The organism is Tardiphaga sp. 215_C5_N2_1 (genome assembly GCF_052076055.1).
Taxonomy (GTDB): domain Bacteria; phylum Pseudomonadota; class Alphaproteobacteria; order Rhizobiales; family Xanthobacteraceae; genus Tardiphaga; species Tardiphaga robiniae.
In genome coordinates this window covers 2,376,116-2,604,311 of the sequence record NZ_CP197240.1, presented here as the reverse complement: position 1 = coordinate 2,604,311, position 228,196 = coordinate 2,376,116, and the positions used below count along the sequence as shown (strand labels likewise).

Annotated in this window: 212 protein-coding genes and 2 pseudogenes (2 of these 214 cut by a window edge); 119 read left to right on the top strand and 95 right to left on the bottom strand. The window is 62.2% G+C overall.

Annotation, left to right across the window (positions count from 1 at the left end; translation table 11 throughout):
- Positions 1–1,642 carry the 3' portion of a xanthine dehydrogenase family protein molybdopterin-binding subunit gene (locus tag AB7828_RS12495; protein WP_441230290.1) on the top strand. The gene continues 686 nt to the left of window position 1, outside the view, so 1,642 of the gene's 2,328 nt are visible here — the last part of the coding sequence; the start codon falls outside the window, past its left edge; it ends in the stop codon at positions 1,640–1,642.
- A 124-nt stretch (positions 1,643–1,766) separates the two neighbouring features.
- The gene (locus AB7828_RS12490) at positions 1,767–2,834 is read left to right on the top strand and encodes an alcohol dehydrogenase (RefSeq protein ID WP_441230289.1); all 1,068 of its coding nucleotides are present in this window, start codon (positions 1,767–1,769) and stop codon (positions 2,832–2,834) included.
- Between the two features lie 67 nt (positions 2,835–2,901).
- Here the strand turns inward: AB7828_RS12490 and AB7828_RS12485 are convergent, their stop codons facing one another.
- The 3 genes from AB7828_RS12485 to AB7828_RS12475 all read right to left on the bottom strand — a co-directional run bounded on the left by AB7828_RS12485 (position 2,902) and on the right by AB7828_RS12475 (position 6,640).
- On the bottom strand, positions 2,902–4,224 hold the full coding sequence (locus AB7828_RS12485; RefSeq protein WP_089265252.1) for a dicarboxylate/amino acid:cation symporter: 1,323 nt from the start codon (positions 4,222–4,224) through the stop codon (positions 2,902–2,904).
- Between the two features lie 165 nt (positions 4,225–4,389).
- On the bottom strand, positions 4,390–4,761 hold the full coding sequence (locus tag AB7828_RS12480; RefSeq protein WP_089265251.1) for a helix-turn-helix domain-containing protein: 372 nt from the start codon (positions 4,759–4,761) through the stop codon (positions 4,390–4,392).
- A 622-nt stretch (positions 4,762–5,383) separates the two neighbouring features.
- On the bottom strand, positions 5,384–6,640 hold the full coding sequence (locus AB7828_RS12475) for a serine hydrolase domain-containing protein (RefSeq protein ID WP_441230288.1): 1,257 nt from the start codon (positions 6,638–6,640) through the stop codon (positions 5,384–5,386).
- A 152-nt stretch (positions 6,641–6,792) separates the two neighbouring features.
- Between AB7828_RS12475 and AB7828_RS12470 the strand changes: the two genes are divergently transcribed.
- Positions 6,793–7,704 (top strand): dioxygenase family protein, encoded by a 912-nt coding sequence (locus tag AB7828_RS12470; RefSeq protein WP_441230287.1) that lies wholly within the window; start codon positions 6,793–6,795, stop codon positions 7,702–7,704.
- Positions 7,705–7,731: 27 nt separating this feature from the next.
- Here AB7828_RS12470 and AB7828_RS12465 read toward each other — a convergent pair whose 3' ends face one another.
- Positions 7,732–8,247, bottom strand: coding sequence for a hypothetical protein (locus AB7828_RS12465; protein ID WP_441230286.1), 516 nt, complete (start codon positions 8,245–8,247; stop codon positions 7,732–7,734).
- A 417-nt stretch (positions 8,248–8,664) separates the two neighbouring features.
- On the opposite strand from AB7828_RS12465, the gene AB7828_RS12460 reads away from it, so the two are divergent.
- The 7 genes from AB7828_RS12460 (at position 8,665) to AB7828_RS12430 (ending at position 16,694) form a co-directional block, all read left to right on the top strand.
- Entirely contained in the window at positions 8,665–9,981 is a 1,317-nt protein-coding gene (locus AB7828_RS12460) for a CmpA/NrtA family ABC transporter substrate-binding protein (protein WP_439059394.1), read from the top strand.
- A 51-nt stretch (positions 9,982–10,032) separates the two neighbouring features.
- The gene (gene ntrB, locus AB7828_RS12455; RefSeq protein WP_093756668.1) at positions 10,033–10,926 is read left to right on the top strand and encodes a nitrate ABC transporter permease; all 894 of its coding nucleotides are present in this window, start codon (positions 10,033–10,035) and stop codon (positions 10,924–10,926) included.
- A 27-nt stretch (positions 10,927–10,953) separates the two neighbouring features.
- Entirely contained in the window at positions 10,954–11,748 is a 795-nt protein-coding gene (locus tag AB7828_RS12450; protein ID WP_089265245.1) for an ABC transporter ATP-binding protein, read from the top strand.
- Positions 11,749–11,822: 74 nt separating this feature from the next.
- Positions 11,823–12,248, top strand: coding sequence for a globin family protein (locus tag AB7828_RS12445; RefSeq protein WP_089265244.1), 426 nt, complete (start codon positions 11,823–11,825; stop codon positions 12,246–12,248).
- An 85-nt stretch (positions 12,249–12,333) separates the two neighbouring features.
- The gene (locus AB7828_RS12440) at positions 12,334–12,759 is read left to right on the top strand and encodes a globin family protein (RefSeq protein ID WP_120291455.1); all 426 of its coding nucleotides are present in this window, start codon (positions 12,334–12,336) and stop codon (positions 12,757–12,759) included.
- A 9-nt stretch (positions 12,760–12,768) separates the two neighbouring features.
- Positions 12,769–13,986: an NAD(P)/FAD-dependent oxidoreductase gene (locus AB7828_RS12435; protein ID WP_439059392.1), complete on the top strand. Its 1,218-nt coding sequence runs from the start codon at positions 12,769–12,771 to the stop codon at positions 13,984–13,986.
- Entirely contained in the window at positions 13,986–16,694 is a 2,709-nt protein-coding gene (locus AB7828_RS12430; RefSeq protein ID WP_441230285.1) for a molybdopterin-dependent oxidoreductase, read from the top strand. Before AB7828_RS12435 ends, AB7828_RS12430 begins: the two co-directional genes overlap by 1 nt.
- 122 nt (positions 16,695–16,816) lie before the next feature.
- Here AB7828_RS12430 and AB7828_RS12425 read toward each other — a convergent pair whose 3' ends face one another.
- The 9 genes from AB7828_RS12425 to AB7828_RS12385 form a co-directional block, all read right to left on the bottom strand.
- Positions 16,817–17,629 (bottom strand): carbohydrate ABC transporter permease, encoded by an 813-nt coding sequence (locus tag AB7828_RS12425; protein ID WP_068735498.1) that lies wholly within the window; start codon positions 17,627–17,629, stop codon positions 16,817–16,819.
- A gap of 2 nt (positions 17,630–17,631) precedes the next feature.
- Entirely contained in the window at positions 17,632–18,591 is a 960-nt protein-coding gene (locus AB7828_RS12420; protein WP_441230284.1) for a carbohydrate ABC transporter permease, read from the bottom strand.
- Entirely contained in the window at positions 18,588–19,910 is a 1,323-nt protein-coding gene (locus tag AB7828_RS12415) for an ABC transporter substrate-binding protein (protein WP_309948252.1), read from the bottom strand. Before AB7828_RS12415 ends, AB7828_RS12420 begins: the two co-directional genes overlap by 4 nt.
- A gap of 238 nt (positions 19,911–20,148) precedes the next feature.
- Positions 20,149–20,574: a helix-turn-helix domain-containing protein gene (locus tag AB7828_RS12410; RefSeq protein ID WP_439072519.1), complete on the bottom strand. Its 426-nt coding sequence runs from the start codon at positions 20,572–20,574 to the stop codon at positions 20,149–20,151.
- Positions 20,562–20,843 carry a type II toxin-antitoxin system HigB family toxin gene (locus tag AB7828_RS12405; RefSeq protein WP_184518879.1) on the bottom strand — a complete coding sequence of 94 codons (282 nt, stop codon included), beginning with the start codon at positions 20,841–20,843 and terminating at the stop codon, positions 20,562–20,564. The genes AB7828_RS12410 and AB7828_RS12405 overlap by 13 nt, the downstream gene beginning before the upstream one ends.
- Positions 20,844–20,898: 55 nt before the next feature.
- The gene (locus tag AB7828_RS12400) at positions 20,899–21,684 is read right to left on the bottom strand and encodes an IclR family transcriptional regulator (RefSeq protein WP_441230283.1); all 786 of its coding nucleotides are present in this window, start codon (positions 21,682–21,684) and stop codon (positions 20,899–20,901) included.
- 27 nt (positions 21,685–21,711) lie between these two features.
- On the bottom strand, positions 21,712–22,479 hold the full coding sequence (locus tag AB7828_RS12395; protein WP_441230282.1) for an SDR family NAD(P)-dependent oxidoreductase: 768 nt from the start codon (positions 22,477–22,479) through the stop codon (positions 21,712–21,714).
- Positions 22,479–24,206: an FAD-dependent oxidoreductase gene (locus AB7828_RS12390; RefSeq protein ID WP_309948248.1), complete on the bottom strand. Its 1,728-nt coding sequence runs from the start codon at positions 24,204–24,206 to the stop codon at positions 22,479–22,481. Before AB7828_RS12390 ends, AB7828_RS12395 begins: the two co-directional genes overlap by 1 nt.
- 6 nt (positions 24,207–24,212) lie before the next feature.
- Entirely contained in the window at positions 24,213–25,418 is a 1,206-nt protein-coding gene (locus AB7828_RS12385) for an ABC transporter substrate-binding protein (protein ID WP_439072514.1), read from the bottom strand.
- Here AB7828_RS12385 and AB7828_RS12380 point away from each other — a divergent pair.
- Positions 25,412–25,579, top strand: a complete 168-nt coding sequence (locus tag AB7828_RS12380; protein ID WP_441230281.1) for a hypothetical protein — start codon at positions 25,412–25,414, stop codon at positions 25,577–25,579. The genes AB7828_RS12385 and AB7828_RS12380 overlap by 7 nt on opposite strands.
- Before the next feature lie 35 nt (positions 25,580–25,614).
- Here AB7828_RS12380 and AB7828_RS12375 read toward each other — a convergent pair whose 3' ends face one another.
- Both AB7828_RS12375 and AB7828_RS12370 read right to left on the bottom strand, forming a co-directional pair.
- A complete protein-coding gene (locus AB7828_RS12375) occupies positions 25,615–26,538 on the bottom strand; it encodes a response regulator (protein WP_441230280.1) in 924 nt (307 codons plus the stop codon).
- Positions 26,528–29,902: a hybrid sensor histidine kinase/response regulator gene (locus tag AB7828_RS12370; protein WP_441230279.1), complete on the bottom strand. Its 3,375-nt coding sequence runs from the start codon at positions 29,900–29,902 to the stop codon at positions 26,528–26,530. Before AB7828_RS12370 ends, AB7828_RS12375 begins: the two co-directional genes overlap by 11 nt.
- Positions 29,903–30,063: 161 nt before the next feature.
- On the opposite strand from AB7828_RS12370, the gene urtA reads away from it, so the two are divergent.
- The 10 genes from urtA (at position 30,064) to AB7828_RS12320 (ending at position 41,570) form a co-directional block, all read left to right on the top strand.
- Entirely contained in the window at positions 30,064–31,323 is a 1,260-nt protein-coding gene (urtA, locus tag AB7828_RS12365) for an urea ABC transporter substrate-binding protein (RefSeq protein ID WP_439064527.1), read from the top strand.
- A 133-nt stretch (positions 31,324–31,456) separates the two neighbouring features.
- Positions 31,457–32,383, top strand: a complete 927-nt coding sequence (gene urtB / locus AB7828_RS12360) for an urea ABC transporter permease subunit UrtB (RefSeq protein WP_441230278.1) — start codon at positions 31,457–31,459, stop codon at positions 32,381–32,383.
- Positions 32,384–32,419: 36 nt separating this feature from the next.
- Positions 32,420–33,580, top strand: coding sequence for an urea ABC transporter permease subunit UrtC (gene urtC / locus AB7828_RS12355; protein WP_441230277.1), 1,161 nt, complete (start codon positions 32,420–32,422; stop codon positions 33,578–33,580).
- Between the two features lie 11 nt (positions 33,581–33,591).
- On the top strand, positions 33,592–34,347 hold the full coding sequence (urtD, locus tag AB7828_RS12350) for an urea ABC transporter ATP-binding protein UrtD (RefSeq protein ID WP_441230276.1): 756 nt from the start codon (positions 33,592–33,594) through the stop codon (positions 34,345–34,347).
- Positions 34,348–34,357: 10 nt separating this feature from the next.
- Complete coding sequence (gene urtE / locus AB7828_RS12345) at positions 34,358–35,047, top strand: urea ABC transporter ATP-binding subunit UrtE (protein ID WP_441230275.1); 690 nt, start codon at positions 34,358–34,360, stop codon at positions 35,045–35,047.
- Between the two features lie 49 nt (positions 35,048–35,096).
- Positions 35,097–36,326, top strand: coding sequence for a formamidase (gene fmdA / locus AB7828_RS12340; protein WP_439064524.1), 1,230 nt, complete (start codon positions 35,097–35,099; stop codon positions 36,324–36,326).
- Between the two features lie 189 nt (positions 36,327–36,515).
- Positions 36,516–36,857, top strand: a complete 342-nt coding sequence (locus AB7828_RS12335) for an FmdB family zinc ribbon protein (protein WP_068735531.1) — start codon at positions 36,516–36,518, stop codon at positions 36,855–36,857.
- A gap of 68 nt (positions 36,858–36,925) precedes the next feature.
- Complete coding sequence (locus tag AB7828_RS12330; protein ID WP_441230274.1) at positions 36,926–37,765, top strand: aldo/keto reductase; 840 nt, start codon at positions 36,926–36,928, stop codon at positions 37,763–37,765.
- A 186-nt stretch (positions 37,766–37,951) separates the two neighbouring features.
- Positions 37,952–38,905 carry a DMT family transporter gene (locus AB7828_RS12325; RefSeq protein WP_374725716.1) on the top strand — a complete coding sequence of 318 codons (954 nt, stop codon included), beginning with the start codon at positions 37,952–37,954 and terminating at the stop codon, positions 38,903–38,905.
- 247 nt (positions 38,906–39,152) lie between these two features.
- Positions 39,153–41,570 (top strand): bifunctional diguanylate cyclase/phosphodiesterase, encoded by a 2,418-nt coding sequence (locus AB7828_RS12320; RefSeq protein ID WP_441230273.1) that lies wholly within the window; start codon positions 39,153–39,155, stop codon positions 41,568–41,570.
- Between the two features lie 10 nt (positions 41,571–41,580).
- On the opposite strand, the gene AB7828_RS12315 is transcribed toward AB7828_RS12320, so the two are convergent.
- A complete protein-coding gene (locus AB7828_RS12315; RefSeq protein ID WP_439059382.1) occupies positions 41,581–42,042 on the bottom strand; it encodes an Lrp/AsnC family transcriptional regulator in 462 nt (153 codons plus the stop codon).
- Positions 42,043–42,194: 152 nt separating this feature from the next.
- Between AB7828_RS12315 and AB7828_RS12310 the strand changes: the two genes are divergently transcribed.
- Positions 42,195–44,579 carry a transketolase gene (locus AB7828_RS12310; protein WP_441230272.1) on the top strand — a complete coding sequence of 795 codons (2,385 nt, stop codon included), beginning with the start codon at positions 42,195–42,197 and terminating at the stop codon, positions 44,577–44,579.
- A 174-nt stretch (positions 44,580–44,753) separates the two neighbouring features.
- On the opposite strand, the gene AB7828_RS12305 is transcribed toward AB7828_RS12310, so the two are convergent.
- Positions 44,754–44,990, bottom strand: coding sequence for an Lrp/AsnC ligand binding domain-containing protein (locus AB7828_RS12305; protein ID WP_068735543.1), 237 nt, complete (start codon positions 44,988–44,990; stop codon positions 44,754–44,756).
- A gap of 153 nt (positions 44,991–45,143) precedes the next feature.
- On the opposite strand from AB7828_RS12305, the gene thiD reads away from it, so the two are divergent.
- Positions 45,144–45,944, top strand: coding sequence for a bifunctional hydroxymethylpyrimidine kinase/phosphomethylpyrimidine kinase (gene thiD / locus AB7828_RS12300; protein WP_441230271.1), 801 nt, complete (start codon positions 45,144–45,146; stop codon positions 45,942–45,944).
- Between the two features lie 113 nt (positions 45,945–46,057).
- Here thiD and AB7828_RS12295 read toward each other — a convergent pair whose 3' ends face one another.
- The 3 genes from AB7828_RS12295 to AB7828_RS12285 all read right to left on the bottom strand — a co-directional run bounded on the left by AB7828_RS12295 (position 46,058) and on the right by AB7828_RS12285 (position 47,115).
- Entirely contained in the window at positions 46,058–46,477 is a 420-nt protein-coding gene (locus tag AB7828_RS12295) for a DUF6647 family protein (RefSeq protein WP_441230270.1), read from the bottom strand.
- A gap of 67 nt (positions 46,478–46,544) precedes the next feature.
- Positions 46,545–46,724 (bottom strand): hypothetical protein, encoded by a 180-nt coding sequence (locus AB7828_RS12290; protein WP_441230269.1) that lies wholly within the window; start codon positions 46,722–46,724, stop codon positions 46,545–46,547.
- Between the two features lie 31 nt (positions 46,725–46,755).
- On the bottom strand, positions 46,756–47,115 hold the full coding sequence (locus AB7828_RS12285) for a hypothetical protein (RefSeq protein WP_441230268.1): 360 nt from the start codon (positions 47,113–47,115) through the stop codon (positions 46,756–46,758).
- Between the two features lie 753 nt (positions 47,116–47,868).
- Here AB7828_RS12285 and AB7828_RS12280 point away from each other — a divergent pair.
- Entirely contained in the window at positions 47,869–49,851 is a 1,983-nt protein-coding gene (locus AB7828_RS12280; protein WP_441230267.1) for a BTAD domain-containing putative transcriptional regulator, read from the top strand.
- A gap of 3 nt (positions 49,852–49,854) precedes the next feature.
- Here AB7828_RS12280 and AB7828_RS12275 read toward each other — a convergent pair whose 3' ends face one another.
- The 3 genes from AB7828_RS12275 to AB7828_RS12265 form a co-directional block, all read right to left on the bottom strand.
- Positions 49,855–50,322, bottom strand: coding sequence for an MAPEG family protein (locus tag AB7828_RS12275; protein WP_184518843.1), 468 nt, complete (start codon positions 50,320–50,322; stop codon positions 49,855–49,857).
- Positions 50,323–50,457: 135 nt separating this feature from the next.
- Positions 50,458–51,408, bottom strand: a complete 951-nt coding sequence (locus tag AB7828_RS12270; RefSeq protein WP_441230266.1) for a hypothetical protein — start codon at positions 51,406–51,408, stop codon at positions 50,458–50,460.
- A 343-nt stretch (positions 51,409–51,751) separates the two neighbouring features.
- On the bottom strand, positions 51,752–51,976 hold the full coding sequence (locus tag AB7828_RS12265; RefSeq protein ID WP_441230265.1) for a DUF1127 domain-containing protein: 225 nt from the start codon (positions 51,974–51,976) through the stop codon (positions 51,752–51,754).
- 392 nt (positions 51,977–52,368) lie between these two features.
- Here AB7828_RS12265 and AB7828_RS12260 point away from each other — a divergent pair, with 392 nt between their 5' ends.
- From AB7828_RS12260 to AB7828_RS12245, 4 genes are read left to right on the top strand one after another with little or no spacing between them, the layout of a single operon-like run.
- Positions 52,369–53,028, top strand: coding sequence for a class I SAM-dependent methyltransferase (locus AB7828_RS12260; protein WP_441230264.1), 660 nt, complete (start codon positions 52,369–52,371; stop codon positions 53,026–53,028).
- A 56-nt stretch (positions 53,029–53,084) separates the two neighbouring features.
- A complete protein-coding gene (locus AB7828_RS12255) occupies positions 53,085–53,882 on the top strand; it encodes a UDP-2,3-diacylglucosamine diphosphatase (protein ID WP_441230263.1) in 798 nt (265 codons plus the stop codon).
- Between the two features lie 14 nt (positions 53,883–53,896).
- Complete coding sequence (locus AB7828_RS12250) at positions 53,897–54,946, top strand: glycosyltransferase family 4 protein (RefSeq protein WP_441230262.1); 1,050 nt, start codon at positions 53,897–53,899, stop codon at positions 54,944–54,946.
- 53 nt (positions 54,947–54,999) lie between these two features.
- Positions 55,000–55,986 (top strand): threonine ammonia-lyase, encoded by a 987-nt coding sequence (locus AB7828_RS12245; RefSeq protein ID WP_441230261.1) that lies wholly within the window; start codon positions 55,000–55,002, stop codon positions 55,984–55,986.
- A 15-nt stretch (positions 55,987–56,001) separates the two neighbouring features.
- On the opposite strand, the gene AB7828_RS12240 is transcribed toward AB7828_RS12245, so the two are convergent.
- The gene (locus tag AB7828_RS12240) at positions 56,002–57,255 is read right to left on the bottom strand and encodes a hypothetical protein (RefSeq protein ID WP_441230260.1); all 1,254 of its coding nucleotides are present in this window, start codon (positions 57,253–57,255) and stop codon (positions 56,002–56,004) included.
- Positions 57,256–57,331: 76 nt separating this feature from the next.
- Between AB7828_RS12240 and AB7828_RS12235 the strand changes: the two genes are divergently transcribed.
- Positions 57,332–58,549 carry an MFS transporter gene (locus tag AB7828_RS12235; protein ID WP_441230259.1) on the top strand — a complete coding sequence of 406 codons (1,218 nt, stop codon included), beginning with the start codon at positions 57,332–57,334 and terminating at the stop codon, positions 58,547–58,549.
- On the opposite strand, the gene dgcA is transcribed toward AB7828_RS12235, so the two are convergent.
- The gene (gene dgcA / locus AB7828_RS12230; protein WP_441232238.1) at positions 58,519–59,490 is read right to left on the bottom strand and encodes an N-acetyl-D-Glu racemase DgcA; all 972 of its coding nucleotides are present in this window, start codon (positions 59,488–59,490) and stop codon (positions 58,519–58,521) included. The genes AB7828_RS12235 and dgcA overlap by 31 nt on opposite strands.
- A 253-nt stretch (positions 59,491–59,743) precedes the next feature.
- Here dgcA and AB7828_RS12225 point away from each other — a divergent pair, with 253 nt between their 5' ends.
- From AB7828_RS12225 to AB7828_RS12205, 5 genes are read left to right on the top strand one after another with little or no spacing between them, the layout of a single operon-like run.
- On the top strand, positions 59,744–60,874 hold the full coding sequence (locus tag AB7828_RS12225; RefSeq protein WP_089265213.1) for an ABC transporter permease: 1,131 nt from the start codon (positions 59,744–59,746) through the stop codon (positions 60,872–60,874).
- A 5-nt stretch (positions 60,875–60,879) separates the two neighbouring features.
- Positions 60,880–61,692 carry an ABC transporter ATP-binding protein gene (locus AB7828_RS12220; protein WP_441230258.1) on the top strand — a complete coding sequence of 271 codons (813 nt, stop codon included), beginning with the start codon at positions 60,880–60,882 and terminating at the stop codon, positions 61,690–61,692.
- Between the two features lie 19 nt (positions 61,693–61,711).
- The gene (locus tag AB7828_RS12215) at positions 61,712–62,641 is read left to right on the top strand and encodes an MlaD family protein (RefSeq protein WP_089265211.1); all 930 of its coding nucleotides are present in this window, start codon (positions 61,712–61,714) and stop codon (positions 62,639–62,641) included.
- A 31-nt stretch (positions 62,642–62,672) separates the two neighbouring features.
- Entirely contained in the window at positions 62,673–63,548 is an 876-nt protein-coding gene (locus tag AB7828_RS12210; protein ID WP_089265210.1) for an aldose 1-epimerase family protein, read from the top strand.
- A 53-nt stretch (positions 63,549–63,601) separates the two neighbouring features.
- Entirely contained in the window at positions 63,602–64,006 is a 405-nt protein-coding gene (locus AB7828_RS12205) for a GFA family protein (RefSeq protein WP_089265209.1), read from the top strand.
- Positions 64,007–64,114: 108 nt separating this feature from the next.
- On the opposite strand, the gene AB7828_RS12200 is transcribed toward AB7828_RS12205, so the two are convergent.
- The gene (locus tag AB7828_RS12200; RefSeq protein WP_441230257.1) at positions 64,115–69,529 is read right to left on the bottom strand and encodes a hypothetical protein; all 5,415 of its coding nucleotides are present in this window, start codon (positions 69,527–69,529) and stop codon (positions 64,115–64,117) included.
- Between the two features lie 303 nt (positions 69,530–69,832).
- Here AB7828_RS12200 and AB7828_RS12195 point away from each other — a divergent pair, with 303 nt between their 5' ends.
- Entirely contained in the window at positions 69,833–70,303 is a 471-nt protein-coding gene (locus AB7828_RS12195) for an Hpt domain-containing protein (protein WP_349633085.1), read from the top strand.
- A gap of 166 nt (positions 70,304–70,469) precedes the next feature.
- Entirely contained in the window at positions 70,470–70,790 is a 321-nt protein-coding gene (locus tag AB7828_RS12190; RefSeq protein ID WP_089265206.1) for a 2Fe-2S iron-sulfur cluster-binding protein, read from the top strand.
- Between the two features lie 19 nt (positions 70,791–70,809).
- On the opposite strand, the gene AB7828_RS12185 is transcribed toward AB7828_RS12190, so the two are convergent.
- Positions 70,810–71,262, bottom strand: a complete 453-nt coding sequence (locus AB7828_RS12185) for an acyl-CoA thioesterase (protein WP_441230256.1) — start codon at positions 71,260–71,262, stop codon at positions 70,810–70,812.
- 200 nt (positions 71,263–71,462) lie between these two features.
- Here AB7828_RS12185 and AB7828_RS12180 point away from each other — a divergent pair, with 200 nt between their 5' ends.
- The 3 genes from AB7828_RS12180 (at position 71,463) to AB7828_RS12170 (ending at position 74,231) form a co-directional block, all read left to right on the top strand.
- The gene (locus tag AB7828_RS12180; protein ID WP_089265205.1) at positions 71,463–72,491 is read left to right on the top strand and encodes an NAD(P)/FAD-dependent oxidoreductase; all 1,029 of its coding nucleotides are present in this window, start codon (positions 71,463–71,465) and stop codon (positions 72,489–72,491) included.
- A gap of 264 nt (positions 72,492–72,755) precedes the next feature.
- Positions 72,756–73,394 carry a DUF2147 domain-containing protein gene (locus AB7828_RS12175; RefSeq protein WP_441230255.1) on the top strand — a complete coding sequence of 213 codons (639 nt, stop codon included), beginning with the start codon at positions 72,756–72,758 and terminating at the stop codon, positions 73,392–73,394.
- A gap of 267 nt (positions 73,395–73,661) precedes the next feature.
- Positions 73,662–74,231, top strand: coding sequence for a DUF4865 family protein (locus AB7828_RS12170; RefSeq protein WP_441230254.1), 570 nt, complete (start codon positions 73,662–73,664; stop codon positions 74,229–74,231).
- Here the strand turns inward: AB7828_RS12170 and AB7828_RS12165 are convergent.
- A complete protein-coding gene (locus AB7828_RS12165; RefSeq protein ID WP_068735591.1) occupies positions 74,228–75,085 on the bottom strand; it encodes a LysR family transcriptional regulator in 858 nt (285 codons plus the stop codon). The genes AB7828_RS12170 and AB7828_RS12165 overlap by 4 nt on opposite strands.
- Positions 75,086–75,243: 158 nt before the next feature.
- Here AB7828_RS12165 and AB7828_RS12160 point away from each other — a divergent pair, with 158 nt between their 5' ends.
- Positions 75,244–76,788: an MFS transporter gene (locus tag AB7828_RS12160; protein ID WP_441230253.1), complete on the top strand. Its 1,545-nt coding sequence runs from the start codon at positions 75,244–75,246 to the stop codon at positions 76,786–76,788.
- A gap of 60 nt (positions 76,789–76,848) precedes the next feature.
- Here the strand turns inward: AB7828_RS12160 and AB7828_RS12155 are convergent, their stop codons facing one another.
- Complete coding sequence (locus tag AB7828_RS12155) at positions 76,849–78,807, bottom strand: hypothetical protein (RefSeq protein WP_441230252.1); 1,959 nt, start codon at positions 78,805–78,807, stop codon at positions 76,849–76,851.
- Positions 78,808–78,887: 80 nt separating this feature from the next.
- The gene (locus AB7828_RS12150; protein WP_120291394.1) at positions 78,888–79,964 is read right to left on the bottom strand and encodes a lysylphosphatidylglycerol synthase transmembrane domain-containing protein; all 1,077 of its coding nucleotides are present in this window, start codon (positions 79,962–79,964) and stop codon (positions 78,888–78,890) included.
- 403 nt (positions 79,965–80,367) lie between these two features.
- On the opposite strand from AB7828_RS12150, the gene AB7828_RS12145 reads away from it, so the two are divergent.
- Positions 80,368–80,874, top strand: coding sequence for a YciE/YciF ferroxidase family protein (locus AB7828_RS12145; protein ID WP_068735594.1), 507 nt, complete (start codon positions 80,368–80,370; stop codon positions 80,872–80,874).
- A 73-nt stretch (positions 80,875–80,947) separates the two neighbouring features.
- Here AB7828_RS12145 and AB7828_RS12140 read toward each other — a convergent pair whose 3' ends face one another.
- On the bottom strand, positions 80,948–81,382 hold the full coding sequence (locus AB7828_RS12140) for a hypothetical protein (protein ID WP_089265199.1): 435 nt from the start codon (positions 81,380–81,382) through the stop codon (positions 80,948–80,950).
- Between the two features lie 70 nt (positions 81,383–81,452).
- On the opposite strand from AB7828_RS12140, the gene AB7828_RS12135 reads away from it, so the two are divergent.
- Positions 81,453–82,067: a hypothetical protein gene (locus AB7828_RS12135; RefSeq protein WP_441230251.1), complete on the top strand. Its 615-nt coding sequence runs from the start codon at positions 81,453–81,455 to the stop codon at positions 82,065–82,067.
- Here AB7828_RS12135 and AB7828_RS12130 read toward each other — a convergent pair whose 3' ends face one another.
- Entirely contained in the window at positions 82,068–82,493 is a 426-nt protein-coding gene (locus AB7828_RS12130) for a universal stress protein (protein ID WP_093757305.1), read from the bottom strand.
- A 58-nt stretch (positions 82,494–82,551) separates the two neighbouring features.
- The gene (locus AB7828_RS12125) at positions 82,552–83,088 is read right to left on the bottom strand and encodes a SixA phosphatase family protein (protein ID WP_439064497.1); all 537 of its coding nucleotides are present in this window, start codon (positions 83,086–83,088) and stop codon (positions 82,552–82,554) included.
- Positions 83,089–83,223: 135 nt separating this feature from the next.
- On the opposite strand from AB7828_RS12125, the gene AB7828_RS12120 reads away from it, so the two are divergent.
- The 10 genes from AB7828_RS12120 to AB7828_RS12075 all read left to right on the top strand — a co-directional run bounded on the left by AB7828_RS12120 (position 83,224) and on the right by AB7828_RS12075 (position 97,539).
- Complete coding sequence (locus AB7828_RS12120) at positions 83,224–84,597, top strand: NAD(P)/FAD-dependent oxidoreductase (RefSeq protein ID WP_441230250.1); 1,374 nt, start codon at positions 83,224–83,226, stop codon at positions 84,595–84,597.
- Between the two features lie 129 nt (positions 84,598–84,726).
- A complete protein-coding gene (gene msrB / locus AB7828_RS12115) occupies positions 84,727–85,233 on the top strand; it encodes a peptide-methionine (R)-S-oxide reductase MsrB (RefSeq protein WP_231079893.1) in 507 nt (168 codons plus the stop codon).
- 217 nt (positions 85,234–85,450) lie between these two features.
- A complete protein-coding gene (locus tag AB7828_RS12110; RefSeq protein WP_120291384.1) occupies positions 85,451–87,307 on the top strand; it encodes a flagellar hook-basal body complex protein in 1,857 nt (618 codons plus the stop codon).
- A gap of 58 nt (positions 87,308–87,365) precedes the next feature.
- Positions 87,366–89,267 carry a flagellar hook-associated protein FlgK gene (gene flgK, locus AB7828_RS12105; protein ID WP_089265193.1) on the top strand — a complete coding sequence of 634 codons (1,902 nt, stop codon included), beginning with the start codon at positions 87,366–87,368 and terminating at the stop codon, positions 89,265–89,267.
- A gap of 7 nt (positions 89,268–89,274) precedes the next feature.
- Complete coding sequence (locus AB7828_RS12100; RefSeq protein WP_231079897.1) at positions 89,275–90,897, top strand: flagellar biosynthesis protein FlgL; 1,623 nt, start codon at positions 89,275–89,277, stop codon at positions 90,895–90,897.
- Positions 90,898–91,179: 282 nt separating this feature from the next.
- Entirely contained in the window at positions 91,180–93,417 is a 2,238-nt protein-coding gene (locus AB7828_RS12095; protein WP_441230249.1) for a DUF1522 domain-containing protein, read from the top strand.
- Between the two features lie 382 nt (positions 93,418–93,799).
- Complete coding sequence (locus tag AB7828_RS12090; RefSeq protein ID WP_231079898.1) at positions 93,800–96,082, top strand: DUF1522 domain-containing protein; 2,283 nt, start codon at positions 93,800–93,802, stop codon at positions 96,080–96,082.
- Between the two features lie 255 nt (positions 96,083–96,337).
- Positions 96,338–96,715 (top strand): flagellar biosynthesis repressor FlbT, encoded by a 378-nt coding sequence (flbT, locus tag AB7828_RS12085; RefSeq protein ID WP_089265190.1) that lies wholly within the window; start codon positions 96,338–96,340, stop codon positions 96,713–96,715.
- A 3-nt stretch (positions 96,716–96,718) separates the two neighbouring features.
- Positions 96,719–97,084 (top strand): flagellar biosynthesis regulator FlaF, encoded by a 366-nt coding sequence (gene flaF / locus AB7828_RS12080; RefSeq protein ID WP_089265189.1) that lies wholly within the window; start codon positions 96,719–96,721, stop codon positions 97,082–97,084.
- Between the two features lie 95 nt (positions 97,085–97,179).
- Positions 97,180–97,539 (top strand): hypothetical protein, encoded by a 360-nt coding sequence (locus tag AB7828_RS12075; protein ID WP_231079900.1) that lies wholly within the window; start codon positions 97,180–97,182, stop codon positions 97,537–97,539.
- A gap of 9 nt (positions 97,540–97,548) precedes the next feature.
- On the opposite strand, the gene AB7828_RS12070 is transcribed toward AB7828_RS12075, so the two are convergent.
- From AB7828_RS12070 to flgI, 4 genes are all read right to left on the bottom strand, one after another.
- The gene (locus AB7828_RS12070) at positions 97,549–97,935 is read right to left on the bottom strand and encodes a hypothetical protein (protein WP_089265187.1); all 387 of its coding nucleotides are present in this window, start codon (positions 97,933–97,935) and stop codon (positions 97,549–97,551) included.
- A gap of 164 nt (positions 97,936–98,099) precedes the next feature.
- Positions 98,100–98,594, bottom strand: coding sequence for a hypothetical protein (locus AB7828_RS12065; RefSeq protein ID WP_439061806.1), 495 nt, complete (start codon positions 98,592–98,594; stop codon positions 98,100–98,102).
- Between the two features lie 17 nt (positions 98,595–98,611).
- The gene (gene flgJ, locus AB7828_RS12060; RefSeq protein WP_089265185.1) at positions 98,612–98,959 is read right to left on the bottom strand and encodes a flagellar assembly peptidoglycan hydrolase FlgJ; all 348 of its coding nucleotides are present in this window, start codon (positions 98,957–98,959) and stop codon (positions 98,612–98,614) included.
- The gene (gene flgI / locus AB7828_RS12055) at positions 98,959–100,083 is read right to left on the bottom strand and encodes a flagellar basal body P-ring protein FlgI (protein WP_439089871.1); all 1,125 of its coding nucleotides are present in this window, start codon (positions 100,081–100,083) and stop codon (positions 98,959–98,961) included. Before flgI ends, flgJ begins: the two co-directional genes overlap by 1 nt.
- A gap of 327 nt (positions 100,084–100,410) precedes the next feature.
- Here flgI and AB7828_RS12050 point away from each other — a divergent pair, with 327 nt between their 5' ends.
- The 4 genes from AB7828_RS12050 to AB7828_RS12035 all read left to right on the top strand — a co-directional run bounded on the left by AB7828_RS12050 (position 100,411) and on the right by AB7828_RS12035 (position 102,881).
- Positions 100,411–100,821, top strand: a complete 411-nt coding sequence (locus tag AB7828_RS12050) for a flagellar assembly protein FliX (RefSeq protein ID WP_089265694.1) — start codon at positions 100,411–100,413, stop codon at positions 100,819–100,821.
- A 251-nt stretch (positions 100,822–101,072) separates the two neighbouring features.
- Entirely contained in the window at positions 101,073–101,483 is a 411-nt protein-coding gene (gene dksA, locus AB7828_RS12045; RefSeq protein WP_068735634.1) for an RNA polymerase-binding protein DksA, read from the top strand.
- Positions 101,484–101,684: 201 nt separating this feature from the next.
- Positions 101,685–101,948 (top strand): hypothetical protein, encoded by a 264-nt coding sequence (locus tag AB7828_RS12040; protein WP_120291376.1) that lies wholly within the window; start codon positions 101,685–101,687, stop codon positions 101,946–101,948.
- Positions 101,949–102,092: 144 nt separating this feature from the next.
- On the top strand, positions 102,093–102,881 hold the full coding sequence (locus AB7828_RS12035; protein ID WP_120291374.1) for a fumarylacetoacetate hydrolase family protein: 789 nt from the start codon (positions 102,093–102,095) through the stop codon (positions 102,879–102,881).
- A 127-nt stretch (positions 102,882–103,008) separates the two neighbouring features.
- Here the strand turns inward: AB7828_RS12035 and flgH are convergent, their stop codons facing one another.
- Genes flgH through flgF form a run of 4 tightly spaced genes read right to left on the bottom strand, consistent with a single transcriptional unit; the run spans position 103,009 to position 106,492 of the window.
- A complete protein-coding gene (flgH, locus tag AB7828_RS12030) occupies positions 103,009–103,761 on the bottom strand; it encodes a flagellar basal body L-ring protein FlgH (protein WP_120291875.1) in 753 nt (250 codons plus the stop codon).
- Between the two features lie 5 nt (positions 103,762–103,766).
- On the bottom strand, positions 103,767–104,921 hold the full coding sequence (gene flgA, locus AB7828_RS12025) for a flagellar basal body P-ring formation chaperone FlgA (protein ID WP_441230248.1): 1,155 nt from the start codon (positions 104,919–104,921) through the stop codon (positions 103,767–103,769).
- A gap of 5 nt (positions 104,922–104,926) precedes the next feature.
- Entirely contained in the window at positions 104,927–105,715 is a 789-nt protein-coding gene (gene flgG, locus AB7828_RS12020) for a flagellar basal-body rod protein FlgG (protein ID WP_089265180.1), read from the bottom strand.
- A gap of 12 nt (positions 105,716–105,727) precedes the next feature.
- A complete protein-coding gene (gene flgF / locus AB7828_RS12015) occupies positions 105,728–106,492 on the bottom strand; it encodes a flagellar basal-body rod protein FlgF (RefSeq protein ID WP_089265179.1) in 765 nt (254 codons plus the stop codon).
- A 363-nt stretch (positions 106,493–106,855) separates the two neighbouring features.
- Between flgF and fliL the strand changes: the two genes are divergently transcribed.
- The 5 genes from fliL to AB7828_RS11990 all read left to right on the top strand — a co-directional run bounded on the left by fliL (position 106,856) and on the right by AB7828_RS11990 (position 113,545).
- A complete protein-coding gene (gene fliL, locus AB7828_RS12010) occupies positions 106,856–107,347 on the top strand; it encodes a flagellar basal body-associated protein FliL (protein WP_093756619.1) in 492 nt (163 codons plus the stop codon).
- A gap of 18 nt (positions 107,348–107,365) precedes the next feature.
- Positions 107,366–108,565 (top strand): flagellar motor switch protein FliM, encoded by a 1,200-nt coding sequence (fliM, locus tag AB7828_RS12005; protein WP_374725713.1) that lies wholly within the window; start codon positions 107,366–107,368, stop codon positions 108,563–108,565.
- Positions 108,562–108,999 (top strand): DUF6468 domain-containing protein, encoded by a 438-nt coding sequence (locus AB7828_RS12000; RefSeq protein ID WP_089265176.1) that lies wholly within the window; start codon positions 108,562–108,564, stop codon positions 108,997–108,999. The genes fliM and AB7828_RS12000 overlap by 4 nt, the downstream gene beginning before the upstream one ends.
- Positions 108,996–109,766, top strand: a complete 771-nt coding sequence (locus AB7828_RS11995; protein WP_089265175.1) for a MotE family protein — start codon at positions 108,996–108,998, stop codon at positions 109,764–109,766. The genes AB7828_RS12000 and AB7828_RS11995 overlap by 4 nt, the downstream gene beginning before the upstream one ends.
- A gap of 98 nt (positions 109,767–109,864) precedes the next feature.
- A complete protein-coding gene (locus tag AB7828_RS11990) occupies positions 109,865–113,545 on the top strand; it encodes a tetratricopeptide repeat protein (protein WP_441230247.1) in 3,681 nt (1,226 codons plus the stop codon).
- Between the two features lie 12 nt (positions 113,546–113,557).
- On the opposite strand, the gene fliP is transcribed toward AB7828_RS11990, so the two are convergent.
- On the bottom strand, positions 113,558–114,310 hold the full coding sequence (gene fliP / locus AB7828_RS11985) for a flagellar type III secretion system pore protein FliP (RefSeq protein WP_092146430.1): 753 nt from the start codon (positions 114,308–114,310) through the stop codon (positions 113,558–113,560).
- Positions 114,307–115,392: a flagellar biosynthetic protein FliO gene (locus tag AB7828_RS11980; RefSeq protein WP_441230246.1), complete on the bottom strand. Its 1,086-nt coding sequence runs from the start codon at positions 115,390–115,392 to the stop codon at positions 114,307–114,309. Before AB7828_RS11980 ends, fliP begins: the two co-directional genes overlap by 4 nt.
- A gap of 375 nt (positions 115,393–115,767) precedes the next feature.
- On the opposite strand from AB7828_RS11980, the gene flgB reads away from it, so the two are divergent.
- The 10 genes from flgB to AB7828_RS11930 all read left to right on the top strand — a co-directional run bounded on the left by flgB (position 115,768) and on the right by AB7828_RS11930 (position 124,934).
- On the top strand, positions 115,768–116,181 hold the full coding sequence (gene flgB, locus AB7828_RS11975; RefSeq protein ID WP_093756616.1) for a flagellar basal body rod protein FlgB: 414 nt from the start codon (positions 115,768–115,770) through the stop codon (positions 116,179–116,181).
- A 29-nt stretch (positions 116,182–116,210) separates the two neighbouring features.
- Positions 116,211–116,636 (top strand): flagellar basal body rod protein FlgC, encoded by a 426-nt coding sequence (gene flgC / locus AB7828_RS11970; protein WP_089265171.1) that lies wholly within the window; start codon positions 116,211–116,213, stop codon positions 116,634–116,636.
- A gap of 16 nt (positions 116,637–116,652) precedes the next feature.
- A complete protein-coding gene (gene fliE, locus AB7828_RS11965) occupies positions 116,653–116,979 on the top strand; it encodes a flagellar hook-basal body complex protein FliE (protein ID WP_068735666.1) in 327 nt (108 codons plus the stop codon).
- Positions 116,980–117,021: 42 nt separating this feature from the next.
- A complete protein-coding gene (gene fliQ / locus AB7828_RS11960; RefSeq protein WP_068735669.1) occupies positions 117,022–117,285 on the top strand; it encodes a flagellar biosynthesis protein FliQ in 264 nt (87 codons plus the stop codon).
- A gap of 13 nt (positions 117,286–117,298) precedes the next feature.
- A complete protein-coding gene (gene fliR, locus AB7828_RS11955) occupies positions 117,299–118,069 on the top strand; it encodes a flagellar biosynthetic protein FliR (RefSeq protein WP_068735671.1) in 771 nt (256 codons plus the stop codon).
- Positions 118,070–118,079: 10 nt separating this feature from the next.
- Entirely contained in the window at positions 118,080–119,153 is a 1,074-nt protein-coding gene (gene flhB, locus AB7828_RS11950) for a flagellar biosynthesis protein FlhB (RefSeq protein WP_441230245.1), read from the top strand.
- Positions 119,154–119,337: 184 nt separating this feature from the next.
- Complete coding sequence (gene cckA, locus AB7828_RS11945; RefSeq protein ID WP_441230244.1) at positions 119,338–121,911, top strand: cell cycle histidine kinase CckA; 2,574 nt, start codon at positions 119,338–119,340, stop codon at positions 121,909–121,911.
- Positions 121,912–122,126: 215 nt separating this feature from the next.
- Complete coding sequence (locus tag AB7828_RS11940; protein WP_441232237.1) at positions 122,127–123,164, top strand: Tim44 domain-containing protein; 1,038 nt, start codon at positions 122,127–122,129, stop codon at positions 123,162–123,164.
- 211 nt (positions 123,165–123,375) lie between these two features.
- Positions 123,376–124,044, top strand: a complete 669-nt coding sequence (locus AB7828_RS11935; protein ID WP_441232236.1) for a lectin — start codon at positions 123,376–123,378, stop codon at positions 124,042–124,044.
- 182 nt (positions 124,045–124,226) lie between these two features.
- A complete protein-coding gene (locus tag AB7828_RS11930; protein ID WP_441230243.1) occupies positions 124,227–124,934 on the top strand; it encodes a glutathione S-transferase in 708 nt (235 codons plus the stop codon).
- A gap of 24 nt (positions 124,935–124,958) precedes the next feature.
- Here AB7828_RS11930 and AB7828_RS11925 read toward each other — a convergent pair whose 3' ends face one another.
- From AB7828_RS11925 to AB7828_RS11915, 3 genes are all read right to left on the bottom strand, one after another.
- Positions 124,959–125,633, bottom strand: coding sequence for a methyltransferase family protein (locus AB7828_RS11925; RefSeq protein ID WP_441230242.1), 675 nt, complete (start codon positions 125,631–125,633; stop codon positions 124,959–124,961).
- A gap of 104 nt (positions 125,634–125,737) precedes the next feature.
- A complete protein-coding gene (locus AB7828_RS11920; protein WP_170849544.1) occupies positions 125,738–125,908 on the bottom strand; it encodes a hypothetical protein in 171 nt (56 codons plus the stop codon).
- A gap of 156 nt (positions 125,909–126,064) precedes the next feature.
- A complete protein-coding gene (locus AB7828_RS11915; RefSeq protein ID WP_441230241.1) occupies positions 126,065–126,538 on the bottom strand; it encodes a hypothetical protein in 474 nt (157 codons plus the stop codon).
- Between the two features lie 200 nt (positions 126,539–126,738).
- Here AB7828_RS11915 and AB7828_RS11910 point away from each other — a divergent pair, with 200 nt between their 5' ends.
- Complete coding sequence (locus AB7828_RS11910) at positions 126,739–128,391, top strand: fumarate hydratase (protein ID WP_439059325.1); 1,653 nt, start codon at positions 126,739–126,741, stop codon at positions 128,389–128,391.
- Positions 128,392–128,406: 15 nt separating this feature from the next.
- Positions 128,407–129,081, top strand: a complete 675-nt coding sequence (locus tag AB7828_RS11905; protein ID WP_441230240.1) for a DUF429 domain-containing protein — start codon at positions 128,407–128,409, stop codon at positions 129,079–129,081.
- Between the two features lies 1 nt (position 129,082).
- Here AB7828_RS11905 and AB7828_RS11900 read toward each other — a convergent pair whose 3' ends face one another.
- Positions 129,083–130,072: an SH3 domain-containing protein gene (locus tag AB7828_RS11900; RefSeq protein ID WP_441230239.1), complete on the bottom strand. Its 990-nt coding sequence runs from the start codon at positions 130,070–130,072 to the stop codon at positions 129,083–129,085.
- Between the two features lie 400 nt (positions 130,073–130,472).
- Here AB7828_RS11900 and AB7828_RS11895 point away from each other — a divergent pair, with 400 nt between their 5' ends.
- Positions 130,473–131,174, top strand: coding sequence for an Ig-like domain-containing protein (locus tag AB7828_RS11895; RefSeq protein ID WP_441230238.1), 702 nt, complete (start codon positions 130,473–130,475; stop codon positions 131,172–131,174).
- Here the strand turns inward: AB7828_RS11895 and AB7828_RS11890 are convergent.
- From AB7828_RS11890 to AB7828_RS11875, 4 genes are all read right to left on the bottom strand, one after another.
- A complete protein-coding gene (locus tag AB7828_RS11890; RefSeq protein WP_184518720.1) occupies positions 131,171–131,743 on the bottom strand; it encodes an inner membrane-spanning protein YciB in 573 nt (190 codons plus the stop codon). The two genes, AB7828_RS11895 and AB7828_RS11890, sit on opposite strands and share 4 nt — an antisense overlap.
- Before the next feature lie 56 nt (positions 131,744–131,799).
- Entirely contained in the window at positions 131,800–132,327 is a 528-nt protein-coding gene (locus AB7828_RS11885) for a hypothetical protein (RefSeq protein WP_441230237.1), read from the bottom strand.
- Between the two features lie 138 nt (positions 132,328–132,465).
- Complete coding sequence (locus AB7828_RS11880) at positions 132,466–132,789, bottom strand: hypothetical protein (RefSeq protein ID WP_441230236.1); 324 nt, start codon at positions 132,787–132,789, stop codon at positions 132,466–132,468.
- A 227-nt stretch (positions 132,790–133,016) separates the two neighbouring features.
- Positions 133,017–134,420: a carotenoid oxygenase family protein gene (locus tag AB7828_RS11875; protein WP_441230235.1), complete on the bottom strand. Its 1,404-nt coding sequence runs from the start codon at positions 134,418–134,420 to the stop codon at positions 133,017–133,019.
- A 103-nt stretch (positions 134,421–134,523) separates the two neighbouring features.
- Here AB7828_RS11875 and AB7828_RS11870 point away from each other — a divergent pair, with 103 nt between their 5' ends.
- On the top strand, positions 134,524–135,264 hold the full coding sequence (locus tag AB7828_RS11870; RefSeq protein WP_441230234.1) for a TetR/AcrR family transcriptional regulator: 741 nt from the start codon (positions 134,524–134,526) through the stop codon (positions 135,262–135,264).
- Positions 135,265–135,315: 51 nt separating this feature from the next.
- Here AB7828_RS11870 and AB7828_RS11865 read toward each other — a convergent pair whose 3' ends face one another.
- The 3 genes from AB7828_RS11865 to AB7828_RS11855 form a co-directional block, all read right to left on the bottom strand.
- On the bottom strand, positions 135,316–135,897 hold the full coding sequence (locus tag AB7828_RS11865; protein WP_441230233.1) for an amino acid synthesis family protein: 582 nt from the start codon (positions 135,895–135,897) through the stop codon (positions 135,316–135,318).
- Positions 135,898–135,947: 50 nt separating this feature from the next.
- The gene (locus AB7828_RS11860; protein WP_439072468.1) at positions 135,948–136,808 is read right to left on the bottom strand and encodes a fumarylacetoacetate hydrolase family protein; all 861 of its coding nucleotides are present in this window, start codon (positions 136,806–136,808) and stop codon (positions 135,948–135,950) included.
- A 163-nt stretch (positions 136,809–136,971) separates the two neighbouring features.
- Positions 136,972–137,820 carry a GntR family transcriptional regulator gene (locus AB7828_RS11855; protein WP_441230232.1) on the bottom strand — a complete coding sequence of 283 codons (849 nt, stop codon included), beginning with the start codon at positions 137,818–137,820 and terminating at the stop codon, positions 136,972–136,974.
- Here AB7828_RS11855 and AB7828_RS11850 point away from each other — a divergent pair.
- The 3 genes from AB7828_RS11850 (at position 137,800) to AB7828_RS11840 (ending at position 140,819) form a co-directional block, all read left to right on the top strand.
- Positions 137,800–138,792, top strand: a complete 993-nt coding sequence (locus AB7828_RS11850; protein WP_441230231.1) for a zinc-dependent alcohol dehydrogenase family protein — start codon at positions 137,800–137,802, stop codon at positions 138,790–138,792. The two genes, AB7828_RS11855 and AB7828_RS11850, sit on opposite strands and share 21 nt — an antisense overlap.
- Before the next feature lie 40 nt (positions 138,793–138,832).
- Positions 138,833–139,732 (top strand): VOC family protein, encoded by a 900-nt coding sequence (locus AB7828_RS11845; protein ID WP_439066805.1) that lies wholly within the window; start codon positions 138,833–138,835, stop codon positions 139,730–139,732.
- A gap of 136 nt (positions 139,733–139,868) precedes the next feature.
- Positions 139,869–140,819: a tripartite tricarboxylate transporter substrate binding protein gene (locus AB7828_RS11840; protein ID WP_441230230.1), complete on the top strand. Its 951-nt coding sequence runs from the start codon at positions 139,869–139,871 to the stop codon at positions 140,817–140,819.
- Between the two features lie 20 nt (positions 140,820–140,839).
- Here the strand turns inward: AB7828_RS11840 and AB7828_RS11835 are convergent, their stop codons facing one another.
- Positions 140,840–141,475 (bottom strand): hypothetical protein, encoded by a 636-nt coding sequence (locus AB7828_RS11835; RefSeq protein WP_441230229.1) that lies wholly within the window; start codon positions 141,473–141,475, stop codon positions 140,840–140,842.
- A gap of 148 nt (positions 141,476–141,623) precedes the next feature.
- On the opposite strand from AB7828_RS11835, the gene AB7828_RS11830 reads away from it, so the two are divergent.
- Positions 141,624–142,316: an SET domain-containing protein gene (locus AB7828_RS11830; protein ID WP_441230228.1), complete on the top strand. Its 693-nt coding sequence runs from the start codon at positions 141,624–141,626 to the stop codon at positions 142,314–142,316.
- On the opposite strand, the gene AB7828_RS11825 is transcribed toward AB7828_RS11830, so the two are convergent.
- Positions 142,313–142,711, bottom strand: coding sequence for a hypothetical protein (locus AB7828_RS11825; protein WP_441230227.1), 399 nt, complete (start codon positions 142,709–142,711; stop codon positions 142,313–142,315). The two genes, AB7828_RS11830 and AB7828_RS11825, sit on opposite strands and share 4 nt — an antisense overlap.
- 116 nt (positions 142,712–142,827) lie before the next feature.
- Between AB7828_RS11825 and AB7828_RS11820 the strand changes: the two genes are divergently transcribed.
- Together AB7828_RS11820 and AB7828_RS11815 are read left to right on the top strand one after the other, a co-directional pair.
- Positions 142,828–143,646, top strand: a complete 819-nt coding sequence (locus AB7828_RS11820) for a helix-turn-helix domain-containing protein (protein WP_441230226.1) — start codon at positions 142,828–142,830, stop codon at positions 143,644–143,646.
- 63 nt (positions 143,647–143,709) lie between these two features.
- Positions 143,710–144,375 carry a DsbA family oxidoreductase gene (locus tag AB7828_RS11815; protein WP_093756596.1) on the top strand — a complete coding sequence of 222 codons (666 nt, stop codon included), beginning with the start codon at positions 143,710–143,712 and terminating at the stop codon, positions 144,373–144,375.
- A gap of 10 nt (positions 144,376–144,385) precedes the next feature.
- Here the strand turns inward: AB7828_RS11815 and AB7828_RS11810 are convergent, their stop codons facing one another.
- Positions 144,386–145,330, bottom strand: a complete 945-nt coding sequence (locus AB7828_RS11810) for a JmjC domain-containing protein (protein ID WP_441230225.1) — start codon at positions 145,328–145,330, stop codon at positions 144,386–144,388.
- 18 nt (positions 145,331–145,348) lie between these two features.
- Positions 145,349–146,560: a GNAT family N-acetyltransferase gene (locus tag AB7828_RS11805; protein WP_441232235.1), complete on the bottom strand. Its 1,212-nt coding sequence runs from the start codon at positions 146,558–146,560 to the stop codon at positions 145,349–145,351.
- 314 nt (positions 146,561–146,874) lie between these two features.
- On the opposite strand from AB7828_RS11805, the gene AB7828_RS11800 reads away from it, so the two are divergent.
- Both AB7828_RS11800 and AB7828_RS11795 read left to right on the top strand, forming a co-directional pair.
- Entirely contained in the window at positions 146,875–147,114 is a 240-nt protein-coding gene (locus AB7828_RS11800; RefSeq protein ID WP_315844197.1) for a hypothetical protein, read from the top strand.
- Between the two features lie 173 nt (positions 147,115–147,287).
- Positions 147,288–148,712, top strand: coding sequence for a caspase family protein (locus AB7828_RS11795; RefSeq protein ID WP_441230224.1), 1,425 nt, complete (start codon positions 147,288–147,290; stop codon positions 148,710–148,712).
- Between the two features lie 7 nt (positions 148,713–148,719).
- On the opposite strand, the gene AB7828_RS11790 is transcribed toward AB7828_RS11795, so the two are convergent.
- Positions 148,720–148,959 (bottom strand): PilZ domain-containing protein, encoded by a 240-nt coding sequence (locus AB7828_RS11790; protein ID WP_089265685.1) that lies wholly within the window; start codon positions 148,957–148,959, stop codon positions 148,720–148,722.
- 227 nt (positions 148,960–149,186) lie between these two features.
- Here AB7828_RS11790 and AB7828_RS11785 point away from each other — a divergent pair, with 227 nt between their 5' ends.
- On the top strand, positions 149,187–149,480 hold the full coding sequence (locus AB7828_RS11785) for an HdeA/HdeB family chaperone (RefSeq protein WP_420878655.1): 294 nt from the start codon (positions 149,187–149,189) through the stop codon (positions 149,478–149,480).
- Between the two features lie 146 nt (positions 149,481–149,626).
- Positions 149,627–149,908, top strand: coding sequence for a hypothetical protein (locus tag AB7828_RS11780; RefSeq protein ID WP_441230223.1), 282 nt, complete (start codon positions 149,627–149,629; stop codon positions 149,906–149,908).
- Between the two features lie 90 nt (positions 149,909–149,998).
- Here the strand turns inward: AB7828_RS11780 and AB7828_RS11775 are convergent, their stop codons facing one another.
- On the bottom strand, positions 149,999–150,208 hold the full coding sequence (locus AB7828_RS11775; protein ID WP_089265143.1) for a DUF6894 family protein: 210 nt from the start codon (positions 150,206–150,208) through the stop codon (positions 149,999–150,001).
- 296 nt (positions 150,209–150,504) lie between these two features.
- Here AB7828_RS11775 and AB7828_RS11770 point away from each other — a divergent pair, with 296 nt between their 5' ends.
- The gene (locus AB7828_RS11770; protein WP_441230222.1) at positions 150,505–150,822 is read left to right on the top strand and encodes a hypothetical protein; all 318 of its coding nucleotides are present in this window, start codon (positions 150,505–150,507) and stop codon (positions 150,820–150,822) included.
- A 104-nt stretch (positions 150,823–150,926) separates the two neighbouring features.
- Positions 150,927–151,364, top strand: a complete 438-nt coding sequence (locus tag AB7828_RS11765) for an acyl-CoA thioesterase (protein WP_441230221.1) — start codon at positions 150,927–150,929, stop codon at positions 151,362–151,364.
- 40 nt (positions 151,365–151,404) lie between these two features.
- On the opposite strand, the gene AB7828_RS11760 is transcribed toward AB7828_RS11765, so the two are convergent.
- The 5 genes from AB7828_RS11760 to AB7828_RS11740 form a co-directional block, all read right to left on the bottom strand.
- Positions 151,405–151,632 carry a hypothetical protein gene (locus AB7828_RS11760; RefSeq protein WP_068735728.1) on the bottom strand — a complete coding sequence of 76 codons (228 nt, stop codon included), beginning with the start codon at positions 151,630–151,632 and terminating at the stop codon, positions 151,405–151,407.
- 164 nt (positions 151,633–151,796) lie between these two features.
- The gene (locus AB7828_RS11755) at positions 151,797–152,096 is read right to left on the bottom strand and encodes a hypothetical protein (protein WP_441230220.1); all 300 of its coding nucleotides are present in this window, start codon (positions 152,094–152,096) and stop codon (positions 151,797–151,799) included.
- 73 nt (positions 152,097–152,169) lie between these two features.
- On the bottom strand, positions 152,170–152,583 hold the full coding sequence (locus tag AB7828_RS11750) for a hypothetical protein (protein ID WP_441230219.1): 414 nt from the start codon (positions 152,581–152,583) through the stop codon (positions 152,170–152,172).
- Positions 152,584–152,721: 138 nt separating this feature from the next.
- Positions 152,722–152,913: a hypothetical protein gene (locus AB7828_RS11745; RefSeq protein WP_089265139.1), complete on the bottom strand. Its 192-nt coding sequence runs from the start codon at positions 152,911–152,913 to the stop codon at positions 152,722–152,724.
- A 262-nt stretch (positions 152,914–153,175) separates the two neighbouring features.
- Positions 153,176–153,583, bottom strand: a complete 408-nt coding sequence (locus AB7828_RS11740; protein ID WP_441230218.1) for an ester cyclase — start codon at positions 153,581–153,583, stop codon at positions 153,176–153,178.
- Positions 153,584–153,788: 205 nt separating this feature from the next.
- Here AB7828_RS11740 and recA point away from each other — a divergent pair, with 205 nt between their 5' ends.
- Complete coding sequence (recA, locus tag AB7828_RS11735; RefSeq protein WP_089265133.1) at positions 153,789–154,892, top strand: recombinase RecA; 1,104 nt, start codon at positions 153,789–153,791, stop codon at positions 154,890–154,892.
- Positions 154,893–155,074: 182 nt separating this feature from the next.
- On the opposite strand, the gene AB7828_RS11730 is transcribed toward recA, so the two are convergent.
- The 5 genes from AB7828_RS11730 to AB7828_RS11710 all read right to left on the bottom strand — a co-directional run bounded on the left by AB7828_RS11730 (position 155,075) and on the right by AB7828_RS11710 (position 161,063).
- On the bottom strand, positions 155,075–156,088 hold the full coding sequence (locus AB7828_RS11730) for an ABC transporter ATP-binding protein (protein ID WP_089265132.1): 1,014 nt from the start codon (positions 156,086–156,088) through the stop codon (positions 155,075–155,077).
- Positions 156,085–157,074, bottom strand: coding sequence for an ABC transporter ATP-binding protein (locus AB7828_RS11725; protein ID WP_441230217.1), 990 nt, complete (start codon positions 157,072–157,074; stop codon positions 156,085–156,087). The genes AB7828_RS11730 and AB7828_RS11725 overlap by 4 nt, the downstream gene beginning before the upstream one ends.
- A 25-nt stretch (positions 157,075–157,099) precedes the next feature.
- Positions 157,100–158,038: an ABC transporter permease gene (locus tag AB7828_RS11720; protein ID WP_441230216.1), complete on the bottom strand. Its 939-nt coding sequence runs from the start codon at positions 158,036–158,038 to the stop codon at positions 157,100–157,102.
- A gap of 255 nt (positions 158,039–158,293) precedes the next feature.
- Positions 158,294–159,274, bottom strand: a complete 981-nt coding sequence (locus AB7828_RS11715) for an ABC transporter permease (RefSeq protein ID WP_175366524.1) — start codon at positions 159,272–159,274, stop codon at positions 158,294–158,296.
- Positions 159,275–159,455: 181 nt separating this feature from the next.
- Positions 159,456–161,063 carry an ABC transporter substrate-binding protein gene (locus AB7828_RS11710; RefSeq protein ID WP_439059269.1) on the bottom strand — a complete coding sequence of 536 codons (1,608 nt, stop codon included), beginning with the start codon at positions 161,061–161,063 and terminating at the stop codon, positions 159,456–159,458.
- A gap of 253 nt (positions 161,064–161,316) precedes the next feature.
- On the opposite strand from AB7828_RS11710, the gene AB7828_RS11705 reads away from it, so the two are divergent.
- Positions 161,317–162,570, top strand: a complete 1,254-nt coding sequence (locus tag AB7828_RS11705; RefSeq protein ID WP_441230215.1) for an NAD(P)/FAD-dependent oxidoreductase — start codon at positions 161,317–161,319, stop codon at positions 162,568–162,570.
- Between the two features lie 116 nt (positions 162,571–162,686).
- Positions 162,687–162,941 (top strand): DUF6489 family protein, encoded by a 255-nt coding sequence (locus tag AB7828_RS11700; protein WP_089265127.1) that lies wholly within the window; start codon positions 162,687–162,689, stop codon positions 162,939–162,941.
- Between the two features lie 8 nt (positions 162,942–162,949).
- Here the strand turns inward: AB7828_RS11700 and AB7828_RS11695 are convergent, their stop codons facing one another.
- From AB7828_RS11695 to AB7828_RS11680, 4 genes are all read right to left on the bottom strand, one after another.
- Positions 162,950–163,927, bottom strand: a complete 978-nt coding sequence (locus AB7828_RS11695) for an alpha/beta hydrolase (protein ID WP_231079954.1) — start codon at positions 163,925–163,927, stop codon at positions 162,950–162,952.
- A 166-nt stretch (positions 163,928–164,093) separates the two neighbouring features.
- Positions 164,094–167,327, bottom strand: a complete 3,234-nt coding sequence (locus AB7828_RS11690) for a bifunctional cytochrome P450/NADPH--P450 reductase (RefSeq protein WP_441230214.1) — start codon at positions 167,325–167,327, stop codon at positions 164,094–164,096.
- A 138-nt stretch (positions 167,328–167,465) separates the two neighbouring features.
- Entirely contained in the window at positions 167,466–168,461 is a 996-nt protein-coding gene (locus tag AB7828_RS11685) for an alpha/beta fold hydrolase (RefSeq protein WP_441230213.1), read from the bottom strand.
- 9 nt (positions 168,462–168,470) lie between these two features.
- Positions 168,471–170,012, bottom strand: a complete 1,542-nt coding sequence (locus AB7828_RS11680; protein WP_439066783.1) for a WS/DGAT/MGAT family O-acyltransferase — start codon at positions 170,010–170,012, stop codon at positions 168,471–168,473.
- 477 nt (positions 170,013–170,489) lie between these two features.
- Between AB7828_RS11680 and AB7828_RS11675 the strand changes: the two genes are divergently transcribed.
- The gene (locus tag AB7828_RS11675) at positions 170,490–170,978 is read left to right on the top strand and encodes a phasin family protein (RefSeq protein WP_309948091.1); all 489 of its coding nucleotides are present in this window, start codon (positions 170,490–170,492) and stop codon (positions 170,976–170,978) included.
- Between the two features lie 102 nt (positions 170,979–171,080).
- Here AB7828_RS11675 and AB7828_RS11670 read toward each other — a convergent pair whose 3' ends face one another.
- The 5 genes and pseudogenes from AB7828_RS11670 to AB7828_RS11650 all read right to left on the bottom strand — a co-directional run bounded on the left by AB7828_RS11670 (position 171,081) and on the right by AB7828_RS11650 (position 175,768).
- Entirely contained in the window at positions 171,081–171,473 is a 393-nt protein-coding gene (locus AB7828_RS11670) for a DUF4399 domain-containing protein (RefSeq protein WP_441232234.1), read from the bottom strand.
- A gap of 59 nt (positions 171,474–171,532) precedes the next feature.
- Complete coding sequence (locus AB7828_RS11665; RefSeq protein WP_441232233.1) at positions 171,533–172,192, bottom strand: formylglycine-generating enzyme family protein; 660 nt, start codon at positions 172,190–172,192, stop codon at positions 171,533–171,535.
- 438 nt (positions 172,193–172,630) lie between these two features.
- Positions 172,631–172,942: pseudogene (locus tag AB7828_RS11660) on the bottom strand (adenylate/guanylate cyclase domain-containing protein); the annotation flags it as partial.
- A gap of 335 nt (positions 172,943–173,277) precedes the next feature.
- Positions 173,278–174,855 carry a fatty acid--CoA ligase gene (locus AB7828_RS11655; RefSeq protein WP_441230212.1) on the bottom strand — a complete coding sequence of 526 codons (1,578 nt, stop codon included), beginning with the start codon at positions 174,853–174,855 and terminating at the stop codon, positions 173,278–173,280.
- A 109-nt stretch (positions 174,856–174,964) separates the two neighbouring features.
- Positions 174,965–175,768, bottom strand: coding sequence for an AraC family transcriptional regulator (locus AB7828_RS11650; protein ID WP_441230211.1), 804 nt, complete (start codon positions 175,766–175,768; stop codon positions 174,965–174,967).
- A gap of 129 nt (positions 175,769–175,897) precedes the next feature.
- Between AB7828_RS11650 and AB7828_RS11645 the strand changes: the two genes are divergently transcribed.
- Positions 175,898–176,302, top strand: a complete 405-nt coding sequence (locus tag AB7828_RS11645; protein ID WP_089265118.1) for a hypothetical protein — start codon at positions 175,898–175,900, stop codon at positions 176,300–176,302.
- Between the two features lie 68 nt (positions 176,303–176,370).
- Here AB7828_RS11645 and AB7828_RS11640 read toward each other — a convergent pair whose 3' ends face one another.
- Positions 176,371–177,243 carry an SDR family oxidoreductase gene (locus tag AB7828_RS11640; protein ID WP_441230210.1) on the bottom strand — a complete coding sequence of 291 codons (873 nt, stop codon included), beginning with the start codon at positions 177,241–177,243 and terminating at the stop codon, positions 176,371–176,373.
- A gap of 112 nt (positions 177,244–177,355) precedes the next feature.
- Here AB7828_RS11640 and AB7828_RS11635 point away from each other — a divergent pair, with 112 nt between their 5' ends.
- The 6 genes from AB7828_RS11635 (at position 177,356) to ppc (ending at position 185,569) form a co-directional block, all read left to right on the top strand.
- The gene (locus tag AB7828_RS11635) at positions 177,356–178,165 is read left to right on the top strand and encodes a crotonase/enoyl-CoA hydratase family protein (protein ID WP_441230209.1); all 810 of its coding nucleotides are present in this window, start codon (positions 177,356–177,358) and stop codon (positions 178,163–178,165) included.
- Positions 178,166–178,342: 177 nt separating this feature from the next.
- Positions 178,343–179,887, top strand: coding sequence for an acyl-CoA synthetase (locus AB7828_RS11630; RefSeq protein ID WP_441230208.1), 1,545 nt, complete (start codon positions 178,343–178,345; stop codon positions 179,885–179,887).
- Between the two features lie 22 nt (positions 179,888–179,909).
- On the top strand, positions 179,910–180,704 hold the full coding sequence (locus tag AB7828_RS11625) for a transporter substrate-binding domain-containing protein (protein ID WP_441232232.1): 795 nt from the start codon (positions 179,910–179,912) through the stop codon (positions 180,702–180,704).
- Positions 180,705–180,764: 60 nt separating this feature from the next.
- Positions 180,765–181,763, top strand: a complete 999-nt coding sequence (locus AB7828_RS11620; protein ID WP_439066776.1) for a tripartite tricarboxylate transporter substrate binding protein — start codon at positions 180,765–180,767, stop codon at positions 181,761–181,763.
- 5 nt (positions 181,764–181,768) lie between these two features.
- Positions 181,769–182,692, top strand: a complete 924-nt coding sequence (locus AB7828_RS11615) for a DUF1932 domain-containing protein (protein ID WP_441230207.1) — start codon at positions 181,769–181,771, stop codon at positions 182,690–182,692.
- Positions 182,693–182,791: 99 nt separating this feature from the next.
- Entirely contained in the window at positions 182,792–185,569 is a 2,778-nt protein-coding gene (gene ppc / locus AB7828_RS11610; protein ID WP_441232231.1) for a phosphoenolpyruvate carboxylase, read from the top strand.
- A 154-nt stretch (positions 185,570–185,723) separates the two neighbouring features.
- Here the strand turns inward: ppc and AB7828_RS11605 are convergent, their stop codons facing one another.
- Positions 185,724–186,749, bottom strand: coding sequence for an SMP-30/gluconolactonase/LRE family protein (locus tag AB7828_RS11605; RefSeq protein ID WP_441230206.1), 1,026 nt, complete (start codon positions 186,747–186,749; stop codon positions 185,724–185,726).
- Between the two features lie 400 nt (positions 186,750–187,149).
- Between AB7828_RS11605 and AB7828_RS11600 the strand changes: the two genes are divergently transcribed.
- Positions 187,150–188,382, top strand: a complete 1,233-nt coding sequence (locus AB7828_RS11600; RefSeq protein WP_441230205.1) for a tetratricopeptide repeat protein — start codon at positions 187,150–187,152, stop codon at positions 188,380–188,382.
- Positions 188,383–188,442: 60 nt separating this feature from the next.
- Here AB7828_RS11600 and AB7828_RS11595 read toward each other — a convergent pair whose 3' ends face one another.
- The 4 genes from AB7828_RS11595 to AB7828_RS11580 all read right to left on the bottom strand — a co-directional run bounded on the left by AB7828_RS11595 (position 188,443) and on the right by AB7828_RS11580 (position 192,682).
- A complete protein-coding gene (locus AB7828_RS11595; protein ID WP_439064440.1) occupies positions 188,443–189,744 on the bottom strand; it encodes an MFS transporter in 1,302 nt (433 codons plus the stop codon).
- A gap of 235 nt (positions 189,745–189,979) precedes the next feature.
- A complete protein-coding gene (locus AB7828_RS11590; protein ID WP_089265108.1) occupies positions 189,980–190,903 on the bottom strand; it encodes an SDR family NAD(P)-dependent oxidoreductase in 924 nt (307 codons plus the stop codon).
- 221 nt (positions 190,904–191,124) lie between these two features.
- Positions 191,125–192,264: a thiolase C-terminal domain-containing protein gene (locus AB7828_RS11585; RefSeq protein ID WP_315843004.1), complete on the bottom strand. Its 1,140-nt coding sequence runs from the start codon at positions 192,262–192,264 to the stop codon at positions 191,125–191,127.
- Between the two features lie 4 nt (positions 192,265–192,268).
- Positions 192,269–192,682: a Zn-ribbon domain-containing OB-fold protein gene (locus AB7828_RS11580; protein ID WP_120291263.1), complete on the bottom strand. Its 414-nt coding sequence runs from the start codon at positions 192,680–192,682 to the stop codon at positions 192,269–192,271.
- Positions 192,683–192,908: 226 nt separating this feature from the next.
- On the opposite strand from AB7828_RS11580, the gene AB7828_RS11575 reads away from it, so the two are divergent.
- The 7 genes and pseudogenes from AB7828_RS11575 (at position 192,909) to AB7828_RS11545 (ending at position 199,675) form a co-directional block, all read left to right on the top strand.
- Positions 192,909–193,241 carry an AtuA-related protein gene (locus AB7828_RS11575; protein ID WP_441230204.1) on the top strand — a complete coding sequence of 111 codons (333 nt, stop codon included), beginning with the start codon at positions 192,909–192,911 and terminating at the stop codon, positions 193,239–193,241.
- Positions 193,242–193,281: 40 nt separating this feature from the next.
- On the top strand, positions 193,282–194,646 hold the full coding sequence (locus AB7828_RS11570) for an amidase (RefSeq protein ID WP_441230203.1): 1,365 nt from the start codon (positions 193,282–193,284) through the stop codon (positions 194,644–194,646).
- Between the two features lie 24 nt (positions 194,647–194,670).
- On the top strand, positions 194,671–195,360 hold the full coding sequence (locus tag AB7828_RS11565) for a DUF2848 domain-containing protein (RefSeq protein WP_120291259.1): 690 nt from the start codon (positions 194,671–194,673) through the stop codon (positions 195,358–195,360).
- A gap of 243 nt (positions 195,361–195,603) precedes the next feature.
- A pseudogene (locus tag AB7828_RS11560) lies at positions 195,604–196,349 on the top strand (2OG-Fe(II) oxygenase).
- Between the two features lie 21 nt (positions 196,350–196,370).
- The gene (gene alkB / locus AB7828_RS11555; protein ID WP_175366501.1) at positions 196,371–197,021 is read left to right on the top strand and encodes a DNA oxidative demethylase AlkB; all 651 of its coding nucleotides are present in this window, start codon (positions 196,371–196,373) and stop codon (positions 197,019–197,021) included.
- Positions 197,022–197,102: 81 nt separating this feature from the next.
- Complete coding sequence (locus AB7828_RS11550) at positions 197,103–198,347, top strand: MFS transporter (protein ID WP_120291255.1); 1,245 nt, start codon at positions 197,103–197,105, stop codon at positions 198,345–198,347.
- A 110-nt stretch (positions 198,348–198,457) separates the two neighbouring features.
- Positions 198,458–199,675, top strand: a complete 1,218-nt coding sequence (locus AB7828_RS11545; protein ID WP_231079972.1) for an ABC transporter substrate-binding protein — start codon at positions 198,458–198,460, stop codon at positions 199,673–199,675.
- Between the two features lie 236 nt (positions 199,676–199,911).
- On the opposite strand, the gene AB7828_RS11540 is transcribed toward AB7828_RS11545, so the two are convergent.
- From AB7828_RS11540 to hpaH, 6 genes are all read right to left on the bottom strand, one after another.
- Entirely contained in the window at positions 199,912–201,540 is a 1,629-nt protein-coding gene (locus AB7828_RS11540) for a thiamine pyrophosphate-dependent enzyme (RefSeq protein WP_441230202.1), read from the bottom strand.
- Positions 201,541–201,555: 15 nt separating this feature from the next.
- Positions 201,556–202,425, bottom strand: a complete 870-nt coding sequence (locus AB7828_RS11535) for a fumarylacetoacetate hydrolase family protein (protein WP_120291249.1) — start codon at positions 202,423–202,425, stop codon at positions 201,556–201,558.
- A gap of 28 nt (positions 202,426–202,453) precedes the next feature.
- Positions 202,454–203,437, bottom strand: a complete 984-nt coding sequence (gene hpaD / locus AB7828_RS11530) for a 3,4-dihydroxyphenylacetate 2,3-dioxygenase (RefSeq protein ID WP_120291247.1) — start codon at positions 203,435–203,437, stop codon at positions 202,454–202,456.
- Between the two features lie 74 nt (positions 203,438–203,511).
- Positions 203,512–205,053, bottom strand: coding sequence for a 5-carboxymethyl-2-hydroxymuconate semialdehyde dehydrogenase (gene hpaE, locus AB7828_RS11525; RefSeq protein ID WP_441230201.1), 1,542 nt, complete (start codon positions 205,051–205,053; stop codon positions 203,512–203,514).
- The gene (locus AB7828_RS11520; protein ID WP_441230200.1) at positions 205,046–205,444 is read right to left on the bottom strand and encodes a 5-carboxymethyl-2-hydroxymuconate Delta-isomerase; all 399 of its coding nucleotides are present in this window, start codon (positions 205,442–205,444) and stop codon (positions 205,046–205,048) included. Before AB7828_RS11520 ends, hpaE begins: the two co-directional genes overlap by 8 nt.
- 16 nt (positions 205,445–205,460) lie before the next feature.
- Positions 205,461–206,267, bottom strand: a complete 807-nt coding sequence (hpaH, locus tag AB7828_RS11515) for a 2-oxo-hept-4-ene-1,7-dioate hydratase (RefSeq protein WP_441230199.1) — start codon at positions 206,265–206,267, stop codon at positions 205,461–205,463.
- A 137-nt stretch (positions 206,268–206,404) separates the two neighbouring features.
- On the opposite strand from hpaH, the gene hpaR reads away from it, so the two are divergent.
- From hpaR to AB7828_RS11480, 7 genes are all read left to right on the top strand, one after another.
- Complete coding sequence (hpaR, locus tag AB7828_RS11510; RefSeq protein ID WP_441230198.1) at positions 206,405–206,926, top strand: homoprotocatechuate degradation operon regulator HpaR; 522 nt, start codon at positions 206,405–206,407, stop codon at positions 206,924–206,926.
- A gap of 159 nt (positions 206,927–207,085) precedes the next feature.
- Positions 207,086–208,234: an ABC transporter substrate-binding protein gene (locus tag AB7828_RS11505; protein WP_089265093.1), complete on the top strand. Its 1,149-nt coding sequence runs from the start codon at positions 207,086–207,088 to the stop codon at positions 208,232–208,234.
- 245 nt (positions 208,235–208,479) lie between these two features.
- Positions 208,480–209,355 carry a branched-chain amino acid ABC transporter permease gene (locus AB7828_RS11500; protein WP_089265092.1) on the top strand — a complete coding sequence of 292 codons (876 nt, stop codon included), beginning with the start codon at positions 208,480–208,482 and terminating at the stop codon, positions 209,353–209,355.
- Positions 209,352–211,130, top strand: coding sequence for a branched-chain amino acid ABC transporter ATP-binding protein/permease (locus AB7828_RS11495; RefSeq protein WP_120291234.1), 1,779 nt, complete (start codon positions 209,352–209,354; stop codon positions 211,128–211,130). The genes AB7828_RS11500 and AB7828_RS11495 overlap by 4 nt, the downstream gene beginning before the upstream one ends.
- Positions 211,130–211,873 carry an ABC transporter ATP-binding protein gene (locus AB7828_RS11490; RefSeq protein WP_068735820.1) on the top strand — a complete coding sequence of 248 codons (744 nt, stop codon included), beginning with the start codon at positions 211,130–211,132 and terminating at the stop codon, positions 211,871–211,873. The genes AB7828_RS11495 and AB7828_RS11490 overlap by 1 nt, the downstream gene beginning before the upstream one ends.
- A gap of 51 nt (positions 211,874–211,924) precedes the next feature.
- A complete protein-coding gene (locus tag AB7828_RS11485; RefSeq protein WP_441230197.1) occupies positions 211,925–213,010 on the top strand; it encodes a malate/lactate/ureidoglycolate dehydrogenase in 1,086 nt (361 codons plus the stop codon).
- 64 nt (positions 213,011–213,074) lie between these two features.
- Entirely contained in the window at positions 213,075–213,851 is a 777-nt protein-coding gene (locus tag AB7828_RS11480) for an HpcH/HpaI aldolase family protein (RefSeq protein ID WP_068735824.1), read from the top strand.
- Between the two features lie 166 nt (positions 213,852–214,017).
- On the opposite strand, the gene AB7828_RS11475 is transcribed toward AB7828_RS11480, so the two are convergent.
- Genes AB7828_RS11475 through AB7828_RS11460 form a run of 4 tightly spaced genes read right to left on the bottom strand, consistent with a single transcriptional unit; the run spans position 214,018 to position 217,116 of the window.
- Positions 214,018–214,575 (bottom strand): MarR family winged helix-turn-helix transcriptional regulator, encoded by a 558-nt coding sequence (locus AB7828_RS11475; RefSeq protein ID WP_309948038.1) that lies wholly within the window; start codon positions 214,573–214,575, stop codon positions 214,018–214,020.
- The gene (locus tag AB7828_RS11470) at positions 214,572–215,324 is read right to left on the bottom strand and encodes an ABC transporter permease (RefSeq protein ID WP_175366488.1); all 753 of its coding nucleotides are present in this window, start codon (positions 215,322–215,324) and stop codon (positions 214,572–214,574) included. Before AB7828_RS11470 ends, AB7828_RS11475 begins: the two co-directional genes overlap by 4 nt.
- A 2-nt stretch (positions 215,325–215,326) precedes the next feature.
- Positions 215,327–216,148: an ABC transporter ATP-binding protein gene (locus AB7828_RS11465; protein ID WP_441230196.1), complete on the bottom strand. Its 822-nt coding sequence runs from the start codon at positions 216,146–216,148 to the stop codon at positions 215,327–215,329.
- The gene (locus AB7828_RS11460) at positions 216,148–217,116 is read right to left on the bottom strand and encodes an ABC transporter substrate-binding protein (protein ID WP_441230195.1); all 969 of its coding nucleotides are present in this window, start codon (positions 217,114–217,116) and stop codon (positions 216,148–216,150) included. The genes AB7828_RS11465 and AB7828_RS11460 overlap by 1 nt, the downstream gene beginning before the upstream one ends.
- Before the next feature lie 301 nt (positions 217,117–217,417).
- On the opposite strand from AB7828_RS11460, the gene AB7828_RS11455 reads away from it, so the two are divergent.
- The 6 genes from AB7828_RS11455 to AB7828_RS11430 form a co-directional block, all read left to right on the top strand.
- Complete coding sequence (locus AB7828_RS11455) at positions 217,418–218,578, top strand: FAD-dependent oxidoreductase (RefSeq protein WP_441230194.1); 1,161 nt, start codon at positions 217,418–217,420, stop codon at positions 218,576–218,578.
- A complete protein-coding gene (locus AB7828_RS11450) occupies positions 218,557–219,507 on the top strand; it encodes a polysaccharide deacetylase family protein (RefSeq protein WP_246297488.1) in 951 nt (316 codons plus the stop codon). Before AB7828_RS11455 ends, AB7828_RS11450 begins: the two co-directional genes overlap by 22 nt.
- Before the next feature lie 174 nt (positions 219,508–219,681).
- Positions 219,682–220,680 (top strand): Bug family tripartite tricarboxylate transporter substrate binding protein, encoded by a 999-nt coding sequence (locus AB7828_RS11445; protein ID WP_244499825.1) that lies wholly within the window; start codon positions 219,682–219,684, stop codon positions 220,678–220,680.
- Positions 220,681–221,553: 873 nt separating this feature from the next.
- Positions 221,554–223,077, top strand: coding sequence for a UxaA family hydrolase (locus tag AB7828_RS11440; RefSeq protein WP_175367960.1), 1,524 nt, complete (start codon positions 221,554–221,556; stop codon positions 223,075–223,077).
- Positions 223,078–223,311: 234 nt separating this feature from the next.
- Entirely contained in the window at positions 223,312–226,599 is a 3,288-nt protein-coding gene (locus AB7828_RS11435; RefSeq protein WP_441230193.1) for a DUF2126 domain-containing protein, read from the top strand.
- A gap of 31 nt (positions 226,600–226,630) precedes the next feature.
- Positions 226,631–228,196, top strand: the 5' portion of a protein-coding gene (locus AB7828_RS11430) for a circularly permuted type 2 ATP-grasp protein (protein ID WP_441230192.1). It continues 942 nt past the right edge of the window; the window shows 1,566 of its 2,508 coding nt (coding positions 1–1,566); its start codon is at positions 226,631–226,633; its stop codon lies off the right edge, out of view.

Here is a 228,196-nt window from a genome sequence, read left to right as displayed (position 1 = left end):
GCAGACCCCGGCATCGACCCGCGATATCCTTGCCGACGCGGTGCTCAAGCGTCCGAAGGAATCGATCCGCGTGGTGGTGGGCGATATCGGCGGCGGGTTCGGTCAGAAGACGAGCCTGTATCCCGAAGACGGTGTCGTCGCCTATGTGGCTGTGAAGCTCAACAAGACGATCCGCTGGCGCGGCGATCGCACCGATGAATTTGTCGGCGGGACTCATGGCCGCGATCTGACCTCGACGGCAGAGCTCGCGCTCGATGCCAAGGGTCGGATCTTGGCCTATCGCGTCCGTTCGATCGGCGGCACCGGTGCCTATATGTCGGCCACCGCTGTCATCATTCCGCTGGTGCTGGGGCCGTTCGTGCAGACCGGCGTCTACGACCTGCAGAACGTGCATTACGACATCAAGGCGGTCATCACGAACACCGCACCCGTGGGCGCCTATCGTGGTGCCGGGCGTCCGGAAGCCGTTTTCATCATCGAGCGTTTGATGGACGCCGCCGCACGGCAGATGGGCATGGACCCGCGCGCGATCCGCAAGGTCAACTACATCAAGCCGACGCAATTTCCCTATAAGAACGCCGTTGGCCAGACCTATGACAGTGGCGCCTTCGCGCACATGCTCGACCGTGCCACCGAACTGTCGGATTGGGACGGCTTCGCCGCGCGCAAGAAGGCGGCGAAGAAGAAGGGTCTGCTCTACGGCCGCGGGCTCACCAGCTATATCGAATGGACCGGCGGTCCGGGCACCACGGAGAAGGTTCGCCTGCGCGCCATGGCCAATGGCCGCGTCATCCTGCATTCCGGCACCATGGCGATGGGGCAGGGCCTGCAGACCGCCTATTCGCAGCTCGTCTCTGAAGCCCTTGGCATTGGCATCGACAAGATCGATGTGATCCAGGGCGATACCGACGTCATCGTCGGCATGGGCAGTGTCGGTTCGCGTTCGCTGTTCGTTGGCGGCACTGCCGCGGTGGTGTCGGCCGCCGACATGATCGCCAAGGCGCGCGAGAAGGCGGCCAACATGCTCGAAGCTTCGGTGGAGGACATCGAGTATTCCGCGGGTTTCCTCACCGTCGTCGGCACCGACAAGCGCGTTGGCCTGTTCGAGATCGCGAAGGCCGAAGACGGTGAACAGCTCAGCGTCGAGTCCACCGGCGTGGCGGACGGCCCGACCTGGCCGAACGGAACGCATATCTGCGAGGTCGAGATCGATCCGGAGACCGGCATCACCAATGTCGTTCGTTACACCACGGTCGACGATGTCGGCGTGGCGGTGAATCCGATGCTGGTGACCGGCCAGATCCACGGCGGCGTGGCGCAGGGCATCGGCCAGGCGCTGTTCGAGAACGTTCATTACGACGAGGATGGCCAGCTCATCACGGCCAGCTATCAGGACTATTGCATTCCGCGCGCGGGTGACCTGCCACCCCTGTCAGTGACATTGGACGGCTCGGCACCCTGCGTCACCAACCCGATCGGCTCGAAGGGCTGCGGCGAATCCGGCGCGATCGGTGGTCCGCCCTGCATCGTCAATGGCGTGCTGGATGCGCTGCAACCACTGGGCATCACGCAGCTCAATACGCCGCTGTCGCCCATCAAGGTGTGGGAAGCAATCAGGAGCGCAAGCGCAACGCATGGCTGAGACCCTGCAGGATGGGTAGAGCGTCGTCGCGAAACCCATCATGATCGGGTTCTATGCGATGGGTTTCGCTTCGCTCGACCCATCCTGCGGATAACAAGAAACTTCAACCGGGAGAGAAAACACAATGAAGAGCTTCAAGGTTCTCGAATTCAACGAACCGCTCGGCGAGGTCGATGAGCAGACCCCGCAGCCGACCGGCACGCAGGTGCTAATCCGCGTGAAGGCTGCTGGCGTCTGCCATAGCGACCTGCACATCTGGGAAGGCGGTTATGAACTCGGCCACGGCCGCAAGAAGCTGTCGCTGAAGGATCGCGGCATCACGCTGCCGCGCACCATGGGTCACGAGACTGTCGGCGAAGTCATCGCCTTCGGTCCGGATGCGCAGCAGGAAGCCGGCGGCGTCAAGATTGGCGATATCGCATTGGCCTATCCATGGATCGGCTGCGGCAAATGTGCGGTCTGTCTCGCCGGTGACGAGAATCTCTGCCTCGCGCCGCGCTGCCTCGGCGTACATTGCGACGGCGGTTATTCGGATCACCTCCTGGTGCCGCATCCGCGCTACCTGATCGACCTCAAGGGCATGGATCCGGTCATCGCCGCGCCTTACGCCTGCTCGGGCGTCACCACCTATAGTGCGCTGAAGAAGATCGAGAGCGATCTTGGCAATCCGATCGTGATCTTCGGCGCTGGCGGCCTCGGCCTGATGGCGCTTGAACTGTTGAAGGCGATGGGCGGCATGGGCGCCATCGTTGTCGATATCGATGCGCGAAAGCGCGAGGCGGCGATCAAGGCCGGCGCTCTGGCGGCCGTGGACGGCAATGCGCCCGACGCGCTCGAGCAGCTTGCCAAGGCCGCCGGTCAGCCGATCCTGTCGGTGATCGATCTGGTCGGCACTCCGTCGACGACGCAGCTCGGCTTTGATGTGCTCTCCAAGGGCGGCAAGCTGATCATGGTCGGTCTGTTCGGTGGCGGCGCCACCTGGGCGCTGCCTCTGATCGCCATGAAGGCACTCACCATCCAGGGCAGCTATGTCGGCAATCTCCGCGAGACCAAGGAGCTGCTGGAGCTGGTGCGCACCAAGAAGGTGCAGCCGATCCCGACGAGCCCGATGCCGCTCGCAAAAGCCAATGCCGCTCTGAACGACCTGAAAGACGGCAAGCTGGTCGGCCGCGCGATCCTCACGCCGGCGTAAGCTTGAAGCATTCGTTCTGATATCGAGAAGCGGCCTTCGGGCCGCTTCTTTTTTGTCCCGAAGGCAATTAGCCGGCCGTTACATCCACGAGCTCTTCACCATCCAACACACGCTTCGCCTTGGCATGGTCGAGATCGCCTTCCCATGCGCCGACCACGACGGTGGCAACGCAGTTGCCGATCAGGTTGCCAAGCGCGCGGGCCATGCCGATGAACCAGTCTACCGACAGCACCAGCACGAGGCCGATGGCGGGAATGCTCGGCACGGCATTCAGCGTCGCGGCAAGGATCACGATCGCTGAGCCCGGTACGCCGTGGGCGCCCTTCGACGTCACCAGCGAGACGCCCAGCACCAGCATGAGGTCGCCGAAGGACAGCGGCGTATTGGTGGCCTGCGCGATGAACACGACGGCCAGCGTCAGATAGATCGAGAACGCGTCGAGATTGAACGAATATCCGGTCGGGATCACGAGGCCGACCACATTGTCCTTGACGCCGAGCCGTTCGAGTTTGCGCATGACCTGGGGCAGCACCGCATCCGATGACGCGGTGGCGAGCACGATGGTGAGTTCCTCGCGCAGGTAGTTCAGGAATTTGATGATGTTGAGCCCGGCGAGCGCCATCACACCGCCGAGCACGCCAAAGACGAAGATCGCGACAGAGACGTAGAACAGCACCACCAGCGAGACGAGTTGCTTCAGCGATCCGACGCCGTAGCGTCCGACCGTATAGGCGACGGCGCCGAGCACGCCGATCGGGGCGAGGCGAACGATCAATCCCATGGCGCGGAACAGAACGGTCGATACGGCTTCGATGAAGCTCGAAATCCGCTCGCCCTTCTCGCCGCCGACGAGCGCCAGGCTGGTGCCGAACAGGATGGCGAAGAACAGCACCTGCAGGACGTCATTGCGCGCCAGAGCGTCGAACGAGGTGGTCGGAATGATGTTGAGCAGGAAGCTGCCGATGCCGCCGCCCTGCAGCTTATGAGCGTTGTCTGCGACCGTCGTGAGTGCCTTGCCGTCGAGCGAGGCCGGATTGATGTTCATGCCGTGGCCCGGGCCGAACAGATAGGCCAGCACCAGGCCGACAACGAGCGCCAGCGTGGTCATGGCCTCGAAATAGATCAGCGCCTTGACGCCAACCCTGCCGACCTTCTTGAGGTCGCCGGCACCCGCAATGCCATGCACCACCACACAGAACACGATGGGGGCCACAATCATGGAGATGAGTTTGAGGAAGGCGTCGCTGAAGACCTTCAGGCCGACGGCGAAGTCCGGCACGGCGATGCCAAGGACGATGCCGAGCAGCAGGGCGACAAGCACCTGCACGAAGAGCGACTGATAGAGAGGCTTGCGGATTGGTTCGACGGCGGTAATCGTAGCTGTAGACATGGTTCGCTCCCCCTGAGGTTCACGAATATTCCAGCAACAACTGTGCCACCGCTAGGTGCAGACCTGCAAAAATCTCGCCGCGGTTACGGCGAGTTCTTTTCGTGTCGAGGGGGGATTGAAATCGAGCCGATCGGCGGCCGGGTCGCTCCGGCGGCCATGCGACGATTACTTCTCTTCGTCGGCAATCGCTTCCATCAGGACGACCATCTGGCGCTGGACCGTCTGGCTCTTGATGCGGCTGTACGCACGAAGCAAGCGGAGGCTGAAAGCGCTATCGAGAAACAGCAAGCTTTCCACTTCGCGGCTCTTGCCATCGCCATCGTAGAAGAAGGTGACCGGCACATCGAGCGCCGTCGCAATCTGCTGAAGACGCGCTGCGCCAACGCGATTGACACCCTTTTCGTACTTCTGAACCTGCTGGAAGCTGACGCCCAGCTTTTCGCCTAAATCCGCCTGCGAAATTTTCTGCTCAACACGACGCAGACGGATCCTCTTGCCCATCTCAATGTCGGGTTTGCCGGCGCTACGTTGCTTCATTCGTCACCATTCAGTTTGTTTGAATAAGGGAGTTTGGTTATATTTTCTTGGTTAGAGCTTCTTAGCCCGAGAGCCCTTAAAGCTAACTTTCAAAGGCATCTCTGTTATACACATCGTCATGACGATTGGGATGGCTGAAATCGTCGCGATACTCGAATTGATACGACACGTAATCGCGAGGGTCATCCAATCGTACAAAAAACCTTGCGGTATTCCGTTGCTACTTCGCACTGCTTGCAAAACTTCCAACGAATACCGGAACTCAATTTCTATCGATACGGGCCTTGCAGCGGAAGCGAAAGTACAAGTTGGTCATCATGCTATACACATGTGACTTGCCTGACGCACGCAGGATAACTGAGAGTCGTTCGCATTCGTAAGCTGCAAATCTCTGGCATGCAGCATTCCATGCGATTTCCAGCTGCAATTTCGCACTTTACGATCTCCTGTGTAGCACCGACGTAATATCACAATTCCGTGGGTGGTTGTTGCTACGTCCCATGCGCACCGGAAGTTTCATTCCAAATTCTCACTGAGAGAGAATTTCATTTGATTCGTGCTGAGCGCGACCGGTGCCTGGTGGCGCGCACCGACTGAGCAATATTGATCATACCGTTCGTTACTAAACATTGCTGTCGGTAATCGCGGAGTAGATCATGGTACGCAGCTCGCGCCGGATCGGATAGGCGCTCGATGGCAACAGCTGCGTCATAAAGATTGCGATCAGCTGTTCGGCCGGATCTATCCAGAATGCCGTGCTCGCCGCGCCGCCCCATGCATACTCACCGGCGCTGCCGGGGATCATGGTCTTGGCCGGATTCATCGTCACCGAAAATCCGAGTCCGAAGCCGATGCCGGCATAGCTCGCTTCGCTAAACATCGACTTCGACATTTCGGTGAGATCGCGGCCGCCGGGGAGATGGTTGCTGGTCATCAATGTGATGGTCTTTGGGGACAGCAAGCGCACGTCGCCAAGCGCGCCGCCATTGAGCAGTGCGCGGCAGAAGGTGAGATAGTCAGCAGTTGTCGAACACAGGCCGCCGCCGCCGGAGATCATCGAGGGCGGGGACAAGAATGAACTCGTCGCGGGATCGTCCTGCAAAGTGAGGCCGCCCTTGCCATCGGCTGCGTAGCAGGCAGCGAAGCGATGCGCCTTGTCGGAAGGCACAAAGAAGCTGGTATCAGTCATGCCGAGCGGATTGAAGATGCGCTGCTGCAGAAACTGTTCGAACGGTTTCCCGGCGATCTTCTCGATGAGATAGCCGACCACATCGGTCGAGACCGAATAATTCCACGCGTCGCCTGGCGAGAACTCCAGAGGGATTTTGGCGAGATCTGAAATCATTGACGTCAGCGTACCGGATTTTTCAACCTCGCCGATCTTGAGCGCACGATAGGCTGCATCGACATTGGTACGCTGCTGGAATCCGTAAGTGAGTCCGGATGTGTGCCGCAGCAGGTCGATGATCTGCATCGGACGGGCCGGTGGCTTCGTTAGGAATGGTGCCGTCACGCCAGCCTGAAATACGCCGAGATTTGCCCATTCCGGAATATATTTATGAACGGGTTCATCGAGCGCGACACGTCCTTCCTCCACCAGCATCATGAAGGCGACTGTCGTGATCGGCTTGGTCATCGAATAGATGCGGAAGATCGTATCGTCCTTGACGGGGGCTTTGCGCTCCACATCGGCAAAGCCCTGCGCCGTGCTGTGCACGATTTCGCCGCGGCGATAGACCAGCAGCCGTGTGCCGGGCAAGCGGCCGGCATCGACATAGCGCTGTTTGAGATGCGCTTCGACGCGGGCCAGTGCCATGGTCGACATGCCGACCTGTTCGGGTGACGCAGACGAAGGGCTCAGGCTTTGGGACGACGGCATTGCAACATCACTCCGATGTGTGGACGCGGCTCGTTTCTATGGATGAAAATCAGCGGTTGTCCATATGGGTTTGTAGCGTGGCGAGCTTACGTGAAGCTCTGTTTGGTGTATCGTTAAAGATGCAATCGCGTCGTGTTGCTCAGGATGGAATTATGACCCAATTCAATGACACTGAACTCACTGCGGCCGTCATCCAGAGTTTCGACAAGACGTCCGATCCGCGCACGAAATTCCTGCTGCAAGAACTCGTGACGTCATTGCACGACTATGTTCGCAGGACCGATCTCACCTTCGGTGAATGGGAAGTGGCAATCGACTTCCTGACCCGCACTGGCCAGAAATGCACGCCGATCCGGCAGGAGTTCATCTTGCTCTCTGACGTGCTGGGCGTCTCGATGCTGGTCGATGCCGTCAACCACAGGGAGCGTGAGGGGGCCACACAGACGACGGTACTCGGACCGTTCTATGTCGGCGAGCATCCCGTCATGGCGCATGGCGCTGATATCTCTCCGGGCCTCACGGGTGAGCGCATGTTCGTGCAGAGCCGCGTCACCGATCTCGACGGCAAGCCGCTGACGGGCGTGCCGGTTGACATCTGGCATGCCGATGATGACGGTTTCTACGACTCGCAGAAAGCTAGCTATGCCACGCAGGGCCCTTCGTCGCGCGCGCGCTTCATCACCGACAGTGATGGCCGGCTGTTCTTCCGCAGCATTCTGCCCTGCAGCTATCCGATCCCGACCGATGGTCCGGCCGGAGATCTTGTGCTGAAAACGAGACGTCATCCAATGCGTCCGGCGCATGTGCACTTTCTCGTCGCGGCTCCCGGCTATGAACCGCTGATCACTCACGTCTTCATCGAGGGCGACGAATATCTCGACTCCGATGTCGTGTTCGGCGTGAAGGACGATCTGATCGCCACCGTCGAGAAGCGCAGCGATGCCTTCATGCCTGATGGTCAGCCTGCCACGGGGCCGTGGCATCTGATGACCTATAATTTCTGGATGAAGCCGGGCGAGGGCACGGTGCCGCAGCCGATGATGCCGGAAAAGGCCGAGGCGTAAGCGATCTCGGCCGTCTGCCATCTGCGATCAGGTCGCGCTCCAGTCGCGTTGCGAGAGTTCCTGCAGCGACTCCAGGAAGAACTGATCGAACAGGAACGGTGTATCGCCGTGTGCGGCCGATGGCGCGATGAGGGTGACCATACCTAACAGCGCGCGGCCGAGTTCGCCGATGCGCTCGGCAAAGGCCTCGAGCCCGCTGCGATCAGAGCTCTCCACGACTGCGTGGAGTGCGCCTTTGGTTTGTGCGATCTGTAGATCGATATCGTCGACGGCGTGATCGAGGGCATCGATATCGACATCCACAGTGACAGCGTTGTCTTTGGTCGGTATCAGCGCGTCCTCAAGGACGCTCTTTCGGAACATATGAAGTTGCCGTGAGACATCCTCGAAATGACCGAACGCTGCCGCCGCATTCGCGTCGAGGTCGCTTTTGCCCTGAGACAGGATCGCCGCCGCGGAGACCACGGTCGCCGCCTTCAGGGTGCTGATTACCTTCCGCAGCGACGAGAGGGCAGGTTCGGTGATCACCGAAATGGTCGGCATGAAGCGGTCCGTTCGTTAGAAATTGGACCCGGTTGATAGCACCGATCCGCGGGCCGGCACGCCGACGAAGTCGGCAAAATAGTACCTCACAATTTACTGCCTATTCCGCGTGCGTCGCACAATAAATGAGCGTCCCGCAAATTTTCGATGCGCGTGGTTCTCTGCGCTGGTCTTGTTGCCTTTAGGTAAGTGACTGCAATTTATCGAAATTTCCATCAGGCAGCGGTTGGCACGAACTTTGAATAGTTCTTAGCGACGCCATTGTAGCCGTCACAATCAATCACCAGCCAGCATTGCCATCATGGGGCTTCCCCCAGGCGCGCCGCTATGTCCGTACGCCTTCGACCCAAGGTGCGCTGTGACGAGGGGCCAATGACGGTGCAGGCGATCCGAGGCGCGAAAGGACGACAGCAGCACATGACGAAGTCAGAGACCAACAAGCCGGGCCGCAAGATCAGCCGCCGTCAGCTTCTGAAAGCCGGCGCGGGAACCGCTGCCTTGCTCGCGGCCGCCCGACTGAACTTCCCCGGCGGCGCTTTCGCGCAGGATGCCGGGCCCGAAGTGAAAGGCGCCAAGCTCGGCTTCATCGCACTAAGCGATGCCGGTCCGCTGTTCGTTGCCAAGGACAAGGGCCTGTTCGCCAAATACGGCATGCCCGATGTGGAAGTGTCGAAGCAGGCCTCGTGGGGCACGCTGCGCGACAACATGGTGCTCGGCTCCGAAGGCAGCGGCATCGATGGCGCGCATATCCTGACGCCGATGCCGTACCTGATCTCGTCCGGCAAGGTCACCCAGAACAATCAGCCGACGCCGATGTATATCCTCGCGCGTCTCAATCTCGATGCGCAGTGCATTTCGGTCGGCAATGAATATGCCGATCTGAAGGTCGGCCTCGATGTCGCGCCGCTGAAGGCCGCGTTCGAGAAGAAGAAGGCTGCGGGCAAGTCAGTGAAGGTGGCGATGACCTTCCCGGGCGGCACGCATGACCTGTGGATCCGCTACTGGCTCGCCGCCGGTGGCATCGATCCCGACAAGGATGTCGAGACCATTACCGTGCCGCCGCCGCAGATGGTGGCGAATATGAAGGTCGGTACCATGGACGCGTTCTGCGTCGGTGAGCCGTGGCCCGGCCAGCTCGTGCACCAGAAGATCGGCTACACCGCGGTGAACACCGGCGAGATCTGGAACAAGCATCCGGAGAAGTCGCTCGGCATGCGCGCGGCCTGGGTCGACAAGAACCCGAAGGCGGCGAAGGCCATCACCATGGCCATCATGGAAGCCCAGCAGTGGGCCGACAAGATGGAGAACAAGGAGGAGCTCGCCACCATCATGGGCAAGCGGCAGTGGATCAACTGCCCGGTCGAGGACATCCTCGATCGCGCCCGTGGCAAGTTCGACTACGGCACCGGCAAGGTGGTCGAGAACTCGCCGCACATCATGAAGTACTGGAAGGACTTCGCGTCCTATCCGTTCCAGAGCCACGACCTCTGGTTCATGACCGAGGACATCCGCTGGGGCAAATACGAGCCCGGCTTCGACTCGAAGGCGCTGATCGCCAAGGTCAACCGCGAGGATATCTGGCGTGACGCGGCGAAGACCATGGGCGTCGCTGCCGCCGAGATCCCGACCTCCACCTCGCGCGGCAAGGAGACCTTCTTCGACGGCAAGGTCTTCGATCCCGAAAATCCGGCAGCCTACCTCAAGTCGCTCGCCATCAAGCGCGTCGAAGCCTGAGACACACGTTTGGGACCGATGCGGACTAGCTGAAATGACGGAGACAGTGCGATGAACATGCAAGCTATCAAGACGGAGCCGGCAACGGCACTGGCGAAGCCGCCGGTGGCGAGCGTCGCACTGTCTCCCAAGCAGCCGGTAAGTTTCGACAGATACGCCAAGATGGCGAAAGAGACAGCGGCGCGGGTCATCCCGCCGCTGATCGTCGTCCTCCTGCTCGGTGTGATGTGGGAGCTCTTGTGCCGGCGCACCGGCTCAACGCTCCCGCCGCCCTCTAAGGTCTACAAGGACACCAAGGAACTGATCTTCGATCCGTTCTTCGACAATGGCGGTCTGGACAAGGGGCTGTTCTGGCATATCTCGGCCAGTCTCCTGCGCGTGGCCTACGGTTACTCGCTCGCTGCCGTCGTCGGCATCGCGCTTGGCACGCTGGTTGGCCAGTCGGTCTGGGCGATGCGTGGCCTCGATCCGATCTTCCAGGTGTTGCGCACCATTCCGCCACTGGCCTGGCTGCCGCTGGCACTCGCGGCCTTCCGTGACGGTCAGCCGTCGGCGATCTTCGTGATCTTCATCACCTCGATCTGGCCGATCATTATCAACACGGCTGTCGGTATCCGGAATATTCCGCAGGACTATCGCAACGTCGCCGCCGTGGTGCAGCTCAATCCGGTGGAATTTTTCTGGAAGGTCATGCTGCCGGCGGCTGCGCCCTATATTTTCACCGGTCTGCGCATTGGTATCGGCCTGTCATGGCTCGCCATCATCGCGGCTGAAATGCTGATCGGTGGCGTCGGCATCGGGTTCTTCATCTGGGACGCCTGGAATTCCTCGCATATGAGCGAGATCATCCTGGCACTGTTCTATGTCGGCATCGTCGGCTTCGTGCTCGACCGCCTGATCGCCGCCCTCGGCAAGCTCGTCACCCACGGCACTTCGGTCAGCTAACATTTGGGTCAGCTAAGGAGAGATATCATGAAGGCATATCTGAAGCTCGACCACGTCGACAAGGTGTTCACCCGCGGCAAGGTCTCGTCCGAAGTATTGAAGGACATCAACCTCAGCCTCGGCAAGGGTGAGTATATCTCGATCATCGGCCATTCCGGTTGCGGCAAGTCGACGATGCTCAACATCATCGCCGGCCTGACACGTGCAACGATGGGCGGCGTGATCCTTGAGGATCGCGAAGTCAATTCGCCCGGCCCCGATCGCGCCGTGGTGTTCCAGAACCACAGCCTGCTGCCGTGGCTGACGGTTTATCAGAACGTCCGTCTTGGCGTGGACAAGGTGTTTGCCAAGACCAAGTCCCGCGCTGAGCGCGACGAATGGACAATGCACAATCTCAATCTCGTGCAGATGACCCATGCCAAGGACAAGCGCCCCTCGGAAATCTCCGGCGGCATGAAGCAGCGCGTCGGCATTGCTCGTGCGCTCGCAATGGAGCCCAAAGTGCTGCTGCTCGACGAACCGTTCGGTGCGCTCGACGCACTGACCCGCGCTCATTTGCAGGACTCCGTAATGGCGCTGCATCAAAAACTCGGCAACACCATCGTCATGATCACGCATGACGTGGACGAAGCCGTGCTGCTGTCGGACCGCATCGTGATGATGACCAACGGACCATCGGCGACCATCGGCGAAGTGCTCGATGTGCCGCTCGCGCGACCGCGTCAGCGTCTCGAACTGGCGAGTAACCCGGTCTATCTCGACTGCCGCAAGCGCGTGCTCGAATTCCTGTATGAGCGCCACAAGTTCGTCGAAGCGGCGTAAGCATCTTGTTACCTCTTGACTTCCGAGGATAAACCGAATGAATGCGGCTCAGACTTTCCGGATAGCTGCAAATCATGAGTCGTTCGATAGGCCTGACGCGCGAAGAAATCATGCGCGTGCAATCGTCATTCGATCAGATGTGGCCGAACTCTTCGGTCATGGTGGATCTGTTTTATGCCCGGCTGTTCGAGACATTGCCGGAAACGCGCCCGCTGTTTCGCGGCGACATGGCGCAGCTCAAGCACAAGTTCATCGCAACGCTTGCGGTGATCGTCGGCAGTCTCGACAACATCACAGGTCTGTTGTCGGTGATCGGCAAGCTCGCGAAAGACCATGTGCATTATGGCGTGGAGGCCGCGCACTACGAGTCTGTCGGCGAGGCACTGTTCTGGAGTCTGGGGCAGGGGCTTGGCGAGCGCTGGACGCCCGAGGTCGAAGCCTCGTGGCACAAGGTCTACAATTTCCTGGCGGCGCGCATGATTTCTGCGGCCTATCACTAGAACCACATCGCATTTTATCGCGCGCTGAACATTTGCTCACGCGGCGCGACACACAAGCTCACCTTCCACTGCAAGGAGAGTTAGCATGAACGCGTCCGACGTCGCTCTGGTTCAGGATAGTTTCAAGAAAGTCGCGCCGATTTCCGATGTGGCTGCGGAATTGTTCTACGGCCGTCTCTTCGAGGTTGCCCCGCAAGTGAAGCCGATGTTTCGCGGCGACATGAAGGAGCAGGGCCGCAAATTGATGGCGACGCTTGGCGTCGTCGTCACCGGCCTGACGCGACTCGAAACCGTGCTGCCTGCAGCGAGCGCACTCGCCAAGCAGCACGTGGCCTATGGCGTGAAGGCCGAACATTATCCGATCGTCGGCGGTGCGCTGCTGTGGACCCTGGAGAAGGGCCTCGGCGACGCCTGGACGCCCGAACTCGCAGCAGCCTGGACCGCGGCCTATGGCACGCTGTCCGGCTACATGATTTCTGAAGCCTACGGCACAGCGCAGGCGGCCGAGTAAGGATATGACGTGAGCGAGCCGCTGGTCATCATTGGTAACGGAATGGCAGCGGCTCGGCTCGTGGACGAGCTGGCGAAATGCGCGCTCGGTCGATACGCCATCGCCGTCATCGGAGACGAACCGCGGCTCGCCTACAATCGCGTATTGCTGTCGTCGGTGCTGGCCGGTGAGGCGACGTCCCAGGAGATCGAGCTGAAGCCCGCCGTCTGGTGGCGCGACCGCGGCGTCACGCTGAAATACGGCGCGACGGCGACCGCCATCGACATGGCCGCGCGCGAGGTTACGACATCGACCGGCAAGCATGTGCCGTTCTCAAAACTGGTCATCGCCACCGGTTCATCCGCACTGCGGCTGCCGGTGCCCGGTGGTGATCTCAAGGGCGTGCATGTGTTCCGCGACAGCCGCGACGTGGACCTGCTGCTCGAACTCGCCGCGCAGAAGAAGCGCGTCGTCGTGGTCGGTGGCGGCCTGCTGGGTCTCGAAGCGGCCTATGGTCTCGCCAAGGCGGGTGCTGACGTCACACTGATCCATCTGATGGACCGGCTGATGGAACGTCAGCTGGATGCACCTGCAGCGAACCTCCTGAAGACGCTGGTCGAGCGCAAGGGCGTCAGGATTCTGCTCAATGCCAATACCGCGCGTATTCATGGCAACGATTGTGTCGAGAGCGTCGAACTCGCCGATGGCCGCACGCTTGACGCCGATGCGGTGATCTTTGCGGCCGGCATTCGGCCCAACACGTCCCTCGCCAAGGAAGCGGAAATCCCGGTCAATCGCGGCATTGTCGTCAACGACCAGATGGCAACCGGCACCGACGACGTTTTCGCACTCGGCGAATGCGCCGAGCATCGCGGCACCTGCTACGGCCTCGTCGAGCCCGCCTACGAACAGGCCAGGGTGTTGGCGCGCCATCTCGCAGGCAAGGCCGCTGCCTATACGGGCAGCGTGCTCTCTACAAATCTCAAGGTCTCCGGCGTCAGCGTTTTTTCCGCTGGAGACTTCATGGCGGGCGAAGGCAGCGAGACGCTGCTGCTCAACGATGTCCGCCGCGGCACCTATAAGAAGCTGGTGATCGCAGATGGCGCGCTCACTGGCGCCGTGCTGGTCGGCGATACGCAGGATGCGCTGTGGTATCTCGAACTGATCCGCAGCGGTGCTGATATTTCCGATATCCGCGCCGAGATGATGTTCGGCCGCGCACTCGCCGTCCGCGCGGAGGCGGCGTGATGAACGCGGTCGATCCGCATCTGCATGTCACGCGCACAACATGCCCTTACTGCGGCGTCGGTTGCGGCGTGCTGGCGACGCCGGACGGCAACGGCGGCGCAGCGATTGCGGGCGATCCCGCGCATCCCGCCAATCTCGGGCGGCTCTGCTCGAAGGGATCGGCGCTCGGCGAAACGCTGAGTCTCGACGAGCGCCTGCTGCATCCGATGATGCGCGGCGACGACGGCGAGATGGTGCAGGTCGCCTGGAGCGATGCGCTGGATCATGTCGCCGAGGGATTTCAGAAGGTCGCCGCCGAACATGGCCCCGGTGCCGTAGCCTTTTATCTCTCCGGCCAGCTGCTGACCGAGGATTACTACGTCGCCAACAAGCTGATGAAGGGCTTTCTCGGCAGCGCCAATGTCGATACCAATTCGCGGCTCTGCATGGCGTCATCCGTGGCTGGCCACAAGCGCGCGTTTGGCGCCGATACGGTGCCGGGGTGCTACGAGGATCTCGACCAGGCCGATCTGCTGGTGCTGGTCGGCTCCAATGCCGCCTGGTGCCATCCGGTGCTGTATCAGCGCATGCTGGCCAACAAGCAGACGCGGGGCGCACGGATCGTCGTGATCGATCCACGCCGCACCGACACGGTTGGCGATGACGATCTGTTTCTCGGCCTGAAGCCCGGCACTGATACCGCGTTGTTCAGCGGGCTGTTCGCCTATCTCGCCGATAACGGGGCGCTCGATCGCAGCTATATCGATGGGCATACGTCAGGCTTTGACGACGCGCTGGCGCGGGCCAGAACCATCGCCGGCAGTGTGGCGGCGACAGCAAAGGCGACCGGACTCGACGAGATCGATGTCGCGACCTTCTTCCAGATGTTCAAGGCGACGCCGCGTGTGGTCACGCTGTATTCGCAGGGCGTCAACCAGTCGGCGCAGGGCACCGACAAGGTCAATGCGATCCTCAACTGCCATCTGGCCACCGGCCGCATCGGTAAGCCCGGCGCGTCGCCGTTCTCGCTCACCGGCCAGCCGAATGCCATGGGCGGCCGCGAGGTCGGCGGCCTCGCCAACCAGCTCGCAGCCCATATGGGCTTCACGCCTGTCGATATCGACCGTGTGCGCCGGTTCTGGAAGGCACCGCATATCGCCACCCATGAAGGCCTCAAGGCCGTGCAGATGTTCGAAGCCATCGGCCGTGGCGAGATCAAGGCGTTGTGGGTGATGGGCACCAATCCCGCGGTGTCGCTCCCCGATGCCGATGCCGTGCGGGCGGCGCTGAGCAAGCTCGATCTGTTCGTGGTGTCGGAGAATGTGCGCTCCAACGACACCGTGAATGCCGGTGCGCATGTGCTGCTGCCAGCACTGGCCTGGGGCGAGAAGTCTGGCACGGTGACCAATTCCGAACGCCGCGTGTCGCGGCAGCGCTCGTTCCTGCGGGCGCCTGGCGAGACGCGACCGGACTGGTGGGCGCTGAGCGAAGTCGCCAAGCGCCTGGGTTATGGCGCGTCCTTTGCCTACACGTCGGCCGCCGAGATTTTTCGCGAGCACGCGGCCCTTTCGGCCTTCGAGAACAATGGCAACCGCGATTTCGATATCGGCGGATTGATGAAGGTCTCGGATGAGGCCTTTGATACCATGGCCCCGGTGCAATGGCCGGTGCGCGAGGGGACCACGAAGCCGCAGGCGCGTTTCTTTGCAGATGGCCAATTCTACGCCAATGACCGGCGCGCGCGTTTCATCGCGCCGGAGGCGCCGGAGCTGCGCACGCAGGTGTCGGTCGAGCGGCCGCTACGTTTGAACACTGGCCGCGTTCGCGATCAGTGGCACACGATGACGCGCACGGGCCTCAGCCCGCGGCTCGGCCAGCATATTCCGGAGCCGTTCGTCGAGATCCATTCGGACGATGCCGCGACGTTCGCCATCGTCGATGGCGGCCATGCGCGGCTGACGACCGACCATGGCGAATGCGTGCTGAAAGTCGTTGTCAGCGAACGCCAGCAGCGCGGCATGCTGTTCGCGCCGATCCACTGGAACGACGAGACCGCAGGATTCGCGCGTGTCGGTGGACTTGTCGCGCCGATCACCGATCCATTCTCCGGTCAGCCCGAGAACAAGGCGACGCCGGTGGCGATTGCACCTGCGGTGTTTGCACAGCGTGGTTTCGTGCTCTCGCGTAGTCCGCTGGAGATGCCGTTCGGCGTGCAATGGGCGCGCGTCGCAGTCACGGGCGGCGTCGGCTATCTGCTCTCGGACAATACCGATGTCGAGACCTGGCAGAACTGGCTGAAGCCGTTGCTGGGCGATGATGCCGCTGAATACGAAGACGCGGGCCAAGGTGTTTATCGCGCGGTGTCGTTCAAGGATGACGGGATCGAGATCTGTCTGTTCATCGGCCCGACGGAAGGGGTGCTCTCCTGGGATGCCGTGAAGGAATTGTTCGCGGCCGAGGCCGTGAGCGACGACCAGCGCCGTACGCTGCTCTCCGGAAAGTCCGCAGATGGTGCTGCGAGTGCAGGACCCATCGTCTGCGCCTGTTTCGGCGTCGGCCGCAACACCATCTGCGACGCAATTGTAGCAGGGGCTGGAACCGCGGCGGAAATCGGCACCAGGCTCAAGGCCGGCACCAATTGCGGCTCGTGCATTCCGGAGCTCAAGCGCCTGATTGCCGCGAGCGAAACGGCGCCGGATCAGCAGCGCAAGGTGGCGGCTGCGAATTGAGCGTGAGCCTTTCAGCCGTCATTGCGAGGAGCGAAGCGACGCGGCAATCCAGAGGGCCGCAAGCGAAGACTGGATTGCTTCGTCGCAAGGGCTCCTCGCAATGACGTGGAGGGGCCCTTGCGTCACTTCACCGCGCCCGCGGTCAGTCCGGCCACGATCTGCCTTTGTGCAAACATCGTCAGCAGCAGCACCGGCAACGTCACGATCAGGGCGGCCGCCGCCAGCGGCCCCCAGCTCAACTGATCGAACGAGATCATGTTGTAGACCGCGACCGGCAGTGTCCGCGTTTCCCGTCCCGCTAGTACGATGCCGAACACGAAATTGTTCCAGGAGAAGATCACCGAAAGAATGAAGGCGACGGCGATGCCGGAGCGCGCGATCGGCAGCGCGACGTGACGGAACACCTGCCAGCGGGTGGCACCGTCGATGATGGCGGATTCCTCGAGCTCCATCGGTGTCGTCTCGAAATAGCCGATCATGATCCAGATCACGATCGGCACTGTCACCACGAGGTGGATGATGATCTGCGGCCACAACGTGCCGAGCAGGCCGAGCCATTGGAACAGCAGGAATAGCGGGATCAGGTAGGACAGGCCGGGCGTGATGCGCGCGATCAGGATGACGATGGCGGATTTGCGCGCGCGCATGCGCGCGATGCCGTAACCGGCAGGCACGCCGATGATGAGAGCGAACAAGGTCGCCGAGCCGGTGACGATCAGCGTGTTGAAGAAGTAGGTCATGAACCGCTTGGATTCGATGACGGCGGCGTAATTGCCCCAATTGATGCGTTCGGGGATGAAGACCGGCGGATAGGAGGCGTTGTCGATCTCGAATTTCAGCGACAGCGACAGCATCCAGAGGAAGAACAGCACCGCCGGCGAGACGATGACGATGAAGGCGAAGGTCAGGCCGAGTTTGTTGAGAAAGTCGCGCATGGTCAGGCACTGCCTCCGGCTTCGTTCCAGTGGGTGCGCTGACGCAGATGCAAGAGCGCGCCCGCGAGCGCGACGATGAGCGCGAAGAACACCACCACGATCGCGGAGGCGTAGCCGACGTCGTAATAGACGAAAGCGACACTGTAGAGATACAGGTTGATCGTCTCCGAGGCGCTGCCCGGGCCGCCTTGCGTGATGGCGAAGATGATGTCGAAACTCTTTACGGCGTCGATCATGCGGATCATCGCCGCGATGAACAGGAAGGGCGTGATCATCGGCAGCGAGATGTAGCGGAAGGTCTGCCACGGGGTCGCGCCGTCGATCTGCGCGCTTTCATAGGGCTCGGTCGGAATGGCGCTGAGGCCGCCGAGCACGATCAACATGACCAGCGGCGTCCATTGCCACGTCTCCACCAGCACGAGCGACGGGATTGCGGTGGCGGGATGGAACACCCAGAGCGATGGCGGCAGGCCGAACAGCGACAGCAGATAGTTCAGCACGCCGAGCTGCGGGTGGAACATCATCGTCCACACCAGGGCGATGGCGACCGGCGTCGCCATCATAGGCAGGATGAAGAGCCCGCGGAAGAAGCCGCGCAGCGGAAATTTGTTGTTGAAGATCACCGCGGCCAATGTGCCGAGGATCAGCGGCAGCGCGACTGACAGCGCCGTATAGACCAGGGTATGCCCCACGGATTCCACAAAACGCGCGTCGCTTGGCAGCCTGAGATAATTGGCGAAGCCGACGAAAGTCGGCGCCTGGCCGACCTTCCATTCGTGCAGGCTCATCCAGATCGTATAGACCCACGGGAAGATGATGACCGCCATGACGACGATCATCGCTGGAATTACGAACGGCCAATAGGAAATTGGCCGCCACTCGTTCTTCTTCGCAGTCGCCGTTTCGGCCGCGACCGCTGCGGTCGTTTTGGCGACTGCCTTTCCCGCTGTCAGTTCGCTCACGATTTTTCGCTGCGCTCCAGGATCGGCCGGAACTGTTCGTGGGCTTTCTTCAGCTCGGTAGCCGGATCGGCGCCTGCCAGGGTCGCGGTGACGGCGGCACCGACAAGATCGCGGAATTCGGCGACAGGCACGATGACCGGCAGGCCGAGCTTGCTGATCTTGGCCGAGGCGATCACCGAATCCAGCCACTCCTGGTTCTTCACGCCCTTGCGCACCGTCTCGTCATTGAGGATCGAGTTACGGAACGGCACGCCGCCTCCGCTCTGCAACAGCCGGGCACCCATGGTCTTCGACACCGCCCACTGGCAATAGAGATAGGCGGCTTCCTTCTTGGTCGAGGTCTTGGCGATGCCGATGCCGTCGCCATAGGCGGCGGAGAATTGCCCCTTCGGTCCGGCGGGCACGACGGTGTAGCCGATCTTGCCGACCACGCGCGACGCATTGGGATCCTCGATCGGCGGTGCCCAGCCGACGCCGTCGATCCACATGGCCGCGCGGCCTTGCGTCAGCGACGCCATCGACTCCATCCAGTTGAAGCCCGCGACGCCGGGAGGTGCCGTCTTGGTCAGAAGACGCTGATACATCTTGGTCGCTTCGATCGCCTCGGGCCCATCGGTCAGGATGTTGCCCTTGGCGTCGAGGAATTCGCCGCCATAGTTGAGGAAGAAGTTGGTCCACAGCGTCATGTTGGCGTTGCGCAGGCCACGCCCGGTGAAACCATAGATGCCGTTGGCGGGATCGTTGAGTTTCTCGGCGGCGGCTGCCATCTCATCCATGGTCTTCGGAACTGCGACGCCCTTCTTGGCGAACATTTCCTTGTTGTAGTACAGGATGAAATAGTCCACCGACCACGGCAGTGAATGCATCTGGCCCTTGTCGTTCTGCGCGAATTGCAGACCGCCGGCGGAGAAGTCTTCAACTTTCAGATCCGGCGCGGTGAGGTTCGGATCTTTCATGAAGCCGGTGAGATCGGCGAGCCAGCCGGCCTTTTCGAACTGGCGCTTCTGGACGTGGTAGCTGACATGCACGACGTCGAAGCTGGGCTTGCCCGAGGTGAGCTCGATCACGGCCTTCTGGCGCTGCTGTTGCTCCGGGATCACTTCGGATTCGACCTTGATGCCGGTCAGTTCCGTGAATTCGGAGGCGTATTTCTGCAGCAGTTCGCCGCGCGGACCCTTGATCAGATTGGCTTCAATCGTGGTGCCTGCGTACTTCTTCCAGGCGGGATCGGCGAAAGCTGGAATGCCGGTGAGGCCAAGCGCGCTGGTGGCGAGCGCCCCCTGCACAAAGGCACGACGTGTCGGGCCGTAAAGAGCCATGTGTCATCCTCCCTCGAGCCGCCTTGACCGGCGGTGATTTTATGGTCGCTCCCCGTGGACCGGAGATGCGCCTGAGGGATCGTAACACGATGGACTGGGGCGACAAGGCCACGCGTCGGGTTGTCAGACAACTTTGCACCCGTTGTCCTCGCCGGCTTGACCTGCGTTCCCGGTCGGCACCGACGCGCTGGCTCAAGGCAGGGTGGTGACGGCGAGGCCGGACGTGATACCTCAGTCGTTAGACGAATGCCTGCGGTCCAACGCCAAAACGCTCGGATAGGAGCCTGATCTGACGCACATTCAGGTCACGTTTCCCACTGAGGATTTCTGACACAACGCCCTGGCTTCCAACTTCGGGCAAGTCGCCCTGGCTGAGGCCGTGCTGATCCATCAGAAAACGCAACATGTCGGCTGGCGATATTGTTTTGGGCGAAGAATGCGCGTCTTCATAATCGGCAATCAGTTCGCCGAGGAGGCTAACGAGTGCCGACAGCGGATTGCTCTCATCGGCGCCGCCTGCATCGAGGAGTGCATTCATCGCAGCCGTCGCTGTCTTGTAGGCACGCTTTGATCTGATGGTTTGAAGCGGAATGCGCGCTGAAATGGCGCTCAGATGCTCGGCGAGATCATCGACGTCCGCACGGGTCAGCGTCATGGTTTCCATGCGTCGTACTCCTTGTGTGTGAACACGTGCCTGACATACAGGCGTTGTTTATCGAAATGGATGGCGGCAACGATCCGGAATTTATTGCCCCCGATATCGAAAACGTAATATGGGCCGACACGATCGATGGCGTTAAAAGTCGCCTTCATCTCAGCGAAATTCTTGAATAAGCGCGATTCCACGATCTTGCGCCACGCCTGCAGCGGTATCGATGCCGCGGAATGCGTGGCGGAGAAGCTCACCAATGCGCTGTTTGAGATAACCCGCATGCAGCTCCTCAATATCTCAAATTGAGATATTTTGCAAGGCCGTCTGCTGCGCTGCTCAGTCCTTGACGTCGCGGCCGAGGCGGCGGGAGATTGCATTAGTGCAATCGAGCAGAGCCTTGGCGATCGGGCTGTTCCAGTTGACGTCGAAGGTGCCCACCGCGCCCATGGCGGTCACGGCCAGAACCACCGCGCCGCTATGATCGAACACCGGTGCGGAGAAGGCATTGACGCCGCGCAGGGGTTCGCCGACGGCGCGGGCCAGCCCGCGCGTGCGGATGTCGGCGAGGATCTTGCCGATGGCCGGGCCTTTTATCTTGCGGTTCGGGTCGTAGCCGATCGAGAGCCGATCGAGATTCTCGGTGAGCGCGGCATTGATGGTCGCAGGTGGCATGAATGCCGCGAAGACACGTCCCGTCGCAGTTTCGAGCAATGATACCGTGGAGCCCACACGCATCGCGATGTGCACAGGGTGGCTGGGCTCCTCCATGCGCACCACGGTCGGTCCATGGGTACCCCAGATCGCCAGCGAGACGGCGTGGTCGATGGTACCGGCTAATGACGTGATGGCCGGCGTTGCCACGCGGACGGCCGACAGGCGACGCAGCGTCACAATGCCGAGTTCAAGGGCGAGTGCACCGAATTCATAACGGCCGGTGGAGGGGTCCTGCTCGATCAGGCCGATGCGGGAGAAGCTGGCGAGATAGGGATGCGCCTTGGCCGGTGACATTCCGGCCTCGCGGGCCAGATCCCGCAGCATCATCGGTTCCCCATTGCGCACCAGCGCTTGCAGCAATTCACCCCCGACCTCGATCGACTGAATGCCGCGACTCTCTTTAGCCATGCTTGCCCCAAACCAGTGCCGCAGACACTACACGGCCAGAAAGCCTCCATCCACTGGCAAGGTTGTGCCGGTGACATAGGACGCCATGGGAGAAGCGAGGAAGACCACGGGGCCAATCAGCTCATCGGGTTGGCCAACGCGCCCCAGTGGCGTGCGGCCGAGGAAGCCCGCCAGCCGTGCCGGATCGTTGCGTGTCGCTTCGGTCATGGCCGTCTCGATCACGCCCGGCGCAATGGCGTTGACGCGCACGCCGTCCTTGGCGACTTCGCGCGCCAGCGCTTGCGTCAGAAGCTTCACGCCGCCTTTGGAGGGCGAATAGCCGAGCGTATCGGCGACCCCGACGAAAGAGGCGATGGAGCCAAGATTGATCACGCTGCCACGCCGGGCGCGCAAGGCCGGCAGGAAGGCATGGGTGACATTAAACACGCCGTTGAGGTTGACGTCGAGTACGCGCCGCCAGTTCTCCACCGCGCGCTCGGAGTCGATGCCCTCGCGAATGATGATGCCGGCATTATTGATCAGGATCGAAATGTCGCCGGCGCTCGCTTTGACGGTCTGCGCGAGCTCTTGGCAGGCATCGACATCCGTGACGTCGAGATGATGATGCCATGACCGCTGCCCGGTGGCTGCAATATCGCCGGCCGTGCGTGCGGCGCCATCGCGGTCGATGTCGGTCACGATAACATTGGCGCCATGTGCAGCCAGCCCCAGCGCAATCGCACGACCGTTGCCGGCGCCGGCACCCGTTACAAGCGCCAATTGACCCTTGAGCAGATCGGGTGCGAAGCTGGCCATCATGCCGCCTTTACCGGTGTGCCGGCGAGGTGGCGGCCGGCGATATAGCCGAAGGTGAGCGCGGGGCCGAGCGTGATACCCGCGCCGGGGTAGTTGCCGCCCATGATGCTCGCCATGTCATTGCCGGCCGCATAGAGGCCGTTGATGACCTGACCGCCGGCATCGAGCGCGCGTGCCTGCGCATCGGTCCTGATGCCGGCATAGGTGCCGAGATCGCCAATCACCATCTTGATGGCATAGAACGGCCCTTGTTCGACCGGCGCGACGCAGGGGTTCGGCCCATGGTTGGCATCGCCCTGATAGCGATTATAGGCGCGTGAGCCCTTGCCATAGGCGGGATCGCGGCCTTCGGCGGCGGTGTTATTGAATTGCGCGACAGTGGTGACAAAGCCGCCGGCGTCTATGCCGGCCTTGCCCGCTAGTTCCTCGAGCGTATTACCCTTGATGAGATAACCGGAATTCAGATACTGGCCGATCGGCATCGGAAACGGCGGTACGGCGCCGAGCCCGTATTGGCGCAAGGCGCGGTGGTCGCAAACGAGCCAGGCCGCGATCTCCTCGCCGGGCTTCGCTGCTTTCATCATCTGCTGGACGAAAGCATGGTAGGAGTTGCCTTCATTGGCGAAACGGGCGCCATCGCGCATCACGGCGATCACGCCGGGTTTGGCGCGGTCGATGAAATGCGGCATCACGCCCTTGCTGCCGTCCTTGCGATGGGTGACCGACACGGGGACCCAGGCAGCGGCATTCGGCAATGAATCTTCGACACGGCCACCCACGGACTCGGCCAGACGAAGACCGTCGCCGGTATTGCCGGTTGGACCGGGCGAATAGTGCTCCCGGCCAGTCGGCGCATGCGGGAACATCGCCTTGCGCCGTTCGATGTCATGCGGGAAGCCGCCGCATGCGAGCACTACGCCGCGGCGTGCGAAGATGCGGATGCGCTTGCCGTTGCGCTCGATGATCGCGCCGCGGACCGCGCCGTTCTCGATGATCAGTTCACGCACCGGGGACGACAGCCAGAGCGGGATCTTGAGGTCGAAGGCCGATTTGGCGAGCCGGCCGGCGAGGGCGTTGCCGTTGGTCAATGTCATGCCGCGGCCATAGCGCAGCACGTTCAGGAAATGCTTCGACAGTCGCTTGGCCACGTAGACCGCCGAGGTCAGTGACTTTGTCGCGCGCATGAAGTGGATGATGTCCTTGCCGGAGCCAAGCATGATGCCGAACACCGTGAGTTCAGGCAGCGGCGCACCGATATCCTTGATGTGGTCGCCGAGTTCGCGTCCGTCGAACGGCCGGGCCACCATGGAGCGGCCACCCTGCTTGCCGCCGGGCGCCTCCGCATCGTAATCGGGAAAGGTCAGTGGCATGTCGAAGCGCACCGCCGTCTTGCTGGTGAAGAAATCGATTGCCTCCGGCCCTGCAGCGAGGAACGCATCGACGCGTGCGGCGTCATAGCTGTTGCCGGCCTCATGACGCAGATAGGCGCGCGCTTCGTCTGGGCCGTCATTGATGCCCCAGGCGCGCGCCAGCGATGTGCCGGGAATCCAGAGCCAGCCGCCGGAGCGCGCGGTCGTGCCACCGAACCGCGGCTCCTTTTCGACGATCAGGACATCGAGCCCGCTATGTTTGGCGGTAATCGCCGCCGACATGCCGGAGCAGCCGGAGCCGGCGACGAGTACGTCGCATTCATAGAGCTCAATATTCGCTTTGGGATCAGCAGCCATGAGACCTTACTTCTTCAGTAATGGGCATTTCGATTCAGAGATGGGCCGGAACGCGTCATCGCCCTTCACGGTCTTGACGATGTCGAGATAATCCCACGGCTCTTTGGATTCCGACGGCTTCTTGACGCGGGCCAGATACATGTCGCGGATGACGCGGCCGTCTTCGCGCAGTTTGCCGCCATGCACGAAGGTGTCTTCGATGGGCAGCTCGCGCATCTTGGCCATCACCTTGGCCGGATCGTCGGTGCCGGCAGCCTTGATGGCCTGGAGATAGTGCAGCACCGAGCCATAAACGCCGGTCTGGATCATGGTCGGCATCACCTTGGTGCGGTCGAAGAACTTCTTCGACCAGGCGCGCGTCTTGTCGTCCATGTTCCAGTAGGACGCGGTTGTCAGGTATGTGCCCTGAGCCGCTTCCAGCCCGATGGCATGCACGTCCGTGTCGAACATCAACAGGCCGACCAGTTTCTGTCCGCCCTTGACGAGACCGAACTCGCCGGACTGCTTGATCGAATTGTCAGTGTCCTGGCCGGCATTGGCGAAGGCGACGACTTCGGCCTTCGAGTTCTGCGCCTGCAGCGCAAAGGACGAGAAATCGGCGGTGTTGGTCGGATGGCGAACGCCGCCCAGCACCGTGCCGCCGCTCGCTTTGATGAAGCGCGTCGCGTCTTGTTCAAGCTGATTGCCGAAGGCGTAGTCGGCCGTAATGAAGAACCATGACTTTCCACCGCCGGCGACCACAGCAGAGGCCGTCACCTTCGCAAGCGCGTAGGTGTCGTAGGTGAAGTGGACCGTGTTGGGGCTGCACAGCTCATCCGTGAGCGTGCTTGCGCCGGGGCCGGACAGCAGTGCGATCTTGTTGCGGTCCTTCGCCAGATTATGAACCGCGATGGCGATGGCGGAGTTCGGGATATCGACAACGGCATCGACCTTGCCGGCGTCGAACCAGTTGCGCGCGATCTGGATGCCGACGTCAGACTTCATCTGGTGATCGGCGCTGATGATCTCGATCGGTTTGCCGAGCACTGTCGGGCCGAATTCCTCGAGCGCCATCTTCGCGGCTTCAACCGATCCAGGGCCGCTGTTGTCGCGCCCCCAGCTTGAGAGATCGGTAAGGACACCGATGCGAACGACGTCGTCGGAGACCTGAGCGGAAGCGGTGGATGTCCAAAGCGTGAGCGCGGCTGCGCACACCAGGAACTGGCGTGTCATCTGTTTCTCTCCCCAATGCGGCCTCGTGTCAGGCCAGTCATTCTCTGTTTTTCGACAAATTAGATATTGGCGAAAAGGTTTGTCAATGGCGAATATGTGAATACGCCCGCATCGGCATGCGCGGCGATGCCGCTCGTGCAGCGCAGCATCAAATCAATTGAAGAGGGAGCCGAACTATCCGAATGACGGGTTGAAGCTATTGCCGTCTGTGGCTCGCATTCACCGCAATTGCCGCAGCCGCGGTACGGTTCTCGACGCCAAGTTTAGCGTAGATCTGCTCGAGATGCTTGTCGACGGTGCGCGGTGAGAGGCCGAGTATCTGCGCGATATCGCGGTTGCTCTTGCCCTTGCTGAGCCAGGACAGCACTTCGCCCTCGCGGCCGGTGAGGCCAAGCTCCTTGCTGAATTCGGCGGGAGCAGTCGGCGCGTTTTCCTTGGCCAACCGCAGCAGGAATTCGTCGGAGCCGACTTTCCCCATATATTGCAGACGCAGCAGCTCGTTGCTCGGAAAGCCCGATGACGGTGCCGGTTTGGCGCCCGGCCGCTGCATCTGCTCAAGCCACTGCATCATGACCGGTGGCAGCAGCAATTCATCATTGGGGGCGGCGATCAGGTGATCGCTGAGCAATTTCTGCGCCTGCGGTGTGGCCCAGAGGATATTGCCCTTGTTGCTCACGGCAAGGAGGAAGCGTCCGGAGACATCCAGCGCGGTGCGCGCACTCTGCGTCAGCCGCGCATTGGCGAGATGCACGCGGATCCGCGCCAGCATTTCCTCGATGATGATCGGCTTGGTGACGTAATCGACGCCGCCGGCCTCGAGTCCGCGCACGATATGTTCGGTCTCGGACAGCCCGGTCATGAAAATCACGGGCACGTCGCCGAGACCCGCATCGCGCTTTAGCCGGCGGCAGGTCTCGAAGCCGTCGATCCCCGGCATGACGGCATCCAGCAGGATGATGTCCGGCGTGATCTGTTCGACAATGCGCATTGCGGCGGCGCCGTCCATGGCCACCATCACGGTCATGCCGGCGCCGTCCAAGGCATCGGTTAGCAGCCGCAATGTTTCCGGCGAGTCATCGACCACCAGCGCGACGTCGCGTTTTTTGTTGTCAGTGGTCATAGGTGTACAGCGTCTTCAAAGTGGCCATGTATTGATCGAGGTCGAAACGATCGATCAGCGAGCGCATCTGCGCGACGAAGTCGGCATGTTCGGGGTGTTCATTGCCGATTTCGTCGAGCTTCAGCTGGATGGCGCGGATATGCCCCATCTGCCCGAGGCTAATGAGTTCCTCTACATGATGCACGGGCGGCCGGGCGCCGCTATTGGGCGTCCATTGCGGCAGCGGTGCCACTTCGTCGCGTTCGTATTGCCATTCGATCTTCAGGAGTTGTCCGATCTGTTCCAGCAGCCGCGGCAGTTCGATCGGCTTCATCAGGTAGCCGTCGTGGAATGGCTGGGCGAGCGGCGTGCCATGGGCTTCTAGCGCGCTGGCCGAGACCATCAGGATGCGCGCCTGATGGTGGCCCGACGACCGTAGCTTCTCCGCCACCGTCCAACCGTCCATACCGGCCATGGAAATATCCAGCAGGAACAGATCGGGCCGGCAATGCTGGGCGAGGCTCAGGCAGGCCTGACCGTCGGGCGCGCTGAGAAGAATGAAGCCCAGCGGCGTCAGCACCTGACGCAAGAGGTCGCGCTGCGTCGGATCGTCGTCGGTCACGAGAATGGTCTTTCTGATACCGTGATAGCCGTAGATCGGCGCGTCCACCGGCGCGATGCGCGTGGGGTTGGTCACTTCGGAGAGCAGCATCTTGACGCGGAACGTGCTGCCGATGCCGACCTCGCTGGAGACGCGGATATCGCCGCCCATCACGCCGGCCAGCAGTTTGGAAATCGTGAGGCCCAAACCCGTGCCCGTGTGGGGCTGCGCAGCGCCAAGCGCGCCGCGTTCGAAGGGGGCGAAGATTCGTTCAAGATCGTCGGGGCGGATGCCTGGTCCGGTATCGATGATCTCGAATTCGGCGACCGGGCTGCGATAATGGATCACGAACTGGACGCTGCCGGCCTGCGTGAACTTGATAGCGTTGGAGAGCAGGTTGATCAGGATCTGCCGCAATCGCTTCTCGTCGGCATAGACGACCGTTGGCAGAATGTTCGGCCGCCGGAACACGAAGTCGATGCCCTTGGCTGCGGCCTGCAGGCGGAACATGCCGACGAGCTGATCTAGGAAGTCGGTGAGGCGGACTTCGTCGCGCGACAGATACAGGCGGCCGGCCTCGATCTTGGAAATATCCAGAATGCCGTCGATCAGGCCGGAGAGATGATCGGCGCTGCGTTTCACCACGCGAACCTGATCGCGCGGGCGGGTTTGCAGGCTCTCGTCCTGTTCCAGAAGCTGCGCATAGCCACTGATGGCATTGAGCGGCGAGCGCAGTTCGTGACTGAGGCCGACCACGTAGCGACTCTTGGCGAGATTGGCGGATTCTGCGACCTCCTTGGCGCGCTGCAGCTCGGCATCGGTGCGTTTGTGCGCATCGATTTCCTGCATCAGCAGGGTGGTCTGCCGCTTGGTCTCGGCTTCAGCGGCGCGACGGCTTTGTTTGGCCAGCACGAAGAGCCATGCCACCACGCCGATGATGATCGCCAGCGCGAAGAACACTTTCCACAGCACTTCCGAGACCTGCGCACTGTCTCCCGGCGATGCGGCGGAGGTCTGCAGATAGATCAGTCCCAGCGTCAGGCCGACGAGACCGGCAGCGATCATGAACACGCCAAGATAGTGGCCGAGCTGCGAATTGAGCCGGGCCAGGATCGGCTCTGGCAGCAATTTGCCGAACGTCGCCGACATCTGTGCGTCGATCCGCGCATGAGGCTTGCAGAGATCGTGGCAACGCGCATCGAGCGAGCAGCACAGTGAGCAGATCGGGCCGGCATAGGCCGGGCAGTGGGCCATGTCCTCGGGCTCGAACGAATGTTCGCAGATACAGCACTGGATCGCTGCCATGTTCTGCCAGGCGCGCTTCGGCTTGCGGGCGATGTAATATTTTCCGCCAGTCGCGAAGGCGATGATGGGGGCGGTCACAAGCGCGGTAAGCAAGGCTACGAACGGCGACAGTGCCTTGGCTGTGGGGCCGAACAGGCCGTAGAAGGCGCTGACCGACATCAGGGTGGCGGCCAGCATGGCGCCGACGCCGACCGGGTTGATGTCGTAGAGATGTGCGCGCTTGAATTCCATCTGCTGCGGACGCAGCCCGAGCGGCTTGTTGATGACGAGATCGGCGACCAGCGCGCCGACCCATGCAATCGCAACGTTCGAGTACAGCGCCAGCGTCTGCTCCAGCGCCTTGTAGACGCCGATTTCCATCAGCAGCAGCGCGACCAGCACATTGAACACCAGCCAGACGACGCGGCCGGGATGGCTGTGGGTGAGGCGAGAGAAGAAGTTCGACCAGGCGATCGAGCCGGCATAGGCGTTGGTGACGTTGATCTTGAGCTGCGACAGGATCACGAAGGTGCCGGTCAGTGCCAGCGCCAGATCAGGCTGCGACAGCACATAGCGAAACGCTTCGAGATACATATGCGCGGGCTCGGCGGCGTGCTCGGCCGAAACGCCGTGGGTCAGTGCGAAATAGGCGAGGAACGAACCGGCCAGCAGCTTGATTGCGCCGACAATGATCCAGCCTGGGCCCGCGCACAGTAGCGCCACCCACCAGCTCGCACGCGAGCTGCGGCGGTCGCGCGGCAGGAAGCGCAGGAAGTCGACCTGTTCGCCGATCTGCGCGACCAGCGAGAATACGACCGAAGCGGCCGTGCCAAACAGCAGGAGATCGAGATGACCGGCGGCGCTGCCGTGGTCGCCCGGAAATTTGGTCCAGGCCACGAAGGAGTCGCGGCTGGCATAGGCGATGGCCGCGAAAGGCAGCAGGTTGAGCACCAGCCAGATCGGCTGGGTCCAGAGCTGAAAACGGCTGATTAGCGTGATGCCATGGGTCACCAAGGGGATGATGACCACGGCCGATATCAGGTAGCCAATGGGGCGCGGAATATCGAAACACATCTCCAGTGCCGAGGCGAGAATGACCGCCTCGATGGCGAAGAAGATGAAGGTGAAAGACGCATAAATCAGCGAGGTAACAGTCGAGCCGATATAGCCGAAACCGGCACCGCGGGTGAGGAGATCGATATCAATGCCGCATTTTGCGGCATAATACGCGATCGGCAATCCGCAGCAGAAGATGATGACGCTGACCACCAGGATCGCTGCCGTGGCGTTGGTCATGCCGTAATTGATGGTGATGGTGCCGCCGATGGCCTCGAGGGCGAGAAACGAGATGGCGCCCAATGCCGTGTTGGCGACCCGCGCGGCGGACCAGCGCCTGGCGCTCTTCGCCGTAAAGCGGAGTGCGTAATCCTCCAGGGTCTGGTTGGCGACCCATTGATTGTACTGGCGTCTCACGCGGTCGATACGCTGCCGCCCTGCCACTACTCCGCTCCTGACCCTGTCAAACTACGCATGTTTGCGTGATGCAAAAACCTACGTCGGCGTTTTGCGGTGCAGTATACGCGATCTCGCGTATCCGTGCACCGCACAAGTTCAGCAATGCTTGCCTCACCAATAGGCGTACTCGAACCAGTGGGGTTGAAATGTCAGACGAGAAGAAACCGGGCTTGCACTCGCCATTGCGGCGTAAACTGCTGATGGGCATGGCGGCTTTGCCGGCAATGTCGCTGCTTCCGCGCACATCTTTTGCGCAGGCGCCGGCCACCTCAGCCATCAATACCACCGGCCTTGCGGTTACCGATACGGAAGTTACCGTCGGCATTCTGCATTCCGTCACCGGTACTATGGCGATCTCGGAAACCGGCTCGGTTCAGGCTGAAAAGCTCGCCATCGACCAGATCAACGCCATGGGCGGCGTGCTCGGCCGCAAGATCAAGTTCATCCAGGAAGACGGTGCCTCGGACTGGCCGACCTTCGCTGAAAAGGCCAAGAAGCTGCTGGTCAACGACAAGGTCGCCGCCATCATGGGCTGCTGGACCTCGGCCTCCCGCAAGGCGGTGCTGCCGGTCATGGAGCAGTACAATGGCATGCTCTACTACCCGACCTTCTATGAAGGCCTCGAGCAGTCCAAGAATGTCATCTACACCGGTCAGGAAGCCACCCAGCAGATCCTCGCCGGCCTCGACTGGGTCTCCAAGACCAAGAACGGCAAGAGCTTCTATCTGATCGGCTCGGATTATATCTGGCCGCGCACGTCGATGAAGATCGCCCGCAAGCACATCGAGGGCAAGCTCGGCGGCAAGGTGTCGGGCGAAGAATACTTCCCGCTCGGCCACACCCAGTTCAACTCGGTGATCAACAAGATCAAGCTGACCAAGCCGGACGTGATCTATGCGGCAGTGGTCGGCGGCTCCAACGTCGCCTTCTACAAGCAGCTCAAGGCGGCCGGCATCGACCTGTCGAAGCAGACCATGCTGACCATCTCGGTCACCGAGGACGAGATCGACGGCATCGGCGGCGAGAACATCGCGGGCGCCTATGCCTGTATGAAGTACTTCCAGTCGCTCGATAATCCGAACAACAAGGAATTCGTCGCTGCCTTCAAGAAGATGTGGGGCGAGAAGACCGTGATCGGCGACGTGACGCAGGCTGCCTATCTCGGCCCGTGGCTCTGGAAAATGACGGTCGAAAAGGCCGGCAGTTTCGATATCGACAAGATCGCACCTGCGTCTGCCGGTATCGAATTCACCAAGGCGCCGGAAGGCTACGTCAAGATCCATCCGAACCACCATCTGTGGTCGAAGGCTCGCGTCGGCCAGGCCCAGCTCGATGGCCAGTTCAAGGTGGTCTACGAGACGCCCGAACTGATCGAGCCGGATCCGTTCCCGAAGGGCTACCAGTAAGCCTTGCTCGTCAAGTGCGGAGCGTAGCTCCGCGCTCCTTCTCCCTGGCGCGGACGACCTATCCGCGCACGACAACCCCGCGTCGCGTCTCATCGCGCGGCGCGGGACCCTTTCCCTGACGGAGGACGGATCGATGTTCGGCGACTATTCGATTGGCGACCTTGGCGCCATCTTCGCAATGCAGGGCTTTGCCGGCCTGATCCTGTTCTCGGTCTACGTGCTGATGGCGCTCGGCCTCGCCATCATCTTCGGCCAGATGGGCGTCATCAACATGGCCCATGGCGAATTCATGATCCTCGGCGCCTACGTCACCTGGCTGACGTCGAGCTTCTTCCAGTCGCATCTGCCGTCGCTGTTCTCCGGCTACTTCTTCGTCGCCATGATCCTCGCCTTCATCGCCTCCGGTGCGCTGGGGATGTTGGTCGAATGGGGCCTCATACGACATCTCTACAAGCGCCCGCTCGATACGTTGCTGGCGACGTGGGGCCTCAGCCTGATCTTGCAGCAGGCCTATCGCTCGGTGTTCGGCGCGCGCGAAGTCGGCGTCGAACTGCCGCAATGGATGATGGGCTCCAAGCAGGTCACCGACACGATCGAAGTGCCGATCAACGGCATCTTCGTGATGTGCCTGACGCTGGCGATCACCATGGTCGTCGCCTGGATCATGTTCAAGTCACGCTGGGGCAAGCAGGTGCGCGCCGTGGTGCAGAACCGCGTGATGGCAGGCGCCGTCGGCATCAATACCGAAAAGGTCGATCGCTACACGTTTGGTCTCGGCTGCGGCATCGCCGGGATCGCCGGCTCAGCCTTCACCATGATCGGCTCCACCGGGCCGACGTCGGGCCAGCTCTATATCGTCGATACGTTCCTCGTCGTGGTGTTCGGCGGCGCGGCCAGCCTGTTCGGCACCATCGCCTCGGCCTTCACCATCTCTCAGGCGCAGTCGACCATGGAGTTCTTCATGTCCGGCTCGATGGCCAAGGTGCTGACGCTGCTCACCATCGTCGCGATCCTGATGATCCGGCCGCAGGGCCTGTTCGCCCTCAAGGTCCGCAAGTAAGCGCGTGCAGTACAGACAGAGCAGGGCATCATCACCATGATCAATTCACGCTTCTTCAACCGCTCGGAGCTTCTCGGCTTCCTGTCGCTGCTGCTGCTGCTCGCGGTCATCCTGCCGCTGTTCCTCGACACTTTCAGGCTCAACCTCGTCGCCAAATATCTCACCTATGCCTTCGTCGCCATCGGGCTTGTGATGTGCTGGGGCTATGGCGGCATTCTCAGCCTCGGACAGGGCGTGTTCTTCGGCCTCGGCGGCTACTGTATGGCGATGTTCCTGAAGCTGGAAGCCTCCAGCGTCGCCAACACTAAGATCCAGTCGACCCCCGGCATTCCGGATTTCATGGACTGGAACCAGATCACGGCGCTGCCAATGTTCTGGAAGCCGTTTCACTCGCTGACGCTGACTGTCATCGCCATTCTCGTGGTGCCGACGCTGCTGGCCTTCATCATCGGTGCCGCCATGTTCAAGCGCCGCGTCGGCGGCGTCTATTTCGCCATCATCACCCAGGCCATCGCGGCGATCGCAACCATCCTGATCATCGGTCAGCAGGGCTATACCGGCGGCATCAACGGCATGACCGACCTGCGCACGCTGAACGGCTGGGATATCCGCACCGATCACGCCAAGGTCATCCTCTACTTCTTCGAAGTCTTCGTGCTGTTCGCCTGCATCATCGCGGCGCAGTTCATTCGCCTGACCAAGCTCGGCCGCATCCTGGTGGCCATGCGTGAGCAGGAAGATCGCGTCCGCTTCTCCGGCTACAGCGTCGCGAATTTCAAGATCTTCGCCTTCTGCGCGGCGGCAATGTTCGCGGCGATCGGCGGCGCCATGTTCACGCTGCAGATCGGTTTCATGTCGCCGTCCTTTGTCGGCATCGTGCCGTCGATCGAGATGGTGATCTACACTGCCGTCGGTGGCCGCATGTCCATCTTCGGCGCGGTCTACGGCACGCTGCTGGTAAATTACGCCAAGACGATGCTGTCGGAATCCTTCCCCGAGCTCTGGCTGTTCGGTCTCGGCGGTCTCTTCATCGCCGTGGTGCTGTTCTTCCCGAACGGCCTGTCCGGCATCTGGCGCGATCATGTGGCGCGCCATGTGGACCGGCTATTCGCCATGCGCTCGTCGGCATCGCGCAAAGCATTTGCCAGCAAGACCTTGGCCAGTAAATCCGTCGCCGACGGCGCACCGGCAGAGTAGGAGACACACATATGCTCGTCGGACATCAGCCCAAAGAGTTTCTGCTCGCGGTCGAAGGGCTCACCGTTTCCTTCGACGGTTTCAAGGCGGTCAACGATCTCTCTTTCTATGTCGAAGAGAACGAGATTCGCGTCATCATCGGCCCCAACGGCGCCGGCAAGACCACGGTGCTCGACCTGATCTGCGGCAAGACCAAGGCCACGGCAGGCTCCGTGCAGTTCCGCGGCAAGGAGCTGACCAAGCTGAAGGAGAACCAGATCGTAACGGCCGGCGTCGGCCGCAAGTTCCAGACGCCGTCGGTCTATGAGGATCTGACCGTCTTCGAGAATCTGGAGATCTGCTATCCGCGCGGCCGCGGTGTGTTCGGCTCGTTGATGTTCAAGCGCGACGCTGCGGTGAAGGACCGCGTCGAGGAAGTCGCCGAGATGATCTTCCTCAAGGATCGCCTCAACATGTATGCGGAGTTTTTGAGCCACGGCCAGAAGCAATGGCTGGAGATCGGCATGCTGCTGATCCAGGACCCGGATCTGCTGATGCTCGACGAACCCGTTGCCGGCATGAGCGTCAGCGAACGCGTCAAGACTGCGGAGCTTCTCAATACCATCATCAAGAACCGTTCGGTGCTGGTGATCGAGCACGACATGAAATTCGTCGAGGACATCGCCCACAAGGTCACCGTGCTGCATCAGGGCCAGATCCTCTCCGAGGGGACGATGGAGAAAGTGCAGAACGATCCGAAGGTCATCGAAGTCTATCTGGGGCATTGAGGAGATCATCATGCTTGCAATCAACGATCTCCACGTCGCCTACGGCCATGCTGAAGTGCTCCATGGCCTCAATGTCCAGGTGCAGCCTAACGAAATCGTGGCTATCATGGGCCGCAACGGCATGGGCAAGACCACGCTGATGAAATCGCTGATGGGAATCGTGCCGACCAAGTCGGGCTCGGTGACCATGGAAGGCAAGGAGCTCGGCGCGCTGAAGAGCTACGAGCGCGTCGCCCGCGGCCTCGCTTACGTGCCGCAGGGGCGCATGATCTTCTCGCACATGACAGTGAAGGAGAACATCGAGACTGGCCTCGTCGCCTCGGGCGAGAAGGAAGTGCCGGGCGATCTCTACGAATTGTTCCCGGTGCTGCTGGAAATGAAAGGTCGCCGCGGTGGCAATCTCTCGGGTGGTCAGCAACAGCAGCTGGCCATCGCGCGCGCGCTCGCCACCAAGCCGAAGGTGCTGCTGCTGGACGAGCCGACCGAAGGCATCCAGCCATCGATCATCAAGGACATGGCGCGCACGCTGAAGCACATCCGCGACACCAAGGGCCTGTCGATCATCGTCTCCGAACAGGTGCTGAGCTTCGCGCTGGACGTCGCCGATCGCGTGCTCGTCATCGAGAATGGCGAGATCGTGCGCGACGAAGCGCGCGAAGGTATCGATGCCGCGCAGATCGCTAAGTACCTGTCCGTCTAATTCACCACGCGTCCAACCACCAAGACCAGTAACCGAAGGGGAGCATTGAATGCCAGATACACTGATCAAGGTCGACCTTACGCAATCGGCCTACGACAACGACATGATTCACAACCGCTGGCATTCGGACATTCCCATGGTCGCATGGGTCAATCCCGGCGATGACTTCATCGTCGAGACCTATGACTGGACCGGCGGCTTCATCAAGAACAATGACTCGGCCGACGACGTGCGCGACATCGATCTGTCGATCGTGCACTTCCTGTCCGGCCCGATCGGCGTCAAGGGCGCGGAGCCCGGTGATCTCCTCGTCGTCGATCTGCTCGATGTCGGCCCGATGAAGGATAGTCTCTGGGGCTTCAACGGCTTCTTCTCCAAGCAGAATGGCGGCGGCTTTCTCACCGATCACTTCCCGGAAGCGCAGAAGTCGATCTGGGACTTCAAGGGCATGTACACCTCGTCGCGCCACATCCCGGGCGTGAATTTCGCGGGCCTGATCCATCCCGGCCTGATCGGCTGTCTGCCCGACCCGAAACTGCTCGCCACCTGGAACGAGCGCGAGACCGCGCTGATCGCGACGAACCCGACCCGCGTGCCCGGCCTTGCCAATCCGCCGTTCGGCCCGACTGCCCATATGGGTCGGCTGAAGGGTGAGGCGAAGGAGAAGGCTGCGGCCGAAGGCGCGCGCACCGTGCCGCCGCGCGAGCATGGCGGCAATTGCGATATCAAGGATCTGTCGCGCGGTTCGAAGGTCTATTTCCCGGTCTATGTCCCTGGCGGCGGTCTCTCCATGGGCGACCTGCACTTCAGCCAAGGCGACGGTGAAATCACCTTCTGCGGCGCCATCGAGATGGCCGGCTGGCTGCATATCAAGGTCGATGTCATCAAGGACGGCGTGTCGAAATACGGTATCAAGAACCCCGTGTTCAAGCCGTCACCGATGACGCCGAACTATAATGACTTCCTGATCTTCGAAGGCATCTCTGTCGACGAGCAGGGCAAGCAGCATTATCTCGACGTGCACATCGCTTATCGTCAGGCCTGTCTGAACGCCATCGAATATCTGAAGAAGTTCGGCTATTCCGGCGCCCAGGCCTATTCGATCCTCGGCACCGCGCCGGTGCAGGGCCACATCTCCGGCGTCGTCGACGTGCCGAATGCCTGCGCTACGCTATGGCTGCCGACGCAGATCTTTGACTTCGATATCAATCCGTCATCGGCAGGGCCCGTCAAACACATCAAGGGCGACATCCAGATGCCGCTCTCGCCGGACAAGTAACGCGGTCAACTCGGCTGCGGGGCTCTAGTCACGACCCCGCAGCACCTTTTTCTTTCGCTAACTCTCCGCCGTCATTGCGAGGAGCGAAGCGACGAAGCAATCCAGTCTTCCCTCGCTTGCGGCTTTCTGGATTGCTTCGCTTCGCTCGCAATGACGGGGAGAGGGCATTGTCTCACAATGGATCATCCCATGCCGGTCTATGAATATCTCTGCGACGATTGCGGTCCCTTCACCGACATGCGGCCGATGGCCGAATGCGATGACCCGCAGGACTGCCCGCATTGCGCGACACAGGCGCCGCGTGTGATCCTGACCGCGCCGGCGTTCTTCTGCATGCCCTCCGACAAGCGCAAGGCCCACGCCACCAACGAGCGCAGCCGCAATGCGCCGAAGACATCGGCGGAGTACAAGGCGTCGCATGGGGCTGGCTGCGGCTGCTGTTCCGGCAAGAAGCCGTCGCGGCTGGTGAAGCAGACCCGCTCGGGCGCCAAGAGCTTCCCGACAGCGCGGCCGTGGATGATCAGCCACTGACTCCTCTGAATTGATGCGCTAAAGTCCACTCCCGTGTGCCTCATTGCCGCGGGAGGCGGAGGCGCAGCATGCGACACAATCCATTCGGCCACACCAAGCGCGACGTCTCAGTCATCGGGCAGGGCACCTGGTATATCGACCACAGTGACCGCGCTGCGGCGGTCAGGGCGCTGCAGGCCGGCCTCGATGCCGGCATGACCCATATCGACACGGCCGAAATGTATGGTGACGCGGAACTCGTGATTGCAGAGGCCATCGCCCGCCGTCGCGACGAGGTGTTCCTGGTCTCCAAGGTGTTGCCGAGCAACGCGTCGCGGAAGGGCACCATTGCCGCCTGCGAGCGCTCGCTGAAGCGGCTGGGTACCGACCGGCTCGATTGCTACCTGCTGCACTGGCGCGGGCAGGTTCCGCTTGCCGAGACCGTCGCTGCCTTCGAAGAGTTGAAGGCCGCCGGCAAGATTGCCTCCTGGGGCGTCAGCAATTTCGATGTCGACGATCTCAACGAGCTGTCGAAACTTGCAGGCAAGGGCGCCATCGCCTGCAATCAGGTGCTCTATCATTTGCAGGAGCGCGCCATCGAACACCGCGTGATCCCGTGGTGCGAGAGCCATGGCGTCGCTGTCGTGGCCTATTCGCCGTTCGGTCATAATGATTTCCCGTCGACGCGCTCGCCGGGCGGCAAAATCCTGCAGCAGATGGCCGATGCCCATCTGGCCACGCCGCGGCAGGTGGCGCTCGCTTTCCTGATCCGTCAGCCAACGGTCTTCGCAATTCCGAAGGCTTCTTCGGCCGCCCATGCGGCGGACAACGCGGCGGCGAGTGCATTGACGCTCAGCGCGGCCGAACTGGCTGATATTGGAAAGGTATTCCCGCTCGGCCGGGAGCCTTCCAGTCTACCGATGCTGTAGGGATGCGGTAAAATCGATGCTGCGCTGCACGCTGGCCGCTGATGCATCGGCCGGCATAGGCTTTTTTGCCTGCCTGCATATCCGTGTCCTGATATCGGCAGTTGTCCCGGCCTCGTGATCGTCGTTTTGTGAGCCGTATTCGATTCGGCTCGCTGCACCGACGAGCCCGCATATTGGTCCCCGCTCGTGACAAGCCATGTTCCGCCGCCGAAGACTGCTGCCCCTGTATCGGCGCATCGCCATACCGACCGGCCGCTGCGCGGCATTCTGATGATCATTTGTTCGACGGCGTTTCTGGCGTCATCGGACGCGATGGCGAAGTATCTGTCGCGCACGGGCATGCCATCGGTGGAGATCGCCTGGATCCGCTTTCTGGTGTTCGTCGTGATCCTGCTGCCGATCGTACTGGCGCCGGCCTCGGGCAATCCGATGCGCTCGACGCGGCCGCTGCTGCAGGTATTTCGCGGGCTGGGCCTGTTGTGTTCGTCGATCTTCTTCATCATGGCGCTCGGCTATCTGCCGATCGCGGAAGCGACTGCGACTGGCTTCATCTCGCCGCTATTCGTCACCGGGCTATCGGTTCTCTTCCTCGGCGAAAAGGTCGGTCTGCGCCGCTGGACCGCCACCATCGCAGGGCTTCTGGGCGTATTGATCATCGTGCGGCCGGGTACCGCGGCGTTTCAGCCCGGTACGATCTTTCCGATCATTTCGGCGCTGGGCTGGGCGACCGCATTGGTGCTGACGCGCAAAATCAGCGGGGCCGACCGCGCCATCACCACGATGGCGTTCTCGGCGATCACCGGCTTTCTCGTGCTCAGTGTCATCGTGCCGTTCTACTGGATCGTGCCGAGCTGGACGCAGATCGCGCTCGGTGTTGGTATTGGCGTTGCCGCTACTGTCGGCCACTGGATTGTCGTATTGGCCTTCCGCTATGCGGATGCATCGGTACTGGCACCGTTCTCCTATGTGCAGCTGGTGTGGGTGACGCTGATCGGCTTCTTCCTGTTTGGCGAAGTGCCCGATGCTGTCACTTTCGCCGGTGCTGCAATCATCATCGCCAGCGGTGTCTACACCGCACATCGCGAACGCGTGCGCCGCGCGCAGGTCACCGCGCCGGCGGAACCTTATCCGAGCGCGTAATGATGAGCTGTTGATCGAGACAGGTCGTCCCCATAGCTCGATTTCCCCTGAGCCATGGCGCTTGCGGTGGGTACATCCGAATGTGTTGTATATCTTTCCGCAAACATGGACGATGATACCCGGCATATTTCGGGCTTTATCGCGGCTTAAGAATAACAGCTCTTCTGTGCAATTTTTCCGTGAGTTTTAAGCATTCCGAACGTTGCACGCGCTATGCTTCGATATCTCGTCATATGTTGGTATCTTTATGCTACGAGTCTGGAATTGCATCGAGTTGCAGCATGACTGGCGGCAGATCCTGCTGGCGGCAGCGGTGTGTTTTCTCTCCAGCCTTGCTGCTGTCAACCTGTTCACGCGCGCCCGCACCGCATTGCCCGACACGCGCCTTGCGTGGTTGATTACCGCAGGCGCGGTCACCGGCTTGGGCACATGGGCGACGCATTTCATCGCGATGCTCGCATACACGCCTGGTTTCGAACTCCACTACGACCTCATCATCACCGCCTGTTCGCTCGTCGCCTCTGCAGTGATGACCACGGCCGGCTTCGCCATCGCGCTGTTCAATCGGACCAAACGGAACGCGCTGGCCGGCGGCGCGGTGATCGGCCTCGGCATCGCCTGCATGCACTATATGGGCATGGCGTCGCTGCGCATCCCCGCCATCATCCAGTGGATGCCGGACCTCGTGACGGCGTCGGTCGTCGGCGGCATGGTGATTGCCGCCTTGGCGATCCTCGTCGCCCAGACAGCCGACCGGCCCGGCAAGCTGCTCGTTGCCGCACTGCTTCTGACGCTCGCGATCTGCGTACATCACTTCGTTGCCATGGGCGCGATCGATCTGACCTACAATGCCGCAGCCGCTGAGAACCAAAGTCTGCTGTCGCCGATCGAACTGTCGCTGGCCATTGCGGCCTTCACCGCCGCCGTGGTGATCGCGGGCCTCGTCGTTGCCGTAACAGATCAGCGCACCCGCCGCAGCATGAGCAAGCGCAATCTGCAGCTCGATGCGGCGCTCAACAATATGGAGCAGGGCCTATGCATGTATAGCGCTGATGGCCTGCTCGAATTGTGGAACGAAAGCTACATGCGCATGTACAATATCCCGCCGGCGAAAATGTTCGCCGGCGCGACCGAGGATCAGGTGCTGGCAATTCGCGCGGCGGCTGGCACGCTGTTCGTCGATATGGATAGTTATGAGATGAAGATGCGGACGGCGCTCGCGGATCGCGTGCCGAGCAGCCAGACCGCCGAGCTGCCGGATGGACGCGCCATCAATGTGCGCTACCGGCCGATGAAGAATGGCGGCTGGGTCGCGACCTACGCCGACATCACCGACCGCAAACTCAGCGAAGCGCGGATCGTGCATCTCGCGCGGCACGATCCGATCACCGATCTGCCCAATCGTGTTGCCTTCAACGAACATCTGGCCCGCGTCTTCAAAGAGGCCTCGGCGGGACACGGCTCGTTTGCGATCGCGCGGATCGATATCGACCGCTTCAGAGAGACAAATGATGTATACGGCCAGGCCACCGGAGACGCTGTATTGGCTGAGCTAGCGAAGCGGCTGGCGCAAGCCTGCAACGGTGCATTTCTGGCACGGCCGAGTGGCGATATCTTCTCGATCGTGTCTCATCTCGGCGCGGAGCCGCAAACAGCGGAAGATCTCTGTGCGCGGTTGTCGGGCATTCTCGATAATACGTTTCAGATCGACGGCCAGCACGTCAATGTTCGCTGTAGTATCGGCATCTCCGTCTATCCGCAGGACGGCCAGGATATCGAAGCTCTCATTGCGCATGCGGATCTGGCGCTCGATCGTGCCAAGGCCGAGGAACGCGGCACCATCCGCTTCTTCGAGGCTGCGATGGATCAGCACATCCGCGAGAAACGACTGCTGCAACGTGATCTCGTGGTGGCGGTCGAGAACAAGCAATTCCAACTCTATTTTCAGCCGCAGGCGACCACCGAGGGCGCTGTCGTCGCCTTCGAGGTTCTGCTGCGCTGGCGGCATCCCGAGCGCGGCATCATCTCGCCGACGGTGTTCATTCCGCTGGCGGAGGAGAGCGGTCTGATAGGCGCCATCGACGAGTGGGTGGTGCGCGAGGCCTGTCGCGAGGCGGCGACCTGGGTCAATCCGCTGTCGATCGCCATCAACCTGTCGCCGGTCAACTTTCAGCGCGGCGATGTACCCGGGACGCTCGCCGCCGTTCTCGCGGAAACCGGTCTCTGCCCAAAGCGTGTCGAGATCGAGATCACGGAAGGCGTGCTGATTGACGATTTTGCTGGTGCCATCGCGATCCTGCACGCCGTCAAGGAACTGGGCGTTCGCGTCGCCATGGATGATTTCGGCACGGGTTATTCGAGCCTGAGCTATCTGCAGGCTTTCCCCTTCGACAAGATCAAGATCGACCAGACCTTCGTGGCCAATCTCGAGGACAATCCGCAGTCCGCGGCTATTGTTCACGCTATCATCGGGCTCGGCCGCTCGTTGAAGCTCCCGGTAATCGCCGAGGGCGTCGAGACCGTCGCCCAAATGTCGTTTCTTGCCGCCGAGGGCTGTGCGGAGATCCAGGGCTTCCTGATCGGCCGCCCGCAGCCGATTGCGCATTATCAAAGCGTCGTCAGCGCCCCGGGTGGTACCGCCGCCGCGGTGAAGCGAGCCAGCTAGCTCTGGACCCTCACACCGGCAGTGCGATCGAATACTTCACCTGGCTGAGGGCGAAGCTGGATTCGATCGAGGCGATGCCGTCGAGCCGGGTCAGCTTGTTCTTCAGGAATGCTTCATAGGATGACAGATCCGCCGCGACGACGCGCAAGAGATAGTCGCGGTTCCCTGTCATCAGATAACACTCCAGCACTTCCTCCCATTTCGAAATCGCCTTGGCGAAACGATTGAGGTCTTCCTCCTTCTGTCGCACGAGCTTGATGGAGATGAAGACGCTGACCGGAAGCCCGATCTCCTTCTGGTCCACGAGCGCCATATAGCGGGTGATGACGCCGCGCTCCTCCAGCAATTTCACCCTGCGATGGCACGGCGAGATCGATAGCCCGACCCTTTCGGCAAGCTCCTGCATGGTGATGCGGCTGTCGATCTGCAGCGCGGCGAGAATCTTGCGGTCGATTGCGTCGAGGGCTGACATTGGGAAAATTCCATGAAATTGGAGCCAGAACAATTCATTTATCCCAATATGGCCGTGGTTGTCGCGATGAATTGAGAAAATCCCTTTGGGGCGCCTGCTAGAATGGCGACCTCATCACGAACCAGCACAGCTGGCCGACGCGGGAGCCCACCATGCCGATCGATCACCATCGCCTGCAGACCCTGACCGCATTGGCGCGCAAGGTGCTCTGGCTCTCGTCATGGACCATCCATAACGCCAACCACATCCGCCCCAATACCGACGGCCTCAAGGTTGGCGGCCATCAGGCGTCGTCCGCCTCGCTGGCGACGATCATGTCGGCGCTGTATTTCGCCGTGCTGAAGCCGGAAGACCGCGTCGCGGTGAAGCCGCATGCGAGTCCGGTGTTCCACGCCATCCAGTATCTGTTCGGCAACCAGACGCGCGAGAAGCTCGAGAACTTCCGCGGCTTCAAGGGGGCGCAAAGCTATCCGTCGCGCACCAAGGATATCGACGATGTCGATTTCTCCACCGGCTCGGTCGGCCTCGGCGTCGCGCAGACGCTGTTCTCGTCGCTGGTGCAGGACTACGTCTCGGCTCACGGCTGGATGAAGGACCGCCGCGAAGGCCGCATGATCGCGCTGGTCGGCGATGCCGAGATGGACGAGGGCAATATCTTCGAAGCTTTGCTTGAAGGCTGGAAGCACGGGCTGCGCAACACCTGGTGGATCGTCGACTACAACCGCCAGAGCCTCGACGCCGTGGTGCGCGAGGGTCTGTGGGAGAAGTTCGAATCCATGTTCCGCAACTTTGGCTGGGATGTGGTGATCGTGAAGTACGGCCGACTGATGCAGACGGCTTTCGCCGAGCCCGGCGGAGCTGCATTGAAGACCTGGATCGACAATTGTCCGAACCAGATCTATTCGGCTTTGTGTTTCCAGGGTGGCGCAGCGTTCCGCAAGCGGCTCAACGACGAGATCGGCGATCAGGGTCCGGTGTCGCGCCTGATCGAGGCGCGCAGCGACGAGGAACTGCTGGCACTGATGTCCAATTTGGGCGGCCACGACATGGCCAGCATGGTCGAGGCTTTCGAAGCCATCGATCACGATCGTCCGGTCTGCTTCATCGCCTACACCATCAAGGGCGTCGGCCTCCCGTTCCAGGGCCACAAGGACAACCATGCCGGCCTGATGACGCCGACGCAGATGGAGACCTGGCGCGCGGCGCAGAACATCCGGCCTGGTTATGAGTGGGACAGATATGAGGGCCTGACGCAGGACGCTTTGATGCTCGATGCGTTCCTCAAGGATGTGCCTTTCGTGCAGCAGGGCACGCGGCGCCTGGGCGCTGACGTGATCGATGTTCCCGCGCATCTGTCGTTCAAGCCGTCGCCGGAAATGTCGACGCAGCAGGGTTTCGGCCTCGTCCTGCATGAGCTGGCACGCGGCGATACCGAACTGGCGTCGCGCATCGTCACCGCGTCGCCCGATGTCACCGTGTCGACGAACCTCGGAGCATGGGTCAACCGCCGTGGGCTGTTCGCACGCGCCGAGAAGGCCGATCACTTCCGCAGCGAGAAGATTCCGTCCACCTTCAACTGGGACTTTTCGCCGAAGGGCCAGCATCTCGAACTCGGCATCGCCGAGGCGAACCTGTTCATCCTGATGTCGGCCTTGGGCCTGTCGAGCAGCATCAACGGCGTCCGCCTGCTGCCGGTCGCGACGCTGTACGATCCCTTCATCGAGCGTGGTCTCGATCAGCTCAACTATGCCTGCTATCAGGATGCCCGTTTCATGGTGGCGGCGACGCCGTCGGGCATCACGCTTGCGCCGGAAGGCGGTGCTCATCAGTCGATCGCGACGCCGCTGATCGGCATGGCGCAAGACGGGCTCGCATCATTCGAGCCGGCTTTCGTCGATGAGCTCGCCGTCATCATGGGGTGGGGCTTCCAGCACATGCAGCGCGACGCGGGCACCGATGAGGCCGGCCAGCGCGCCGGCGGCTCGGTCTATCTGCGGCTCTCCACGCGCAACATAGAACAGCCGCAGCGCATGATGACGCCGGAGCTGCAGCAGGGCATCACCGACGGCGCCTATTGGCTGCGCAAGCCGGGCGCCAATTGCGATCTGGTGATTGCCTATACCGGCACGCTGGCGCCGGAGGCGATCGAGGCAACGGGATTGCTCGGCGACAGCCATCGCGACATCGGCCTGCTGGCGATCACGTCAGCCGACCGTCTCCATGCCGGCTGGACATCGGCGCGAAAGATCCGCCGCGACAGGCGCAACCCGCAGCATCTGAGCCACATCGAGAAGCTCCTGCAACCGCTGCCGCGCGATTGCGGCATCGTCACCGTGCTCGACGGTCATCCGGCGACTTTGGGCTGGATCGGCAGCGTGTGCGGTCATCGCATGGAGGCGCTGGGTGTCGAGCAATTCGGCCAGACCGGCACCATCGACGACCTCTATCGCCATCACGGCATCGACGCGAATGCGATCGTCGATGCGGCGGAGGAGCTGAGCGGCGTGCCCGTGCTGCATCGGAAGATGGCGGTGTGAATGCTGGAGAGGCGATGGTCTCTCAGATGTCGTCTCCGCGAAGGCGGGGATCCATAACCACGGTCAGAGCAAGAGAAGCGGCAGAGCCATGATTTCAGTGCTTTGCCTCAATCGCCAGCGTGTATGGGTCCTCGCCTTCGCGGGGACGACACGAGAGTTTGGGGCAGCTCCGCCTCAAAACGCCTTGAACGTGATGATCGTATGCGTGTCCTGAATGCCCGGGATGGTCTGCACCTTCTCATTCACGAAATGGCCGATGTCGGTGGCGTTATCGACATAGAACTTCACCAGCAGGTCGTAGTGGCCGGCGGTGGAATAGATCTCCGAGGCGATTTCGGCTTCGGCCAGCGCGTTGGCGACGGCGTAGGACTGGCCAAGCTTACACTTGAACTGGACAAAGAAGGGGACCATCGGGATTCTCCGGAAACGGGCGATTTTAGAGATCATCAAGCCCAAAACAGGGTGCGGCGCAAGCCGCCAGCATGTCGCCACCTTGTCGGTCCGGCAATAGAGGGCTAGGACTGAGGTGCCCGCTTATCCCTTGATCTCGCGCGAGTTTTTCCGATGCTCACACCCATTGCCCTGACCATTGCCGGGTCGGATTCCTCGGGCGGCGCCGGCATCCAGGCCGACCTCAAGACCTTCGCGGCGCTGGGCGTCTACGGCGCCTCGGTGATCGCAGCGCTGACCGCGCAGAACACCAAGGGCGTCACCGGCATCCATCAGGTGCCTGCAGAGTTCGTGAGCGAGCAGATCAATGCCGTGTTCGTCGATCTCGCGGTCGGCGCAGTGAAGATCGGCATGGTCGCTCAGCGCGATGTGATCGAGGCCATCGCCGCGGGCCTTGCTACATGGCAGCCGAAACATGTGGTGCTCGATCCCGTGATGGTCGCAACATCAGGCGATCGCCTGCTGGCGCCGGAGGCCATCGTCGCGCTGCGCAGCACGTTGATCCCATTGGCCCAGATCATCACGCCAAATCTGCCGGAGGCGGCCGCGTTGCTGGATGAGCCAATGGCGGAGGGCGATGCAGCCATCGAGGCGCAGGGCAAGCGTCTGCTCGCGCTCGGCTGCAAGGCTGTGCTGATCAAGGGCGGCCACGGGACCGGCCCGGAGAGCACTGACTATTTTATCACCGCAGACCGCGCCATTGCATTGCCGGCAGAGCGCGTGTCCACGAAGAATACGCACGGTACCGGCTGCACGCTGTCATCAGCGATCGCGGCAGGCCTTGCCAAGGGGCAGGACATGGAAGCCGCCGTGCGTGCGGCGAAAGCCTATGTCACGGCTGCGATCGCTGCGGCGGATCGTTTTACGGTCGGTCACGGCCACGGCCCGGTGCATCACTTCCATGCGTTCTATTAGGCAGGTCCAGATCGGCTCAAACCAACCTCGGCGCGCTCCAATCGCGTGAGCATCGGTCCGCGCACGGGCCTGTTGCATCTTATGGCCTATGACGAAGGAACGTCGCGTGCCGCTTACGAACCGTCGCGGCAGACGCTCACCATGTAGATTGTGAGTTCATTCGTGCCGACGAGGCCGTAGGGATCCTCGACCCCCTGTTCGCGGAGCCATGTCATCTGAAGGTCATAGGCTTGGCGTTCGTGGGCTGCCACACACGGAGCTTCGACGTTGTTGGCCCGTTGCACGTGATGCACGAGTTCGTGCAGCAGCGCACTCTTCTGCCGCAAATTGACCGGTTGCCATTCGTGGGGAAGGTAGATCGCGCCTTGTTCGCGGCTGTAGAGCGCTTGAAATTCGAGCCCGCTATTTTCCGGCGCGCCACTTAGCACAGCCATTTCTGCTGACGTCGCGAAATGGATTGGCGGGTGAGCCGGAGGGGCGAAGCCGGTTTGGGCGATGATCCATGCGATATAGGTGGCGATCAGAGCGTTCACGTAGCGACCTCATGCGGATATGGCCTGCGGGGAATTGGACGCTTCACTTGCGTAATCGTGGCGAGGATCAGAAAAGGCCCGAGCTCAAATCCAGGCCGTAAGTGAGCGAGAGCGCGAACACCAGAATTCCGGCTCCGCAGAAAAACAGAAAATGCTTGAGCACATCGGCTCCGGTGATCGAACGAAGAGCGCGGGACATTGCGCTCGCGATTGCAGTCATGTCAGCCTCACGATTGTTGCCATCCATTGATGATTGATGCCGTCTTCACCTGCCGCGATCAGTCGCCCCAGGCTGCTATATTCACAGGGCGACTGTGCTCGGGCGCCGCCCGTGCCAGGAGGACGCCGCCAATCACGTGCACAATGCCGAAGCCGATAAGGATCAGGATGATCAGGTGCGTCTCGCTCAGTCGTCTCACGTTTCTTTTCCTTTCACTGTTCTGTATTTGACGAGCACGCATTTTCGCGTCTGGCGATGGAATGGGCTTGCCAGGATTGGTTTCGACGCGGTCGGAGATGAGATGCTGGTAGCGATGAATGACGTTGATTGCCTGTCCGCGACGTGATTCATGAAGTGCGCTGACGATCATCGAAGCCCCCATAGGTGCTAGAGACGGCGCCGGAAAGTCGGTCTTCATCGCTCTTTTCCTGATACTTCACGGGATGATGCAGGTGAGCTTGCTGACCGCTCGGCCCGCCTGACACCCTTGAAATTTGCATTGAAACTTCGCTGTGCTTGCTAGCATTGGCAGCGATGCTACCGCGGCGTTGGCTTTGTTCGCCTACGGTAGCGGCAAGCTCGACATGTGGTATGTGACGAAATCATCGGAAGCGAGGTCAGGCTGATCGGCTTGGGGCCTTTGGCTCGTTGCAGCCAAAGCAATCAACAAAATCGAGCCATAGAACGCGATCACTCCAGTTCTCCATCTCGCGACGACTCGTCGTTCGTCTTCGGTTGAGAGAAAGGCATACGATCGCGCTCGTAGTTGCGCGGTATTGGTCAATGCGACCTCCTGCTTGATGGCTACTTCGAAATCGAACTGAGATCAGTCGCCTCCGAAAAGGAGGGGTGAGACGGGAGGCGTGGTGTGCGAGGCCGCCCTGGCTTTCGGAGCGGCCAGGGAAGTCAGCGCCACATCAACTCCGGCGAGGATCACGGTCAGGGTAACGACGACTGCAATGATGTGGCGCGTGCGCATGACGGGTTCCGGGTGAAGTCGCTCTGCGCCGAATGCCATTCGCATCTCGTCGCATTTTGACTTGAACCCGCCGCCGTCTCACCGGCGTTAGTCAGCCGTCATCGCTGCGTTAATACTGCTCGCAAAGTTGCCAATCTGAGTTAAATGTATATTCAGAGGACGCATTTGTTCAAAACTTGGAAGTAGCCGACGGTGTGCCCAAAATTTAATCTTTCGCTTTTGGGACGCGTCGTGCTCACCGGGCCGAACGGCGTGGTCGGCTTGCCGAACAAGAAGCTCTCGGGATTGCTTGCTTATCTGGCTTGCACGGCACCGGAGCCTCAGCCGCGCGAAAAACTGTCGACCCTGTTCTGGGGATCTTATTTCGACGCGCAAGCAAGGCAGAACCTCCGTCAGTCATTGTTCAAGCTACGTCAAATTCTGGGGCGGGATGCTCTCGAGAGCGATGGCGAGTTCGTATCGCTGAATACGACGGTGATCCTGTGCGATGTCAGCCGGTTCGAGGCTTTGGTGCGGGAGGGCGGCCGCGATGCGCTGGGTGAGGCAGCGGATCTCTATCGGGGACGCTTCGTCGATGACATCGGTGTTACCGAAGAAGGCTGGAGCGATTGGCTGGCTGGCGAACGCCAGCGATTTCAGGAGCTGGCTCTGACTGCGATGGTCGGGCTCGGCGAAAAAGAACTGGTCGCCGGTCGCGCCGATCACGCATTGAAGGCCGGGCACCGTGCCAGCGCACTGAACAACATGCGTGAGGATGCGCACCGGCTGATCATGCAGGCTCTGTCTGCAACTGGGCGTAAAGCTGAAGCGCTCAAGTACTATCAAGAGGTCGTTGGGCTTCTGAAGCGAGAGCTCAACACGGAGCCGGACGAGGCAACCAGAGCGCTCGTTGCTGAACTACGCAGAGCCCAGACACTGATCGAATCGGTGGCTGTCAGCGAGATCGAGATATCGACTCCACTTACGCCTGCTCTGATGATGGTCATGGATCAACCATCCATTGTGGTTCTGCCGTTTCGGAACATGAGCGACGACCCGGAGCAGGAATACTTCGCTGACGGTGTCACCGAGGACATCATCACCGCTTTGTCGCGCTTTCGCGAATTCGTGGTCATCGCACGCGGATCGAGCTTCGCCTTCAAGGATAGAAGGCTGACCAGCCGGCAAATCGCGCAACAACTCGGTGTTCAATACGTCCTGAGCGGCAACATCCGCAAAGCGGGCAACCGCATTCGTGTATCGGCCGAACTGACCCATGCCCGCGATGAGGTTCAGGTCTGGTCTGATCGCTACGATCGCGCCATCGTCGATGTTTTCGATCTGCAGGATGACATCAGCGCGAGCGTCGCTGCAGTGATTGATCCGGCCGTGCGGAGCGCCGAGGTCGAGCGCGCAAGGCGCAAGCCGCTCTCTGATCTTTCGGCTTACGACATCTACCTGCGAGCGCTTCCCCATCTATGGAACGGAACCCGTGACGGGATCACGAGGGCGATCGTATTGTTGCGACAGTCTCTCAACCGCGATCAGCTGCGCCCAGCCACGCTGGCGTCCCTTGCCTGGGCACTCGTCATGGCGTCGCCTCTGGGGGCCGCAGCGTTGCCGGAAACGTTGGTCGAAGCCGTCGTCTTGGCGCGCCGCGCCGTCGAGCAAGATGGTGCAGATGCTTTCGCCCATGCGGTCTATGGCTTCACATTGTTTGGTCCGGTCGGAAACAACGATCAGGGGCGCATCCACTGCAAGGAAGCTGTGCGCCTCAATCCAAGCTCCGCCTTTGCCTGGGGCATTCTTGGAATGATCGACAGCATGGGGGGCGACTATGAGCATGCTGTCACATGCCTTCACCGGTCGATCGCCCTCAGCCCCTACGACAATATGCTCCATTTTTGGATGACGGGCTTGGCTGCATCATGTTTTGCGCTCGGACGCCCTGAGGATGGTGTCTTGTGGGCGCGCAACTCGATCCAGCAAAATCCGGCCAACGGTACGGGCCATCGCATGCTGGTAGCCAATCTTGTAGCCGCCAGGCGATTGGAAGAGGCCCGCGACGTGACGCGCCAGCGCGATGCCGTGCAAAAGACAACTATCGCAGAGCTTCGTGCCATGCGCTTTTTCAAGCAGGACGACGATCTTGAACGTTACCTATCGGCTCAGCGCGAAGCCGGCGTTACGGCTTGAACTTCACGCGCCGACTGCAGATATCAACGTCCGGACGGTCATGAAGATCAGGATGAGCGAGCCCACAGTCCAGAAGGTCGCGCGTATCTCATGAATCTGTCCGGTGAGATAGGCGATGAAGTGAAGCAGACGTGAGGCGACGTAACCGTATAGCAGCCATTGGGCGAGCAGCAGGGACGGTTGCGTGAGAATGTAGAGCAAACCCGCGACCAGGAAGTAGGGCAGGCTCTCGAGGTCGTTCATTTGGATCCGGCGAATCCGCTCGACGCGCTCGTTGGGCAAGAGTTGCGCCGGGTCGGGCGCAGGGTTCATCGGCGTCTTCTTGATATCCTCGGGCGAACGGTAGCCGCCTTTGACGTCGACCATACGGACTACAGTCAGCCACGACATCGCCACAGCCTTGAGGATCGTCAGGCTCGCAGCAATGACGTAGGTAGCGAATAGCGGATCGTTCAGAGTGAGTTTGTCCAATGTGCCGTCCCCCATAGGCCATAGATCGTATCTATGGCCCAGCGCGTTTCCCAGCGAAATACAATGTCTGTGTCTGTTTACGCGGGATTTGGCCCCCCGTACGAGTGCTGATCGGGGGCCGTCGCCTCTTGGTCATCAGTTTTGCGGGAGGAGACGGCTGAAGGAAGGTAGTTTGAGGCAAAGCTTGACGATGAGAGGGAGCGCGAGGACAGGGATGACGCACGCAGCGACATAACCCTCCGCGAGAGATGGCAGACCAAAGCTGGCCGCCGCCCACACGAGAGTGACATTACGGTTTCCGCTCACGAGGCCTATCGTTCCAGCGGTCTGTAACCCCATTCTCGCGAATGTTAAAGTTGCGAGCACGCACAGTCCAAAGTTGGAGACGACCGCCGCGGCGAGCATGACATCGAAACGTAGCGGATTGCTGATCCAGTGGGTCCGTATGCCCTGTGAGGTTGCCAGTCCGACGATGATGAGTCCGATAACGGCGACCCCGGTGGCAGCGTGTTGGTCGGGCAGAACGGGCATCAGATTCCGGCGAAACCGTATTGCCAGAAAAGCAACCAAGCCTGCAGCGCCGATGATGCTGAACAATCGGATAGCCAGCGCGCCCATGTCGAATTCAATTCCAAGTCCGAGCACTGTGGCAAAACACGGAATTGAAATCGGCGTGAGGAGGGTGAGTGCGATGGATACGAGTAAAGCGAGACGTGTTCGCAGACCAAGCATCCCAGCGATCGCGGCCGCGCTTCCGACCGGCGGCGCCAGGAGCGAAAGCAGAACACCGGCCCGCAGCGCAGGATCAAGCGGAAGGAAGGCCAGTAGAGCGGCAGCGGCAAGAGGAAGCGCCAGGCCGACCCAGGCAACCACCAGGGCCACCAGGGGCAGACGAATCTTGGCTTCGGATGGCGCGAGACCGGCTGTGAGAAACGAGCCTAGTGTCAGCAGAAATGCCGAGAACGGCAAAAGATTATAGCCTAAATGAGCGAGAGGCTGGATCAACAGCCCTGCACAAAGCGAGATCACCAAAAGCGCCGGTCCTTGTCCGCCAAGTGCGGACAATAGCTTGCCAATAACCTGCACGCGCACCCCTTGCCTGGTTACGTATTTGCCCTGGTGGGCCTCTCAAGTGCTCCGCGGAATGCGAAGCAATCGCGATCGCAATCATTGGAATTGCAGCGGTCTGAAATCGGTAACTATCTGGCAAAAACTCTTGCGACCCGAACGTGCGGCGGCAGGACTCGCGTGACACCCGTTGAAGCCTGTCGACGTCGTCGCCGGCGTTGGTTGGGCGCTACAGAAGCGTTGTTGAGAGATGGGCGCAGTATGAGCGTTACATCGTCCGATCAACCGTTGTTGGAAAAGACGAATGTTATGCTCTTGGTCGAGCGCAGTTCCGCCGCAGCAATCGGATTATGATTTTGGACTAGCGGCGCTTCAGTAGCCAAGGCTCCCAGAAGAACCGTGACGCTTCGGCATGCGCTTCGTACAGGCCGATGCCGATATCGTGGAGAAAATCGGGCCTGTCTCTGATATCCGCGCGCAACTCTTCCCTGAAACGGGCTCGCTGCCGCCACGTGGCAGGCAGGCTGAAGATCGCACCGAGACGCAGATGATCGTCGCCTGATACAAACTGTGCGTAGGCGCGCATGGTAGTGCTCCGATTTTTGCGACCGGGATATCCCGGCACATCGCTGCGTGACAAGCATTGAAGCCTGTCGACGTCATCGCCGACGTCAGTCAGGCGTCAGAGCAGCGTTATTTTCGCTTAAGGCGCCGCGAAAAGGCGGCCAGGCGTGTCGAACGCGTCCAGGAAGGGCTTCGTCTTGCACATTCTGCGCGTCAGCACCGGATTCGCGATCCACGCGCTATAGCGGCTCTGTGGGTACATATCAGTTACGGTAGTCCCTTTGGCGGCTCCCTGGCGTATCCAGCGGTATTTCTCATGCGACACTCTGTCGTCGATCTGTCATCCCGGCTTGATATCAGCCGAGCAGCAAATTGGTTGTCCGATTCTTTCGGACACGCTGGACGGAACCTCTGATGACGACGCTGGATCTCGAAAAATCCATTGTTGAAACAGCCTATGCACGCTGGGCTCCGATCTATGATGCGGTGTGCGGTCCCGTGATGCTCAAGGGCCGTCGCGCCGCTGCCGAGGCCGCGCGTGCTGTGGGCGGCAAGGTGCTTGAAGTTGGTGTCGGCACTGGCCTGTCATTCGATGACTATGATGCAACAACCGAGATCACCGGTATCGATCTGAGCGCGCCCATGCTCGCCAAGGCGCGCGCCAAAATGGCAACGGGGCGTTATCCATGGGTCAAGGACGTCCAGGAGATGGACGCCCATGCCATGACATTTTCTGACGCGACCTTCGACTGTGTTGTGGCGCAGTTCGTTATTACTCTGGTCGAGAATCCCGAGCAGGTGCTGTCGGAATGCCACCGCGTGGTGAAGCCGGGCGGCCGCATCATTCTCGTCAATCATCTGTATTCGGAGACTGGTCTGGCAGCCGCCGTCGAGCGCTGGGCCGCCGTGAAGACCCGTTCCCTCGGTCTGCGCCCGGAATTCCCGTTCGCGCGGCTGCAGGCGTGGTCGCGGGCGAACGCTGAATCGATCCTCGTCGAACGCCGCAAGGTGGCGCCGTTCGGCATCTACACATTGGTTACTTTTGAGCGAACCGCGGCGGCGCTGGCGGCGTAAATCGTCATCGCCGTGTCATGCAAATCAGTTAGCTGCTCGACATGGAAAGAGACGTGATGAGTGAAGGCAACGAAAAGCGCTTTCGCACCTTGTTTATCTCCGACGTCCACCTTGGCGCCCGCGGATCGCAGGCTGACCGGCTGCTGGACTTCCTCCGTACCCATGATGCCGATACCATCTATCTCGTCGGCGACATCGTCGATGGTTGGGCGCTGAAATCCGGCTGGCACTGGCCGCAGTCCCATAACGACTTCGTCCAGAAGATGCTGCGCAAGGTGCGCAAGGGCGCCAAGGTCGTTTACATTCCCGGCAATCACGACGAGTTTTTGCGCAGCTATTACGGCACGCGTTTCGGCGGTATCGAGGTCGTCGAGACTGCGACGCATGAAGGCGCGGACGGCAAGAAGTATCTTGTCATCCATGGCGACATTTTCGACCTCGTGGTGCAGAACGCGCGCTGGCTCGCCCATCTCGGCGACAAGGCTTATGACTTCGCGATCCAGATGAATCGTCTGGTCAATGCGCTGCGCAAATTGTTCGGCTTCCCTTACTGGTCGCTGTCGAAATGGGCCAAGATGAAGGTGAAGAACGCCGTCAACTATATCGGCGCATTCGAAGAGACGCTGGCCGGCGAGGCACGGCGCCACGGCGCTGACGGTGTGATCTGCGGTCATATCCACTACGCGACGATCCGTGACGAGCACGGCATCCGTTACATGAATTGCGGCGATTGGGTCGAAAGCTGTACGGCGCTGGTCGAACACGAGGATGGCCGCTTCGAGATCATTACCTGGACCGATCCGGTCCGCCGCGGCATGCCGGTGCAGGCGCTCGCACCGGCCAAGGCGGCGTGAAGGATGGCGGCCTGATGCGCATTCTCGTCGCTACCGATGCCTGGCATCCCCAAGTCAACGGTGTCGTGCGGACGCTGACGATGATGGCGGAAGCGGCGAAGGGCTTTGGCGTCGATGTGAGTTTTCTCACGCCGGAATCGTTTCGTACGGTCGGGCTGCCGAGCTACGCTGATTTGCGCGTTGCGATCCCGAGCCGCCGCAAGATTGCGCAACTGATCGACGAGGCGAAGCCCGATAATATCCATATCGCCACCGAAGGCCCGATCGGATTTTCGGTGCGTGCCTATTGCCGCCGCCGGAGCATTCCCTTCACCACCAGTTTTCATACGCGCTTTCCCGAATATATCTCGGCGCGTTTTCCGATTCCGGAATCCTGGGTCTGGGCCGGCCTGCGCCGCTTCCATGGCGCCAGCTCTGCCGTGATGGCGGCTACGCCGGCGCTCGCGACCGAGCTACGTGACCGCGGCTTTCGCAATGTCGTGCTGTGGCCGCGCGGCGTCGACGCCAATCTGTTTCATCCGCGGCAGGTCGATCTCGGCAAGCCAAAGCCCATTTTCCTCTCGGTCGGCCGCGTCGCCGTCGAGAAGAACCTCGAAGCCTTCCTCGATCTCGACCTGCCGGGTACGAAGGTCGTGGTTGGCGACGGCCCGGCGCGTGCCGCGCTCGAAGCGAAATATCCCGAGGCGCTGTTCACGGGCGCGTTGCAGGGAGAAGCTCTGGCCGTTGCCTACGCCTCAGCCGATGTCTTCGTGTTTCCAAGCAAGACCGACACCTATGGTCTCGTGCTGCTCGAGGCGCTGGCGAGCGGCGTGCCGGTGGCGGCATTCCCGGTAACGGGTCCGAAGGACGTGATCGGCGCGTCGCCGGTCGGCGTCTTGTCGGATGACTTGCGGCAGGCCTGTCTCAAGGCGCTCGAGATCTCGCCGCAAGATTGTCTCAAGTTTGCTGCCGGTCACACCTGGGAAGCGTCGGCACGCGCTTTCGTCAACAATATCAGCCATGTGCGGGCCGAAATCGCCGCCCGTGCACCGTCCGCAGCGAAGCATCCGCGTTTCGCTGCCTGACATGCTCTTTGTATAGCTTGCCCGCCGGTTGTGCCGCGCGATAAAATGCGCCCATGACAAACACCCCATTGCCGATAACGTCCGCCGATATCGATGCCGCCGCGCGCGTCATCGCCCCTTATGCAACGCGTACGCCGTTGCTCCGGTCGCCTGTGCTCGATGCGCTGACCGGCGCGAAAGTGTTCCTGAAGCCCGAAGTGCTGCAGCGAACCGGCTCGTTCAAGTTTCGCGGTGCCTTCAACAAGATTTCCTCGATCCCCGAGGGTGAGCGCGGCAGGGGCGTCGTCGCATTCTCCTCCGGCAATCACGCGCAGGGCGTTGCCGCCGCAGCGCAGATCCTCGGCATGAAGGCGACCATCGTGATGCCGTCCGATGCGCCGGTGTCGAAGGTCGAGCGCACGAAGGGTTATGGCGCCGAAGTCGTGCTCTATGATCGCGACAAGGAAGACCGCGAAGCCATCGCCCGCGATATTGCCGGCAAGAGCGGCGCCACGGTCGTGCCGCCCTATGACGACCCGTTCGTGATGGCCGGGCAGGGTACTGTCGGACGCGAGATCGCCGAGGACATGGCCGCCCTCGGCATCGTGCCGGACATCGTGTCTGCGCAGGCGTCCGGTGGCGGCCTGATCGGTGGCATCGCGACCGCCGTGAAGGCGCGTTTCCCCGAGACGGCAATCATCGTCGCCGAGCCCGCGGGCTTTGACGATCACGGCCTCTCATTGCGCGCCGGCAAGCGCGTCGCCCACAGCAATGCGGGGCGAACGATCTGCGACGCTCTGATGGCCCTGACGCCCGGCGAAATCACCTTCGCCGTCAATCAGCATCTGCTGTCGGGCGGCGTCACGGCCACCGACGACGAAGTCCGCAAGGCGATGGCCTTTGCGTTCCGCGATTTGAAGCTGGTGGTCGAGCCCGGCGGGGCCGTGGCGCTGGCTGCGCTAATGCACGGGCGTTTCGACGCGCGCGGCAAGACGGTGGTGATCGTTTTGTCCGGCGGCAATGTCGATGCGGATCTCTACGCCAGGATCATCAACGCCTGATCTGGCGAGAGGCGCTTACGAGAAGAACGCGATCTTCTCAGCCTGCGTCATCTTGCGGATCGGCGCCAGCGGGTCCGATGCCGGCGCGTTCGGATCCGCGATCACGCCGCCAGCGATCAGCGCTGCGCCAAGCGACGGCGCGGCAGCTTCCGGCTGAGGCACCAGGTCCGGCTGCGGCGGCTCGGGCGCCAGCGCGACCTCTGCGATCTGCGCCAGCGTCATCAGATCGGGATTGAGGGCTTCGGGCTCTGCTGGCTGAACAGCGACAGCTTCAACCTGCATCACCTCAGGCTCAACGTATTGAGGCTCGACAAGCTGAGGCTCAATAACGTCCGGCTCGCTCAGATCGAGCGCGCCCATCTCTGCGGCGACCATATCGAGGACGGCGAGGTCATGTTCGTCCTCAGCAATCCCTGCCGTTTCAGGCGCCTCCGGGACATCGTCCGCAGCGATAGCCGCGGAGGCCTCGGCCATCGTGGCGGCAAGCTCCGCGGTGGCTTCTGCGACAGGCGCGGCCGTTTCAGCGACGGTCTCTACGACCACCGTCTCTGCAACGGGCGGCTGTACGGAGGCGCGCGGCGGTTCGACGCTTGAGATCGTGACCGTCTCAGCCAGCACTTCGCTCGCCTGCGACTTGAACAACGGCGTCACGGATGCTTCGCGCGCTTCGGCGACAACGGGCTCGACCTTTTCGGCAGCCGGAGTCGGTTCGGCCTGCGCAACCGTCGCCGCGCTGCCATCGACCATCTGCTCGACCCGCTGCATCAGCAAGTCGTAGCTCGCCAGCACATCCTCACGGCCGTTGCCATTGAGAGCCTGCTGCCCGGCCTCGATAGCCTTGACCTGCGTGTCGAGCAGATCGCAGATCCGCGTGTCGGCGCCGCATTCACGCAGCGTCCAGGCGATCTCGCGAATGATGCGGGTGCCGTTGCGGGCACCGGTCAAAACCTCGTCGGCGTCGACGCGCGGCATCGCCTCTATGGCGCTGGCCTTGGCCTGACGGACGGCAGAACGGATCGCGCCGAGCGCGGCGATCAGGCTGAGCGCCGGCGCCTGCTTTTGGGCGGCGAGATTGGCTTCCAGCCGCGTGACGGCTTCGAGCACCAGGCTGGTATCGGCCGTGCGGTTGCGCTTGGCATATTCGGCGAGAAACCAGCGGCCGCGCGCGGTCTCCATGAAGGCTTCGCGGATCGCGTCATAGTCTGCCTCGCCCGGCAGGGTGGGGCGGGCAGAGATCGGCGACAGGGCAAATGCTTCTTCGGCCATCATGATAACTCGTGGCGCGCACAGGGATGCGCGGTATGTAACCATCTCCACGATCCCGTGGCGAATCGCAGTTCACCTCATGATAGCCGAATCTGCCACCCATAGCGCCCCGCAAATCCGCCGCAAATTCGCGCAGCGGCTGGCGATGTTCTACGGCACGGTGTTCGGCTCCAGCGGCTTCTATCTGCCGTTCTTCCCGGTCTGGCTGAAGGCGATCGGTATCGATCCGACCTGGATCGGCGCCATCCTTGCTGTGCCGTCGATGACGCGCTTCACCACGCTGCCCTTCATCACCGCTTTCGCAGAGCGCCGTCATGCCCTGCGCCAGACGATGATTGTCTGTGCCTTCCTCACCATGATCGGCTTTGCGACAGTAGGCACGCTACGCGAACCGCTCGCCGTGCTCCTGGTGTTCGCGCTGACGGCGGTGGTCTGGACGCCGCTCACGGCGTTGACCGATGGCTATGCGCTGAAAGGCGTGGTGCGCTTCGGCTTCAGTTACGGTCCGCTACGGCTGTGGGGCTCGGCGGCTTTCGTGGTTGGTGCGCTTGCCTGCGGTCTGGTGGTCAACTGGCTCGACGGTGAGCATCTGATCTGGGTGATTGTTGCAGCGATGGTGCTGTCGGCTGTCGTCAGCCTTGGTCTGCAGCCATTGGGCGCGCCGACAGGCGACGGCACGGTGCTCTCGAAGGCAAGCGCGTTGCTACGCGATCCCGGCTTCCTCGCCATCGCGATCTCCGCCGCACTGATCCAGGGCAGCCATGCCGGTTACTACACCTTCGCGTCGATCACCTGGCAGGCGGCTGGACTCGACGGCCTCACCATCGCGGGTCTATGGACGCTCGGCGTGCTCGCCGAAATCATCCTGTTCGCAGTGTCGCCACGCCTGACATTGGCACCTGCGACCATGGTCATCCTCGGTGGCCTCGGCGCATTGTTGCGCTGGACGCTGACCGCGCAAACGCTTCCGCTCCCGATTCTCGTGGTCGTGCAATTGCTGCACGGCGCGACCTACGGTCTGACGCAACTCGGAACAATGGGCCTGCTGCTGCATCACGTGCCGCCGCACGTCATGGCGCGGGCGCAGGGCTATGTCACCGCCTGCACCGGCCTGGTGATGAGCAGCATGGCGGTTCTGTCAGGCGCGATCTATGCGCGTTACGGCGAGGGCGTTTATTACGTGATGGCCGTGCTTGGCCTGGCCGGCGCGACCGTCATATGGTTCGGCCGGCATCGCGCCGGGCAGCCGCCGGGCGTTGCGGGCGATCAGCCCCAGAGCGCCGCGTCGGGCGGATAGACCGTGCTTTCGTCATAGCGCAGACCGCCATCGCGATCCCCGGCGAGCAATAGCGGGCCATCAAGATCGACGAAGCGTGCATATTGCGCAATCAGCATCGCCGGCGCCATCGCCAGCGACGTCGCCACCATGCAACCGACCATGATGTCGAGATTCATGGCACGCGCGGCATCGGCCATCGCCAGCGCTTCGGTCAGGCCGCCGGCTTTGTCGAGCTTGATGTTGATCGCATCGTAACGCCCGCGCAGCGCCTCGAGCGAAGCGAGGCCATGCACGCTCTCGTCGGCGCAAACCATGATCGGCCGATGCACATGCATCAGCGCATCATCCTTGCCTGCCGGCAGCGGCTGCTCGATCAGCGTGACGCCGGCGTTATGGCAGGCATCGAGATTGGCTTTCAGGTTGTCCGGCGTCCACGCCTCATTGGCATCGACGATCAACTCGGATTCGGGTGCGGTCTGGCGCACGGCCTTGATGCGGCTGATGTCGTCGTCACTGCCGAGCTTGATCTTCAGCAGCGGCCGGTAGGCGGCCTTTGCGGTGGCGGAGGCCATCGCCTCGGGTGTACCAAGCGAGATCGTATAGGCGGTGGTGCAGGCGCGCGGTGCCGGCCGCTGCAGCATGTCCCAGACGCGCTGGCCCTGGCTCTTGGCTTCGAGGTCTAGCAGAGCGCAATCCACCGCGTTGCGGGCGGCACCGGCGGGCATGGCCGATTGCAAGGCGTCACGGCCGAGGCCTGCGGCAAATCGGTCCTGCATCGCCAGAATGGCGGCCAGCGTAGCCTCCGGGGTCTCGCCATAGCGCGCATAGGGCACGCATTCGCCGCGGCCAGTTACGCCGCCGCGGCTGATCTCGGCGACCACGACGACGGCCTCGGTCTTGGCGCCGCGGCTGATGGTGAAGGCGCCAGCGATCGGCCATTGCTCGATCCGGGCGGTCATTAGGGCGGGGGCAGCGTCGGATGCGGACAATGCGGCGTCTTTCGGGCTGTGCCGGCAACGGCGGGTAATGACGTGTCTATAAGTTTACGTGATCGCCGTGAACTTGTTTGCGACGCAATGCCGGTGTCTGACAGGGCGGATTAAGGCTATATTAACCATAGCAACGTGTTGGCTTCACTTGGCTTCTCAGAAACGTATTTGGGCGTGTTAATACTTTGTTCATGCACAGACTGAACGCCCGCGGGAGCCTGTTTTGAGCGGCCCGACCTTGGAACAGATCGCGAAAGGCGACGGCTTGGCGCTGTGCGCGGCTGGGTCGTGGACGGCTCGTTTTGCCCCCGCGCTTGAAAAACTCGTCGGCGAGGCCGAAAAGCTGACCGGTAGCCGCCCCAACATCTTCATCGACGTGTCGCAGGTCTCCAAGCTGGATACATTCGGCGCGTGGCTGATCGAGAGGTTGCGTCGGGCGCTGACCAATGGCGGCCACGAGGCGCAGATCGCGGGCCTTTCGGCGAATTACGCGACCCTGGTCGACGAGGTCCGCCGCGTGAAGCCTGCGGTCCCGTTACCGGCAAGCGGTAGCGCCCTGACTGCCGTGCTCGATGGCATCGGCCGCAATATCTATGGCATCGGGGAAACCCTCGTCGCGCTGGTCGATATGATTGGTGCCGTGATCGCGGCCTGGTTCCGCGTCTGGCGGCATCCGTCGAAGTTCCGGCTCACCTCGGTGGTGCATCACCTGGAGCAGGTGTGCTGGAACGCAGTACCGATCGTCGTCCTGATTACGTTCCTGATCGGCTGTATCGTTGCCCAGCAGGGCCTGTTCCATTTTCGCCGCTTCGGTGCCGACGTCTTTGTGGTCGATATGCTCGGCGTGCTGGTGCTGCGCGAGCTTGGCGTGCTGCTGGTGGCGATCATGGTCGCCGGTCGTTCTGGCAGCGCCTATACCGCCGAGCTTGGTTCCATGAAGATGCGCGAGGAGATCGATGCGCTTCGCACCATGGGCTTCGATGCCATCGAAGTTCTGATCTTGCCGCGCATGGTAGCGCTGGTGCTGGCGCTGCCCATTCTCGCATTTCTCGGCGCGATGGCTGCGCTCTATGGCGGCGGTCTGGTCGCCTGGCTCTATGGCGGAGTCGATCCATCGTCGTTCCTGTCGCGGCTGCGCGAGGCGATTTCGATCAACCACTTCATCGTCGGAATGGTGAAAGCGCCTGTGATGGCCATGGTGATCGGCATCGTGGCCTGCGTCGAAGGCCTTGCCGTGCAGGGTAGCGCGGAGTCGCTGGGGCAGCACACAACATCGTCCGTGGTGAAGGGAATCTTCTTCGTGATCGTGATGGATGGCGTATTCGCGATCTTCTTCGCAACGATCGGGATCTGACGGCCATGATCTCGACGACTGCGACGCCCATTACTGAGACGCCGACGGCTGCCGCCTCCACCTCTGCCGATGCGATCATCAGCGTGCGCGATCTTACCGTGGCATTCGGCAGCCGTCGGGTGCTCGACGGCCTCAACCTGAACGTGGCGCGCGGCGAAATCCTCGGTTTCGTCGGCGCGTCCGGCGCGGGCAAGTCCGTGCTGATGCGCACGATCATTGGCCTCGTGCCAAAGGTCTCCGGCACGATCGAAGTGTTCGGCACCGATCTCGACAGCGGCGACAAGGAACGCCGCGAAGTCGAGCGGCGTTGGGGTATCCTGTTTCAACACGGGGCGCTGTTCTCGTCGCTCAACGTGCGGCAGAACATCCAGTTTCCAGTGCGCGAATATCTCAAGGTCTCGGAACGTCTGCTCGACGAGATCACCATGGCCAAGCTTACCATGGTCGGTCTCAAGCCGGAGGTCGCGGATCGCTATCCGTCGGAACTGTCGGGCGGCATGATCAAGCGCGTCGCGCTGGCGCGCGCGCTCGCGCTCGATCCGGAGATCGTGTTCCTGGATGAGCCGACATCGGGTCTCGATCCGATCGGCGCCGGCGATTTCGACGAACTGGTGCGCACGCTGCAGCGAACTTTGGGGCTGACCGTTTTCATGGTAACTCATGATCTCGACAGCCTGCATACAGCCTGCGACCGGATCGCCGTTCTCGGTAATGGCAAGATCATCGCGCAGGGAACGATGGCCGACATGCTGGCCTCGCAGCATCCCTGGCTTCGGGAATATTTCCACGGCAAGCGCGCACGCGCTGTTATCGGCTAGTTGTACTGGAGTTGGTTTGATGGAAACGCGGGCGAACTTCGTCCTGATCGGAATTTTCACGCTGGCGGTGATCGCCGCAGCGTTCGGCTTCGTGTTGTGGTTCCAGAATCTGCATTCGACCACGCAGCGCACGCCGCTGCGCATCATCTTCGAAGGCGCGGCGTCGGGCCTGCGCAACGGCGGCAATGTCAACTTCAATGGTATCCGGGTCGGCGAGGTCGTCTCTGTGAAGCTCGACAATCCCAAGCGCGTCGTTGCGCTGGCGATGGTCGAGAACATCGCGCCCATTCGCAAGGACACGCAGGTCGGTCTGGAATTTCAGGGGCTCACCGGTGTAGCGGCGATCGCGCTGAAGGGCGGCGATGAAGCTGCGCCCGCGGTCCCGCTGGACACCGACGGCGTGCCGGTGCTGACGGCCGATCCGGAGCTGTTGCGGGATATCTCTGAATCGATCCGGGCAACGCTGAACAACGTCAATCGTCTGGTCGCCGACAATCAGGATACTCTCAAGGGCGCCATGAAGAATGTCGAAACCTTCACGGCAACGCTGGCGAAAAATTCGGAAGTAATCGACGGCATCATGCTGAAGATCGACAGCGTGATGGGCAAGGCCGATGGTGTCATGGGCAAAGCCGACAGCGTCGTCGCGCGAACCGACAATATCCTGCTCGGTCTTGATGCGCTCGCGGGCGGCAAGGACGGCGGCGAACTCACGGCGGCCGTAAAGTCGTTCCATGAGCTGACCGAGAACCTCGACAAGCGCTCGGGTGCTCTGATCCTCGACGGTCGCCGCACGCTCGCCGATATCAGCCGTGCGGTGAACAATCTTGACCGCAACCCGACGCGCCTGTTGTTTGGCGCCAGCAGCGGCACACCCGCGGCTGCGCCTGCACCGGCGGCGCCTCCGGCATCTGTCGCTCCGCCGCGTCGTCGCCAGCAGGCTCAATAGACACCAGTCCCGATATACATGGAGAGCGCTGATGGAGACCCAAGATAGCTTCACCATCAGCAATGGCCGCGTCACGGCGACGATCAAGGCCGATGGCGCCGAACTCTGCTCATTGAAGGATGCGCATGGGCATGAGGTGCTCTGGCAGGCCGGCGAGGAATGGCCTCGCCACGCGCCGCTACTGTTTCCGATCGTCGGGAAGCTGAAAGACGATGTGCTGCGCCATCGCGGCCAGGTCTATGCAATGACCCAGCACGGCTTTGCGCGCGACCAGCGCTTCAGCTGGACCGGGCAGGGACCTGCATCCTGCGCGCTGTCGCTGGCGGACAACGACGCCAGCCGGGCGAAATATCCGTTCGCCTTCAAGCTGGACGTGACCTACGCCATCGAAGGTGATGAGCTGGTGATCGGCTATGCCGTGACCAATACAGGCGACGAGATGCTGCCGGCCTCGATCGGTGCGCATCCGGCATTTCACTGGCCGCTGACGGACGGCGCCGACAAGCGCGCGCACACGATCATCTTCTCCGATGCTGAACCGGCGCCGATCAGACGGCTCGAGGGTGGACTGTTGCTGAGGGAGCCGGAACCATCGCCGGTGCAGGGCGGCGCACTGGCGCTGTCGGAATCGCTGTTCGTGAAGGACGCGATGATCTTCGATCATCTCGCCAGCAGGTCGCTGAGTTATAGCGCGCCTGGCGGACCGACGATCACCTTCGCCTGGGAAGGCTTTCGCGAACTTGGCATCTGGTCGAAACCATCCGGCGCTGCATTCCTTTGCATCGAACCGTGGTACGGCTATGCCAGCCCGGTAGATTTCGACGGCGAGTTCGCCGACAAGCCGGGCGTGATGCACATTGCGGTGGGCGAGACGCGCAGCTTCACCCAACGCATCGGGTTCGCATAAGGTAACTGTCGCGGCCCGTGATCCAGCAGACCGCTGCATCGAGGAGGTCCGTCATGTCGAGAACTGCGTCCTGTTCGTGCGGTCAGCTGTCCATCGTGCTCGAAGGCGAGCCGAGGGGCGTCGGTATATGCCACTGTTTTGCTTGTCAGCGCCGGACCGGCAGCGTCTTTGCAGCGCTCGCGGGCTTCGGGCCAAGTTACAATGTGAGCGGCACCGCGACTGAATATGTCCGCACAGGGGATCAGGGGGCGCGCTTCCGATTCCGGTTCTGTCCCGTCTGCGGCACCAATCTCTTCCACACCGAAGAAGGATATGAAGCGCGTTCCGTAGCCGTGGCGGTCGGCTGCTTTGCCGATCCGGATTTTCCGCCCCCGGAGATTTCCGTCTATCACTGTCGCCGGCATGCCTGGGTGTCTTTGCCGTTCGGCGTCAACATTCACGACAAGGATCCCGCGTGATGACGGCACCGGCCTAGCCCCGCGTCTAGCGCTCCGGCACAACAGCAGGCCCAACAAAAAAGCGGAGGCATCGCTGCCTCCGCTTTTCGCGTTCGTATTTAATCTTGCTTAGCCCAGCCGACCCGCTGCATGAGCGAGCAGGGTGTAGACCAGACCCGTTTCCGAGGTCAGATGGCTGCGCAGCGCTGCCGGGCCGCGTTCATCGCGGGCGACTTCGTCAAGCAGGCGTTCGAATTCGGTGATGTAGCGATCCACCGTGCCCTTGAAGTTGCGGTCCGACCGATACTTGCGGGCGACCTCATCGAAAGCCTTCTGGCCGGCGGGCGTATAGAGCCGCTTGCTGAAGGCCTTGCTCTCGCCGCGCTGATAGCGATCCCACATTTCGGCAGCCAGTGTCCGATCCATCAGGCGGCCGATATCGAGCGACAGCGACTCCAGCGGATTGGCCGAGGCTGCAGGCTGCTGCGGAGCCGGTGCGCGGCGCGGCGGCGTGCGATCTTCCTCGACGTGATCGGCGCGGCCGAGCAGATCCGACAGCCAGCCGTCACGGCCCTGGTCGGAGTTGGCCGGAGCGACCGACGGCGCTTCGGTGCGACGCGGCGCAGGGCCACCGATATCGGGCATCGGCAAGTTCGTTGCGCTACGGGCAGGCGGCTCCTCGCGGCGCGGGGCCGGACGCGGAGCCTCGTGGCGCGCTTCACTACGGCTGCTGGCGATCGCCATCGCCGGCTCCTCGTCACGCTGCACGCTGGTGGTGCGGCTGGTCGAGACCACGTCAAGGCCGCGGCCGTGGCGGGCAACGATGCGGTTCAGCTCGGCGAGCGCCTCTATCTGGTCGACGATCACCTTGCGCATCTGCGCAGTGCTCTCGGCGGCTTCCTGCGGCATGTCGAGAACGCCACGGCGCAGTTCGGTGCGGGTGCTCTCGAGCTCGTTGTGCATTTCGGCAGCCATCTGCTTCATGCTGGCGACCATCGACGAGAACTTGTCGGCCGACTGCTTGAACATGGCATCGGCTTCCTGCGTGCCCTGCTGGTAGATTTCGCTCATGGCTTGCGTTGTCGCGCGGCGTTCTTCTTCCGCGGCGGTGCGAACGGCTTCGAACTGCCGGCTGATCGCTGCCGAGCCCTGACCGGCGGTCTCTGCGACGACGCGGGCGATGTCGCGGGCACGCTCTTCAGCGGCTGCCAGCGATTCATCGAGCAGGCCGGTGAAGCGGGTGAGGCGCTGATCGAGATCGGTGGTGCGCAGATCGATGGTGGTGACCAGCGATTCCAGCGCCGCCTTGCGTTCGCCGACCGACGACATCGTGGTGCGGTTGCTCTGTTCGACCAGAGCCGCGGCATCCACGAGGGCATGGCCATGGGTTTCGAACTGGCCCGAGAGTGAGCCGAGATCTTCCAGGGCCTTGGAGGTCTTGGAGGTGAACACGGTGAGCTGTTCTTCCAGCGTCTGGGTAGCCAGGCCGTTGCGCGACGTCACGTCGTTCATGGTGGACACGAAGTCCGCCACGCGGGTGACCAGAGCGCGCTCCAGCGAGTTGAGATTGTCGTGGGCGCCGGTGAGGACTTCCTGCAGCAGGATGTTGCCTTCACGCAGGCGTTCGAACAGCGCCACGGTATCGGTGCGCAGGATCTTGCTGGTTTCCTGCATCTCCGTGACCGCAGTGATCGAGACCTGACGCGACTGCTCGATGGCGGTGCGCGAGCTCTGCTCGAGATCCTTCAGCGACTTGTTGACCGCACCGGTGGCGAGTTCGCCAGCCGTGGTGATCGCGCGGGCCACGTCCGTGCTGTTGGTGACCATGGTCTGCGAGAAGGTCTGGCCGCGGCTCTCGATCGCCTTGAGCGCGTCGGCGGTGACGCGATCGATATCGACCGTGAGCTGATTGGCCTTGGCGCCCAGCGCATCGACCAGCGAACCGCGCTTGGCGTCGACCATCTGCGACAGACGGTCGGTCTGCTGCTGCACATAGGTGACGATTTCGTCCGTCTTGCCGGTCATCGTGGTGCCGAAGCTGCCCGAAGCGGCGAACACCGACCGCTCGATCTCCGACGAGGTGGTCTTGATCTTGGTGGTGATCTCGTTCGAGGCGGCGACCAGCGAGTTGTGCGCATTCTGCGCACTGGTCTGGATGTTGTCGGTGGTGTTGGCGGTGACGTTCGAGAGCGAACGCTCGATGTCGGCGGAAATCACCTTGATCTGGTTCGCGGCATCCGCCGAGGAGGTTGCCAGCGAGGTCTGCACTTCGCGGGCACTCGAGAGAATCGCAGCCGCCGTGTCGGCGCCGACCGCGGTGAGTGTGCGCTGCACGTCGATCGAGAGCGACTTCACGTGGCTTGATGCCTCGGAAGACGCTGTGACCAGCGTGCTCTGGGCTTCGCGGGCGCCGGCGACGATCGACTCGGCAGTTGCGGTGCCGGCGGTGGTCAGGCTGCGCTCCATGTCGGCCGCGAGGTTGCGGACGTGGTTCGACGCTTCGGTCGAGGCGTCGATCAGCGAGGACTGGACGTTGCGCGTGCTGGCCAGGATCGAGTCCGCGCTGGCGGTGCCGGCGGCGATCAGCGTGCGCTCCACATCGGCCGCAAGGGTGCGGACCTGCTGCGAGGCGTCGGTCGACGCGGCGACCAGCGTGCTCTGCGCGGCGCGGGCGCCAGACAGGACCGAGTCGGCCGTCGCCGTGCCGGCGGCAGTGAGCGTGCGTTCGATATCAGCCGAGAGCGACTGGATCTGGGTGGCGACTTCCGAAGAGGTGGCGACCAGGGTCGACTGGGCGTCGCGGGCACCTGAGAGCATCGAGGCCGCCGTGGCGGAGCCGGCCGCGGTGAGGGTGCGTTCGACATCGGCCGACAGTGACTTCACCTGCAGCGAGGCTTCCGAAGACGCATTGACCAGCGTGGCCTGCGCATCGCGGGCACTGTTGACGATGGCCGTGGCGGCAGTGGTGCCGACAGCGGTCAGCGAGCTCTCGATATCGGACGCCGTCAGCTTCAGCTGCGCGCCGACATCGGTCGAGACCGACACGAGGGATTCCTGCGCGGCGCGGGCGCCAGCCTGAATGGTCTCGCTCGTATTGACCATGAGATGCGTGAGCGAACGCTCGGCGTCCTCGACATTGGTCTTGATGCCGATCGAGAGTTCTTCGGCGCGGGCCATGAGCGAGTCGCTGGCCGTGCGGCCGGAGGTTTCGATACGGCCGGCAACAGCCTCAATGCGCGAGCCGAGCAGTTCCTCGAACTGTTCGACGCGGGTTTCGATCCCGCCGGCGACGATGCCGATACGACCTTCCATGCCTTCGTGGATCGTCTGGAAGCGCGCAGTGATGGTATCCGCGAACTGTGTGCTGCGGCTGTCGATGGCATCGGTGACGTTGTTGATGCGGCTGTCGATGGCCGTGATCGCCTGCGTCGTGCCTTCGGTGAGCGAGCTCGTGAAGTAGGAAAGGCGGTCGTCGATCGAGTGGATCGCCTGCACGGCGCCTTCCGTGAGCGCGGTGGTCAGGTGGGTCAGGCGGTCGTCGACCGAGCTGACTGCGAGGTTCGCGCCTTCGGTCAGGGCGGTGGTCAGATGCGTCAGGCGCGAATCGACCGACTGGACGGCCTGGTTGGCACCTTCCGAGAGCGTCGATGCGAGGTTTTCAAGACGCGTATCGATGGTCGCGGTGACCGACTGCGCCCGAGCGTCGAACGTTTCTTCAAGGCTCTTGAGACGTCCATCGACGGTCTCGTCGAACGATTTGATCCTGGTGTCGAGCGACGCATCGAGATTGACGACGCGGCCTTCGAATTTGGTCTCGAATTCTGCGAGGCGGGTGTCGAGCGACGACGTGATGCCGCCTACATTGGACGCAACGCGGGTGTCGAAATTATCGACATAGGTCTTCAGCGTTTCCGAGATGTCCTGCGTGCGCTGACCCAGGCGATCGACGACTTCGCCGCCGAAGGTCTTCACGGTGCGGTCGAATTCCGAGATGTGCTTGGTGATCAGTGCGCCCAGCGTGCCGCTGTCGCGCGAGAAGCGCTCGGCCAGCTCGCTGCCCTGTTCCTTCACCAGTTCGTCGAAGGCGTTCATCTGCAGGCTGAGGGTGTCGTGCGCGGTTTCGGTCTGGCTCGCGACCTTGGCGACCAGTGCGTTGACGGTGGCGTCGAGGGACTCGCCCGCCTTGTCACCTGACGTGAGGATCTGGTTGGCCAGGCGGTTGCCGGCATCGTCGATCTTGCTGACGAGGTCGCCGCTACGCAGCTCGAGTTCGAGCAGCAGGCTATCGCTGGAATTCTTCAGCGAGTCGTGGACCTGCTCGGTGCGGTCCGACACGCGATCGACAATCGTGGACGAACGCTGTTCGAACTCGGTGGTGATGCGGTCGATACGCTCGTTGAGCATTTCGTGGACGCGGTCGGCGAGATCGACGAACTCGTCGTGTACGTGGCCGGTCTTGAAGTTGAGGCTGGTGGTCAGACGCTCGCTGGCGTCGAGCACCGCGCGGGTGGTCTCGGCGCTGGCCTCTTCGAGGCGGTCGAGCAGGTCGCCGCCACGCTCGCCGAGCGCGAGGATCATGTTATCGCCGGCATTGCCGAGGGCGCGGGTAATGTGTTCGCCGCGCTCTTCGAGGGCGCCGGTGATGCTCTTGGCGACTTCGTCGACGCGCGATGCGATGGCGTCCGAAATCAGCGCGATGTCGTGGCGAAGATCGATCTGCACGCCCGAAATGGCGGAGCGAACCTGCTCGGCCTGACCGACCAGGTTGTCGCGCTGATGCGCGATGTCCTGTAGCAGCGCGCGGATACGGACTTCGTTGTCAGAGTAAGCGCGCTCGAGCGCGGAAACTTCGTTGGCGACGAGGGTTTCGAGTTCGCCGGCACGTGCAATCGCGCGCTCGACGCCGTCGCCCATCGCGGCGACTTCGCGGCGGATCGCCTGGCCGACCGTGACCATCGAGTCGCTGGCCGTGCTTTCGGGCTCGGAGAAGCGGATCGCAACCTGTGCCATCGACTGGGCGATCAGGCGCATTTCCTGGCCGCGCCAGGCAAGACTGGCGAGGAAGTAAAACAGCAAAATCGGGGCGAACAGCAGCGCAGCAAGGCCAGCCAGCGCCAGCGTGCCGCCGGAACCCTGACCGATCAGGGCCTGCAGCGACGGCAGGAACGCAACGGTCAACAGGCCTGCGCCGACGATCCACAAGCCGGCGAACAGGGTGGCGAGTGTATAGACGTTGCGAGCGGGGCGGTTCTTCTGCAGCGCCTGCAGGATCTGGCCGATGGTTTCGCGGTCATCGTTCGCGGGACGGCGCGCAAAGCGCTGATCGTCCTGCGGCTCGAAGCTCGGGCGATCATTGGCGATGCGTGCGTCGAAGGCGTTGTCGTCGAGGTCGACGGGGGAAGATGGATTGGTGGGGGCGTTGTCGGCACGGATCGCGGGTTGATCGCGATCGACATGCGCGGGGTCGCTGATATTGAGTGCTTCCTGGATGGCAGAGAGCGCGACTTCGGTCGGATCCTTGGCCTTTTTGGTGTTGTTTGCCATGCTCGTTCCACGCCCCCTGATTACGCAACTGACACAGAAGTCCCCATGATTCGTTCCCGCCTGCAGCATGGCGACTGGCCATGTGCACCCCGCGGGACGAATTTCGGACTGCCGGTCGCTCGGCTTGTCCGCTACTTCCGCAAACATCCTATTGGCTTGGTCGTGCGAATGAAATGGTTCTGGTTAAGACATTCTTAATGATAGTTAACGGCTTCCCCCGGTAACTTCTTGCAGCGCCTCAAATAAACGGAATGGCCCCTCAATCGTGGCGAGTTTGCGTCAAAACTGCGTCAACCCGGCGGATTGTACCTAGAACGTTCCGTTAACCAATTCCGTGTTTGGCTGCAAAAAATCGCAGCCGGATCGTTCGGTTGGCGGGAATTTGGGCCATCATCAATGCCGCTTCACCTCGAACGGGTTCAATGGATGCCGTCACCGCCGCTGGTTCCCGATGACGGACCGATCGATTTCCCCCACCTTCAACGTATGACTATGGGCGATAGCAGCCTGGAACGTGAAGTTCTGGCGATGTTCGCGGCCCAGTCGAGCGAGTTGATCGAGAAGATCGTCAAAATGCCGGCGGATGCGGCTGAACTCACGCACAAGCTGAAGGGCTCCGCGCAGGCGGTCGGCGCGTTCCGCATCACGGAAGCCGCCGAATGGCTGGAAACGACGCTGCGCGACAGCAGCGATACCGCTGAGGCCCTGATGACGCTCACCGACGCCGTTCTCGAGGCGCGGGCGGAGATCGACGTTCTTCTGAAACGGTCCTGATCCCCAAGGGATCGGCTTTGATCCCAAAGGGATCGTTTTTGATTCCCCAAAGGGGTCCTGCTTGGCCCTGCTTTTCTAGATGACGGTTTTGCTGCGGAGCGCTGGCGCGATCCGGATCGACCCGTTATAGGACAGCCGGTATCTTCCTTTCGGCAGCGCGAGCATCATGGCCAAGATAAACTTTGTCGATCACTCCGGTGAGACCCGCAGCATTGACGCCGAGATCGGCTCCACGGTGATGGAGGCGGCCATTCGCAATGCCATCCCGGGTATCGAAGCCGAGTGTGGCGGCGCCTGCGCCTGTGCCACCTGCCACGTCTATGTCGACGAAGCCTGGCAGGAGCGCGTCGGTGCGCCGACGCCGATGGAAGAGGACATGCTGGACTTCGGTTACGACATCAAGCCGAACTCCCGGCTGTCGTGCCAGATCAAGATCACCGATGCACTCGATGGTCTTGTCGTGATCACGCCGGAACGCCAGGCCTGAGCTTACCCAGACTTGTTATTTACTGCGCGTTCAAGCCGCGCAGCATCCATGGCTGAAACCGGTCGACGACGTCGGGCGGGATCGGCGTCGGCTGACGGCTGGTGAGACCGACCATCACAGTCGTTGCGATCGCCGAGGCCATGCACTTGCCTTCCGAAAACACCACCTGCGAATAGGTCACCGAGGTCCGGCCGATCTTGGTAACACCGAGCCCGAGTTCGATCTTGCCGGGCCAGTGCAATTCGGCGCGAAAGTGAATATCGAGCCGCGCCAGCACCCAGCTTTGCCCCGGCGCGATCAGCCCGCATGCCGGGTCCCGCATCAGCAACACGCGGCTGGTTTCGAAATAGCTCGAATAGACCGCGTTGTTGACGTGGTTGTTCGGATCGAGATCCGCAAAGCGCACATTGTCCGACAGGCGATAGGGATAGTCGTCGAGGATGGGCGCCGGGGCGCGGGCTGGGGCGTTCACGAAATTGATCTCCAGCAATGCTTGGCAGGTTTGCGCCTGTTACAGCGCAGTTGCACAGCCCAGGCAAGGGCGGGACACATGCTGATTTCAGGCCGAGCCGCTGTGGCTTTCCCCGTGTGGCGCCGCTAGGCTGGACGCAATTGCCGGATGGCGCCGGGCTCTGCGATCTCGCAGGGCTGGTTCAACCGAGAAAAAACACTATGGGCGAAACGATCAAGACGGACGTGCTGATCATCGGCGCCGGCCCCTGCGGACTGTTCGCCGTTTTTGAACTTGGTCTGCTCGATATGAAGGTCCACCTCGTCGATATCTTGGACAAGATCGGTGGCCAATGCGCCGAGCTCTATCCTGAAAAACCGATCTACGACATTCCTGCGATTCCGCTGGTCACCGGTCAGGGGCTGACCGAAGCACTGCTGGAGCAGATCAAGCCGTTCCATCCGACCTTTCATCTGAATGAAATGATCGAGACCATCGAGAAGATCGGCGATCCCTTGTTTCGTGTCACGACGGATGCCGGCCAGGTGTTCGAAACCAAGGTGGTGGTGATCTCCGCCGGCGGCGGCTCGTTCCAGCCGAAGCGTCCGCCGGTGCCGGGCATCGAGGCCTATGAAGGCACGTCGGTGTTCTACGCGGTGCGCAAGATGGAGCAATTCCGCGACAAGGATCTGCTGATTGTCGGCGGTGGCGATAGTGCGCTGGACTGGACGCTCAACCTGCATCCGGTCGCGCGGCGCGTCACGCTGTTGCATCGGCGCGATGATTTTCGTGCTGCGCCTCACAGTGTCGAGCAGATGCGCAAGCTCGTGGCAGCCGGTCAGATGGACCTGCAGATCGGTCAGGTCACCGCGCTCGAAGGCGAGGGAGGCCATCTCACTGGGGCTGTCATCAAGGGCAATGACAACGAAAGTGTCCGGATCGACTGCAATACGATCCTGCCGTTCTTCGGCCTGACCATGAAGCTCGGTCCGGTCGCCAACTGGGGCGTCACGCTGGAGAACAACCTGATCCCGGTGGAGACGGCGTCGTTCGAGACCAATGTCCCCGGCATCTTCGCCATCGGCGATATCAATACATATCCCGGCAAGCTGAAACTCATCCTGTCCGGCTTCCACGAGGGCGCGCTGATGGCACAGAAGGCGTATCACTACGTCTATCCGGACAAGCGGCTGGTGTTTCAATACACGACGTCCTCCTCCAGCCTGCAGAAGAAGCTCGGCGTTAACTAACTTCGGCTAGTTGTTGGAATCATCTTGTATGACGGAGATGCAAAGGCGGTTCGGATCGCCGGTAACCGCGTCGGGTTCGGTGGGGCAGCTTGTGGCAAAGCTGTGGCCGCTGACACAATCGGACATCCGGCGCGCGATCGGCAATCTTGCAAAAGCCATCAACCGCAGTCACTCTCTCGTCGCGGAAGATTGATAGTCTATGCAATCGGATCGAGTGCGGATACTCGGCGGATGCCTGGACGACGAACTGCACTGGGGAAGGCGATGGCACAACTTCGATCCCGACGTCTGGCGCTCACAGTCGCCTCAGGTCTGGCCGCCGCATGCGCGATGTTCGCCGGCCCTCTCCACGCCGCTGAGCCGACTGCTGCCGGGCTTTGGCAGAAGGTCGAGAATAACAAGCCTGTCGTCTGGGTTCTGGTGGTTGACCATGGCGGCGGCGTATTCGAAGGCGCGATCGCCAAGACGTTTCCGAGCCCCGATGACAAGCCGGGCGACGACTTCTGCGGCAAGTGCGTCGATGACCGGAAGGGCCAGCCAGTGCTAGGCATCTCCTTCATCCGCAACATGCAGCAGCAGGGACTGAAATACGAGAACGGCAACATTCTCGATCCGCGCGATGGCAAGGTCTACAAGGCCAAGATGAGCGTCAGCGCCGATGGTCGGGCGCTCACCGTGCGTGGCTATTGGGGCATTGCGCTGCTCGGCAAGGACGAGACCTGGTACCGTCTGCCCGACACCGAAATGGCCTCGCTCGATCCAACCGTGATCGCGAAATATGTGCCGACCCTCGCGGCAGCAGCCGTGAAGCCGCCAACCGTCGGTAATGCCGCCGCGAAGGCCCCCGTCGCGCCGATGAAGAAGGCCAGCAACGTGACCCCGGGTAGCAACGTCGCGCGCTGATCGCCGCCAACTTGCTTGTGGCTCCCCCACAAGCGAAGACTGTCCAACACCCCGCATTCTGGAAGCCGACGCCATGGCGCGTCGGCCATTTCGTTGCCAATTCAATCGTGGCGCGCCAGGTTCCAACGTTGCTTGTCGGCTCTCTCCGGACGTCATTCATTTGAATACCGGATCATAGAAATATGATTCCACGTCTGTTCTTCGCGGCCCGTCGATCGATATCGTGCATCGATTCAATGACAATGGCTGCTGAAGGAGCCCATCACGATGATCGTTGCGCATTACGAGCATCGCTTGCCCGCCGACTATGATCTCGGCTTGATCCGTTCACGTGCACTGGAGCGTGGGCTGCTCTGGGATTCAAAGCCAGAGCTTTACTTCAAGGGATTTCTCTTACGAGAGAGCGGATGCTTCGGTGCAACGACGTCTAGCTATTCCTCGCTTTATCTGTGGCGGCACGACGAGGCGTTTCGCGATTTTCTCGTGAACGGCGGATACAAGATCGTCGTCGATATGTTCGGTCGGGCGCGGATCGAAACACGCGTTGCCCTCGATGCCCGGAAGGGGCGTAGCCGGAAAGCTCGCTTCGCCTATCGGCAAGACATCGCCATTCCGCTCAATGCCGATCTTGAAACAACGATAAGAGGGGAGATCGAGCGCAACGCGGATCTCTCGGTTCGCGCCGGAATTGTTGCAGCCGTCGTCGGACTGGATGCCGAGACGTGGGTCTTCACCCGCGTTCTGCTGTCAGAGAATGAACAGACCGATGCTGGCGCTTGCTACCAGATCCTGCATCTGGCGCAGCCGCTGCTGGATCGCCTTCCATACGCTACCTAGCTCGTATGCGCGCGGTGTTCGCGGAACGCAGCCGCGAGGGTTCGCAGCGCTTGGCGAGACTGCATATCCGACAGTGTCGAGAGAAGTACGATTTCCGACGACGCCAGCGGTGGCAGGCCAAACTTCTGGCTGACTTCGATGGTGCCGGCCGGTGCAAGCCGGCAGGAGAAGACCGCGGTGGCAAGACCCGCCGAGACAGCGTCCGATACGACTGAAGAGCCGCCACCGAGAAACACCTCCGTCCATGCGATGCCAGCCGCGTCCAGCGCATGAATGGCAACGTCGTGCACGCCACATACTGGCGTTAGCGCCGCCAGTCGCAATGCCTCGCCCGGCCGGTGCACAAAGCCTGGTGCTGCGAACCAGCCGAAATGCTCGGGCGCAAGCACTTCACCGTCGCGTCGGTCATCCTCACGCCGGACGATGGCCGCATCGATTTCGCCGCGGTCGAATGCGTCCAGCAAATTGCGTGAATTATCGAGGCGAACCTCGATCGTGAGCGTGGGGTCATGGGCATTCAGGCGAGCCAGCAGCGTCGGAACCTCCGGCCCGGCCACATGGGCCGCAATGCCGAGTGCGAAACGGCGACGGGTCGCAGACAAAGCTGCGACAGCGCGATCATGCGCGGCCAGGAAGTCGCGGGCTGAATCGACGAATAGCGCGCCTTGCGCCGAGAGGCGCACCATTCGCGGGGTTCGTTCGATCAATTTATGGCCGAGGCGGTCTTCCAGCCGCTTCAGCTTCACGCTGATCGCGCCCTGGGTCGTGCCAAGCGCTTCCGCCGCACGCGTGAAGCTCTGAAGATTGGCGATGGTCACGAATGCCTGCACGGCATCCACGTCCAGGGCGCTCATTTGAATTATCCGGATTTGTTGTCTCTGAAATAATCAATCATCCAATTCTGAAATGGTCAACCTCTGCCTATGTTGCGTTCATCGCAACGCAGACCGGGTGGACCTCGTCCTCTGTCGTCGGGCTTCACTGTGGCGCGTTATTATCCCGAAAGGCTCCCATGCTCTCCGAATCGACACGACAAAGCACATTGGCTTTGGCGGCTGCCTGTCTCACCTCCCTGATGTTCGGTCTGGAGATTTCCAGCATTCCCGCGGTCCTGCCGACGCTGGAGCGGGTGCTTCATGCCGATTTCAAACAGCTCCAATGGGTCATGAATGCGTATACGATCGCGGTGACGACGGTGCTGATGGCAACCGGCACGCTCGCGGATCGCTATGGGCGCAAGCGCATCCATCTGATTTCGATCGTCGCGTTTGCCGCTGCATCGCTGCTTTGCGGCCTGACCGAAAATATATTGGTGCTGATCGTTGCCAGATTTCTCCAGGGCATCAGCGGCGGGGCGATGCTGATCTGCCAGGTCGCGGTGCTATCCCATCAATTTCCGGAAGGGCGGCAACGCGCCGTTGCATTCGGCTGGTGGGGGATCATCTTTGGCATCGGTCTGGGCTTCGGCCCGATCATCGGCGGCGCAATCGTGGCTTTGTCGAGCTGGGAATGGGCCTTCCTCATCCATGTCCCGCTTGCCGTGATCGCCCTGATCCTCGCCGGGAGCGGAGTTCGCGAGTCGCGCGATCCGGAGGCCAGCAGCCTTGATCTTGCAGGGATCATCACGCTCTCGCTTGCAGTCTTCTGCCTCGCATTCTTCATTACGCAAGGCCCGGATATCGGCTTCGACAGCTGGACGGCGTTTGCGGTCGTCGGCGTGTTCGCTGCAAGCCTGATCGGCTTTGTCTTCGCCGAGCGTCTCAGCCCGAGGCCGATGTTCGACTTCACCGTCTTCCGGATCCGTAATTTTTCCGGCGCGCTGGTCGGCTCGATGGCCATGAACTTCAGCTTCTGGCCGTTCATGATCTATCTGCCGATCTATTTCCAGGCAGGGTTGGGTTATGGCAGCGTCGGCGCCGGACTGTCGCTTCTGGCCTATACGTTGCCGACGCTGGTCGTGCCGCCGGTGGCCGAACGGCTCGTGCTACGTTTCCATCCGGGTCTGGTCATCCCGCTCGGCCTGTTCACGATCGGAGCGGGGTTCTTCGCCATGAAGATCGGCAGCTCGGTCGCGCATGCGAGCTGGCTGACGATGCTGCCGGGATGCGTCCTTGCCGGCATCGGATTGGGGCTGACCAATACGCCCGTGACCAACACGACGACCGGATCGGTGCCGCAGGAACGCGCGGGCATGGCGTCGGGCATCGATATGAGCGCCCGCATGATTGCGCTTGCCATCAATATCGCGCTCATGGGCCTCATTCTCGTCGAGGGAGTTCGTGCGTCTTTGAAGGCCGCGCTACCGAGCGGTATCAGTGTCGAGCTCTTACGCTCGCTGGCAGAAAGCGTCGCCGCCGGCACGGCGCTCGCGTCTGAATACCATCCCGGCGGAGCCGTCATTCAAGACGCCCTGACCCAAGGGTTCGGCTGGGTCCTGCTTTATGGCGGAATGAGCGTGTGGATTCTCGCGGGCATCAGCTTTGTTGTCTTCGGCCATGGACTGCCGAGACGGGCGCCCCACGGCCAAAGCTGTGTCGAAGGCGACGGTCGGGCGTAGTCCGGACCGACGAGGTCCTCGGTTCTGCCGGGACCTCGATGGATAGCTGAGCTGATCGCCCTATCGCGCGGCTGGCTGCAGCACCATCGGTGCCAGCGGCTCTTGCGTGACATCAGCTTCGGCGCCCAGCCGCAATACGCTCGCCGCTGCCGGCACGACGGCATCGGCCATCGCGGCGTGGCCTTCGCCGGTGGGATGGATCGCACCGCCATAGACGGCGGAGAGAATGCCCCAGGTCGCGTCATGGATATCGGCCGGCTGGATCGCCGCCGAATAGCCCTGCGGATAGGTCATCGCCGCGAAGTAGCTGTCATTGGCGTCGCGGATCCAGCGGCCACGCGGCAAATAGGGGCGGAATTCGCTGGCGCCGCGACCGCACACCATCGGCTGCGCCGCCGCTTCGACGAGACTGGTCTCGAAGCTGTCGCCCTTGGGCGAGAAGCAGGCGCGATCGAATTCGGGATCGGATGAGGAGCGTGCGCAGAAGCCGTGATTGGCGAAACTCGCCTGATGCTGATCGACGAAGGTCATGCGGTCGGCTTCGGGATTGCGGCACAGTACGCCGCCCTGGCACAGCGCGATGGACTTCAGTTGCGGCAGGAATTCGGACTCGACGAAATTCGCGACATTGGCCAGCCGCTGCGGATCGGCTGAGAATGACGGATGCACGTCGAAGCCGGCCGGGCCGCCGGGGCAGGGTGCGCCATTGGCGAAAGTCGGGTTGGCGTAAGCGGCAAACACCACGCGTGACATGTCTCCGCCGAGCAGCGGCTTCAGGGCTTCGCGCACCTTGCCGAAGCTGGAGGGAAGTTCGCGGACCAGCGCGCTACGGGAGTCCTCGACCGAGCCTAGGATGCCGCCGCGCTTGAACAGCGCGCGTTCGGTGGCGTTCTCGACGATGACGTCGGCAACGAGCCCGGAGAAGTTGATGTCGTTGGCGCCGATCGACAGCAGCACGAGATCGAGCCGGCGTGCCGGCTGACGGCGCTTGGCGGCAGTGATGGCTTCGCGCAGTTCGGCGATCTGCGCGTTGACGCTGCCCGCACAGGTGCTCGCATTCTTCGTGGTGAGGCACTCACGCGCGCGCTGTCCACCCAGCAATCCGTCGGCGATGGTCGCGCCCGAACAGGCCAGCGGCAGATAGGTGACGGCGATGTGCGGATACTGCACGGCGAGCGCCAGCGCGGCGCGTGTCTGGTAGCTATAAAGCGAGCGGTGGCACGCGGCATTGAACCACTGCGCGCCCGCGCGCTGCCAGGCCTGCAGCGACTCGTAGGAATCGCAGGAGCGTCCGCCTTTGAAGCCCGCGCGGCTCGGCCGGTAGAACTGCCCGCTGGGGCCGCCGAGATAAGAGCGGAAGCAGAAGCCGTCATCGGACAGCGCGACCGGACGATCCGGATTGCCTTCGCCCGACGCAATGGAATCGCCGAGGCCCGCAATCAGGATGTCGCGCACGGCGATGTCGGCGCTGACCCGCACAGGAGCCTCGGCGCCGCTGGTGACCTCCACAGTCGCGACCGTGCGGCGACCATAGATGGCGCGGAAATTGATCGGCTCGGCGCAATCGAGGGTGGATTGACGCGGGCCTTCGCCGTCCTCGAAGGTCCAGGCGCAGATCGCACCGACGGGCACTTCGCCGGTGAGGCGGACGGTGATCGGATGTTCGGTCGGCGTCAGGTAGCTTTCCTTGACGGTGTCACGGGTGCAGGGCTCGCTGACCTTTCCGGCCAGATCGATGCACAGCCGGTTGACGGTGTTGCGCGCCCAGCCGCGGCCGTCGCTCTGCACGCCCAAAGCCTGTTCGGCACCCAGCACGCTGCGGTTGCGCATGGCGTCGACATGGAGCTGGAAGTCACGTTCTTCGCGGAACAGCCGGAAGCGGTTGCGCACTTCCCAGGAGATCTGGATCGAACTGTTGGCCACGCCCTGCGCGACGGCAGGTCCGACCGGCAGTGCGCCCAGCATGCCGAGCAGCACGGCGAGGTTGATCAATGAACGTCTGAAATAAATGGGGGCCATGGCGGTGTTGAACGTCACGTATGGGGCGGAAGTAAGAAATCGATTGGCCGGACGCGCGGTGTGGCGCGCCCGCGACTGATTCAACCCTGTGACTGACGCTTCAATGGCTGCTCATGCACCACGACCGGGGCGGGCTCGGTCTCACGACGTTCATTGCGGTCATCCAGGCGGCGCCTGTGCCATGGCTGGATGACACTGAGCCAGATTTCGCGGGTGCCCATGATGCAGATCGAGATAGCGAACGGGATCATGAAATACAGGATCCGGAACATGACCACGGTGGCGACCAGCTCCTCCTGGCGGAACTGCGGTAGCGCCACCAGCAAAGCGGCGTCGAATACGCCAAGGCTGCCCGGGGCATGGCTGGCGAAGCCCAGCAGGGTGGCGAGGATGAACACCACAGCCAGCGAGACGAAATCGATATAGGGCTGATCTGGCATCAGCAGATACATGGCCAGCGCGCAGAAGCCGAGATCGACAACGCCGATGGCGATCTGCAGCAGCGTCAACTGGGCGGAAGGCAGGACGACCTTCCAGCCGTTCTGACCGAGTTCGCGGCGTTGCTTGCCGACCGACAGCCAGACCAGATAGCCGATGATGCCGGCCAGACAGCCGAACCCGATCAGCCGATTGATGGCATTGGGAAGGAGATCGATGGCCGAGGCGGCCTGCGGATGCCAGACCATGCCGATGCCCAGCACGAACAGATTGCCGAGCCAGAAGGTCAGTCCGGAGATGAAGCAGATCTTGGCGACGTCAATGGCATTCAATCCGTAGTCCGAATAGATGCGGAAGCGGATGGCGCCGCCAGTGAACACGGTGGCCCCGATATTGTGGCCGATGGTGTAGCTGGTGAAGCCCGAGAGTGCCGCGATCCGATACGGCACATGCTTCTTGCCGATCGTTCTGAGCGCGAAGTAATCGTAGAAGGTGAGGGTGCAGAAGGCGCCGATCACGCACAGCGTCGCCATGGCGATTTGCATCGTCGATTTTGCGGCCATCGCCGCCAGGATCTTAGCGGTATCGAGGCCCTTCAGCGTATGCACCAGATGAGAGATGGCGAGGGCGATGACGATCAGGCTTGCGACAACACCCAGCCGTTTCCAGCCGACGTGTTGCTTGAAGCCGCGCCCGAGCGCGGTCAGCAATCGTTGCATTCGTCCTCCCGGCGGAGCGCGAACAGGTGGAAAGCCGATCGGGGTAACAGGCGGCAAGCGGCGACCAATTCACTCATACGCGAAGTTCACTCATCAAGCTCAAACCCTTACGGCAAAAACGTTTCGTTGTGCAGTCCTTGACAGCGCCAGCGTTAATACCGCGCCGCAGGGTCGCCACATACCCGCGCCGGCTGCAAAGCCCTGACCCTGCACGACAATCGCACAGACAATTCCGAGCCATTCGTCCCGCATTTCATATAGGCGGGCAAGTCGAATGTTCCATGCGGCAAATCAAGACGGTCCCGGAACACGTCCCAATATCGATGGTTACCGGCCTATCGCAACCGAGCGGGACAATGCGCCGCAGCGGCCACCCCCGTTCCAGAACACCGGGATTGAAACGATGGGACTGTTCACCAAGGACATCAAGACGATGGATGACCTGTTTGTGCACCAGCTACAGGACATTTATTACGCGGAGAAGCAGCTTCTGAAGGCGCTGCCGAAAATGGCTGACAAGGCTGCAGAACCACTGTTGAAGCAGGCTTTCAAGACGCATTTGCAAGAAACCGAAGTGCATGTGCAGCGGCTTGAGCAGGTCTTCGCCATGCACGGCGCCGAGGTGAAGGCGGTTACCTGCCCGGCAATCGACGGTATCATCAAGGAAGCCGACGAGACCGCCGGGGAAGTCGAGGACAAGAAGGTACTCGACGCCGCACTGATCAATGCGGCTCAGGCCGCCGAGCACTACGAGATCGCACGGTACGGTAGTCTGATCGCTTGGGCGCGCCAGCTTGGCCGCAACGATTGCGCGGCCGTGCTGCAGAAGACGCTCGATGAGGAAAAGACGACCGACAAAAAGCTGACGTCATTAGCCGAAGGCAAGGTGAATATGCGCGCCGCAAGCTGATCGCGGTACCAGCGGTCACACGGCATAGAACAATCGCGCGGGCAAAAGCCTGCGCGATTTTTTTGGGCTTTGCCTATGCCTTTCGCAGCGCGAAATGGGCGCCGCAGAACGCCATGACGCCGCCGAGGCCGAGGGCGGCAAGACTGGCCAGAACACCCGATGCCGTCGGTATAGCGTTGGGCGCCGAGGCCGCCTGACCGGCGCCGGCCAGAAATAGCACGCCGATGGTGATCAAAAATTGCCGCATGCGCTGCGGGATGCGACCGGACGCTGCGCTGTGCAGCAGGTTAGCGGTCACATAGCCGCCGACAAAGGCCATCGCCGCGATCAGCCACCAGGCGAAGGCCGATCCGATCGGCATGAAATTGTCGGGATCGTTGCGCCAGAGGCCACCGAGGTCGAGGCCAAATCGCTGGCCGAGCATGTGTACGGCCAGCGCCAGCAGCAATCCTGAAATCATCGCGCCGGCCAGAATCAGGCGGCGCGGAAAAGTGGTCGTCTCGGCCATGGCAAGCTTGTAAGGGACATGCAGGCGATCGCGCAAGCAAGCGAGGTCGAACAGTGCAGGGGACTTCTGTTTGCTCAAGACCCTCTTCAGGCGCAGGGACGCATCGTCTGCCGCAGAAGCGGCAGGGCCGGGGCACACCTATGCCTACAAGGCCTCCCTGATTGGCGCCGCGCATCGTTATGAATTGACCGATGAAGGTTTGTTATGGCGCACAGGTCGTCGCTCTGGTGTCTGGGCCTATGCGGATATCGCGGCGATCCGGTTGTCCTATCGGCCGATGGGTATGCAGCACCGCCGCTTTCGCGCCGATATCGATCATGCCGACGGTCGTCACATCACGATCTTCTCGACGTCGAAACAAACCGTCGCGCTGATGGAGCCACAGTCGGGCTACAGCGCGTTTATCCTGGAGCTACATCGACGTCTCGCTGCGGCAGGTAGTCTGGCCAGGCTGAGCGCTGGCCTGCGACCAGGCATCTACACAATGATTGTTGTGGCACTGGCCTTTGTCGGTCTCGCAATGACCGCGCTGCTCCTGCGCGCGTTGCTCACCGGCGAGTTTGCCGGCGTGGTCTTCATCATTGGCTTCGCAATATTCTTCGGCTGGCAGATCAGCGGTTTCATCCGCCGCAATAAACCGCGCAACTACACATTCAGCAGTGTGCCGGCCGAGCTGTTGCCGTAGTCACGGCCGCACGACGAGTACCGAACATTTCGCATAGCGCACCACATGGCCGGCATTGGAGCCGAGAAAGTAAGTGCGCATCGCCGGGCGGTGCGAGGTCATCACAATGAGATCGGCCTTGATCGCCGAGGCTTCTTCGAGAATCTCGTGATAGATGCCGCCCTGTCGCACCACGCTGGAGACGCGGCTGCTGTCGATGCCGCAATCGCGTGCCACCGCAGCAAGAGCGGCCTGCGACGATTCTAGTTGCTGAGTATCGAAATCCGCCGGGACATATTCGGCCAGCATCACCGGGGTCATCGGCATTATGTTGAGCAGCCGGACGGTGGCACCGAAGGTTTGCGACAGCGTCGCGGCCTGGGCAATCGCGGGTTTGGCCACATCGGTTTCGGCCAGATCGATCGGGACCAGAATGGATTTGTACATGTGCACCTCCATCGTCGTCCGGAGAAGGATAGCACAAACCGGTTCCGATGGGCGCAGCTTATTCGCCCGCGGCGCCCTTCAGCAGTTTCGGACTGACGAATTGCACGAGTTTTCCATCGCGGAAGGCAACGTCGTTCCAGTCCTCGATGGGAAAGTCGATCACCACGATGCTGCCGGTCGGCAGATTGTCGGCGACGGCTTTCCTGCCTGCGGCATCGCCGCTGCCAATCAGGCTGAGCGCCATTTCATGCAGGCCGGGATTGTGGCCGACCAGCATCAGCTGCTCTGGATCCTCCACGGCTGCGCCGCGGATCACCGCCAGCAATTCGGAGAGGCCGGCGCCATAGAGTTCATCGAGGCTGGCGACTATCGGTTTCGCCGCCGGCATCGCCGCCGCCACGAGGCTCCAGGTCTGCTGCGCGCGTACCGCCGTGGAGACGCAGACCAGATCGGGCAGGGGCGGATTTCTGCTGAGCCAGGCGCCCATGAGAGCCGCATCCAGCCGGCCGCGGTCATCCAGCCTGCGATCGAAATCCTTGCCGCTCGGCGCGTCCGTTTCAGTCTTGGCGTGACGCAGCAGCAGTAAACGGCGCATGGCGCGATCTCGATTCGGCAAGAGGTAGTAGCGAGGCGGGCGGCGCGGTCGCGCCAGACGTCAGGTCTGCGGATTAATGGACATGAACCGTGAGGACAAGGTGACAAGCGCCCCACCTGTCCGTAAGAAAACGTTATGACCGCCCCTTCCGCAAGCGTGACATTTGGACCTGAGGTCGCCGACGCCGACCGCGCGCGGCTGACCTTCAGCCTCGATGTCGATGTCTGCGTGGTCGGGGCCGGGCTCGCCGGGCTCAGCATTGCGCTGGAAGCGGCGCGTTTGGGTGCAAGCGTCGCGGTGCTCGAAGGGCGCCATGTCGGCTGGAACGCGTCCGGCAACCAGTTGGGAACCGTGATGCCGGGCTTTGGCCTGCCGCTCGCCGATCTGATTGCGCGTGTTGGCCTGGAGGACGCTCGTGAGTTGTGGGCGCTCTCGAAGCAGGGCGCAGAGTATGTCCGGACCCAGGCATCAGACGACCTGATCCCAGGTCTCGGCCTGTCCGAGGGGGCGCTGGAAGTCTCCAATGTCGATGTCGGCGATCGCCTGATCGCACGCCTGCAGATGCTCGGCGAAGATTTCGATACTGAAGTGGACGGCTGGCAGATCGACCGCGTCCGCGACGTGCTGAAAACCAAACGCTACTTTCACGGCGTGCATTATCCGAAGGCGTTTCAGATCGATGGCCGCAAATATCTGCTGGGTCTCGCAGCGCTGGCGAAACAGGCTGGTGTGCGGATATTCGAGGACACGCCGGTGGTCAGCATCGATGCCGGCGGCATCCGCAAACGCATCGTGACTCCGTCGGCGCGGATGCGTGCCACACACATCGTGCTGGCCGGCAACATCCATCTCGGTGCGCCTGCGCAAAAGCTGTCGGACACGCTGTTGCCGGTGTGGCGCTATGCCGGCATCACCGAACCGCTCGGTGAACGTCTCGCCGAGGCGGTGACGTTTCAGGGCTCGGTGAGCGATAGCGACGGGGTCGACCATTTCCGTATTGTCGATGGTGATCGGCTGATGTGGTCGAGCCCGGAAACGACATGGGCCGGGCAGCCGGAGCGCTATGCCGGCGCCATTGCCCGTCGCATCCGCACCGTGTTTCCGGCGCTGGGCAGGGTCGCCATCGCCGAGACCTTCGGCGGCGCGCTCGGCCAGACCGTCCACGGCATGCCGCAGATCGGGCAACTCCGTCAGGGATTATGGGTCGCCAGCGGCTTCAGCCATCGGGGCCTGAACACGACGGCGATGGCCGGGCAACTGATCGCCCGTGGCATGTATGCCTATGACGATCGCTTCAAGCTGTTCGCGCCGTTCGAACTGGTCTGGGCTGGTGGCACGATCGGGCGGGCCGTCGGCTACGCGGTCGGGCTATGGGAGCGGCAGGGCTCGGCGCTGGCCGGCACGCTGGCGCGGTACCGCGAACGGGCCGGGGCACGGGAGCGAATCCGCGAGGCGCGGCTGGCCGAGGCCAATCTGCGCGCGGGAACGCGGGGCCCGCGGCCGGGCTAGGCCGATCCACCCGGTTTGGGCGCGCAACAAAACGTGAGTAACATTTCGGAACCGCCGTGTAACTTCCGGCTCGTCCGCCCGTATTTCAAGCGAACGAGATGATTGTCTCGATTGTCAGGGAGACCAACCATGATCGACCGCCGCTTTCTTTTGACGACCGCTGCTGGCCTGGGAGGATTGCTGTCGCTGAAATGGCTGACGGCTTCGCCGGCGCGGGCTGCCTCGGACGAGAAGTTCGAAGTCGTGAAGACCGACGAGGAATGGCGCAAGCAGCTGACGCCGCAGCAATACGAGATCCTGCGCAAGGAAGGCACCGAGCGGCCGTATTCGAGCCCGCTGAACAAGGAAAAGCGCAAGGGCACCTTCGCCTGCGCCGGCTGCGACAATCCGCTGTTCTCGTCGGAGACCAAGTTCGAGAGCGGCACCGGCTGGCCGAGTTTCTGGCAGCCGCTGCAGAATGCTGTGGGCGAGCGCAAGGATTCGACGCTCGGCATGGTCCGCACCGAGATCCATTGCCGTCGCTGCGGTGGCCATCTCGGTCACGTCTTCGATGACGGCCCGAAGCCGACCGGCCTGCGCTACTGCATGGATGGCTTCGCGATGATCTTCAAACCGGCCGCGCCGTCGGCGACCTGAGCAGCTACGCAGAACCCGGCGAAATCAGGCGCCGATCCGGCAATTATTTCCCTGCTAGGCAATTGTGCCCCGGTCCATGGACCGGGGTTCTTTGTTTAGTGCGTTGAATTTGTTGAATTTATCCCCTTGGCACGGGGCTTGCGACATCTCCTCCGACAGCGGCTGTGAATTTGGCACCATCCGGCGGGCCGCCCGGATCGAAGTTGGAGACGATGTAATGGGTATCTTCGGCGCTCTCACCACGTCCGTTGCGGGCCTGCGGGCGAACTCCTATGCACTGGAAAACATTTCCGGCAACATCGCGAACTCGCAGACCACCGCCTTCAAGCGGATCGATACCAGCTTCCTCGACCTCATTCCCGATGCCGGCACATCCGCACAGGTGGCCGGTAGCGTGACGGCGCAATCGCGCAGCACCAACACCATCGCGGGTTCGGTGCAGTCGTCTTCGGTCGCGACTTACATGGCGATCAACGGCGACGGCTTCTTTGCGGTGCAGAAGCCGGGCAACGTCTCCGACTCCACGCCGATCTTTGACGGCGTCAACAAATATACCCGTCGCGGCGACTTCTCGCTCGACAAGAACGGCTATCTCGTCAACGGCGCCGGCTACTATCTGCAGGGCGTCAAGATCGATCCCTCGACCGGCAACCCGGCCGGCAGTACGCCGGAAGTGCTGCGCTTCCAGAATGACTTCCTGCCGTCGCAGGCCACCACCAAGATCGACTACCGCGCCAACCTCGCCAGCTATCCGCTGACCACCAAGCATCAGACGTCGGTGCCTGGTTCCGAACTGCTGCGATCGGCCGACTTCGTGTCGAACCCGCGCGTGCTGGGCACTGCGGCAACGCCCTTCGGGAATACGGCTGTTCCCGGCAATGCGCGCAACAATTTCGCGACGACACCGGCGCCGATCTCGGCGAATACCAAACTCGCGCCGGTGTCCGGCAGCGATACGCTGCCGGTCGGCTTTGCCAACGGCGATACGCTCGTGCTGAAGACCACCAGTGCCGGTGTCACCACGACCAAGACGCTTTCGTTCTACACGGGCGCCGTTGCTCCTGCAGCCGTGCCAGGCACGACCTTTATCCCTATCGACACGGCCGATGTCGGCGACGTGCTCACCGCCATCGACACCGCGACCGGCAATGCGTCGCCGCTATCGAGCGTGTCCGCCACCGGCGTGATCACGTTGAACTCCGGTACGGCGAACGACTTTACGCTGGCGGCAGGTTCGACGACCACGGCGGTCGCCGCATTCCAGGCCCTGGGTTTCACCGGCACCGTTACCGGCCTTCGTTCGGGCGGCGGCACGGCGGGCACCGGCGTCGTGATCGGCAGTGACTCCCAGACCTTCCTCGATGAATCGATCAGCGGTGGCGCCAAGACGGTCTATGATGGCAACGGTGCACCGGTCAGCCTGCAATTCAGGTGGGCGAAGGTCGAGTCCGCCACGCAGGGCGGAACGGATACCTGGAACCTGTTCTACCAGACCGATCCAGCGGCCACGGGTGCAAGCCCTGCCTGGCAGAATGTCGGCACCGACTTCAAGTTCGGCCCGAACGGCCAGATGCAGCCCGTTGTCGGCCAGATCACGCTGACCGGCCTGACCGTCAGCGGCAAGAGCCTTGGCAATGTCACGATGGCGTTCGGCACGGGCGGTCTCACGCAATTCGCCGACACCAACGGCAACGTCCAGGTCAATCAGCTCGAGCAGGACGGCTATGCTGCGGGTCAGCTGCAGAGCGTATCGGTCAGCAATGAAGGACGTGTGGTCGGCAGCTACTCCAACGGCCGCAACATCGATCTTGCTGAAGTCAGCATTGCCACCTTCAACGGCGCCAACTTCCTCAAGCGCATCGACGGCGGTGCGTTCGAGACCACCAACGAATCCGGCGAAGCGCTGTACGGCAAGGGTGGCAGTATTTCCGGCTCGTCGCTGGAGTCGTCGAACACCGACATCGCCGACGAATTCACCAAGCTCATTGTCACCCAGCAGGCCTATTCGGCCAATACCAAGGTGATCACGACCACCAACACCATGGTTCAGGATCTGCTGAACGTGATGCGTTAATCGGAGGGCCGCATCTGCGGCCTTCTTCCCGCGTCAACCTTGAGAGCGACAGTTAGTTATGAGTCTGAACGACGCACTCTCCATCGCCATGTCCGGCCTGCGCGCCAATCAGGCCGCGATGTCGCTGGTCTCCTCGAATGTGGCCAATGCGGAAACGCCTGGCTACATTCGCAAGTCGACGGATCAGGTCGCAGTCAATTCCGGCAACGGCAGCAGCGTCCGCACCGTCGGCGTCAATCGCGAACTCGATCAGTATATCCAGGCGCAGCTCCGCACCGAAACGTCGGGCGCGGGCTATGCTTCGCTCCGTTCGAGCTTCCTGCAGCAGATGCAGAGCCTCTATGGCGATCCTGGTTCAGTCGGCTCGCTCGAATATTCCTTCAATGCCCTGACGACAGCAGTGCAGGCGCTGTCAACGAGCGCGGACAGTCAGTCGGCGCGGATCGGCGTGCTCAACGCCGCGCAGACACTCGCGCAACAATTGAATTCGATGACGCAGGGTATTCAGAACCTGCGCAGCTCGGCGGAAAGCGGCATCAAGGATTCGGTGACGACCGCCAACACTCTGATGAAGCAGATTGCCAAGATCAACAATCAGTTGACGGCCAATCCGCAAGGCGGAACATCGACGGATTCCAACACCGCCGCGCTGCTCGATCAGCGCGATCAATATGTCACGCAGCTGTCGCAGCTGATGGATATCCGCGTCACCACCAATGGTGCCAACCAGGTCACCATCTTCACCGGTTCCGGTGTGCAGCTGGTGGGCAACGAAGCGGCGACTCTGGCGTTCAATGCCCAAGGCACAGTATCGGCCGACACGACGTGGAGCGCGGATCCCAGCAAGAGCAATCTCGGCTCGGTGGTAATCGAGTTTCCGAACGGCGGATCGATCGACCTGACTGCTGCCGGTGCTATCAAGTCGGGCACGATCGCCGCATATACCGAACTTCGCGACAAGACGCTTGTCGAGGCGCAGAACCAGCTTGATCAGTTCGCAGCATCGATCTCGAGCGCGCTCTCGGACAAGACGACGGCGGGAAGCGTGTTCCCGGCACCGACGGTGCCGCCGACGACGCTGCCGCCGGGAACGCCGACCGGCTTCACGCTCGACGTATCGCAAATGAAGCCGGGCAATGTCATTCACTTCACGTATACGGATACGGCGACCAACACGCAGCGCGAAATTTCGTTCATGCGGGTCGATGATCCCAGCGTGCTGCCGCTGCCGAACACGGCAACAACCAATCCGAATGATACCGTCATCGGCCTCGATTTTTCTTCGGGCTTCGGCTCGGTTCTGAATCAGTTGAACGCGGCGCTTGGCGGCCAGGCTACGTTCTCCGGCACGGCCGGTGCGCTTACCGTCGTCAACAATCCCGCATTCGCCAACATCAACGCGGCGTCGGTGACGGTTACGCAAGGTCCCACTGATCTAAGCAACGGCAGCCCGGAGCTGGCGTTGTTCACTGACAACGGCGCCGCCTATAGCGGTGGCATCAGCAAGAACGGTTCGCAGATGACCGGTCTCGCCGGCCGGCTGACGATCAACAATGCGATCGTCGCCGACCCCTCCAAGCTGGTGGTCTATAGCGGATCGACGGCAGCAGGCGACACGACGCGGTCGGCCCTCCTGCTCAACCAGTTGAACAATGCCAGTTTCACTTATTCGCCGGCGACGGGAACGGGCAGTGATACGGCACCGTTCAAGGGGACGCTGTCGAGCTATATGCGCCAGTTCGTCGGGCAACAGGGCGCTGCGGCGGATTCCGCCAAGCAACTCGCGGATGGCCAGAACGTCGTTCTCAATACACTCGACAAGAAGATGGCAGACGCGTCCGGCGTGAATATGGATGACGAGATGGCGCATCTGCTGTCGTTGCAGAACGCCTATTCGGCCAATGCGCGCGTGATGTCGACGGTCAACGAATTGTACAAAACCCTGATGCAGGCATTCTGAGGTAGTCATGACGATCAGTGGTGTCGGCTCACGCACATCCTATATCGGATCCGGAATTACCAATCTGCGCGATCAGCTCGACGCGCTGACGCAGCAGCTGTCGAGCGGCAAGATTTCCAACACCTATGCAGGGCAGGGCAGCGGTCGCAGTCTCGCGATCGCGCTGCGCGCGCAGATCAGCAATGTCGCGGCCTATGCCGATACTGCCGTCAATCTAAACACGCGCATCGGCGTGGCGAACCTGTCGCTGCAGCGCCTCGTGGCGATCGGATCGGATGTCAAAGGCGCCGCCGTCAGCGCCGGCAGCAATTTCGACAATACCGGTCAGACGCCGGGGCAGAAGACGGCTTCGCTCGGCTTCTTCGATTCCGTCGATATGCTGAATGCGCGGTCCGGTGACCGCTACCTGTTTTCCGGCCGCGCCACCGATACGGCGCCGGTCGCGCCCGCCGACCAGATCATGAACGGCAATGGTGCGCTCGTCGCCGGCCTCAAGCAGGTGATCGCCGAGCGCAAGACGGCCGATCTCGGTGTCAACGCAAACGGGCGCGTTGGCAGCGCAGTCGGAACCCCGGTGACCTCGGTGGTGATCTCCGAAGAGGACGCGACACCGGCACCGCCGGCTGTGGCGCAGCCCTTCGGCATGAAGGTCACCGGTGTGTCCACCACGATTGCCGGTGCGACGGTCACCCAGCCCGTCGATTTACCGGCGACCGTTCCGCCGACGCCGCCGGCAACGCCGGTGGCAAAATCGATGTCGATCGATCTTGGGGCGACCAACCCGAATGTCGGCGATCAGGTCAAGTTCACCTTCACGATGCCGGATGGCACGAAGGAAGACATCGTCCTGACCGCATCGGATAAGACACCCCTGCCAGCCAATTCGTTCTTGATCGATCCCGGTCAGCCGAACGCCGTTCCGCCGGTGGCGCCGTCATCGACGGCAACCGCAGCGAACCTCAATACCGCGCTCGGCACAGCCATGAAGGATCTCGCCAACGGGCCGATGGTGGCGGCCTCTGCGATCGAGGCTGGCGACAATTTCTTCGACCAGCCGCCGCTGCGCGTCGGGTCGACGCCGCTCGGCTCTGCAACCACGCTCGTTGCCGGCACGGCCGACAATACCGTGATCTGGTATCAGGGCGAGCAGGACACGGCCGCCAACGGCTCGGCCCGCGGATCGGCAGTCTCCCAGGTCGATACATCGATCACGGTGCAATATGGCGCACGCGCCGATGAGCAGGCCCTGCGCTCGCAATTGCAGACAGTCGCCGTGTTCGCGGCCGTGGCCGTCGATCCGGCACAACTCGGCAATGCGACCTATGCCAAGAACGCCAGTGCGCAGATCGCGGCGCTGAACCAGCGCGTGGCGCAGAACCTGGCGGATATCCCCGGCCAGCAGACGATTCAGGACATCCAGGCCGACTTCGCCGGCGCGCAGGCATCGATCAAATCGACTACGGATCGGCAGGTGCAGACCAAGGCCATGGCCCAGACGATGCTCGACTCCATCGAGGGCATCAACGACGACGAGGTCGCGACGAAGATCCTGGCGCTGCAGACCGCTTTGCAGGCTTCGTACCAGACAACGTCAAATCTTTATCAGATGAGCCTGGTTAAGTTTCTTTAACGAATTGCTTCGTGTTTACAACTTCGCCGGGTTTTGGTCGCCTCGTCAAAATCCGGGAAGCCAACCTCCCAACGATACAAAAGCACTGATAACAAACGACAAAGCCCGACTTTTACGAGTCGGGCTTTGTCGTTTTGGGGGACGGGTGCAGGTAGTCAAACACACGCACAGGGAGCGCTAAATCCGCACAATTCCCTTTACGCAATTTTAGAACCTCAGCGTCATCTTCCCTTCGTCGACCAAGAAGGTCGCTCGTTGTGTCTACCAGGAAGGTAACCAAACATGTCCGGCATTACACTCTCGTCCTCCGTCCGTCAGAACCTGCTCTCACTGCAGTCGACCGCGGACCTTCTCTCCACCACCCAGAACCGCCTCTCGACCGGTAACAAGGTCAACTCGGCGCTCGACAATCCCACCAACTTCTTCACGGCCCAGGGCCTGAACAACCGCGCCAGCGACATCAACAACCTGCTTGATGGCATCGGCAACGGCGTCCAGATCATCCAGGCTGCCAACACCGGCATCACCTCGCTGCAGAAGCTCGTCGACTCCGCGAAGTCGATCGCCAACCAGGCGCTGCAGACCACCGGCGGCTACTCCACCAAGTCGAACGTCTCCACCACGATCACCGGCGCGACTGCGTCTGATCTCCGTGGCACGGCCTCGTTCAGCAACGCTGTTGCTTCCAGCAACGTGCTGGTCGACGGTACCGCTGGCGGCACGACTGTTGCGACGGTCGCCGACACGCTCGGTGGCGTGGCTGGTACGTTCAACGGCTCGGTTGTCCAGGACAACGCGGGTACCCCGGCGAACATCACCGGCGCTACACTGCTCTACGGAGCGACCGGTGCTCTCGCGGCTGACGCAACCGCTTCGGCGTTCAAGGACGGCGACGTTCTGACAGTGAATGGCAAGTCCATCACCTTCAAGACGGGCGCGGCCCCGACCGCCGGCACGATCCCGACCGGATCTAGCTATAGTGGCAACACGGTAACCGATGGTTCGGGCAACCAGACCGTCCTCCTGAACGCCACGACGAACGTGGCCGATGTCACCAACGCTATCGACCTTGCGAGCGGTGTTCGTACCGTTAGCTCGGTTGCCAACGGTGTTGCGACTTTGAGCGGCGCGGCTGCGACCATCACTGGTGGTTCGATCGCTCTGACGACGACCACCGGCGCCAACCTGCAGATCGACGGCAAGGCCGACCTGCTGAAGTCGCTCGGTCTGACCTCTTCGAGCGGTTCGGGCAATGCGTCTGTTACGGCCTATCGCTCGACCTCGGCTGCTACGCTCGGCACGCTGATCGAAGCTGGTTCGACCTTGAACGTGAACGGCAAGACCATCACGTTTGCGGCCGGCAATGCTCCGACAGCTTCGGCAACCCACACCGGCGTGTCCGGCAAGCTGGAAACCGACGGCAAGGGCAACTCGACTGTTTATCTGGGTGACGCGACTGTTGCGGACATCCTGAAGGCTGTCGACCTCGCCACCGGCACTCAGACTGCAACGCTTGCTGCGGGCGGTGCTACCCTCGCGACAACGGCCGGCACGACGAACTCGTCGATCGGCGCTGATGGTACGCTGAAGCTGAGCACGGGTATCACGTCCGACCTCAGCATCTCCGGCACCGGCAACGCTCTGAAGGCACTCGGTCTCGGTGGCAACACCGGCAGCGCGCTGAACTTCACGGCTAACCGTGGTTCGACCCCGGGCAGCGTGGACGGCAAGACGCTGAGCTTCACGTCGTTCAACGGCGGTACCGCGGTTGACGTCACCTTCGGCGACGGCACCAACGGCACGGTCAAGACGCTCGACCAGCTGAACACCAAGCTGCAGGCGAACAACCAGACGGCGACGATCGACGCTTCGGGCAAGCTGACCATCTCGGCGAGCAACGACTACGCTTCGTCGACGCTGGGCGGTACGGCCGGCGGTGTCATTGCCGGCACGGCAACCACCCTGCTGTCGTTCTCGACCGCAACAGCTCCGGTTGCAGACGCGACTGCCCAGGCAACTCGCGCCAACTTCGTGAACCAGTTCAACGGCATCTTGACCCAGATTGCCACCACCGCTCAGGACGCGTCGTTCAACGGCGTCAACTTGCTCGGCGGCGATACGCTGAAGCTGACGTTCAACGAAACCGGCAAGTCCACGCTGAACATCACCGGCGTCGACTTCGGACCGGCCGGCCTCGGCCTGTCCAACCTGACCTCGGGAACGGACTTCCTGGACAACGCTGCGACCAACAAGGTGCTCTCCACCCTGAACGTCGCGTCGAGCTCGCTGCGTGCCCAGGCTTCGGCTTTCGGTTCGAACCTCTCGATCGTGCAGACCCGTCAGGACTTCTCGAAGAACCTGATCAACGTGCTGCAGACCGGTGCGTCGAACCTGACCCTGGCCGACACGAACGAGGAAGCGGCAAACAGCCAGGCGCTGTCGACCCGCCAGTCGATCGCCGTCTCCGCGCTGTCGCTGGCTAACCAGTCGCAGCAGGGCGTTCTCCAGCTGCTCCGTTAATAACGGCGCACTGATCATACGAAAACCAGGCGGCGGGGCAGAAAGCCCCGCCGTTTTTCGTTGTCATAATCGCTGCTCAAAGGCCCGAAAAGCTTACGCTTTTCGGGCCTTTGCCATTTTGGGACAGTTTTACGAAAGCCTTAATCCGCTGTTAACCATATCTTAAATGGTCGTCGGTCATATTCGGCCCGTGTAGGAAGCAGGTAGGTCGAGAATCGACCGCGTTTAATCCGGGATCGCCATCAGGCGGGCCGAGATTCCTCTTCCAGAAGGGCGTCAAACTTCACCGGCAGCGTCGCGGCGAGACCGAGTCTCGTCCCAGACGTACCATGCGCAATGCGACCCGAAGGTCGGCATGCGCGGGGAACAGGAAGGTTACAACATGTCAGTCGTTCTCTCGGCGTCAGTTCGTCAGAATCTGCTTTCGCTGCAATCCACCGCTGATCTGTTGTCGACCACCCAGAACCGGTTGGCGAGCGGCAAGAAGGTCAATACGGCCCTCGACAACCCGACCAACTTCTTCACGGCTGCAGGCCTCGATAGCCGCGCCAGTGACATCAATAATCTTCTCGACGGCATCGGCAACGGCGTGCAGATCCTGCAGGCGGCCAATACCGGCATCACCTCGCTGCAGAAGCTCGTGGATACCGCGAAGTCGCTCGCGAATCAGGCGCTGCAGACCCCCGTGGGCTATTCAACCAAGTCGAACGTCTCCACCACCATCGCGGGCGCAACACCGGACGATCTGCGCGGCACCCAGACTTTCGCCAGCGCGACGGCTACCAGCAACGCGGTGTATAACGGCACGGCCGGCGGTACGACGCCGGTCACTGGAGGCACCACGCTGGGCGGCGTGGCGGCATCGCTGATCGGTACGGCCGCGCCTGACGGCGCCGGTACTGCGGCGTCGCTGTCCGGCACGTTGAAACTGATCGGTACGCCTGCCGGCGCGGCGACCATCGGCGCCACGGCACAGCCGAACGACGGCGACACCATGATGGTGAACGGCAAGACGATCACCTTCCGAACCGGGCCGGCACCTACCGCGGCCACCGCTCCCGTGGGGCTTGGCGTCGATAGCGTCAATACTAACGTGGTTACCGATGGCAACGGCAACTCTACGGTCTATCTCGGTACGGCGGGCGCCCCGACCGGTAGCGTGGCCGACCTGACCAAGGCCATTGATCTCGCTAGCGGTGTGCAGAAAGCCGTCATTTCCAACGGCGTCGCGACGGCTTCAGCGTCGTCCGGCACCGTCGCATCGATTGCCGCCGGCGTCCTCACGCTGTCGACGTCCACGGGTTCGGATCTCAACATCAGTGGAAAGGCGGATTTGCTGAAGCAGCTCGGCCTGACGACATCGGTCGGCGCCGGAACGGTTTCCGTCTCGCAATCGCGCACGACGGCTCCGGGCACCATCGGAAATCTGATCCAGAGCGGCTCGACACTTTACGTCAATGGCAAGACCATCACGTTCAAGGATGCGTCCGTTCCGGCAGCGGCCAACATCCCGGCCGGCTCCGGCTCGCCGGTCGGCTCCAACCTCGTCACGGACGGTAGTGGCAACACGACGGTCTATCTCCAGGGCGGCAAGATCTCCGACGTTCTCACGGCCATTGATCTCGCTACCGGCGTGCAGACTGCGGTCAATAACGCCGCGACTGGCGTCGCCGCTCTGACCACCACGCAGGGTTCTACCGCATCGACCGTTGCCGCCAACGGCACGTTCAAGATCAGCACCGGCACGATCCAGGACCTGTCGATCAGCGGCAGCGGCAATGCTCTCTCGGCACTCGGCCTCGCCGGCAACACTGGCACGTCGACCGTGTTTACTGCGGCACGCGCCGCAGGTCCCGGTGGCATCAGCGGCACGACGCTGACCTTCACGTCGTTCAAGGGTGGCACGCCGGTCAATATTACATTCGGCGACGGCTCCAACGGCACCGTCAAGACGCTCGCGCAGCTGAACGTCGCACTGGCCGCCAACAATCTGGCAGCCACGGTCGATGCGACCGGCAAGCTGGTGATCGCGGCGGGCAACGACTACGCGTCGTCGACCATGGGCTCGGTGCTCGATGGCGGCACCATGGGCGGCACCGTGACGTCGGCGCTGAGCTTCACCAGCGCTGCGCCGCCGCTTGTCGATCTGCCGTCACAGTCGACCCGCGCCAACTTGGTTGCGCAGTACAATAACCTCATCACCCAGATTACCACGACGTCGCAGGATGCATCCTTCAACGGCGTCAACCTGCTGGCCGGCGATACGCTGAAGCTGGTGTTCAACGAAACCGGCAAGTCGACGCTGAACATCACCGGCTCGGAATTGACGCCCGCCGGTCTGGGCCTGCCGACGCTCATTTCAGGCAGCGACTTCATCGACAACGCGTCGACGAACCAGACACTGAGCCAGCTCAATATGGCCAGCACGCAGTTGCGCTCGCTGGCTTCGGCGCTCGGCTCGAATCTCTCGATCGTGCAGATCCGTCAGGACTTCGCCAAGAACCTGATCAACGTGCTGCAGACCGGATCTTCCAACCTGACGCTGGCCGACACCAATGAGGAAGCCGCGAACAGCCAGGCACTGTCGACCCGGCAGTCGATCGCGGTGTCCGCGCTGGCGCTGGCCAACCAGTCGCAGCAGAGCGTGCTCAAGCTGCTCCAGTAAGTCTGGCGGTCGCACCAAGATTACCGAACGGCGGGAGAAATCCCGCCGTTTTTCGTTGGTCGGGGTAGTCAGCGGCGCGTCGCCCGGCATCCTGGCTTTCCCCAGACTGAAGACGCCGGTCGCTGAACGCTGGTATTATTCGAATCGCAGGCGTATTTTCAGGGTTCCTGGATAGTCATGCCCGCCCGAAATGTGGCACCAGATACCGTTGGCTTTGCATGTGGCCTCACGGCCGCTGCGGGGAAGGAGAGCTGAATGCCTTTGCGAGTCGAACTGAAGCCGGGTGAGCGAATCATCATCGGTCAGAGCGTGATCACCAATTCCGATACGCGCACGGCGTTCCTGATTGATGGCGATGCGCCGATCATGCGTGAAAAGGACATCCTCACGGCGGAGACTGCAACGACGCCGGTCAAACGAGTCTATCTCTGCGTGCAGATGATGTATCTGGAGAACGATATCCCGGCCTATCAGGAGCTATATCTCGGCTTCATCAAGGAATTGATCGAAGCGGTTCCGAGTTTTCGCGAGACGATCGAGGACGTCAGTAAGCTTATTTTAAGCGGCGCGCTTTACAAAGCACTCAAGGAATTGCGTCCGCTGATCAAGCGGGAAGAAGAGTTTTTGAGGTAGCGAATGTCGATCGGTGCTCAAGCCTACGCGCGTACTGCCCAGACCACGGCGACACCGAGAGACATCGAAGCGCAAGCCCTTCTGAAAGCAGCGCGCAAGCTGCAGGACGTTGTGGCAAACTGGGACCATACCGATGCTGGTCTCGACGAAGCTCTTCTGTTCAATCGCAAGCTCTGGTCGATCTTCGTTGGCGATGCCATCAATGACCAGAATCCGGAATCGATTGAGATTCGCCAGAATATCGCCAATATCGGCATCTTCGTGCTGACGCAGTGCACCGCCTTGCAGCATGTTCGCCAGGTCGAACATCTGCAGTCGCTGATCGATATCAATCGCAATATCGCCGCAGGTCTGTCCGGGCGTCCGTGAGCCTCCCTGAAATCCGTAACGATAGCTTAATGATCGGCGATGCCTAATAGCGCCGGATCAGCGGGCGATTCGAAACCGCGCGCGACGGGGCTGAGATGGCAGACGTTCTGAGCATTCTTTCGACGGCTTACAAGACCACCGTGCCGGTCACGGCAGGTAAGTATGTGGCGGTGGATCCCGAAACCTATAAGGGTAGCTGGGAAGGCAAATACGCCAACGGCAAGAAGTTCGAAATAGCCATCTCGCAGGTCGACGGCTTTCGTGCTCAGGTGAAGTACAAGAGCGAGGGAACCGTCAAGTATCAGCAGGTGCTAATCAAGGACAGTGCGTTCCGGGTGGGTGATACCAAGTTCCAGCTCAACGGCGACAACAAGGCAATCATCAAGACCGTCGTGACCGACGCCGCGACGGGCAGCACCTATCTTGATACGGCCTACGCTACGCGCGATACGTGATCGGCGCAGTTAGACGCTGCGATCCGTTTCCATACGTCGATCAAGCAACTTTGCATCCTGCTTCAGCGTGTCCATGGCGCGCAGATAGGCGCGGGAACGAAGTCGCGATTCCTCAGGATACTGGTCGATCACCTGGTTGGACTTCTTGTCCACAGACACGAAGACGATCTCGCCTGCGCCCTTGTCGATGATGACTTCCTTCGAAATCCGATCGCTATCGACCTGCTGATAGTTCGCCGCAGAAATGTTCGGCTGCAGTACACGGGGCGCTGCTGACACGGTCTTGTCGGGGGGCAGTTGCGTAGGCACAGCTTCACGCACCGCTTCTGGTGCGGGTCGTATCACTGGCGTGGCAACCGGTGCCCCCACCGGTTTGATATTGAAGTCGGCACCCATGGCAGCCCTCCTGGCTCCATTCGATAAATCCCGACCCGTTCCCAACCGACATTATGCACCGAACGGCTGAATCCGGTGCTTACTTGCGCGCTGCAATTTAAGTTAAAAGATAGCAATGCCGCGGCGCATCAAACGCGCCCACGGTCGCATGACCAATTATACGATCAAAGTGACCGGCTGACGACAATGGGCGTCATGTTGACCCGGCCCGGCTGAGCCTGCCGACCGGCCGCCGTATAGGTCTGCGGAATATTACGCTTCTGAACCTCGGCATTGACGCCGCGGACGATACCTTCCGATACTGCATGCGCGGTGGCGAGCACGGTCAGATTGACCTGCAGCATCGCGCGGAACACGTCATGGTGTTTGCGCAAGGCCGAGAGCAGGTCGGGCGTCGTCTGCGCGAGATATGTCTGGCTGATCTTGAGCAGCGAGATCATCGCAATGTAACGACGCGAAATGTCCGCCTTCGGAGCTTCGAGCTTGATGGCCTCGCGGATATGGCCGTTGCGGACCAGCGCCGTCTCCTGTTCGATGATGGCGAGGAGCTCGTTCATCACCTTCATGAGTTCGTCGGCGAGCTGGCGGGCTTCCATCAGCGTGGCGACCGAACGCGGTGCGGCGATCGGGGCGGCTTGCTGGCGTTGCGCATTGTTCATGGCGGTGTCCTCTGCGATCAGCTGGCGCGATTGGCTTGCTGGATGATGAGTGAACGAAAGACTTCGTTGGAGATGCCGACGCCGCCGGCCTTGGCGAAGGACTTCGAATATTCGTCTGTCAGCATCGAGCGCCATGCGCCGGTGCCGGTGGTATCGCCGAACGGGCCTTCACCCTTGATGCCCGATGTCATCTGCGAGAACATCGTGTTGATGAACATCGCCTCGAAATCTTCGGACTGCTTGCGCGTCTTGGCCTGAGCTTGCGGCGATACTTTCTGCAGCGCATCGATCAGGTTCTGATCGGGGCGGCCGTTGATGGTCGGGTGTTTGGCCTGATAGGCGGCGACAGCGGTGTTGACGTTCATCACATCACCTCGATGTCGGCCTGGATGGCGCCCGCGGCCTTGATGGCCTGCAGGATGCCGATCAGGTCGCGCGGGCCGATGCCGAGTCCGTTGAGGCCGTCGACGAGCTGCTGCAGCGAAACGCCGTCTTTCACGAGAGCGAATTTCTTGCCGTCTTCGGTCACGCCGACACGTGTGCTTGGCGTGACGACAGTGCGGCCGTTGGAGAATGCATTGGGCTGGCTGACATTGGCGCTCTCCGAAATCGTCACGGTGAGATTGCCTTGCGCCACCGCGACGGTGGCGACGCGCACGTCGCGGCCCATCACGATGATGCCGGAGCGTTCGTCGATGATGATCTTGGCGGCCAGATCCGGTTCGACCTGCAGCTGCTCGATCTCGGTGAGCAGCGCGACAACGTTGCCCTTGAACTCCGGCGGGATCGACAGCTGCACGGTGGAAGGATCGATCGGTTCGGCGGTCTTGGATCCCAGGAAGTCGTTGACGGCGGCGGCAATGCGCTTGGCCGTGGTGAAGTCGGGGTTGCGCAAAGCGAGGCGCACATTGGGCAGGCGGTTCAGCGCGAATTCGATCTCGCGCTCGATGATGGCGCCATTGGCGATGCGGCCAACGGTCGGCACGCCGCGGGTGATGCTGGCGGCAGCGCCTTCGGCGGCAAAGCCATTGATGGCGAGGGAGCCCTGGGCGACGGCGTAGACGTTGCCGTCGGCGCCGAGCAGGGGGGTGACCAGCAGGGTGCCGCCGGTCAGGTTCTTGGCATCGCCAAGCGCCGAGACGGTGACGTCCATGCGGGTGCCCTGGGTGCCGAAGGCGGGCAGGTTGCCGGTCACCATGACGGCGGCCACGTTGCCGGTGCGCAGCGTCTGGCCACGAATGTTGACGCCCATGCGTTCCAGCATCGCCTGCAGCGACTGGCGGGTGAACGGGATGTTGTTGAGGGTGTCGCCGGTGCCGTTGAGGCCGACCACGAGGCCGTAGCCGATCAGCTGGTTCTGCCGGACGCCTTCGATATTGGCGAGATCCTTGATCCGCGACGTCGCATGTGCCGACACCGCCTGCACGAGCAGCACGAGCAGCACCGTACAGGCCGTCTGACAGAATCGGATCGAAGGTAGGCTCGGCATCCTCTGCTCCCCGCTGAGGTCTTCACTGGACCGCTCGCCACTCCCATGACGACGATCCAGCCTTCACTATGCGAGTGCCGTGCCAGCGTTCTAAATCGGTATAAGACGTTGATTTATAATGTGAATGATAAAGGCTCTGGGGCTGGACAAGCGGCTTGCGCTCCGGCGAAAGTGCCGCCTGCGGCAGATTTTGCCGGGCCGTTTACGATTGATTAACCATAAAAGACGACCTTTCCGGATGGAGGTCCGTTTACGCTCGCGATGGTACTGAGCGAACGGCAAGCCGCCGTGGGCCGGGATCGGCCATTACCCTTGCTGGACACGCCGATGCGCATTTACGGACCGAACGGCACTACATTCGGAGCCCCGTCGTCAGGAGCGAAGAAAACCAGTTCGACCGGGTTTTCGTTGCCTGATGCGACACCGACCTCCGAGACCAAACCGACCGTAGCGCCTCGGGCGGCCAACAGCATCGATGCGCTTCTGGCCATGCAGAGCGTCGAAGATCCCATGGAGCGTCGCAAGCGCTCTGTGAAGCGCGGCCGTGGCGCGCTCGATGTCCTCGATGAACTCAAGATCGGCCTGCTCACGGGCTCGATCAATCCGGCCATGGTGGCGCGGTTGCGCAGTGCGGCAGCCAACCTCAAGGAATCATCCGGCGAACCCGGTCTGGACGCCGTGCTCTCCGAGATCGAGCTCCGGGTCGAAGTTGAGCTGGCCAAGGCCGGCCAGGTCTAAGTCGGCGAGGCCGGCCCCAAGCGCGGCTGAAACCCGCATAAGCGCTGTTTATAGCTGCTCAAATGGCTCTTTGACCAACAGACCGCGCCGGGGCTGCGGTGCGCTGCAGCAGCACGGTTCCGGCCCTAAACCCGGCGGTGGATGGCCGTTCTGGAGGTATCCTGACGTTATTGTCTGTCACATGACCTAGCTATATAAGCTGCGGCGCGGCCGGTCATTTCCGGCGCCTTGCACGCATAGATGGATTGGCCTTGGACAAGTTGAAAAGCTATCGCCCCTCCGAAAAAGAGCCTTTCATGAACGACCGGCAGCGCGACTATTTCCGCGCGAAATTGCTGGCCTGGAAGGAAGAAATCCTCCGTGAATCGAAACTCACCCTGCAGGCTTTGCAGGAGGAGAACGTCAATCACCCCGACCTCGCCGACCGGGCATCGTCGGAAACCGACCGCGCCATCGAACTGCGGGCACGTGATCGGCAGCGCAAGCTGATCTCCAAGATCGATGCCGCGCTGCTGCGCATCGAGGATAATACCTACGGCTATTGCGAGGAGACCGGCGAGCCGATCTCGCTCAAGCGGCTAGAAGCCCGCCCGATCGCAACACTCTCCGTGGAAGCCCAGGAGCGCCACGAGAAGCGCGAAAAGGTCTATCGCGACGAATAGTCTTTCCGATACCAAACGGCCGCCCATCGGGCGGCCGTTTTTCATTTCGGAGTTCCGGAAGGCAATCACGCATGCTGTGCGATGCACTGATCTGCGATGACTGCACTGCAGCACGGCGACATTCTTAAACACGGGAATATGAACGTCATCATTCGCCGATAGGACGTAGGCTGGATCCACAAAAAAACGGGAGGATGAACAATGGCTGCGCCTGCCTCTTATGATCCCGATACGATCGCGCTGATGCGGAATGTTCTTCAAAAGGTAGTCGCAAGGGTGCCGGAGCAGCACCGCACCTCCTGCAATCAGGCCGCGATCGCCTCGCGCATCCTTGCGACTGCTGCGCAGGGCCGGCGTTCTGAAGATGTCCTGACTACGGAGGCTTTGGCCGAGGTGAAGGAGATCTTCACCGGGCCTGCGGGGATGCGTCGGCTTCATGAAGACCTGACCAGGGTCTTCGGCTGAGCTTCAAGATCTTGATGGGCGCCGCATAGATATCGTGTCGATATTATTCATCGACGTCGCGTCAGGTTGCAAAGCCTGATGGCGATCGGTACCCGTTTTGCCTGTGTCTCGGCATTAGCCGTCCGACAGGCGAAGGGACCTCCAATGGACAAAGCTCTGGCGATTGCGGAGATACTTGCTTACGCACGCCGCAACCGCTCGCCGTTGTCGGTGTTGCCGCCAGAAGCGGTCTTACGTGACGAAACCGAGGGGTATTGGGTACAGGATGCATTGCATGATTTGCTGGCGCCGGATTTCGGCACGCAGGTCGGTCACAAGATCGGCTGCACGAGCCCGGTGATGCAGCAATATCTCGGCATCCCGCATCCCTGCGCGGGCGGCCTCTATATGAGCGGCGTGCACGCCACCGGAGCATCTCTCCGCTATGGCAACTATGTCCATGTTGGCGTCGAGTGCGAAATTGCAGTCCGCCTTGGACGTGATGCTGTGCCGTCCGATGACCCGTTCACTGCGGAGACGATCGCATCCTCGATCGAGGCGTACTATCCCGCCATCGAGATCGTCGATGATCGTTATGCAGACTGGCGCAGTATGGATGCGCCGACACTGATCGCGGATGATTTCTTTGCAGCAGGATGCGTACTTGGCGCGCCGGTCGCGCGCGCAAGGTTGCCGGACCTTGTGTCGGTGATCGGCCGTGCTGTCATCAACGGCGTCGAAGTGGGGCGCGGCACTGGCGCCGATGTACTCGGCCATCCGCATCACGCACTGGCATGGTTGGCCAACCATCTCGCAGCTAGCGGCAAGGTGTTGCTGGCCGGAGAATTCGTCCTCACTGGCAGCCTGGTGCAGACGGCGTGGCTCAATGCCGGAGATCACGTCCGAATGGAATTGCTCGGCCTTGGCAGCGTCGAGGTGGATTTCAAGAGCTGACGAATGATTGCGCCGCGTTTCGAGTCCGTCCAGAACGACGACGGCCTTCCGCCAGGGGAGCTGACGGAAGGCCGCGCGTGAACACCTCATCGCGTGGGAGCACGATGAGATGTGGGAGCTCGTAACGTTAGAAGGGCAGCAGCACGTCCATCACTTGCTGGCCGTAGCGCGGCTGCTGGACATCCGAAATCTGACCGCGGCCGCCATAGGCGATGCGGGCTTGGGCGATCTTGGCGCTGTCGATGGTGTTGTCGCTCTGAATGTCTTCCGGGCGCACGATGCCGGCTACGATCAGTTCGCGGATTTCGTAGTTGACGCGGATTTCCTGCTTGCCCTCAACCACGAGGTTGCCGTTCGGCAGCAATTGCGTGACCACTGCGGCAACGCTGGTCTGCAACGCTTCCTGCCGCGCCACCGATCCTTTGCCGTCGCTCGACGACGATCCGTCAGCCGTCAGCAGACGGCCGGGCAGGACCGAGGCGGCCGAACCTGTCAGCAGCTTGCTGCCCGCAAAGTCGGTGATCCCCGAGTTTTCCGTATTGGTGCGGCTGCGCTGGGTCTCGTTGGCGATATTGGCCTTGTCGGTGAAGTTCACGGTGACCGTGAGAATGTCGCCGATCTGGCGTGCGCGCTGATCCTTGAAGAAGGCGCGCGATCCGCTGCGCCATAGCGAGTTGGCGTTGTAGGACGCGACCTCCGGCTTCGGCATCGGCATCTGCACCGGCTTGTAGCCAGGCTGTGTCGTTGGGTTTTCTATCGCCGTGAGCGCCGGTTTCTCGCCGATGGACGCGAGACGGTCGATCGATGAACAGCCGCTGGCAGCAAGGCCGACCGTAAGAAGCGTAGCGCCGGTGGCGAAGGGACGATGGAACTGGAACATCAACTTTACTCAGCTTTTCGAGAAACAGGCACGTGGTCGTTGGCAGCAAGCGCGACGGGAGAGGTGGCAGCGGGAGAGTCGGTCAGGGGAGGTCTGGCCTGGGAGATTTTTTCGGACGGGAGAGACTCGCGGGTTGGGGCAAGAGTTGGCGCGGGAGCTTCGACCTGCGCGGGGAGACGCGGCGACGGAGCGGAGACGGCGACCTGGCCGCGACCGACCACGACGCCGGAGACGGTGCGCTTGGACTGCAGGTTGATCACATTGACCACGTCGCCTTCGGTGCCGCCTTCGATGGCCTTGCCGCGCAGCGTCAGGTAAAGCCCAGCGGTTTCGTAGATCAGCGTCACCGCCTGATCGCGGGTGACCAGGTCAGGCTTGGCGAGGTCGGCATTGCGGATTGCCTGACCGGCGCGCAGTTGGCGGCGGCTCTGCATCCCCACGGCGCGGTCGCGCGTTACGCCATCGTTACCGACTTCGGCTTTCGGGCGACGCTCGACAACAACATCGGAAGATTTCAGCACCTCATTGCGTTCGACGCCGCGGACCAGCACCGCCGCTTCCACGGTCTCAACGGCACTGCCGGTGAAACGCAGCTTGGTGGCAGACACATTGGAATCGTTGCCGATCGCAAAGGTGACGTCGAAACGGCCGCTACGTGCGTCGAACCGGACCGCGACAGGCTGCAGCGCGCCGGTATTGCTAGCGTCAAGCTGCAGGCCCTGGACTTCGCGATCGAAGGTCAGGCTCAGATTGGCGGCGGCACCAAGGCCGTGGCGGTTCTCCAGCGACTGCGCGACTTGGTTCTCGATATCCTTGCTCTCGATGCTGCGCGACAGTCGCGTCACGGTGATGGACTTGAGCTCGCGTGTATCGACGCCAATCACCTGATGCTGCCGCAACGCCGCGATGACCTGCGCGATTGACAGCGTGCCGACGGTGCCGAGATCGGGCGCCCGATAGATTGCGATCTGCGCGGTGGGGCCGGCATTGTCGATGACATCGCCAATCCGCACCACGTCGCTGGACACGGTGACGTTGGCGCGCAGCGTTGGCGATGCGATGACCTCGTCGCGCTGCGCCTGGCCGAGCGCAGCGGTGGCCGCTGCTGCGAGCAGGGCGGTGGCGAGGAGAAGCGAACGCATGGCTGATGTCATGATCATTCTCCTCAGCGGAACATGCCGGCGGTGGATTGCAGCATCTGGTCGGCGGCGCTGATGACCTTGGCGTTCATCTCATAGGCGCGCTGCGCGGCGATCAGGTCCGAGATTTCGGTGACGACTTCGACATTGGCCATTTCGAGGTTGCGCTGCTGCATGTCGCCGAAGCCGTCGGCATTGGCGACGCCGTCCTGCGGTGGGCCGGAGGCCGGTGTTTCGGTGAACAGGTTGTCACCGATCGAATTGAGGCCGGCCTTGTTGATGAAGCGGGTGAGGCTGATCTGGCCGAGAACGGTCGGGGTCGTCGAGCCCGGTACGATGACCGAGACCTGGCCCTGCGCATTGATCGAGAGTTGCGACGATGCCTGGGGAATCGAGATCGTCGGCTGCAGCAGGTTGCCCTGCGGGTTGACGATGCGGCCCTGCTGGTCAGTGGAAAACGTACCATCGCGGGTATAGGCGAAGGTGCCATCGGTGAGCTGGATCTTGAAGAAGCCTTCGCCGCGGACCGCGATATCGAGATCGCCGCCGGTTGCCGACAGCGTGCCCTGGGTCATCATGCGCGGAGTGCCGACGGTCTTCACGCCGCCGCCGATATCGACGCCGACCGGAATGACTGTGCCCTGATCCGATGCTTGCGCACCGACGCGGCGAACGTGATCGTAGATGAGGTCCTGGAATGCGGCACGCTGCTTCTTGAAGCCGGTCGTGCGCATGTTGGCGATATTGTTCGAGATGACCTGGACGTTGAGTTCCTGGGCCGCCATCCCGGTCGCTGCAGTGTAAAGAGCGCGCATGGGTCAGATTCCTTAAGCCGGAACGTCGGCAAGTTTTTCGATGGCGGAGCGCCGCGCGTCGCCTTGCGACTGCAGCATGTTGGACAGCTCGGTATAGGCGCGGGTGACGTCGATCATCCGGGTCATTTCGACGACCGAGCTGACGTTCGACTTTTCGATGAAGCCCTGGTTGAGCTTCGACGTGGTGGACGGCTGCGGATTGGCGCCGGGACCGGCCGAGAACAGGTTGGAGCCTTCCTTCACCAGCCGCTGGGGCTGCGCGAAGTTGACCATGCGAATCTTGCCACGCACGGAGTCGATGCGGTTGATGCCTTCGAGCACCGTGACCGTGCCGTCCTGCGAGATGTTGATGTCGTGGTCGGTCTGCTGGAACACGATCGGGCCATTGGCGCCGAGCACCGGTGCGCCCGATGCAGTCACGAGCTGGCCCTGCGAATTGATCTGCATGCCGCCGTCGCGGGTGTAGCGCTCGCCGTTCGGGGTCTGCACCGCGAGGAAGGCGTTGCCGTCGATGGCGACATCCAGCGGATTCTTGGTCTGCTCGGTCGCGCCGCCGGTGAAATCATGCATCGTGGCGCGGTCCTGCACGAAGGACACGCGGCGGTCGCGGCCGACGAAGTTGTCTTCGCGGGCGGCCGGGCTCAGATACTCCTCGAAAATCGTCCGCTCGGCCTTGAAGCCGCTCGTGTTGATATTCGCAATGTTGTTCGCCACGACGTCCATCTGACGCCGAAGCGTCATCTGCCGCGACAGTCCGACGAGAAGCATATTCTCCATCGGTGGTTCTCCCCTAAGTTCGCGCGGGTCGCTCTCCCAAGCTCGCTGCGGATCCCGTAAACCGCACAGCTCTCCCAAGCCGCGGTTCGCAGACTACTTAGCGAAAGCCGTGCCAAGTCAAAAAGCTGATATTTTTCAATTTGTTGGTGGTTTTCAGGGCGCGAAAGCAGGCGGCAGAAAGGTCTTGTTGACCATATTTGCCGGCAGAATTTTCCTAGTTGAGCGTCAAAAGAAAGATTCCGTTAACCATTGCGACCTAGCGTCACGATCACACAGGGCCTTGGGCGCTGGCAGCATTTTGTATCGCGTCTTTATTGCCTGCTTTGCAGCATCGAGCTCATCCCAACCCCGGACGGGCAGGCGATGGCGGATACGGAAACTTCAGAAAGCACCCCGACCGGGGACGAGGCGGCAGCTCCCAAGAGCAAATTCAAGCTGATCGCAATCGTCGCGGGCGTGCTGGTGCTTGCAGCGGGCGGTGGCGGCTGGTTCTTCCTGAAGGGACATCCCAAGGAAGAGAAGAAAGAGGCCGCGCCGGCTGCGAAGCCGCTCGCCTTCATCGATGTGCCGGAAATCCTGGTGAACCTTGCCGGTCAGCCGGGCGAGCGCGTGCAATATCTCAAGGCCAAGATCGTGCTCGAGGTGAAGGAAGCGCCGTTGGTGGCGCAGATCACGCCGTCGATGCCGCGCATCACCGACATGTTCCAGGTTTACCTGCGCGAACTGCGCACCACCGATCTGAACGGCTCCGTTGGCATGTTCCGGCTGAAGGAAGAGCTGACGCGGCGCGTCAATGCCGCGATCTCTCCTCATCACGTGAACGCTGTGCTGTTCAAGGAAATCCTCATTCAGTGAGGAATTGGATTTAGGCTGATGTCTACCGAACAGGTCGATCAGGACGCAATTGCCGCCGAATGGGAAGCGTCTCTGGATTCAGAGGATCCCGTTGAGGCGGCGAAAGCGGCTGCCGAAAACGAACTCACCGGCACCATGGCGGAGCAATGGGCCGCCATGGTCGAGGATGGCGGTCGCGATATCGGCGGCGGCAAGAACGGCGGCGAGCGCGTTCTCTCGCAGGAAGAAATCGACAACCTCCTCGGCTTCAGCGTCAACGAGGTCCATCTCGACGAGAATTCCGGCATTCGCGCCATCATCGATTCCTCGATGGTGTCGTATGAGCGTCTGCCGATGCTCGAAATCGTGTTCGACCGTCTGGTGCGGTTGATGACCACGAGCCTGCGCAATTTCACCTCCGACAACGTCGAAGTCTCGCTCGATCGCATCACTTCGGTGCGCTTCGGCGATTATATGAACTCGATCCCGCTGCCTGCCGTGCTGTGTGTGTTCAAGGCAGAGGAGTGGGAGAATTTTGGCCTCGCCACCGTCGATTCCAGCCTGATCTATTCGATGATCGACGTGCTGCTCGGCGGTCGCCGCGGTCAGGCTTCGTTGCGCATCGAGGGCCGTCCCTACACCACCATCGAAACCAATCTGGTGAAGCGCCTGATCGAAGTCGTGCTGGCCGACGCTGAACAGGCGTTCCGGCCGCTGTCGCCGGTGAGCTTCAACATCGATCGGCTTGAGACCAATCCGCGCTTTGCCGCCATCAGCCGTCCGGCCAATGCCGCCATCCTGGTGCGCCTGCACATCGACATGGAAGACCGCGGCGGCAATATCGAATTGCTGCTGCCGTATGCGACGATCGAACCGATCCGCGCCGTGCTCATGCAGATGTTCATGGGCGAAAAATTCGGCCGTGATCCGATCTGGGAAAGCCATCTCGCCACTGAAATTGCTCAGGCCGAGATCGCCGTCGACGCCGTGCTGTATGAGGCGGAGATCCCGTTGAAGCAGCTGATGCTTCTCAAAGTGGGTGATACGCTGCCGCTGGAAATGCGGGCGGATGCCCTTGTTGCCGTCCGTTGCGGAGCCGTGACCTTGACTGAAGGTCGCATGGGCCGTGTCGGCGACCGCGTTGCCATTAGAGTCACGAAACAATTACGCAAGCCTAACACAACCTTCGCCATGTTTGAGAAGGCTGATGAGCAAACTAAATTGATGGAGGCACAATGAGTCATTCATTAGGAATTGTGATCGAGAGCCTGGTTGCGGTGCTTCTGATCCTGACCATCGCCTATTGCATGTTGCTCAATAAGCGCCTGAAGCGCCTCAAGGCGGACGAGCAATCGTTGAAGGCCACGATCGGCGAGCTCATCACCGTGACCGAGATCGCCGAGCGTGCGATCGGCGGACTCAAGCTTACCGTGCGCGACGTCAACGAGAATCTCGGCAGCCAGATTTCGGCGGCAACGGCGCTGGCCGATCAACTGAAAGCCCAGCTCGCCGAGAGCGACGCCGTCGTACGCCGGCTATCGAAGATCGCGGTGGCGGCACGGCCGCTCACCGAAACCGACCCTGATGCGCCGCGGGTGTCCGCAGCGCGGGCCAATGCCGCGGCAGCGCAGGCGTTTGCCGAGCGGAGGAGGCCTGACGGCATCGCTGCATGAAAGCTTTTCGGGACGTTCGTATTCTTCCTGTCGTCTTGGTGGCGGTTTTTGGGCTGGCGATTCTCAAGATCGCCGGCCTGGTGATCGATGGCGGCTACGTGTTCAATTATGATCCGCAGCCTCAGCCTACGAAAGGATCGTGGGCGCAGGAGATGTTCAACTTCCCGGGCGGCAAGCCAGTGGACGGCGATATTACCGGCTCGGTGTCAGCCAAGAAGGAAGAGCCGAAGCCCGCGGTAGCGGCGCCTGCAGCGATCGAGCCGACCAGCAACCCGCCTGTCGAACTGTCTCCTCAAATCTCGCCGGCCGAACGGGCGATCCTCGAACGGCTGCAAGCGCGCCGTCAGGAGCTGGAGGCGCGTGCACGTGAGATCGACATTCGCGAGAGCCTGCTGAAGGCCGCGGAAAAGCGCATCGAAACCCGCGTCGATGAATTGAAGGGCGTCGAAGCCGGTATCAAAACCGCGAACGACCAGAAGAGCGAAGTCGATGCCGCCCGCTTCAAGGGTATCGTCACCATGTATGAAAGCATGAAGCCGAAGGACGCCGCGAAGATCTTCGACCGGCTGGAAATGCCGGTGCTGTTCGAGATCGCCTCGCAGATCGCGCCTCGGAAGATGTCCGACATTCTCGGTCTGATGCAGCCGGAGGCCGCTGAACGCCTCACCGTGGAACTGGCGCGCCGCGCCTCGGGCGGCGAACGATCAGCCGCGGCGGTCGAACTGCCCAAGATCGAAGGCAGGCCCATCCAGCAGGGCCGGAATTAAAGAAATTAATTAACAAATCCTTAGAGCGCGGAATCTAGATTCGACACAGGGCGGGCGAGTGGTCGTCCTTCGAGCATCGGGCTGAGAGACACTTCTGAATGGCACGGACGGCTGCCGTTGCATGTTGGACGCAAGCTCGCGCATGGACGCGGGCCGTTCGACGTTGTGCGGTCCTCGCGGGCATTGTCTGTCTTGCGCTGTCGTTCCCGGATGCCGCATCTGCGCAGGCGGTGAGGGGCACCGCCAGCATGGGCACGTCGGGCGGCTATGGCCGCATCGTGCTGAAGCTTGCCGAGGACGTGGAGTCCGAGGTGACGCAGGCCGGCACTATTCTCGTCATTCGCTTCAAGCGGCCGGTCGATATTCCTGTCGAGATTCTCGGTGACGCCGCCCCCGACTATATCGGCTCCGCACGCCGCGATCCCGATGGCACGGCGATCCGTCTCGCTTTGTCACGCAGGGTGACCGTCAATTCGATGACGGCGGGCGAGCGCATCTTCATCGATCTGTTGCCCGACAGCTGGAAGGGCATGCCGCCCGGTTTGCCGCAGGATGTGGTCAAGGAATTGTCGGAGCGCGCGCGCGCGGCAGAGCGCGCCTTGCGCCAGCAACGCGCTGCCGCGGAAAGCCAGAAGAAGCCGCCGATCCGCGTACGCGCATCCGTGCAGCCGACCTTTGTGCGCTTCGTGTTCGAGACCGGCGGCGTCGGTGTGTCGTCGGTGCTGAACGAGAAGACGCTGACGCTGACCTTCAATGCCGGTCTGGTGTTCGATCTCGCCGATGCCAAACTGTCCGCACCCGCCAATGTCGCATCGATCGGTCAGGCGATGGACGGCAACCGGACCGCCGTCGAGATCGGCTTGATCGGCGACGTCGATGTGAAGTCGTTCCGCGAGGACAAGAGCTACGTCGTCGACATCGGCTTCCAGCAGAATGAAAAGCCGTCGCCGCTGGCCAAGCTGCCGGTGGCCGCTCCTGCGGACGAGAAACCGCCGGTCGCGGCGAAGCCTCCCGAGGTCGAGAAGCCCGCCAGCGTTCCGGCACAGCGCTCCGGCGAGATCGTGCCGCCGACCTCCGAGACGATCGCAAAAGAGATCGTTCCGGAGAAGAAGGTCGAGGTTGCGACGGCTGCACCGGCAGCGCCCGTCGCGGCAGCGAAGCCGGAAGAGCCAAAGCCCGAGGCGGCCAAGGTCGCTGAATCACCCAAGCCTGCGCCGGCAGCCGAGCCTGTTGTCGTAGCTCCTGCCAAAGAAACACCGCCGCCTGCGCCTGTCGTTGCGGCGGCCCCTGCTGCTGCACCCGTTGCTGCTGCGCCGACCGAACCGGCGGGCATGCCGGTTGAGGTCAAGCGCAGCAGCGACGGCGTGCGCATAGCCTTTGCCTTTCCATCGCAAACGCCGGTGGCTTTGTTTCGCCGCGGCGATATCCTGTGGCTGGTGGCAGATTCGACGCGGCCCATCGACACCGCGCCGATCCGCCGCGATAGCGGATCGATCATTGCCGATGTGAGCACGATCCCGCTGGAGAAGGGGCAGGCGATCCGCATCCGCCTCAATCGCCCGCAATTGGCTTCTCTCACGACCGACGATCCCGCCGGCGCAGGACAGGCCTGGTCGCTGATGCTGGCCGACACCCGGCAGACGCCGTCGCAGCCGCTGTCCGCCGTGCGCAATATTGCCGATCCCTCGCGCGCCAGCGTGCAGGTGCCATTGGCCAAGCCCGGTCTGAAACATCGCCTGGTCGATCCGGATGCGGGCGACACGCTCAACATTATCACCGCGTTGCCACCATCGCGCGGATTCATCCGCCGCCAGGACTTCGTTGAATTCTCGTTGCTGGAATCCATCCACGGCGTCGTGGTTCAGGTGAACTCCGACGACGTGTCCGTTGAAGCCAGTATCGACAAGGTGATGCTCACCAAGCCCGGCGGCCTGACGCTGTCGGCAGCCGATGCAGCGCCGCAACGTGCGTCGACGGTCGCCCGGCCGATCTTCGATGTCGGCCAGTGGCGCAAGGATCAGGAAGGCCCGTTCAACGCGCGCTTCGACGAGTTGATTGACGCGATGTCATCGGCCGAAGCCAGCTCGCTGCCGCAGGCGCGGATGGATCTGGCCAAATTCTACATGGCACGCGGCATGTACCACGAGGCCAAGGGCGTCGCCGATCTCGCGATCGCGGACACCAAGGTCGGCGAGGAAAGCCCTGTCGCGCTGATCGTTCATGCGGTGGCCAGCGCGATGATGGGGCGTCCCGAACAAACCCTGAAGGATATCGCCAATCCGGTGCTTGGGCCGGGTTACGATGGTGAATTGTGGAAGGCTCTCGCCTACGCCAAACAGGAAAAATGGGTCGAGGCGCGCGAGCGTTTCAAGAATGCCGAATTCACGCTCGCCGCGCTGCCGGCCGATCTGCAGCGTGCGGCCCTGATGCTCGCGCTGCGGGCCTCGCTCGAGGTCAAGGACTATGCCGGCGCGTCGTCGCGCGGCAGTGAGCTCGAAACGGTCGGCATCTCGCCGGAGATCAAGCCCGCGGCCATGCTTCTCAGCGGCTGGCTCGATGAGGCGCTCGGCCGCGAGAAGGATGCGCTGTCGAAGTATCAGGACGTCACCGGGTCGGTGGATCGTCAATCCGCAGCGGAAGCCAAGCTGCGCGAAATCAATTTGCGCCAGAAGCGCAACGAGATCAGTAGCGAGGACGCGCTGCATGATCTCGAAGTGCTGGCAGTGACCTGGCGCGGCGACGGCACGGAAGTGCAGGTGCTGCAGATCCTGTCGCGCATGTATGCCGAACTCGGCCGCTACAATGACTCGCTGCTGGCCGCCCGTACGGCCACCGAGCGCCAGGCCAACAGCGAAGCCGCGCGCCAGGTGCAGGACGAGGCGCAAGCGCTGTTCTCGCAAATTTATCTGTCGCCAAAGGGCGACAGCCTGCCGCCGGTCGATGCGCTGGCGATGTTCTACGAGTTTCGCGAGCTGACCCCGATCGGCCGCCGCGGCGACGAAATGATCCGCCGTCTTGCAGATCGTCTCGTGGCCGTCGATCTGCTCGATCAGGCCGCCGAGCTTCTGCAGTATCAGGTCGATCACCGTCTTGAGGGCGCTGCACGCTCGCAGGTCGCTGCGCGTCTAGCGATGGTCTATCTGATGAGCCGCAAGCCCGACCGCGCCATCGCCGCGCTGCGCACGACGCGGATAGCCGATCTCAATGGCGAGCTGCGTCAACAGCGGCTGCTGCTCGAGGCGCGGGCGCAGAGTGACATCGGCCGCCGCGAGCTGGCGCTCGACATCATCTCTCATGTCAGCGGACGCGAAGCGATCCGGCTCCGCTCGGACATTTACTGGTCGTCGCGGCGCTGGCGGGAAGCCTCCGAACAGATCGAACTCTATTATGGCGACCGCTGGCGGGATTTCTCGCCGCTGACGCCAAGCGAAAAGAGTGACATCATCCGTGCTGTCGTGGGTTATGCGCTGGCGGAAGACGCCCTCGGTCTCGCGCGTTTCCGCGAAAAGTATGCGCCGCTGATGAATGTCGGTGCCGACAAGATCGCCTTCGACACCGCGAGCAAGCCGACCTCGACCAACTCTTCGGAATTCGCCGCCATTGCCAAGATGGCCGCGTCCGTCGATACGCTCGACGGCTTCCTGCGCGAGATGAAGACGCGTTTCCCTGAAAGCAGCGCCAAGGCGATCCTGCCCGGCGCCAGTGCCGATCCGATGCCGACCGGTTCGCTGAAGCCGCAGCCGGTGGTCAATGTCCGCAAGATCGAGATGACGCGGTAGGGGCGAGCTTCGCTACTGCCCGTAACTTTGCACCAGACTGCCGGCCACCAGCGACCAGCCATCCACCAGCACGAAGAAGATCAGCTTGAACGGCAGTGACACCACCGCCGGTGGCAGCATCATCATGCCCATCGCCATCAAGACCGAGGCGACCACGAGATCGATGATCAGGAATGGCAGGAACAGCAGGAAGCCGATCTCGAAAGCGCGCTTCAGCTCGGAGATCATGAAGGCCGGCACAAGGATGCGGAGCGACAGGTCGTCAGGCGTCGCTGGAATTGGCTCGCCCGACAAGTCCATGAACAGCTTGAGATCCTTCTCGCGCACGTTCTTCTGCATGAAGCCGCGCAGCGGAATGGATGCACGCACCAAAGCTTGTTCGACGGTGATGTCGTTGGAGATCAGCGGCTTGATACCGTCGTCATAGGAACGTTGCAGCACCGGTCCCATCACGAAAGCCGTAAGGAACATCGCCAGCGCGATGATCACCGAGTTCGGCGGAGCCGTCGCTGTACCCAATGCGGTGCGCAGCAGCGACAGCACGACCACGATGCGTGTGAATGACGTCATCATGATCAGGATCGACGGTGCGATCGACAGCACCGTCAACAACGCAATCATCTGCACGGCACGTTCGGTGACGCCGCCGCCACCGCCGCCGAGATTGATGCTGATGTCCTGCGCCATCGCGGGACCTGCGAAGGTCCCGGCGGCGATCAGAACAGAAAGGAAAAATACTCTACGCGGGAGGTTCGCCGAACTCACGAACTGGACTTTGGCCGTCCCAGCAGGGAGGCCATCTCGTCTTCGAGATTTTCAAAACCCGATTTGACCGGCGGGACGACGGGCGGCGCCTCCGCACGGGCAGGGCTGGCGATCGAGACTTCCGGCGACCGCGAAGCCGGACGGATCGATGGTGCCTCAGGCGCCACCGACGGAGCGCCGACCCGGGGCTCAGGCGCATCCTGACGGGTTTCGCCGGCAGGACGGCGCAGGGCTGCTTCGAGGCGCTGCGCCATATCGGCAAGGTTCTGATCGGCAGACGACACGGCGACTGCCGGAGCAGGAGGTGTAGGGGCTTGCGTCGGTACGGGCGGCGCAACGACCGGGGCGGGAGCCGGGGCAGCAACAACCGGAGCAGGCGGGGTCGGCGCTGCTGCGACGGGACGGTCCGGCGTGCGGGGTTGCGGCATGGTGCGGATCGGCGGATCGGCACGCATCGGGCGCGGCATCATCGGCTCGCTACGTGGCATCTCGGCACGTGGCATTTCACTTCGCGGAATCGGCCGCTGCGGAAAAAGGTCATTGCGTGGCGCCGGTTCGGGGCGCGGCGCAGGTTCCGGCGCGAGGCTGGCTACCGGATCGGGTCGACGCTCCGGCAAAGGCGCGGCCGGGCGGCGTGGCTCTTCGATAAAGGAGGGGCGCGCGGGGCGCGGCGCCGGCTCCGGCACATGCGGTTCGGAATCGAAGCCGGAGTCGTTGCTCTCTGCCCAGCTCGGGGCTTCAGGCAGCGATGGGCCACGGCTTGCCACATCGGCGGCGAGGCCGCCGCGCTGCGGGGCCTGCTCGCGGCCGGGCATGGCGCGGACGATATTGGGCTCGACGACAATGTCCGACGGGCCACCGATCATCAGCAGGTGTTCGACATTGTCGCGGCGGACCAGCACCAGGCGGCGGCGGCCGTCCACGGCGGCGGCGTCGATCACCGCGAGCCGCGGCAAGCGCCCGCGGCTGGTGTTGTTGCCCAGCCGATTGCCGGCGAATCGGCGCACCAGCCAGGCGGTAAGCCCGATCAGCGCCAGCACGACAACGAAGGCCAAGATAAATTGCACCGATGATTGCATCATAAAGTCCCCAGCCAGACAGGGTGGCTGCAACGTCCACGTCCAGAGTCGGAGGTGTCATACCCCCGCACGCCCCGCACGCAGCGTGAATCACGCCCCATCTGTTAACGCCCCACGGCAGAACCTGCCGTTGGTTAATAATAAACTATGAATCGCCGCAGCCAAAACGACTTCTGCCGCCCCGTCGTATGGCCGATGGGGATGGTTAATCGGCCAATTCAGGCGAAAAAGCGTTGGCAGTTGCGAAAAACGTCAATTTTGCAGCATTCATTTACGGTTCGGTAACAAGTACCGCCGGAAATTAACTTCGTATTAACCATGCAGGCGGCAAATTCTGCCTAGCTCAGGACACTCCGTCCGGGCGGGCGGAGAAGGCCGATGGCGATCAGCGACATGCCGATGTTGTCGGCGCTGCGCACCAAGATGCAGTGGCATCAGGAGCGCCAGCGTGTGCTGGCCGAAAATATCTCCAATTCGGACACTCCGAACTTCCGCCCACGCGATCTCGTGGAACCGAAATTCGACAAGGCCGGGAACACGTCCGTCACCGCCGGCGGCATGGGCTCGCTGCCGATGATGCGCGCGGCCGGCACCAACATCCTGCCGACCGGAGGCTCGGCCTCTTTCAACCAGAACAGCCGGGTCGGCTACGAGACCCGGCCCGCCGGCAATGCCGTCAATCTGGAAGACGAGATGCTCAAGGTCTCGGCCAATCAGATGGACTATGCCGCCGCGACCTCGCTCTACACCCGCAGCCTCGGTCTGTTGAAGACCGCTATCGGCAAGCGCTGACGCCGCCGCGCGCATAAAGGGAACTCATCATGGCAGACGATATCAGCGACTTCTCGCGCTCCATGGGCATCGCGACCTCCGGTCTGCGCGCCCAGGCGGGCCGCATGCGGGTGATTTCGGAAAACATCGCGAATGCGCAGTCCACAGCGCAGACTTCGGGTGGCGATCCCTATCGCCGCAAGGTGCCGACCTTCAAATCCGAGCTGGACCGCTCGCTGGATGCCCGCATCGTCGGCCTCGGCCGCATCAGGCCGGATCAATCTGCGTTTCCCACGCGCTACGAGCCCGGCAATCCCGCGGCGGATGCCGCCGGTAACGTCAAATACCCCAACGTGAATTCGCTGGTGGAAATGACGGACATGAAGGAAGCGCAGCGCTCCTACGAAGCCAATCTCAACATCATCAGCGCCACGCGCCGGATGATCCAACGCACGCTCGACATCCTCAAGGCCTGAACAGGACAGCTGAACCATGGCAACTCCCTCTGTCGCCGCCAATGCTTACTCGGCTCTCTCGCGCATCATGGACGCCGGCGGCGGCGTCGGTGGCGGTCTCAACAAGGCGGCAGACGCCGGTGGCGGTCAGTCGTTCGGCGCGGTCCTCAAGGACGCGCTTGGCAGCGTGCTCGATTCCGGCCGCAAGTCGGATGCGCAGACCATCGCAATGGCCAACGGCAAGGCCAATGTGATGGACGTGGTCACGGCAGTTGCGGAAACCGACGTCGCCGTTTCGACGCTGGTCTCGGTGCGCGATCGCGTCATCCAGTCCTACGAAGACATCATGAAGATGCCGATCTGATCTTCCTCATCACGAACACCGCGTAACACAAGGATTACTGCAATGACCGGCCCCGAAACTCTCGACGTTGCCCGTGATGCGATCTGGACGATTGTGATCGTGTCCGGCCCGCTGATGGTCGTGGGCCTCCTAGTCGGCGTCGTGGTGTCGCTGGTGCAGGCGCTGACCCAGATCCAGGAACAGTCGCTGGTCTTCGTGCCGAAGATTCTCGCGGTCTTTGCCACCATGATGCTGACGCTCCCGTTCATGGGGGACGCATTGTCGAGCTACATGTTGCGGATATCGTCGCGAATCATCGGGGGGTGATGCACAATCCCGTATGCGCATCGATGTCTCGCTTCTGCCCGCTCTCGCCGCTGCCTTCATGCTGGCCTTCGCCCGCATCGGTACGATGGTGATGTTGATGCCGGGCTTTGGCGAAACCAACATTCCCGCACGGGCCAAGCTGTCGATCGCATTGGGACTGACCCTTCTCATGCTGCCGGCGCATCGCGGCGCTTATAACGTCGATATGGGATCAATCGTGCCGATGCTGGTTCTGCTGGTGCATGAGATCATCATCGGCGTCGTGCTCGGCGCCACCGCGCGCGTCACGCTGTCGGCGCTGCAGGTCGCCGGATCGATCATTGCGCAGCAACTCGGTCTCGGCTTCGTCACCTCGGTGGATCCGACGCAGGGTCAGCAGGGCGTGCTGATCGGCAATTTTCTCACGATGCTCGGCATCACGATGCTGTTCGCCACCGATACACATCACCTTGTGATCGCCGCCATTAATGACAGCTACAAGATTTTCGCGCCCGGCGAGATCATGTCGACGGGCGATGTGGCAAAGCTCGCGACCAATGCCTTCGCAGCGGCGTTCAAGATCGGCACGCAGCTTGCTGCGCCTTTCCTGGTGTTCGGCCTCGTCTTCAACATGGGGCTTGGCGTGCTGGCACGGCTGATGCCGCAGATGCAGGTCTATTTCGTCGGTGTACCGCTTTCGATCATGATCGGATTCCTGATCTTCGCCGTCGTGCTCGCGACCATGATGGGGACCTACCTCGAATACGTCACCGGCGTCATGCAACAAATGATGCCGCGGATATAGGGGCGCGCGGATGGCCGACGACGATTCCGAGAAGACACATGACCCCACGCAAAAAAAGCTCGACGATGCCCACGAACGCGGTGACGTAGCCAAAAGCCAGGAGGTCAATACCTGGTTCCTGCTGGCGGGCGCGACGCTGGTCTTGTCGACCTTCAACGGCTCGGTCGGCGGCGGGCTGCAGACGCCGCTCAAAAACCTTCTGCAAAATTCCTGGATGATACGGACTGACGGGCCCGGACTTTTGATGCTGGCCAAGAGCCTCTGCATGTCCATCTTGTCCACCATGGGCATGCCGATCCTGTTTCTCGTGATCGCCGCGCTTGCGGGCAATCTGATCCAGCACCGGCTCGTGTTCTCCACCGAAGGTCTGGTGCCCAAGTTCAGCAAGCTGTCGCCGATGGAAGGCGCCAAGCGCGTCTTCGGCAAGCAGGCGCTGGCCAATTTCCTGAAGGGGCTGTTCAAGCTCGTCGTGCTCGGCGCCGTGATGTGCGCGGTGCTGTGGCCCGAGCGGTTTCGTCTGGATGCGCTGATCCATATCGATCCGTCGGCGATCCTCGGCATCACCACATCGCTGACACTGCAGCTGATGGGTTCGGTGGTGGCGATGCTCGCCTTCGTCGCCATTGCTGACTTCTTCTTCCAGTACCGCACCTGGTACGAGAAGCTGAAGATGTCGCTGCAGGAAGTGAAGGAAGAATACAAGCAGTCCGAGGGTGACCCCCACATCAAGGGCAAGATCAAGCAGCTGCGTCAGCAGAACATGAAGAAGCGCATGATGGCAGCGGTGCCGAAGGCGTCGGTGATCATCACCAACCCGACGCACTACGCCGTGGCGCTGTCTTATGAGCGCGGCATGACCGCGCCGATCTGCGTCGCCAAAGGCGTCGACAACATCGCGCTGAAGATCAGGGAAGTTGCCGGCAAGCACGACATTCCGATCGTCGAGAACGTGCCGCTGGCGCGCGCGCTTTACGCCACCGTCGAGATCGACGAGGAAATTCCGGGCGAACACTACCATGCGGTGGCCGAAGTCATTGGCTACGTCATGGGCCTGAAGCGCGGCCTGTCCGGGCGCCCGTCATGATTCGGGGAAGGGCTTGGCAAGGGGCTTGGCAAGGGGCCGGGCAAGGGGCCGGGAACGTGTTGCGAATCGGCGGATTGGAAGCGAATAGGCCGACGCGGCGCTTGCGTAAGGCCAGCCGATTGATGCACTCAGGAGGCGCGCAAACCCGCGCTGCCGCAACTGCCAACAGGCGACGAACCGTCCGATGACTGCCGAGACCGACCACGATCGCCAATCGATGACGGCGCAGAATCCGGTTCTGCACGAGCCGGCCCGGCGCAGCGGCAGCATCGTGCTGGTGCTGCTGATTGCCGCCGCGATCATCGCCTGCGCCGTGGCATTCATGACGCTCGGCCGCGCCCAGGCGCAGCCTTATATTCTGGGCCTGCTGGCGCTGCTGGCGATGGTCGGCCTGTTCGTTTTGTTTGCCTTTGCCGCCGGTATTGTCCGCTTTGCCGATCGTGCCTCCGACGATCCGATTATGCGGACCGTGGCCGATCACGCCTTTGACGGTATCGCGGTCACCGATGCGCGGGGCCATGTGGTCTATGCCAATGCTGCCTATCTCACATTGACCGGCGCGGCCTCCGCACAGGATGCGCGACCGGTCGAGCGCGTCTTCATCGGTAATCCGGATGTCTCCGAAGCCGTCTTCCGTTTGCTCAAGGCTGCCCGCGAGGGCAAGCGCCAGCAGGAGGAAGTCCGTGTCGCAGCGCCCGACGGCAGCCATGGCCGCTGGCTGCGCATGCGCGTGCGTCCACTGGGTGAAGGCAAGCGCGAAGCCAAATCCACGGTGTGGTCGGTGGCCGATATTTCCCGAGATCGGCAACGCCAGGAAGACGTATTCCAGGAATTGCAGCACGCCATCGAATATCTCGATCACGCGCCTTGCGGCTTCTTCTCGGTCAATCCAAAGGGCGAGCTGGTTTACGTCAACGCTACGTTGGCGAACTGGCTCGATCACGATCTTGCCGAGATCGGCTCCGGCGGTCTGAAGCTCACGGACATCGTCTCTGGCGACGGCGCCTCGTTGCTGACATCCATTGTGCCGATGCCCGGCGAGGTCAAAACCGAAGTCTTCGACATCGACCTGCGCATGCGCAACGGCAAGACCATGCCGGTGCGTCTCTATCACAAGCTCGCTTTCGGCGCCGACGGCGTGCCGGGTGCGTCGCGCACCCTCGTCATCAGCCGCGCCCGCGACGAGCGCTCGGATCCGCAGCGTGCTGCCGAAGTGCGCTTCATGCGCTTCTTCGACCATACGCCGATGGCGATTGCGACGGTGGACCGCGACGGCACCGTGGTGCGCGGCAATGCCCGCTTCGCCAAGCTGGCGCAGAGCCTCAACACATCCGGCGCGGTCAACAAGTCGATCCTCGCCGCCGTCAGCGACCGCGACCGCAACCAGCTCGTCGCGGCCATCGGCCACGCCGCCCAGGGGCAGGGCGATATCCCGCCGGTGGAAGCGCTCCTGGAAGGCGCCAAGGAACGCTGGGGACAGTTCTTCGTCACCGCTGTCGAAGAGAACGAACGCGAGACCGAAGCCGCCATCGTCTACATGCTGGAGACCACCGAGCGCCGCACGCTCGAGAACCAGGTCAACCAGGCGCAGAAGATGGACACCATCGGCCAGTTGGCCGGCGGCATCGCGCACGATTTCAACAACGTGCTCTCCGCCATCATGATGGCCAACGACTTCCTGCTGAACGCGCACAAGCCGACCGATCCGTCGTTCCAGGACATCATGCAGATCAAGCAGAACGCGACGCGCGCGGCGACGCTGGTGCGCCAGTTGCTCGCATTCTCGCGCCGCCAGACGCTGCGCCCGACCGTGCTCAATCTCGGCGATGCGCTGTCCGATATCGATCTGCTGCTGAAGCGCCTGATCGGCGAGAAGGTCAAACTCGAAGTCGTGCACGGCCGCGATCTGTGGCCGGTGAAGGTCGACATCTCGCAATTCGAGCAGGTGATCGTGAATCTCGCGGTCAATGCGCGCGACGCGATGCCGGACGGCGGCGCGTTGACTGTGCGCACCGTCAACGTCTCGGCCGAGGAAGCCGGGCGGCTGTCCTACAAGGGCATGCCGCCATCGGACTATGTGCGTATCGATGTCAGCGATACCGGCACCGGCATTCCCGCCGACATCGTGGAGAAGATCTTCGAGCCGTTCTTCTCCACCAAGGATGTCGGCAAGGGCACCGGCCTCGGCCTCTCCACAGTGTACGGCATCGTCAAGCAGACCGGCGGTTTCGTCTATGTCGATTCAGAGCCAGGTAAAGGCACCACGTTCCGCATCTTCCTGCCGCGCCATCATCAGGAAAAGGAAGTCGCTCCCGATCCGGCGATTGCGGCCGCCGTCGCCGCCAAGGAAGCCGCTGCCGACGCCAAGCCACGTGCGGATCTGACCGGGCAGGGCACCATCCTGCTGGTCGAGGACGAAGAAGGCTTGCGGGCGCTGAACGCCCGCGGTCTGCGCTCGCGCGGTTACACGGTGGTCGAAGCCGGCAACGGCGTCGAAGCGATGGAGCTGTTCGACGAGCAGAACGGCGTCATCGATCTCGTGGTCTCCGACGTGGTGATGCCGGAGATGGACGGACCGACGCTGCTGAAGGAGATGCGCGCCCGCAATGCGGATATTCGCATCATCTTCGTGTCCGGTTACGCCGAGGAAGCCTTCGAAAAGAGCCTGCCGGAAAACCAGCAATTCGCCTTCCTGGCCAAGCCGTTCGCCCTGAGCGCGCTGATCGCCAAGGTCAAGGAAACCATGGCGCCGAATTAACGGAGCGCCGCTGGCAATACCATCCTGCCTTCTAATGCGCATTCACCCCGCAATGCAGCATATGTGTTTGAAAGCAAGATGACTCTTGCGCCAAAGGTTCAATGACGAGCCGCGACCGAGGGCCGCAGCGTTTACCCTCGAACGGTGCTTCCCTTTTAGGCTGGGGTAGCCATGTTAGGGGTGTTTTCCCCCTGCCGGGGATTGAGGGAATGACCATGACTTTCACGTTCAGCATGCGCGGCGTCGTCAAGACGATGGCCGTCGTCCTTTCGCTGGCGATGCCGCTCACAATTGCAATCTCCTCTGCCGACGCCCGCGTTGGCGGTGGCAGCAGCTCGGGCTCGCGCGGCAACCGCACGTTCTCGGCCCCGCCGAGCACGTCGACGGCGCCTAACGCGGCTCAGCCGTTCAACCGCACCATGCAGCAGCCGGGTTCGCCCGGCATGAACAGCGCGACCACGGGCGCAGCCAGCAAGGGCGGTTTCTTCAACCGTCCGGGCATGGGCATGCTCGGCGGCCTTGCCGCCGGCTTCCTCGGCGCAGGCCTGCTCGGCATGCTGTTCGGCGGCGGTCTGTTCAGCGGCCTCGGCGGTATCTCGTCGATCATCGGCCTGCTGCTGCAGGTCGGCCTGATCATCATCGTCGTCCGCCTCGCGATGTCCTGGTGGCAGCGTCGCAACCAGACGGCGTCGGCCTATGCCGGTCCGGCCAACTCGGCCTATACCGGCCCGGCCAATGGTCCCGACCAGAACCAGGCGCACATGAACCAGGCGCAGCCGGGTTATGGCGCGCAGCCGACCCAGCGCAGTGGCCTCGGTGGCTTTGGTTTCGGCGGCGGCTCGAATGACAAGCCGATCGAGATCGCACCGCAGGATTATGAAGCTTTCGAGAAGTTGCTCAGCGACGTACAGGCCGCCTGGTCGAACGAAGATGTCGAGAAGCTCGGCAAGCTGTCGACGCCGGAAATGGTGTCGTACTTCGCCAAGGACCTCGCCGAGAACAAGGCGCGCAACGACGTCAACAAGGTGTCGGATGTGAAGCTGCTGCAGGGCGACCTGGCGGAAGCCTGGCGCGAAGGCGACACCGACTATGCGAGCGTCGCAATGCGCTTCTCGCTGGTCGACAAGACGCTGGAGCGCGGCACCAATCGCTTGGTGGCTGGTAGTGAAACGCCGATCGAAGCGACCGAGATTTGGACCTTCGTGCGCCCGCGCGGCGCCGATTGGGAACTGTCGGCGATCCAGCAGGCGTAAGCCTTGCGTCATTGAAATCGGACAAGCGCCGCGGATCATTCCGCGGCGCTTTTTGTTGGCCTCATGCGTGTGCATTGCCAAGCGATGATCTCAATAAGAGAGCGGGAATAATCCGCCGGATGACGTGTTGGTCAGTTGCGTCCCATCGCGACTGGCGTTGCGTGGCTACAAAAACAAATTGGAGGAATCGATGCCCATTATTCTCTCGACCATGACCCGTCTCGGTATCTTTGCCGGTGCTGTTGCCGTCTCGCTTGCAGCAACGTCGCCATCGTTCGCGCAGGGCGCGGATACCAGCTTCTTCGTCACCAGCAATGGCATCGGCAATGGCGGCAATCTCGGTGGCCTCGCCGGTGCTGACAATCATTGCCAGACGCTGGCACAGGCTGCAGGCGCGGGCGCCAAGACCTGGCGCGCTTATCTCTCGACGCAGGCCGCCGACGGCAAGCCCGCGATCAATGCCAAGGACCGGATCGGCAACGGCCCATGGAAGAATGCCAAGGGCGTCGTCGTCGCCAAGGATGTCGCTGATCTGCATGGCGCCAGCAACAACCTCTCCAAGCAGACCTCACTCAGCGAAAAGGGCGAGGTGATCAATGGCCGCGGCGATACGCCGAATCGCCATGACGTGCTGACCGGCTCGCAGGCCGATGGCACCGCCTTCGCCGCCGGCGAGGATCGCACCTGCAAGAACTGGACAAGCAGCACGCAGGGCGCCGCCATGGTCGGTCATATCGATCGTACGGGGCTGAACGAAGAGCCGCCGGCGAAGTCATGGAACACCTCGCATCCGTCGCGCGGCCCCGATGGCGGCTGCTCGCAGAACGACCTGAAGAGCACCGGCGGCGACGGTCTGCTGTACTGCTTCGCCTCGAATTGAGTTCTATTGCGATAGACGAGCAGCAACACACTCCGCCATGGCCGGGCCTGTCCCGGCCATGGCGCGTTTTGCGGCGATAGCTGGACGACGGCGCGGAGTTCTGGCCGGACCAGCGCTGCGAACGAATTCCGCGGTGAGCAGTTACCCTGGCACCCCTGACGCGACATTTGGCGAGGTTCCGCATGCGATATAAGCTGTATTACTGGCCGACGATCCAGGGCCGCGGCGAATTCGTGCGCCTGGCGCTCGAAGATGCCGGCGCGGACTACCGCGACGTGGCGCGTGGCAAGGGCGGCATGGCCGCAATGACGAGGATGCTCGACAGCAAGAAAGGCATTCCGCCATTCGCGCCGCCATTCCTCAAGGCGGGCAGTATGGTGATCGGCCAGACTGCCAACATCCTGTTCTACCTCGGCCCACGTCACGGTTTGGCGCCGAAGTCCGAAGCGGCGCGCCTGCAACTGCATGAACTGCAGCTTACGATTACCGATTTCATCGCCGAAGTGCACGACACCCATCACCCGATCGGCATGTCGCTCTATTACGAGGACCAGAAAGGCCCGGCCAAAAAGCGCAGCGCTGAATTCCTGAAAGAGCGCGTGCCGAAATATCTCGGCTATTTCGAGCGGATATTAAAAGCCAGCGAAGGCGCCTATGTCACCGGCCGCAAGGCGACCTATGTCGATCTGTCCCTATTCCAGGTCGTTGAAGGATTGCGCTACGCATTTCCGAAACGCATGAAAAAATTCGAGCGGGAGATTCCAGGCCTGATCGATTTGCATAACCGCGTGGCGGTTCGACCGAACATCAAGGCCTATCTCGACAGCGACCGCCGCATTGCCTTCAACAAGGACGGCATCTTTCGGCACTACAAGGCGCTGGACAAATAGCGCCGTGCGGCTCGCGCGACGGGGTTACCAGAGTCCCGGACACAGACGATAGCGGACTCGCGTCGCATAGTCGGTGTAACCGGGGAGACCGTCCCGTAAGGTACGCTCTTCGGCCGTCGTGCGCCATGCGAACAGCACGGCCATGATCAGCGTCAGTGCGGCACTCCACCACGAGCCAAGCCAGAGGGATGTGCCGAGGAAAAACAGGATGGCGCCGCTATACATGGGATGACGCACGAGATGATACGGACCGGTATCGATGACGTGCTGGCCGCGGTCGCGTTGAAGCTTGATGACCGGTGCGGCGAAACTGTTTTCGCGCAGTACCCAGAATGAGATTGCCATTCCCGTGAGTGCGAGTGCCGTACCCGCGACCTGGACGCCAACGGTCATTTGCGAAAGACCGAAGCGCTGATCCAGCCCCGCAACGATCAGCCAGACCAGTGCTACGGTAAAGAACGCCACCATGAAGACGCGGTCCGCTGTGGGCTGCCCCTGCTGTACCATGGGGCGCATGCGTTCTTCAAACAGTGCGGGATCGATCTGGATCAGCCACAGGCCGCCGCCAAGGCCGAGCAGGATCATGAAGAGCAGAAATGACCACGCCGCGGGCCATTGCCAGGTCCCGGCGGCGGTGAACAAAACGGCGCCGATCACGCCGAACCAGACCAGCGTACGTATCACGAGGCGAGCGATCATGTCGGGCCTCCTTCGGCCCGCATCCGATACCAGATTCGCGGCAGTGATGGGGCAGGCCTCGCGTCAACGCGACCGGCGGTTGGTCTCTGTCCGACGGTGCCGAGTTAAGCGAGCTGATCGATCCGGGTGCCCTGGCCGGGCGGCAGTGCTGCACGCGGTGGGGGCGGCGCGGTGCGGCTGTCGTTGTCGTCGTTCTTCTTCGGCTCCGGCGGCTTTGCCTCGATCGGCTTTACCTCAGCGACCGGTGGTGCGCTGCTGACGCTTGAAACGCTCATTACAAATTCCCTGTTTCCAACACTTGCAGTCGAACCATGGCGCATGCGCCAACAAGGACTTGGTAAATCAGGCGCTGCAATTTGCGGCAATCGGGGTGGATTGGAAACGGTGGTAAACGCGCCGTCCAGGACTTCACTACAATTGAAACGAATTCCTCATTCGTCCTTGCCGCGGGAGATCGTGATGTTCGCCGATGTTTTGTTGCGGGTGCAGCGCAGGTCGAGCCGGCGATAGCGCAGCTTGACGTCATCGCCGCGGAAAATCCCCATGCGGCCGAGACATCGCGTGGTGCCCTTCACCGTATCCGGTTTGGGGATCGTGAAGATGACGGCTGCCGCACTGGCGACGAGATCCGTGAAAGCCGGCGCCGGCTTGCGGGTCGCGGAGGCCGCATAGAGCTCGTTGCTGAAATTGCGACTGGCGCAGCCAAGCCGCAATTGTTTGGCCGCCGGATGCGACAGGTAGATCACATTGGCTGCGGTGCGCCCGACGCTGAGCCCGTCGATCTGGCTCTTGAGCTGCCGCGCGAGATCATCGCAGCGGTCGGCGCGGGCAGGCGAAGCGGCAAGGGTCACGGTGGCGAGCAGCGCCACAGCCGAAAAAATGCCGCGCAGGCGGTGGATGGACATTCCAGATTCTCCTCAATCCCCGGCCGCACTGAAACGCGGGACGCCACTTTATGCAAGGCGCGGCGGGCGCAGCCGGTTACTGCTGGAACGGGGGATTATCCCCGCGATTGCGGGCCTGTCCCCCTGTTTTGAACCCTTCAAAACTGTCCGGAAACCGCCTACAAGGGCCTCAAATCCCCTCCCTTTTTGAGGCCCCATCCATGAACGCTCCCACCGCTTTCCCCGACCAGAAGCCCGTCCCGCCCTACAAGCACACTCCGCTGTTTCCGCTGGGCGCAGACACCACCCCCTACAAGAAGGTCACCACCGAGGGCGTGCGGGTCGAGAAAGTGCTGGGTAGGGACATGCTGGTGGTGTCGCGGGATGCGCTGAAGGCGCTCTCGGAGGCCGCGTTCGGCGACATCAACCACTATCTGCGCCCCGGCCATCTGCAGCAGCTGCGCAATATCCTCGACGACAGCGAAGCCAGCCCGAATGACAAGTTCGTGGCCTTCGACTTCCTCAAGAACGCGAACATCGCTGCCGGCGGCGTGCTGCCGATGTGCCAGGACACCGGCACGGCGATCATCATGGGCAAGAAGGGCTGCAACGTCATCACCGATGGCGACGATGAGGCGGCACTCTCGGAAGGCGCCCGCGACGCCTATCTGCGCCGCAACCTGCGCTATTCGCAGGTCGCGCCGCTGACCATGTATGAAGAGAAGAACACCGCCAACAACATGCCGGCGCAGTGCGAGATCTATGCCGAGGGCGATGACGCCTACAAGTTCATGTTCATGGCCAAGGGCGGCGGCTCCGCCAACAAGAGTTTTCTGTTCCAGGCGACGCCATCCGTTCTGACCAAGGATCGCCTGCTGGCCTTCCTGAAGGAAAAGATCATGACGCTGGGCACCGCTGCGTGCCCGCCGTACCACCTCGCTATCGTCATCGGTGGCACCTCGGCCGAGCTGTGCATGAAGACGGTGAAGCTTGCCTCCGCACGTTACCTCGACGCGCTGCCGACCCAGGGCTCGCCGGACGGCAATGCCTTCCGCGATCTCGAGATGGAGCAGGAAATCCTCAAGATGACGCAGTCGTCCGGCGTTGGCGCGCAGTTTGGCGGCAAGTATTTCTGCCATGACGTGCGCGTCATCCGCCTGCCGCGCCATGGCGCGTCGCTGCCGATCGGTCTCGGCGTGTCCTGCTCGGCGGATCGTCAGGTGCTCGGCAAGATCACCAAAGACGGCGTCTATCTCGAAGAGCTCGAGCATAACCCCGCGCAGTATTTGCCGCAGGTGGAGCAGGCGCTCGGCGGCGAGGTCGTGAAGATCGATCTCAACCAGCCGATGAAGGACATTCTGGCGACGCTGTCGAACTACCCAACCAAGACGCGCCTGTCGCTGACCGGCACCATGATCGTCGCGCGCGACTCGGCGCATGCCAAGCTGCGCGACCGCCTGGAGAAGGGCGAGCCGCTGCCGGATTACTTCAAGAACCACCCGGTCTATTACGCCGGTCCCGCCAAGACGCCGGAAGGCTATGCCTCCGGCGCCTTCGGCCCGACCACGGCCGGCCGCATGGATAGCTTCGTCGACCAGTTCCAGGCGGCGGGCGGTTCGATGGTGATGGTTGCCAAGGGCAATCGCGCCGTTGCGGTGCGCGAGGCCTGCAAGAAGCATGGCGGCTTCTATCTCGGCTCGATCGGCGGCTCGGCGGCAAACCTCGCCGAACACTGCATCAAGAAAGTCGAGGTGGTCGAGTATCCCGAACTCGGCATGGAAGCGATCTGGCGCATCGACGTCGTGGATTTCCCGGCCTTCATCATTATCGATGACAAGGGCAACGACTTCTTCAAGGAATTGAACCTCGGCTAAGACCGAGCGCGCCCGATGATCGCTATCGGGCTCGATGGCTTCAGCAAAGGCTGGGTCGCCGTCACACTCGACGGCGACCACCGCTCCATCGATTTTATCAGCGACATCTCCTGGCTTGCGACTCAGCACTTTACCCGTGCGGCCATCGATATTCCCATCGGTCTCGGCGACGATGGCGTGCGTGCCTGCGATCAGCTCGCCCGCAAGAAGCTCAGCCCCCACGGTTCGCGCGTATTCTCCGGCGGACGTCGCTGGCTGTGGCAGGACTTCACCGATCCCGACCTCGCCAACGCGGAGGCCGAGAGGCGCGGGCAGAAGAAAGTCTCGCGCCAGCTCTGGCATCTCGGACCGAAGGTCATGGAGGTCGACGGCTTCGTGCGGGAACAGCGCGATCTCGATATCCGCGAAGCCCATCCCGAACTTGTCTTTCTCCGCCTGAACGACAATCAACCGCTGCCGTCCAAACACACTGAGGAGGGGCTGGCGCTCCGCCGTCATCTGTTGCTGGCGAATGGCTTCAGCGACCTTGACGACTGGCTCACTGCCAAGCGTACGCGCACCGGCGCACAGCGGGACGACGTGCTCGATGCATGCGCGGTGGCGCTGGCGGCGCGCGATTGCGTGGGCTGTTTTCCGGAAGGCAATGCACCGCGCGATGCGCTGGGCATGCCACAGCAAATCTGGTTCTAGCTCAACTGCAATTCGTCACCTGGCTCGAACACAGCCTGCGCCACCAGCCGCGCACGCCGTCGTGGCTTTCCACCAGCGCCCAGAAGCCGCTGCAGGCAAGAACGCGCTTAGGGCCACCGTCGGCGCTGATCTCGCTGCCACCTTCGCCTTTGGCCGGTGTCCATTGCGCGTCCACATGCGGCGCCTGAAACAGCCCGCCCATCCGTGTGTCGCCATTGGCATATTGTGCGCCGACCTTGCTGGCCGCGACCCAGCCGCGGCCGCCATAGGGCTTTGGATGATTGCGCGGATAGCTGCTCTCGTCCTCATATTCCTTGCCGGGCGGCGCTGTGCCTTCGATCAGGAACCAGCCATCCTTGAAGCCGATGATGGAAAATTCCGTCAGCCAGCCTCCGTCAGGCACGTTCTCACCTTTGCTCTTGAATTTGTAGGGCGGCGGCAGTGTGCCGAGCACCTTGGCCTTCGTCGATGGCCCGGCGCGCACATTCAATCCGTTGGGGTCGCGGTCGGTCGACCAGCCATGGATATCGCAGGGAATGGCGCCATCCGGCAGCGTGCCGCGCGTCTTCAGCAATTCGGCGTGGAGTTGGCGATATTCCGCATCGTCATGCGCAGCGCTCAGTACACGCGGGATGTTGCTGTTCAGCGTGACGTCGCGCGAGCGCAGCTCGGCTGACAGGGCGGTCAGCTTGCCGTCGCTGCGCGCGAGTTTTGCGACCAGCATCTCACCGGCATCGAATGCGCTTGCCGCTGTCTTGGGATCGTTAGCACCGGCTGGATAGATCGCGACATATCCGACCGGCGCCTGCGGATCGGACATGTCGACATGAAACGCCTGACCGGCCACGCGGTCCGGCCGCACGAAAGCACGCGCGCTCGCAAACCACTCCGGTGTCTCCTGCGATAGCAGCTCCGGTGGTGGCGTTAGCGGTTGCGCAAAGGCGGTGCCGGCGGTGATGAGGCCGGCGATCAGGATGGCGATTCGGGTCATGGTTTTGTGTCGCGGCACCAGCGATTTGGTTCGACAAAACGCGACTCAGGCTTGCAGCAACCCCGCTGAATTTCGATCTGTGCGCGGGACTCGATTCTCCGGTGACTCGCAAGGATGCGGAGGAAAAAGAAAAGCGGTGACGACTCAGGCGGCGCTGTTCCAATAGCGATCAGACTGCAGACGAATTCGAGGCCGCGCCATGTTGGATGCTCTGAAGCTGAATGTGACGGTGGTGACGTTGTTGGCCGCGGCCAGCGCGGTCAACGGGATCATGTTTTATCAGTATCTGTGACGAATTGTTCACATCGGCATGCGGCCTCTCCGCATCCGGTTTTTTGTGTTTGAACCTTTTCGCCGGCCACGCGCCTCATCCCAGGGGTGGCAAACCGGAGTGTAACAGGTGAACAATTTTCATCTGGTCGTCGTCACTGCAGTTATGCTCGCAAGTCCGGCCGCGGCCCGCGCCCAATCCATCATTCACTCCGAACTGACCCGGACCACTTTGGTGGCATCTATCGATGCGACCGGTCGCACGACACTGACGGCGTCCGTGATCAGTGAACGCGGTGGGGGTGTCCCGGGCGGCATCGTCCGCTTTGTCGATGAGACGACGCTCATGGTGCTTGGCTGGGTCGATGTGGCCCATCCGTCGCTGGTGGTCCAGCGACTGCCGCCGGGTCCGCATCGCTTCCGTGCGGATTATATGGGGACGTCCAACTATCTGCCTGTCGTGGTGCAGCCGAGCCAATCCGCGGTGGTGGAGGAAACCATACGCGTCACGCCGGCGGTGGCGCTATCGTCGTCCGAGAATCCTTGTCCGTCTGGAGCGGTGGTCACGTTGACGGCCGCGATTGCCGGCGGTGTTGGCATTCCGAAAGGTGCCGTCACCTTTCGCGATGGCGAGCAGGTTCTTGCGACCCATGTCGGCCTCGACCGCGCCGGCACGGCGTCGTTCACCACCTCGGCGCTGGCGGATGGCACGCGCTGGATCACGGCTGAATATGAGGGCGACACGGTTCATGCGCCCGCGGCATCGCCGCCGCTGACGGTGGATGTCGGAGTAGCCCGTTTGCGAAGCTCGCTGTTGCGTACGAGCGACTAGGCGCCCATCTGCGGCGCCGTCGCTGCAGCTGCGCGAAGCTTGCGGCCGACGATCACCCGGAACACGACATACTGGATCGCGAAGGCCAGCACCTTGGCGCCAATGGCCACGACCGACACATAGAACGCCCACAGCTTCATATCGCCGGTCATGGCCACAGCTATGACACCGGCGCCAAGCGCGAACATCAGCGCAGCCCAAGCATAGCCCGCAGCGGTCACATATTCAGGGATCGTCTCGCTGACGATGGGTGGCAGGTAGCGCAGCATCCAGCCCTTGCGCAGCATGATCGCGCCGATGGCGAAATGTCCAATGCTGGGCTTGGCCAGCACGAAGCGCGGATCCTTGGTCAGCAGCGTCGCGCCACCGAGGACGACCACCAGCGCGAGACTGGCATAGGTCATTACATCAAGCCTCGAGCCCTTGACGCGGGCATAGACGAACTGTGCGACGGCACCCGCAATCGCCACGCAGGTTGCCAGCAGGACGTCACCGGTGACGAGGTAGAGCACCAGGAAGACGATGGTGGAGAAGAAATCCTGGCCAAGTTTGGCGAATACGTCCTTCATCGCAGTGCTCCCAATGCAGTCGAGATGGTCAGGCGTCGATTTGCAGGCGAAGTGGATCAGGGCTTCAGCGGTTCAGCCGGTTTCACTGCACCATATTTCGCGCGACGATACTGTGGGTACCATTTGGTGAAGGCAACGGCAGAGTTGCGAGCGGCAAAAGCCACCGCAAAGCCGATCCATAGCGGCAGCGAGGGCATGTAAATGATCAGCATGTCCGCCACCAGCATCAGCACAAATGCGCCGGCCCAGGCCCAGGTGAGGATGTAGTTCGCCTTCATGAAGCCGGGCAGCTTCGAGGTTTCGGCGTCGACCATCTCGCGAGCATATTGCAGCGTGAAGGGCAGCCGGATCGCCAGCGACAGCAGCACGATTGAGAGCAGGCCGACATCGACGGCGAGGCGGACGGCCACCGCGCTCCAATTGCCGTCGACCAGCGTGATGTAGCAGCCGAGCGCGCTGAAAATCAGCACCGAGCCTGCTGCAAGCATCTTCAGCGAGCCGCCGCGGATCACGTCCCAGACCACGATGCCGAGCGACAGCGCGGCTGCGGCGAAGAGGCTGATCGCGACCGATGACACCATCATCAGGATGGCGAAAGCACCGAACGGGGCGATGATGAGAAAGGAAGCAATGGCGTTTCCAGTTCGGGCTGTCTTGATGTTGTAAAGGTGCGTTGCAGGCTCGCTTATGAAGCCGTTGCGTCGTTGCGCATCATTCTGCGATCATATGTCTTGTTGTGAGAGCGGGCAGACATTGCCGACCGGCGTGAAAACGTCATGAGAGGCCGAGGCGGCCGCGCCGGATGGTTCGATACCGACGAGCGTGGTCCCGGTCACAACCAGCACGAGGGCCAGGCTGCCCCAGCTTGCCGTCCGGGTCATCATGTCCGGCCTGCGATATGCGGTTCGTGCGAGAACGAACTGTGTCGCAGCACCTGCGATGGCGACGGCAGTCGCGATCAGCACGTCTCCGGCGATCGCAAAGGTCGTGAAGAAGGCGATGGTGGAAAGGAAGCCGATGGCCAGCTTGGCGAGGATATTGATCATGGCGTGGTTCCGCGCGCTTGTTGTCGAGTGAGACTTTATCGTTGTGCTTCAGGAGGCGGTGGGCAGCTGCGCCGATCATGAGAAAGGACGCCGCGCTGTTTTCCCGTCGCTCCATCTTTACGTTGTCAAGATTTCTTCTAGGCTTTGCCGGCGGACTCGTCAACAAAAATCTTTACACTGTCAAAATTATGTGAGGCGAGATCTTTAACCGTCATTTAATCAATGGTTTAGAAGGAATCAACCCAGTTGCCGTGAAAGCCTGCTGGTACCCGGTGACCGAGCTGGACAAGAGCGATCGGCCCCGCGGCGACATCGGTGGCGTTGAACACTGCCAGATCGCTGCGGTTCTGCCGGGCGCGCCACACCACCGCGAGCAGCCAGCCGTCGCCTTCGGCTGCATCCTTGCCGCGCGCGACGAAGACGGGTTCGGAGATGCTGTCGCCGAGTGGCAGCATGTATTGGCCGAGCCTGACGCCGTCACGCCAGACATGTGTGATCCCGGAAAAGGCGTTGCTGGCGCCTGGTGCCGGATTATCGCAGGCGTACCAGCCTTGCGTGCTGACAAGGCCGGAGCGGCGCTCGTCGATGCGCGGGAATTCGCCGGTAACGTCGTCGAGATAGGTGCGGGTGAAACGATCGGTATTGGCGGCCAGATCGAAGGTCCAGCGACAAAGTCGCGCGTTGGATTTCGCAGGATCTGTCGGCGAGCCGTCGGGATGCGTGAACAGCGGCGCTTCCTCGGACTGCATGACGTCGGCGATGATGCGGTCGCCTTCCTCCCACGCATTCATCACATGGAAGACGTAGCAGGCCTCGGCGCGAAACCACTTGATATCATCGGCACTGCCGCCGCGTTTCATCACGCCGACATAAGACCCCTTGTCCGGCTCCCACGCATAAGGTGGGCGGCCCGAGCGTGCGCGGTCCATGCTGCCGGTGATCGGCAGGATCGGAAACAGCAGGTAGTTCTCGGTGACGATGAAGTCATGCACCATGCTGGCATAGGGCGCATCGAAACGCTCGAAGCGCGTCACGATGCCCGATGAATCGATCGCGCCGAACGAGATCGTCGGACTGAAGATACCGCGGGCGTTATAGCCGAAGAAATTCATTTCGCCGGTGACGGGATCGATCTTCGGATGCGCGGTGAATGGTCCGCCGATGCGCCCGCTATAGTTCTGATAGCCGAGCGTCTTCAGCGTGCCCGGTTCGATCTCGGTTGGCGCATGGCCTTCCTCCAGCGCGAGCAGGCGGCCGGCATGAAAGACGATGTTGGTATTGGCCGCGCCTGAGTCATTGCCAAGTGAGGCGGGGGCATCCGGCATTTTCTGGCCGAAGCCGCGATAGAGCGCGCGGCCGGCATCGTGCTCGGCGAGAAATTTCGGCGTGTGGATCCAGCGATTGCGATAGCTCGCGCGGCCGTTCTCGATGTGAAAGGCATGCAGCATGCCGTCGCCGACAAACCAGTGCGAGCCTTTGGTCTCGAATTGCGGATTGGGGCCGTTGCGGTAGAGCGTGCCGTTGAGCTCACGTGGCAATTCGCCGACGACTGTCAGGAATGGCGCGTCGCACTCCATCGGGATCGGCGCAAGATTGTCATGAGCAGCCTCGATCGGGTCCAGCAGCGCCATCGTTGTCTCCCATGCTGTTATCTTTACGTTGTCTAGATTGCTAGATGTGAGCGGTCGGCCCGTCAAGCAAAATCTTTACAGTGTAAAAATGACGACCTATAACATGACCATGACGAAGCAGGCCAAGACCGCGAAACCGCGCGCCGTTCCGCAAGACCGCCGCAAGAAGGTCGCAGGAATTTCGCAAGCCAAGGGCGCGGCTAAAAAAACCGCCGGCGCCGAATCTCCCTATCATCACGGGGACTTGCACGGCGCGCTGCTGAAAGGCGCGGAAATCGTGCTGGAGCGCGATGGACTATCTGGCCTGACGCTGCGCGCCGTCGCCCGCGAAGCCGGCGTCTCGCATGCGGCTCCGACGCATCACTTCGGTGATCTCACCGGCCTCGTCAGCGAACTCGCCGCCATCGGTTTTCGCAACTTCAACGCCACAATGACTGCGGCTGGTGCGAGCGGCACGACGCCGCTCGAAAGCGCACTCGCCCGTGCCAAGGCCTATCTCGCTTATGCGCGCGCGCAGCCCGGCATGTATCAGCTGATGTTTCGTACCGAACGGCTCGACATGACCCGGCCGAATCTGCGCGAAGCCGCAAACGCATCCTTCGCCGGTCTTGCCAGCGTGGTCGGCGCACATCATCCCGGCAATGTCGCCACCGATGCACTGACCATCGAGCAAGCCGCGCAGATCGCACGGACATGGTCGCTGGTGCATGGTTTCACCATGCTGACCCTCGATGGCCGCCTCACTGATATCCTGCGCCGCTTGCCTGATGGCACCGACGCAGAGAAGCTGTTCGTCGAGATGCTGAAGATCACCGTCGCCAGGGCGATGGAGACGCCGAAGTAGCGAAACTCTTTGCGAAGCGCCGGCGTCGTGTGCAGGCGCTGTTTGCGGTAGCTATCGCTGTCCGTCATGCACCGAGATATCGGACGCGGCCAGCCCGCCAATACGTGCATGCGGTCTTCCGCCGGTGGCCATCACCAGGCCGAAGGCGATCTCGTCGCGACGCGGGCCATCCCAGACAGTCATTTCAGCGGTGCTGAAATGACTGCGGACATAGGCCGCTTCGATATGGCCCAGCGGGACCATCAGCCGTGTGCCGATTCCGCCAACGGTCTTCGCAGCTGGCACGATGGCTTTGGGCTGGCCGAGAATCTCGCGCATCGCCCAGCCGCCAGCCTCGTGCCATACGGCCGCGTGCTCAAGCTCGCCGTCGTCGCCCACGATCATGCCCTTGCCGTAAGCTTCGATGCGTTCCTTGCCGCCGAGCGCCTGAACGAGCTCGGCCGCAAGTGTGCGTCCAAGTTCGCGTAGTTCGGCCTGGAAGGCCATCAGGTCCGGCTCGTATCGACCAGCAAAAGGATTGCGGATAATCGCCAGTGCTGTGCCGACGCGAAGCGGTTGTGCCAGGCGTGGCCCGCGTTCGTGCCAGATCGTTTCGACGGAAGTCTGGGTCTTGCGAATGTCATAGGATGCCATGGCTGACTCAGTTCCTATTGTGCGAGCGTTGTGAGGAAGCCGTCCGCTGACTACTCGTCGATGACGGGATTGCTGAGGATGCCGAGTTTCTCGATCTCGACTTCGACGACGTCGCCGGCCTTCAGAAAGATTGGAGGCTTGCGCGTAAAGCCGACGCCGGCAGGCGTTCCCGTTGCAATGACGTCACCCGGGACGAGGTCGAAGATTTCAGACGCGTAGTTGATCAGCCGGGGTATCGAGAAGATCAAAAAGGATGTGTCCGAGGATTGGACGATGTCACCATTCACGCGGGTTTCGAGCTTGAGCTTAGTGGGATCCGGCAATTCGTCGGTGGTCACCAGCCACGGGCCGAACGGTCCGGTGCCGACGAAGTTCTTGCCGGCCGCGATCTGCTGCGCGTGTCGCTGATAATCACGGACGCTGACATCGTTATAAATCGAATAGCCCGCGATGTGATCCATGGCTTCGCTCTCGGGAATGTGTCGACCGCCCTTTCCGATCACGACGGCGAGTTCACCTTCCCAGTCCAGGTGCGTGGAGACTTTCGGCCGGATCACCGGCTGGTTGTGGCCAACCTGTGAGCGCCAGACCCGCAGAAAGATCGGCGGGAATTCGGTGATCTGACGGTCCATGCCATGAGCCACCGCTTCCTTGTGGTGGTCGAGATAGTTGCGCACCGCGCAGACGATCTTTTCGGGGCGGGGGATCACCGGCAGGTAACTGATGTCCGAGAGCTTCAGGTCCGGCTTGTGTCCGTCAACAATCTGGTCGCGCTTGGCGAAGTCGGGGCTGGCGATGAAATCGGCGAGCGTCGGATAGTGCGGGAGCGCCTTGCCGAGATCGACGATCGCGTCGTTGACGACGGCTCCCCAGCTCTCGCGCTGCTGATGGCTGAAAGACAATAGCTTCATGATGAGGTCTTCCTATGTAATCCTTGATATCAAAATTTCGTAAGTTTACTATATTTTCGAAAATAAAGCCTGACAAGAGGGCTGGCGGCGCCTGCGGCGAACTTTCCACGTGGGATGTTGGGCCTGCCGTCTGTTTCTTCGCCGGCAAGCCGGCGATCCCGTCTCAGGATTCGGTCAGCAGATGAGACGCGTATTTCACGACATTGTCGGAGGTGCTGCGGATGTGCTGGTCGATCAAGGACGTCGCGAGATTTGTATCGCGGGCAATCGCGGCCTGCATGATGGCGCGATGCTCACCGACCTTGTCGCGTGGTTGGGGGCGAAACATGGCGGACAGGTTTCGATAGCGTTCGGCGCGCTCGAACAGCGAAGCCCGAATGCCGAACAACGTCGGGGAGCGCCCGCACGACACCAGCGCCTCGTGAAACTGGCGGTGGGCGATCTGCCATTCCGGATTCTCGACGTGATTACCGGGAAGCCTTTCCTCAATGCGTCCCAGCCTGTGCAGGGTCGACATAACCGCTATTTCCCAGTCATCTCCGCCATTTGCGATGGAGCGGCTGAGCAGTTCGATCTCGATCAGGATCCGGGTCTGGGTGATGTCGATCAGGTCGTCGCTCGTAACGGGCGCCACGCGAAAGCCACGCTGCTCCTCGGCAACGACCAGGCCGTCCGCCGTCAGCGACGTCAGCGCCTCGCGCAGCGTCGTGAAGCTTGCGCCGAAAGCGAGCTTCAAGGCATCGAATTTTAGCGGTTCGCCAGGCTTGAGCCGGCAAGCGACGATATCCTGACGCAGTCGGTGCGTGATATCGACTGCGAGTGTTTTGCCGAATTCTTTGCGCGATTTGACGGCCGAAGCAGTCATGGAATGGACCTCAGATTCCGCCGGCTGATGGTGCCGGCTGGTTGCAGAATGCCGGCGCATGACCGCTATTGCAATAATTTTCGTAATAGGACATATTTTCGAAAATATCTTCTGCAGGGTGGATTCATGAAGGCTGTGCTGGTTCATCGTCCCGGTGGTCCCGACGCGCTCGATTATGTCGATGTCGCCATTCCGGCTCCGGGCCCGAAAGAGGTGCAGATCAAGGCGGAGGCTTTTGGCGTCGGCCAGCCGGACGCCTTGATCCGGCGCGGCGTTTACAAGTGGATGCCGCCACTACCGGCCAATCCGGGGAATGATGTCGCCGGGCGCATCTCCGCGGTCGGTCACGGTGTTGTCGGTATCTCGGTCGGGCAGAAGGTTTTGCTGAGCGCCCGCGATCTGTCACAGCGCGGCGGCTGTTACGCCGAATATGTGGTGGCGCCGGCCGATGCCATTCATCTGTTGCCTGATGCCGTCGATCTTCAGGACGCCGTCTGTCTTGCCAACTATCAAGTGGCCTGGGCGCTGCTCCATGAATGCGGTGGGCGTAATCCCGCTGGCAGTGTGCTTGTGATTGGTGCTGCGGGCGGCGTCGGTACGTCGATCGTGCAATTGGCGAAGCTGGCAGGCATGACGGTGATCGGTACGATCAGCACCCCCGAAAAAGCCCGGTTCGCCAAATCCAACGGCGCCGACCACGTGATCTTCTATCGTGACGAGGACGTCGTCGCGCGGACGCGCGAATTGACCGGGGGGAGCGGCGTCGGCCTCGTGCTCGACCATGTTTGCGGTCCCGAATTCGTCTCCTATCTTGGCGTGCTCGGCAAATGGGGGACGCTGGTCTCCTACAACGCCTTCGCCGGCCTTCCCGAAGAAAACTTGATGGGAGAGATGCGGAAGTATCTCGACGTCTGTCCGGCTATCCGCTGTTTCTCCTTTCACATCTACGATCATGACCGCGATGCGCGCCGCGCCATCATGGGGAAGTTGATCTCGCTGCTTGGGCGCGGGGAGATCAAGCCCGCAATCTCGGCACGGCTGAAATTATCCGAGGTCCGGCAGGCGCACACGCTGCTGGAGTCCGGGGGCGCGCTCGGCAAGATCATCATGACCCCGTAGGCGAACGGCTATCGGTCTGGAACGAGATACGGAGGACCACATGATCAAGGTAAAACGCATCAGGCATGTGACGTTCGTTACGCCTGATATCGACAGGCAGATCGACTACTATCAAACGGTGGTCGGACTCGGTGTGGTGACGCGTGACGCCAGTCGCGCATCGCTGGCCACCGACTCGGATGAACTCGCCGTCGTCCTGCAGCGTGGCGATCAGGCGGCCTGTCGGCGATTGACCTTCGAAGTGGCGCTCGATCTGGATTTCGCCGACCTGGTGGCTACACTGTCGCGCGCTGGAATTGCGGCTGAGATCCAGTCCGATCCGCTTCCTGGCGTGTCCCGTTCGGTGCTGTTCCGCGACTTCGAGGAAATGGAGATCGAGCTGCTTGCGGGGCCGACATTCGCTGTCGCGGAGCAGCCTGTCGGCGGCATTGCAGCCGACCGCCTCGGCCATATCGCGCTCTACACGCAAGACCCGCTGAAGGCGTCGAAGTTTTATGGTGACGTGCTGAATTTCCGGGTGTCGGACTGGATCGAGGACGCCTTCGTCTTCATGCGGTGTGGTTTTGATCATCACTCCGTCAATTTCGCGCGCGGCCCGGGTCGGCGATTGCATCACGCGGCGTTCGAGCTCCGTGATGCCTCGCACATGCATCGCGCCTGCGACCTGCTCGGGCGCAAGAAGATGCAGATCCTGTGGGGGCCGGTGCGTCATGGCCCGGGCCACAATGTTGCGATCTATCACCGCGACCCCGATGGCCATCTCATCGAACTGTTCTTCGATCTCGATCAGATGATCGATGAAGATCTCGGCTATTTCGAACCACGCCCATGGCACCGGGATCGTCCGCAGCGCCCCAAGGTCTGGGTAGGTCTCCCCCGAGATATCTGGGGGCCGGCTCCATCGCCGGAGCTCGCGGAGTTCAAACGCAAGGCGACATGACATCGCTGCCGACAAAGTCGCCGCCATGAAGCGACAGATCGGCACCACGGCGATCAGTGCTGAAGAAATAAAAGGGGAGGAAATAATGAGCCAGCGGTCGAAATCTATTCGGGGCAGAGTTCTCGCATGCCTCGCGGTGTCTATATTTATAGTCTCGTCGATCGACGTGCCTGGCGCCTCAGCGCAAGTATACCCAAATCGTGTCATTCGTATCGTTCACGGTTTCGCATCGGGTGGGGCGGCGGACACGCTCTCCCGCGTCGTTGCCGACGGGCTGGCGAAACAGCTCAATGAGACCGTCATCGTCGAAGCGAAGCCTGGCGCAGGCGGGAATCTCGCATCGGACGCGGTCGCCAAGGCAGCGCCTGACGGATACACGCTCGGCCTTGTAACCGGAGGCCATGCGATTTCGGCAGGGCTTTACAAATCGTTGTCCTATCAACCCGTCGATAGTTTCGAGATGATCTCCACGATCGTCTACTACGCGCTCGTCGTCGCTACCCGCAGCGACTATGAAGCAAAGACGCTGGGAGAGCTCATCGCGCTCGCAAAGGCCAAGCCGGGATCCCTGAGTTTCGGATCGGTCGGCTTCGGCAGCACGCATCACCTTGCTGGCGAATTGTTGAAAGTAGCAGCCGGCATCGACGTGTTGCACGTGCCCTACCGCGGCGACTCTCAGGCGATTACCGCGTTGCTCGCGGGCGATGTGCCCCTGATCGTTGGCACCAGCGTGCTTGTTGCGCCGCAGATCGAGAGTGGTGCGGTGCGCGGCCTCGCCGTCACATCATCGACCCGGAGTGCTTTGCTGCCGAATGTTCCATCGGCCCGCGAGGCAGGTCTGAAGGGGTTCGATGTCAGGACGTGGGCCGGGCTGCTGGTGCCGAAGGGGACGCCACCGGGGATCATCGCCCAACTCAACGCGGCCGTTCTGAAGTCTTTGGCCGACCCGGGGATCAGGGCGCGGCTGGAAGCGGCGATCGGTGGCGAGGTGCGGGGAAGCACGCCGCCGGAAATGCGCGAATTGGTCACGTCGGAAATCGCGCGATGGACGGCGGTGATCGACGCGGCGAAAATACCGAAGCTTTGACCGCGCGATCGATTTGACCCCTACCGGGCTAGGCCCGGGATATTGCGCGATGCCATCGCCAGTGCCGTAGCCCGGCCGCCGATGCCGATCACGCTGACCTTGTCCGTCTTGCAATCGAAGCCGCGGGCGAGTTCGTCGGCGGCCTTGCGGGCCATCTCGTTGGCATCCGGATTGGCCGTCACGTCGATATAAGCGACATGACACACGGCGCCGGGCGGCAGGCGCGTCACCACGAGCATCTGCTTGGATTTTGGCCGGCCATTTTTCTCGGGATCATCGTTATCGGCGATGTGCCAGCGCTGGATCATGGCGAATGGTTTGCCGGCGATGGTGCGCCATTCGATGGTATTGGTCGTTGAATTGAACGGGCCGAAGCCCTGCGACGCTGCGGGCTCGCTGTTGGCGGCCGCAGCCGTGGTGCCGGCCGAAACGGTTTCGCGGAGATCATCTTCGTTCTTGAGCACGACGAGGCCTGCGGGGCCCTTGCAGACCTGTTCTCGCGCATAGTCGTCGCCATCGATCTTGAAGTTGGAGACGCCGCGGCAATCCCTGTCGGCCACGGAGCTGTAGAGGCTGCCGATATTGTCGGCTGCGGCGAGCGACGTGGCGCCAAGCAGGATCGTTAGGGCGGCAGCGAGGGCGGGCAGGCGGGGCATTCAAGGGCATCCAGCACGGGAAAGGTGCTGCTTTGACGTTCACAAGCTGGGGAAGGTTCAACGGAAGCGGCTGACAGGGCTGGTTGAATCGCGCTAGACAGCTTGGTCAGCCTTCATTTTGTCTCCAGCAGCGTCAGTTCCTCATCCCATGCCCGCCTCGACTTCCGCTAAGCCATATCGCATCGGCCGTTCCAAAACCGGTCTCGGTCTTTTCGCCACCCAGCCGATCAAGAAGGGCGTCAAGATCGTCCAATACTTCGGGCCCCTGCTGGATTCGAAGAACGAGAAGCACGACGCGATCGAGAACAAGTATCTGTTCCAGATCAGCAAGCGCTGGACCGTCGATGGTTCGATCCGCAAGAACATCGCGCGCTATATCAACCACGCCTGCAAGCCGAACGCTGAGTCCGACGTCAATGCGGCGAAGAAGAAGATCATCATCCGCTCGATCAAGAAGATCGAGCCGGGCGAAGAGATCAACTACGATTACGGCACGGAGTATTTCAAGGAATACCTGAAGCCGATCGGCTGCAAGTGCGATTCCTGCGAGAAGAAGCGCAAGAAGAAGCGCGCCGAGGCGCGTGCCGAGAAGCTGAAAGCCAAAGAGAAGGCCGAGCGCAAGGCGCTGAAGAAGGAAGAAAAGGCGAAGGCCAAGAGGGCCAAAGATAAGGCCAAGAAGGCCAAGTCTTCGGGCAAAGCGGCTTCGGGCAAAGCCAAAACGACCAAGGCCGCCGCGAAGAAGACCTCCGCAGCGACCAAGGCCAAGTCTGTTAAGGCCAAGTCAGCTAACTCCAGGTCGGCCAAGGCAAAGGCCGGCAAGGTCAAGAGCAAGAAGGCTTAAGCCGCCTGTGCCGCTGCGCTCCGGCGCAGTCCGATATATTGCAGCTCCGCAAACACACCGACTGTGATCGCCTGCGCGGCCACGAAGATCTGGCCGAGCAGGTTCGGCGTCACCGCGCCCGAGAACAGCAGGCCGATGCTGCCCAGCGTCCACAGCGCGTTGCCGACGATGATCACCAGCACCAGCAGCTTCGGCATGGTCGCGCGGGTGCCGAGCCAGCCGACCAGCGCCGCATAGGCGATCAGAAACAGGCCGGATTCCAGCAGCAGTGCTTCAGGCAGATGCAGCAGCGGCGCCAGCATGGCCGCGGCAAAGGTCAGCAGCAGCGCCATGGCGCCGCTGACGACAGCGTCGATCTGGATGGCGCGGCGGAGCAGGAGAGAGGGATTGATCATGGTCGTTGTCCTTCGGTTGGTCGTTGTGGATGTCCCGACCATGACGGCGCCGCGGAGCCAAATCGATTACCTGTGAGGTCATGGAAGCTGCGAAATTCGCGTGTTAGCTTTTTGCCATGAACACACAGCTTGCAGCGTCCTCCGCAACATCCCGGCCCGCTGGGATCGGCCATCATTTGCGCGAATGGCGGCAGCGCCGCCGCCTGAGCCAGCTGGATCTGGCCGGCGATGCCGAGATTTCCACGCGTCATCTGAGTTTCCTGGAGACCGGCCGCGCCTCGCCGTCGCGCGAGATGGTGTTGCGGCTGGCCGAGCGGCTCGACGTGCCGCTGCGAGAGCGCAATGTCTTGCTGGTGGCTGCTGGCTTCGCACCGGCCTTTCCGCAGCGTGCGCTGGACGATCCCGCGCTGAATTCTGCGCGACAGGCCATTGACCTCGTGCTGAAGGCCCATGAGCCCAGTCCGGCGCTGGCGGTCGATCGGCACTGGAATCTCGTGTCCGCCAACCGAATGGTGATGCCGCTGCTGGAAGGCATCGCGCCGCGCTTGCTCGGGCAGCCCTTCAATGTGCTGCGGCTGAGCTTTCATCCGGAGGCGTTGGCCCCGCGCACCGTCAATCTTGGTGAATGGTGCGCGCATCTGCTGGAGCGCCTGCACCGGCAATGCGAGGCAACCGCCGATCCTGACTTGCTCAAACTGTATCAGGAATTGAAGACCTATCCGGTACCGGCGCGGTCGGCGCCGATCGCGGCTGACAGCGTTGTGGTGCCGTTCCGGATGAGGCTGGGCGACGATGTGCTGAGCTTCATGTCGACGACCATGACCTTCGGTACGCCGCTGGATATCACCCTGTCGGAAATCGCCATCGAGACGTTCTTTCCGGCGGATGACGTCACGGCGAACAGGCTCCGGGAGATCGCTTCAAACGGGACCTAACGGCCTTGTCCGCGATGTCCACGACGCCTATTTGTGGGCGGAACAAATACAGGGAGCCCGCCCATGAGCACCATCAAGCCGCTTCAGATCGATATCGTCTCCGACGTCGTGTGCCCGTGGTGCTATATCGGCAAGCGCCGGATCGAGAATGCGCTGGCGCTGGTCCCCGACGTGCCGGTGCATGTCAATTGGCGGCCGTTCTTCCTCAATCCGTGGATCCCGCGCGAGGGCATTGATCGCTCGACCTATCTGGAGACCAAATTCGGTTCTGTCGAAGCCTACAAAGGCATCGCCGGCCGTGTCGTCGATGCGGCCGAGCAGGAGGGCCTGACCTACCGGCCGGACAGCGTGAAGCGCCAGCCGAACACCATCGATTGCCACCGGCTGATCCATTGGGCCGAAGCCTCCGGCAAGTCGGCCGAGGTCAAACAGCGCCTGATGGAATTGTATTTCCGCGATGGCGGAGATCTCACGCAGAGTGAGACGCTGGTGCAGGCTGCGGCCGATGTCGGGCTCGATGCGGACGATATCCGCAAGCGCCTCGCCACTGATGAGGACGTTGCGCTGATCTCAGGCAACGCCAAGGAAGCCGCCGACAAGGGCATTTCCGGCGTGCCGACTTTCGTATTCGCCGGCAAATATGCGGTGTCCGGTGCGCAGGATGCGGAGAAGCTCGCTCGCGCGATCCGTCAGGTCTCGGCGGAAGTGAACGCGGAGGCGGCCGAGTAAGGGCGCGCGCTTACGCGCCCTTCAGATAGTAATTCGCCTTCTTGCCGAGCGCGATGCGGCGCAGCAGTTTACGCATGGCCAGTGAGCTGCGCAGCGGTTTGATCACCGTGGTGACGGTCCGGTAGAAGGCCAGCTTCAGCGTATCCAGTATCGGCTGCCGGCCGGGCGGCTTCTGCGGCAAGCCGATGCCGCGCAGCATCGAGTTGAAGAAGTGCAGGTCGTTGATGCGGCGCACTTCCTTGGTCTTCCAGGTGATTGCCATCGAGATCGAGAACGATCCGGCCGTGCGCACCCAGTGCGGCCACTGATAGGGCACGTAGCAGCCATCGCCATCGAACATGTGAAACTCGACGGCGCGCGGTGCGAAACTGTCGTCGAATTTGAGATTGCGGTGCTTGGTCATCGAGCGCTCGATCTCGTCGTCGGAGACGATAGCACGGTCCTTGTTGTCATAGATCGTGAAGAACTTCTCGCCGTGGATCTGGACGAAGAAGTTATCCTCGCTGTCGAGATGGAACGGCGTGGTCGAATTCGGCGACGACACGAACAGGAAGCCTTCGAGCTGTTCGAAGCCGGCATCGAGCAGGCTGTTGAAGCCGCGGGCGCGCGCCACCGACAGCAACGTGTCTTCGAGCAACTGGCGATACTCCGGCGAGTTCTCGATCCGCTTCAGCACCATCCACGCACCAGCGGTCTCGATGCGCTTGACCACTTCGACCGGGTCGAGATCCACCGACGGGATCGCGTCGGGGTCCTGGCTGATCGCGACCTTTCCCGAATTGTATTCGATGAGATCGCGCGGCAGTTCGGATGCGAGCTGCGCGATACGCTGCAGCGTCAGCAGCGGATGTCCGGCGAGCTTGTGCTTGATGGCGAACGGCTTCAGCGGAAAATCGTTCTTGAGCGATTGATTGGCGGCCGAGATCACCGGCGCGACGTCAGTTGCAGCGTTCATGGTTGAACCCCTGGATATCTATCGGAGGCGGTTGCGGATGGAGCGGGCCACGCGCCGCAGCGGCTCGCGGATCGAGCGACGCAAGGTCAATGCGCCGTGGATCAGCGATACCAGCGGGTCGTGTTTGCGCAGCGGAATCAGCACGTCGCCGATGGCAAGGCGGCCACGCCAGATCGGATCAATCATGGGATGACCGGCATTGGCCGTGGAGTCGGCGCTTGCAATCACGGGATCGGCGCAGAGATGCCGCGTCACGTCGAGCGTGAGCTGCACACCAGGGGATAGTTTGGCGAAGCGCTCGTCGACGCCGAGCTTGAAGTAGAAGGCGCGGTCGAGATGCCTGAGCAGCACACCGGAGGCGACCGGCGTGTCGCCGGCGCGCAATGTGACGATCTCGCATTGGCCGTGTTCGGCGAGCGCCTTGGTGGCACTACGGATGAAGGTGTTGTCGCCGGCATCCTGCATCAGGGCGGTGCCGCGTTTGCCCTTCCATCCACTCGCTTCCAGCGTCAGGAACGTGTCGATGGTCGCAGCGATTTCCGCCGGCGTGCGTGCGATGTGGAAGGTCACATCGCCATGTTCGGCGAGACGATTGCGCTGGCGGCGCAGTTCTTTCAGCTTCTTCGCACCGAGCGCGTCGCGCAGCAAGTCGTCGGCATCGCGTGTGGCGTCGAGGCAGGCGCGGGCGTGGGATTGCAGGATGCGCGGTGTGAGATCCTGCGTGGCGAGTGACTTGCGGATCGCCTGCATTGCGGCGCCATCGAGCGAGACGTTTTCGAGGATCAGCGCATGCGCACCGGCCTTGCGAGCCTGTTCCAGCAGGTGTGTCACAGCATCAGCCGCCATGTCGCGATCGAGCAGTGGCGTGGACAGCGTGCCATAGGGATCGGCGCTGACCAAGGCGGGAAGCGGAAGGCGATAGGCGCGGCGTGCGGTGATCACCGGCAGCAATCCGATCAAGCGCGGCATTCCGGCGTCGGTCATCCAGGCACTGAGCGCGGCGACATCGGTGCGGCCGCGCGCGGATGCATTGACGGCCAGTTCCCAGTCGGCGAGGTAATAGCCGTTCGGCTCGACGGCCTGCTGCGCGAGAGCGCGCCATGGCTCGGGCGCGATTGCCGCGAGCGGCGCAAGCGCATCGGGCGCAGACGCTGGGCGGTTCGCCGCGGTCATCCCGGCGCCCGTCGGTCTGCTGCCATGCATGCCGGCTGAGTTCGCAATGTCGACCACGTCCCCGATCCCCGTCGCAAGGAAGGCGGCGCAGGCCGCTTCTCCATTGCTGTCTGCGGAGACTAGGAGAAACATTCCAAGATCCGGTTTTTCCGGACGCGAAATTTGACGGGAATGTGTAACCGATCGTTCACCAAACGGTCGCTGAAAAGCCTGTGTTTTCAGCGGATATGGGCCGGCCGGGGTGGCGGATGCTGGGGTATTCGCTCGTTTCCAAGGACGGGCGGACCTGCGGTCGATGGTCGCGGCCTCGCCATGTTGGGGCTGGAAAATGGCCTGCACGTCAGGCTATCAAGGCGCCGGAGGGACGCATGATGAGAGCATTGGTATTGGCGATCGCGGCAGTGGCGCTTCTGGCTGCGCCGGCGAACGCACAGATGGGCGGCGGCAAGCGCGGCGGCAGCGACCATGCGCCCGCGCCCGAAAAGCCGAAGATCGACGAGAAGGCCTACAAGGCCGCCTTGGAGCGCGTTCCGACTCCCAAGGAAAAATATGATCCGTGGGGCGGCGTCGCGCCTGCACCCGCGCCCACGACGGCGGCGAAGAAAAAGTAGTCTTCGACTGCATATGTCGCACGCGGTTCCCGTGAACCGTGCTTGCGTTGACAGCGACCAAATTGGGCAGCGGCAGGCCGTCGCATTATTGGCGTGCGGCCATCCTGATTTCAGTTGAATCAGGCGGGGAATTATCCGTCGCGCGAGCCGGCCCGGGCCGGGGAGACTGTTCGATGGTTCGTCCTGTCATTCGCAGCGCGATCGTTGCAGCCACGGTGATGTTCGGCGCGCAGAGCGCCGTTCTTCTCGGCTCAACAGTCGCTTTGGCCGAGAGTCGCCTGGCGCTGGTGATCGGGCAGTCCTCCTACCGGTCCATCGCGCCGCTCCCCAATCCCGTCAATGACGCCAAGGCCATGGCGCAGATGCTCGGCGATGCCGGCTTCGAGGTGCAGTCGGCCACGGACCTGTCGCAGAACGATCTGCGCGCCAGGATCGCCGGCTTCGCCGCCAATGTGTCCGCCAAGGGGCCCGACACGGTGGCGCTGGTGTTCTATGCCGGTCACGGTCTGCAGATCGACGGCGAGAATTATCTGGTGCCGGTTGATATCGATCCGAAGCGCGAAGCCGATATTCCGCTGCAGGCGGTGCGCCTCAACGACATCTTGAACACACTGACATCTGTGCCGAGCAAGAGCCGCATCATCCTGCTCGATGCTTGCCGCAACAATCCGTTTCCGGCCATCAGCAAGACCACCGGCCGCGGGCTCGCCCAGGTCGACGTGAAGTTCGGTACGCCCGGCACCTTGCTGTCATTCTCGACATCGCCCGGCGCCGAAGCCGAAGACGGCAAGGACGGCAACAGCCCCTATACGACGGCGCTGCTGAAGGCCGGCCGCGAGCCGGGCCTGCCGATCGAGGATGCGTTCAAGCGCGTGCGACTGTCGGTCAATCAGGCCACCGAAGGCCGGCAGACGCCGTGGGAGAGCTCCTCGCTGGTCAATGACTTCCGCTTCTTTGGCACTGATGCCGGCGCCAAGCCCGCCGTGACCAAGAAGACCGTCGATCAATGGCGCAAGGAGCTGCAGGGCAAGCCGGTGCAGGACGCCAACAATCTGATCGTCTCGGATGGGGCGGTGGAAGCCTATGAGGCCTTTGTCGGCCTCTATGCCGAGCCGCCGCTCGGACCGCAGGCGAAAGAATGGCTCGACCGTCACTACAAGATGGTGGCGTGGAATAACGCCGTCATCACCAACACCGCGCCGTCCTATCGCGACTTCCTGGCGAAATATCCCGATAGCGATCTGACATCGACCGCGCAGAAGCTCGAGGAGCGCACGCGCAACAAGCCGGTGCCGGATACGGCGGCGAACGCACCGACCAATGTCGCATTGGCCGGACCGGGCCCGACATGCCCGTGCGGCACGCCGCCCGCAGCAGCGCCTGCATCGAAGAAAGCGGAGAAAACCACCGAGCCCACGAAGAAGCGCGCCGACAAGCCATCGCCACCACCGCGGCGCGGCCGCGAGATCGTGGAGGAAGAGGTCATCATCCGCCGTGCGCCGCCGGTCTATTACGAGCCGGTACCGCGCGTCTATTACGGCGGTGGAGGCTATGGCGGTTACGGCGGCGGCAACTATGGCGGCCGCGGGCGCTACTGACGGGCGCCTACTCGAACGCCACGCCAAGCTGGCGGTCGTTATTCCAGACCGGACGGCAGCGGCGGATGAAGTGATCCGCCTCGATCACCAGCATGAAATTCGAGGGCAGGCCGAGCGGGCTTGCGATATCGACACGCGCGCCGGAGGCCGAGAGGTTGCGGACGGTGCAATCGATACCGCCGCCGCCAAAGGCCAGCGTGCCGCGCTTCAGAACCCGGTGTCGTGGAGCCGTTCGTTTCTCGATCATGGTCGTCGTCCGCGTCGTCTGCATGCGCCACGTCTAGCACCGCGATCTTGCCGGCCGATGAAGCCGATCGCAGAGATCCGGACCTGGCTGTTCATCCTTCGTGAAGTTCTGAGGATCAGAAGATTTCATAAAAATATCAAATCAAGGAAATGGGCTCCATGATACCGTCTCGCCGTTGGACGCTCAGCCAGCGATTGGCCGGGCGTCATTTTTCGGGGAAGGGGACCATGATGAAGTTCGCCTGCGCGTTTCTGACTGTCGCTGCCATGTTCTCTGCCGCGCCGGCCCAGGCTGTCGTACTCGATCTGTCCACCATGTCCTGCAAGCAATTCGTCGAATCCGGCCCCGACGAGATCAAGATGGTGCTGACCTGGATGGACGGCTGGTACAAGGGCGACTCGGACGATGCGATCATCGATACCGAGGTGTTCGTCGAGAACGCCAAGAAGTTCGGCACCTATTGCGCGGCGCACCCGACCATCAGCATCGTGACGGCCGCGGAGAAAGTGCTGGGCGACTAGGCTCGAGTCCGGGCCAGCGCCCGGGTTTCCCGGTTTCCGAAGGTTTCAACCTGCGTGAGGCACGACGGGGTGCCCTGCGTCAGGCGCTTGGCGTGCCCGAATGGCCGGTGGTATAACGCCCCCGAAATTCACGGAGCTTTAGTGCCATGAAACGATCCAGCAAACTATTCAGCGTCGTCGCAGCGCTCGCGCTTCTGACCGGACCGGCCGCCGCGCAGATGATGAACCTGATGCCGGAGGTGAAGTCCAAGTCGGCGGAGGAGAAGGAACAGGACGCGATTACCGAGAAGGCGTATCGCGAGTCGCTGCGCAAGATTCCCGACACCAAAGCCGCGGCCGATCCATGGGGCAATGTGCGCAGCGATGCGCCGAAAGCCGTTGCACCCGCGAAACAGCCACGCACCAAGACCGGCAGCGCTGCGAATTGATCAGGTGATGACGTGGCATCGGCGGGCTCGTGCCGCCGGGCGCGCAAATGGACTGAAGCCCGCGCGCGGCCACTGACATATGCGCCTGTGTCAGTTGCTCCAGGACAGCGGCACTTCGAACAATCCGCCGCTGTCTTCATTCTCGACGACGATCGCGCCCCTCACGACGCCGAGGCTGCGCACCATCTCCGATGCGAGCTGACGTGCGTGCAGCATCGCTTCCTGATCGTCCTTGAAGCTCGTCCCTTCTTCGTCGAGGAACGTGTTTTCGGCGATAATATGAAAGAAATATCGAGGCACGGGAAACGACCACAGCTGGCGCGCGTGTAAATGGCTTGCAGCACCTGAGGTTGCTGTAAGACAATGATACCGCTAAACTAACTTGTTCCGTGCGTCGATAGAAATGTGCAAAATTTGCGGCAAATAAACGGTTTTTTTGCGCGGCCAGTCGCGCGTGCAGGGATCCGCTTTCGGAACCGTGATGCATCTCTGGGTTGTCATCGAAGGCGGCCATTGTATCGGGCGCCATGATCGTTGCGGTATGATGGGATGAGATACGGGCGTCATCCGGCCGCGATTTCACATATGGGGCCATCATGTCGTCGGCCGATATCGTATTTGCGTGTGCTCTGGCCGTGATGATCGGGTGCAACCTCTATGGCGAGCCGCGGATTGCAGGTGAGCGCGTTGCGATGCAGTGGGGCTTCGACGGCAAGCCGACATGGGATGCGCCGAAGCGGATTGCACTGTGGGGCATGGTCGTCTTCATGCTGATAGTGCGCCTGATCATCTGGACGGCGACGACCTTCGCACCGGAGAAGGTTCACGGCGCCAATCTCGGACTCATGCTGGCGTCGGTGATCATCGCCGCGTCGCACATCTTCATTGTGCTGAAAGCAATCAAGCGGAGCTGAGTTGCGGCATGACGTCTCCCCCGCGGCGGCTGGCTTCGCCGTGCAAGAGAGGCTAGGGGAGCATCAGGGCGGAGAACGAAGCCGCCGTCATAGGCGAGGGGCATATGTCACGCGACCGGTTCTGGTTCTTCCACCCGTTTCGGGTGCGCTATTCCGAGATCGACGGCCAGGGCGTCGTGTTCAACGCGCACTATCTCACTTACTTCGATACGACCATTACCGAATATTTTCGTGCGCTCGGCTATGACCAGTTTGCCGATGCCAAGGCGAGCGGCGTCGACTTTCACGTCGTGAAATCGGTGATCGAATACAAGGCGCCGATCTTGTTCGATCAGGAGCTCGATGTTGCCGCGCGCGTGGCGCGAATCGGCAATTCCAGTCTGGTGTTCGAGCTCGGCATCTTCGCGCGCGCAGCCGAAGATCTGTTTGCCACCGGCGAGATCGTCTGGGTCAATACCGATCAGAAGACCCATCGCCCGGTGCCGATCGCGCAACCGATTCGCGATCTGATCGCCACGCGCGAAACGCATCTCGCGGGATAAGGCACAGGTGAGATGGGCCGGTGCGCGGCGCCGGGCGACTCTAGGCTGGCTCGTCCAGATCGTAGAAATGGGCGAGCCCCCGGCAGATCTCCATCAACCGGTCGCGAAAAGGGGTCTGGGCCGGATCCGAGTAGCTGACGATGACGCGCCAGCTGTCATCCAGCGAATAGATGATCACGCTCATGTTCTTGGGCCATGGCCCGGCGATGGCGGCGGCTTCTCGAATGATCTTCTGAAGTTCGGCGGCGGTTTTCTTTGGCTTGGGCATCCACGCTCCCTGGCTAGAAGCGTTCTAAAGTGGTGGCAGGGAACTGTCCAGAGTGTGCCGGGCTCGCAGTTTGTGTGATCCGACTTGCCTGTCTTGGGGTGACCCGGGCGTCCGGCCGGTTCAGCCGCTGCACTGACCAAAAGAGGCCGCGCCCCGAGGCGGCCTTACCTTGGCAACGTCCCCAGATCGCCCGATGAAGGCCTGCCCAAGGCAACGAATGCTGCGACCGCCAGAAGGCAGATAGGCACAATCAGACCGAGCAGGTATCCGGCAAGACCGTGCCGAATGTAGATGCCCCAATAGTTCACGAGGCCGGGGTAACTGGGGTCGGTGTTCGTATAGAAGACGACAAATTTTGCGGCGTTGGATATGTGCCCATGTGACCACACGAGAAATGTAAATGCCAGCACGGTTGCGATCACGCAGAGTGCAGCTACCACGACCATGCGCTGATTTCTGTTCATCGGATTTTACTCGCTGGCTTCACCCCCTGTTGTGCAGGAAAGCTGCACGAAGGTTCAAAGAAGGGGACTCGCCTCATGCACCGCTATGGGGTGCTTCGCTGCGCGTCACGAACCAGCCTGGGATCTGCAGCGTGATCCATGATCCGAGCACCGTGAGGATCGCCATGCCCGCGAGCGAGATATAGAGCAGAGGATGTTGCGAGGATACGAGCGACCCGTTGAGGTGCAGGTGCGGGCGGATCATGTCCATGACTCCGCCGACCAGGCTCGCCGCCACGAAGCCGCCGATGACCGACGCGACAATGCTCGCGATCCATCCGAGCGGGCCGCGCTTCTTTGTCCAGGCCTCGTGAATTCCCACCGCCAGCATGGCGATAAACATGATCAGCATGATGATCATCGGGCCACCCACGCTCGACCTGGGCATCGCGCCGCTGAGTTCGACGAGCAACAGGGCGGCGACGGAGAGCAGTGCGATCGTCTTCACGGCGTGTGACCTTCCCATGTCGGATTGAACGCATGAGCGATGCGGACATCCTGTTGTGCGGGAAACGCGCAGGAAGGTTCAAAAGTGGCTCGATGAGGCAAATAGGGCGGCTGCCGTTTTCGAACCAGGCCACTGAGGCTAGCGAAAGAGTTGCATGACCATTTGAGGGGAAGCCGCAGCAAGCGTGCCGAAACAGAATCCAACGAAGCCAAGGGCGATGGCACCAATCCACCCATGATGCTCCCACCCGTACAGAGCGCCGATTGTCGTACCCAACGTAACCGCAGAGATTGCCCAGATGAAGTGAATGATGGTCGTGAGCTTCTTCATCAATCCGGCACTCGATGCAAAAGGGGCCACTTCAGGTGATGACTACCTGACCAGATTCCGTCCGCTCGGGATGCAGCGAAACGTCTGCTTCGTCCCGGATGTCCGGCTCGGTGAGCGAATTGGCCCAGCGCCAGACCATGCCGTCAGGCTACGCGACATACGCGCAGCCTGTAGGCAAATCACGGGCCTTTGGGAATCGATTACTCCGAAGCCTGCACTTTTCAAGAAGTCGTAGCGGGTTAAGAAAGAGGCCGCCCTTTTCTTATGCTCGACGGACGGTCCAGCGCTCTTGTGGCTCATCGGCCCATGTGGTGCCCAAGGCCAGCAGCGTGATCCATGTTTCGGCAAGTTTGCCGTCCTCGATCCGATAGCTCTGCATCCCCGCCCGGCTGCGCTGCTTACCACTCGCCGGATCGGGCCAGACGAACGCAAATCGAAACCATGCGCGGTCATCCGTGAAGGAATGGTCGTAGACTACGACGCGCGTCCCGGGCCGCTCTTTGTGCACCGTCATTAATTCAGTCGCATAGGCGTCCTGAGTGACGGTTCGGTCACCTTTTTCGTCATGCCGGATGTAATGCGATCCCACGCAGTTCGGAATTAAATCGTACTGGCACTCATGCCAAACCTTCTCCCAACGGTCGAATAGATCGCGCACCGTATCGGACATCGAACACTCCAAGAATCAAAGTAGGCCAGCGCCGTTCTCAAAGTAGGCCACTGCGGTCGGAAACAGGCCAGTACCCAAATTCCCAAAAGAACATATTGCGAACATAGAACAGATGGGGTACATTGTTCTCAACCCGAACAGCGCCGCCATCCTCTGGCGCTTGTCGTTTGTCCTGTCGCGAATCCCTTCATAAGGAGCTAGATCAATGGCTACCACTCCGACTGCCCTGCGTATCGTTGAAGGATCCTCCATGGACAAGACCAAGGCCCTGTCGGCCGCGCTCTCCCAGATCGAGCGCCAGTTCGGCAAGGGCTCGGTGATGAAGCTCGGCAAGAACGATCGGTCGATGGATATCGAGGTGATCTCGTCGGGTTCGCTCGGCCTCGATATCGCGCTCGGCGTTGGCGGGCTGCCCAAGGGCCGCGTGATCGAGATTTACGGACCGGAATCCTCGGGCAAGACGACTTTGGCGCTGCATTGCGCCGCGGAAGCCCAGAAGAAGGGCGGCATCTGCGCCTTCATCGACGCCGAACACGCGCTCGACCCGGTCTATGCCCGCAAGCTGGGCGTCAATGTCGATGAGCTCCTGATCTCGCAGCCGGATCACGGCGAACAGGCGCTGGAAATCGCCGACACGCTGGTGCGCTCCGGTGCGGTGGACGTGCTGATCATCGACTCCGTGGCAGCGCTGGTGCCGCGCGCCGAACTCGAAGGCGAAATGGGCGACGCGCTGCCCGGCCTGCAGGCCCGTCTGATGAGCCAAGCGCTGCGCAAGCTGACTGCCTCGATCAACAAATCCAATACGATGGTGATCTTCATCAACCAGATCCGCATGAAGATCGGTGTGATGTATGGCTCGCCGGAAACCACTACCGGCGGTAATGCGCTGAAATTCTACGCCTCGGTCCGTCTCGACATCCGCCGCATCGGCGCGATCAAGGAGCGCGACGAAGTGGTCGGCAATTCGACCCGCGTCAAGGTCGTGAAAAACAAGCTGGCACCGCCCTTCAAGCAGGTCGAATTCGACATCATGTATGGCGAAGGCGTCTCCAAGATGGGCGAGATCCTCGATCTCGGCGTGAAAGCGGGAATCGTCGAGAAGTCCGGCGCCTGGTTCTCCTATGACAGCCAGCGTCTCGGCCAGGGCCGTGAGAATTCCAAGGCCTTCCTGAAGGCCAATCCGGACATGACCGCCAAGATCGAAGCCTCGATCCGGCAGAATTCCGGCCTGATCGCCGAACAGATTCTCGCCGGTCCCATCGAGCGCGACGAAGACGGTGGTGACGGCGAGGAGCCGGCAGAAGATTGATCGGATCGGGTCCGGAGACGCACTGACGTTCATGCGCAGTGATCTTGCCGGGCCGATCTTGCAGCCGAGATTTTCGGCTGAATGATTTCGCGGTGGGTGCTGTGGGGGTCTGTTGCCGATACCCTGCGGTGCCTGCCGCGTTGTCGTTTCAGGGCATGTTGATCTGAGCGCGCTGATCGCAACTATCGCCGCGCGGCGGGAACGGCCTCGGCCGGCGGTGCGATCAGTTTGTTGACCGCATGACAGGCGACGCCGTCGACCAGATCCGGCACCACCTTGCGACAGAGATCGAACACTTCCGGGCAGCGCGGATGAAACGTGCAGCCGGAGGGCGGATCGATCGGATTGGGAATCTCGCCGGAGACCGCGATGCGTGCGCGGCCTGACATGGCCAGATCCGGCACTGCGCCCAGCAGCATGCGCGTATAGGGCATGCGCGGCGCGCGGAAGAGTTCGCGCCCTTCCGCGATCTCCACGATGCGGCCGAGATACATCACGCCGATCCGGTCAGCCATATGCCTGACCACAGCAAGGTTGTGGCTGATGAACAGATAGGTCAGGCCGAATTTGTCCTGCAGTTCGCGCATCAGGTTGAGAATCTGCGCCTGCACCGAGACATCCAGCGCCGAGGTCGGCTCGTCGCAGACGATGAACTCGGCCTCCGATGCGAGTGCGCGGGCAATCGCGATACGCTGGCGCTGGCCGCCGGAGAACTGATGCGGGTATTTCTGCCCGTCATCGGGATGCAGGCCCACCAGCGTCAGCAATTCGCCGACCCGCGCGCGAATGTCGCGCTCGCCCTGAATGAGATCGAAGGCGCGGATTGGTTCGGCGATGATGGCATCGACGCGCAGCCGCGGATTGAGGCTGGCATAGGGATCCTGGAAAATCATCTGGATGCGCTTGCGCAGTAGCTTGCGCGCGCCGGCCTGTGCGGGATCGCTCATCGAGACGCCGTCGATGATCACGTCGCCGGATGTCGGCGGCAGCAGCCCGACCACCATCCGCGCCACCGTGCTCTTGCCCGAGCCGGATTCGCCGACCAGCGCAAAGGTCTCGCCGCGCCTGATCTCGAACGAGACGCCGTCGACGGCCTTCAGAAACTCCATCGGACTGCGCTCGATGACGCGGTTGAGCCACGGCTTCGAGACGTCGAATGCGCGTTTGAGATTGCGGGCCTGCACCAGCGCCGTCATGCCGCGCTCTCCGCATGGGCATGATCATAGAGATGACAGGCGACCTGTTGCGCGCCGACAGCGATCGGCTCCGGCCGCTCGATACGGCAGCGGTCGAACGCGAAACTGCAGCGCGGATTGAACGCGCAGCCCTGCGGAATGGCCGACAGCCGCGGCATGCTTCCCGGAATCTGCACCAGCCGCTGCGACGCGTCGCCCGTCAGCGTCGGGATCGCGCCCATCAATCCCTTGGCATAGGGGTGCAGCGGGTTTTGCACCACGTCGCGCACCGGTCCGATCTCGGCGATGCGCCCGGAATACATCACGGCGACGCGATCGGACGTCTCGGCGATCACACCCATATCGTGGGTGACCAGCATCACCGCCGTGCCGTGGTCGCGGCCGAGCCGCTTGATCAGCGCGATGATCTGCGCCTGCACGGAGACATCGAGCGCGGTAGTCGGTTCGTCGGCGATGATCAGTTCGGGCTCGGCCGCGATCGCCAGCGCGATCACCACACGCTGCCGCATGCCGCCGGAGAATTCATGCGGATAGGCATCGACGCGCTTGTCAGGGGCGGGAATGCCGACCTCGGCGAGCAGATCCACCGCGCGCTTGCGTGCCTGCGTCTCGTTCATGTTGAGATGGGTACGGATGGTCTCCACCAGCTGGTCGCCAATGCGATACAGCGGATTGAGGCTGGTCAGCGGATCCTGAAAGATCATCGCGATGCGCTTGCCGCGAATCCGGCGCATCTGCTCCGGCGGCAGATTGTCGATGCGCAATCCGGACAGCAGGATCTCGCCGCCCGCGATCCGTCCGGGCGGATCGATCAGGCCGATGGCCGCAAGTCCCGTCACCGATTTGCCGGCGCCGGATTCGCCGACCACGCCCAGCACCTCGCCCTTGGCGATGTCGAAGGACACGCCGTCGATGGCACGCAGCGCGCCGCGCCGGCTGGCGAATTCAACGCACAAGTTGCGCACGGAGAGGACGGGCACGCTCATGTCGGGCACTGCTTGAGGTGAGACATCATTGCAGCTTCGGGTTCAGCGCATCGCGCAGCCAGTCGCCGAGCAGATTGATCGACAGGATCAGCGAGGCCAGTGCGAGCCCGGGAAAGGCGATGACCCACCACTCGCCGGAGAACAGATAGTTGTTGCCGATGCGGATCAGCGTGCCCAGCGACGGCATCGTGTCGGGCATGCCGGAGCCGAGAAACGACAGCGTTGCCTCGGTGATGATGGCGAGCGCCAGATTGATGGTGGCGATCACCAGGATCGGTCCCATGGTGTTCGGCAGCACATGGCGGATCATGATCACGCGGGCGGGCAGGCCGATCAGCTGCGCCGCAGCGACATAGTCCTTGTTCTTCTCCACCATCACCGAGCCACGCACGGTGCGGGCATATTGCACCCAGAAGCTCAGCCCGATGGCCACCACCAGCACGATCAGCGTGGTCGAGGCATCGAGATGATTGCCGAGCGCCGACTTCACCACGCCGTCGATCAAGAGCGCGATCAGGATCGCTGGAAAAGTGAGCTGCACATCGGCGATGCGCATGATCAGGCTGTCGACGGCGCCGCCGACATAGCCAGCGATCAGGCCGAGCCCGATGCCGAGCACCGCCGCAAAACTGACGCCGAGCACGCCGACCACCAGCGAGATCCGCATGCCGTAGAGGATTGCCGAATAGATATCGCGACCCTGTTCGTCGGTGCCGAGCAGGAACGGCCTCTGGCCCTCCGCCGTCCAGAGCGGCGCGATGCGGGAGTTGATCAGTTCGAGCTGCGCCGGATCGAACGGATTCTGCACCACCAGAACAGGCGCGAACAGCGCCATCATCAGCAGCACAAACACGATCGCAGCCGCCACCATTGTGAGCTTCGAGCGGCGGAACGAATAGAAGATGTCGCTGTCGATGGCGCGAGCGAGGAGGGACGGTGTGCGGGGGACGGGCGCGTCGGTCATCGTGTGCTCCGCACGTTCGCGCTCCGCTGGAGTGCACTAGGCTTACAGTTGTCATCCCCGCGAAGGCGGGGATCCATAATCACCGAGCTCGCGGTGAGGTGCCGTGGGTGAAGCCGCGTTTTAACTACGCGCACGGCGGTTATGGGTCCCCGCCCCGCGTGCGCCGGAGGCGCACTAGGCGGGGACGACAGTCTGAGAGTGCTTGCAGGAACACGGGCGGTAAGGTGGCGAAGGTCTGGATTCATCATCACCCCCTCATGCCGGCCGGTTGATCGTCGCGCGCAGGCGCGGATCGACGACGGTGTAGAGGATGTCCACAATCAGGTTGATGGTGACGAAGATCAGCGACACCACCAGGAGATAGGCCGCCATGATCGGGATATCGACATTCTGCACGGCCTGCACGAATAGCAGCCCCATGCCCGGCCACTGGAACACGGTCTCGGTGATGATGGCGAAGGCGATGACCGAGCCGAATTGCAGCCCGGCCACGGTGATGACCGGCACCAGCGTGTTCTTGAGCGCATGACCGAAATGGATCGCCCGCGTGGTCAGCCCGCGGGCGCGTGCGAAGCGGATATAGTCGGTGCGCAGCACTTCCAGCATCTCGGCGCGGACGAGGCGCATGATCAGCGTCATCTGGAACAGGCCGAGCGTGACCGATGGCATGATCAGCGCCTTCAGGCCGGAGATTGTCAGCAAGCCGGTGGTCCACCAGCCGAATTTCACGACGTCGCCGCGCCCGAAGGAGGGCAGCCAGCCCAGAGTGACCGCGAACAGATAGATCAGCAGAATGCCGATCAGGAAGGTCGGCAGCGAGATGCCGATCAGCGATACCGCCTGCAACACCTTGGCGAAGAACGAATCCTTCCGCAGCGCCGAATAGATGCCCATCAGAATGCCGAACACCATGGCGATCACGGTGGCGCAGGTGGCGAGCTCCAGCGTCGCCGGCATGCGCTCCTTCAGCAGCGCGGAGACCGGCTGACGAAACTGGTAGGAGACGCCGAACTTGAACTGCACGGCATTGATGAAGTAGCGCGCGAATTGCACCGGGACGGGGTCGTCGAGGCCGAGCGACGCGCGCACCTCGGCGCGCTGCGCCGGCGTGGTGTCGATGGCCACCATCTGGTTCACGGGGTCGCCGGCGAAGCGGAACATGGTGAAGGCGATGATGCCGACGGCGATCATCACACCAATGGACTGCAAGGCGCGGCGCAGGATGAAAGCGAGCATGGGCTATTTCGCTTTCTGTTATTGAAACATCTGGGACCTCATGGTGAGGAGGCGCTTCTTCAGCGCCGTCTCGAACCATGAGATAATGCAGGCCACTATCCTTCGAGACGCGGCGAAGGCGCCGCTCCTCAGGATGAGGACTGAGATCGGGGCGACCTGGCCTTCCACGCGGATGCCAAACCTATTCCGACTTCACCGCCCAGTATGGCAGCACCTGGTTGTCGGGGCGCTGCACGATCTTCACCTTCTTGGAGACGCCCCAGGCCAGCGCCTGCTGATGCAGCGGGATATAGGCCCAGTCCTTGGCGGCGATCTCATAGGCCTGTTTGATGAGCTGGTCGCGCTTGGCGGTGTCGGTCTCCTGCAGCACCTGATCCGTGAGGGCGTCGAACTGCTTGTTGCAATAGCCGCCGAGATTGGTGGCGCCGCGCGGGCTCGCGGGATCGTCGCGGCAGCCCATGATGTCATGCATCACATTGTGCGAATCCTGCGTGCCCGGTGTCCAGCCCAGCAGATAGAATGAGGTGTTGAAGCCGCCGGTCTTGAAGACCTTGGCAAAATACAGCGCCTTCGGCTGCGCGTTCAGGATCACCTTGACTCCGATGCGCGCGAGCATGCCGACCACGGCCTGGCAGATCGCGGCGTCGTTGACATAGCGATCATTCGGGCAATCCATGCCGACTTCGAATCCGTCGGGATAGCCGGCATCGGCCAGCAGTTTCTTGGCGCCGTCGGCGTCATACTTCGGCCGCGTGAAGTCGCCGGAGAGCTTGAACAGCGGCGGCGCGATCATCAAGGCGGATGGTGTCGACAGTCCGCGCATGACGCGGCTCTTGATCAGTTCGATGTCGATGGCCTTGTAGAAGGCCTCGCGGACGCGGATGTCCTTGAACGGATTCTTGCCCTTGATGTTCGAGAACAGCAGCTCGTCGCGAATCTGGTCCATGCCGAGGAAGATGGTGCGCAGCTCCGGCCCGGCCATCACGGCGGCGTTGGCTGATCCATTGACGCGGGCGATGTCCTGCACCGGCACCGGCTCGATGATGTCGACTTCGCCGGACAGCAGCGCCGCGACGCGGGTGGCATCGGAGGCGATCGGGGTGAAGATGATCTCCTTGAGATTATGCTCGGGCTTGCCCCACCAGTTCGGATTGACCTTGAAGACGGTCTTCACGCCCGGCTGATGGCTTTCGATGGTGAAAGGGCCCGTGCCATTCGCATTCAACGACGCGAAGCTTGGCGACGTCGCCGCGGCAGGCGTCGGCGCGTTGGCATTGTTCGCCTCCGCCCATTTCTTGTCCATGATGTACCAGACGTCCCATTGCGACGTCAGGATGGGATTGGGCTTGGTCAGCACGAAATCGACGGTGTAGTCGTCGATCTTGAGCACCTTGGCATCGGCCGGAATGACCGTCGTGAAGTCGGAGCCCTTGGCGCGCACGCGGTCAGCGGAGAACACGACATCATCGGCGGTGAAGGGATCGCCATTGTGGAATTTGACACCCTTGCGCAGATGGAAGCGCCAGCGCGTCGGCTCCGGTGTTTCCCAGCTCTCGGCGAGCGCCGGGATGATCTGCAGATCCTTGCCGCGTCCAACGAGGCCTTCATAGACCTGGCCGTGATGGGCGATCGTCGTGGTCTCGCGCAGCGTATAGGGATCGAGTGATTTCAGGTCGCCCTGATTGGCATAGCGCAGCGTTTGTGCGGAAGCGGGCAGCGTGGGGGCAGAAAATGTGGCGAAGGCAATCAGCGATGCAGCGGCGGCAATCAACGTCTGACGGATCGACATACTGAGCTTCTCCATTGCATTGCCGCGATTGCATCACCACGCGGCCGCCCGACAGTTGAGCGAGTGTCACATTGTTGGCGGAGATTGCTGGCTGCGCAAGCAGCATTTGTCAGCTATGCGCTGCACAATGAAGTGGCTGGCGCAATCCTTGCTAGGATTGGATATAAGCAATTCTACGCATTGCGTGCGTGCATCATTCGGTCACGACACAGCGCTAACAGAACCGCCAGAACGGCAAGATTTCGGAGCAGGAATGGCGGAACTCAAGGCTGATGTGCTTGTGCTCGGCGCAGGTATGGTCGGTGTGTCGGCGGCGCTGCATCTGCAGGCGCGCGGCCGCAACGTGGTGCTGGTCGACCGGCATGAGAAGGCCGGCGAGGAGACGAGCTATGGCAATGCCGGGCTGATCCAGTGCTGTTCGATTTTTCCCTATATGCTGCCGCGCGACCTCACCAAGCTGTTTAAATATGCGCTGAACCGCGCGCCGGAGGTGCACTATCATCTCAACGCGCTGCCCGGCATGCTACCATGGATCGTCAGATATTTCCTGAACTCGTCGCCTGAGGGAGCACTCCGCAGTGCGATGGCGGCGCTGCCGCTGATCCAGCGTAGCCTGACCGAGCACGAGGCGCTGATCGCGGAGGCCGGCGTGCCGGAGCTTCTGCGCCGGATGGGATGGATCAACGCGTTTCGCTCCGAGGCGAGTCTCGCGAAGGGGATCGCGGATCTCGAGCGCCATCGCGCCTATGGCGTGCCGGGCGACGTTCTGGACGCCGCCGCCATTGCGGAGCAGGAGCCGAACCTGTCCACCGATTTTGCCGGTGCCATTCACTGGACGTCGCCGGGCTTCGTGCCAGATCCTGGCGGTCTCGCCAAAGCCTATGCCGCGCTGTTCATCCGCAAGGGCGGGCGTTTTATCGCTGCCGATGCGCGTACGCTGGAGCAGAGCGACGGCAAATGGCGCGTGGCCGGGCCGAACGGGGCGCTGGTCGCGCGCGATGTGGTGGTCGCGCTCGGGCCATGGTCGGATCAGGTGTTTCGGCCGCTCGGCTACAACATCCCGCTCAAGAGCAAGCGCGGCTATCACATCCATCTGGCGCCATCCGGCAATGCGGTGCTGCGCCATCCGGTTCTCGATGCCGATCGCGGCTATCTGCTGGCACCGATGAATCGCGGCATCCGGCTGACCACCGGCGCCGAATTCGCGCTCCGCGATGCGCCGCCGACGCCGGCGCAGATCGAGCGGGCGCTGCCGATCGCACGGCAGACCTTTCCGCTCGGTAATCCGGTCGAGGCGAAGCCCTGGATGGGCGTGCGGCCATGCCTGCCGGACATGCTGCCGGTGATCGGCAAGGCGCTACGCCACAAGGGCCTGTGGTTCGATTTCGGCCACCAGCATCATGGCTTCACGCTGGGGCCGGTGACCGGCCGTCTGATCGCGGACATGGTGATGGGCGTCACGCCGTTCACCGATCCCAAGGCCTTCGCGGCCGAACGCTTCGGCTGACATCTCGCAACTGCAATGTAAATGTCACATCGCTTGCATCGGGTAGGCGTCAGCGGTGATACTGCCGCTGCGCCGCCATGTTCGCGTGAGCGGCCGGTTTGCGTCAGGAGCTGATAATGAAAGTGATCGTCACCGTGGACTGTACGCCGCTTGAGGCGCGCGAATTCCTGGGGCTGCCTGATGTGCAGCCGATGCAGTCGGCGATGATGGATCAGATGCAGAAAAAGATGATGGACAACATCGACAAGTTCTCGCCGGAGTCGATCATGCAGAGCTGGTTCTCGTTCGATCCGAAGATGGGCGAGCGCTTCCAGGAGATGTTCGCCAATATGGCCGGCCTCGGCGCTGCACGGCCGAAGGACAAGAAGTAGGCGCGCGCTCAGCCCGCGCGGCGCGCATTGACCTGCAGCGACTGCTGCAGTTTCGCCCCATGCGCATGCCGGGAGATGGCGTCGATCACCAGGGACCACATCGAGATCGGCAGAGCGTGGCCCATCCGGTCGACCATCATCAGCTTTGCGCCGGGAATCGACGCCGCCGTGTCGCGGCCGGCGGCCGGATGCACCAGAGGATCGATCTTGCCGTGGATCACCAGCGTCGGCGCGGTGACTGTGGCGAGTCTTTCTTTACGGCTGCCCGAAGCGAGAATGGCGCGGAGTTGCCGGCCGACGCCGGCCGGGCTCAGGCCGCGCGCATAGGTCCGTTCGGCGCGGTCAAGATCCCTGGCTTCGTCGTCGGGGAAGCTGCCAACGCGCAGGAACAGCCAGGTCTGCTTGAAGCGTTCAAGGAACGCCTCATAGCCGGTCGGCTGCGGCTTGAGCAGCAGCAGTGACACCGCGCGGCTCGGCTGCGGCAGGCGCGGATTGCCGGTGGTCGACATGATCGAGGTCAGCGAGCGCAGGCGCTCCGGATAAGTGATCGCCATTTCCTGCGCGATCATACCGCCCATCGATGCGCCGACCACATGCGCGGAGCGGATGCGCAGCACGTCGAGCAGCGCCACCACGTCGGTCGCCATGTCGCTCAGCTTGTAGGGGGCGGAGACGGGCGTACCGAGAAAACGCAGCTTGGCCAGTTCGTACAGAGTGAACGGCTTGCCGCCGGCCATCTTGGAGGACAGGCCGATGTCGCGGTTATCGAAGCGGATCACCCGAAAGCCATTGCTAGCCAATTCGCGGCAGAAGTCGTCGTCCCAGTGGATCATCTGGGCGCCGAGACCCATGATCATCACCATCGGTTCCGCGTCCGAATAGCCGAAGATGTCGTAACAGATATCGATGCCGTTCGCGCGCGCCAGCTGTGGCGGCTCGTACGGGACATCAATCGGTTCGGGAGATCGGGCGGAACGTGGGCTCATGTCAAACATATGACACGGAAAGTCCCTGCGAAAAAGTGACAACCGCGTCATGCGCCAAACAAATCGTCGCAGCGATTAATGAGAGATTGCGCGTATGGCAATTGTGACAGTGCGCGCGGGCTTTTGTGACAGCGATTGTGACAATGGAACTGGTATCAGCCTCTCGCTAGCTCCCGGCCCAGACGTCGAGCACGTAGCGATTGCGGGTGCCGAGGTCGTCGATCCAGGCCAGCGCTGCAGTGTCATCGCCGCCGCTGCGCTCGCGCTGGATCGCCATCAACGCCGCTTTCACATCCGGCTCCATCTTGCCGCCGTCGCCGCATACATAAGTAATGGCGCCTTGCTGGATAAGATCCCAGACGCGGTCCTTCTGCTGGGTGATGAGGTGCTGCACGTAGGTCTTCGGTGCATCGCCGCGCGAGAAGGCGGTGTGTAGTTCACAGATACCATCGGCAGCGAAACCCTTCAGCTCCTCGGCATACAGAAAGTCCTGATCGGGATGGCGGCAGCCGAAGAACAACAGCGCCGGGCCAAGCGTAGCACCTTGCGCCTTGAGTGCGGCGCGTTCCTGCAGGAAGCCGCGGAACGGCGCGAGGCCCGTGCCGGGTCCGATCATGATCAATGGTACCGCGGGATCGGCGGGCAAGCGGAAGCCCGCTTTGGTCTCGCGCACGATGGCATGCACGGTATCGCCGGCGCGGCGGCCACTGAGATAGTTGGAGCAGACGCCTCGATAGATGCCACGGCCGGAACGCGCGGGGCCCTGGACCACCGCCGTGGTGACGCTGCAGTGTGACGTCTCGCCTTGCGGCGACGACGAGATCGAATAATAGCGCGGCGCCAGCAGCGACAGCATTTCCAGATAGGTGTGGAACGGCAATTCGCAGGCCGGATGTTCTTCGAGGAGGTCGAACACCGATTTGCGTTTGGCGAGGATGTCACTGCGATAGCGCTCGCTCGCAGTGGGATCGTCGCCCACATAGCCGAGCAGTTTCGGCCTGGTCATCGGGCATCGGGTGTTCTCTGCCATGATCTGGATCTGCTTGCGGGTGGCGACCTGTTGCAGCTCGACGAATTCGGTGAGCAGGCGACCGACCGAGACGACATCACCGACAGGCAATTGCGCGCGGCGGCCCGTCGCGACCTGCAGCCGGATCTGGTCGTCCGGCAGGAAGCCGAAACGACGCGCGACTGCATCGACCAAAGCGGGATCGTTGCGCGGCACCACGCTGAGGTGATCGCCGACGCGGTAGCTGGTCCCGGCAGGAAGCTCGATCTCGATATGCCGCGTCGAGCGATCGGATGCGCCGTTCTGCAGTTCGCGATTGCCCAGCACTTTCATCGGGACTACGCCGCCGAGCGCCACGACGGTGTTCACCGCGCTCGGCGCGACAGGTTCGATCTGATAGAGCGGCGCATCGTCGGCGCTGCGCTCGAAGCCGGTATCGAGGCCGAATTCCTTCACCGCGAGCGGACGCAGTTTCGCAAACCAGTCCTCGAACTGACCGTCGAGATCGTCGCGCGCATCGCCTTCGCCGCGCACATAGGCGTTGGTCGCGCCGTGTTCACGCAGTCTGTCGTCGATAGTGCGCGGGATCGATTGATAGGTCGCCAGCCAGTCGCTGTTGCCGCAGCCGAACACGGCGTAGCGCACCTTGGCGAAGGCATCCTTGGGCAGATCAGTGCGGAGCCAGTTGACGAATTGCGTGGCGTTGTCGGGCGCCGCGCCGTTATAGGACGCGCAGAAGATCAGCACGCCACCCTCAGTCGGCAGCTTGCCGACGAACTCGTCGAGCGGCGCGAGTTTCGTCGCAAAGCCGTTGACCTCGGCGAGATCGGCGACGCGTGTCGCCAGTTCCTCGGCGGTGCCGAGATTGGAGCCGTACAGCACCAGCAGCGGCGTGTTATGGCTGGGCCGCGCGCGACCCGTGGCAACTGGCGCGAGTGGCGCGGCAGCCGAGGTGGCCACGTTTGTGCGGCCGGCATAGGCGCCGCGCTCGTGATCGTGGCGCGGGCGCACCTTGATCTTGAAACCATCGGGCTTGATGGTCAGCGTTTCCTTCAGCACCATCTGGTAGCGCTTGTGGTCCGTCATCTTGAAGCGCTGCAGGATCATGCCGAGCGCCAGCGCGGCTTCGTGCATGGCGAAGCCGCGGCCGATACAGGCACGCTGGCCGTTGCCGAACGGCTTCCAGGCGTTGATCGGCCGTGCGGCTTCGGCTTCCTTCGAAAAATTCTCGGGATCGAAGGCATCCGGATTCGGTCCCCAGACCGAGGGATCGCGATGCAGCGCCAGCACCAGGATGGTGACGAAGGTGCCCTTGCGGAGCTTGTATTTGCCGCCGCCGATGGTCTCGTCCTGCACCGGCGCGATGCCATAGGCCGGTGCCGGCGGCCACAGCCGCAGCGACTCCTTCAGGATCTGCGTGATGTAATGCAGCTGCGTGACCTGCTGATAGGTCGGCTTGGCGTTCACATCGGGGCCGAACACGCGGTCTACTTCCTCATAGGCCTTCTTCAGCACCTCCGGATGCTTCAGCATCGCGTAGATCGCGCATGACAGCAGACCCGACGTGGTCTCGTGGCCGGCGATCAGGAAAGTGTTGATCTGGTAGCGGATATTGACGTCGTCAAGCTGTTCGCCGGTGGCGCGGTCGACGCCGGTCATCATGGCGCCGAGCATGTCCTTCTTGGCCTCGGTCGCTTCGGCATTCTTGCGGCGCTCGGCAATGATCTTGTCGACCATGGAGTTCATGAAGGCGACGTCGCCGGCGAGATCGCGGCGGCGCTTCTGCATCCACAGACTTTCGAGCGGCAGGCCGCGGGTCATCATGATGGTTTCGAGCGAGCGCACCAGTGATTCCACGAACGGGTGATAGTCGCTGCGGTAGAACGAGTTGAAGCGATAGTCGAAACCGCAGAGGCCAATCGTGTCCAGCGTCAGCGCCGTCATGTCATGGACGACGTCGATTTCCTCGTCGGTATTGAGGCGCTCCCACTTCTTCACCAGCTGCTCGGCGATATCCACCATGCTCGGGTGATAGGACTGCATCGCGCGGTTGCCGAAAGGTTGCAGCAGGATGTTGTGGGCCTTGGTCCAGTTCGGCTCCTTGGTATCCGCCGTAAACAGTCCGTCGCCGCCGACCGCGCGGACCCGGCGCAGCGCGCCCCGCACCGCCTTGTCGAAGCGCTTCTCGTCGCTGAGCTCGTCCACCAGATCATGGCCGCCGACGATCACGATGGGCGAGCCCATCATGTCCAGCCAGAAGATCGGCCCGAGCTCCTTGGCCAGCCGCGCCAGATCCTGCACCGGCGCATTGGCGTCCAGCGACAGCATGTTGCCCACCACCGGCTTCTTCGGCGGATGCGGGATCGGGGCGAGTTTGTTGGTGGATGGCATGTGGTCGTCTTCTCCCCGCTGTCGCTTCGTCTCTTTCGTCATTGCGAGGAGCCTCTTGGCGACGAAGCAATCCAGTTTTTCTTTGTTGCTTTCTGGATTGCTTCGCTGCGCTCGCAATGACGTTGAAAGGTTTCATTCTTACCCAAACCGTCTTCGCCGCCAGTCGATCAGCACCTGGCTGACCTCGTCGGGCTTTTCCTGCTGGGTCCAGTGACCGCTGTCCTTCACCAGATATTTCTCCAGATCGGGAATGATGTTTTCCATGCCATCTGCGGAGGACGGCGGCAGCACCGCGTCGTTCTCCGCCATGATCATCAGCGAGGGCACGCGCACGGTGTGATCGAGCCCTTCGGCGCGCGCCCAGTTGGCGCTCATGTTGCGATACCAGTTGATGCCGCCGGTGAAACCGGATTCCTTGAAGGCGTCGACGAAGATCTTCTTTTCCTCGTCGGAGAGAATCTTCTGGCGCGGGTCCTTCCCGGGATCGTAAGCAGCGACCATCTGCGGAAACGCCAGATTGGTCTTTGACGACGCGCCGATGCCGCCGACGGGCGCTTCGCCCACATTCGCGTGTTTGCGTGGCATCGGCTTGCGCATGAAGAAGTCGAACGCCTTGTCGACATTCTCGCCAAAAATGCGATCCGGCTCCCGTGCGGGATCCTGGAACTGGACGATATACATCGTCTCGCCGAAGCGCTTTTTATAGATCTGCAACGGATCGACCGGCGCGCGATCGGTGTGCGGCGTATTCACGCCGACCACGCCGGCGACGCGATCGCGATGCCGCAGCGGCATCTGCCAGACGATGAAGCCGCCCCAGTCGTGGCCGACGAAGATCGCCTTGTCGATCTTGAGATGATCGAGCAATGCGACGAGATCGCCGGTGAGATGTTCGATACTGTAATCCTCGACGGCGTCGGGGCGCGACGTCGCGCCATAACCGCGCTGGTCCGGCGCGATGACGCGGATGCCGGCGGCAGCCAGTGCCTTGATCTGATGCCGCCAGGAGAACGCCATTTCCGGCCAGCCATGGCACAGCACCACAGGCGGCGTGTCGCTCATGGGGCCGGCATCGTAATATCCCATGCGAATGCCATTCAGCTTGGCGAACTGCAACGGGGGCATTTCAATCATGGTTATTCCCTAGCTGGCGGTCTTGAGAACGTCGGGCGGCGCAAACGCCGCCTGCAGCAGCGCGAATTCGTCCGGCATCATGTCGGCGAGCACCTGCACATGCGGGATGATGTTCGCGCCGGCAATGAAGCCGAAATCGAGCTGGTCGCGATAACTCTGCACGGTGATGTTCAGCGCCAGCCCATGGGTGGCGATGGAGACCGGGAAGATGTGCAGCAGTTCGGCCCCGGCCGCGTAGAGCGTTTGCCGCGGCCCGGGCACATTGGAGACCGTGATGTTGGCCGCCGGCGGCAGCACGTCGGAGAGATTGGTGCGGCTGTAGAGCAGCGCCAGGATCTGCACCATGATCGGTGCGCCCAGCATCGAGATGTTGGAGACCTGCGGCATCAATGCGCGCAGCGGATGCGACATCTCCTTGGATTTTGTCGATTGCGCGATGATCGCTTCCAGCCGCTCCTTCGGGTCCTCGATATTGCTGGCGATCGAGCAAATCATGCCAAACACCTGATTGTTCGAATCCGTGTTGCCTTCCTCGCGCAGCGAGATCGGGACTGCGGCAGTCAGCGATTTGGCGGGCAGGGCGCCTTTTTCCTTGAGATAGCGCCGGACCACGCCGCTACTGAGCGCCAGCACCACGTCATTGAGCTTGCCGCCGGCCTGCTTGGCCACAGCCTTGGCAGCCGACAGCGGCACTGAGACGCCGGCAAAGCTGCGCTCCGAGGAGATGGTTTTGTTGAGCAGCGTCGGCGGCGACAGCATGCTGTTGAGACTGTCGCGCGATTTGGGATCGGCGATTTTGGCCATCACGTCGGAGGCACTCTTCACCATGGTCGGGATCGAGCCGGCGAATTTCACCGCGCTCTCGATCTGGAACATGGCGTTGTCGAACAGGATCGAGCCGATATCGCTCTTGCCGGAGCGTGGCAGTTCGATGCCTTTTCCGGAATTCTCCAGCGGTTGACGCCAGAGCTGCTGGTAGGAGTCGATGAAGCTCGCGGCGATATCGCGCGGCTCCTGGCGTTGTTTGGCGCGCACTTCCGGCTTCTCGATCTCGCGCGGGATCGGTGTCACGTCATAGATCATGCTGGTGAGGGCCGCGCCGGCGCCGCCGTCGATGCAGGCATGGTGCATCTTCGAATATAGGCCGATCTCGTTGTCCTTCATGCCCTCGAAAACATAGAACTCCCACAGCGGCCGGGCGCGGTTCAGCAGCTTGGCATGCATCCAGCCGACGATGCGCTCCAGCGTGGGACGGTCATGGGGCGCGGGCAGGCTGCCGCGAAAAATATGACGGTCGATGTCGAACTGGTCGTCCTCGACCCAGGAGGGGTGATCGATATCCAGCGGGGCCTTTTCCAGCCGGGCCTTGAGGATCGGCGCCACATGGAGGCGCGAGGCGATCATCGCCTTGAAGTCCTCGAAGAAGTCGCCCTTGTAGTCGTCGGGCAGGCGAAAGATCGCCATGCTGCCGACATGCATCGGCATCTCCGGCGTTTCCAGATACAGAAACGACGCGTCCATTGAGGACAGCTTCCTGCTGGCTTCCGCCATGATACGTCCCTCCCTCGCATGGTCACCGACGCCTTTGCGGCGCTCTACCGATGAGTGTGCCTGCGCGCGGGGCGAATATGCAATGGCAAAGGCGAGGCGGGAGACGGGCCAGGCCCACGACTTAAGGCTGGGGTCGCCGAAGCGTTGCGGGCGCGGTTTGCCGACTTAAAGGGCAGGCGCCATTTGCCTTGCCCAGTTGGATATCCGGAGAATTCCCGGCTCGAAATGCTAAATTATAAAGCTAAATCAACACGTCAGTTGGTCTTCCGCTTCTGGGCTCTGGCGGTAGCCCGTTAATGCATCAGGCGCCGCCTGATTACCGGGCATATCACGGGTTTGTGATGTTGCGATGCACCATCGATGTTGCAGTGCATTATTTACTATGTCATAGAAGTTGCACCCCGGGCCCACAACGGCGGGACGGGGAGAGCCGAGCCTTATTTCAAGGATGGCTGAAACCCGAGGATGGAGACGAACATGACGATCGAAACCGAAACCAATTCCGCGCTGAACAACGTCAAGCAGGCTTTCGCGCCCGTCACTGAGGCGTTCACCAAGCTGCAGAACCTGGAAGTGCCCGAAGCGACCCGTGACTTCGTCAAGCGCGCTGCCGGCACTGCCAAGGACAAGGCCGCCGACTTCCAGGCCAATTCCGAGAAGGTGACCTCCGCCATCGAGACCGCTGTGTCGAACTCGGTCAGCGAAGCCACCAAGATCAGCCGCAACGTTCAGGACGCGTTCTATGCGGACGTCCAGTCGTTCTTCGCTGGCATCGACAAGCTCGCTTCGGCGAAATCGCTGAGCGAAGCCTTCCAGGTGCAGACCGAACTCGTGCGTGCTCATGGCGAAGTGCTGAGCTCGCGCGCCAAGGCGTCGACCGAATATCTCGGCAAGCTCGTGTCGGAAGGTGCCAAGACTGCGCAGGACAACTTCTCGAAGGCGACGTCGTTCGCCAAGAGCGCCTGATCCACACGCGATCAAGCGACATGAATTCGAAAGGCCCGCGCAAGCGGGCCTTTTTTGTGTTTCTGGCAGAGCAGGCCGTGCATCTCCGCGTCGGAAACATGCTCACTTGATTGTCACGGTAATCTTGTTCGAGACGATTGGCGGGTTGAAGGGATAATGAGCGCCGTCTCCCAGCACGAGCTGGAGCGTATGTTTGCCGGGGGGCAATTCGATGCGTGCTTCGGTCTGGCCCGCTCCGAAATGGAGATGCGACTTGTCCTGCGGGATCGGTTCCTTGGGATCGAGCGGGTCATTCACATCGATCAGCAAATGATGATGGCCGCTGTTCTGGAAATTATCGCCTGCATGAGTGACGCCCATGTTCCGCAAACCGAAACGACACCAGAACCCGCCCTTGATCACCGCTTTGTCCTGCGGCCACACGAAATAGAGGACCGCATCCTTCGGTGCGGACTTTCCTTGCGCATGGACTGCAAGGGGCGCCATTGACAGCATGGCGGACAACACGATGAGCCCGGTGATCCTCATCACGGATCCTTTCCTGTGGGGCGGTCTCAGGACGAAATGGCAATCCGGAAGCCGTGGGTCGGATATCGCACATTGGTGTCGTAGCCATCGCGGCTTGCGGGTCGGACGTAACGCGCATCGTTTTTCCAGGAGCCCGATCGAATGACGTGTGAGACGCAGTCGTTCTCGACCCATGGCGTGCCGTTCTGCGGGGCACCCTGATAGTTCTTGTGCCAGCAATCCTCTGTCCATTGATTGACGCCGCCACCCATATCGTAGAGTCCGAATGGATTTGGCTTCAGGCTGCCGAGCTTGAGCGGTTGTTCGGCGGTGGCATCCGTGCAGTTCTTGCAATTGGCCATGCCGGGCTGCAGCTGATCGCCCCACCAGTATTTCGTTTGTGTGCCGCCACGCGCGGCATATTCCCATTCCGCTTCGCTCGGGAGCCGGAAGGCTTTCTGCGTTTCCTTCGCAAGCCACGCGACAAACTGTTTTGCATCGGTCCAGCTCACATCCGTGACCGGAATGTCGTCCCGCCCTGTCACCAGAAACGCGCATGCATTCGCAGCAGCGCACGCGTTCCACTCCCGAACCGAGACCGGATACTTGCTGATAGCGAAGGGCTTGATCGTGACCTGGTGTATCGGCTTTTCCGATATGTCGTCATTGCTGCCCATCGCGAAGGTCCCGCCAGGGAGCGGGACCATGACGGGCTCTATGACCGGCTTTGGTGGTGCTGGCGGCGGGGGCGGGGCAGGCGTTACCGCCGGAGCAGGTTCAGGCCGGGCTTGCTTGGCGGCGGGCGCGGGCGCTGATCGGGTGCTTGCATTCCCTGTCTCTTGCTGAGGCGCCGCGGGAGCTGACGCCTGATTGCCGATTTCACCGCGCGGGTAAGCCCTCATGTACCAGACGCCGGCGCCTGCGAGAGCCAGCAGGATGGCGCAAAACGAAACGATCAGAACATGTTCACGCCGCTTCCGTGCCTTGTTGAATGCCGCGGGATCAGGAAGCACCCGGTAAACGCGCACCGGGTCGGTAATGTTCTTGATCTTGCGATCTCCAAGCGATTCATAGCCGCAGACGAGCTTGTGCTTGATCTGCTCGTAGATGCCACCCGAGATGTACACTTGGCCCGGGTCGGCAATCCCCTCGAGGCGCGCAGCGATATTGACGCCATCTCCGAAGACGTCATTTGGCTCGATGATCACGTCTCCCAGATTGACGCCAATGCGATATTCGATCCAGGAACTCTTCGGCAGCGCAGCGTTGCGCCCGATCATGCTTTGCTGGATGACGATGCCGCACCGAACGGCTTCGACCGGACTGTCGAATATCGCAATGAATCCATCGCCAGTCCTTTTGACGAGTTTGCCGTCGTGCTCGGTAATGCTCGGCTCGATGAGGTCACGCTCGATGCGCTTGACGCGCGCATGCGTTTCTTCCTCGTCGAGTTCCATGAGGCGGCTATATCCGCAGATGTCCCCCACAACGATCGCCGCAAGGCGACGCGGCGTTCCGACGCGCGGGGTGGCAGGGTCCTTACCCCTGCCTGAACTGATGTCACGAATCTCGCCGCGCATGACTTCGCGCCTCTACAACGGACACACGAGGTTCACTAGCCGTTCGGTCGACCGTCATGACGCTACGCTCAACGTCTCCGTCAGACAATTAGCTGAAAACGCAAATTGGCTGATCCCGGAGGAGCCGCGCGGTAGCGAGATGACGACGTTCCTCGCATTCGCTGTATCGATATACCCAGCGCCGACAGATAAGGCGGTAGCTACACAGGTTCTCAGTTCACCTGCCGCTCTTTCCCCACCCAATAGGGATCGCGCAACTGCCGTCGCAGGATCTTGCCCGATGCATTGCGTGGCAATGCTGCGATGAAGTCGATGGTCTTCGGCGCCTTGAATCCCGCGATGCGCTCGCGCGTGAACTTCATCAGGTCGGTTGCGCCGAGCTCCTTGCCGGGCTTCAGCACCACCACGGCCTTCACCGCTTCGCCCCAGGTATCGTCGGGAATACCGATGACGGCGACTTCGGCGACATCCGGGTGATCGCAGATCGCGCTCTCGACTTCGGCGGGATAAATGTTCTCGCCGCCGGAGATGATCATGTCCTTGATACGGTCGTGGATGTAGAGGAAGCCGTCTTTGTCGAGATAGCCGGCGTCGCCGGTGCGCAGCCAGTTGTCGCGGCCGAGCGTGCGCGCGGTGGCGTCCGGCAGATTCCAGTAGCCGACCATGTTGGACGCCGAGCGCGTCGCGATCTCGCCGACCTCGCCCATAGGCAGCTGTTTGCCGTCGACATCGAGGATGGCGATTTCGATTCCCGGTAGCGCCTTGCCGGCGGAACGCATGCAGTCGCGGCCCTCGACGTGATCTTCCGGGGCGAGCACCACGATGGTACCGGTGGTCTCGGTCATCCCGTACATCTGCACGAAGCCGCAGCCGAATACGCTGATGCATTCCTTGAGCAGGGCGGCAGGGATCGGCGATGCGCCATACATGATGTAGCGCAACTTGCTGAAATCCATCTCCCGCGCACGCGGCTGCCGCACGATGAACTGCATCGCCGCCGGCACCAGGAACAGTTTGCTGATGCCGTAGTCCCGGAAGAAATCGAGCGCCTTGTTGGGATCGAACTCCCGCGCGATCACGCTCTTGGCGCCGTGATAGAGGCCGAACACCGCCCAGCCGACGCCGCCGATATGAAATACCGGCATCGCCACCAGCGAGACGTCGTCGGCGGTCCAGACGTTCCAGTCAGGGTTCTCGTCGGTGCCGCCGATGCGCAGCAGTGAGAGGAAATTCTGATGCGACAGCATCGCGCCTTTCGGCTTGCCTGTCGTGCCCGACGTGTAGAGCTGGATCGCGACATCGTCCTTGGTCATGGTGAGGTTCGGGTCGCGCTCGCTCTGCGCGTCGCGCCAGGCCGTAAAATCTTGCCACTCGGTTGCGCCGCCTTCCATGGTCATGACGATACGCACGCCCGGCATTTGTGGCTTGAGGCTGCGTACGAGATCGACGAATTCCGGTCCGACGAACAGCACCTGTGCCTTCGCGTCGTCAACGATGAAGGCGATCTCCGGTCCGGCGAGCCGCCAGTTCACCGGCGCCGTCACCACCTTGGCCTTCACGGCGCCAATCAGCAGTTCGATGAAGAGGTCGCTGTTCTTGCCGAGATAGGCGATGCGCTCATTGGGCTTGACGCCGAGCGCGATCAGCCCGTTGGCGACGCGGTTGGCATTGCGATCGAGTGATCTGTAGCTGGTCTCGCGGCCCTCGAACACCAGCGCAATTGAATCGCCGCGCGTCTGTGCTTGCACGCGAATGACATCGGCCAGCGTGGCCGCTTCCGCAACGGACATGTGTCTCCCTCCCGCAGTTTATTAGTTGCGGCGAGTGTGAGGGCGTCCGGTTGTGCTGACAAGATGGGAAAGGTGCTGCGGTGCGGTGAGACAGGTGCCGGGAGGTCGTTCAGCCGACGTTGCGCGTCCTACGCTGTTTTGCAAAATAGCGCGCTGGCGGCTCGCCAAACGCTCGTCGAAACATCGCGATGAAGTTGCTGGACGTGGCATAGCCGAGCGCTTCGGCGACATCCGCGACGGGTTCATTGGCGGCCAGCCGTTCCAGCGCCAGCGTGAGACGCGCCTGCTGCCGCCACTGCGTGAAGCCCATGCCGGTCTCCGTCATGAAGATGCGACGTGCCGTTCGTTCCGACAGGCCAGCCCATTCGCCAAGCTCATGCAGCGTGCGCGCGTCATGCGGCCGCCTGATCAGCGCATTGGCGATACGCAAGGCGCGGACATCCGTCGGCATCGGCAGATGCAGCGGCTCCTGCGGCGCACCGCGGATTTCGTCGAGCAGCAAGGCCACGACGCGCGTCTGCGCCGGCGTGAGCCGATCCGCATTCGTCCAACCCGCAGCGCGCCTGACGAGCGCGCGCAGGAGATCGCTGACACCCATGACGCAGGGCTGCGACGGCAATGTCCGGCTCGCGGCCGGCGTCAGGAGCACGCCCCATCCGCTCAGTACACCGCTCAGGGTCACCTTGTGATGGAGCCCGGGCGGCAGCCAGCCGATGCGCTGCGGCGGCAGTAGCCACGAGCCCTGTTTCGTGTGCAGGCGGATCAATCCGCTTTCGATACAGAACAACTGGCCGCGGCGGTGATGATGCCAGTCGAGTTCGCGGGTGCCGAGCCGAAATGCATCACCGGGCTCATCGCTGCCCCAGATAGCGATTGCGGATGGTCCGTCGAGGCGCTCGGTGAGCGAGGTCATGACACCATGCCTTTTCAGAACCGCTCCAGCCTGGCCGGTTCTCATTATTTTGCGTCCGAATGTCGTTAACGGGTTTGAGCGACGAGGTCTATCTCCGCATGCGGATCAACGAACAGTCAGGAGACGACGATGAGCCTCGATAGCGGTGCCTTTCTCATTCACGATGTTGCGGCCTTCCCGATCGTGTGGGTCCGGCATGATGAGCTTCAGCCGGGAAGTGCGGCGCAGTGGGAGGTCGAGATGGACGATCTCATCGGCCGCAAGCAGCCTTTCGTCATGATCATGGCCAGTCATCATCATGATGAGGCGCATGAAGATCGCAAGGCGAGGGGGCTTTGGCTCAAGCGCAACAAAGCGACGCTCGCGCTGCTTTGCCGTGCCATCATTGCCGTCGAGCCGAATGCCGTCACACGCGTTCTCGTGGAGGCCCAGTCGGCACTTGCGACGAAGGCGTTCGGCATCAGTTCCGCGGTGGTCGCATCCGAAGACGAGGCCATGAGGGTGGCGCGCGAGCGGTTGCAGGTTGCGCGTTGATCAAAAAAAACAAAGCGAGGCCTCCCGCATGGGAGAGCCTCGCTGCCGGTCGAGTTATTTTGCGGCCCTTACCCCCGCTGCGCCTTGTCCTTTTCGTTCTGCGCCTTGATGCTGTCGCGCGCCTGGATCCATTCGGCATCGGACCAGTCGCGCAGCTGATAGAAGTTGCCGCCCATGGCGAGCGCCTGCGCGCCGTCCATGGCGATGGTCTCGCCTGATATCCAGTCGCAGCCGCCGGAGATCAGGAACACAGCGAGATTCTGCAGCTCTTCCATCTTGCCGACGCGGCCCATGGGATTCCATGCGCGGGTGCGGGCACCGGCCTCGTCGCCGGGCTTGATGCGCTTGCTCATGCCTTCGGTGGGGATTTCGCCGGGCGCGATGGTGTTGAGGCGGATGCCGTAGCGGCCCCATTCGGTGGCCAGCGACATCGTCATGGCATGGATCGCCGATTTGCTCATGGCGGAGGGCACCACATAGGGGCTACCATTGCGCACCCAAGTCACGGTGATCGAGACCACATTGCCCGGCACCTTGTCGGCGATCCAGCGCCGGCCGACCGCATGGGTCATGTAGAACGTGCCGTGCATCACCGTGTTGGCGACCGCGTCGAAGCCGCGCGCCGACAGGTCCTGCGTCCGCGAGATGAAATTTCCGGCGGCGTTGTTGATCAGGTCGGTGAGGGGACCATCGGCCCAGATGCCTTCGATCATCGCATCGACAGCCACGGCGTCGCGGATGTCGACGCCGTGGCTGGAGACCTTGCCGCCAAATTCCGCCATCAGCTCGGTTGCGGTCTCGTCGCATACAGCCTTGCGGCGACCGCAGATATGCACTTCGGCGCCGAGTTCGAGGAATTTCGCCGCCATCGATTTGCCGAGACCGGTGCCACCGCCGGTGACGAGGATTTTTCGGCCTGCGAGGAGCTGCTGATTGAACATGGGAGGGTCCTGCTTTAAGAGGATGCGGACGGGTTAATTAGTTGATTGACTAAACCCGATACCGCTTGCGTGTAAAGCGGGAAGAAAAACAAGTCTAGGAAGGAAACCACCCATGGAAGACCGCATCTCTGTGTCCATGACGGATGGCGTTGCCGATGTTCGGCTGGTCCGCGCGGACAAGATGAATGCGCTGGATGCGGCGATGTTTGCGGCATTGGTCGATACCGCCGAGCGCCTGAGCCACGAGAAGGGCCTGCGCGCGGTCGTGCTGTCCGGCGAGGGCCGGGCGTTCTGCGCCGGCCTCGACATGGGACGATTCGCCGCGATGAATGAGAGCGGCGGCGACGGTATCGGCGGCGGTCAGAAGCGTGACCTCGCGCTGCGCACGCACGGTCTTTGCAATCACTCCCAGCAGGCGGTGTGGGGCTGGCGTCAATTGCCGGTGCCGGTGATTGCCGCTGTGCATGGCGTCGCCTTCGGCGGCGGCTTCCAGGTCGCGCTCGGTGCCGACATGCGCTTTCTCGCGCCGGACACGCGCATGTCCGTCATGGAAATCAAATGGGGCCTGGTGCCCGACATGGCAGGTACGCCGATCCTCGCTTCGCTTGTGCGCGACGACATCCTGCGCGACCTCACTTACACCGGCCGCATCTTCTCGGCACAGGAAGCGCTGAGCTACGGCCTCGCCACGCGCATCTGCGACGATCCGCGCGCCGCAGCGCTCGAGACGGCGCGCGAGATCGCCGGCAAGAGCCCGGATGCGATCCGCGCCGCCAAGCGCATGCTCAACAATCTCGCTATCGATCCCGGTCCGGCGCTGCTCGCCGAATCCGTCGAGCAGATGAAACTGATGGGCGGACCGAACCAGACCGAAGCCGTGCGCGCGAATATCGAGAAGCGTGCGCCGAAATTTGTGGATTAGCCCGCGACATTCTCAGCCGTCATTGCGAGCCTTGAGAAAGTTGGACTTCCAACTTTCTTTGGGCGAAGCAATCCAGAAAGTCACAAACGAAGACTGGATTGCTTCGTCGCAAGGGCTCCTCGCAATGGCGGCGAAGAGTTCATCAAAAATCAAAAACAAAAATCTGGAAACGTATCCATGTCGATAAACTCCCTCTTCCAAGGCGTCATCTCAGGCGATCGCCGCCGCGGCTTTGCCGAACTGACCGAACGTGCGAGCCGCATCGCCGGCGGGTTGTCGCGGCTTGGCGTCAAGCAGGGCGACAGCGTCAGCATCCTGATGCGCAACGACATTGCGTTTCTCGAAGCGGCCTATGCAGTGGCGCAGCTCGGCGCGTACGGCGTACCGGTGAACTGGCACTTCAAGCCGGAAGAGATCACTTATGTGGTCAAGGACTCCGGCAGCAACGTCCTGATCGCTCATGCCGATATGCTGCATCAGCTGCGCGAGGCGATCCCGCAGGGCATCGTGTCGCTGAGCGTGCCGACGCCGCCGGAGATCGTCGCGAACTACAAGGTCGATCCCGCACGGCTCGGCACCCCGGACGGCGCTATCGATCTGGAATCCTGGCTCAAGGAGCAGGCGCCCTATGACGGCCCCGCGCTGCCGCAGCCGCACAACATGATCTACACGTCGGGCACCACGGGTCATCCCAAGGGCGTGCGCCGTTTCGCGCCGACACCGGAGCAGGCGGCGTCCGCCGACCAGATGCGTGCACGCGTCTATGGCCTCAAGCCCGGTGCACGCGCTTTGCTGCCCGGGCCGCTCTATCACTCGGCGCCCAATGCCTTTGCGCTGCGTGCCGGGCGCCTCGGCGGCGCGCTGGTGATGATGCCGCGCTTCGATCCTGAAGAATTCCTGCGCGTGGTGCAGGACGAGAAGATCGACACGATTTTCATGGTGCCGACTATGTTCATCCGGCTGATGAAGCTGCCGGAGGACATCCGCAAGAAGTACGACATGTCGTCGCTGCGCCACATCATCCATGCCGCCGCGCCGTGCCCGGCCGACGTCAAGACCGCGATGATCGACTGGTGGGGCCCGGTGATCTACGAATTCTACGGCTCCACCGAATCCGGCGCGGTGACCTTTGCGAATTCCGAAGACGCGCTGAAGAAGCCCGGCACCGTCGGCAAGATCGCGCCCGGCGCGGAATTGCGCTTCCTCGGCGACGACGGCCAGATCCTGCCACAGGGCGAGATCGGCGAAATCTATTCGCGCATATCAGGCAATCCGGATTTCACCTATCACAACAAACCCGAAAAGCGCGCCGAGATCGACCGCGACGGTTTCATCACTTCGGGCGATGTCGGCTATCTCGATGCCGACGGCTATGTCTTCATCTGCGATCGCAAGCGCGACATGGTGATCTCCGGCGGCGTCAATATCTATCCGGCCGAAATCGAAGCTGCACTGCATGCCGTGCCTGGTGTGCATGACTGCGCGGTGTTCGGGATTCCCGACGAGGAGTTCGGCGAGTCGCTGATGGCGGTGATCGAGCCGCAGCCCGGCGTGGTGCTCGACCTGGCGACAGTGCGCGCGGACCTCAAGAAGGCGCTGGCCGACTACAAAGTGCCGAAGCAGATGGAGATCCAGAGCAATCTGCCGCGCGAAGACTCCGGCAAGATCTTCAAGCGCCGGCTGCGCGATCCCTATTGGGCCAAAGCTGGGCGGACGATCTAGGAGGATGATGATGCGCGTGGCAATGATTGGAAACAAACTTGCCGCGCAGATCGCGGCGATCGCTCTCCTGGTGGCAGCGTTTGCCGGTCCTGCAGTTGCCGTCGATCTCGAGCCGAAGCAGATCCTCGCACCATCAGGCAAGCTGCGTGTCGGGCTCTATCCGGGAACACCGACGTCTATTCTCGTATCGCAAACCGAAGGCCCGCGTGGTGTCGGTTACGATCTCGGCAAGGAGCTCGCGCGCCAATTGGGCGTGCCCTATGAGCCGGTGGTGTTCTCCAGGAATGCCGAGGTTCTCGAAGCGGTGAAGACAGGCGCGGTCGATGCCGCCTTCACCAATGCGTCGGCCGCGCGTGCGAAGGACATGGATTTCGGCCCGTCTTATCTGGAAAGCGATCTTGGGTATCTCGTCGCGAAAGAGTCCAGGGTTGCGGGGCCCGATGATGTCGATGTCAAAGGCGTCCATGTCGGCGTCACCGCCGGAAGTTCATCCGATGCCGTTCTGTCGCGCGATTTGAAGAATGCCGAGGTCGTTCGCGTGCCGGCCATCAGGCTTGCGCCCGGCCTGCTGATGGCCGGCAGCATCGATGTGTTCGCCACCAACAAGGCGACACTGTTTGAACTCGCCGAACAGGCGCCGGGGGCGAAGGTGCTGGAGGGACGCTGGGGCGTCGAGCGGCATGCCATCGCGATCCCCAAGGGGCGCGATGAGGGGATGGCATTTGTCCGCAAATTCACCGAGGATGTGAAGGCGCAGGGACTGGTCGATGCGGCCATCGCACGATCCGGACTGCGCGCTGCGACCACAGCCAAGTAGCTATATCAAGTAGCAACGACACGAGATTGTTGCGCGATATTACAAGAGGGACGACCACCCATGCCCGTGTCTTTGCCTGTTTCCTTGCTTGCGCCCATGAAACTGGCCATCGCCACGGCGGCTGCGCTGCTGTCTTTCACCAGCCCGTCGCTGCACGCCCAGACGTTTCCCAGCAAGCAGGTGACAATCCTGGTGCCCTATGCGGCCGGCGGCGCGGTCGACGTGCTGGCGCGGACCTTTGCGCAGTCGCTGTCGAAGACCTGGGGGCAGCAGCCGGTGGTGGACAACCGTCCGGGCGCCGGCGGGATCATCGCCTCGCAGGCCCTCGCGAAGTCGCCGCCCGATGGCTACACGCTGATCCTTGTCGCGTCGGGCCATCCGCTTAATCAGTTCTTCTATCCGAAGCTGCCCTACGACACGTTCAAGGATTTCACCGCGATCAGCGAAGTCGCCTATTCGCCGCTGGCCATCGTGGTGTCGAAGGACAATCCGGCGAAGAACCTGCAGGAGCTGCTGGCGCAGGCGAAAGCCAAGCCGGACTCGCTGTCCTACGGCATGTCGGGCAATGGCACCTCGGCGCATCTTGCCGGCGAATTGCTGAACCATATGGCCGGCACGAAAATCGTCTCTATTCCCTACAAGGGCGGTGCGCCTGCGCTCACCGCGGTGATTGCCGGCGACATTCCCATGAGCATCAATCCGCTGCCCGAGATCGTCGGTCAGCTCGAAGGCGGCGCGGTGCGTGCCGTGGCGGTGACGACGGCGACGCGCTCGGCGGCGCTGCCCAATGTGCCGACGGTCGCCGAATCCGGTGTCGCCGGTTATGATACGGCGGTGTGGTGGGGATTCCTCGGACCTGCCGGCATGCCGGCCGATGTCGTGGCGAAGATCCATGCAGATCTGGTGACGGCGCTGAAGGATCCGGTGGTGCTGGCGGCGCTGAAGAAGATCGATGCCACGCCGGTCGGCTCCTCGCCCGCAGATTTCGACAAGTTCATGCATGCCGAAGCGGACAAATGGGGACCGGTGCTGAAGGCGGCAAACATCAAGGTCCAATAGGCAATATGACTGAACATTCGAACCAGTGGCACGTCGGCCTGATCGGCTATGGCGAAGTCGGGCGCATTCTCGCCGAAGACCTGCGCAAGCAGGATCTCCGCGTCAGCGCCTATGATCTCAAGCTCGACGGCGCAGATGCCGGGGCGCTGCGCGACCACGCCGAGACGCATGGTGTCACGCTCGCATCCTCGCATGCCGATCTCGCCTCACGTGCCGACTTCATCGTCTGCGCTGTTACCGCGAGCCAGACCGTGCCGGCGGCGCAGGCTTGTGTGCCGGGTCTGAAGCCGCAGGCGTGGTTTCTCGATTTCAACTCGGCATCGCCCGGCGCCAAGCAGCGTGCGGCCGTGTTGATCGATGGCGCCGGTGGGCGCTATGTCGAGGGCGCGGTCATGACCTCGATCCCGCCATACCGCATCAGGGTGCCGCTGCTGCTCGGCGGCACCGGCGCGCGCGATCTCGCGCCGCTGCTCAATGCCATCGGCTTCGATGCGCAAGTCGCCAGTGACAGGCTTGGCGTCGCCTCGGCCACCAAAATGTGCCGCAGCATCATGATCAAGGGCCTCGAGGCCATGGTGATCGAGAGCTTTACGACCGCGCGCGCCTATGGCGTCGAGGACGCGGTGATCGCCTCGCTGGTCGAGACGTTTCCGAGCATCGACTGGGAGAAGCAGGGCGCCTATTTCTTTCAGCGCGTCATCGAACACGGTCGCCGCCGCAGCGAGGAAGTCCGCGAGGTCGCCGAGACCGTCCGCGAGATCGGGCTCACGCCGTGGTCGGCCGAAGGCACGGCCGAGCGTCAGGGCTGGATCGCGGATCTCGCTGAAGACGGGCTGTTCGGCACCAAGGGCGAGGCGGGTTTCGCGCGCAGCGCCGACTGGCGCACCGAGGCGGATCGGATCTTAGGTAAGGTAAAGCCACGAAGCTGAGTTCCGGGACACTGCTGGGCGCTGCAACTTCGTCTTGCGTCGCAGCATGACTTGCGACCAAATGGGGCGCCGGCAACTTCCTGGAGCGTCCTTGTGTCCCTGACCCTGTCCACCGAAGAACCCGCATCCCAGCGCGGTGACGATCCTGCTCACCAGGAGGCCGATGCCCGGTTGCGCGAGGATATCCGGCTGCTGGGCCGCATCCTTGGCGACACCGTGCGGGATCAGGAAGGCGAGGCGGTATTCGCCCTGGTCGAGAATATCCGGCAGACTTCGGTCCGTTTTCACCGCGACGAGGACAAGCTGGCGCGGCGTGAACTCGAAGCCATTCTCGACGGCATGTCGATCGCCGAGACCGTGCGCATCGTTCGCGCCTACAGCTATTTCTCCCATCTCGCCAATATCGCCGAGGACCAGAACAATATCCGCCGGATGCGGGCGCAGCGCGCGAATGCGGCCAACGCATCGGGCACGCTGGCCCATGCGGTGAAGCGCGCGCGCGAGGCCGGCATCGACGCGGCGCTGCTCAGCAAGTTCTTTGGCCAGGCGCTGATCTCGCCGGTGCTGACCGCGCATCCCACCGAAGTGCGCCGCAAGAGCACCATCGACCGCGAAATGGAAATCGCGGCATTGCTGGACCGGCGCGAGCGCATGCAGCTCACCGCCGAGGAGATCGAGGCGTCGGAAGAGCAATTGCGCCGCGCCGTCGTCACCCTGTGGCAGACCAATCTGCTGCGCCGGAGCAAGCTGACGGTGCTCGACGAGGTCGCCAACGGACTATCATTCTACGACTACACCTTCCTGCGCGAAGTGCCGCGGCTGCATTGTGTGCTGGAAGACAGCCTGCGCGCGCAGGGCGGCGCGGCCGAACTCGGCTCGTTCTTGCGCATGGGCAGTTGGATCGGCGGTGACCGCGACGGCAATCCGTTCGTCACGGCAGATGTGATGCGCGGCACCATGATGCTGCAGAGCAGGCGCGCCTTCAGCTTCTATCTCGACGAACTTCACGCGCTGGGCGCAGAACTGTCCATGGCGGCGCATCTCGCCGATGTCTCCGATGAACTCCGCGCATTGGCCGAACGCTCCCCTGATCCGTCGCCGCACCGCGCTGGCGAGCCCTATCGTCTGGCGATCTCCGGCGTCTATGCCCGCATGGCGGCAACGGCCCATGCGCTAGAATTGCCGAATCGCCGTGCGGCCGTGGGTGATGCGCCGGCCTATGCATCGGCGCAGGAGTTCAAGGCCGATCTCGATGTGCTCGATCGTTCGCTGATCGCTGATAATTCCGCAGTCATCGCCCGCGGCCGGCTGCGGCAATTGCGCCGCGCGGTGGATTGTTTCGGCTTCTATCTCGCCAGTCTCGACATCCGGCAGAATTCCGCTGTGCACGAGCGCACCGTCGCCGAACTGATCGATGCGGCGATGCCCGGCACGTCCTATCTCGCGCTCGGCGAGGAAGCGCGCATCGCGCTGCTGACGAATGAATTGAAGAACGCGCGGCCGCTCGGCTCGCTGTTCGTCAAATACAGCGACGAGACGCTGGGCGAACTGGCGCTGTTCCGTATGGCGGCGCAGGTTCATGCGAAATTCGGCGCGGCGGCAATCCCCCAATGCATCATCTCCATGTGCAAGGGCGTCTCCGACATGCTCGAAGTCGCAGTGCTGCTGAAGGAGGTCGGGCTCGTCGATTGCTCCGGCCGCAGCGCCATCAATATCGTGCCGTTGTTCGAAACCATCGAGGATCTGCAGGCCTCTGCAGCCATCATGGACCGCATGTTCTCGCTGCATGATTATCGCAAGCTGGTCGACAGCCGCGGCGCGGTGCAGGAAGTCATGCTCGGCTATTCGGACAGCAACAAGGATGGCGGCTTCGTCACCTCGGGCTGGGAACTGTACAAGGCCGAGATCGAGCTCATCGAAGTGTTCGAGCGGCATCACATCCGGCTCAGGCTGTTTCATGGCCGCGGCGGCTCTGTGGGCCGCGGCGGCGGCCCAAGCCACGATGCGATCCTGGCGCAGCCCGGCGGCGCGGTGGATGGCCAGATCCGCATCACCGAACAGGGCGAGATCATCTCCAGCAAATATTCTAACGCCGAAGTCGGCCGCAACAATCTGGAAATCCTTGCCGCCGCAACGCTGGAAGCAAGCCTGCTGGCACCGAAGCACAGCGCGCCGCGCCGCGAATATCTCGAAGCCATGGAGGAGATTTCCGAACTGGCCTTCAAGGCCTATCGCGGGCTGGTCTATGAGACCGAGGGCTTTGTCGATTACTTCTGGGAATCCACCGTCATCAATGAGATCTCGACGCTGAACATCGGCAGCCGTCCGGCCTCGCGCAAGAAGACCCGCGCCATCGAGGATTTGCGCGCGATCCCGTGGGTGTTCTCCTGGGCGCAGTGCCGCTTGATGCTGCCGGGCTGGTATGGCTTCGGCAGCGCCATCGAGGCGTGGCTCGCCAATCATCCCGACAAGGGCATGGTCTTCCTGCAGGAGATGCACCGCGAATGGCCGTTCTTCCGCACGCTACTGTCCAACATGGACATGGTGCTGGCCAAGAGCTCCATCGCCATCGCCTCGCGCTATGCTGAGCTTGTCGCCGACCAGAAGCTGCGCGAGACCATCTTCGGCCGCATCCGCGGCGAATGGCATCTGTGCATCGAGACGCTGCTGGATATTATGGAGCAGGAGCGCCTGCTGCAAAACAATCCGCTGCTCGATCGCTCGATCCGCAATCGCTTCCCGTATCTCGATCCGCTCAACCACGTGCAGGTCGAGCTGCTGAAAGAGCACCGTGCGAATAATCCGGACGAGCAGGTGCTGCGTGGGATTCAGCTGACGATCAACGGGATCTCGGCGGGACTCAGGAACAGCGGGTAGTCGTCGAGAGGCTACGTCCTCTCCCTACGTCATGGCCGGGCTTGACCCGGCCATCCATCTTCTCCGTTGCTTGCCGCAAAGCTGGATGCCCGGGTCAAGCCCGGGCATGACGTGGAGAGAGTTGCGCGAAGCCGCTGGCTGCGACGTAGGCCCCTCAACAGAAATGCGCGCCCTGCGTTTCCACATAGACCGCATAGAGCGACTGGCTCGCCGTCATGAACAGCCGGTTACGCTTCTTGCCGCCGAAACAGACATTGGCGCAGGTTTCCGGCAGCTTGATCTGGCCGATGCGCTGGCCGTCCGGCGCGAAGATTTGCACGCCGTCATAGCCGTCGCCGACCCAGCCGGCACCGACCCAGATATTGCCTTCGGTATCGACGCGCAGCCCGTCAGGGAAGCCGGACTTGCCATCCAGCGTCATGTCGATCAGCGGCTTGCCATTCGAGAGCTTGCCGCCGTCGACGTCGTACTGCCAGACGACATTCTTGGCATTGGGATAATGCGTGATGCCGGTGTCGCAGACATAGAGCTTCTTGTAGTCCGGGCTGAAGGCCAGACCATTCGGCTTGAACGGATCGTCGGCGACCTTGTTCACCTGGCCGCTCGTGGGATCGATGCGATATACCGCTTCCTTCTGGTGCGGCTGCGTGACGCCCGGCGCCGCGCGTTGTCCTTCATAGAGATTGATGGCGCCGTAGCCGGGATCGGTGAACCAGATCGCCTTGTCGATCGGATTGACCACCATATCGTTCGGCCCGTTCAGCGGCTTGCCGTTTGCCTGTTCAGCCAGCGTCGTGACGCTGCCATTGTGCTCGAAGCGGACAAGGCGCGTGCGCTGCGCGGAAAGCTGGCGGCCCTCTGTGTCGAACGAATTCCCGTTGCTCTCCTCGGATGGATAGCGGAAGCGCTCGGAGATGTGGCCGTCATCGTCGAGATAACGCAACTGGCGATTGGCAGGGATATCGCTCCAGATCAGATACTGACCCTGTGCATTCCACGCCGGTCCCTCCGCCCACAGGCAGCCCGTATAGAGCCGCTTGATGACGGTGTTGCCGACTCTCGCCTTGAAGCGATTGGCGTCGATGACGACGATATCGGGATCGGGATAGCGCTGCGGTTCCGCGCCGCGGTTGAAATTTCGCGCCAGCGCATCGGGCGCGATCAGCGATGTCGCGGCCATTGCCGCGGCGCCGCTCAGGATTTTTCTGCGACTGAGTGAGTTGGATATTGCGGCGGGTTGAACTGCGTCGTTCGCGTCGAGCTGAGTTGGCATCGTCGTCCTCCCGGCTTTTCTGGTTTGCTCCAGTTATTGCCAGCAGTCTAAATACCGTTGCGACGGCGATGCTACACAATTCGATGCTGCCGCGCGGTCATGGCGGTGCACAAGCGCGCATCGCAGCGCAGTGAACGTTTTGATAGTTCCACGCGACCAATGGCCAAATCTCTCATACTGATGTGTGGTTCCCATGTCGTCGTTTTGCTGTCACATGCGCGTTGCAGTCGCTTCTGCAGCATTGCTGTTCGCCACATCATTGTCAGCGCACGCGGATAATGGATGTCGCCCGCCGATGGATCAGCGGATGATCGCAGGCTGTAGCGATATCATCGATCGTCCCGGCGCAACGGATGCCGAGCGCTCCGAAGCGCTTCGCCTTCGCGCCATCGGGAACTTCGAACTCGGCCATATGGAGGCGGCGCGCGCGGATTTTACTGCGTTCATCGCACTCAATCCTGATTTTGCGAAAGGCTATGGCGCGCGCGCCATGGTCCACAACCGCCTCGACGAATTCGATCTGGCTATCGCGGATGCTAACAAGGCGATCGCCCTCGATCCCACTTACTCCTCGGGCTTCGGCTCGCGGGCGAGCGCCTATGAATCCAAGGGCGATTTCGTGCGGGCGCGCGCCGACTATGACAAGGCGATTCGCCTGCAGCCGGGCAATTCGTCCTACCACCGCGGACGCGGAATGTTGCGGAAGAGATTGGCCGACATCGATGGCGCGATCGCGGATTTCTCGGAAGCCATCCGCCTCGATCCGAAAGACTATGCGGCGTTTGCATTGCGCGGCAACAGCCGTGCCGCCAAGAAAGACTACGAGAGGGCGTTGGCCGACTATGACGCTGCGCTACAGATCGAGCCCGGCGACAGCTATGCCCACCGTGGTCGCGCCGACATCAGGATTCGACGCGGCGACAATGACGGCGCGATCGCGGATTTCGATGTCGTTCTGGCCGGCAATCCGAACGACGTCGGCGCCCATGTTGACCGCGGCATCGCCTTCGCGCGCAAGGGCGATTTCGCCGGCGCGATCCCGGACCTGGATGCGGCGCTGAAGCTGAGGCCGGATGATCCCGACACCCGCAACCGGCGGTCGCATATGAACTTCATCGAGGGACATTTCGCCGAGGCTGCCGCCGATTTCGGCGACGTGGTCGAGAAGACGCCGGAATACGAGCTGGGCAAGCTGCTACGCTACATCGCGCGGGCGCGCAGCGGCGACAACGACATCGGCGAGCTGAAACGCAATACCGACAAGCTCGATCGCAAGGGCTGGCCATGGCCGATGGTCGCGGTCTATCTCGGCCAGATGAGTGGGGAGGAGATGCTCGCCAAAATGAAGAACATGCGGCTGGAGGACGACTTCGGCGATTGCGGCGTGTCGTTCTATCTCGGCCAGTATCTGATGGTGAAGCACAAGCCGCAGGAGGCGCTGCCCTATCTGAAACAGGCAGCTGAAGTGTGCCGGGGCGATGGCGAATTCGAGCGTGACGCGGCTCGCGCCGAGCTCAGGCGGCAGCAGGCGGCGCGCTGATCAATAAAAAAGGGGCAGCGTTGGCACTGCCCCTTTTTTGACGTTTGCCGGCAAGCGCGCTCAGACCTCGTGCTTGTCCGAAGCGAAGATCGCGATGAGCGTGATCGTCGCGGCGGCGAGCACGTAATAGCCGATGTAAGCGAGACCGTAATTTGCCTGCAGCCAGGTGGCGATATAGGGCGCCAGTGAGGCGCCGAAGATGCTCGCCAGATTGAACGTCATCGACGAGCCGGTATAGCGTACGGCGGTCGGGAACGGTGCCGCCAGCGCGGCGCCGATCAGGCCATAATTGACGCCGAAGATCGCCAGACCGATCAGCGCGAAGGCATAGATGCCCGCCACGCCACCTGACAGCAGCGGTGCCAGGAAAAACGAGAACACGATCACCATCAGGCAATTGGTGATCAGGAGCGTGCGGCGACCGATCTTGTCCGCGAGCAGGCCGGCCAGGATGTTGGTGGTGCCGAAAGCGACGGCGCCGGCAATCTGCACCTTGAGCGCATCGAGCAACGTCATCTTCACGACGCCGACATTGTAGGACAACAGATAGGCCGTGCAGACATAGAAGAACACGAAGGTCATCAGGCCGACCAGCGTGCCGAGCACGAGGCTGCGCTTGTGCTTGCGCAGCAGCTCCATGCTGGGGACGGCAACGCGCTCAGCCTTCTCGATGGCCTTCTGGAATTCCGGCGTCTCGGTGATCGACAGGCGCACCCACAGGCCGATGGCGATCAGCACGATGGAGGCGAGGAACGGCACGCGCCACGCCCAGCTCAGGAACGTTTCCGGCGAGACGAAGTGCAGCAGAATGAAGAACGTGCCGGACGACAGGAACAGGCCGAGCGGCGCACCGAGCTGCGGGAACATGGCGTACCAGTTGCGCTTGCCTTCCGGTGCATTCTCGGTGGCGAGCAGCACTGCGCCGCCCCATTCGCCGCCGAGTCCGAAGCCCTGACCGAAACGGCACAGCACCAGCAGCAGCGGCGCAGCGAGGCCGATCTGCGCGTGAGTCGGCAGCAGGCCGATCAGCACGGTCGAAATGCCCATGGTCAGCAAGGCTGCGACCAGCGTGGTCTTGCGGCCGACGCGATCGCCGAAATGGCCGAACACGACGGCGCCGAACGGACGCGCAAAGAACGCGATCGAGAACACCGCGAAGGACGCGAGCAGCGCGGCGGTGTCGTTGCCGGCCGGGAAGAACAGTTTTGGAAACACCAGCACCGCGGCGGTGGCATAGACGTAGAAGTCGAAGAATTCGATCGTGGTGCCGATCAGGCTCGCCAGCAGAACGCGGGCGGGGGAATTCAGCGGCTTGGAATGCGGCATGGCCGCGGAGGGCATCGCGCCCGCGTGATCTGTCATGATGTTCGTCCAGCAAATGCGGTTTCGTCCGCACATGCGTGACGTCAAACCCGTTGATTGCTGGTGACATAGCCGGTCTTGGCCGGCGTTTGAATTCTTTATGACGAAATTAGCGCGATCTCGGGTCAGATAAGACCGCTATGCATAGCTATTTGAGTAATATTGTTTCGTTTTAAATTCTGGGTTGTAGAAATCGGCTCACGGGAGTGATGCTCCCGCGAGCCGACTTAAACGCTTAGACTGGATCCCAGCTGAAAATGTCAGCCGAGCGGTCGAGCTTGTAGAAGGACGACTTCAGCGCCGGCATGCCGTGTTCGGCGAGGCTCTGCGGGGTCCAGCCTTCGGCGCGGTGGATGGAGCGCAGCGGGCGCGACTGGCCCATCAGGAAGATCTCGTTCATGCGCGCGGCAAAGATCTGTCCGGAGATTTCCTTGGCGTCGTCGGAGAGCAGATGCGCCACCAGCGGCGCGATCTTTTCCGGACCCATGCGCTGCATGCGCTCGACGCGCGCCTTCTCGGCTTCGGTCTCGGTCGGAATGCTGCCGATCATGCGGCTCCAGGCGAAGGGCGAGACGCAGTTCGAATTGACGCCGAAGCGGCCCATGTCGAGCGCGATGGACTTCGACAGGCCGACGATGCCGAGCTTGGCCGCCGAGTAATTGGCCTGGCCGAAGTTACCGATGAGACCGGAGGTCGAGGTGAAGTGCACGAACGAGCCGGAGTTCTGCTCGCGGAAATATCGCGCGGCAGCATGGGATGTATAGAACGAGCCCATCAGATGGACCTTGATCACCATCTCGAACGCATCGATGGACATCTTGTGGAAGATCGCGTCGCGCAGAATGCCGGCATTGTTCACCACGCCGTCGATCTTGCCATAGGTGTCCACGGCCTGCTTGATGATCTTGCTGGCCGGGATCGCCTCGGCGACCGACTCGAAATTGGCAACGGCGGTGCCGCCGGCCTTGGTGATTTCCTCGACGACCTGTTCGGCCGGTGCCGCGCCGTCGCCGCCCGAACCGTCGGTGCCGACGCCGGGATCGTTGACGACAACCTTGGCGCCTTCAGCGGCGCAGAGCAGCGCAATGCCACGGCCAATGCCGCGGCCCGCGCCGGTGACGACAATGACCTTGCCGTCGAGTGATTTGGTAGATGCCATGTGGTTTTCCTTTTGGTGGTGTGATTGATGTTTTCTAACCTCTCCCCGCCGGGCGAAGCGAAGCTTCGCTCGGCGGGGAGAGGTCGTCCCGGCGAAGCCGGGGCGGGTGAGGGGGACTATCCGCTTGCTCCGTGCTTGCGGATAGTCCCCCTCATCCGTCTCGAACGCGCTTCGCGCATTCGAGCCACCTTCTCCCCGCAAGCGGGGAGAAGGCACCGCGTTTACTTCTCGTTCGTAAAAATCACCGTGCCCGACGCGGCGAACATGCCGCCGACGCCGTGACAGACTGAAATCTTCGCGCCCGGCACCTGCGCCGGTGCGATGCCGCGCATTTGTCGCACGCTCTCCTGCAGCGCATACATGCCGTACATGCCGGAATGCATATAGCTGAGGCCGCCGCCATTGGTGTTCATCGGCAGCTTGCCGCCGGGGCGGGTGTTGCCATCCGCGATGAATTGGCCGGTTTCCTCATGCGGCATGAATCCGAGATCGCCGAGACCATACAGTGGCAGATGCGCGAAGGCGTCGTAGATCATCAGGTGATCGACGTCCTTGTGCGCGATTCCTGCCTCGCGGAATGCGGTCGGTCCGGCCACGGTGAAAGCGCGCGATGAATCGAAGGTCTTCATCTGGCTGACCATCGGCGTTTCCACGCTCTCGCCGGTGCCGAGAATATAGACCGGCTTGTTCGGGAAATCCTTGGCGCGATCCGCCGAGGTCAGGATCAATGCGCCACCGCCATCGGTGACGAGGCAGCATTGCAGGATGCGGAACGGATAGGCGATCATCTTCGAGTTCAGCACGTCCTCGACCGTGATCGGCGCCTTCATCATGGCGCGCGGATTCTTCGCGGCCCATTCACGCTGGAACACGGCGACCGACGCGATCTGCTCGTGGGTGATGCCGTGCGTCTTCATGTAGCGCAGCACGGGGATCGGGAACATGCTCGGCGGACCGTAGACGCCATAGGGCGCCTCGAACTGGCCCTGCAGGCTGTCGGCCGGAATCGAGCGCGGCAGTTTGCCGATCATCGACTTGCCGGACTCCGCGTGCGTGATCAGAACCGTCTTGCACAGGCCGGCCTCGATCGCCGCGGCCGCGTGGCGAACATGCAGCATGAACGAGCAACCGCCGACGGATGTACCGTCGACCCAGGTCGGCGTGATGCCGAGATAATGCGCGATCTGCTGCGGCGTCTCGACGGCCGTGGCGATGCCATCGATGTCGGACAGTTTTAGCCCGGCATCCTTGATGGCATTGAGGGCCGCATCCGCGTGAAGCTGGATCTGCGACATGTTGGGGATGACGCCGAGCTCGGTGGTCTCGGCTGCGCCGACAACGGCGACTGCGTTTCTGCGCATGATCTCAGCCCTTCGCCGGGCGGAATACGGGGAGGGTGATGGCGTCGTCGAGCTTCTCGAAGGCGACCTCGAGCTTCATGTCGAGTTCGAGCGCTTCGGGCGTCTGCGGGCAATCGATGATGTTGCTCATCAGCCGCGGACCTTCTTCAAGCTCGACCACGGCAATCGCGTAAGGCGGCGTGAAACCCGGCGCGGCGGGCCGATGATTGATGACGTAGCTGTAGAGGAAACCCTTGCCCGAGGCCTTGAACACCGAGACCTTGCGCGAGGCGCAGCCGGGGCAGAACGGCCGCGGCGGAAAATACACATTGCTGCAATCGTCGCAGCGCTGCAGGCGGAGTTCGCCGGCTTTTGCGCCGTCCCAATAATGCTGGGTTTCCGGTGTCGGTTTCGGCCGCGCGCGGGCTGGTTCAGCCATGTGTGGTGTTCTCTCCCTTGGACGGGGATTTGGCCCCGTTCGTTGTCCTCTGGATGGACATTCCACATTCCACCGGGGGCGGTCCAGCGCGCGTGCTGCATGGCCGTATCTGCTCACTGCGGGACGGCACGGAATTCGAATTGGAATTCCGGTTGAAATACGTGCGAGGCTTGTCCCGCTGCAACCAGGCAGGGTAGGTTGGTACGGATGGTTCAGGGAGCATGACGTGAAGCTGCGCGAGATCGCCCACTCCCGCACAGGTGACAAAGGCAACATTTCCAACATCTCGGTAATTGCCTTTGACGCAAAGCTATATCCGTTGATAGTATCGCAGGTGACCGCCGCGCGCGTGAAGGCCCTGTTTGCGGGCATCGTCGCGGGCGAGGTGGTCCGCTATGAACTGCCCAATCTGGCGGCCGTGAATTTCGTCATGGATCAGGCGCTTGGCGGCGGGGTGACGCGATCGCTGGCGCTCGATGCGCATGGCAAATCGCTCAGCTCCGCGCTGCTCGATCTGGAAATCGAGGACACTTTCGGCGATACCGACCGGGCGCCGTGACCACCTGCGGGTCCGGCAAGACACACAGGATGCCGCGACCATGAGCAACGACTTCCACCAGACCGCACCGACCCTCGCCAGCCTGGCCGCCGCCCTTGCCGCCGGTCGGACCACGTCCCGCAAACTGGTCGAAGCCTGTCTGGCCAAAATCGCCGATCCGAACGGCGAGGGCGAGCGCACCTTCATTCACGTCGACAAGGACGCAGCGCTTGCCGCCGCCGATGCGATGGACGCGCTGCGCAAGGTCAATGCCGCGCCGTCGCGCTTTGCCGGCATTCCAATCTCGATCAAGGACCTGTTCGACATCAAGGGACAGGTGACCCGAGCCGGTTCGCGCGCGCTGGAAGATTCCGCGCCGGCCGATGCCGATGCGCCCACCGTCGCGCGCCTGCGCCGCGCCGGCTTCGTGGTGATCGGCCGCACCAACATGGTCGAATTCGCCTATTCCGGCATCGGCACCAATCCGCATTACGGCACACCCAAGGGCGCGTGGAAGCGCGAGGTCGGTCATGTTCCTGGCGGATCGTCGTCGGGCGCCGGCGTCTCCGTCCTCGACGGTATGGCGCATGCGGCGCTGGGCACCGACACCGGCGGGTCCTGCCGCATTCCCGCGGCCTTCAATGGCATCGTCGGCTACAAGCCGACGCAGCGCCGCGTGCCGCTCGATGGCGCCGTGCCGCTGTCTTTCACCCTCGACAGCATCGGTCCTCTCGCGCGTTCGGTCGCCTGCTGTGCGGCGATGGATGCGGTGCTCGCCGGCGAGCCCGAGTTTGAACTCACCCCGCGCCCCATCAAGGGCATGCGTCTCGCGGTGCCGACCACGCTGGCGATGGACGATCTCGACCCCGTCGTCGCAACCGCCTTCGAACGCGCGCTGAAGAAGCTCGCCGACAAGGGCGCGATCATCGAGCGCATCGAGGTGCCTGAATTCAATGATATCGCACCGATGAGCACCAAGGGTGGCTTCACCGCTGCGGAATCCTATGCCTGGCATCGCTATCTGCTCGCCAGCAAGGGCGACGTCTATGATCCCCGCGTTGCGCTGCGCATCCAGCGCGGCGAGACCCAGAATGCCGCCGACTATCTCGATCTGCTGCCGATGCGCCGCTCGCTGATCGCACGCACTGAAAAGCGCATCGCGCCTTACGATGCGCTGGTGCTGCCGACCTGCGCGATCACGCCGCCGTCGATTGCCGACATGGAAGACGACAAGGTGTTCTCCAAGCAGAACCTGATGGCGCTGCGCAACTGCACGCTGATCAACATGATCGACGGCTGCGCCATTTCGTTGCCGATCCACGCAAAGGATGAAGCGCCTGTCGGCCTGATGCTGGCTGCCGCCGGCGGCTCCGACCGTCGCATCTTCGAACTCGCCGCGGGCATCGAAACCACCGTTCGCGGTTAATCTCTAAAACCTGAGGATACACGCATGACCACCGAGATCGCGTTCACGCTGGACGCAAAAGGCACCAAGACGCCGCTGACGCTCAAGATCACCCAGGGCGTCATCGCCGGCTGGACCGGCCGCGATCCCGTCGCGCGCGATCATCACATCAAGGAACTCGAGGCGCTCGGCATCGCGCCGCCGGCCTCGACGCCGATCTATTACCGCTGCTCGGCGCGCCGCTTCACCACCGACGGCATGATCGAATGCACCGACGAGAATTCATCGGGCGAAGTCGAATTCTGCCTGATCGCATCAGGCGGCAAGACCTATGTCGGTGTCGGCTCCGACCATACCGACCGCAAGGTCGAGACCTACAACATCACCGTGTCGAAGCAGATGTGCGACAAGCCGATCGCGCCGGTTGTGTGGGAGCTGTCCGAACTGCTGCCGCACTGGGACCAGATCATCCTGCGCTCCTGGGCGACCATCAAGGGCGAGAAGGTTCTCTACCAGGAAGGCCTGCTGAGCGGCATGTTGCCGGTCGCCGAGCTGATCAAGAAGGGTTTTGGCGGCGACACGCTGCCAGACGGCACGGCGATGTTCGGCGGCACCTTCGCCGCCAAGGGCGGCATCCGTCCGGCCGATCGTTTCGACTACGAGATTGAGGACCCCGTGCTGAAGCGCAAGATCAGCCATGGGTATGATGTGAAGACATTGCCGGTGGTGGGGTAACGATACACTCGTCATTCCGGGGCACGCGCGCCTTCGCGCGTGAACCCGGAATCCCGAGATGGCTTCAAGCTCGGTGACTCTCATTTCGAGATTCCGGGTTCGGTCCCGCCGCCTGCGGCGTCGGCCCGCCCCGGAATGACAGCGTGGCGCGTCCAGAAATCGGGTGGTTTCACCCGCCCATCTCCCCAAAATGGCCAACAGGCCATGACACCTTGATCGCGGCCGGATGACGGAGGCGATGACATGGTTTCACTCGTGAAGAAGCGCCCGGAAAACAATGACGCCACGCCGCAGGCGCGCATCGACGCCATCGACTGGCAGCGCATCTCTGCCGATCTCGACGCCCAGGGCTGTGCGGTGTTCGAGAAACTGCTCACGCCCGATGAGTGTCGTCACCTCGCATCGCTCTATCCCGACGATTCCCGTTTCCGCAGCCGCATCGTCATGGGCCGCCACGGCTTCGGCCGCGGCGAATACAAATATTTCAACTATCCGCTGCCCGATCCGATCGTCGGCCTGCGTCCGGCGCTCTACGGACCATTGAGCGCGATCGCCAATCGCTGGAATAAGACGGTGGGGATCGACGTGCGCTTTCCCGCCGATCACGCCGCGTTCCTCAAGCGCTGCCACGGTGCCGGCCAGACCCGGCCGACGCCACTGTTGCTGCAGTATGAAGCTGGCGACTACAATTGCCTGCATCAGGATCTCTATGGCGAGCATGTGTTTCCGCTGCAGGTCGCGATCCTGCTGTCGGAACCCGTGAGGATTTCACCGGCGGCGAATTCGTGTTGACGGAGCAACGGCCGCGCATGCAGTCGCGCGCTGAAGTGGTAGGCTTGCGGCAGGGCGATGCCGTGGTGTTCGCCGTGCATCACCGGCCGGTTGCCGGCACGCGCGGCAGCTACCGTGTCAATCTGCGCCATGGCGTCAGCCGGGTGAAGTCGGGCCGGCGCCATACGCTCGGGGTGATCTTTCACGATGCGAAGTGATGGGACGACTGAACAACCGCGATGACCGACCTGTTCGCCGATATCAGGGATGACCAGCCTGCGTGCGAAGAGCTCGCCGAGGGAGCCGTTCTGCTGCGCAACTTCTTCGCCGCCGAACAGCCGGATGTAATCGCCGCGCTGCGTATGATCGTGAAGGCGGCGCCGTTCCGCCATCTGGTCACGCCGGGCGGTCACACCATGTCGGTCGCGATGACCAATTGCGGCCGTGTCGGGTGGGTGTCGGATCCCCGGGGCTATCGCTACGACCCCGTCGATCCCGACAGCGGTAAGCGATGGCCCGAGATGCCGGTGCCGTTTCGCGATCTCGCCGCGCGCGCGGCGGTTCAGGCCGGCTTCGAGGCCTTCGTGCCGGATGCCTGTCTCATCAATCGCTACAAGCCCGGTGCCAAACTCTCGCTGCACCAGGACAAGGACGAGCTGGATCTGCGCGCCCCCATCGTCTCGGTCTCGCTCGGCCTGCCGGCGACATTCCTGTTCGGTGGTTTCACCCGCAGCGCGCCTCAGAAGCGCTATCGTCTGACCCATGGCGACGTCGTGGTCTGGGGCGGCCCGGCGCGGCTGGCCTATCACGGCGTCGCGCCGCTGCCGGACGGCGAACATCCGGTCATGGGCGGCCAGCGCATCAACCTGACCTTCCGCAAGACCTGCTGAACGAGACCTGTTGAGCGCTGCGTGTTGAACGCTTTCCTTGGCTGCCGCGACCATTCTATGGTCGGGTGGGGCGAGGGGACCATGAGCGAGCAGGAACGAACCGGCACACAGGCCGCCACCAGCAATGGCGCGGGCGTCTATCTCGCCGTTCTGCAACTGGTCTTCACGCTGGGCTGGGTCACCTATGTGATCTATCTGCCGAAGCTTGTCGCCGATGTCGGCATTGCGCCGACCGTCGTGATTGTCATCCTGATGCTCGATCAGGCGATTTTCACTGTGACCGATACGGCGATGGGTCTGGTCGCTGACAGGATCGCGCGCGTGGTCGGGCGGCTCGGTCTCATTGTCGGCATCCTGACCGCGGTGTCCTGCGCGGCCTTCGTCGCGCTGCCTTTCGTCGCCGGGCAGGGACCGAAGGCGCAAGTCGCGCTCATTGTATTGATCGTGATCTGGTCGGCGACATCCTCCGCCTTGCGCGCGCCGCCGCTGACATTGCTCGGCAAATATGCCGCGCGCCCGTCGCGGCCGTTTCTCGCTGCGCTGGCCATGCTCGGCTATGGCGTCGCCGGTGCGCTGGCGCCCTATCTCGGCGCGACATTGCGCGGCGTCGATCCGCGGCTGCCTTTCGTTGTTGCCGGCGTGGTTTTGCTGATCGTGACGCTGGCGCTGTCGCGCGTCGAGCGGGGCCTCGTGCAGGTCAGCGCCCGTGAGGCAAAGGCTTCGCCGGCGCAAGGCAAGGCGCTCGGCCGCATGCCCATGCTGTTCATCGCTGCCATGGTCATTCTCGCGCTTGGTTTCCAATTGCATTTCAGCATCAACAGCGCGCCGATGTTTCTGCGCTTCGCCAAGCCGGCCGATCTCGAATGGCTGATGCCGATATTCTGGATCGGCTTCAACATTGCGATGTTTCCGGCCAGCGCGGTGGTCAAGCGTCAGGGCGGCATCGTCGTCATTGGCGCCGCCGGATTGCTCGGCGCGCTTGCGGTGATCGGCGCGGAGTTCGCTGCCAATCTCAACATGCTGATCGCGGCGCAGTTCATCGCCGGCGCGGCATGGGGCTGCATGATGATGAGCGCGGTGTCGGCGGCAATGGCGATCGGCGAGACCGGCGCGGAAGGCAAGGTCATCGGTCTCGTCTTCTCGGCGCTCGCGCTCGCGACTTTCGCACGCATGGCTGCGGTCGCCGGCGGATTGCAGAAGCTGCCGGACTATGCGCCGCTGTTGCACTGGGCGCCCATCGCGTGCTGGGCTGTGGCCGGTGCTGGACTACTGGCACTCGCTGCGGTTCGGCTGCAGCGGCGGAGCGCATCGATACCAGTCGTCTGATGCTTTCCGTACGTCGGAATTCGATTTAATCGATCGATTAAATTTCGCTGGCCAAGGCATTCAGCCGCCATTACGCTTTCCTCAATAAAAACCAGAACGAGGAAACGACAATGACCCGAATGGGCATATTGGCTGCCATTGCTGTTGCTTGCCTGAACGGTTCGGCGCTTGCCGAACCCATCACCAAACCTCTCACCATCGCCGTGCTGAACGATAAGAGTTCGGTATTCTCCGATGCCGGCGGCACCGGCAGCGTGGTTGCGGCGCAGCTTGCGATCGACGATGTCGGCGGCAAGGTGCGTGGCCTGCCGGTGAAACTGCTCGGCCCCGATCATCAGAACAAGACCGATATCGGCGTATCGCTGGCGCGCGATCTCTACGATCAGCAGGGCGTCGATGCGATCTTCGATATCGGCAATTCCGCGATCTCGCTGGCGGTGCAGAACATGGCGCGCGAGCGCGGCAAGGTGCTGGTGCATGTTGGTTCGGCCACGGCCGACGTGTTCGGCAAGCAATGCGCGCCGACCGCCGCGATGTGGCTCTACGACACCTATTCGCTGGCGCAGGGCATCGCCAAGGCCGTGGTCAAGCAGGGCGGCGATACCTGGTATTTCATCACGGCGGATTATGCATTCGGCATCGCCATGCAGGCGGAAGTCTCGAAAGTGGTGGAAGCTGCCGGCGGCAAGGTCCTCGGTGCGGTGAAGCATCCGGTCGGCACGATGGATTTCTCGTCGTTCCTGCTGCAGGCGCAATCCTCTGGCGCCAAGGTGATCGCGCTCGCCAATGCGTCCGGCGACACCGTCACCAATATCAAGCAGGCGCGCGAATTCCAGATCGGCGAGGGCAAGCAGAAGCTCGCCGTGCTGATCTTCTATCTCACCTCGGTGAAGGCGCTAGGCTCGGAGGCCACGCAAGGCGTGCAGTATCTCGAAGGCTATTACTGGGACAATGACGACAAGAGCCGCGAATTCGGCAAGCGCTTCATGGCCAAGCACGGCAAGATGCCGACCCATGCGCAGGCTGGCGTCTATAGCGCGGTGAAGCATTATCTGCGCGCTGCGGAAGCCGCCAACGAGAATGACGGTCTGAAGGTGATGCGTCAGATGAAGGCGATGCCGGTGGATGATTTCTTCGCGCCCGGCGCCCGCGTACGCGAGGACGGCCGGCTGATGAACGACATGCTGCTGGCGGAAGTGAAGAAGCCGTCGGAGGTCAAAGGCGAGTGGGACCTGCTCACCATCAAGGGCAAGGTGAAGGCCGAAGACATCATGCGGCCGATCGCGGATGGCGGCTGCATGCTGCTGGATCCGCCGGTGAAGCAGTAACGCGCTAACCTCTCCCCGCATTTGCGGGGAGAGGTCGACGCGCCTTTCGATGCGCAGCATCGAGGGGCGCGGCGGGTGAGGGGCATCCACTGCAGTCGCTGCGAACTATTCCTCTCGGATCGCACATCTTCGACCCGACAGGTTGAGCATGTGTCCTCTTTCTTGCCTCGCCCCTCACCCGACCGTCTTCGCTACGCTACGCCGGTCGACCTCTCCCCGCGCAGAGCGGGGAGAGGTTAAGAAGGCTTCTTCGGATGAATGAACGCCCACGGACTGACTTCCGAATCGCGCGGGACGTCGATCGCGATCAGATACGGCCCGCCATCGGCCAGTGCCTTTTCCAGCGCCGGCTTGAACTCCGCCGGTGACGTCACCCTGATAGCACCGACGCCGAATGACTCCGCGAGCTTGACGAAATCCGGATTGACCAGATCGGCGGCCACTACGCGGCCGTCGAACACCTGCAACTGGTCGCGGCGGACATTGCCATAGGCATTGTTGTTGAACACCAGCGTCACCACGCCGATTTTGAACTGCACGGCCGTCGCCAGTTCCTGCACCGCGAACATGAAGCCGCCATCGCCAGTGATCGCCACGACCGGCCGGTCCGGCTGCGCGACCTTGGCGCCGAGCGCTGTGGGAAAGCCCGAGCCGAGCGTGCCCTGATAGCCCGAGGTGATGAAGGTGCGCGGCTGGTAGACCGGAAAGCCGAACCATGAGGTGAAGCCGACTTGCGACAGCTCGTCGGTGACGATGGCGTTGTCCGGCAGCACGTCGCGCAGGATGTCGAGATAGGCCATCTGTGGCTGGATCGCCTGGATATCTTCTCGCGCTTTCGCCGAGACGGCACGGATGGTCTCGCGGCGGCCCGATGTCTTCGTGTAACCGGCCTTGCTTACGGCGGCGACGAGCGCGCGTGTTCCTTCTGTCGCATCGGCGACGATCGGCGCATCGACGGTGAGGCGCCTGAACTCGACCGGATCGATGTCGATACGGATGGACTTGATGCCCTCCGGCCGGAACGGCCAGCGGAACGTGGTCGGCAATTCCATCCGCGAGCCGATGCCGATCATGAGATCGGTCTGCGGCCACAGATTATAGGCGGCCGCCATGGTGAGGCCGAGCTCATGGGCATTGCTGACGATACCGCGCCCCGAGCGGAACGCGACCACGGGCGCGTCGATCATCTCGGCGAGTGCGAGAATGGCATCGCCTGCATCCATCGCGCCGGCGCCGACGAAGATCATCGGTGCCTTGGCGGCCTTGATCAGCGCAGCGGCGACCTTGATCCGATCGGGATCGGGCGAGGGCGCGGCGAACGGCTCAAGCGTCGTCGCGGCGGCGGTTTCCGCGCGCTGCGTGAACACGTCCCACGGCATTTCCAGCGCCACAGGACCGCGGCGGCCGGACATCATCTCCCGAAATCCGCGCGCCACTTTTGTCGGCGCGTCCGCGGGATAGTCGATGCGCTCGGCCCATTTCACGAAACTGCGCAGCGTCGCGAGCTGGTCGGGCATCTCATGCAGATGACCGCGGCCTTTTCCAAGATAATCGGACGGCACCTGACCGGTGAGGCACATCACCGGCTCGTTGCAGCCGAAGGCGGTGAGCATCGCCGCGCTGGCATTGAGAATGCCGGGGCCGGGCACCACGCTGAACACGCCGGGCTTACCCGAGGCGCGGGCATAGCCGAACGCCATATAGCCGCAGGCCTGTTCGTGGCGCGCGCCGATGACGTTCAGCTTCGCCTGATGAAAGGCGTCGAACAGGCCATAGACCTGCGCGCCGGGCAGGCCGAAGATCGTGTCGACGCCGTGCGCCTTGAGCCCGCTGACGATGGCTTCGCCACCGGTGAGAACAGTCATGCGTATTCCAATCCGTTAGTGTTCGTCGACGACGCCGTTGCGCAGTGTGCCGATGCCGTCCGCTTTGATCTCGATCACATCGCCAGGGACAAGATAGCGTGGCGGATCGAAGCGCGCACCGGCGCCGGTCGGCGTGCCGGTGACGATCACGTCGCCGGGCACGAGTGTCGTGAAGGTCGAGATATAGCTCAGGAGATAGCGGAAGCCGAACATCAGCCGCGAGGTGCGATCGTCCTGCCGCAGCTCGCCGTTGACATGGGTGGTGAGGCGGATATCGGCGATCTGGCTTTCGTCGCTATAGGGCACGATCCATGGGCCGAGGCTGCCGGTGGCATCGAAGTTCTTGCCTTGGGTGACGTTGAATTTGGCGTGCCGCACCCAGTCGCGGATGGTGCCTTCGTTACAGAGCGTCAGCGCGGCGATGTGATCCAGCGCATCGCCCTCGGCGATGTGGCGCCCGGCCTTACCGATCACCAGCACGACTTCGCCTTCATAGTCGAGCTGCCTCGATACGCGCGGGCGCACCAGCGGCGCCTCATGTCCGACGAAGGAGCGCGGCGTGCGCATGAACATCGAAGGATATTTCGGCGCGTCCTGACCGTCCTTGTATTCGGCATTGCGGTCCGGATAGTTGACGCCGATGCAGATGATCTTTTCCGGGGCCGGGATCGGCGGCTGCCAGGTGATGGCGTCCAATGCGAAATCGGCGGGCTGATTGGCCGCGGCATCGGCGAGGCGATGCAAGGCGCCATGCGCGATGGCTTCACGCAGCGTCGGATAATCCCCGCCGTAGCGCGCGGATAGATCGACGATCCCATCGTCAGTGACGGCGCCGTATTTCAGGGCTCCGTTGACGGTGAAGGTGGCGAGGCGGGAGTAGGTCATCGCGCGTGTTCCTCACACTCTATTGTCATCAATCCGCAATCGTCACATCCGCCACGAAAGCCGGCTCACGCACGGCCTGCCCATTGAACGGCGAGCCTTGTTCAAACCACGAGCGCGGGGCAGGCGCGCCCCAAAGAGTCTGCCGGCGTGGGTCCTTCAGCGACCAGCGCAGCGGCTCGTGGTCGGTGTCCATGGTCTGGTAGTCTGACGTGTAGAGTTCGAGGCGATGGCCGTCGGGATCGCGCACATAGAGGAAGAACGCATTGGAGATGCCGTGGCGGCCGGGGCCACGCTCCAGGTTCTTCAGATAGCCCGATGACGCCATCACGTCGCAGAGATGCAGGATGTTCATCGCGGTCGGCACCCAATAGGCGAAGTGGTGCAGCCGCGGCCCCTTGCCATTGGTGATGGCGAAGTCGTGCACATTGCCCTTGCGATGCATCCAGGCGGCGGCGATGCGGCCATTGTCGCCGTCTTCTTCGCCATATTCGGTCAGCCGGAAGCCGAGCCGCGCATAGAAGTCGACGGTGTCCTGCACCTCGGCGGCGAAGACGTTGAAATGATCGAGCCGCTGCGGATGGCAACCCTTGTAAAGATCGAAGCGGCGGAGCAGATGCGGGCGCTTCTCCATGGTCGCATAGAGTTCGATCTGGAAGCCGAACGGATCGGTGACATGCATCGTGCGGCCCTGGAACGGGCGCTCGACGAAGGAATAGACGATGCCGTTGGCGGCGAACCAGGCGGCGGCCTTGTCGAGATCGCTCTCGCTGGCGACGCGGAAGCCCAGCCGATGGCACGCCGATGTTGCTGCCTTGCGCAGCACCAGGGAGTGATGCTGGTGCTCTTCCACGGCACGCAGATAGACGGTCTCGCTGTCGGCATCCTCGACATGCAGGCCGACGGCATTCGCATAGAAGTCGCGGCTGGCCTTGAGATCGACGACATCCAGCACGACGTGGCTGGAGCGCAGGATATTGAAGGGCGGATCGAACACGTGGGTCGGCACGGGCATGGGCGTTTCCTGCGTTTTTATCTCGTCATTCCGGGTTCGCGTGCGTAAGGGCGCACGTGCCCCGGAATGACAACCTAGATGCCTAATCTCTGTATCTTATGCGTCCCGCGCGCGAGCGAGACGTGTTTTGTCTCCATATAGAACTCGAACGAATAGTCGCCGCCGTCGCGGCCGATGCCGGAGGCCTTCATGCCGCCGAAGGGCGTCGGCAGATGGCGGACGTTTTCCGAATTGAGCCAGATCATGCCGGCCTCCAGCGCGTCGGCCACGCGCAGCGCACGGCCCACATCATTGGTCCAGACATAGCCGGTGAGGCCGTATTGCACGGCATTGGCGATCTCGATCGCTTCGGCTTCGTTGCTGAACGGGATCACCGTGAGGAACGGGCCGAACACTTCCTCCTGCGCCACGCGCATGTCCTTGTGCGCACCAGTCACCAGCGTCGGCTGCACGTAATGTCCGCCGCCGGGGCCGTCATGCGGTTTGCCGCCGACGGCGATGGTCGCGCCGTCCTGCCGCGCGATGTCGAAATAGCTGCAGACCTTTGCGTGGTGGCGTTCATGGATCAGCGGGCCGACTTCGGTCCGGGGATCGAGCGGATGCCCGATCTTCAGTGCCTGCACGCGAGCTGTGAGCTTCTCGATGAATGTATCGGCAATGCTCGCCTGCACCAGCAACCGGCTGGACGAGGTACAGCGCTCGCCATTCAGCGAATAGATCATGAACACCACGGCATCGAGCGCGCGGTCCAGATCGGCATCATCGAACACGATCACCGGATTCTTGCCGCCGAGTTCGAAATGCACGCGCTTCAGGGTCGGCGCCCCCTGCGCCATGATGGCGGAGCCGGTGGCGCTTTCGCCGACAAAGGCGATGGCCTTGATGGCGGGATGCTCGGTCAGTGCCTTGCCGGACTCTTCGCCGAAGCCGTGCACGGTGTTCAGCACGCCGTCGGGAAGGCCGGCCTGCTTGGCAAGCTTTGCGAGCAGGTCAGCCGTGACCGGCGACCATTCGGCCGGCTTGTGCACCACCGTGCAACCAGCAGCCAGCGCCGGTGCGATCTTCCAGGTGGACAGCATGAACGGCGTGTTCCACGGCGTGATGACGCCGACCGGGCCGATCGGCACGCGGGTCGAGACGTTCCAGTGCTCGTCGGCCGGCATGTTGAGGCCGTCGCGGGCCTCCGTGCATTTGTCGGCATAGAAGCGGAAATTCTCGGCGCCGCGGATCGCGGCCTTGGCCATGAAGCGATGTGCCTGGCCGGTGTCGATACATTCCAGCACGGCGATGTCGTCGGCATTGTCCTCGATGGCATCCGCAACCCGATGCAGCAGCTTCTTGCGCGTGGTCGGCGCCATGTCGTGCCATTCCTTGAAGGCGCGCTGTGCGGCCTTGGCGGCCTTGTCGATATCTTCTTTCGTGCCCCGCGCGACCTGCGCAAGCACGCTTCCATCGATCGGCGACGTCGTCTCGAACACCTCACCCGACGAGGACGGCACGATCTGGCCGTCGATAATATTGCCGATGCCGTCGGCCGCGAGTTTTTTCAGCAGCGGCGCGGCGCGCTCGGTGTTGGCCTGAAGGACAGCGGCGGGATCGGCAGGGGTCTTAGCCATTGTTGGCCTCGGCTTTCAGCAGGTCGTGAATGGGATTGCGCTTCCAGCTGGTCGCGCTGTCGTTGATCTGTATGTCGAAGGACAGCGCAAATCGGCCGCCGGCGAAAACATTGTCGAGATGGGTCGAGACCACATCGAAGATATGCGCACCAGCCGTCTGGCGAGCCTCGAGCGAGCGGCCTTCGCCGATCCGCAGCAGGATATCGAGAAAGCTGAGGCCGGCGCGGCCGTCGGCGATGGCATAATGCTCGCAGCGGATCGCGCGCACGCGGATGCCGCCGAGCGGAAAGATGCCGGTCTGTACCGCAGCATTGCGGATGACCTCGCAGAGCGCGCTGATATCGATCGCGCCGTCGAGATTGGCCGAATATTCGATGGTGAAATGCGGCATGGTGCGTGATCCCTGTTCAGCCGAAGTAGCAGCTCACGGTGCCCCATGGGCCATAGTCCGCCTGGATCGTGTCGCCTTTGCGGGTCTCGATGGGGCGAATGAACGAGCCGGCGAGCACGACCTGACCGGGTTCCAGCGCTAGCCCATGCGGCGCGATCTTGTTGGCCAGCCAGGCGACGCTGGTGGCGGGGTGATTGAGCACGCCGGCGGCGAGGCCGGTTTCTTCGAGCTGGCCGTTGCGATGGCACATGGCGCCGACCCAGCGCAGATCGGTGTCCAGCGGCCGCATCGGCCGGCCGCCGAGCACGATGCCGGCATTGGCCGCATTGTCGGCAATCGTGTCGAAAATCTTTCGCGTGGCTTTGGTTGCGGCATCGACGCGCTCGACGCGCGTGTCGAGGATCTCCAGCGCCGGGACCACGAAGTCGGTGGCATTGAGCACGTCGAACATCGTGCAATCCGGGCCTGTGAGCCGCGTCTTCATCACGAAAGCCAGCTCGGCCTCAACCCGGGTTGCGATGAAGCGATCGGTGGGAACGATGCCGCCATCGGCGAAGAACATGTCGTCGAGCAGCACACCGGAATCCGGCTCGTCGATATTCAGCGCGCTCTGCATCGCCTTGGAGGTGAGGCCGATCTTGTGGCCGCGCACCACGCGGCCTTCACCGGTCTTGATTGCAATCCAGGCTTTCTGGATCGCGTAGGAATCGTCGATGGTGATGCCGGGATGATCCAGCGACAGTTGCCGGATCTGCGTCCGCGTCTTCTCGGCGTGATGCAGGCGCTGCGCAGCGCTTGATATGTCTGAAGAGGTGAGTGCCATCGCGTCGTCATCCCGCGCAGAAAAGCCGCGCGGAAAAGTGATTAACATGTTAAGTTGTTGCGATCAAACCCCGGCCGTGACAATTCGATTGTGCGTTGCACACTGGGATGCGCCAGAATCATCTTATAGAGGCGATCATGACGACAGCATCAAAGCCACGGACCGCCGCCAAGTCCGCCGCGAAAATCCCGATGCGCGACTTCTCGCAGTCGCTGCCGATGTCGCTGCTGCGAACGCGGGAATCGGTGATGCGACATTTTCGCCCGTCGCTGCGGGCGCATGATCTCACCGAACAGCAATGGCGCATCCTGCGCGCGCTAGCGGCGTCGGGCGAGATCGAGGTAACGGAACTCGCGCGCGTCGCCTTTCTGCTCGGGCCGAGCCTGTCGCGCATCCTGCGCGATCTCGAAGGGCGCAAGCTGATCGAACGGCGGCTGCTGAAGGCCGATTTGCGCCGCAGCATTGTTTCGATCACGTCAAAGGGATTGAAATTGATCCAAGCTGTCGCGCCCACATCTGAGGCAATCTACACCGAGATGACGAAGCGCTTCGGCGCGCGCAAATTGTCGGACCTGCAGGCTTTGTTGCATGAGCTGGAAGCCGCGCTGCTGGCCATGCCGGCTGCCGATGGCGCGGAAGACGATGACGCTGGTGAATAACTGATCTGCATATTTTTGCGGCAAGGCCCTCGCACGTCACGCGAGCGTTAATTCGTCGTACGAATTTCGCTGGGCTGTAGACAGGAGAAGAATTTTTCGCTCAACTCCCGCCATCAAAAGAAGGCTGGCGCTCAAGTCCGGCCTCTTAGGGAGAGAACGATGACGCTCACGAGACGTGGATTCACGGCAGGATTGGCCGCTGGTCTGACCGCCCCCTACATCATTGGCAGCGCGCGCGCCCAGGGCGGCGGAACGATCAAGATCGGTATGTGCGCGCCGATTACGGGGCCGGCTGCCGAAGCGGGCAAATATGCGACCGGCGGCGCCAAGCTTGCGGTCGAGGCCATCAACAAGGCGGGCGGCATCCTCGGCAAGCAGATCGAACTGATCATCGAGGACGACCAGACCACCAATCCCGGCATCGTGCTGGCCTTCTCCAAGCTTGCTGCCAATCCCGACATCGTCGGTTTCCTCGGCTCGATCCGTTCGACTCAGGTGCATGCGATGGCGCCTGACGTGCTCAAACTCGGCAAGCCGGTGATGTTCGGCGGCACCGATCCGAACCTCACCAAGCTTGGCAATCCCTGGCTGTTCCGTTTCCGTCCGAATGACAGCTATTCCGGCCGCGTCATCGCCGAATACGGCGTCAAGAATCTCGACAAGAAGAAGTGGGCCGTGCTGCATTCGACCGATGCCTTCGGCACCGCGGGCGGCAAGGCACTGACCGAAGCGCTCGGACCGCTGGGTGCAACCGTCGCGCTCGATCAGGGCTATGCCAACCAGAGCCAGGACTTCACGCCTGTCGTATTGGCGATCAAGCAGTCCGGTGCCGATATCCTCGGTTCCTATTTCACCTTCGAGAACGATCTCGGAATATTCGCCCGCCAGCTGCGACAGCTCGGCGTCAACATTCCGTGGGTCGGTTCGCCCTCGATCGTCAACGTCACCGCATTGAAGCTCGCCGGTCCCGCGCTCTACGGCACCTATGGCGTCGCCGATTACGCGGAAGATTCCTCCGAGGCGTCGAAGGCCTTCGGCAAGGCCTATCGCGATGCCTACAAAGTCGCACCCGATAACCAGAGCTCCTGGCCATATGATGCGATCAACGTGCTGGCAACGGCGATCAAGAATGCCGGCTCGACCGATCCGCAGAAGATCCGCGAGGCGATCCTCACGGTCAAGAAGTATCCGGGAGCCGAAGGCGAATACAACTTCGACAAGAACGGCGACGGTCTGCACGGCTACAACATCGTGAAGAACGAGAAGGGCAACATCGTCTTCGACAAGCACATCGAATTCGATAACTGACGGTGATGGCCGTCGACCGACGGCCTAAATCGTCATCCCGGGCACGCGCGTGTTCCGCGCGTGAACCCGCCACACCGTTGTCATTCCGGGGCGCGAGCGCCGTCAGGCGGTCGCGAACCCGGAATCCCGAAATGTTCAGCGCCTGTTGCCGCGCTCACCATGTCGAGATTCCGGGTCTGCGCCCAAGCGGGCGCATCCCGGAATGACGAGTTCTTGGCAAAATCACCTCCCACCGAGCACGCCTGATGGATCTGGTACTGCAGTTACTGTTTACGGGAATCGGCATCGGAGCCGTCTATGCGCTGGTGGCGCTGGGCTTCGTGCTGATCTTCCGCGCCACCAATGTCGTCAATTTCGCGCAGGGCGAGTTCTCGATGGTCGCCGCCTATCTCATGGTGGTCTGCGCCGTCGATCTGGAACTGCCTTACTGGCTGTCCTTTATCATTGCGCTCGCCGGCATGGCGGTCATCGGCGTCATCTTCAATCTCGGCGTCTATTATCCGCTGCGCCACCGCACCTATCTGCCTGTGATCATCGCCACCATCGGCGCCTCAATCCTGATGGCCAATGGCGTGCTGGCGCTGTACGGCCCGCAGCCGCAGGTGCTGCCGGGCTGGTTCGATACGCCCGGCATCCAGCTCGGGCCCGTCTATCTCGATAGCCAGTATCTGCTGATCATTGTGGTCACCATCGCGCTGGTGATCTTCAACTACTGGTTCTTCGAACACACCATGATCGGCAAGAAGCTGCAGGCGACCTCGCAGGACAAGGAAATGGCCTCGCTGCTGGGCATTTCCGTCTCGACCATGATCATGGTCACCTTCATCTATTCGGCCGTACTCGGCGGTCTCGCCGGGCTTCTGGTTGCGCCGATCCTGTTCGTGTCGATCCAGATGGGCTCCACCATCGCGCTGAAGGCGTTTGCGGCCACCATCATCGGCGGCTTCGGCGATGTCACCGGCGCCATCATCGGCGGTCTCGCGCTCGGCATCATCGAGACATTCGGCGCCGCCTATATCTCTGTACCCTACAAGGACGGCTTCGCTTTCCTCGTGCTGGTGCTGTTCCTGGTGTTCCGTCCGCAGGGCATCTTCGGCGAACGTGTCGCGGAGAAAGCATGAGCACCTCGAGCGACAACATCCCGGCAGTGGTCATCACGCGTCCGAAGCCGCTGCTGCTGCGTCACGCGCCGTATTTCATCGGCGCCGCCATCGTGGTCTTTCTGGCGTCGTCGATGCAGTTCGACGGCTACATCCTCAACATCCTGATGCAGGCCACCACTTTCGCCATCGCCGTGTTCGGCCTGTCGGTGGTTCTCGGCCTGTGCGGGCAGATCAATCTGGCGCAGGCGGCTTTCTTCGGCTTCGGCGCCTATGCAGTCGGCATCGGCACCACGGACTATCAACTCAGCTACTGGCTGTGTCTGGTGGCGGGCTGCGTGATGGCGCTGGTCGCCGGCGCGGTGCTCGGCCTGTCGACGCTGCGGCTCGGCGGGCATTATCTGGCCATGGTGACGATCTCGTTCCAGCAGATCGTCACGCTGGTGATGATCAATGCGATCTGGCTCACCAAGGGGCCGGACGGCGTGTCGAAGATCGGGCGTCCGTCGCTGTTCCTGTCGTCGCAGTCCTATCTCGCTTTCTGCGTCGCGATGCTGGCTCTGGTCGGCTACATCGTCTGGCATCTGCCGGAGACGCGGCTCGGCCGCGCCATGCGCGCCGTGCGCGACAACGAACTCGCAGCCGGCGTCAACGGCATCGATGTGTTCCGCACCAAGGTCTATGCCTTCGCCATATCGGCCGTGCTCGGCGGTCTCGGTGGCGGCCTGTTCGCCGGCGGCTTCGCCTATATCTCGCCGGATCAGTTCTCCTTTGCTGAGTCCATCGTGTTCCTGACCATGTCGCTGCTCGGCGGCGTGGCGTCGCCGATCGGCTCGGCCATCGGCACGGGTCTTCTGATCCTGATTCCGGAATGGCTGCGTTTCCTCAAGAGCGTGCCCGGCCTGTATCTGGCCATCTACGGCCTCTCGGTGATCCTGATTATCCGCTTCATGCCGGACGGCATCTGGGGCTTCGTCACTGCGGCCTATGATCGCATGCGCAGCAGCAAGAAGGTGGCAGTCACAAGCGCGCCGCTACAGCTCAAGCCCGCAGCAACCGGCGGCGACATGGTGCTTGAAGTTACCGGACTGTCGAAACATTTCGGCGGCTTGAAAGCCGTCGATCAGGTCGACATATCCGTGCGCCGCGGCGGTGTGCATGCGCTGATCGGTCCCAACGGCTCCGGCAAGACCACGACGCTGAACGTGCTCTCGGGTCTCTACAACGCGACCTCAGGCAAGGTGGTGCTGGACGGCACCGACGTCACCACGATGCCGCCGCATCTGCGCGCAGCAGCAGGGCTTGGCCGCACCTTCCAGAACATCCGCCTGTTCCGCTCGATGACCGCGCTGGAAAACGTCATCATCGGCGCCGAGCGGCCGGGTAATACGCTCACCGGCAAGGGCGACGAAGCCGCGCTGACCGAGCGGGCGCTGGCGGCGCTGACTTTCGTTGGCCTCGGCCCGCGCGCCATGGAGCTGATCTCCAGCTTCTCCTACGGCCATCAACGCCTCATCGAGATTGCGCGCGCATTGGCGGCGAACCCGACGCTGCTGCTGCTCGACGAGCCCGCGGCCGGCCTCAATTCGACCGAGAAGCTCGAACTGCATGAACTGCTCAAGCGCATCGCGGCGCAGGGGCTGACCATTCTGATCATCGATCACGACATGACGCTGGTGTCGGAAGCAGCGCAGCACATCACCGTGCTGAATTTCGGACGGCGCATTGCCGATGGCGAGTCGATGGCGGTGCTCCGCCATCCCGACGTCGTCTCGGCCTATCTCGGAACAGACTGATGCCGCTGCTTGAAATCAACGATCTCAATGTCCGTTACGGCGAAATCGTCGCGCTCCGCGGTGTGTCGTTCAATGTCGAGGAAGGGCAGGTGGTGACGCTGCTCGGTGCCAACGGCGCCGGCAAGTCGACCACGCTGCGTGCGATCTCCGGTCTCGCCAAGCCGGCCTCGGGCGACATCCTGTTCGACGGCAAGTCGATCGCAGGTTTGGGCCCGGAAGCCATCGTGCGGATGGGCATCTCCCATGTGCCGGAGGGCAGGCGGGTGTTTCCCGGCCTGACGGTGAAAGAGAACATCATGCTCGGCGGCTCCAATCGCAAAGCGAGCAAGGCCGAATTGTCTGGTGAAGCCGACGCGATGTTCGACCTGTTTCCCGACATACGGAAATTCTCTGGTGCGCTCGGCTGGACGCTGTCCGGTGGTCAGTTGCAGATGGTCGCGGTCGCGCGCGGCCTGATGGCCAAGCCGCGGCTGCTACTGCTGGACGAGCCGTCGCTCGGCCTCGCGCCGGTCATCGTGCAGGCGGTGTTCCGCATCATCACGGAAATCCGCCTCTCCACCACGGTCTTGCTTGTGGAGCAAAATGCGCGCATGGGACTATCCGTCGCCGATCAGGGTTACGTGCTGGAAACCGGCCGTATCGTGCTTGGCGGCAAGCCGGAGGATCTCTGGGCCAACGAGGCCATCGCGGCCGCCTATCTCGGCGGTCATGGCAAACCTGCAGCGGGTCTTGCGGCCCATTGAGGGCTTGCACCGACGGCCTCGCTGCCCATCAACAAGGACGAATGTCCCGCCATGGTTACAGTTCAAGTCAACAAGCTCATCGATTTCGTTGCCGACGTGTTCGCCCATGCCGACTCTTCTCCGGAAGAAGCACGGCGCATCGCGACCTATCTCACCACCGCGAACCTGACCGGCCATGACAGCCACGGCGTCATCCGCGTGCCGGTCTATATCCGCTGGCGCAATAACGGGATGATTACCCCGAACCAGACCATCGAGGTCCCCGTCGATACGCCGTCGCTCGCCGTGGTCGATGGCCGCTTCGGCTACGGCCAGACGGTGGGCCCACTGGCGGTCAAGCTCGGCATCGAGAAGTGCAAGGCGGCCGGTCTCTCCGCCATCGCCACCAAGAATTCCGGTCACATCGGCCGCATCGGCGACTGGGCCGAGATGGCGGCAGCCGAAGGCCTCGTCTCGATCCATTTCGTTACCGCGGCAGGCTCCGTGCTGGTCGCGCCCTATGGCGGCGTCGAGCGCCGTCTGTCCACCGCGCCGTATTGCGTTGGCATTCCGCGTCCCGGACAGATGCCGGTGGTGCTCGACTTCGCGACCTCGGTGGTCGCCGAAGGCAAGGTGCTGGTCGCCTCGCGCGGCGGCAAGAAGCTGCCGAAGGGCGCGCTGATTGCTCCCGACGGCACGCTGAGCGAAGACCCGGCGCTGCTTTACGGCCCGCATGAGATGCAAGGTCCGCGCGATCACTCCAAGGGCACCGGCGCGATCCGCGCCTTCGGCGATCACAAGGGCTCGGGCCTCGCGCTGATCTGCGAACTGCTCGGCGGTGCGCTCACCGGCAACGGTGCCACCAAGTATGATCGGCCATTCGCCAATGGCATGTTCTCGATCTATATCGATCCGAAAGTGATCGACCCCGTCAACTTCTTCGACGGCGAAGTCGCGCGTTACGTCGACTTCTTCAAGAGCGCCAAGCCGGCCGCCGGCGTCGATGCGGTTCTGATCCCCGGCGACAACGAAGCGAAGACTCGCGCCGAGCGCACCGCCAATGGCGTGCCATTGCCGGATGAGACCTGGGCTGCCATCGTGCAGACCGCCCGCGACGTCGGCGTGAGCGAAGAAGCCGTAAAGAAGGCGACGTCGTAATTTCTCGAACTCAACTCTGCTGCACTCAAGTCATCACTACCAACCAAAAGAAGGACCATCGACGATGGCAAACAAAGTCAAGGAAATCTGGAAGGCGGGCAAGGTTGCCGTCAACGGCTGGCTCGCGATTCCGTCGGGCTTCTCTGCCGAAGTGATGGCGCAGTGCGGTTTCGACAGCGTCACCGTGGATATCCAGCACGGCGTGCAGGACTACATGTCGATGGTGGAGTGCTTCCAGGCGATGGGTGCGCATCCGGTGACGCCAATGGTCCGCGTGCCATGGAACGAGCCCGGCATCATCGGCAAGGTGCTCGACGGCGGCGCTTACGGCGTGATCTGTCCGATGGTCAACACTAAGGAAGAAGCCGAGAACTTCGTGCAGTACTGCAAGTATCCGCCGCGCGGTACCCGCAGCAACGGTCCGATCCGCTCGGGCATGTATGGCGGCGCCGGCGACTACCAGAAGACGGCGAACGCCGACATCATCTGCCTGCCGATGCTGGAAACCAAAACCGCGGTCGACAACATGGAAGCCATTCTCGATGTCGAGGGCATCGATGGTGTCTATGTCGGGCCGTCCGACCTCGGCTTTTCCTATGGTCTGGTGCCGAAGCTCGACCGCGAGGAGCCGGAGATCCTGAAGATCTACGACAAGCTCATCAAGGAATGCGACAAGCGCGGCCTCAATCCGGGCATTCACTGCTCGGGCCCCGTGGGTGCTGCGAAAAACATCGGCATGGGCTTCAAGCTGGTGACGCTGCTCAACGACAGCGGCATTCTCGCCACCGGCGCGAAGAGCTGGGTCAACGACACCCGCAAGGGTTCGGGCGGCAAGGCGTAACGCCAAGTCCTCGTCGTTCCGGGGCGCGCGCCGCAGGCGCGCGAACCCGGAACCTCGCAATGAGAGCCGCCTCTTTCCGCGCGTGGTGTAAGAGGTGATGAACATTCTGAGATTCCGGGCTCCGCCCCGCCGCCTGCGGCGTCGGTCCGTCCCCGGAATGACGGTGTTAAAGGCGTCCGTCGATCACATCCGCAAAACGCATCAGCTCCTGCATCAGCAACTGCTGCCCTTCGAGTCCGAGCGGTGCCAGCAACTCCCGCTGCACGTCGAACACCCGCGGGATCGCTTCATTGATCACGGTCTCGCCCGCCGAGGTAAGCTGCACGCGCAGCGTCCTGCGATCGTTCGGCTCCGGCAACCGTGCTAGATAATTCTGCGCCTCAAGCTTGTTGAGCCGGCTGGTCAGGCCTGCGCCACTGAGTAGCAGCGATTGGGCGATCTGCTTCGGCGACAGGCTGTAGGGCGCGCCGGCGCGGCGCAGCGCCGTCAGCACATCATAGGTGCCACGCGTCAGTTCGAAGGGCGCGAGCGCCTCGTCGATGAGGGCTGTACATTGCATCTGAATCCGGCCGATCAGGCCGTAGATGTGCACCGGGCTGGGGTCGATATCCGGCCGCTCCGTCTGCCACTGCGAGAAAATGGCATCGACCTGTTCGCGCATTGCCGCGCGCGCGCGTGTCGGGCGACGCGAGGGTGGTTTCGATCCAGATGTCTCGTCAGTCATGGCGTCCAGTCGATCACACGTCGTTCGATAAACTCGATGCCGTGAAACAGCGCAATACTCAACACGGTGAGCAGCGCGATGGCGGCGAAAGCGAGCGGCGTCTGCGACTGCGCGGTGGAGGTCAGGATCAGATAGCCGAGCCCGTCCTGCGCGGCGACGAATTCGCTGATCACCGCACCGATCACGGCGAAGGTTACCGCCACCTTGCAGCCGGTGAAGAAGTGCGGCAGCGCCACGGGAACGCGCAGCCGGCGGAACACCATATGCGGCGAGGCGCCGAGCGAGCGCATCAGGTCGAGCATGGTCTTTGGCGCGGCCTCGAAGCCGGCAACCATGTTGACGAGGATCGGGAAGAAGCAGACCAGCACCACGACCAGGATCTTCGGCCATTCGGAGAGGCCGAACCACAGGATGATCAGCGGCGCCACGGCGACCTTCGGCACCGACTGCAGGCCGAGCAGGATCGGATAGATGATCCGGCGCGCCAGTGGATTGAGGCTGATCAGGATCGCCAGCGGCAGCGACAGCGCGATCGCCAGCACGAAGCCGAGCACCGTTTCACGGAGCGTTACTAGCGTATTGGAGGCAAGCTCCGGCGCCCACTTCACGGCTGAATGATAGATCTCCAAGGGCGCCGGCAGGATCCATGTCGGAATTTTCAGGGCGTCGCAGATGAGTTCCCAGCCGATCAATAGCGCCAGATAGATCAGTGGCGTGGCGGCGCGGTCGATGAAGCGCGGGAAGGACATGATCAGCCACCCATCCGGTTGAAGATGATGTCGCGGATCTGGTTCTTGATCTCCTGGAAGCGCGGCAGCTTCACGGTGTCGGCATCGCGCGGACGCGGCAGATCGATGGTGATGTCGGCACGGATAGTGCCGGGGCGTTCGGACATGATCAGCACGCGGTCACCGAGCAGGATCGCCTCCTCGATGTCATGGGTGATGAGCAGCGCGGCGCGGCCCAGCTCCTGCCAGAGGCGCGAGAGTTCGAGCGACAATTCCTCGCGGGTGAGCGCGTCGAGCGCGCCAAAGGGTTCGTCGAGGAGGAGCAGGCGCGGATCGGAGATCATGGCGCGGCAGAAAGCGGCGCGCTGCTTCATGCCGCCGGACAGTGCCTGCGGACGCTGATGGGCGAAGTCCTTCAGGCCGGTGAGTTCGAGCAGCTTCAGCGCCCGCTCGCGCGCGGCGGCTTTCGGCAGCGCCAGCACGTCGGCGGGAAGCAAGACGTTGTCGAGCACGCTGGTCCATGGAAACAGCACGTGCTCCTGAAACACGATGCCCACTTCATGCGATGGGCCGTCGAGCGGCGTGCCATAGCGCTGCATGGTGCCGGTGTCGGGCATTTCCAGCCCGGCAACGAGGCGCAGCAGCGTGGACTTGCCGCAGCCTGACGGGCCGACCACCGAGACGAAACTGCCAGGATCGATGCGCAGATCGACCGGTCCCAGCGCATGCGTGGCCTTGCCGTCGCGGCCCGGATAGGTCTTGGTGACGCCCTTGAGATCGATCGCAGGAACCACCGCCGCGGCAGTCCGCGACGGCGCATCATTGTGTGCGGAAATCGCCGTCATCAGTCGATGAAGCCCGGCGCGAACAGGTCTTCCGGCTTCACGGGATTCTTCAGCGTGAAGTTGGCCGACATCACGTCGATGGTGCTGGCGATGCTCTTCGGCTCGATATGGCCGAGCGATCCCTTCACCTCCGCGAGTTCCTTCACCAGCCTGGTCTCGCCTTCGATCACCGCCGGCTGCAGTTCCTTCTGATACTTCGCCATGATGGTGGCGGCTTCCGCCGGATTGGCGAAGGCGTCCTTCATGCCCTTGATGGTGGCGCGGACGAAGGCCTTCACCTGATCCGGGCTCTTCGCGATCATCTCCTCGGAAGCGATCAGGCCGTTGCCGTAATAATCGAGATTGGAGTCGGCGTAGTTGATGCGGGTGACTTCCTTCGGCGCCACGGCTGCTGCAATCAACGGCTCGCCGACCGAGAACTGGCAGATCGCATCCGCGCGGCCATTGGCGAGCAGCGACGGCAGCGCCGAGCCTTCGGCGACCACCCACTTCACCTTGCTGGCGTCGATGCCGGCGGCCTTGGCGAAAGCCGGGAACAGCAGGCGCACCGAGCTTGATGCGGTGTCGGCGACGGTCTTGCCTTCGAGATCCTTCGGCGAATTGATGCCGCTGCCCTTGATGGCGAAGATTGCCTGCGGCGGCTTCGCATAGACCACCGAGACCAGCTTCACCGGCACGCCGTCATTGCCGCGCGCCAGCACCAGCGAGCCGGCATCGGCGAAGCCGAAGGTGGCGACGCCGGCAGCCACCTTCTTGATGGCGTCGGCCGAGCCCTGGCCACGCACGAAGTTCACGTCGAAGCCCTCGGCCTTGTAGTAGCCCTTCTCGCGGGCAACGTAGAAATAAGCGTGGCGGCCGTTGAAGCCGAAATCGGTGATGAAATTGATCTCGGCAGCCTGCGCGCTGGAGACGCCGGCCGTAGCCAGGGTCGCGAGCAGGGCGGCGGTGAGGCGAGCGCGGAATTTCATGGTCTGACCTTCAGTGACGGGTGAGGAGGAGGAGGCCGGCTTTCGGTGCGCAAGCGGCGCATCCAAATTCGTTCGCAATCGAATAAATGTTAAGGGCGGCTTTGATGAAGATCAACGGAGACGCTGCCCAAAAACTCATCGAGATAAACGAAATTCCGCGTAAAATCCGCGCATATGGCTCGTTTCCGAGGCGGCCTATGCCGTTGCTTGACAGCCGTGATCGGCCCGTTCTATGCGAAATCATTAGATATCGAATGATCTGCGGCCCGGACGCTGTGGCGCCGCTGGAACGAGGTGAGAGATGGATCGCGGAACACGGATCGCCGTTCTCGGCGCGGGTCTCGCCGGATTGACGGTGGCGGGGCTGCTGCAGCGCGCCGGCTTCCCGGTCGCGGTCTATGAGCAGTCGCCGAGTTTTTCGCGCATCGGCGCCGGCATCATTCTCGGCGCCAACGTTTCCAAGGTGCTGCGACGGCTCGATCTCGAAGACGCCTTCGCCGCCACCGGCATTCGCCCCGATGCGTTTCTCAGCCGTGCATGGGATACGGGCGAGCAGCTCTACAGGCTCGATTTCGACGCGGAATGCGAAGCGCGTTTCGGCGGCCCCTTTGTCAACATCCACCGCGCCGATCTGCATCAGTTGCTGCAGCGACCGCTCGCGCCCGACACCATCCGTTTCGGCCACAAGCTCACCGGCATCGAGGAGCGCGGCGACGCGCTCACCTTGCGCTTCGAGAACGGCACAAGCGCGGAAGCCGATATCGCCATCGGCGCTGACGGCATTCGCTCCATCACCCGCGAACTCATCCTTGGCGCGGAAGAGCCACGCTTCATCGGGCGTTCTGCACCGCGCGCGGTGTTTCCGGCGAGCCGCATCACGGGTGACCCCATCGACGACTGTACCAAGTGGTGGGCGTCGGACCGGCATACGCTGGCTTACTACATGACGCCCGACCGCAACGAGGTCTATGTCATGGCGGCGCTGCCGATGGCGCGCTGGGACGGCGACGGTTCGCCGGTGAAGGGCGACCGCGACGAATTCATTGCCGCCTTCGACAGCGCGCATCCCGATCTCAGGCGCGCGGCGGAAGCGGCGGAAGATGTCACCGTGTGGCCGATCTTCGATCGGCCGCGCAACGACACCTGGCACAAGGGTCGCGTGGTGCTGATGGGCGATGCCTGCCATGCGGTGCGTCCGTTCATGGCGGCTGGTGGCTCGGCGGCCATCGAGGACGCCGCGATCCTCGGCCGCTGCATCGCCGAGTTCGGCGACCCCGCCACGGCCTTCGCGCATTACACGATGATCCGCATCCCGCGCGTCGCCGACATCCAGCAGATTTCCATCGCCAATTCGTGGATGCATGGCCCGACGAAGACCGACTGGTTCTTCGGTTATGATGCCTGCACCGTGCCGCTCGACCGAGCCATTCCGGAGGCCCTATGTCCGAATTTGCAGCGATGAAGCCCGGCGACATCCGTCCTGAACCGATGCAGGCGCGCGATCTTGTCGGTTACGGCGCCACGTCACCCGATCCGAGCTGGCCGAACGGCGCGAAGATCGCGGTCAGCATCAGCCTGAATATCGAAGGTGGCGGCGAGTCCACGCTGGCGAATGGCGATGCAGTCTCCGAAGGCATGCTGAATGACATCGGCGTGCCGACCAAAGAGGGCGTTCGCGTTCCGTTGGTGGAGTCCGTGTTCGAATATGGCAGTCGCCGCGGCGCCTGGCGTATCCTCGACGTGCTTGACCGCTTCAAGGTGCCTGTCAGTATTCTCGGCGTCGCGCGGGCGATGGAGCAAAATCCGGAACTGGCGAAAGCCTGCGTTGCGCGCGGTCATGAGATGGTCAGCCACGGCTATCGCTGGATTGATTATTGCGATGTGGATGAAGCGATCGAGCGTGCGCATATCGTCAAGGCGATCGAGATACTCACCGAGCTGACCGGTAGCCGCCCGCTCGGCTGGATGACCGGACGTCCCGGTCCCAACACGCGGCGGCTGCTCGCGGAGGAGGGCGGCTTTCTCTACGACCGCGACTCGCTCGCCGATGAGTTGCCCTACTGGGTGAAGACCGAGCACGGCCCGTTTCTCGTCGTGCCGTACTCTTATGAATCCAACGACAATCGCTTTAACGAGAATTCCGGTTTCTCGACCGGCGAGCAGTTCTTCACATACATGCGCGATGCCTTCGACGTGCTCTACGCGGAAGGCGTCGCCGGCGCGCCGAAACTGCTGTCCATCGGTCTGCATGACCGTTTGATCGGCCGTCCTGGCCGTGTTGGCGGGCTCATCAGGATGCTCGAACACATGAGCGCGCATGATGGCGTATGGTTCTGCCGCGGCATCGATGTCGCGCAGCATTGGCGAACGCATTTTCCGCCGAAGCCATGACGCGCCGCTGACGGCCGGGCAATATTCCGGCTGATGGCATGCAGGCCAGAGGCGGCGTTACCGCATGTGTTCTCCGAACGCCTGTGCGTGTCACTCTGCTTTGCCTTCGCAGGCGAAGCCGGTCATACTCGATACACTTATCCGCAGAGATAAGATCAAATCGGGAGAATGATTGTGCGAAACAACTTGCGTCTGCTCAATCGACGCCAATTCGTCACCGCGGGCGCAGGCGCTGCTGCATTGTTGAGTGCGCCGTCACTCGTCCGCGCCAATAGCTGGCCAACCAAGCCGATCAAGATTCTCGCGGGCTCTGCGGCCGGTGGTCAGACCGATCAATTCTCGCGCGTCTATGGCGAGTATCTGTCGCGTGAACTCGGGCAGACCGTGGTGGTCGAGAACAAGGCCGGTGCCGGCGGCGCTGTCGCAGCGATGGAGCTGAAGCGCTCCGATCCCGACGGCCACACGCTGATGATCTGCAACACCACCGCCTATATGCTCAATCCCGTCCTCATCAAGGACATCAAGTACAGTGTCCCGCAGGACTTCGCCTGGGTCGCGGTGATGCCGGGCGGCAGCCTGCCGCTGATGGTGAGCGAGAAGGTCGGCGCAAAAACGCTGAAGGACTTCATCGACTATGCGCGCAAGACCGAGAAGGTGAATGTCGGCACATATGCGTCCGGCTCCTTCGCGCATATGGTCATCGTCGAGCTCAACAAGCAGTATGGGCTGAAGATGGAAGCGGTGCATTATCGCGGCGAGGCGCCGATGTGGCAGGATCTCGCCGGCGGCTCCATCGATGCCGGCATCGGCAGCTACGCTGCGGCGCTGCCGGTGCTGCAAACCGGCAAGGCCCGCGCTGTCGCGGTGTCGCGCCGCCGCATCAAGGATCTTCCCGACGTCGGCACATTCCTCGAACAGGGCGCAACCTCACGCGCGCACAGCCTGCTGACCTTTCAGGGATGTGTGGCTCCGGCGAAGACGCCGCCGGAGGTGGTCGCAAAACTGTCCGCGCTGTTCGTTGGCGCCGGCAAGAGCGATCGCGTGCGTGAACTCCTCAAGAGCCAGGGTATCGACGAGGGCCCGATGACACTGGAAGCGAGCCAGGCGCTCTACAAGGAAGAGGCGCCGGTCTGGGCCGAGCTTGCCGCGAGCCTGGGGCCGCAGCCGCAGTAGGTTGGGTCGCCGTCTCACGCTCGTCATTCCGGGGGGCTGACTTCCCCGCTGTCATTCCGGGGCGCGGCCGGCACTTGCCGGACGCGAACCCGGAATCTCAGAGTGTTCAGCGCAAAGCAGGTCGGGATTCCGGGTTCGCGTGCGCGAAGGCGCGCCCGCGCCCCGGAATGACAGTGTGGGGCGCTAAGACGGGCCCTAAACATTTTTTCCTATCTCTCGTTGACGACATCCCCATTCAGGTTTATATTCCCCTTCGTCCTGCCCCACCGAGAGGGGCGATCGCGATCGTCACGTTCGCGGGGCTGGATGCGGTGGACGCCGGAGATGCGGCGTCACGCGGTTCATGGGGAAGCGTCTGTCTTCGGGCAGGACGGATCTGCGCCAGCACTGCCACTGGCATGGCGACGGCCGGCCCTGGGATGGAAAGACTCCCTGGACAGTGTGACGGACGACCAACTCGAAACGCGTTCGGCTTACTCGCTTGAGGCTCCCTTCCCATCGCCTTGGGACTTTAATTCGCGATCGGAGCGTTCGTCGAGGCAAAGTGCAAGCAACCGAAAAAACACCGCAGGCGGAACGTCGGGCACTTGCTCGGCGCCTCCGAAAGTCCTGATGCACTCTAAATTGCGGAAGACCGCATCGCATCAGGCCCAAGGGTGCAACGGGCACCCGGCGTTCCGCACGCCCTCTCGCAAGGGGGCGGGAATGCAAGCGACGACGGCGCCCCCGCGCCGCAAACAATGGGGGCGATGACGCATGTCTGATCGGCGTCATCATGAGCCAAAGCAGGGCTGACGCCGCCTACTTCTTTCAGCTAGAGTCATTCCAAACAAGAGGTCTGCCAGACCACAAAACGCGCGCGAGGAAATCCCGATGATTCCATCTCCCGTCATTCGTCTGCATGACAACGACGCCGTATTGATCGCGCGTACCACGCTGCTGCCCGGTATCGAGGTGACGACAGGCGTCGTGACGTCGGAGCGCATCCCCGCGGGCCATAAGGTCGCGATCCGGCCCATCGCCACCGGCGAGGAGATTCGCCGCTACGGGCAGATCATCGGCTTTGCCACCCAGCCGATCGCGCCCGGCCAGCATGTCCATACGCAGAACATGGGCATGGGCGATTTCGATCGCGACTACGCCTATGGCGTCGACGTCAAGCCGACGCCGAATTTCGATTTGCCCGCCACCTTCATGGGTCTCAAGCGCAGCGATGGCCGCGTCGCCACGCGCAACTATATCGGCATCCTCACTTCGGTGAATTGCAGCGCCCATGTCGCCAGCATGGTTGCCGATGTATTCAAGAAGAATCCCTTCACCGGCCACAACCCGCTCGCCGACTATCCCAATGTCGATGGCGTCGTCGCACTCACGCACAAGACGGGCTGCGGCATGACGCAGGACGAACCGCTGACGCTGCTGCGCCGAACTCTCGGCGGCTACGCGCGGCACGTGAACTTCTCCCACGTGGTCGTGCTCGGCCTCGGCTGCGAGATCAACCAGATCGGCGGCTTGATGCAGGAGCAGAAGCTCGCCGGGCGCTTGCGCGAAATGCAGATCCAGGAAATCGGCGGCACGCGCAAGACCACGGAAGCCGGCGTTGCCTTCGTCAATGAAGTGCTGGCCGATGCCAACAAGGTGACGCGCGAGGAAGTCTCTGCCAGCGAATTGACCGTCGCTCTGCAATGCGGCGGCTCCGATGGCTATTCGGGCATATCCGCCAATCCGGCGCTCGGCGCGGCGAGCGATCTGCTCGTGCGTCACGGTGGCACCGTCGTGCTGTCGGAAACGCCGGAGACCTATGGCGCCGAACATCTGCTGACGCGCCGCGCGGTGTCGCGCGAGGTCGGCGAGAAACTGGTCGGGCTGATGCGCTGGTGGGATGCCTATTGCGAACGCGAGGGCGCCGAGATGAACGCCAATCCGAGTCCCGGCAACAAGGCCGGCGGCCTCACCACCATTCTCGAAAAATCTTTGGGCGCTATGGCCAAGGCCGGCTCGACCAATCTCGTCGACGTGCTGAACTATGCCGAGACGATCACCAAGAAGGGTTTTGTGTTCATGGACACGCCCGGCTACGACCCCGTTGCGGCGACAGGGCAGGTCGCCGGCGGTGCCAATCTCGTCTGCTTCACCACCGGCCGCGGCAGCGTGTTTGGCTGCAAGCCCGCGCCGTCCATCAAGCTCGCCACCAACACGCCGATGTTCAAGCGCATGGAAGAGGACATGGACATCAATTGCGGAACCATCCTCGATGGCGACGAGACAGTGCAGGAATGCGGCCAGCGCATCTTTGAGCTGATGCTCAAGACCGCCTCCGGCGCGCCGACCAAGAGCGAAAGCTTCGATTTCGGCGGCGCGGAGTTCGCGCCCTGGGTCCTGGGCGCGACGATGTGAGGGGGACCGCTGCTCCGTCCTCATCCTGAGGAGCGGCGCACTTGCGCCGCGTCTTGAAGGATGGCCCAACACTCCGATTCATGGTTCGAGACGCGCGCCAAGCGGCGCGCTCCTCACCATGAGGGCTGAGTTAGGTGAAGCGCCCCCAATCGAGGCACATCGTGCCCGTTGTTAGAGCTTGATCCCTGGCACCTCCGGTGTTCTGCTTAAAAAAGCTGCTGGAGTTGCGCCACTGTGTCGATCTTCGTCGCACTGAACCACGTCACCCATTACAAATATGATCGGCCGATCACGCTGGGGCCGCAGACCATCCGGCTGCGACCCGCGCCGCATGCGCGCACGCCGATTCTGAGTTATTCGCTGAAGGTCACGCCGACCAATCACTTCGTGAACTGGCAGCAGGATCCGCAAGGCAACTGGCTGGCGCGCTTCGTCTTCCCGGAACCGGCGAATGAGCTGAAGATCGAGGTCGACTTCACCGCCGAAATGACCGTGATCAATCCGTTCGACTTCTTCGTCGAGCCCTATGCCGAGACGTTTCCGTTTGCTTATACCGATGACCTGAAGAGCGAACTCGCGCCCTATATGGCGACGACCGAACCAGGTCCGCGCTTCACCGCCTATATGGCAGAGATCGCGAAGGAAGCGCCGAACACGGTGAACTTCCTCGTCGATCTCAATGCGCGCCTGCGCGAGAAGGTCAACTACATCATCCGCATGGAGCCTGGCGTGCAGTCTCCGGAAGAGACGCTGCTGTCCGGCGCGGGCTCATGCCGCGACTCTGCGTGGCTCCTGATCGAGACACTGCGCCATCTCGGTCTCGCTGCACGTTTCGTCTCCGGCTATCTGATCCAGTTGCGCCCGGACATCGATCCGATCGAAGGCCCGCCCGAAGTCGAAGCGGACTTCACCGATCTGCACGCCTGGGCCGAAGTCTATATCCCCGGCGCCGGCTGGGTCGGCTTCGACGCGACCTCGGGCATGCTGACGGGCGAGGGGCACGTTCCCGTGGCGGCGACGCCGCATTTCCGGTCGGCGGCGCCGATCTCCGGCATGGCGGGCTTCGCCGAAGTCGAGTTCGCGTTCGCGATGGGCGTCAAACGTATTCGCGAAGCACCGCGGATCACCAAGCCGTTCTCGGATGAATCCTGGGCCAGGCTCGACGCGCTCGGCGAAAAGGTCGATGCCGATCTGAAGGCGCATGACGTGCGTCTCACCATGGGCGGCGAGCCGACATTCGTGTCGGTCGACGATATGGAATCGCCGGAGTGGAATACGGCCGCCGTCGGCCCCACCAAACGCGGCCTCGGCGACGATCTGATCCGCCGGTTGCGGACGCGCTTCGCGCCGGGTGGCCTGATGCATTACGGGCAGGGCAAATGGTATCCCGGCGAGAGCCTGCCGCGCTGGGCGTTCGGCCTGTACTGGCGCAAGGACGGCGTGCCGATCTGGAAGAACGATGCGCTGATCTCACGGATCGAAGGCCCGCGCAGCGCCGATATCGGCGGTGCCGAGCGCTTCGCCGAAGGCACGGCGCGGCGGCTTGGGCTGCCGAAGGACTATGTCATTCCGGCCTTCGAGGATCCCGTCTATTGGGAGCAGAAAGAATCGAACCTGCCGAACAATGTCGTGCCTGGCGACTCCAAATTGCCCGATCCGGAGGAACGTGCGCGCATGGCGCGGGTCTTCGAACATGGCCTCGACAGGCCGAAAGGGTTCGTGCTGCCGATCCAGCGCTGGAATGCGGAGACGGCCGCGGACAGACGCTGGCGGTCCGAGCGGTGGAAGCTGCGCCGTGGCAATCTGTTCCTGACACCCGGCGATTCACCGATGGGCCTGCGCCTGCCATTGTCGTCGCTGCCGCACCTCACCGAAGAGGAATATCCGTTCATCGTCGAGCAGGATCCGCTGGAGCCGCGCGGCGACATGCCGGTGTTCGACGAAATCGCGTCTGCGGAAAACCAGCCTGCCGCGCAATACGTTCAGGAGCAGCAGATTCGTTCCGGCGGCGTACGCACGGCGATGTCGATTGAAATCCGCGACGGCATTCTCTGTGCCTTCATGCCGCCGGTCGAGAAGTTTGAAGATTATCTCGAACTGGTGACGGCGCTGGAGGCGACGGCCGAAGAATTGCAGATGCAGGTGCATGTCGAGGGCTATCCGCCGCCGTTCGATCCGCGCGTCGAGGTCATCAAGGTGACGCCCGATCCCGGCGTGCTGGAGATCAACATCCATCCCGCCTCGAGCTGGCGCGAGGCCGTCGATACCACGACATTTCTCTATGAAGAGGCCGCGAAGACGCGGCTCGGCGCCAACAAGTTTCTGCTCGATGGTCGTCACACCGGCACCGGTGGTGGCAATCACGTCGTGGTCGGCGGCAGCTCGCCGGCTGACTCGCCGTTCCTGCGCCGGCCGGATCTCCTGAAGAGTCTCGTGCTGTATTGGCAGCGCCATCCATCGCTGTCCTATCTGTTCTCCGGCATGTTCATCGGCCCGACAAGTCAGGCACCGCGCATCGACGAAGCGCGGCATGATGGTCTCTATGAATTGGAGATCGCGCTGGCGCAGGTGCCGCCGCCCGGCGAGAAGGCGCCGCTGTGGCTGGTGGATCGGCTGTTCCGGCACATCCTCGTCGACATCACCGGCAACACCCATCGCGCTGAGATCTGCATCGACAAGCTCTATTCGCCCGATGGCACGACAGGGCGTCTCGGCCTCGTCGAATTCCGTGCGCTGGAGATGCCGCCCGATCCGCGCATGTCGCTGGCGCAGCAACTGTTGATCCGCGCGCTGATCGCAAAAATGTGGCGCGAGCCGCAGGACGGCAAATTCGTGCGCTGGGGGACGGCGCTGCATGATCGCTTCATGCTGCCGCATTTCCTGTGGGAGGATTTCCAGGACGTGCTGAGTGAACTCGGCCGGTCCGGTTACGAATTCTCCAAGGAATGGTTCGAAGCCCAGCTCGAATTCCGCTTTCCCGTGTTCGGCCACGTCACCTATGGCGGCGTGACGCTGGAAGTCCGGCAGGCGCTGGAACCCTGGCATGTGCTGGGCGAGGAGGGCTCAGCCGGCGGCACCGTGCGCTATGTCGACTCCTCGGTGGAGCGGCTGCAATTGAAGGCCAACGGCTTCACGCCGGGGCGGCACATCATTACCTGCAACGGCCGTGCGCTGCCGATGACCGATACCGGCCGGGCCGGCGAGGTGGTCGCCGGCGTCCGTTTCAAGGCCTGGCAGCCGGCCTCCGGCCTGCATCCGACGATCCCGGTCCATGCGCCGCTGGTTTTCGACATTTATGACAGCTGGAATCGGCGGTCGCTCGGCGGCTGCGTCTATCATGTGGCGCATCCCGGCGGCCGCAATTACGAGACAAAACCGGTCAATGCCTATGAGGCGGAGGCCCGGCGGCTGGCCCGGTTCGAAGAGATCGGCCACACGCCCGGCGAAATCGCTCCGCCAAGGGCAGAACGCACACTTGAATTCCCATTGACCCTCGACTTGCGAACGCCTCTCCTGCATTGAGAATGCAGGCAGTTTGGGCTGGAGAGTCGGAATGACGGGACAGGCCGGTCAGGGGAAAAAGCCCCGTCCGGGACATCGTAAGGTCGCGCAATGGACCCGCGACTACGAGCGGCTGCCCGGAATTCCCGACGAATTCATCGCCCAGGACGGCACGCCGCGGGAGGTCTGGACGCGTTTCTTCGAGGCTTTCGGCGCCATGGCGCCCGTTGAGATCGAACGCCGCTTCGGTTCCGCCGACCGTCATCTCCGGGAAGCCGGCGTCACCTACCGCGCGCCCGGCGAAATCGCCGACCGGATCTGGCCGCTCAGCCATGTGCCGCTCCTGATCGACGAATCCGAATGGCTGCAGATCTCGGCGGCAATGACCCAGCGCGCCGAGTTGCTGGAGAAGATTCTCGGCGATCTCTATGGCGATGCCAGCCTTGTCGCGTCCGGCGCGATCCCGGCGGCGGCGATTGCCGGAAGCTCGGAATATCTGCGGGCCATGCGCGGCGTGAAGCCGCCGGGCGGTCGCTATCTCAACGTCTATGCCGCCGATCTCGGCCGCGGCCCCGACGGCCGCTGGTGGGTGCTCGGCGATCGCACGCAAGCGCCGTCCGGCATGGGCTATGCGCTGGAAAACCGGCTGGTGCTGTCGCGCGCCTTTACCGATCTCTACAAGTCGATGAATGTCGAGCGCGTCGCGCCGTTCTTCGAAGCCTTCCGCGACAGTCTGCGCGCGTCGGCCGATCGTGACGAACCGCGGGTCGGCCTGTTGTCACCGGGGCCGTTCAGCGAGACCTATTTCGAACATGCGACATTGGCGCGCTATCTCGGTTTCCTGCTGGTGGAAGGCGATGACCTCGCAGTCTCCGGCGACCGCGTGCACATCCGCACTGTGGCCGGCTTGAAGCGCCTTGATGTGCTGCTGCGCCGCGTGGATGCCAATTCGCTCGATCCGCTGGAACTCGATGCGTCGTCGCAACTCGGTGTGCCCGGGCTGATCGACGTTGTCAGAAAGAATGGCGTCGTCGTCGCCAACATGCCCGGCTCCGGCGTGATGGAAGCGCGCGCACTGCTGGGCTTCCTGCCAAGCTTGAGCCGGAAGCTGCTCGGCGAACCACTCAAGATGCCGCATATCGCGACCTGGTGGTGCGGTCAGAAATCGGCGCGCGAAGAAGTGCTGGCGCGGCTCGACGATTTTGCCATCGAAGGCGCCTATGGCGGAGCGGTGCCCGGTTTCCCTGGCTACTCGCCGGTGCTGCCGTCGCAGCTCTCGCCAAGCGAGCGCGAGCGTCTGAAGGCGGCGATTGCCAATCGCGGTGTCGATTATGTCGGGCAGGAGCTGGTGCAGCTCTCGACCACGCCGGTCTGGGACAATGGCCGGCTCGCGCCGCGCCCTTTCGTGCTGCGCGTTTTCGCGGCGGCGACGCCTGAGGGCTGGACCGTCATGCCCGGCGGGTTCTGCCGGATTGCGGATCAACCCGATGCGCGCGCCGTGTCCATGGGCGCCGGCGCACGCGCCGCCGACGTCTGGGTGGTTGCCGACAAGGCCGTGGCGGCCTCGACGCTGCTGCCGGCCGTCGACAATGTGCGTATCCGCCGCATCGCCGGCTGG

Excerpts from the sequence above, each read along its gene's own strand:
- AB7828_RS11590 (WP_089265108.1), bottom strand. The coding sequence starts at position 190,903 with ATGGCATCTACCAAATCACTCGACGGCAAGGTCATTGTCGTCACCGGC.
- flbT (WP_089265190.1), top strand. The coding sequence starts at position 96,338 with ATGCCTTTGCGAGTCGAACTGAAGCCGGGTGAGCGAATCATCATCGGT.
- AB7828_RS12125 (WP_439064497.1), bottom strand. The coding sequence starts at position 83,088 with ATGCGCCGTTTACTGCTGCTGCGTCACGCCAAGACTGAAACGGACGCG.
- AB7828_RS11460 (WP_441230195.1), bottom strand. The coding sequence starts at position 217,116 with ATGAAATTCCGCGCTCGCCTCACCGCCGCCCTGCTCGCGACCCTGGCT.
- AB7828_RS12320 (WP_441230273.1), top strand. The coding sequence starts at position 39,153 with ATGCTACGAGTCTGGAATTGCATCGAGTTGCAGCATGACTGGCGGCAG.
- alkB (WP_175366501.1), top strand. The coding sequence starts at position 196,371 with ATGACCGACCTGTTCGCCGATATCAGGGATGACCAGCCTGCGTGCGAA.
- AB7828_RS11570 (WP_441230203.1), top strand. The coding sequence starts at position 193,282 with ATGAGCAACGACTTCCACCAGACCGCACCGACCCTCGCCAGCCTGGCC.
- AB7828_RS11940 (WP_441232237.1), top strand. The coding sequence starts at position 122,127 with ATGACTTTCACGTTCAGCATGCGCGGCGTCGTCAAGACGATGGCCGTC.
- AB7828_RS12305 (WP_068735543.1), bottom strand. The coding sequence starts at position 44,990 with ATGGTCCCCTTCTTTGTCCAGTTCAAGTGTAAGCTTGGCCAGTCCTAC.
- hpaH (WP_441230199.1), bottom strand. The coding sequence starts at position 206,267 with ATGGCACTCACCTCTTCAGACATATCAAGCGCTGCGCAGCGCCTGCAT.
- AB7828_RS11890 (WP_184518720.1), bottom strand. The coding sequence starts at position 131,743 with ATGAAGGACGTATTCGCCAAACTTGGCCAGGATTTCTTCTCCACCATC.
- AB7828_RS12035 (WP_120291374.1), top strand. The coding sequence starts at position 102,093 with ATGGACAAAGCTCTGGCGATTGCGGAGATACTTGCTTACGCACGCCGC.
- recA (WP_089265133.1), top strand. The coding sequence starts at position 153,789 with ATGGCTACCACTCCGACTGCCCTGCGTATCGTTGAAGGATCCTCCATG.
- flhB (WP_441230245.1), top strand. The coding sequence starts at position 118,080 with ATGGCCGACGACGATTCCGAGAAGACACATGACCCCACGCAAAAAAAG.
- AB7828_RS11925 (WP_441230242.1), bottom strand. The coding sequence starts at position 125,633 with ATGATCGCTCGCCTCGTGATACGTACGCTGGTCTGGTTCGGCGTGATC.
- AB7828_RS11685 (WP_441230213.1), bottom strand. The coding sequence starts at position 168,461 with ATGATTGAAATGCCCCCGTTGCAGTTCGCCAAGCTGAATGGCATTCGC.
- AB7828_RS11495 (WP_120291234.1), top strand. The coding sequence starts at position 209,352 with ATGAGCACCTCGAGCGACAACATCCCGGCAGTGGTCATCACGCGTCCG.
- AB7828_RS11645 (WP_089265118.1), top strand. The coding sequence starts at position 175,898 with ATGAGCCTCGATAGCGGTGCCTTTCTCATTCACGATGTTGCGGCCTTC.
- AB7828_RS12390 (WP_309948248.1), bottom strand. The coding sequence starts at position 24,206 with ATGGCTGCTGATCCCAAAGCGAATATTGAGCTCTATGAATGCGACGTA.
- AB7828_RS12210 (WP_089265210.1), top strand. The coding sequence starts at position 62,673 with ATGGAGACCCAAGATAGCTTCACCATCAGCAATGGCCGCGTCACGGCG.
- AB7828_RS12180 (WP_089265205.1), top strand. The coding sequence starts at position 71,463 with ATGGGCGAAACGATCAAGACGGACGTGCTGATCATCGGCGCCGGCCCC.
- AB7828_RS11730 (WP_089265132.1), bottom strand. The coding sequence starts at position 156,088 with ATGACGGCGCTGGTGCAGGCCCGCAATCTCAAACGCGCATTCGACGTC.
- AB7828_RS12485 (WP_089265252.1), bottom strand. The coding sequence starts at position 4,224 with ATGTCTACAGCTACGATTACCGCCGTCGAACCAATCCGCAAGCCTCTC.
- AB7828_RS11855 (WP_441230232.1), bottom strand. The coding sequence starts at position 137,820 with ATGAACCAGCACAGCCTTCATGAATCCACCCTGCAGAAGATATTTTCG.
- fliE (WP_068735666.1), top strand. The coding sequence starts at position 116,653 with ATGGCAACTCCCTCTGTCGCCGCCAATGCTTACTCGGCTCTCTCGCGC.
- AB7828_RS11920 (WP_170849544.1), bottom strand. The coding sequence starts at position 125,908 with ATGAGCGTTTCAAGCGTCAGCAGCGCACCACCGGTCGCTGAGGTAAAG.
- AB7828_RS12260 (WP_441230264.1), top strand. The coding sequence starts at position 52,369 with ATGACGACGCTGGATCTCGAAAAATCCATTGTTGAAACAGCCTATGCA.
- AB7828_RS12470 (WP_441230287.1), top strand. The coding sequence starts at position 6,793 with ATGACCCAATTCAATGACACTGAACTCACTGCGGCCGTCATCCAGAGT.
- AB7828_RS11450 (WP_246297488.1), top strand. The coding sequence starts at position 218,557 with ATGTCCGAATTTGCAGCGATGAAGCCCGGCGACATCCGTCCTGAACCG.
- flgJ (WP_089265185.1), bottom strand. The coding sequence starts at position 98,959 with ATGAACGTCAACACCGCTGTCGCCGCCTATCAGGCCAAACACCCGACC.
- AB7828_RS11785 (WP_420878655.1), top strand. The coding sequence starts at position 149,187 with ATGATGAAGTTCGCCTGCGCGTTTCTGACTGTCGCTGCCATGTTCTCT.
- AB7828_RS12490 (WP_441230289.1), top strand. The coding sequence starts at position 1,767 with ATGAAGAGCTTCAAGGTTCTCGAATTCAACGAACCGCTCGGCGAGGTC.
- AB7828_RS11620 (WP_439066776.1), top strand. The coding sequence starts at position 180,765 with ATGCCCGTGTCTTTGCCTGTTTCCTTGCTTGCGCCCATGAAACTGGCC.
- AB7828_RS11535 (WP_120291249.1), bottom strand. The coding sequence starts at position 202,425 with ATGACCTACTCCCGCCTCGCCACCTTCACCGTCAACGGAGCCCTGAAA.
- AB7828_RS12130 (WP_093757305.1), bottom strand. The coding sequence starts at position 82,493 with ATGTACAAATCCATTCTGGTCCCGATCGATCTGGCCGAAACCGATGTG.
- AB7828_RS12330 (WP_441230274.1), top strand. The coding sequence starts at position 36,926 with ATGCGACACAATCCATTCGGCCACACCAAGCGCGACGTCTCAGTCATC.
- AB7828_RS11835 (WP_441230229.1), bottom strand. The coding sequence starts at position 141,475 with ATGCCCCGCCTGCCCGCCCTCGCTGCCGCCCTAACGATCCTGCTTGGC.
- AB7828_RS11990 (WP_441230247.1), top strand. The coding sequence starts at position 109,865 with ATGGCACGGACGGCTGCCGTTGCATGTTGGACGCAAGCTCGCGCATGG.
- AB7828_RS12425 (WP_068735498.1), bottom strand. The coding sequence starts at position 17,629 with ATGCGCGACTTTCTCAACAAACTCGGCCTGACCTTCGCCTTCATCGTC.
- AB7828_RS11905 (WP_441230240.1), top strand. The coding sequence starts at position 128,407 with ATGATCGCTATCGGGCTCGATGGCTTCAGCAAAGGCTGGGTCGCCGTC.
- fliL (WP_093756619.1), top strand. The coding sequence starts at position 106,856 with ATGGCGGATACGGAAACTTCAGAAAGCACCCCGACCGGGGACGAGGCG.
- AB7828_RS11710 (WP_439059269.1), bottom strand. The coding sequence starts at position 161,063 with ATGTCGATCCGTCAGACGTTGATTGCCGCCGCTGCATCGCTGATTGCC.
- AB7828_RS12170 (WP_441230254.1), top strand. The coding sequence starts at position 73,662 with ATGATCGTTGCGCATTACGAGCATCGCTTGCCCGCCGACTATGATCTC.
- AB7828_RS11825 (WP_441230227.1), bottom strand. The coding sequence starts at position 142,711 with ATGATCAATCCCTCTCTCCTGCTCCGCCGCGCCATCCAGATCGACGCT.
- AB7828_RS12395 (WP_441230282.1), bottom strand. The coding sequence starts at position 22,479 with ATGGCCAGCTTCGCACCCGATCTGCTCAAGGGTCAATTGGCGCTTGTA.
- AB7828_RS11630 (WP_441230208.1), top strand. The coding sequence starts at position 178,343 with ATGTCGATAAACTCCCTCTTCCAAGGCGTCATCTCAGGCGATCGCCGC.
- AB7828_RS11700 (WP_089265127.1), top strand. The coding sequence starts at position 162,687 with ATGAAAGTGATCGTCACCGTGGACTGTACGCCGCTTGAGGCGCGCGAA.
- AB7828_RS12465 (WP_441230286.1), bottom strand. The coding sequence starts at position 8,247 with ATGCCGACCATTTCGGTGATCACCGAACCTGCCCTCTCGTCGCTGCGG.
- AB7828_RS11690 (WP_441230214.1), bottom strand. The coding sequence starts at position 167,327 with ATGCCATCCACCAACAAACTCGCCCCGATCCCGCATCCGCCGAAGAAG.
- AB7828_RS11830 (WP_441230228.1), top strand. The coding sequence starts at position 141,624 with ATGCCCGCCTCGACTTCCGCTAAGCCATATCGCATCGGCCGTTCCAAA.
- AB7828_RS11615 (WP_441230207.1), top strand. The coding sequence starts at position 181,769 with ATGACTGAACATTCGAACCAGTGGCACGTCGGCCTGATCGGCTATGGC.
- AB7828_RS11875 (WP_441230235.1), bottom strand. The coding sequence starts at position 134,420 with ATGGCGCTGCTGGACCCGATCGAGGCTGCTCATGACAATCTTGCGCCG.
- AB7828_RS11850 (WP_441230231.1), top strand. The coding sequence starts at position 137,800 with ATGAAGGCTGTGCTGGTTCATCGTCCCGGTGGTCCCGACGCGCTCGAT.
- cckA (WP_441230244.1), top strand. The coding sequence starts at position 119,338 with ATGACTGCCGAGACCGACCACGATCGCCAATCGATGACGGCGCAGAAT.
- AB7828_RS11600 (WP_441230205.1), top strand. The coding sequence starts at position 187,150 with ATGATCGCAGGCTGTAGCGATATCATCGATCGTCCCGGCGCAACGGAT.
- AB7828_RS12070 (WP_089265187.1), bottom strand. The coding sequence starts at position 97,935 with ATGGGTGCCGACTTCAATATCAAACCGGTGGGGGCACCGGTTGCCACG.
- flgK (WP_089265193.1), top strand. The coding sequence starts at position 87,366 with ATGAGTCTGAACGACGCACTCTCCATCGCCATGTCCGGCCTGCGCGCC.
- AB7828_RS11795 (WP_441230224.1), top strand. The coding sequence starts at position 147,288 with ATGGTTCGTCCTGTCATTCGCAGCGCGATCGTTGCAGCCACGGTGATG.
- AB7828_RS12385 (WP_439072514.1), bottom strand. The coding sequence starts at position 25,418 with ATGACACGCCAGTTCCTGGTGTGCGCAGCCGCGCTCACGCTTTGGACA.
- AB7828_RS11520 (WP_441230200.1), bottom strand. The coding sequence starts at position 205,444 with ATGCCGCATTTCACCATCGAATATTCGGCCAATCTCGACGGCGCGATC.
- AB7828_RS11900 (WP_441230239.1), bottom strand. The coding sequence starts at position 130,072 with ATGACCCGAATCGCCATCCTGATCGCCGGCCTCATCACCGCCGGCACC.
- AB7828_RS12100 (WP_231079897.1), top strand. The coding sequence starts at position 89,275 with ATGACGATCAGTGGTGTCGGCTCACGCACATCCTATATCGGATCCGGA.
- AB7828_RS12110 (WP_120291384.1), top strand. The coding sequence starts at position 85,451 with ATGGGTATCTTCGGCGCTCTCACCACGTCCGTTGCGGGCCTGCGGGCG.
- fmdA (WP_439064524.1), top strand. The coding sequence starts at position 35,097 with ATGCCAGATACACTGATCAAGGTCGACCTTACGCAATCGGCCTACGAC.
- AB7828_RS11705 (WP_441230215.1), top strand. The coding sequence starts at position 161,317 with ATGGCGGAACTCAAGGCTGATGTGCTTGTGCTCGGCGCAGGTATGGTC.
- flgC (WP_089265171.1), top strand. The coding sequence starts at position 116,211 with ATGGCAGACGATATCAGCGACTTCTCGCGCTCCATGGGCATCGCGACC.
- flgG (WP_089265180.1), bottom strand. The coding sequence starts at position 105,715 with ATGCGCGCTCTTTACACTGCAGCGACCGGGATGGCGGCCCAGGAACTC.
- AB7828_RS11595 (WP_439064440.1), bottom strand. The coding sequence starts at position 189,744 with ATGACAGATCACGCGGGCGCGATGCCCTCCGCGGCCATGCCGCATTCC.
- msrB (WP_231079893.1), top strand. The coding sequence starts at position 84,727 with ATGATCGACCGCCGCTTTCTTTTGACGACCGCTGCTGGCCTGGGAGGA.
- AB7828_RS11635 (WP_441230209.1), top strand. The coding sequence starts at position 177,356 with ATGGAAGACCGCATCTCTGTGTCCATGACGGATGGCGTTGCCGATGTT.
- AB7828_RS12220 (WP_441230258.1), top strand. The coding sequence starts at position 60,880 with ATGATCTCGACGACTGCGACGCCCATTACTGAGACGCCGACGGCTGCC.
- AB7828_RS12150 (WP_120291394.1), bottom strand. The coding sequence starts at position 79,964 with ATGCAACGATTGCTGACCGCGCTCGGGCGCGGCTTCAAGCAACACGTC.
- AB7828_RS11480 (WP_068735824.1), top strand. The coding sequence starts at position 213,075 with ATGGCAAACAAAGTCAAGGAAATCTGGAAGGCGGGCAAGGTTGCCGTC.
- AB7828_RS12250 (WP_441230262.1), top strand. The coding sequence starts at position 53,897 with ATGCGCATTCTCGTCGCTACCGATGCCTGGCATCCCCAAGTCAACGGT.
- AB7828_RS12475 (WP_441230288.1), bottom strand. The coding sequence starts at position 6,640 with ATGCCGTCGTCCCAAAGCCTGAGCCCTTCGTCTGCGTCACCCGAACAG.
- AB7828_RS12235 (WP_441230259.1), top strand. The coding sequence starts at position 57,332 with ATGATAGCCGAATCTGCCACCCATAGCGCCCCGCAAATCCGCCGCAAA.
- AB7828_RS12440 (WP_120291455.1), top strand. The coding sequence starts at position 12,334 with ATGAACGCGTCCGACGTCGCTCTGGTTCAGGATAGTTTCAAGAAAGTC.
- AB7828_RS12450 (WP_089265245.1), top strand. The coding sequence starts at position 10,954 with ATGAAGGCATATCTGAAGCTCGACCACGTCGACAAGGTGTTCACCCGC.
- AB7828_RS11455 (WP_441230194.1), top strand. The coding sequence starts at position 217,418 with ATGGATCGCGGAACACGGATCGCCGTTCTCGGCGCGGGTCTCGCCGGA.
- AB7828_RS11870 (WP_441230234.1), top strand. The coding sequence starts at position 134,524 with ATGACCATGACGAAGCAGGCCAAGACCGCGAAACCGCGCGCCGTTCCG.
- AB7828_RS11935 (WP_441232236.1), top strand. The coding sequence starts at position 123,376 with ATGACCCGTCTCGGTATCTTTGCCGGTGCTGTTGCCGTCTCGCTTGCA.
- AB7828_RS11820 (WP_441230226.1), top strand. The coding sequence starts at position 142,828 with ATGAACACACAGCTTGCAGCGTCCTCCGCAACATCCCGGCCCGCTGGG.
- dgcA (WP_441232238.1), bottom strand. The coding sequence starts at position 59,490 with ATGACCGCCCGGATCGAGCAATGGCCGATCGCTGGCGCCTTCACCATC.
- AB7828_RS11790 (WP_089265685.1), bottom strand. The coding sequence starts at position 148,959 with ATGATCGAGAAACGAACGGCTCCACGACACCGGGTTCTGAAGCGCGGC.
- AB7828_RS11720 (WP_441230216.1), bottom strand. The coding sequence starts at position 158,038 with ATGACCGACGCGCCCGTCCCCCGCACACCGTCCCTCCTCGCTCGCGCC.
- AB7828_RS11465 (WP_441230196.1), bottom strand. The coding sequence starts at position 216,148 with ATGACGGCGATTTCCGCACACAATGATGCGCCGTCGCGGACTGCCGCG.
- AB7828_RS11800 (WP_315844197.1), top strand. The coding sequence starts at position 146,875 with ATGAGAGCATTGGTATTGGCGATCGCGGCAGTGGCGCTTCTGGCTGCG.
- AB7828_RS12245 (WP_441230261.1), top strand. The coding sequence starts at position 55,000 with ATGACAAACACCCCATTGCCGATAACGTCCGCCGATATCGATGCCGCC.
- hpaE (WP_441230201.1), bottom strand. The coding sequence starts at position 205,053 with ATGGCTAAGACCCCTGCCGATCCCGCCGCTGTCCTTCAGGCCAACACC.
- AB7828_RS11745 (WP_089265139.1), bottom strand. The coding sequence starts at position 152,913 with ATGAAGAAGCTCACGACCATCATTCACTTCATCTGGGCAATCTCTGCG.
- AB7828_RS12315 (WP_439059382.1), bottom strand. The coding sequence starts at position 42,042 with ATGTCAGCCCTCGACGCAATCGACCGCAAGATTCTCGCCGCGCTGCAG.
- AB7828_RS12285 (WP_441230268.1), bottom strand. The coding sequence starts at position 47,115 with ATGAAGACCGACTTTCCGGCGCCGTCTCTAGCACCTATGGGGGCTTCG.
- AB7828_RS11565 (WP_120291259.1), top strand. The coding sequence starts at position 194,671 with ATGACCACCGAGATCGCGTTCACGCTGGACGCAAAAGGCACCAAGACG.
- flgA (WP_441230248.1), bottom strand. The coding sequence starts at position 104,921 with ATGATCATGACATCAGCCATGCGTTCGCTTCTCCTCGCCACCGCCCTG.
- AB7828_RS12040 (WP_120291376.1), top strand. The coding sequence starts at position 101,685 with ATGGCTGCGCCTGCCTCTTATGATCCCGATACGATCGCGCTGATGCGG.
- AB7828_RS12000 (WP_089265176.1), top strand. The coding sequence starts at position 108,562 with ATGAGTCATTCATTAGGAATTGTGATCGAGAGCCTGGTTGCGGTGCTT.
- AB7828_RS11670 (WP_441232234.1), bottom strand. The coding sequence starts at position 171,473 with ATGCTGTCAATGGCGCCCCTTGCAGTCCATGCGCAAGGAAAGTCCGCA.
- AB7828_RS12215 (WP_089265211.1), top strand. The coding sequence starts at position 61,712 with ATGGAAACGCGGGCGAACTTCGTCCTGATCGGAATTTTCACGCTGGCG.
- AB7828_RS12155 (WP_441230252.1), bottom strand. The coding sequence starts at position 78,807 with ATGGCCCCCATTTATTTCAGACGTTCATTGATCAACCTCGCCGTGCTG.
- AB7828_RS11715 (WP_175366524.1), bottom strand. The coding sequence starts at position 159,274 with ATGCTCGCTTTCATCCTGCGCCGCGCCTTGCAGTCCATTGGTGTGATG.
- AB7828_RS11650 (WP_441230211.1), bottom strand. The coding sequence starts at position 175,768 with ATGACCTCGCTCACCGAGCGCCTCGACGGACCATCCGCAATCGCTATC.
- AB7828_RS12375 (WP_441230280.1), bottom strand. The coding sequence starts at position 26,538 with ATGACCACTGACAACAAAAAACGCGACGTCGCGCTGGTGGTCGATGAC.
- AB7828_RS12480 (WP_089265251.1), bottom strand. The coding sequence starts at position 4,761 with ATGAAGCAACGTAGCGCCGGCAAACCCGACATTGAGATGGGCAAGAGG.
- AB7828_RS11585 (WP_315843004.1), bottom strand. The coding sequence starts at position 192,264 with ATGCGCAGAAACGCAGTCGCCGTTGTCGGCGCAGCCGAGACCACCGAG.
- AB7828_RS11550 (WP_120291255.1), top strand. The coding sequence starts at position 197,103 with ATGAGCGAGCAGGAACGAACCGGCACACAGGCCGCCACCAGCAATGGC.
- AB7828_RS11995 (WP_089265175.1), top strand. The coding sequence starts at position 108,996 with ATGAAAGCTTTTCGGGACGTTCGTATTCTTCCTGTCGTCTTGGTGGCG.
- AB7828_RS11845 (WP_439066805.1), top strand. The coding sequence starts at position 138,833 with ATGATCAAGGTAAAACGCATCAGGCATGTGACGTTCGTTACGCCTGAT.
- AB7828_RS12090 (WP_231079898.1), top strand. The coding sequence starts at position 93,800 with ATGTCAGTCGTTCTCTCGGCGTCAGTTCGTCAGAATCTGCTTTCGCTG.
- AB7828_RS12290 (WP_441230269.1), bottom strand. The coding sequence starts at position 46,724 with ATGGATGGCAACAATCGTGAGGCTGACATGACTGCAATCGCGAGCGCA.
- hpaD (WP_120291247.1), bottom strand. The coding sequence starts at position 203,437 with ATGCCCGTGCCGACCCACGTGTTCGATCCGCCCTTCAATATCCTGCGC.
- AB7828_RS11780 (WP_441230223.1), top strand. The coding sequence starts at position 149,627 with ATGAAACGATCCAGCAAACTATTCAGCGTCGTCGCAGCGCTCGCGCTT.
- AB7828_RS11815 (WP_093756596.1), top strand. The coding sequence starts at position 143,710 with ATGAGCACCATCAAGCCGCTTCAGATCGATATCGTCTCCGACGTCGTG.
- ntrB (WP_093756668.1), top strand. The coding sequence starts at position 10,033 with ATGAACATGCAAGCTATCAAGACGGAGCCGGCAACGGCACTGGCGAAG.
- flgF (WP_089265179.1), bottom strand. The coding sequence starts at position 106,492 with ATGGAGAATATGCTTCTCGTCGGACTGTCGCGGCAGATGACGCTTCGG.
- fliM (WP_374725713.1), top strand. The coding sequence starts at position 107,366 with ATGTCTACCGAACAGGTCGATCAGGACGCAATTGCCGCCGAATGGGAA.
- AB7828_RS12145 (WP_068735594.1), top strand. The coding sequence starts at position 80,368 with ATGGGACTGTTCACCAAGGACATCAAGACGATGGATGACCTGTTTGTG.
- AB7828_RS12165 (WP_068735591.1), bottom strand. The coding sequence starts at position 75,085 with ATGAGCGCCCTGGACGTGGATGCCGTGCAGGCATTCGTGACCATCGCC.
- AB7828_RS11915 (WP_441230241.1), bottom strand. The coding sequence starts at position 126,538 with ATGTCCATCCACCGCCTGCGCGGCATTTTTTCGGCTGTGGCGCTGCTC.
- AB7828_RS11980 (WP_441230246.1), bottom strand. The coding sequence starts at position 115,392 with ATGATGCAATCATCGGTGCAATTTATCTTGGCCTTCGTTGTCGTGCTG.
- AB7828_RS12095 (WP_441230249.1), top strand. The coding sequence starts at position 91,180 with ATGTCCGGCATTACACTCTCGTCCTCCGTCCGTCAGAACCTGCTCTCA.
- AB7828_RS11860 (WP_439072468.1), bottom strand. The coding sequence starts at position 136,808 with ATGAAGCTATTGTCTTTCAGCCATCAGCAGCGCGAGAGCTGGGGAGCC.
- urtC (WP_441230277.1), top strand. The coding sequence starts at position 32,420 with ATGATCAATTCACGCTTCTTCAACCGCTCGGAGCTTCTCGGCTTCCTG.
- flgB (WP_093756616.1), top strand. The coding sequence starts at position 115,768 with ATGGCGATCAGCGACATGCCGATGTTGTCGGCGCTGCGCACCAAGATG.
- AB7828_RS11880 (WP_441230236.1), bottom strand. The coding sequence starts at position 132,789 with ATGATCAATATCCTCGCCAAGCTGGCCATCGGCTTCCTTTCCACCATC.
- urtD (WP_441230276.1), top strand. The coding sequence starts at position 33,592 with ATGCTCGTCGGACATCAGCCCAAAGAGTTTCTGCTCGCGGTCGAAGGG.
- AB7828_RS11810 (WP_441230225.1), bottom strand. The coding sequence starts at position 145,330 with ATGAACGCTGCAACTGACGTCGCGCCGGTGATCTCGGCCGCCAATCAA.
- AB7828_RS11930 (WP_441230243.1), top strand. The coding sequence starts at position 124,227 with ATGCGATATAAGCTGTATTACTGGCCGACGATCCAGGGCCGCGGCGAA.
- AB7828_RS11770 (WP_441230222.1), top strand. The coding sequence starts at position 150,505 with ATGTCGTCGGCCGATATCGTATTTGCGTGTGCTCTGGCCGTGATGATC.
- AB7828_RS11625 (WP_441232232.1), top strand. The coding sequence starts at position 179,910 with ATGATTGGAAACAAACTTGCCGCGCAGATCGCGGCGATCGCTCTCCTG.
- AB7828_RS12310 (WP_441230272.1), top strand. The coding sequence starts at position 42,195 with ATGCCGATCGATCACCATCGCCTGCAGACCCTGACCGCATTGGCGCGC.
- AB7828_RS11545 (WP_231079972.1), top strand. The coding sequence starts at position 198,458 with ATGACCCGAATGGGCATATTGGCTGCCATTGCTGTTGCTTGCCTGAAC.
- AB7828_RS12120 (WP_441230250.1), top strand. The coding sequence starts at position 83,224 with ATGACCGCCCCTTCCGCAAGCGTGACATTTGGACCTGAGGTCGCCGAC.
- AB7828_RS12200 (WP_441230257.1), bottom strand. The coding sequence starts at position 69,529 with ATGGCAAACAACACCAAAAAGGCCAAGGATCCGACCGAAGTCGCGCTC.
- AB7828_RS11760 (WP_068735728.1), bottom strand. The coding sequence starts at position 151,632 with ATGCCCAAGCCAAAGAAAACCGCCGCCGAACTTCAGAAGATCATTCGA.
- AB7828_RS12265 (WP_441230265.1), bottom strand. The coding sequence starts at position 51,976 with ATGCGCGCCTACGCACAGTTTGTATCAGGCGACGATCATCTGCGTCTC.
- AB7828_RS12065 (WP_439061806.1), bottom strand. The coding sequence starts at position 98,594 with ATGAACAATGCGCAACGCCAGCAAGCCGCCCCGATCGCCGCACCGCGT.
- AB7828_RS11695 (WP_231079954.1), bottom strand. The coding sequence starts at position 163,927 with ATGAGCCCACGTTCCGCCCGATCTCCCGAACCGATTGATGTCCCGTAC.
- AB7828_RS11475 (WP_309948038.1), bottom strand. The coding sequence starts at position 214,575 with ATGACTGACGAGACATCTGGATCGAAACCACCCTCGCGTCGCCCGACA.
- AB7828_RS12255 (WP_441230263.1), top strand. The coding sequence starts at position 53,085 with ATGAGTGAAGGCAACGAAAAGCGCTTTCGCACCTTGTTTATCTCCGAC.
- flgI (WP_439089871.1), bottom strand. The coding sequence starts at position 100,083 with ATGCCGAGCCTACCTTCGATCCGATTCTGTCAGACGGCCTGTACGGTG.
- hpaR (WP_441230198.1), top strand. The coding sequence starts at position 206,405 with ATGACGACAGCATCAAAGCCACGGACCGCCGCCAAGTCCGCCGCGAAA.
- AB7828_RS11605 (WP_441230206.1), bottom strand. The coding sequence starts at position 186,749 with ATGGCCGCGACATCGCTGATCGCGCCCGATGCGCTGGCGCGAAATTTC.
- flaF (WP_089265189.1), top strand. The coding sequence starts at position 96,719 with ATGTCGATCGGTGCTCAAGCCTACGCGCGTACTGCCCAGACCACGGCG.
- AB7828_RS11665 (WP_441232233.1), bottom strand. The coding sequence starts at position 172,192 with ATGGTCCCGCTCCCTGGCGGGACCTTCGCGATGGGCAGCAATGACGAC.
- AB7828_RS11680 (WP_439066783.1), bottom strand. The coding sequence starts at position 170,012 with ATGGCGGAAGCCAGCAGGAAGCTGTCCTCAATGGACGCGTCGTTTCTG.
- AB7828_RS11500 (WP_089265092.1), top strand. The coding sequence starts at position 208,480 with ATGGATCTGGTACTGCAGTTACTGTTTACGGGAATCGGCATCGGAGCC.
- fliR (WP_068735671.1), top strand. The coding sequence starts at position 117,299 with ATGCGCATCGATGTCTCGCTTCTGCCCGCTCTCGCCGCTGCCTTCATG.
- thiD (WP_441230271.1), top strand. The coding sequence starts at position 45,144 with ATGCTCACACCCATTGCCCTGACCATTGCCGGGTCGGATTCCTCGGGC.
- AB7828_RS12415 (WP_309948252.1), bottom strand. The coding sequence starts at position 19,910 with ATGGCTCTTTACGGCCCGACACGTCGTGCCTTTGTGCAGGGGGCGCTC.
- AB7828_RS11765 (WP_441230221.1), top strand. The coding sequence starts at position 150,927 with ATGTCACGCGACCGGTTCTGGTTCTTCCACCCGTTTCGGGTGCGCTAT.
- AB7828_RS12335 (WP_068735531.1), top strand. The coding sequence starts at position 36,516 with ATGCCGGTCTATGAATATCTCTGCGACGATTGCGGTCCCTTCACCGAC.
- AB7828_RS11865 (WP_441230233.1), bottom strand. The coding sequence starts at position 135,897 with ATGGCATCCTATGACATTCGCAAGACCCAGACTTCCGTCGAAACGATC.
- AB7828_RS12075 (WP_231079900.1), top strand. The coding sequence starts at position 97,180 with ATGGCAGACGTTCTGAGCATTCTTTCGACGGCTTACAAGACCACCGTG.
- AB7828_RS12460 (WP_439059394.1), top strand. The coding sequence starts at position 8,665 with ATGACGAAGTCAGAGACCAACAAGCCGGGCCGCAAGATCAGCCGCCGT.
- AB7828_RS11580 (WP_120291263.1), bottom strand. The coding sequence starts at position 192,682 with ATGGCTGAACCAGCCCGCGCGCGGCCGAAACCGACACCGGAAACCCAG.
- AB7828_RS12405 (WP_184518879.1), bottom strand. The coding sequence starts at position 20,843 with ATGCGGGTTATCTCAAACAGCGCATTGGTGAGCTTCTCCGCCACGCAT.
- AB7828_RS11640 (WP_441230210.1), bottom strand. The coding sequence starts at position 177,243 with ATGTTCAATCAGCAGCTCCTCGCAGGCCGAAAAATCCTCGTCACCGGC.
- AB7828_RS12175 (WP_441230255.1), top strand. The coding sequence starts at position 72,756 with ATGGCACAACTTCGATCCCGACGTCTGGCGCTCACAGTCGCCTCAGGT.
- AB7828_RS11885 (WP_441230237.1), bottom strand. The coding sequence starts at position 132,327 with ATGATGGTGTCATCGGTCGCGATCAGCCTCTTCGCCGCAGCCGCGCTG.
- AB7828_RS12410 (WP_439072519.1), bottom strand. The coding sequence starts at position 20,574 with ATGGAAACCATGACGCTGACCCGTGCGGACGTCGATGATCTCGCCGAG.
- AB7828_RS11910 (WP_439059325.1), top strand. The coding sequence starts at position 126,739 with ATGAACGCTCCCACCGCTTTCCCCGACCAGAAGCCCGTCCCGCCCTAC.
- AB7828_RS11485 (WP_441230197.1), top strand. The coding sequence starts at position 211,925 with ATGGTTACAGTTCAAGTCAACAAGCTCATCGATTTCGTTGCCGACGTG.
- AB7828_RS12140 (WP_089265199.1), bottom strand. The coding sequence starts at position 81,382 with ATGGCCGAGACGACCACTTTTCCGCGCCGCCTGATTCTGGCCGGCGCG.
- urtA (WP_439064527.1), top strand. The coding sequence starts at position 30,064 with ATGTCAGACGAGAAGAAACCGGGCTTGCACTCGCCATTGCGGCGTAAA.
- AB7828_RS12190 (WP_089265206.1), top strand. The coding sequence starts at position 70,470 with ATGGCCAAGATAAACTTTGTCGATCACTCCGGTGAGACCCGCAGCATT.
- AB7828_RS11725 (WP_441230217.1), bottom strand. The coding sequence starts at position 157,074 with ATGAGCGTGCCCGTCCTCTCCGTGCGCAACTTGTGCGTTGAATTCGCC.
- flgH (WP_120291875.1), bottom strand. The coding sequence starts at position 103,761 with ATGTTCCAGTTCCATCGTCCCTTCGCCACCGGCGCTACGCTTCTTACG.
- AB7828_RS11490 (WP_068735820.1), top strand. The coding sequence starts at position 211,130 with ATGCCGCTGCTTGAAATCAACGATCTCAATGTCCGTTACGGCGAAATC.
- AB7828_RS12050 (WP_089265694.1), top strand. The coding sequence starts at position 100,411 with ATGCGCATTTACGGACCGAACGGCACTACATTCGGAGCCCCGTCGTCA.
- AB7828_RS11470 (WP_175366488.1), bottom strand. The coding sequence starts at position 215,324 with ATGTCCTTCCCGCGCTTCATCGACCGCGCCGCCACGCCACTGATCTAT.
- AB7828_RS12205 (WP_089265209.1), top strand. The coding sequence starts at position 63,602 with ATGTCGAGAACTGCGTCCTGTTCGTGCGGTCAGCTGTCCATCGTGCTC.
- AB7828_RS12400 (WP_441230283.1), bottom strand. The coding sequence starts at position 21,684 with ATGGCTAAAGAGAGTCGCGGCATTCAGTCGATCGAGGTCGGGGGTGAA.
- AB7828_RS11505 (WP_089265093.1), top strand. The coding sequence starts at position 207,086 with ATGACGCTCACGAGACGTGGATTCACGGCAGGATTGGCCGCTGGTCTG.
- AB7828_RS11655 (WP_441230212.1), bottom strand. The coding sequence starts at position 174,855 with ATGTCCGTTGCGGAAGCGGCCACGCTGGCCGATGTCATTCGCGTGCAA.
- AB7828_RS11440 (WP_175367960.1), top strand. The coding sequence starts at position 221,554 with ATGATTCCATCTCCCGTCATTCGTCTGCATGACAACGACGCCGTATTG.
- urtE (WP_441230275.1), top strand. The coding sequence starts at position 34,358 with ATGCTTGCAATCAACGATCTCCACGTCGCCTACGGCCATGCTGAAGTG.
- urtB (WP_441230278.1), top strand. The coding sequence starts at position 31,457 with ATGTTCGGCGACTATTCGATTGGCGACCTTGGCGCCATCTTCGCAATG.
- AB7828_RS11755 (WP_441230220.1), bottom strand. The coding sequence starts at position 152,096 with ATGAACAGAAATCAGCGCATGGTCGTGGTAGCTGCACTCTGCGTGATC.
- AB7828_RS12240 (WP_441230260.1), bottom strand. The coding sequence starts at position 57,255 with ATGATGGCCGAAGAAGCATTTGCCCTGTCGCCGATCTCTGCCCGCCCC.
- AB7828_RS11540 (WP_441230202.1), bottom strand. The coding sequence starts at position 201,540 with ATGACTGTTCTCACCGGTGGCGAAGCCATCGTCAGCGGGCTCAAGGCG.
- fliQ (WP_068735669.1), top strand. The coding sequence starts at position 117,022 with ATGACCGGCCCCGAAACTCTCGACGTTGCCCGTGATGCGATCTGGACG.
- AB7828_RS11740 (WP_441230218.1), bottom strand. The coding sequence starts at position 153,583 with ATGTCCGATACGGTGCGCGATCTATTCGACCGTTGGGAGAAGGTTTGG.
- AB7828_RS12445 (WP_089265244.1), top strand. The coding sequence starts at position 11,823 with ATGAGTCGTTCGATAGGCCTGACGCGCGAAGAAATCATGCGCGTGCAA.
- AB7828_RS12430 (WP_441230285.1), top strand. The coding sequence starts at position 13,986 with ATGAACGCGGTCGATCCGCATCTGCATGTCACGCGCACAACATGCCCT.
- AB7828_RS12160 (WP_441230253.1), top strand. The coding sequence starts at position 75,244 with ATGCTCTCCGAATCGACACGACAAAGCACATTGGCTTTGGCGGCTGCC.
- AB7828_RS11675 (WP_309948091.1), top strand. The coding sequence starts at position 170,490 with ATGACGATCGAAACCGAAACCAATTCCGCGCTGAACAACGTCAAGCAG.